The following is a 230686-nucleotide window of genomic DNA, read 5'->3' on the forward strand; positions in this document are numbered from 1 at the left end:
CTCATAAAGTTGGGCAATTTCATTGATGATATTTTCTATCTCCGGGATAGGTGTATTGGATGGGGCCTTTAGACGAAATGCCACTTCCTTAGGACTTTCCGCATATCGGGGGTTGCGTCCAAAGTTACGATAATGGAGTAGGGCGATTTTTCGAAGCGACTCTTCAGTTAAAGGAGTGCCTTTATAAAGCCAGGTCTGTTGTTTATAGTCCAGTTGTATTTCAATTCGTAGGATGCAGCCATTAACGTTACAAGGGTCCCGATAGATACGAACCTTGGTCGCATTCCTTGTTTTTTCTATGGATTCATGTTCGCACAGCCAATCCGTCAGTTCGCCATAAGTTTTAATTTCTTCCGGCAATAGCGAGAAGGACTCCTGACAAGCCCACAGGAATAAAAAGAGGCTAATGTATTTTATCTTATAGAACATAGCCTCAATTTATTAAAACAAAGCGTCAAATGACGCGACTTTTAAGAACAGTTTTTTGCTTTTACTAAAGCTCCTAATTCAAAAAAGGAGTCCTTGGATAAGTCTTGCTCCTTTAAAAGTTCTAAAAATACAGGATGATCCTCTAACTTTTTGCTGGTCTCCAGAAGCTGTTGAATCTGTTCGCAATCCGTAGTATTTAATCGGAATTGTTCAACGGCAGTCTGAAACTCCGCTATCAATGCATCTTGCTGGTCAATAGCCAAATTTCCCTCACCTGTACAGGCTGTAAAAATTAAGCTTAAAAATAATAAAGAGATATAGCGCTTAATCATGAGTGTTGGTTTAAAAATAAAATGAATATGCAAGCAAATCTCTTGTTTTATTCGCTTAAAAAAACTGATGAAAAAGATTATTTTTTGTGATTCTTCAGTAAGTCCATACTATGCAATATCAAATCCATTCCCCCGCTTCGACCATGTCCGGGAATGACTATTTTTGACATGGGAAAGGTCTTTTCTACCTTATTGAGTGTTTTAGGCCAAGCCTTCAGGTCGGCGTCCTCGGTGTTTCCCAGATTTTTAGAAGACAGGCTTTTGACCAGACAGCCCCCGAAAAGGATTTTTTCCTCCGGAAGGTAAACCACAATATTGTCTTCGGTATGGCCACCACCCAAATAGCGGCAGTCCACCTTGCTGCCTTCAAAATCGAAATTCAAGGCCTTTTTGAATTTTCGCTGACTTTGGGCTTTTCCAGTGTTTTTACAAATAGAACTGGTTTTGCTTCCGCTAATGGTCTCGACTCCTTTCTCTTGCAGAAAGGGCATGCCCGCCATACAATCTGCATGGTAATGCCCGATGATCAATGTCGTGACCTGAGCATTTAATTCAGAGGTAATATAGTCGTATAACTCAATAGTGGTCGGTTCATCAGCAGGAGTATCCACCAACAGGGCCTTGCCGTTTTTTATCACCAAAAGTCCATTCGAGGCCACCTTTCCAAAACCTTCAAATTCATGAAAGCTGACATGTAAATAAGTATGTTCATTGATAGGACTCAAAAACACATGATCGCTGATTTTAATATTTTGCGTAAAAGCGGGAAGGCCGAAAAAAAGCAAAAGTAGGAAAGTTGCAAAAGTAGGCATAGGAGTGGTAGGTATTGATTTTTATAATAAGTGGAATGCAATTAACCACCAAAGGCGGGGAGAAAGAACTAATTTCTCCAGATTTTAAGAAGAAAATACAGATGAGTTTGTTATAGATAAAAATTAGTATAGCAAAAAGGAATTAGGTTGGCAGGTAACCCTCTGGCTAAGAGTAGTTACAACGTCAGGAAGAGGTTGCTTCTCAAAGAGGTTAATTGCAGGGATTGGTCTTTAGGGTTTTGCGGTGTACACTCTTAGGTGTTTCATCATTTTTTCGGATGCGAGACAATGATCCTTTGTAGTGATGTTTCGCGGTTGTCGTGATGAAATTTATGGTTGGTTTTTGAAGTTGGGCTTGTTCGATTTAGCCCCACTGGTCGTAGTCTTCGCCTGCTGAACTTCAAAGTCTTGTAAGGATGTAGCGCGGCGACTACGACCCAGTCCACGGAATTTGGTGGTTGGTTTTCGGTGCTCGAAAGTTTTACGGTAACATTAAGATCAGAGAAGGATTATTTGGACAGCAAATTTCACTTACCCCTCTGTTCGAAGCATCGCGCTTCGCCCAAATCCAACAAAAACAAAATCAAAACTTTCAAAATGGCAATCAATAACAGCTTGTCATCATTTTTTATCCGTTGGGGAAAATGCTTAACTTGCCTTATAAAGCAAGTAACATGAAAAGACTTCCCATCGGCCAATCCGATTTCAGACAAATCCGCAATGAAGATGCTTATTATATCGATAAGTCCCTCTTCATTGAGGAACTGATGCGAAATAATGCGCAGACTTTATTGTTTCCGCGTCCGCGCCGTTTTGGGAAGACCCTCAATATGAGTATGCTGAGCTATTTTTTCGATATTGATCATGCAGAGGAGTATCGGGCTTTGTTTTCCGACTTGGCGATTGAGCAGTCAGAGGAATGGAAGCATCAGGGAAAATATCCCGTGATTTTTCTGACGTTTAAGGATTTGAAGGAGCAAACTTTTGAGGATGCCTTAGAAAGTTTTAAGCTGTTGCTTTCCAAGTATGTGAATGATAATTTCAAATATTTGTTTTCGTCTTCAAAAATTGATGAGCTCGATAAGTCATACCTCCATAAAGTATTGATGGAAGAGGCCAATAAAAGCAAATGCCAGCTTTTTTTAAGGCAATTATCAGAGATGCTTAAAAAACACCACGGCGTTGCCCCTATCCTGTTAATTGATGAATACGATGCGCCCATACATGCGGCTTTCGAATATGGCTACTTGCCGGAGATGGTCGGTTTCATGCGGAATTTTCTATCTGCCGGTTTTAAAGACAAAGACCTCATCACCAAAGGAGTGATCACTGGTATTCTGCGTGTTGCGAAAGAGGATATCTTTTCCGGTTTAAATAATCTGGCGACTTATTCTATTTTGGATTACGAGTTTGCGGATAAGTTCGGGCTTACTCAAGCTGAGGTCAATCAATTGTTGGATGATGCGGGTTATGGGACAGATCGCCAAAATGTAGCCGATTGGTACAATGGATATACTTTTGGTCAGGTTGAGAAAATCTACAATCCATGGTCTATCCTGAATTTTGTCTCCCGCCATGAGGAAGGGCTCAAACCCTATTGGGTGAATACTTCCTCCAACAAATTGATTCAGGAGACTTTGCCCAAAATTGATGCGCCTACACAGGAGTTGCTTTTTGATTTGTTGCAGGGTACATCCGTGCGTGCCCGACTGTCGGACTTTACCATTTTTGAAGATTTATACAGCGGCGACTCCAAAGTAGTTTTAGGATTATTGATATTTAGTGGTTATCTCACGACGGACGGCACTGCCCTGGATCCGGGCCGACTGGAATACAAACTTCGGGTACCCAATGAGGAGATTCGCATCATGTATGAAACGATGTTGGCAAGATATCTGAAAGCGAGTGAGAAGGTAACGGACAATGAATTGTTGATGGCCTTGCTGCAGCAAAAGCCCAAAACTTTTGCCGATGCCTTGAAAAGATATTTATTGCACTCCTTTAGTTTTTTCGATATCGGTACCAAAGGCTTTTTGCCTGAAAAAATCTACCATGCTTTTATGCTGGGACTGATGGCGCATTTGAGTCAGGAGTTTCATGTTAAATCTAATCGGGAAAGTGGTTTAGGTAGGGCAGACCTGATCATTTACCCTAAAGATCCGAATAACTCAAAAGGTTGGGTGTTGGAATTCAAAAAGAAGACGCTTGATGATCCCGAAAGCCTGGAAGAATTGGCACAATCCGCTCTGGAGCAGATTCATGAGCAGCAGTATGTGGCTGAATTAAACGGTCATGGAAAAACCGATATTATGTGCATGGGCATTGCTTTTGACGGGAAGCAGGCGGCTTGTGCGTTTTGATTGAAGCGGTAGTTTTTCCAGGGATTAACTTGAATTATTCACCGCAAAAATCAGTCATTTGACTTAAGTTGTTTACTTTCAATAAAATAAGATTGTATTTACTAATAGCCCAAATTTGGGCGAGCTTGCTTTCCTCTGCTTCCTTGGAAAAAAATGAAATAGAGCAATATTCCTTTATTTTTTCTGCCTTGCAGCTAAAGGAAAATTTAAGCATGAATAATCCGGCTTAAGCTTCTCATTTATTTAATTTATATCTCAGTATAAGTTTATCTGCGAAATTGGAATTTTGAAGTCTAGCACCGCCTTTTTGTTTAGTTTACAATCAGGCCCTTGAAGTATTAGTTTTTTCCCTCTTGCCGGTTTTCCGGGGAGGATTGTTTTATACAATGTGGGCTTTTGGGTGAATTTAGAAGCGCGGAACCCTTGGGCCAGGGATGGAGGCGGAGGCGTTAGCCGGTTGTGGAGCTCTTTTTTGGAGCGGGGACTTTTGTAATTATCAGGGTAGCGGTCCCCAAAAAAAGCGACCGCCGTGAGCCCGGTGCGCAGTTGCGCAGGCCCTAAATACCGATATCAGTCATTCAACACCTATTATTGAACAATTAATCGTTTCTTTTTCATTTTTTCTTAATAAAAAACGAAACAAAAAATCAAGGCTGTGATCCCTGTCGGCGGGACAAAGAACCTGCTGACGGAATCCATCAAGGCGACATTTGCAGAGTACGCGAGACTGGTAAAGTATTGCGGAAATGTCGCTGTGATGCCTTCTTGTCGCCAGCAGAACCATTGTCTATCCGCCCATTGATCAAGGCCGGAGGGTTGATGTGGAAGATTTTATATCATAATGTCAATACTGTAAAAGGTAGTGAGCTAACTCATAAACAAGCGCTCAAATCAAATAGACCCCCATTGGGAACTAGATCATTCCTATAATTTGCCCATTTGTAGTTTTATGAAAAAGCCGTGTATAGTAAATCGCTTTAACTTATTTATGATAAGTCCATTGCATTCGTGTCAATTGATTTTTTGATAGCCCGAATTTAGGTGAGCTAGCTTCCTTCTCATTCTTCTGCTTCCTTAAAAAAACTCGAAATTGGGAATTTCTTCCTTTCTCCCGCCCTACAGCTAAATGGGGATTGAAGCCTGATGAATCCGGTTAAACGGCCCTTTTTATGGGTAAGGGCCTCAGCAGAGGATTGATCAATTGGAAGATTCTGCTGAGACATTAATAAGCGTTATCCGTCTTTACCTCACCGGTTTTACATCCCCTAATCCTTTTTGAATGAGGTTTTGTAGATGTTGTTCTACGGTGGGGATACAATCTGCCAGGTCCGACAATTGGTCGATTACATAATATTCATTTTGAATATCATCTTTTCGGAAGGGGTTGTTAAATATGACATCAATATCAAAGGGGATTTTTTTGGAGGCATCACTTACCGAAAATCGGGATTCCTGCGGGGAGGAGATGATGCCGGCACCGTAAATTTTTGCTTTTCCCGCTTCGTAAATCAGACCAAACTCCACGGTGAACCAATACAATCTCTGAAGCAGGGCGGTGGCTTTCTCGTTATGGGTATATTTCAGGGCCATTTTCGCATAGGCCTGAATGAAATCAGAATATTCCGGCAGAATGAGTAGGGGAATATGTCCAAAAATATCATGAAACATATCAGGCTCCTCAATGTATTTTAGCTGATCCATCCTCCGGAGCCAGGTAGAGGCGGGGAATTTTTTTTCACTAAGAAGCTGAAAGAATTCTTCTACGGGAATTAAGCCTGCCACCACATGAATTTCCCAACCAGTCGAATCCCCCAGTCTTTGATTTAAGTCGGTGAAGCGGGGGATGCGTTCGGCTTCAAAGCCAATTAAATCGAGGGCCTCAATGTATTCCTTACAAGCCAGTTGGGGGATCTGTTCGAGCTGCTCCTCAAAAAGGATCTGCCACACGCGGTGGTCTTCCGCGGTATATTGGTCATACTGTTGCTGCATTTTGGGTCTTGTTGTTTGTTGTTATTTACGAATCCGGGCTTTGAGCCGTCTTTCTACGTATGCAATAATAGGCCAGTTTCCTAAATTCGGAGACAGGTAAGATTATTGAAATCTTAAAAGAGGACTCAAAAAAGGACTTCAATTTTCTAAAAACATAAAATCGAACCGATTTATTATAATTTATTTAAATTTCATTAAATTAACAAAAGCGATCAAACGCATAAACCCAAATATAGCCCATGAACAAAGTTTTTGATGATGCCACCACCGCACTGCAGGATGTGCAGGATGGCATGACCCTTATGCTGGGAGGCTTTGGTCTCTGTGGTATTCCGGAAAATGGAATTGCCGCATTGGTAGCCAAAGGTGTCCGGAATTTAACCTGTATCTCTAATAATGCCGGAGTGGATGACTTCGGTATCGGCCTGATGCTTCAGCAAAGACAGGTCAGGAAGATGATTTCCTCTTATGTAGGAGAAAATGCGGAATTCGAAAGACAATTATTAAGCGGCGAATTGGAAGTAGAGCTTATTCCACAAGGCTCTTTGGCGGAAAGATGCCGGGCCGGAGGCGCAGGTATTCCGGCTTTTTTCACGCCGGCTGGTTATGGAACCGAAGTGCAGGATCGAAAGGAAGTCCGATGGTTTAATGGGAAAGCGCATATTTTAGAATATGCATTGACGGCTGATTTTGCTTTGGTGAAGGCCTGGAAAGGGGATACTGATGGGAATTTGATTTTTAAAGGAACGGCAAGAAACTTTAATCCGCCTATGGCGATGGCGGGGAAAATTACCGTAGCGGAAGTGGAGGAACTGGTGCCGGCAGGAGCGTTGGATCCGAACCAGATTCATACAGCGGGAATCTTTGTGCAACGCATTTTTCAGGGGGAGGCTTATGAAAAGCGCATCGAAAAACGCACCACTCGTTAGTAAAAATTGTTCCATCAAATTAGAAAATCATGCTTGATAAATATGGTATAGCACAACGGATTGCGCAGGAATTACAGGACGGCTATTATGTCAACCTGGGGATTGGGATTCCGACGTTGGTGGCCAATTATATTCCGGAGGGCATCAAGGTGACCCTGCAATCAGAAAATGGCTTATTAGGAATGGGACCCTTTCCCGAGGAGCAGGCAGTGGATGCCGATGTGATCAATGCGGGCAAACAAACGATTACTACTTTACCTGGATCCGCCTTTTTTGATTCTGCCACCAGTTTTGCCATGATTCGTGGAGGACATGTGGACTTGACAGTTCTGGGGGCCATGGAGGTTTCTGAAAACGGCGACATTGCCAACTGGAAGATTCCTGGTAAAATGGTAAAAGGAATGGGAGGCGCCATGGATTTGGTGGCTTCGGCGGAGAATATTATTGTGGCCATGATGCACACTAATAAAGCCGGCGAATCCAAATTATTGAAAAAATGCAGTTTGCCGATTACCGGAGTGAATTGTGTGAAGAAAATTGTTACCAATCTGGCCTTTTTGGAGGTAAGCCATCAGGGCTTTAAGCTTTTAGAACGAGCCCCTGGTGTGAGTGTAGAAGAAATACAGGCTGCTACCGAAGGACAGTTAATTGTGGAGGGAGAAATTCCCGAAATGCAGTTATAATATTAAACGCACGTTTAAATCTAACTGTCGGCGGATGTTTTTGTCGACAGATTTTAAAACAGATAAAACAATCAACCAACATTTCCGGAACCCCTAATTCTGGAGATGTGAACAAACAACAGAGGAAATGCCACTATATCACAAACTTGGGAAAATCCCTCAAAAGCGGCACACCACTTTTGAAAAGGCCAGCGGGGGATATTATTATGAACAGCTTTTTGGGACCGAAGGCTTTTCGGGCATGTCGTCCTTGCTGTACCATATGCACAGGCCCACGCAGATTTCAGCTATTGGAGAAAGTATGGATATTCGGCCGAAAGTAGCGGTGCAGCATAATATTGAACCCCGAAAGTTAGTAGGTTTTCGATTACCTCCCGAACATGATTTTCTGGACAGTAGAAAAGTGATGCTGCTTAATAATGATCTGTCCATTGCTTTAGCGGCTCCGCTATCCTCTATGGAGGAATATTTCTATAAGAATGCGGATGCCGATGAAATGATCTTTGTCCATAAAGGCAGTGGAGTACTGAAAACGCTGATGGGGGAAATCTCTTTTGAATATGGAGATTATTTGATTATTCCGCGGGGAATGATCTATCAGATTCAATTTGATAGCTCGGAAAACCGCCTGTTGATTCTCGAATCGCATTCTCCGATTTATGCGCCCAAACGTTATCGTAATGAATTCGGTCAGTTTTTAGAGTCCTCTCCTTATTGTGAGAGAGATTTGAAATTGCCCACTTTTATGCCGCCAAAAGAGGAGAAAGGGGCTTTTACCATTAAAATCAAAAAGGAAGGGCTATTGCATGAAGTGGTGTATGCCACTCATCCTTTTGATGTGGTCGGTTGGGATGGTTATCTTTTCCCTTATGCTTTCAATATTCACAATTTTGAGCCCATAACCGGCCGTATTCATCAGCCACCTCCGGTGCATCAGACGTTCGAAGGGAGAAATTTTGTGGTCTGCTCTTTCTGTCCGAGGCTTTATGATTATCATCCTCAGGCAGTACCTGCCCCTTATAATCATAGTAATATTGATTCGGATGAGGTCCTCTATTATGTTGAAGGTGACTTTATGAGCCGGAATGATATCGATCAGGGTTATATCACGCTGCACCCGGGGGGAATTCCTCATGGGCCGCATCCGGGGGCGATGGAAAGGAGCCTTGGAAAAAAAGGTACGGAAGAGTTTGCGGTGATGATTGACCCTTTCCGTCCGCTACAGCTGACCGATACCGCCCTGGAGCTGGAGGATGAAGATTATTATAAATCCTGGCTGGAATAAGATCCGATTAAACAAACAATAGAACAAAACGCAATTTTTTTAAAATCATGAATACCGAACCAAAAAATGTTCCCACCGCTGTGGAGGATTTTCTTCCCATTCAGGGAACAGATTATATTGAAATTTATGTGGGAAATGCCACCCAGGCGGCTCATTATTACCAAACCGCCTTTGGCTTTCAGCCTATTGCCCGCAGAGGGCTGGAAACAGGGAGTAAGGAATCTGTTTCTTACGTCCTGCAACAAGACAAAATTAGATTAGTCCTGAGCAGCCCACTAAAAGGGGGAACCGAAATTGGAAAACATATTGATCAGCATGGTGATGGAGTAAAGGTGGTGGCCTTATGGGTGGATGATGCCCGGAAATCCTGGGAAGAAACGACCAAAAGAGGAGCGAAATCTTATATGGAGCCGGTGGTGGAGCAGGATGATCACGGCCGGGTGGTGCGCTCAGGAATACATACTTATGGGGAGACGGTGCATATTTTTGTGGAACGAAAAGATTATAAGGGTATTTTTCTTCCGGGATTTGAGGCCTGGAATCCGCATTATCAACCTACAGATATTGGTTTGAAATATGTGGATCATATGGTGGGGAATGTGGGTTGGAATCAGATGAATACCTGGGTGGATTTTTATGCTGAGGTGATGGGGTTCAGTCAGCTGGTTTCTTTTGATGATAAGGATATTTCCACAGATTATACCGCTCTCATGAGTAAGGTGATGTCTAATGGAAATGGCCGTATCAAATTCCCGATCAATGAGCCGGCAGAAGGAAAGAAAAAATCTCAAATTGAAGAATACCTCGATTTCTACGGAGGGAGTGGTGTGCAACATATTGCCGTAGCAACTGACAACATCATTGAAACCGTGACTGCTTTACGTGACAGAGGGGTCGAATTTTTAAGGGTACCGACTACATATTACGAGGATTTGCTCCAACGTGTGGGGAAAATTGAGGAAGATTTGGAACCTTTGAAAGAGTTGGGTATTTTGGTCGATCGTGATGAAGAGGGATATCTTTTGCAGATTTTCACCAAACCTATTGAACCTCGTCCTACCTTGTTTTTTGAGATTATTCAAAGAAAAGGGGCGAAGTCTTTCGGGAAAGGGAATTTTAAGGCCTTATTTGAAGCTATTGAGCGAGAGCAGGCTAGCCGAGGAACACTTTGATTTACAACCATAGAACCAACGATTTTTACTTTTTTAAAGAACTATGACAGAACATTACCGGAAGATGAAATCCTGGGTCCCCGTGGATCCCGATTCAGGATATACCATCCATAACCTCCCTTTTGGTATTTTTTCGACCCCTGAGCTAAGTCGCCGAGTAGGTGTGGCCATCGGTGAATACATCATTGACATGAGAATGCTGGCCCGCCTGGAGTTTTTGGAAGCGCTGGAAATTGATACCACCGTTTTCAACCGCCCTTATTTAAATGATTTCATTGAATGCGGAAGAGATGTCTGGACTAAAACCCGCCAGATATTAATTTCACTTTTAAAAGATACGGATGATGATTCTCCATTAAAACCTCATTTTGAACGGGTATTCTTGCCCCGAAGAAGGGCACTTATGCATACGCCGATTAAATGTGGTGATTATACTGACTTTTATTCTTCCCTGGAGCACGCTACCAATGTGGGCAAAATGTTCCGTCCGGATAATCCGCTGATGCCGAATTGGCGACATATGCCGGTGGGTTATCACGGCAGAGCCTCTTCCATTGTCACTTCAGGCAGTGAAATCATGCGTCCGAAAGGACAGGTTTTACCCAAAGGAGAGGAGCAACCTATTTTCTCCCCTAGCCGGGCATTGGATTTTGAGCTGGAAATGGCTTTTGTGGTAGGGAAGAAAACAGAAATGGGAGAAAGTATTTCCGTAGAACAGGCCCGAGAACATATCTTTGGAATGGTTTTGTTCAATGACTGGTCTGCCCGAGATATTCAGAAGTGGGAATATCAGCCGCTAGGTCCCTTTTTAGGGAAGTCTTTCGCTTCCTCCATGTCACCCTGGGTGATCACCATGGATGCATTGGAACCTTTCCGTTGTGCCGGGCCAAAGCAGGAGCCGGAGGTATTGGATTATCTAAAAGAGAGAGGGCATCATCACTATGATGTGAACCTGTCAGTGGAGATTCGCCCTGGAAGATATGCCGAACTGGAAACCGTTTCCAGATCGAATGCGAAGCATTTGTACTGGAGCATCTCCCAACAATTAGCCCATCAAACAGTCAATGGCTGTAATGTGAATGTGGGGGATATCATGGCTTCGGGCACTATTTCCGGCCCTACGCCGGATTCCTGTGGTTCTCTTTTGGAACTCACCAAAGGAGGGCAGGAGCCCATCACTTTTAAGGATGGACAAGAACGGACCTATCTGCAGGATGATGATGTGGTGATCCTGAGGGGATTTTGCGAAAAAGATGGTATTAAAGTGAGTTTTGGGCATGTTCGAGGGATCGTCACACCAACAAAGCAATAATACTGAATTCAAAATAAGTTGAGAGGCAATTCTTTCTGAGGATTGCCTCCTTTTTTAGAGCATGGTTAAAAGCCAAAATTCGCAGCGAAAATTTGATTATTACAGAGGCGATACTGGATTATTTTGAGAGAATAGCATCGCTATTGTTGAGCAATTATCCAAAATCGCTTCCAATAATTCGAATTTGCAGCCGGATGGTGTGTTTTTAAACACGCTCTTTTCTTTTATTGCGCATTTGTCTATTGGCAAAAGCAGGAAAATTCGGGAATATTTTCTATTTTAAAAGAATGTTCTGATCCTGTTCGAGCAGCCAAGCCATTAATAAGGATTATGCTTTATTTTATCGTACAGGGAATTCCCACTACTAAACCCAAATGATCCCCTTGAAAACTTTTTCTCCAATAACCGGACAGACCGCCGCCTTTCATAAACTCATGCTTTCTGCTGTTGCCCCTCGTCCCATTGCGTTTGTAAGTACCGTGGATGAAGAAGGCAAGGTTAATTTAAGCCCCTTTTCTTTTTTCAATGCCTTTAGTTCCAATCCCCCTATTTTGGTGTTTTCTCCGGCGCGACGAGTACGGGATAATACCACAAAGCATACTTTAGAGAATGTGTTAAAGGTACCCGAGTGCGTAATTCATATTGTGGATTTTGCTATTGTAGAACAGATGTCTTTAAGCTCTACGGAGTATGAGGAAGGGGTGAATGAATTTATCAAAAGCGGATTAACCGAACAGCCCTCGGAAGTGGTGAAGCCTCCGCGGGTAATGGAGGCGCCGGTGGCCTTTGAATGTAAAGTGAGGGAAGTGATTTCTCTGGGCGATAATGGGGGCGCCGGAAATATGGTGGTTTGTGAAGTCTTGAAAATGCACGTGAGGGAGAATATCATGCGAAATGGGACGATAGATCCGGTTTTATTAGATCCGGTGGCGCGAATGGGCGGAAACTGGTACGCCCGCCTGACGGAAGAATCATTGTTTGAAATTCCCAAACCTTTAAGTCGAAAAGGTATAGGAGTAGATCAGTTACCGGAGGCCATACGGGAGTCCAATGTCCTGACAGGGAATAATTTGGCTCGGTTGGCCAATGTGGAAGAAATGCCCGTATCACAATTGGCCTTTTTGGAAAAATATGCCAAAACCATTGAAAAGATTAAAGGGAAACATCATGGGGAAGAGCGACAAGACGTTATTCACTCTTTGGCGAAAAAGCTTTTGGAAAGGGGAGATGTGGAGGAAGCCTGGCAAGTGTTACTGGCTGATTAATGCTAATACTCATCAAATCTTTCCTGCTCCCTTTGAGAAAAGCTTAATGATCTAATCAGTGCTTCGGTGCTGATTTTTTTATGGGTTAAATTTTACCCGAATGATTTAGCCCGAATTATTCACCGCAAAATTCATTAGCCAAGCGCAAGTGGCTTAATTTCTACCCTTAGTCACTTATTTTCTTTGAATTATAATAGTCCAAATTTGGGCAAGATTGCTTTCTCCTCCATCATCTGTTTTCTTAGGAAAAATTCAAATTAAGGAAACTTCTTGCATTTTTTCCGCCTTGCTGTTAAATGAGGATTTCAGCATGCATCATTCTGATTTTCATAAAAGGAATAAATTTGGTCGAAGGTGGACAATAGAAAGAAAGTTTTTTTAAATGTCCAAATACTGACATTTCAGTGCCCTGAAAAGAAAAGAAAATGGTTCTAACTATAATTGTTTCACCAAATTGTTTGAACCATGGAAAGCCTGATTAAGAATGAGGAATTTATCCAATCCATCAGAGGAACCTGTTTATTTTCCGGTGATTTGGAATATGAACAGGAACGTGCACTGTACAATGCGATGATTGATAAGCATCCGGCCATGATAGTGAAATGCGAGGATGTGGCCGATGTGATCACAACAGTGAATTATGCGCGCGAGGAGGGACTGCTGCTTGCCGTGAGATGCGGTGGGCATAATGGGGCTGGTTTTGGATCCTGTGATGGTGGGGTGCTTTTGGATTTGAAACATTTGGATGGCCGCTGGATTGACCCGGAAACCGGTATAGTGAAAGTGGAGGGTGGATGTACATGGGGAGATGTAGATCATCTCTGTCATGCTTTTGGTCGGGCAGTACCCTCCGGTATTATCTCCACCACCGGTGTAGGTGGCCTTACATTAGGAGGAGGGCATGGATATCTGACCCGAAAGTTCGGATTAACGATAGATAATTTGGTAGAGGCAGAAGTGGTTTTGGCCAACGGGGAGTTGGTTGTTGCCAATGAAAATAAAAATGCAGACTTGTTCTGGGCCATTCGCGGTGGGGGTGGAAATTTTGGGGTGGTGACTTCTTTTACTTTTCAGTCCCGCGAGGTGAAGGAAATTTACGGAGGCGTAAGTTTCTTTGAGTTGGAACGTTCGGCGGAAATTCTGGACTGGTATTTACCCATGATTGAAAATGCGGAGGAGGATTTGTATGGTTTTTATGCCTTCCTGAGAGTGCCCCCGGCACCACCATTCCCGGAACATTTGCATACAAAAAACCTTTGCGGCATCGTATGGTGCTATACCGGTAATCTTCAAAGAGGGGAGCAGCGGTTACATGAATTGATGCAGGAATCCAATCCGGTTTTTACCCATTTGGGTGCAATGCCTTTCCCGGCAATTCAAACCATGTTTGATGCTCTTTATCCCAAAGGACATCAATGGTATTGGCGCGGAGATTTTTTCACCGAAATTACCCCTCAGGCCAGAGAAGAATTTGTGAAATGGGGATCTCAGGTGCCTACCATTCACTCCACCATGCATATTTATCCCATTAACGGTGCGGTACAGCATAAGAAACCTCAGGATACGGCTTTTAGCCATCGGGAAGCGAAATATTCAGTGGTTTATGTGGGTGTGGATCCTGATCCAGCCAATAAAGATCTGATTACGGATTGGTGTAAAAACTACCATGAAGCCTGTCATCCATATTCATCGGGCGGGGCTTATCTGAATTTTATGATGGAGGAAGGAGAGGACCGAATCAGGTCAACCTATCGGGCCAATTATGATAAGCTGGTGGAGGTAAAGCGGAAATATGATCCGCAGAACTTATTCCGGGTGAACCAGAATATTAAACCTTAGCTATTCAGTTATGCCTCATCCAGATTCCGAAGCAGATCATCTGCAGGAGAATTTCAATAATTCGAATTTGCTTTGGAAGGTGGGGAATTAATTAGAAAATAAAAAGGGACGCTTGGTTCAGGCGCCCCTTTTTTTCTGCTTTATATTATGTTCTTTTTTTGAGGGAAAGTGTCAGGATAAATGTTGCCACTGCTTCCTCTCCGAATTTGTCCGGGCAGTAGGCGGTAATGGCGATGGGTTCCGTGACCCGCTCTCCATCAGACATAGTGGATTGTACCATCTTTTGGATTTTTGCCCCTTCCGTACATCTAAAGGTTACATCCGCTTCTGGGCGTTTTAGGAAATCAGCTTTGAAATCTTTAAACACTAAATCGATGGGCAAGTCCATTTGCTTAATCATGGAGAAGGCCAGTAAGCCTCCTGCAATATCAGCCCCAACGGTTAGGGTGCCGATATACATGGATTGAAGGTGGTTTTTAGTACGATCGTTCAGGGGAATTCTGACCGCTATTTCTTCCGCAGAAATTTTTAAAATCTCTGGCTCACAAAAGCCGATCATCGGTACTTCCGTTTTGCCAAACTCTTTCAGCATGGCATTGGCGAGGTTTTGCATCTGTTTTGGGTTTTGAAGTCGAATAAAAATTCAACTGTTGGAAAATTATTTTGGGTTATCAGAAGATAATCATTTTTAGCAGATTAGAAAAGGGGCAGTAGGCTGGCTTCATAAAAAATCGGGATTAGAGGGGACTTATAATTTGAATGAATGCAACAATATTTCATAATTACTTTTGTGGGATTTGGGCAAGCTCATTGGGATGTAGTATATTCGCGCTATTGTTAAAAAAAATGACGGCTTGGGGGTCTGAGATTTGTGGTGTTCTGATTTTTTTCGGAATCCGGGGTTCATGGGGGTAGTTTTTCAACCTTGGTGACCGCCCGCCTGATTAATTTTCTTTTTATGAGTAGATTTTTGAAAAACGCATTGGCGACAGTGGCATTAGGTGCTTCTGTAAGTTTTGCTGCGCAGGCGCAGGAAGTTAAGACTAACAAAGAGAATGGTGGTTATGAATTCACTACCATCAAAGATTTGGAAGGTGGAGAAGTGAAGAACCAGTGGAGAACTGGTACGTGTTGGTCATTTTCGGCTTTGTCTTATTTTAACGCTGAAGTAAAACGCGTTTCAGGTCAGGAAGTAAATCTTTCCGAAATGTGGATCGTGCGTAATGCCTACTTCATGAAAGCGGAAAAATATATCCGCATGCATGGAAAAACCAACTTTGGTGAGGGTGGAGCTTTCCACGATATTCCTTATGTAATGTCAAGCTATGGTATCGTGCCGGAGTCGGTTTACGAAGGAAATATCGAAGGTCAGGGAGAGCGTCGTCATCATGCAGAATTGGAAAGTTTGTTGAAAAGCATGTGTGATACTTTCATTGAGAATAAATCGGGTAAATTATCCCCAGCATGGAGAGATGCTATTAATGGCGTATTGGATGCTTATTTCGGTGTTCGTCCTGAAACTTTTGAAGTGGATGGCAAAGAGTTTACACCTGAATCTTATTTGGCATCTTTGAAATTGCCATTGAATGAGTATGTTTCCATTACTTCTTACACGCACCACCCATTCTATGAGCAATTCATCATTGCTATTCCTGATAACTGGGCGTGGAAATCCTCTTACAATGTAACGATGGATGAGATGTTGGCCATTGCAGAAGGTGCAATTGATAAGGGTTATTCTTTTGCTTGGGGAGCGGACGTTTCAGAGGCAGGTTTCAGCTACCGTGACGGATTGGCGATTGTACCGGGTGATGGAATCAAGGTAGAGAAGCGTGGTCGTGATAACCGTAACTTCTCTGATGCAGGTGCTGAAAAGTCTTCCAACGCATTTGACCGCCCAATGGAAGAGAAAGAAATTACACAAGAATTGCGTCAGGCAGCTTACGATAACTATGAAACTACTGATGACCACGGTATGCACATCACTGGTTTGGTAAAAGATCAGAACGGATCAAAATACTTCATCGTAAAGAACTCTTGGGGTAAAACCAACGACTGTGACGGTTACTTCTACTGTTCTGAAGCGTACTTCAAGTACAAGACAATGAACTACGTATTGCACAAAGATGCCTTGTCAAAAGACATGAAAAAGAAATTGGGAATTAAATAATCCCCAAGAACTTTAAATAAATCATCCCGCTGGTCTTCGGATCAGCGGGATTTTTTTTTGTCAATTTTAACCCGGATTATTCATGCTAAAATCCTTGTTTAGCTGCCAGGCGGAAAAAATGAAGGAATTTTTCCTATTTCGAGTTTTTTCCAACGATGCAGATGAATGAGGAGAAAGCAAGCCAAGCCCAATTTGGGCTATTAGAAATTTGGTAGGCTAAATGACAACAAATTGATAAGTAGTCTCTTACGGTGGATTCTGAAACTAGTGGTGAATAATTAGGGTTAAGCGGTCATATAGGTTAAGGGATAATTCCTTTTCAGGAAATTTCAAAAGCTTGAAATGGTAATATTGTAAGTTGTGATTGAAGCGGCTTCATGATGGGTGCCTCTTTCTAGGCGGAGGAATAACCAAAAGGAGTGTTGGATCTAGAGAGGTTGTTTGGTGAAATTCCCCAATGTTTTTTTTCTTTCCTTTTAAGTTCAAAAGGCTAATTATGCGTGCTGAAGCCGGATTACCTTTGATTTTTTTATGTTTTTTTAATACCTCATTTTCGGTTTTAATCTATCGGTATGGTGGGTAATTTTATCTAATTTTTTGCGGACAAGCTATTTTTTGTAGAATATCGCATATGCCTTGATGAAAAGAGGTTGATTTTTGCGAAAGTCGAATTTTTCAAACTCATATAGGCCTGTGTGAGTCTGGATCGGTAATTATTTTTTTATCACCTACTTATTAAATATGAAGAAGCGGTTTACCCCCCTATGGCGGCGATCTTTGTTTTGGGCGTTAGCTTTTTGTACTTTTTCTAGATGTGCTTCCGATGTCCAGATACACCCTTATGAGGGTGTCCCCGAAGATTTGCGCTATATTCCCTTATTGCCAGACTATGAAATCATTAGTGGCCATGCGTATTTTTCTGATCCTCCAAGCTGGAGAGGAGGCAGTCAAATGCAGTTTGCACTTTTGGAAAATCAAGATGAAATCCTTCATGAGAATATTTCCGTGGATTCCAATTCTGGAGTGATCAGCCTCAATGATTTTAACCGATTGCTACCGGGAGAATATCAAATTGGTGTTCAGATGAAGCATCAGCAACAAGGGGATTGGCAAGTTTTTCCTGAGGCCTATGCGGTTCGGATCGGGCAAGGCCCGGTAAGTGGCCTAAAGTATTCTCCCTCTACTTATTCTATTTACGCCGATGATGTGACTGATGCCACGGCCATGCCCGGTGTGCGTGGTGGTGGGCCTTATCAGTTTCGTTTCCCGGATCACTATAATGGCGCCTACCAAATTAACGAGACAACGGGTGTAATTTCCCTAAAAGTTGCGGAAGAGGTATCACCGGATTTTGTGGAGGAAGAACTGCTTACTGTGATTGTTTCCAATGCCCTGGATACCATCACCATTAGCCCGGCCATCACCATGGAACGCATCGGGGCGGATATAGGCCGGATGATCTTTCAGGCCAACCATAAGATTGCCGATCGCGCTCAGAATGGTCTGATTAATACGCATTCTTACACCTATACTGGTGATTATACTACGGTGTTGAAATGGGAGGAAGAAGGGCAGCTAAAGGAAATGGATTATAGTACGACCCTTTTAGGGGCAGAAGAAGCGGGTAATCCATTATGGCATTACTGCTGGTTTGGCCGAATGAAGCGGGACTCGAATGGAGAGGAAATTCAACTGGCCATGTCCAAGGCCAAGTCCAAAAATGAAGGATTAAATTATTTGTTTACCGATGCGATAAACCTTTCTGCCTATCCCGGTGCGTTGACCACCTATATCAAGGGTACTATTTTTGCCAATGCGGCCTCCTGGACTACGGCTGAAAAGTACCATTCGCTCCGCCTATTGGTGTGCCGGGCTTCGGAATTCAATGCGGAACAGCCGGATCTCTCTGCCTGGTCCATTGTCGAGGAAAATATCATCCCCGATTTGCTCTTGGTGAATGGTTATAATGATGTCGCATTTCCGATTGATGCAGAACTTTATGAAGAGTATGGGACAACTTATGCGCTACCCGAAGCTTTTCAGGGGCAGGAAATTGTATTGGCCTTGCAGTCCGTTCTGATGAACCCCTATGATGAAGCCCATGACGCTCGTCCCGCGATTGAGAAATGGGAAATTCGCGCAAAGAAGTAAGCACTATAAAATAATTCAAGATGAAAAACTACTATATCTACCGAGTAATCTGTGGACTCCTTTTGTGGTGCCTTACTTTAGGATCGGCGGAGGCCCAGAAGAAGTTTTATATGTTAGCCGGAGCAGTTACGGATGAAAGTGCTACTCCTCTAATCGGCGTTTCCATTAGGGTAGAGGGAACTTCCAATGGAACCATTACAGATATTGATGGAAAATTTAAACTTAGAGTTAAAGGAGAAGAGAAACTTATTTTCAGTTATGTGGGCTATGAGGAGAAGGTAATTCCTATTTTGAGACGCTCCATTATGGAAGTGCAGCTGAGCCCGGATGTAGAGGAGCTGGAGGAAATTGTGGTGATTGGTTATGGGGAAGTGCAGGCCCGGGATGTGACCGGTTCGGTGCAACGCGTTGGTATGAAAGACCTGAAGGATTTCTCAGCGGGTTCTTTTGAGCAGGCTTTACAGGGCCGAATGGCCGGGGTGCAGATCACCGCGGCAGATGGTACGCCCGGAAATGTTTTTTCCATCCAGGTAAGGGGTGCCGGAACCATTACCGGTGATGGTAATCCGCTATATGTCATTGACGGTTTTCCGATTGAGGATCCGGAATTTATGGAGGGCATTAATCCGGATGATATTGAAGATATTACCATTTTGAAAGATGCCTCGGCGGCAGCGATATATGGTGCGCAGGGTTCTAATGGGGTGGTATTGATTACCACCAAGTCCGGTACTAAGGGTTCTCCGAAAGTGAATTTCTCAGCCCGTTTTGGGGTTTCTGAAATCCCTCAGGAAAGACGTTACGAGACGCTTTCAGCTTATGAATTCGTGAGGTTGCAGAATGAAATCAATGGAGGAACGTCTTCCTACGGATCAGAGGAATTATACCGTGACGTGCAGGCGGTGGATTGGCAGGATAAGATTTTCCGTCAGGGACTATTGCAGGATTATAATATGTCCATTGCGGGTGGCTCTGATTTAACCAAATTCCGTTTTTCCGCTGGCTACCGCGAGCAGGAGGGCACCTTAATTGAATCCGATTATCAACGATTTACCACTGCTCTGAAATTGGATCAGCAGGTGAAGCCCTGGATGGATATGGGCTTGAATTTCCGTTATACCCATAGCCTTCAGAAAGGAATGAATATTACCGGGAATTCTGTCAATGTGGTGACACAGGCTTTAACCTATCGTCCGGTTTGGCCTATTGGTCAAAACCCGGGTTCAGATGATGAATATGAGCTGGAGGATGTTTCCAACGCCTTTTTTCCACCTAATAAAACTTTGGAAAATACGGATCGTGAGCGCGCTAATGATCAGTTCCTGGCCTCTGCCTTTATTAAGTTGAAGTTGTTGAAAGGCCTGGAATTCCGTACCGACTTCAATTACACCTTTGCTTTGCAGGAAAATAAATTGTTCTATAATCGCGGAACCAATCAGGCTGATAGAGGAACCTCCGGCATCAGTGGAAATATTGAAAATAGAAAAGGCCTGGATTGGCGTAATTCTAATCAGTTAACTTATAAATTTAAAAAGGGAGATCATAACTTGAATTTGACAGCCGTTCAGGAATTTAGATATAATTCCTCCTTTGTGAACCGCATGGCTTCTAACCATTTTGCCACGGATGATTTCGGTTGGAATAATATGAATTTGGGCGTGAGTCCACAGATGAATACCTCCAATTTTAATCGCAGTACCATGCTGGCCTCCTTGGGGCGTGTGATTTACGGATTTAAAGGCAAGTATAATCTGACGGCTTCCATTCGGGCGGACGGCTCTTCCAAATTTCGGGCAAAAAATCGCTTTGGTTATTTCCCTTCCGCCGCTTTTTCCTGGCAGGCAGGGGATGAGCCCTTTATTGCGAATTTGAATGTATTTGACGATTTGAAATTCCGTGTTTCCTATGGAGAAACCGGTAATTCAAGAATTGGTGCTTTTGATGCTTTGTCGACCGTGGTGGTGACGAATGGTGCGTATTTTAATGGGCGATACCAATTGGGAGCAGGCCAAAACAGTTTGGCGAATTCGGATTTGAAATGGGAAACTTCCAGAACCCTGAATGTCGGGACCGACTTTGGCTTTTTCGACAATCGCATTTATGCCAATGTGGATGCTTATTACAGAACGACAGATGACCTTTTGCTCAGAGCTAAGGTGAGCCCTTCTACCGGTTATACCCAATTGACGCAAAATATTGGTTCTATTGCCAACAAAGGGATTGAGTTGAATATCAGAACGATCAATATTGAAAAAGACCAATTTCGTTGGGAGACTAATTTCAATATTACCTTCAACCAGAATGAGGTGTTGAGTCTCAGCGATGGCGAGCAATACCGCTATTATGCCCCAAGTTTTGGAGGTGCTTTTTTCGCAGAGGAAAACTACTATGCAATGATCGTAGGCCAGCCAGTGGGACAGATGTATGGTTATGTGTATGATGGCTTGTATCAAATGGATGACTTCTACCGTGATCCGAATTCCGGGCAATTGGTGCCTAAGCCCGGCGTCCCATATGTCAAAGACGGGGGGAGTGTTGTTGGGCCGGGAATGCCAAAATATAAGAATGTTCATAGTGAGGTAGATGCCGATGGTAATGTGGTGGACTATGTCATTGATGAAAATGACCGGACGGTGATTGGAAATCCTCATCCGATTCATTATGGTGGGTTGACCAATACTTTTAGATACAAAAATTTCGACCTGAGTATTTTCATGAACTGGTCTTTTGGAAATGATGTTTTGAACGCTAACCGTTCCAAAGCAGGGATTGCCAATAAGCAACAGAACAGAAATTATATGGCGGAAGTAGGCAATAGATGGACACCGGATAATGCCATTGAGTCCGGAGTTTGGGGCTCTGGTATGACGGAATGGATGTCGACTTATAATGGGCGACTGGCCAGCACCTATTTTGTGGAGGATGGTTCCTTCCTACGCATTCAGAATATCACCCTGGGCTATAATTTGCCGAAGCAAACTTTGAGAAAGTTGAAGATGAACAGCTTCCGAATTGCGCTGTCTGTTGAAAATGCTTATGTCTTTACCAACTATTCGGGTTATGATCCGGAAGTCTCGGTAAAGAATCACCCGATGTATTCGGGTATTGACTGGTCAGCTTATCCCCGCGCCAGATCTTATAATTTGAGTTTGAATATGGGTTTTTAAATGTTGAATAATGATGACTTTTAAAACTATAAATATTAAATCACTGGCCATCCTTTTTTTGATAGGATGCTTGCCTTCCTGTAGCTTTTTGGATTTGGATCCGGTACGGGAATATGAGCGGAAAGATTTTTATGCCACTGCAGATCAGGCGATGATGGGCCTGGTCGGGGTTTATGGAAACCTTCGTCCGCTTTATCGTCGGAATTTATCCGTCAATCTTTCTTTGGGAACAGATGAAATCGTCTTGAATAAGGCTTCAGATAATACGCTGGGCGCTTTGATTGCCCGCCATACCTTTAACCGCTACACGCCAGAGGTGAATGACATCTGGACGGATTCTTACCGCGGAATTTCCTTTGCCAATGACTTCATCTACAATATGGAAGGCCGGGGAGAGATTGACGGCCTGAGTGAATTGCAACGTAAAACATATTTGGGAGAAGGCCTGGCTTTGCGTGCATTGTTCTATTTTAATTTGGTACGTCTTTATGAGCATGTACCCTTACGGCTGGAGCCCTTTACGGATTATGCCCTTACGCCCGATCAACTGCACATGCCCAATAGTCCTGCCACTTCGGTTTACGATCAGATTATAGATGATTTGGATGCGGCCATCGCCTTACTGCCAGAAAGTCCGCGGAACCATGGTGCGGTAGGAAAGTTGGCGGCGCATGGGTTACTCGCCCGGGTTTATTTGACGCTTGCAGGAGCTAGATTACAAGGGGGTAATGTGGGGGAAATGAAGTGTTATGAAATGGCGGTTTTTCACTGTAATCAGGTGATATCTTCCGGCAAACACGAATTGTTGCCCAGTTATCGGACGGTATTCCTGAACCAGATTCAACAACGGAATATTGACAAGGAAATCCTTTGGGATGTGGTGTTCAAGGTGGAAGATATTCGGAATATGGGGGGAATGCTCGGGCAGTGGATTGGCCCGAAAATCCCCAATGTGAGTCCTTCACTTCCTGCTGCCGATTCCCGGGGAAGTGTAACGCCTTGGATGACGGATCTTTTTGATGCAACCCGGGACAGTAGGTTTGAGTGGAATATTGCCGCCTATAATATTAGCTATGATGATGAGTTTAAAACTTATCAATACAATAATATAGGGGATCAAACCAACTTTGCCATAGGCAAGTGGAGACGCGCCGGTCTGGATTTGGAAATTCCGGATGAGGATTATGTGGTGTTTTATGAGGAGGGTTTTCTGGATCGTAATTCCACTTCTTTCGATTATCCCCTGTTACGATATTCGGATATATTACTCATGAAGGCCGAGGCGCTGAATGCCTGGAAAGGCCTGAACCCGGAAGCCCTTCAAACCATAGATGAAGTACGGATGCGGGCAGGCCTCCCAGGGGTGGTAGAGGGAATGACCGAAAGAGGAATAGGCCTTTCTCCGGAAACTTTCCTGGAGGAAATTAAGGATGAGCGTGCCAGAGAGTTGTGCTTTGAGGGGCACCGTAGATTCGACCTTGTCCGTTGGGGAGAATTTAGTGAGCGTATTCAAAAGGTGTATCAATACGCGCAGGAAGTACATGGAGAAAGCCGTTTACATTTTTTAGCACCAGGGGAAAATGTGCAGGCGAAGCATGAGGTTTTTCCGATTCCGGAAGATGAAATTAACCTAAACCGTAACATTGAACAGCACCCTGATTGGCAATAATTTTTTAAAGACAAGAAGATGAAATACTATAAATTTTTATGGCTCTTTTTGCCACTTTTGGCTTGTGAGGAATTCACCAATGAAATTGCATTGGAAGAGCGGGTGAACTATGTGGGTTATCAGCATTATAAAATGAATATTTCTCCCAAGGAGGTGTGGACCTCGGGAGATCCGAAGGTGAGAGCGAGTGGGAATTTGTCCTATTTTTTGGATTCCGCAAGCATAAGTCCAACGGATACTATTGCCCTTTCGGACTATTTTGAGATTGATCAAAATACCGGGGTGGTACGGTTAAGTGGTCAGGATTCCCTGCCACAGGGGGATTACCAGTTATCGGTGCATGTACAGAATGATTTGAACAGTTTTACCAATCCGGAGGCCATTCGATTACGGGTGTTGCCACCTGCTTTTATTGAAATGTTGCCTGCACAGGAGGCTTATACCTTCTGGGTGGATACGCAATTGAAGCCGGAAGAGGATACGCTGTCAATTTTGACGATTGATCGAGGCGATCCATTGAATGTGACCACCATTTTGCATCCGACAGATTCCTTTGCGCTGTCGGAAAATGGGCAAATCATCTTTACTCAAAAAGCATATACCGAAACCAAATATCAACTGCATTTGCAGGTGGTGAATGATGCGCTTGATTCTGCGGAGACCCGATTTGAATTGGAGAGAGCAATCAAAATCATTCCGATTGCGGATGACATTCCTTTCAGTATCAGTCATTGGGCCGGGGCAAATGTGTTTTTCTTTAATGGGTATAATTTCCCAGGGGATGAGGTTTTTGATCCATTCCTGGTGAATGATTTTAATGAGATTCATTTGGCGCACATGCGTACTATGCAGATTTATCCGGCAACACCACTGGAAATAAAAGCAGGCAATAGTCTATGGGGATTTGCTTTGGAAAGTAAGCTCAACCATGTTTTTGACAGCAAAAGGGTGCTCAAATATATTAATAATAAGGTAGGTACCACTTTTGGTGATTTCTATGAACATTTGATGTTTACGGATCTTATTCCCTCGGAAAGATTGACGAGCATTGGTCTGCAGGCCCAGTTTTATTCCAATGGCGCGATAGTACCCGATCAGCAATATATGGAAGGCTACTGGGTGACCGAAGCACAATTTCAGCAATTGTTGTCCGTAGACTTAGCCGAAAGAAGAGCCATTGTGGACGGCTGGGACGCATTCTTTTCTTCCATTGAAAGCAGTGAAGAGGATACCGTAAATCCGGAATTTAAACTGCATAATATTGACGTAGCTTCTTCGGAGGAATGGCTTTCTCTGATTCAGGGCGATGCCGCAGGTGGCCGATTGGTTTTCCGTTTTGTAGAGGCCAAGCCGGATGCTAACTCCGGATTGATGGGCGTGCACTATATTAATATTAAAAGAATGGTGGAGCCGGTGCTGGAGCTATAAGAGGTATTTGGAAAATAAAATTTGTATCGAATCCGAAGCATTGCAGAAGCGATATCCAATTATTTAGAAAGAAAAGCATCACAATTGTTGAACGCTTTTAGCAGATTTATCGAAATGAGCTTACTTCAGTAATTGTTGGGAAAATACAAATAGTGGGTCGGGCGAGGTGGTAATAGAAATAGGTCACTTCGCCACAGGCTGCTTCTTCAAAGGGAGCAGTCTTTTTTTATTCGGAATTATTCACTGCAGCATTTATTAAAGCAATATATTAGTCCTAATAGCAATTGATTGCAGTTGTTTTTCTTTGATTTTTAATAGCCCCCATTGGGCTAAGCTTGCTTTTTCCTCCTTCATCTGCCCGTTAGAAAAAACTCGGAACAGGAAAAATTCCTTCATTTTTCACCAATGCAGCTAAACGAGAATTTAAGCAGGCATAATTCAGGTTATATACGATCGTATATAGCAAATTCCATGGCGTGGGAGTGCTGTTCATCTGCGGGGAAAAATTCGCTCTTGGCTTTATGCCATTGATGGAGGTCCAATGGCGGGAAGAAGGCATCCGCTTTCGAAAAATTTCCATGCACATGGGTAAGGTAGAGCCTTTGCGTAATGGGCAGTGCAGCAGCATAGATTTGAGCCCCACCACCAATTAATATTTCCGAATAATGAGGTTGGAGGCTTTGGATCGCAGTTTCCATTTTAGTGTGGGACTGAAATCCATTCAGCTTAAATTGGGGATCCCGGCTAATGATCAGGTTCTGAATCCCTGAAAGCTCCATATCCGGAGACAATGCCGTCTTCCGCCCCATAATCATTGGGCGGGAAGCGATCATGGATTTGAAAAAGGCGGTGTCTCTGGGAAGACTCCACGGTAATTTGTTATGCACACCAAGCTCGTGGTTTTGTCCTATAGCCGCGATAATGGAAATAGTGGGGAGTTTAGTCATGCAAATAAGATGAGTATTTTTTTCGAAAAGGTCAAGATGGTCTCTACGGCCAGTCCAGGGAATTTTGCAGTTGGTCTTTTGATGTCCACAAGGCTCGCTGTAGCACTAAGGTCTTCGAGGTATTTGATCAACAAAATTCATTCACCCCAAAGGAGTGTTACAAAATAGCGATGGGTGAAAAACCATCGATACAGGTTCCCCTCTGTAACCCAAGCCTGAAGGGCTTGTACTATAAAGGAATAAAAGGGATGAATTTTAAGATGCGCATTTGGAGGGATTTCGATATTATTTTGCTGAGCGGTTGGGTCTCATTATGCCTCGATAAACTCAGCAAGCGTTGTTGTATACTTTAATCCCTTCTGAATTCTTTTTAGAGGGAAGCGGCTTATTCGGTTGGAAAAGTTTATATTAAGGTCAAACTAAAAGCATAAATAATGTGAACAGATCTAGAGGTAAAGCTTTATTGGGTATGTTGATAGGTCTGATATTATTTTCTATATACCAAAATAGCCCAAGGGAAGTCGGTTTGACTTTGTAGAAGACCCTTTTGCAACCTCTGTGAATGGTGAAAATTGTGACTCATTTCTCGGCGTATTTCACCCTCCTATAAAAAAGAAAAAAGTAACCAATTAGATGTTTCTGCTGGGGTTGTTTTTCAGAGATTTGTTGAGCCAGTGCGATAGTTCTTGTGCGGAACCAGTATTGATGCAAGCAAGAGCAAAGGCACTTATTTTGAATAAAAATTCAGCAGATACTATTTGCTATGGCCCATTTCATGGGTACTATAAAAATGTGGATTACTTTAATAATGATCATTTCAAAGCATTATTGGTGAAGGAGGTTTGGAATGATGATTGGTCAATTATCGAAAAAATGGACTTATCAAGTCCTCCTGCGGGCTTTTGTTTAGGGGGCTATAATCGTTAGATTGAAGCTGAATTTTGCGGAATGAGATGGAAAAGGGATGGAGCGGGTTTGTTTGAACCACAGCGGGCCGATAGCCCGATGGGGTGAGCCGCGAGAGCCCGACGGCGCGTCTAAGCGCGGCGATTTCCCCAAAACAAAAAAAGCGCCCTCTGCTGAAGACGCTTTTTGAAATATTATAATTTGGGATGCTTACCAGATGACGATACGATCTTTACGTACCATAGGGGCATCATCTTTCAAATCGAATGCTTCCTGGAATGGAGGGAAGTTGCCTAATGGGCCAATTGCACGGAAGAAACCAGGAGAGTGAGGATCCGTCATCACTTGCTGACGCAAAGCTTCATCTCGAGATTTAGTTCTCCAAACAGTTGCCCAAGACAAGAAGAAACGCTGCTCTGGCGAATAACCGTCAATCGCATCCGGACGACCATTTTTCTCCAAATCTTTCACCATGGCATTATAAGCCAAAGTTACGCCACCTAAATCGGCAATGTTTTCACCCAAAGTCAAACGACCGTTCACGTGTACGGAATCCAATACGGTGTAAGCGTCATACTGCTCCACCACTTTATTGGCCAAAGCGTCAAAACGCTCACCATCTTCTTCCGTCCACCAGTCATTTTGGTTCCCGTTGGCATCGTATTTACGACCCTGATCATCAAAACCGTGAGTGATTTCGTGACCGATTACCGCACCGATACCACCATAGTTCACGGCTTTATCCGCTTTGTAGTCGTAGAAAGGAGGCTGCAAAATAGCGGCCGGGAATACGATTTCGTTATTGGTTGGGCTGTAATAAGCGTTCACCGTTTGTGGTGTCATGCCCCATTTGCTCTTATCTACCGGCTTACCCAGGTCATTCAACATGTCATAGTAGTCGAATTTGTTCGAGTTGATGATGGTTTGCAAAAAGGAAGTCTGATCGATTTCCAAATCAGCATAAGACTTCCATTTGTCAGGATATCCAATTTTTACATTGATATTTGCCAATTTTTCCTGTGCTTTTGCTTTGGTGTCGTCACCCATCCACTCCAATTTGGTGATGCGCTCGCCCAATACTTCACGTACGTTCTCGATCATGGCCGCCAACATGCTCTTAGCTTCCTCAGGGAAAACTTCTTTCACATAGATCTGACCAAAGCCTTCACCAGCTACACCATTCACCGTGGTTAACATGCGCTTCCAACGTGGACGCATTTCCTGAGCTCCACTTAATTTCTTACCGTAGAAGTCGAAGTTCAGGGCTACAAATTCTGAATCAAGATATGCAGCGAAAGTATTGATCGCTTTGAATTCGAAATAAGCCTTGATAGTTTCCAAGTCAGCACCAGCCAATACTTTGGAAAGGTTTACAAAATAATCTGGCTGTGTTACCACTACCTCCGGTACAAGATTTACCGGCACATCTCCGGCTTTCAAATATTTGATCACATCAAAGCTTGCGAAAGATTGATCAAAATCCTTCGTGCTCATTTTATTATAAGTCAATTCAGGATTACGCATTTTAGCTCGATCCCAGGAGATTTTTGCCATCTCTGTTTCGAAAGCCAAAATAGTTTGCGCCTCTGTTTTTGCTTTTGCCTCCTCTTCGCCCAATTTCATGAATACATCGGTGATGTACTGCACATAGGCATCACGAATACCGGCGAAAGGCTCACCATCTTTTAAATAGTAGTCTTTGTCAGGCAAAGACAAGCCCCCTTGTGAGAAATAATAAGTAGTGGCCTGAGAATTTTTACGGTCGGTATATACATAATCACCGAAAAGTCCGCCAACACCCACAATGTTCAATTCCCCCATTAGCTGCGGCAAATCTGCTTTGCTCTTCAAGCCACGGATTTTATCAAAAATAGGCTGTAATTTTTCTGTTCCGGCATTTTCAATAGCCGCAGAGTCCATACCCAATTGGTACACCTGTAGGGCTTTCAATTGATCTCCTGAAAATTGATCAATGTTCTCCAACGCTTTTTTCATGATGCGCTGCTGAGCGGCGATATTACGGTCACGTAATTCGTTGAATGCCCCCCAACGGGTTTGATCATCAGGGATTTCCGTAATTTTGTCCCATCCGCCATTGGCGAAGTGATAGAAATCTTCCCCCGGGTGAACGTGGGCGTCCATATTTTTAGGGTCAATACCATGGACTTCAGCATCAGCCGTAGCAGCTTGCTGTTTTTCTTTAGAATCACAGGAAATAAGTGCTGCAGAAAGTGCAACGGCCATACCTGCTGACAAGAATTTTTTATTCATAATGAAAAGATAAGTTTCAAATCGAGCTGGAAAAATAGCATTTATAACAAAAACATACCCTCAATATTTGATAAGCGGAAATATATCGAGGGTATCGGCAACTTGAAATATTGACAAACGGTTAAATTCATACAAACGTACTTTGTAATCGGTTTTCTTTCGTATTCCGGTTGATTCGATTTAAAAAACCAGAGCAGAAATATCTTATGGCTAGAGCAAATTTAAAGCTGGTGGACTGCATCAGAAAGGCAGCTACCAAAATTGAAAATGAAGGGAATTACCAATGGGGGCATATGGGCGGTTGTAATTGTGGACATTTGGCGCAAGAGATTACTCACTTAAGTGCCAAAGATATTCATCAATACGCTTTGGCGAATCGCACTGAGGGCGATTGGTCGGAACAAACTGCTGCATTTTGTCCTACTTCCGGCTATCCTATGGACATGGTGATCTCCATGATGCTTGAGGCGGGTTTAGATATTTCGGACCTGAAGCATTTGGAAAAATTATCCAATCCGGACATATTAAATGCCATTCCTGCCAACAGGAGGTACCTGAAACACAATCTTAAAGAGGATGTGGTTTTGTATATGCGAACATGGGCGAATCAGCTGGAAGAAAAATTGTTAGGTAATATTTCAGTGAAAATTGAAGAAATCCAGATGGAATCGGTTTAAAATGGGGATTTTTATGATAGGTTGAATTAAAAATTGATGATTAGGAAGGATGGGTTTCAGTCCAATTCGTTATTAAAGTGTAACTAATCAAATCCTAACCTATGGAAGCTGAAAATTTACCGTTTGAAACACGCCCACTAGAAAATATCGACCCTCAACCTGCTCCAAGACCGCGAGTGCTGCGAGATGTTCAAGATGAAAACCTAGACAGTTTGATGGACGATCTTTTTAAAGATATGGGATATGAATTTGAAGAGTAAAGATGATGAAAAACCGGCCTAGTGTCGGTTTTTTTTGTGAATACTATTTTCCTATGTGTATCTTTGGAAAAATAAGCAACAGAAATCATGGCGAAGAAATCTTCAAATATTGTCAATCGTTATTTTATCAATGAATTTGGGGCCTACAAAGTATTGGTGCAGGTGAATCCTGTGACTTTAGAGGGCCTTGAGCTGATTGTTCATCCCGATAACCGAATCGAAAAAACGGAAATGGAATTTGATGAGGAGATTTATGATGATTTGGCTGAGGATAAATTTGAAGAAACCAATGGCTTAGCCTTCAATTTATATTTGAGCCAAAGTGAGGGAGAATTACCGGCAGGTGAGGGAGAATAATGCAATATTGAATAATGATACTATGAAAGCAGTTAAATTCGTTTTGACTGCTTTTTTTATGGATTTTTCCGATAAGGTGATCGAATTTTTCCGTTTCTAAAACCTTCTGATTCTCTTTATCATTGTGAAGTTGATTGATGAAACAAAACAATAGCCATGACATTTCAGGAAAAATTGGCTTCACTCGTGGAGCGCATTGAAGGAAAAATGCCCGATTCTTATTTAAAGATTATGCACGGGGCAACACAGGATCTGATGGATTCCGGTATTCAGGACAAGGTACTGAAAGTAGGCGATAGGGCTCCGGAATTTGTGTTGGCGGATCAGAACGGGAATAAAGTTTCGAGCCGGGAGGTGTTGGCTAAAGGCCCGTTGGTTTTGACTTTTTACCGCGGTGTTTGGTGCCCGTATTGCAACACAGATTTGGCCAATATTAAGAAATACGTGCCTGAAATGCAGGAATTAGGCGCTGCCTTCTTTTCTGTTTCTCCTGAATTACCACAAATGCTGGATAATATTATTAAAACGCATCGACTGAATTTTGATATTTTACATGATGACCGCAATGCTTTGGCGGATCAGTTCGGTTTAAAATTTTATTATCCGGAAGATTTAAAGGCATTGTACCGGGATCAGTTCAATATTGATTTGGAAGTGCAGCAGGGGAATGATGAATGGGCATTACCCATGCCGGCAAGATTTGTGATTGATCAGTCGGGCATTATCCGCTATGCGGAGAGTGAACCGGATTACAGGAGAAGGCCTGATCCGGATGATTTAATGGAAGTTTTAAGGAAATTGTAATATTCTAAAAAGACTATTTTTTTGGAAAGTAGTTAATTGAAACTTTTGGGCTTTGAATTCTCTTATTTTTGAACGTATTTATAATGTTTAAAGGAGGAGGGTTCAAAGCCCTTCCTTTTCCATCTTTGTCTTATATTTTAGAAAATGAAGACTTACACCCTGGCTTTTGATATTTATGGAACTTTAATTGATACCAGTGGTGTATCAGTAGCTGTCCGCCAATATGTGAAGGATAATACGGATGATTTTGTACAGCTGTGGAGGTCTAAGCAATTAGAGTATTCTTTTCGAAAAGGATTGATGGGGAAGTATGAGGATTTTGGGGTGTGCACCGCTCAGGCACTGGATTATTGTTGTCTGGCTTTTAATATTCTGCTTTCTGCCCAGGAAAAAGAGCGTTTGATGCTGGAATATAAGGTGCTTCCGAAGTTTGAAGAAGTGGAGGGCGCTTTATCCGCCCTTAAAGATGCCGGCCACCGGCTTTTTGCTTTTTCTAATGGTAGTAATGAGGCCCTGTATCATTTGCTGGATCATGCCGGGATTTACGATACCTTTGAAAAGGTGATTAGCATGAAAGATATTGCGATGTTTAAGCCTCATCCTTCCGGGTATCAGCATTTTTTAGATAAAGCAGGCGCAGAAGTGCAGCAGGCATTTCTAATTTCTTCCAATCCTTTCGATATCATCGGGGCGGCTTCTTACGGAATGCATACTGCCTGGGTCCGAAGAAGTAAAAACAGCATTTTTGATCCCTGGGGAATTCAGCCCAATTATGTGTTGAGCAGTTTACTGGAATTGCAGGCTGTTTTAGCCGGTCATGGATGATATTCCGCTTGTCAAAATGTGGGTGTTTTTCAAGGGGAAAAGTCCGTTTTGCGGATAGTTTTATGCAAACTCCAAATAGGTGCTAACCCTTGGTTTTTATAAATGTTGATGCCCTCCTCAGTGGCTTGAAGGATCAGATATTTAAATCCTTTTTCCTTTGCAAGCTGAATGGTGGCTGCCATGATCTGTGTGCCGATGCCCTTTCCTCTGGCGGAAGCCAAAGTGGACACATTGTAAATACCGGCGGTCTCCTGGTTGGAGGGAAATAATTCGGCAACCGCTGCTAATTTACCTTCCCAATAAGCGGTGAGTAAATAAGTAGGAGGGGGGCTTTGAAGTAAAAAGGCCGCATTTTCCCGATAATAAGTCATCACATTTTCGTCCGCAGGAAACCAATTGGCAGCCAGTACCTGGGCAAAATGATTGATGCTCTCTGTATTTTTAGCGAGCTGAATATCGAGTTTTTCATTAACCCGAATTATTCACCGCTAGATTCAGTGAATTACTCTAACTGAAACATTGTCAGTGCGTTGTATTTGTTTATACTGATTTTTGTATAGCCCAAATTTGGGTGAGCTTGCTTTCTCCTCATTCATCTGCTTCGTTGGAAAAAACTCGAAATAGGAAACTATTCCTTCATTTTTCCCGCCTTGCAGCTAAAAGAGGATTGAAGCATGAATAATCCGGGTTAAGTTGCATGGCTGTTGATGCAAATTCTGAAAGCTGCAGCACCATCCCGGTTTCCGAATTTTGTACTTTGATGCCCAATTGTTTAAAAAGAGATTCGATGGCCGTTGTTAAATGTTCTTTGGTAATCCAGATACAAAAAGCCTGCTGTAGGGAATGATAATGCTCAATGGCCTGTCGGAGCTGAGGGATCTTCACCTGATCTCCTTGGGAAATATGGAGCACATTAAAGGTGTCGCAGTCCAGCCCACTATAGACGGCGGTAAAACCATTTTGTTCCAATACCTCCATTTGGTTATTTTTCGTCGCAATAAAGCGGGAATGGTGCCCAAAATTTTCAATGATCTTATTTTTCATTTTTGCTATTGAGTTTTTCATATTTCCAGGAAGCCCACCAGCCAATAATGGAGGCCAAAGATAAAAACAAAAACACAAATTGATGATTGAGTGGACTGTCAAATTTTTCGAGAAAAAAACCCATCAATGGCCCCATGAAGATGTCTGGGGTGTAGCCGATTACCGAAATTAAACCAACCACCGTGCCGGTATATAGTATGGGGATTTGGCCTTCTTCGATCAAGGTGAAATATAAGCTCCGAAGGGTATAGACTCCAATGCTGCAAATGACCAGGTTCAATAAGGGAAGGAAAAGGGCACCCTCCGGCAACAAGCCACTACCAATGATGAGGCTACTGCCGAGCATGAGGAGGAAACCATAATGGATGATCTTTTGAGGATTAAAGGTATCGGCCAAAATACCAGCCATCACAGCAATGATGAACCTGGTCCAAAGCGAAATGGTGCCTACTTTTGCAGCGTCTATTTCATCAAAACCATGGATTTCATGGGCATACAAAGAAAAATCATCCGTGGTTTTATAACCAATATAGGCGCAGATAATAATCAGCGCCAGGTAGCGGACTTTTTTCATGCGGGCGATTTTCCCTATGAGTTCTGGTTTTATGCTTTCCGGTTTTTCAGCTCCTGCTTCGGTTTTGGGTAGTTTTATCCAACAAAGTAGCCCTGTACCCATAGTGATGGCAGAGACTACATACAACAAATTGGAAAATGCCATGGAGGAAATGGCAGTACTATCTACTGAGCCGGACGCAACAAAATTCAGTAAAGAAATGGCCACTGTACCCATACTGGCGGCCACAAAAGCTCTGCCGCCATCCAGTATTCCGAAAGCATGTCCCTGCTGATCGTGCCCTCCCCATTCTCTGGTGGCCCGAATCAGGGGTGCCCAAAAAAGAAAAATAGTGGTAATTCCCCAATAGGCATAGAGTAAATTCATGACCCATAGCGGTGGAATCTGTGCCATAAGCAAGCCCCCGATACCTGTGGCGACCAAGGCGATGCTGATCAGATTTTTTGCCGGATATTTGTCGGCTAAAGGTCCGCCGAAAAAGTAGGAAAATACGGCCAGTATGCCATAGATGGAAAAAAAGCTTCCCAGTTGGATGTTGTCAATCTGAAAAACTTCCAGTAGGGTGGGGCGGAAGAGCCGGGCGATGACAAAAGGTAAAAAGAAAATAACTTCTCCGGCTAATATCAGCAGGAAAAGGGTGTTGTATCGGCGATTTTGAAGGAGGCTTACTGTTGGCATATCTGCCAAATATAAGGCTTTCATTTTAGAGCCAAGAAAAATATAGATAGCATTTAGGCCGGTTTATTCATGCTTGACCCGGATCAAACAGAGTTAAATACGCTTTTTGCTGCCAGAAGGAGAAATGAAGAAAATTTTCCTATTTCGAGTTTTTCCAGCGCACCCGATGATTGAGGAGAAAGAACGCCTACCCTAATTGGGGCCATTAGAAAATCAGTCAAAATGCTTGTAAAGGATTAATGGTAAGCCTATTGAGGTGGCTGGGTGATTCTGGAGGTGAATAATTCGGCTTAGCGCTTCTTTAAAAGCACACCATCCGCTTGCAAATTCGAATTATTGGAAGCGATTTATGATATTTCCCCAACAATAGCGCTGCTATGCTTTCAAAATAATTGGGTGTCGCTTTTGCATTAATCAAATTTTCGCTTCGGCTGTTGGCTTTTCATCAAGCGCTTAGAAACTGATAAAACTTTTCAGTGCGCGAGATTTATTACTTTTTTTCCATACGAATATAAGTTCCCGTACGAATAGTGCATCCGACAATGGAATAAACTTGATGCCGGAAATCATATTGTTGGTTTGGGCGGCCAGTGAAACCCCAACACCCGCAGAAACCAGAGAGGTGACGGTGTCATTATTTTGGGCCTGAAATACGGGATTTACTTTGATTTTTTTCGCTTTCATTTGGGCGGTCACCTCCTCAAATAAAGGGCAGTTGGTTCTTTCTATAAAAGGCATTCCTTCCAATGCTTCAAGGGGAAGGCTGGAGGCGGCGGCTAATGGGTTTTGGTGGGAAACCGCTATGTCGAGCCTTTCGGAAAAGGCCGGGCGAGCAGCATAAAATTCTTCATCAATATCCTGCTTTTCAATGAAAATACCGTCCAGTTCTTCCTGGTCCAGCTTTTGGAACAGCTCTACCAGCGTACTTTCAACCATCTTTACCTGGTATTGGCCGTATATTTCCTGATAGTTGCGAAACATCGGCACCACGGCTTCAATCACAATATTGTCTAAAAGGCCTAATCTTAAGAGCCTGTTTTCGCCATCAGCAAATTCGTTTTCAATTTCGTGCCATTGCGCCAGCATTTTTTTTGCCAAAGGCAACATGCGTTGTCCCTCAGGACTGAGGCGTACATTGCGTTTGTCGCGGTGAAATAAATTCACATCCAAACTTTCTTCCAGCTTTTTGATGCCCGCCGAAAAAGTCGACTGAACCACCGGGATCTTTTCTGCCGCTCTGGTGAAGTTCTTGTGTTCGGCCAGTAGTACGAAATATTTCAGAAACTGTAAATTCATTATCGTAAATGTCGATTTGTTTGATCTAAAAAATCTGTTTTGTAAATATAATGACTTGCCCCATATTTGCACAAGACAATGGGACAGGAAATAAAGATTTTAGACATAAACAAACATTAAAATGAAAACGGTTTTAGTAATCAACGGACATGAACCCTATGCTTTTGCGGCAGGCCAATTCAACGACGGACTTTTCGATGTAGCGGTAGAAACTTTGAGTAAAGAATTTAAGGTGTTGACCACCGTAATGAAGGAGGGTTATCAGGTGGAAGAGGAACATGAAAAGTTCAGACTAGCCGATGTGGTGATCTTCCAGTTTCCAATTTATTGGTTCAGTACGCCAGGCTTAATGAAGAAGTATTTCGATGAAGTATATGCTTATGGTGTATTCTTTGGAATGGGAGGAGAAAATCCGGAGGTAGAAAGTAAATACGGCTTTGATAACGGTCTGATGAACGGTAAACCCTATATGCTGTCGGCTACGATGAATGCCCCTATGGATGCTTTCAATACGGCAGATGGCTTTTTTGATGGGAAATCCATGGATGAAAGCTTACTATATCATATTCATAAAACTCATCAATTCTGTGGCATGAAAGCATTGCCCTCTTTTGGTGCGCATAATGTGATAAAAGGTCCGCAATTTGAAGCGGATGCCCAAAAGTGGAGATTGCATTTAGAAAATGAGGTAGTAAGGTTGTTTACAATCGCATAAGCAGCTGTTCTGTGTTATCAAAGGGTTTATACTTCTGGGTGTAAGCCCTTTTTTTGTGAAGGGAAAATGTTTCAAGAATCGCGGATAAGAATAACAAAAATGATTTTTTTAACGTAATCACATTGTTGGTTTAGCCCATAATAGTAATACTATTATCTCGGACTATTCACGCTGAAATCCTCCTTTAACGACAAGGCGGGAAAAAAGAAGGAATAGTTTTTATTTCGAGTTTTTTCCAATGAAGCAGAGGAAGGAGGAGGAAGCAATTTAAAATTTGGCCATTTAAAAAATCGGGAAAACAACCTAAATAATCTATTAGGGAGTTGATGGATTCGATGTAGTCATCTTTTCGGTGAATAATTCGGCTAAAAGCCACCTAAAACCTTTCTTATGAAATCCATCTGGCCCTATCCTGTTCTAAAGGTGAGCGAAAGTACCTATTTGAAAGATCCAGCATCTACGGATTTGGGGCGCCGTATAGTTTCCGGTAGTATTGATCAGATTTCCGATCTGGGTTTTGAAGCCTTTACTTTCCGAAAACTGGCTAAAAAAATTAATTCGACAGAAGCCTCTGCATATCGCTATTTTGAGTCGAAACACCAATTGTTATTGTATTTGGTAAATTGGTACTGGGCCTGGACGCATTACCGCCTGATGGCCGCTACCGCTCCAATTGCTCAACCTCAGGAGCGGCTGCGCAAAGCGCTTCATCTTTTGAGTGTGGCTATAGAAGAGGATGGGAATTTTTCTCACATTAACGAAATCCAATTACAACAAATAGTCATTGATAATGCCGCCAAGACCTATCTGACCACCGCGGTCGATAGGGAACAGCAGCATGGTGCATTCTCCAACTATATTTTATTGGTAGCTCAATTGGCGGAATGGGTTTTGGCCGTTAATCCGGATTACCCTTATCCGCATATGTTGATTTCCAATACGATAGAGGGTATGCATCACCAGCGTTTTTTTGCCGAGCATTTGCCTGCTCTAACGGATTTGAATTCTTCTCATGATCAAATCAATGCATTTTATCAGGATTTGGTATTTAAAACGCTTGCCTCATGAAATACGCATTGGTTCATTTCGTGCCCCGACAATTTGCTCATTGGATGAGTCTCTTTTTATTACTCTTCCTGGTTTTGAGCACCATGGATCAAAATGATGAACCATTAGCGGATGAGGTGAAAGTGGAGCTTAAAATGGAGATGAGCGGTGAGTCGGGGGAAGATTCAAAATATTGCCATGATTGGGAATGGCCTTTAGAACCTTTCATCAATCAGAAGCGGGGAGGTGATTTTCCCGATCTTATTTTTTCAATGGAAATGTTGAGTCAAAGGGTGGTTAGTCCGCCTCCGGAAGTTTTTTGAAAAGGCCTTTCCTCCATTCTGACAGGGATTCAGGAAAAAAATACCGCTTTTCTTTTCACTAATCTGTCAATCAATTGCAACCCATTTTTTCAATATCCATTTGGGCTTCCTAAAAAAAGGACACCATCAAAATCATAGAAGGTTTATCCTTCAGCCGAAAAACCAATTATTATGAAACCAAATCCACGCCAGGGGATGTTCGCTCACTTGAAGTCCGATTTTCCCGCCAGTATTATTGTTTTCCTTGTCGCACTTCCACTTTGTTTGGGAATCGCCCTGGCATCCGGAGCACCTCTGTTTTCAGGCATCATTGCCGGCATTGTAGGGGGTATTGTGGTGGCCAGCCTTAGTGGCTCCCCCCTGGGCGTTAGCGGGCCAGCGGCCGGTCTGGCGATTATTGTCTTGAATTCCATACAGGAATTGGGCGCTTTTGATGCTTTTTTGTTGGCAGTGGTAATCGCCGGGCTTATTCAGATCATTTTGGGGTATTTAAAAGCCGGGATTATTGGTTATTATTTCCCTTCTTCGGTGATCAAGGGGATGCTCTCCGGTATCGGCATCATTATTATCCTCAAGCAAATTCCCCACGCCATGGGCTATGATAAAGATGCTATGGGGGATTTTTCCTACAATCAGATTGACGGGCATACCACTTTCTCGGAGCTTTTTTATATGCTGGAGGGCATAAACCCCGCAGCCATGATCGTGACGGTGGTTTCCCTGATCATTTTGATCCTTTGGGAACAGCCCTTCATGAAAAAAATTCCCCTCACTAAAATTGTGCAGGGGCCATTGGTGGTGGTCAGTATGGCCATTGGTTTAAATTTGTTTTTCCAAAATAGCGGATTGCTCAAATTTGATGCGGATGAATTAGTCACCATTCCTGTAGCCGCCTCCATTGAGAGTTTTATCGGGCAGTTTACCCTGCCGGATTTCAGCCAGATTACTAATCCGGATATTTATGTGATTGCCCTGACTGTTGCGGTGGTGGCGAGTTTGGAGACCCTGCTTTGTGTGGAAGCCACGGATAAACTGGATCCTCAAAAAAGGGTGACCCCTACGAATAAGGAGTTGATTGCCCAGGGGGTAGGGAATACACTCTCCGGATTAATTGGTGGTTTGCCGGTGACGCAGGTAATTGTCCGAAGTTCGGCCAATATTCAGTCGGGCGGAAAAACCAAGCTGTCGGCTATTCTGCATGGTTTTTTTATATTGATTTCTATCATCCTGATTCCGAAGGTTTTGAATTTGATTCCTTTGTCCGCATTAGCGGCCATACTTTTTGTGGTGGGTTATAAGCTGGCGAAGCCGACCGTGTTCAAAGCCATGTACAAAAAGGGAATGCCGGAATTTGTTCCGTTTATGGTGACTATTTTAGGAATCATCCGTATCGATATGCTGGTGGGGATCGGCCTCGGCCTGGTGGTCGCCATCATCTGGATTTTATATAATAATTATAAAATTCCTTATCATTTTGATGATGCGGATTATCGGGCAGGAGAGCCCATCCGCATTCATTTGGCGGAGGAGGTTTCTTTCCTGAATAAGGCGCCTATACTGAGATCCCTGAAGCATCTTCCTGACGATTCCACAGTCATTATTGATGCCTCCAAGACCAAATCCATTCATCCGGATGTCCTTGAAATCATTGATGATTTTGAAGACAACGCCAAGACTCGTGGCATTACCGTGGCATTGGTTGGTCTAACCCACAGTAGAGGGGAAGATCCGGTGAAACTATTCAGCAAGACGGTGTCATCGCAAAAGGTAAAGGTGGGCTAGCTCATAGTTCCTGGCTTAATAATAGTGATATAAGGGGTATCCATATTTAGGGATTCCCTTTTTTTTGGGGGCTACCTCCTGACGTCGGCCCGGGCTGGCGGCAGTCGCTTTTTACGGTGCCTATTTTAGGATCATGTATGCCACCGTAAAAGAGCTTCAACAAACGGCTACGCCTCTGCCTTCATCCCTAGCCCACACTGGTTAGTGCAGCAAGAACGGCAAATGCCAATCCTCTTTCTCAATCTCAAAGAGGTGACGTACTTCTTGTTGTAGTATTGTGGCAATTTTTAGGGCCAAAACAGTAGACAGTTGGTGTTTGCTGTTTTTAAAAGCAATCCATCTTCATTCCACCATTTTGTCTGTTATAATCTTATTCCGATTCCAATATTCCTTGGAGGATTCTGCTAACAGCCTCAACGGCTCGTCGGGATGGATTAAAGTATTAACCCGAATTATTCACTGATAAATTCGTTACAAAAACACAAGCGACTTATTTTCAATTCTTTATAATTTGTTTTCTTTGATTTATAGTAGCCCAAATTTGGGCAAGCTTGCTTTCTCCTTATTCATCTGTTTCATTGGAAAAAACTCAAAATAGGGAAATTTCCTTCATTTATCAGCTTGCAACGGCATGAGAAATCACGGCTTTCTCATAAAACTACAAATGGACAAATTATAGGAATGATCTAGTTCCAAATGGTGGCTATTTGATTTGAGCGCTTGTTTATGAGTTAGCTTACTACCTTTTACAGTATTGATATTGTGGTATAAAATCTTCCACATCAACAATCCGGCCTTGATCAATGGGCGGATGGACAAAGGTGCTGCTGGCGACCAGAAGGCATCACAGCGACATTTCTGCAATACTTTACCAGTCTCGCATCATCTGCAAATGTCGCCTTGATGGATTCCGTCAGCAGGTTCTTTGTCCCGCCGACATTGATCACAGCCTTGATTTTTTTGTTTCGTTTTTTATCAAGAAAAAATGAAAAGAAACGATTAATTATTCCATAAAAGGTATTGAATGGCTGATCTAGCTTTTTATGAAAAAGCCCTGCATGAGGAATAAGTACAAAAATATTGGGCATTTTTAAACAATGGATATCCGGCTTTTTCAAAAGACTATGAATGGATAAAAAATAGGTAGATCCGGTTTCTCATAAAACTACAAATGGACAAATAATAGGAATGATCTAGTTCCCAATGGGGGCTATTTGATTTGAGCGCTTGTTTATGAGTGAGCGTGCTACCTTTTACCGTATTGATAATATGGTATAAAAACTTCCACCTCAACCCTCCGGCCTTGATCAATGGGCGGATAGACAAAGGTGCTGCTGGCGACCAGAAGGCATCACAGCGACATTTCTGCCATACTTTACCAGTCTCGCATCATCTGCAAATGTCGCCTTGATGGATTCCGTCAGCAGATGCTTTGTCCCGCCGACATTGATCACAGCCTTGATTTTTTTGTTTCGTTTTTTATCAAGAAAAAATGAAAAGAAACGATTAATTATTCCATAAAAGGTATTGAATGGCTGATCTAGCTTTTTATGAAAAAGCCTTGCTATCCGATATTAAACCCCAGTTTTATCCCCGCAATCACCATATCCGTCCCCATAATGGCCAGTATCAACCCCATGATTTTCCCGATGACCGTGATGAGGTTTTGACCCAATTTTTCTAAAATAAGGTTGCTTATGGAGAACGCGCAATAAGTCAACAGGCACATAAAGGCAAAGATGGCGATCACAATTGCACTGTCTATCATACTTACTCCGGTGACTTTATTCATAGCGGTGACAATGGTGCCGGGCCCGGCCAGGATTGGGATCGCCAGAGGGCTGATGGCCACGCCTTCGTCGACTTCAGCAGTAACATTTTTATTATGGGTAACGGCTGATTTTTTGGATTGCAGCATTTCAAAGCCCACATGGAATAACAGGATACCGCCAGTAATTTTAAAGGCGGGAATGGTAATTCCAAAGAGATGAAAAATGATATTGCCCAAAAGGATAAAGGTCAATACAATGATGAAGGCCGTCAGACAGGCTGTTTTGGCGATTTTTCTTTGTTCTGATTTGCCGGAGCCTGCTACCAGCCCCAAAAATGCCGGGGTATTGGCGATTGGGTTCATAATGGCAAAAAAGCCGGTAAAAACCCCCAGGGCGAAAGTGAGGTGATCGTTGGTCATAGTGGAGGAAATCTTTATCTTTAATAATTTAAATAATTATCATTAGTTTTCCCCAATGCGAGCGCTTTTCCTCAATTACAAAAGATTTTTTTCCAGTGAATTCCATTTGGAACCTCACTTAAAGGCCCTTTTAGGGGCTGCGGTCTTGTTAACTTTTAATTATTCCTGGAGTGCCTCCGGTTTTGAAAGAGATTTTATCAGAAAGCTGCCCTGGCTAACGGAAGTGCTGGCTCACAGCCTGATGGGTGGCCTTTCTTTTGGCTTGGTGCTTTTTTTATTCCGCAGGGATAAGCAGTGGGTATCCGGGCTGTCGCAACCGGCCTTTTGGTGGAAATTTGCAGCAGCCTTTTTGATTTATGGTCTTTATCGGACATTCAATCTATCCGCCTGGTTTTCGGAAGTTTATCCGGCTCCTGATCAATATTTTATTTACAGATGTTTGTATCGTTATGCCCGTTTCGTAATGATGCTCTTTTTGTTATTGCTCCTATATTATGCATTTGACAAGAAGCATTTGTCCAACTTTTATGGACTGGATTTCCGGCTTAAATCCATGAAGCCCTATTGGTGGATATTGGCAGGAATGGCCGTAATCATTTTTTTTGCCAGTTTTCTGGAGAGTATTCAGGCGTATTATCCCCTTTATAAAAAAAGTGGGGCACATGCTTTTGTTGCGTATAGGGGAGTAACGGAAGTCTGGGCAGTGGTCTTATTTGAGTCCGCCTATAGCCTGTCTTTTGTAATGGTAGAGCTGTTTTTTCGAGGATTTTTGGTCCTGGCATTTTATCGATACCTGGGCTCTCGCGTGGTTTTGGCCATGGCCATGAGTTATATGGTATTTCATTTTGGAAAGCCTTTGCCGGAGGCCATCAGCTCACTTTTTGGAGGATATTTACTGGGCATCCTGTCGATGCAAAGCAAAAATATTTGGGGTGGGGTAGTGGTGCATGTGGGAATAGCGCTGCTAATGGAGCTTTTTGCTTTTCTCCAGGGTTAAAGAAAAGGGGCCGAAGCCCCTTAATCCGAATTATTCACCGATAAATTCACTAACCAATCTTAAGTAATTAAAATTCAATCCATTATAATTTATTTTCATTGATTTATAATAGCCGAAATTTGGGCAAACTTGCTTTTTCCTCATTCATCTGTTTCGTTGGAAAAAATCGAAATAGGAAACTATTCCTTCATTTTTTCCGCCTTACAGCTAAACGAGGATTTAGGTATGAATAATCCGGGTTAAAATGTTATTCAATGATGATTTTCCTGACGGATTTACCTCCAGCTCCCTGTATGACCATTTGGTATACGCCTGTTCTCAGTTGGGTCTGAAGGTGTAATTTGTTGCGTCCAAGGGGTAGGAATTGGTTTTGCTCCCAAACCGTTTTGCCCGATAGATCCACCATGCGGATATTGATCTGCTGATCCATGGCAGAAGGAATTTCCAGGGTCATCGCTCCGCGATTCGGGTTAGGGAAAACCAAAATCTGTGGGCCGGTATTCTCCACCAGCTGGCGATTATTATTAGCCGTGGTAGGAATAAAGTTCCATTTTTGATTGCCGTTGGAGGCATAGAAATTCCATGTTTGCAGGTATTGGTCGGAGGGGCGCACATCCAGGGCCTGTCCCCAGCAATGATTCGGTTTGAGGAAAAAAGCTCCGCCTTCTTTTTCAATTTTCCATTGTTGATGAGCACCGCTGGCTTGCGAGTAGGTTCCCAGGAGGGTTCCATTCTCACATTTTGCATAAGGGACTTCCAGGTATTTAACTCCGGCAGACTGATCCAGTAGCTGAAGGGTATAAACATCATCTCCCAGATGCCTCAGTTGCCATTTTTGCTGATTAACATTGGCCGGACTGCTATTGATCGGCACCCAATTGGTCTCGGCTGTTGCGGCAATATTTTCGCCATTGGCAAGCGATCGGATTTCGTAAAGGCCATCCGTTAACAGGGCATCACTTATGGTGAAATTATTGATTTGATCTGTCTTGATATTTTGAGTCCAGTCGGTGCCTACTGGCCGGATACTTCCTTTTAGCGTATAGGTATTCCCTTCCGTAGGAGTTGAAGGCAGGTTAATACGGATAAAAGTGGTGCCAGCCCCAGTACTCACTGTTTTTGTGCCGCTGGCTTGCCATTGGTTATCCTTCCAGAATTCCACCACCAAATCCCGGGAACCGGCTGCACTGTAATCAAAATAGAAATCATAGCTATTCTGAACGGGCAGGGAACCGAAACTATGGAAAGTAAACAGGTCGGTGAATGCCGGTTTGCTGTCATATCGCTGAACATCCAGAATCAAAGAGCTGATAAAGCCCCCGTTGTCCGGGTATTGGATGGTGACGGTATTGTTGGTGTTGAGCAAATCGAATGATACCGGGATATCAATTACCCCAAAGAAATCCTCTCGATTGGCCTGATCATAACCCGCCCAGTTTTGAGGGACCGGAATGCTGGTGCCATTTACTTTGATCACCGGCAGTTTAGATTTGTCGTGCTTACGGCTGATGCCCATCCGGAGAAATGCTTTTCCTGCTCCGGCAGTGCCCAAATTCACATTATTAAACTCAAAGCTTGCCGTTCCTGCAATCGGAATCAGATGTTGATTGTTGTAATACCTTACTGAGCGAAGCGCATTCTGGAAGCTAACATTTTGGGAAAATTGGTATTTCAGTACTGTAGTTTCTCCTGCAATCAGGCTAATGTCTGATGGAGCATCCTTCAAGGTGGTGCTGGTGAAAATCGGATCCTGATTGGCATAAATTTTCAGCGCTTTTTGATGGACCGACTGAATGTCCTGCGCCTGAGAAAGCAGGGAGAGGCTCACAGTCTGGGTGGCATCATCCAAATTACTCAATACCACATAGAGTTCACTCCCATTCAAAAAGGCCAGACTTTGAATATCCGGATTAGCACTGTTGATTTCTACCCGGTGCCCTTTCACTTCAGACCATAATTCATAAAACTTTACCCGTTCCGTATACACCCATTCCGTGTTGCCGTCAATCGGTTGTCCGGAATTTTTCGGACGCCAGAGGGCAGCACCATAAGGCTGGTAATTAGGGTCTGCTGAAATAGCTCGAATTATCTAAAAACGACTGAAGATCAACTTATTAAATCACATTAAATCTCTTTTAGTGCAAGGGGAAATTTTGTAAATTGTCCTTTAAATAGCCCCAGGGCTCCTTTCCTACTTTTTTAGCTTGCACTATGATTAAGCATTCCCCTGATCAACTTGAGATTTCTGATTTTATGGACCCGTATTTGGGTGGCCTTAATCCCAATAACAGATGGATTATTATGGCCAAAGAAATTCCTTGGAGTCAATTAAAAAGGATCTATGAACGGAACATGTCCTTCGACAAAGGAGCTAGACCTAAACCAGCGCGTTTAGTGATTGGAGCCTTGATTATCAAACACAAATATAAGTTGTCTGATAGAGAAACAATTGAACAAATCAAAGAAAGTCCATATCTACAATACTTTGTTGGATTGCATAAATTTCAACATGATCAGGTATTCGATTCTTCATTATTTCCGACAATTAGAAAGCGTTTGACCATAAAAGACTTTAATGATTTAAGTCACTTACTCCAGAGTCATGACGTTAGTATTGATGAGCAAAGCGAACTTCGTGATGAAAAAAATGTAGAAAGTGATACAAAATATAAGAAGCCTGAAATTGAAAACTCGATTTCAGTTGATGCTACTGTAGCGGTGCAAGAAATTCCTTATCCGACCGACCTGGCTTTGATCAATAAGGCTCGCATTGAATCAGAAAAAATCATCGATATATTATGGGAATTTGTTAAAACAGATGCTAAGAAACCTAGAAGCTATCGACAAAAAGCCCAAAAAGAATTTCTAGCGTTGACAAGAAAAAAGAAGAAAGGCGCCGATTTTTGGAGGGCTGCAAATCGAAAACAACTACAGTATCTTCATCGAAATATAGGGCATATTCATCGTCTATTAGACCAAATTAAGGTAGGTATTCCTTTGAATAAGCGTTTTTTGAAGCTATTGTATGTTATTCAAGAAGTGTATCGCCAACAAATGGAAATGATTGAAGAGAAGAAAAATACGGTTGGTTTCCGTATTGTAAACTTATATCAACCACATATTCGCCCCATCATAAGAGGGAAGTCTGGAGCGAATGTTGAATTTGGAGCTAAAATATCAATATCTATTGACCAAGGCTATTCTTATATTGACCATCATGATTTTGAAGCATACTATGAAGGGGAAGAGGAGATTATCAAAAAGCATATTGAAGCACATAAACTACGGCACCCTCACACTAAGCTAAATGGAATTGTTGGAGACAAAATTTATGGAAATCGAAATGCTAGAGAAGTTTATGATCAAAATGATATAACTTTCGTCGGCTCACCTCTTGGAGCTCCTCCTAAAGATCCTGAAAAAATTAAAGAGCGGGAAGAGAATAAGGTTATCCATCAAAAATTGAGGAGTCATGTAGAAGGAAAATTTGGACAAACTAAAAGAGGGTATGGATTGAATAATATTAAGGCACGAAGATCAGACACCACAAATTCTTGGATTGGTGCCATCTTCTTTATTGCTAACCTTGAAAGATTCATGAAAGGAATCTTTTTTGACCTTTTTTTCATTATTTATGAATATGATTTATGGGCATTAGTAACATCAATAATCGAAGCTGGAATTGGTCAACCAAATTTCAAGAAAAATAAAGAGACCTTTTTAAGCAGACCCTAATTATTGCCGGCATTAATGTGCCAGGTGGATTTTCCACAGTTAAAGGGAATGGCTAGATCTATCTTATGTTCCCTTTTGATAAGGTCTATGATGATATGGTTCATCGATTTTACCGACTGTATGCTCTTGACTGCTGAATATTCCGCTCCGTAACCGGCCTCTATGCCTCCGAATTCTGTAATGGCAAATGGCTTCACCGTTCCCCATTTTATGCGACTGTAAGTTTCTACCAAATCAAGGATGGCATTGGCGTTGGAGCCGGATCGGCGGGTATCCTGTCCGGTAACATTGATCCCGTCGTAAAGGTGAATGGCAAAGGCATCCATATTTGCTCCGGCCCGGTCCATAAACATTTTCATACGGGTGTTCCAATGACCAAAATCCCATAACTCCATAGAGGGCCAGGCAGAGGAATAACCTACCACCTTGGTATTGATGCCCCGCGCATTAAATTCTGCGCCTATAGCTCCAAACCAGTCCGCCATCCGTTCCCTCATCAGTTGATTATCCGGTTGTTCAGCCGAAAATTCAGCATCTCCGGCATGGACAAAAGGTTCGTTCATGGGCTCAAAATATTCGGGTAGAAACGAAGGCTCATAAAAGGCTTCAAAATAATCGGCACTCCATTTTGCCGCAGTATTCATATCAATATTCCACCGCACTACATTTTTAGGGTGCTCCGTGACCACATGCCGGCTACTGTGCCGGTACCAGGTGCTGCTGTTTTTGGTGCTGTTAATATTGTTATTTCCCCAGCCAGAAATTTCACTGGGATTAGTGGAGTATACTCCAACTTCCCCATTGGCTTTACTTTTAGCAAATGAGAAAGGTCCCCAGAAACCCCTGCCGAAATTGACCCCCAGCCGGTTGGTAAGGTCCTCATATTCTGTGTTGGTGACCTCTCCATTTCCCCAGGTATCGTGAATGTTGAAGAATTTGGTGCGGTCCAGTTGACTCACCCCTCCAGTATAGAATTGGACGCTGGGATCAATGGTGACCGTATTTTGCCCCCGGACATGGAGGTGAAGGCTGAGCAGTAAGCATAGAAGTGCCGCTCTATGAAAAAAAAGGATTTTCATGAGTTTAAATTTTGGGTGATGAAAAAATTGACTGGTGAATTCCTTAACCAGCTGATTATTCAATAATTAATTTTTCCTGGAATATCGCCTTTCCTGACTTTACCATGAGCAGGTAAATGCCCTGACTCAGCCCCGGACTAACTGCATCAGGCGTGGCAGATTTAGTCAATGAGGCTTCGTAAATCTTTTTTCCGGAAAGACTGTAAATCATCAGCTGACATTCCTGCTCAGGCTTTATACTTGCAGGAAGTTGAAGATGAAATTTCCCATCAGATGGGTTGGGGTAAAGGATCAGCTTTTCAGTGGAGGCGTCCGGAAGCTGACGCTGATTGCTAGCAGGTATCACTTGCCATTGCTGATTTCCATTGTTGGCATCATAGGCCCAGGTATGGATATTATCATCTTGCGGGCGAACATCCAGGGCTTGTCCCCAGCAGTGATGAGGCCGAAGGGTATAAGCATTTCCATTTTGCTCTATTTTCCATTTTTGGTGGGAACCGCTGGCACTGCTATGAGTTTTCACCAGACTTCCGTTTTCACAAGCCGCATAGGGCACTTCTAAATATTTATTTCCGTCCCAGGTGGCCTTTAATTTTATGGTATAAATGTCATTTCCCTGATGGCTAAGGATCCATTTTTGATCGTCATAGTTCCCAATGGTTACTTCGGTAGCATTCCAGCTATTCCAGTTGGGGGCTCCCAAATTTTTGCCGCTGGCCACGCTTCTAATCTCATAGGTACCATCCGCGATAATGGCTCCGGCACTGATGGAGATGTTGTTGATTTGGGCATTGGCAATATTCTGAGTCCAATCGGTGCCCACCGGGCGGATGCTGGCCTTGAGGATATAATCAGTGCCGGCAGTCGGGCTACTGGGTAGGCTAATGCTGATGCTTGCACTGCTGGTCCCGGCAGCCACCGTTTTTTTGCTGGCGGCCAGCCAGCTGGCCCCCTTCCATATTTCTACCACTACCTCTCTTTGTTGTTGGGCGACATATTGCACGCTAATGTTCTGTGAGCTGCTCATCGGTAAACTGGTGTAGGCTTGACCAAAGGAGATGGTTTCGCCCGCCTGCGGATCATCTTCCAATGTCCAGGCGCGAACCCAGTCGTAATAAGTGGTGTTTTTGCTATCATCTGCTAATTCTGCCGCCGTCGGGGGAGTTTGCCAGTCATAGGTTTCGGTTACCAAAAACATTTGCATGGGGCGATCAAAGGGGGTGCTGCTATAATCGGTTCTTGGATTTACCGTATACTGGTACACGCCATCAATATAAAATAAAATGGTGTTGGCATCTTTCCAGTAAGCGCCATAAACATGGTAGTCATCTGCTACATTGCCCCCTACCGAGGCGCTGTTACCACGAGATTTCCAATCTTCGGCACCGCTACAGGGATTGTAAATATAGTGGGTGTTGGAATGCATATGGGTGGCAAAAGTGGGGCTTTCCTTAGCCCCTCCAATACATTCAATAATGTCTAATTCTGTTTGGGTCTTCGGACAATTGCTACTGTCCCATCGGTTTTTCATCCAAAAGGTGGAAGACATGGAAATCTTACTCGCTTTCATTCGACATTCGTAATAGCCGTAATGCCCATTTGTTGCAACGGAGGACACTGCCCCGCCGGCAATGGTGTATTCATTTCCATTCACCCATTCACTTTGGCTGAGCTTGTAGTTCTTTATTTGCATTTTTCCATTGGTCACCGTTACCGCATTGGGTTTGAAAATAGCCGGCGACCGTCCGACCCAGTAGGGATGATAGTCCAGCCATTTGTTTTTGTCCAATGAACTTCCATTAAATTCGTCGGAAAAGGCATTGTTTTTCACCCATTTTTTACCAGCAGGAGCCGGATCATTTCCGTTTTGAAAGGTGGGTTGCGCTGTGGCCTGAAGCATGTAAATGCTCATCAGTAAGCATAATAATTTTCTCATAGTAATTTGGTGTTGAGTAATCTCAATCCCGTGCTGACTGTCAGGGGATTAAGGTGATCAAAAAAAATCTAGTGGAAGGTAGTGGATTAGGAGAATACCCTTAGAAAAATTTCAAATGGTTGTTAAGGGGGGCATTATGTTCAGGCAAGCGGCTATTAGGACAAGAAAAAGAAATGGGGGGAGGCAGAGAAGCTACAATATTGAGCGTTGCGCGAAAAGTTTTATTTCCATCAATATTATAAATAGAAGAGCATTTCACCGTATTTAAGGGTAACCATTCTTGAGTAGAAATAATTTCTCCCCTCAAAATTCCCCGGTTTCAGGGGGGCGGTTCATTAGTGGAAATAAGGGGGATCTGCATGGGGACCAGCCTGGGGAAAGGAAGGTGTTTTCCTGTTTCGAATTTTTTCCATCGAAGCAGGTGAATGACCAGAAAGCAAGCTTGTCCAAATGGGGGCTGTTTAAAAAAGCAAAACGACTCCCTATGCGCTGTCAGTAAAGGCCAAGCCTTTATTTTTTGAAATCTAATGGTGAATTATTTCGGCTTAATTCTGCTTCGGTTGGCGCTTTTTTTAGTCACATGAAAGCCTGAGGTTTATCATGTAATTATCATGGTTTTATCGGTATATTAAAATACAGTTGGGGGTAGGGTTAGGAAAATTATTTTTTCACCATAAAACCATGAGGCAAATGAAAGTATTTGATCAGAAACACATCAAAAACATTGTCTTGCTCGGCTCTACGAAATCAGGCAAGACCACGCTGGCCGAGACGATGATGTTCGAAGCTGGCTTAATTAATCGAAGAGGGAAGGTAGAGGAAGAAAATTCCGTTTCCGATTATCATGAAATAGAGCATCAGCGCCACAGTTCTGTTTATTCCACTTTGCTTCATACGGAGTGGCGCGATTATAAAATTAACATTCTGGATACCCCCGGCATAGATGATTTTGTGGGGGAAGTGGTTTCCTCCGTTCGGGCAGCGGATACCTGCTTATTGATGGTGAATGCGCAAACGGGCGTAGAAGTTGGAGATGAACTGGTGTGGCAACAAATCGAAAGATTTAAAAAGCCCACCATTTTTATTGTCAATCAATTGGATCACCCTAAAGCTGATTTTGAATTCTCCGTAGAGAGTATCTTCGATACCTTTGGCAGAAATGCGGTGTTGATGCAATACCCCTTACAGCCTGGCCAGGGCTTTCATCAGATTATTGATTTGCTCAAAATGGTGATGTATGTTTTCCCGGAAGAAGGAGGACGGCCAGAGAAACGCCCCATTCCCGAGGCAGAGCAAGAAAGAGCCAATGATCTGCACAATGCCTTGGTGGAAAAAGCGGCCGAAAACGATGAACGCCTCATGGATCTCTATTTTGAGAAAGGAAATCTGGAGGAAGATGAACTAAGAGAGGGATTACGGATTGGTATGACAAACCATGATGTTTTCCCTATTTTTTGTCTTTCTGCTAAGCAAAATATGGGTTCCGGCCGTTTGATGGGCTTTATAGATAATGTAGCACCCGCCTCTGCCGACCTGAAACCTGAGCCCCTGACGGATGGTGGGGAATTGAATTATGATTTGAATGGCGATCCCACACTTTTCTTTTTCAAAACCATTAATGAACCCTTCCTGGGGAAAGTATCCTATTTTAAAGTGATTGCCGGTAAGATAACGACTGATCAGGAACTTTATAATCCATCAACAGAGACGACCGAAAGATTGGGGCAACTCTACATCGTAGATGGGAAAAAACGGCATAATGTGGATGAGTTGGTAGCCGGAGATATTGGCGTTGCGGTGAAATTAAAGCATACCTATACCAACCATACCCTTTGCCTGAAAGGCAAAAACACCATTCTGGAGCCTATTACCTTCCCGGAAGAAAGGTTGCGTGTGCATATCTGGTCCGAGTCCAAGGATGAAAATGAAAAGCTGGGAGAAGCTTTGCGGGAAATTGCCCTGGAAGATCCTACCGTTCGGGTAGAATTTTCGAATGAATTAAAGCAATTGATTTTATCCGCCCAGGGGGATCTGCATCTGGAGACCATCAAATGGAAGCTTAAAGAAAACTATAATTTAAATGTGATTTGGGAAATGCCGCGTATCCCTTATCGGGAAACCATCCAAAGGCCTGCCGAAGCCACCTATCGCCATAAAAAGCAATCCGGCGGAGCAGGGCAGTTTGGGGAAGTCCTTCTGAAAATTGATCCCTATTTTGAAGGCATGCCGGAACCCTCCAAGGATTTGCATGTCCGTCATAAGGAAGAAATCGATTTGCCCTGGGGAGGAAAGTTGTTGTTTTATAACTGCATTGTGGGGGGTGCTATTGATGCCCGCTTTGTTCCTTCCATTAAGAAAGGGGTAATGGAAAAAATGGAAGAGGGTCCTATTACCGGTTCCTATGTTCGGGATGTGCGCGTATTGGTGATGGACGGAAAAATGCACTCGGTTGATTCCAATGATATCTCCTTCAAAATTGCCGGCGCCAAGGCTTTCTCTTCTGCTTTTGCCCAGGCGAGCCCCAAGATTCTGGAGCCGATTTATTTGGTCGAAATTACGGTGCCGGATCATCAAATGGGTGATGTGATGACGGAAGTTCAGAGTAGAAGGGGAATGATTTTGGGGATGAATCCGGAGGATGATCATCAGATTATCACCACTCAAATTCCACAGTCTGAATTGGGAGATTTCTCTACCTCTTTGAAGTCAATCACCCAGGGAAGAGCACAGTTCCATTGGGAATTTCAGGATTATCAGCCCTTACCAGCTAATTTACAGGAAGAGATGGTACGGGAAGCCACAAAACTGATGGAAGCCTAATTGATAGTTGACTTTTTATAGAGAATGGCGATCCGGAAAAGGGTCGCCATTTTTTTTATCTGCATGGTATGTTATGGTAGAAGGCAAACGTTTTTATTAATAGGGATGAATGCGGAAATGTGCTTTTAAGCCGCCATAGAGCTATTTTTTTTGTGCTGAAAGAGTCGGTGGAAGCGAGATGTCGAAGGGAGGAACCAGCCTTAAGATTCGGTTTTCGATAAAGGTTTTTTTGCCAAAAACTTAAGGGGCTTATCTTAAATTGTTACTGACGATTAACCCCAATTTTAAGCGTTTTTTAGCCAAAATACAGGACGAAAATTTGAAGAATTGTGGAAGGGAGGCCCCTTCTCTCGAGAGAATAGTAGCCATATTGCTGAATATTATCTGAAATCAATTTCAATAATTCAAATTTGAAGTCTGGTGGTTTTCTACACGCTTGCCAACTATTTAAATAAGATGATGAAACGAAAGTTTACCCTATTTTTTAGCTCATTGCTTTTAAGCGTATTTTTCCATCAGACGCAGGCGCAACCACAAAGAGCACATGATCCCAGAATGGATTGGTTTGAAGAGGCCAAATTTGGGCTGTTTATCCACTGGGGTGTAAATGCCATTTGGGAAGGAGTATATCATGGAGAAGAGACCCCCCGGTATGCAGAGTGGATTATGCATAATTCCCGCATACCCATTCCTGAGTACAGAGAAGTCGCCAAGGATTTTTACCCCGATCAGTATGATCCGGAATATTGGGTGAAATTAGCCAAAGAGGCGGGCATGAAATACCTGGTCATTACCACCAAGCACCATGATGGTTTTGCCTTGTTTGACTCCCAATACTCGGACTGGAATGCCGTTCAGGCCACCAAATGGGGGAAAGATTTGATCAAGCCCCTGGCAGATGCCTGTCAACGGGAAGGGATTAAATTAGGCTTTTATTATTCTCATTCTCTGGACTGGGTAAATGGAGGATACGTAAAGCAACACTGGGATCCGGAACATGCAGCTCCCATTTCTTTTGATGAGTATTTGCAGCAGGTGGCCTATCCGCAAGTGACGGAATTGTTGGAAAACTATGGCGCAGTGGATATCATGTGGTGGGATATGCCCAAAGCCATGAGTGTGGAGCGGACCCAACCTTTTAAAACACTACTGGAAGAACAATACCCTCAAATCATTCAGAATACCCGACTGGGTAATCGAAAAATGGGCGCTTTTTGCGGGGACTTTGAAACGCCGGAGCAAAATATTCCGGAATTTGTGCAGTTGGATAAATATTGGGAATCTTGCATGACCATGAATCACAACTGGTCCTATAGAAAAAGTGATCAGGACTGGAAATCACTGAAAGATTTACTGATCAATTTGACCCAGTCAGTGTCAAAGGGTGGAAATTATTTATTAAATATAGGGCCGAAACCGGATGGCAGCATCCCTCAGGCTAGTATTGAACGCCTGGAAGGTTTTGCAGACTGGATGTCTGTAAATGCTGAAGCTATTCATGGAAGCAGCCATACCCCATTTAAGCATTTGCCTTTTTACGGAACGTGTACGCAAAAGGACAATATTTTATACTTCCACATCTATGATTGGCCGGGAGATCAGAAATTGCTAATTCCGGGATTGAAAAATGAAATCAGTCGGGCATATTTGCTGGCAGATGACCAACAGGCGCTCCATTGGGAAAAGACAGCCCTTGGGCCCGAACTTCAATTGCCTTTTCATGCAACCGATCCCAATGTGAGTGTATTGGCTGTAGAGGTAGCAGGGGAATTGCAAATAGCAGAAGTAGACGTGGAAGAGCTTCAGGCAGGGAATTTATATTCTGCTCAAAAGGCCAAGATAGCGGGTCAGCAGTATTTTGACGCGAAGACCAAATTGGTGCAAAACTGGAAGAATAAAGGCGAATCTCTTTCCTGGGAAGTGGATATCAGGCAGCCGGGCCTTTATCGCTTAAGTAGTTTGGTAGATTTCCCCAAAAAGTCAGGGGATTATCACTTTTCTTTGGAATTTGATGGTAAGCTGCTTCAGCTTCAGTACCCCTCAAGAGAAAGAGGGCAAGTGCACAGTACTGTTTTTAAAATGGGCAGCGTGGCCTTTGAAAGTGCGGGGCGATATACCATGAAAATGACTTTGTTGGAAGATCAGGAAATGCCATTTGCGTTCAAAAAAATTCAATTAGATCCGCTTACATTAAGTCAAAATTCGGATGCGCAGGTGGTGCTACTGGCAAAGGAAGCCATTTTAGAAAAAGGCTTATGGGTGCAGCATAATTCTTACTTGGGAGGCTGGTCAGCAGAGGGCAGTGCCTCCTGGCCATTCCTGATTACGGAGCAAAGTGGGGAGTTTGATTTATGGATTTCTTTGCGAAACAGCATTCCGCAAGCTATTACGGTTTGGGTGAATCAGGAAGCTTACTCCTTTCAGGTTCCGGCGACCACTAATGGTTTACAGCAATTAAAGGTGGGTCGAATTAATGTACCGGAGAGTGGCCAAAATCAATTGAAAGTGCAGGTGTCCGAGGTGGATAAAGCTTCCGCACTGAATATAGAAAAAATCATTTTGAAATAAAGTATGGGTTTTTAGCCGAATTAAATTCTGGATTAGCTGCAAGGTGGGAAAAATGAAGGGATTTTTCCTATTTCGAGTTTTTTCCAAGTAAGCAGATGAGAGAGGAGATAAAAAGCTTAGCCCAATTTGGGCTATTGGAAATCAACGAAAAATATTATGATTGACCAATAGGGAAGGGCCTGGTTTGCCTTAAAGTATTCCGCGGGGAATAATTCGGGCTAATAATACGCTTGTATCATGATTTCAAATGAGCCTGAGTTAGGGAAAAGGCTGCTTTCTTTTTAGGGAGTGGCCTTTTTTGCTGTCCGGCATTTAGATTATTTTTATCTTGCGACATGATTGATCAGAAAAAAATCATTTTAGCTTCCCAGTCACCCCGAAGAAGGGAGCTATTAGCCGCAATGCGTTTTCCTTATGAGGCCATTAGCCTGGATGTGGATGAAAGCTTTCCTGCTGATATGCCTGCTGAAGAGGTGGCGGCTTACTTAGCGGAGAAAAAAGCCAAAGCCTATACACTTAAAACAGATGAATTAGTAATAGCCTCCGACACGGTGGTCGTGGTGGATGGAAAGGTATTAGGGAAGCCCGCTGATGCCGATGAAGCTTTTCAAATGCTGCAGAGCATGTCTGGCAAACAGCATCAGGTCATTTCCGGTTTTTGTATTCGCGACGAACACCAACAGGTAGTGGGGGATGAAACCACCGAAGTCTTTTTTCGGGAATTGGAAGCCGAAGAAATCAATTATTACATTGAACATTATAAGCCTTATGATAAAGCGGGGGCTTATGGTATTCAGGAATGGATTGGCATGATCGGCATCAGCCGCATTGAAGGCTCTTATTATAATGTGATGGGGTTGCCGGTGCAGCAGGTTTATGAGGAACTCAAAAATTGGTCAAAATAAAAGCTCCTCTGGCTTTGCCATTACGAGGAGCTTTTGTCATAACCCAACATTAACCTGTCTAAATAAGGGCAATTAATTTGCCGACTGTATCTAAGTGGGTTAAAATCAGCTTATTGTGGATAAAAATATAGAGAGAGTACAGAAATTTTCTCATTTTTGGACAATAGACAGCTTTTCTTTGAAAAATATTTTCTCAAATTGAAAGAGAAATTCCCATTGTGGGAAAAATGATGAAAGGATATTGAAATGAATATAGGAGACAGAGTAAGATTAATGCACGATAATCAGGAGGGGATTATCGTCAATGTTACCAAGAATAATATTGTAGAAATTGAAATTGAGGATGGTTTCGTGATTCCCGTTTCAGCCAGAGAAGTGGTGGTGGTCGCCAAAGAGGAAACAGACTATTTTGGGGAAGGAGGAGCTTCGACCACTCAAAATGTAAAAGAAGTGGAGGCGGTGCAGCCCAAAGTGGTGAATTCTGAGCGAGGAGTTTTTATGGCCTATACCAAACTGGGACATGAAATTCTGGAAGCCATTTTGATCAATAATACAGATTATTCGATTGTTTATTCCGTGAGTGAGGAAACCACCACTGGCAATCAGCAAGGAGTCTCGGCTGGCGTGATCTTACCTAAAAACTATCAACGCCTGCATAAAAAGACGATTCGTTCTTTTGATGAATGGCCGGCTTTAGTGGTGCGCTATATGCTACATTCGGAGGATTATTTTGAAAATACCGGATTGTTCCAACGTCGATTGAAATTCCGGGCTTCCAATTTCTTTAAGGTCGAAAAAGAGGCACCGGTATTGAATGAGAAGGCCTATGTCGTGCAAATTGATCAGGATCTGAAAGCAGTAGATGCCCAGGAAATCCATTCTAAAATGTCGCAAAAGCAAGCTGCCGCAACTTTGACAGGAGGTGCGGAAAAAGTAGTGCGCCCTGCCGACAAGGTAGATTTGCATATTGAAAAAATAAGTGCTGATCATGAATTCCTGAAAAAGGAGGAGATGCTGGAGCTGCAGATGGAAGTGTTCGCCAAAAAACTGGATGATGCCATTGCCACCGGCATGGATGAAATCGTGTTTGTTCACGGAATCGGAAACGGGACTTTAAGAAATAAAATTCATAAGTATCTCTCCAAGGCCGCTCATATCAAATTTTATGAGGAAACAGAACGAACCCGCTTTGGCTTTGCCGCTACCCGGGTGAAAATTCATTAAGTCCTTCGATAAAAGTGGGAACCTTTCCATCCAATTTTATCGTCTAAATATTAAGATTCTAATCGCACTATGCCTTCTTTTTATGCATTTGATTAGAATTTGACCAAAAATGCGAAAATTTTGAGGTTCGTAGTGTTATTTTACCTGTGGACCTCTTTATATTTGTAGCCTTGTGCAAGCTGGCTTATCGCTCCTGTTATGCAGGTGAGGAAAGTCCGGGCAACATAGAGTACCATACTTCCTAACGGGAAGGGCGCTGCCTTGGCAGTGTACAGAAAGTGCCACAGAAAATATACCGCTCCTCGGAGTAAGGGTGAAATGGTGGGGTAAGAGCCCACCGCGCTACTGGTGACAGTAGTGGCAGGGTAAACCTTATGGGTTGAAAGACCAAATATACCGGCAGCTCGTGCTTCGGCGCGATAAGGGCGACTCGTCCGATGTCGGAGGGTAGGTTGATTGAGCCTGTTGGTGACGACAGGCCCAGATAAATGATAAGCATATTCTTCGGAGTATACAGAACCCGGCTTATAGGCTTGCACATACTTTATTGTTTTTACCCCGCTAACCACGGGCCAAACTATATTCTGCTTTTGAACTACTAACGACATGCCTAAGATTCTAATAATTGATGATGAGCGCAGCATCCGGATGACCCTGAAGGAAATTCTGGAATATGAAAAATTTTCTGTAGATGAAGCCGGAGACGGTGAGGAGGGTTTGAAAAAGCTGCAAATGGGTTCCTATGACGTAGTCCTGTGTGATATCAAAATGCCAAAAATGGATGGTATGGAGGTGTTGGAGAAAGCACAGGAGTTGGGCATTGAAACCCAGTTTGTCATGATTTCTGCACATGGTTCTATTGAAACGGCTGTTGAGGCTACCAAAATGGGCGCTTTTGATTTCGTTCCCAAGCCGCCGGATTTGAACCGATTGCTATTGACTTTACGCAATGCCATGGACAAAAAGAGCCTGGTGAAAGAAACCACAGTCTTGAAGAAAAAGGTGGCGCGTAAATATGAAATGGTTGGTAGTTCCTCTTCTCTTTCTGATGTACAGTCGATGATTGACAAGGTAGCGCCTACCGACGCCCGGGTATTGATTACCGGACCGAATGGGACGGGTAAGGAATTGGTGGCTCGTGCCTTGCATGCCAAAAGTGAAAGATCTGGTTCTCCATTGGTAGAAGTCAACTGTGCTGCGATACCTTCTGAATTGATCGAAAGTGAATTGTTCGGGCACGAGAAAGGTTCTTTTACCTCTGCCGTGAAGCAGCGTATTGGTAAGTTTGAGCAGGCTAATGGTGGCACCTTATTTTTGGATGAGATTGGAGATATGTCGCTTTCTGCTCAGGCCAAGGTGTTAAGAGCCTTGCAAGAGCATAAAATTACCCGTGTGGGTGGTGATAAGGATATCAAGGTGAATGTTCGTGTTTTTGCGGCGACCAATAAGGACCTGAAGCAGGAGATTGCTGACGGTAATTTCCGGGAAGACCTTTACCACCGCCTGTCAGTGATCGTGGTTCAGGTACCGGCGCTGAAAGATCGCCTGGAGGAGATACCGGAATTGGTTGGGAAGTTTTTGGGAGATATTGCCATGGAGTATGGAACTGCCCCCAAGACGATCGAGGATGATGCCATAAAAGAACTGCAAAAGGGAGAATGGACGGGTAACATCCGGGAGCTTCGAAATGTAGTAGAACGTTTGGTAATCATGTCGGATAAGTCGATTACCGCCGAGGATGTTAAGAAATATGTAGAGTTTTAAATAGAAAAAACCACCGAAAATGCTTCGGTGGTTTTTTTTATTACAAAAAAAGCCCGAAGACGGACTTTTTATTTATTTCTCTAAGTATTAAGCGTTTTCCTGCTCTTGCTGAGTTTCATCTGCTGTTTGTTGAACCGGCTCTTCAACATTTACTTTTGAATAGGTAGGGCAAGTATACTGTGTACAAGCTCCCATACTAAACAATACCACCACCAACGCGAGTAATTTCAATTTCATCTCTTTCAGGCTTTAAGGGTTATATTTTATTTATATTTTTTTCAATTAAAATAATATCCATTTGAGCATCTAAGATATTATAAATATATTTTTTTCCAAAATTTTTTAGCTGATCATTAGGTTGCATCCCCGAATGTCCGAATTATCCAGACGACCCAATACCTCAAAACTTCCATCCGGATGAATTTTGCCTAAATCCTCTGTGGCAATAAAGGAGCAGGAATGCACATTGCCTAAATCAATGATATTGATGGCTCCGCTTTTGGCCCTGGTCTCTAAAGACAAAGGATCATTGGTTTCTCTGATCAATACTTTCATGCTGTCTGCTGTTTTGAACAAAGAGTTCCCCTTCGAGTATCCTTGGGATAATAATTCGGTCATGCCATACTCAGAGTGAACTTCCTTAATGTTTAATCGGTTCGCTAGAAAATGATGAACTTCCTCTCTTAATAATTCTTTTCTTCTTCCTTTCATACCTCCTGTTTCCATCACGATCAAATCCGAAAAATCGGCTTCATAACGATCGGCAAGGTCTAACAGGCCAAAAGTCACCCCAATAAGTACTGCTTTCTTACCTGATTTTTTGATTTTCTCCACCTGGCGGATTAAGTCTTCATGGTCATTTAGGTAAAAACCTGATTCCGGATGTTTCCCAATCTTAATGAATTGGTCCACCATGCGTACTAAAGAAGAAGTGGTTCTTTCCAAATAGGAGGGCAATAAACCCAAAAAGACATAGTTTTCCACCGGTCCGTAGAAATCAGTGAAAATGAGACGTGCCAGGGTGTCATAAAATTTCAAATCCTCTATATAATGCCGGCTTGGGGTCATCCCGGTAGTGCCACTACTCTCAAAGGTGTCCTGAGGCGTCCAATCTCCACTTTTAATACTATGGTTTTTAAAAAAACTTATGGGTAGAAAAGGGATTTTATCAACTTGTTGAATTTCGGAGGGATTTTTTCCCAACAGCTGAATCCATTGTTTATAAATAGGATTATTCTCTGCCTGGAAATGAAAAATGTCCAGTGCCAATTGATCAAAATGGCGCGGCGTAAGATTAAGTACCCTGTTTTTTAAGGCCTGCAAAGAGGAATTTGACATGCTTTCTATATTAGGCTGCAAGTTAAATAAAGCACTTTTATCTGCCAAAGGTTCCGACAGGCTTCGTGGCAAAACATGATATTCGATCGTTTTTTACCGGATTGGGATATTTGATAAAGTTGTTTTCTGCTATTCGTGAATTTTATTTTTCTTCCTTTGAATATAACATATTAAAGGTATTGAGGGAGCGAAATGCCGGAATCTTAAAATTGATGAGATGCCATAATGGCTTTTCCCCATATTCTTAGGATATTTGATTTTCAATTTGAAATTGTTTCTGACAGGAAAAAATATTCCTGAAAATAAAGGATCGAAAATGGACCATAAGGCACTCATAAAAAAATATAATGTTCCGGCACCAAGATATACCTCTTATCCAACTGTCCCGTTTTGGGAAGAGGATGCGCCATCTGTGGAGCAATGGTTGGAGGCGGTACGGAAAACTTTTGTAGCGACCAACTCAGACAAGGGGATTAGTGTTTATGTGCATCTGCCATTTTGTGAGAATTTGTGTACCTATTGTGGGTGTAACAAGCGCATTACCAAAAATCACCGGGTAGAGGAGCCTTATTTGGAAGCCGTTTTGAAAGAGTGGAAATTCTATTTAGAGAATTTGCCCGAAAAGCCTGTGCTGAGAGAAATTCACGTTGGTGGTGGGACGCCTACCTTCTTTTCTCCTGAAAATTTAAAGCACTTATTTGGGCAGATTTTTGAAACGGTTGTGGTGCCCGAGGAGAAGGATTATTCTTTTGAAGGTCACCCGAACAATACCACGGAGGAGCACCTGAAGGTATTAGCGGAAATAGGTTTTAATCGGGTAAGCTATGGGGTGCAGGATTTTGACTTAAAGGTGCAGACGACCATTAATCGCATTCAGCCCTATAAGCATGTGGTATCCGCAACACAATATGCCCGGAAGCACGGATATAATTCCGTGAATTTTGACCTGGTCTACGGTCTGCCTTTTCAGACAGTAGAAATTATTCAGGATACACTGGCTAAAATAAAAGATCTAAAGCCGGATCGCATCGCTTTTTATTCCTATGCGCACGTTCCATGGACGGCAAAAGGGCAGCGTGCCTACGATGAAAATGACCTTCCCACGGATGCGGAGAAACGCGCTTTATATGAAGCCGGTAAACAGGGGCTGTTGGCCATGGGCTATCATGATATCGGGATGGATCATTTTGCGCTTGAGGGAGATAGTTTATACCAAGCCTTTAAAGAAAACCGATTACACCGGAATTTCATGGGGTATACCACCAATCAGACCGATTTAATGATTGGCCTGGGTTGTTCTTCTATTTCTGATGCCTGGACTGCTTTCGCACAAACTGAAAAGAAAGTGGAGGACTATCAAAAAGCTGTGGAAGAAAATGGTGTAGGGTTAATTAAAGGTCATTTTCTAACGGAGGAAGATTTGGTCATTCGGGAGGCTATTTTGGAATTAATCTGTCATAATGCCCTTGACCTTAGTCCTGCGATAAAAGCTACACTTGATGAAGGCTGCATGGAGCAGTTGGACACCTTTGAAGCAGAGGGTATTTTGACTTTGAAGGATGACCGATTGGAGATGACCGTGCCCGGAATTGCTTTTATCCGGAATGTCTGTATGGTTTTTGATACCCGTTTGCGCGCCAGAAAGATTGCGGCTGATCAGCCTATTTTCAGTAAATCCATTTAGCGCGTGTTAAGCCGAAATATTCATGCTTATATCCCCGTTTAGCTGTAAGGCGGAAAAAATGAAAGAATAGTTTCCTGTTTTGAGTTTTTTCCAACGAAACAGATGAATGAGGAGAAAGCAAACTCGCCCAAATTTGGGCTATTATAAATCAATGAATATAAGTTGTAATAATCTGAAAATAAGCTATTTGAGTTTAGTTGGTGAATTTAGCGGTGAATAATTCGGGTTAAGCACAGCCTAAAGCTAAGTATAAAAATCAAAGAAGGCTTTCGTGAGAACGAAGGCCTTTTGTTTTTAGGAGAGATTTGTGGAGGATAAAAAGTAAATGTTTCCGGTTCAATCAATTCTATAATTGAGATGGTTCCTGAAATGTATGAGGGATGAATTAATACAATTGTTGGATCGCAAGGACCGACAGTTACGCTGGGTGATATTGCTGGTGGGACTATTCGGTATACTGCTGTTGGTGGGCGTATTCTTTTCTTTGAATATGGCAGAAATTAAAGCGCCGGCATTAAGGCTGGCATTTTGGTTGGGCATGTTGTTCCTGGCTGGGAATTTTGTCTGGGCCTGGTGGGAATTAGGGGACCAAAAGTTATATAAATCGCTAACAGATCATGAAAATATTAAACAGGTGGCCTATCATCTTGCCCGCAAAGGGGAGCGATCCTGGCATTCCGTTTTTTATATCAATATTGTTCTGCCCGATGGCTCTCAACATGAGTTTTTTACCAATATGAAAAATGGGCAGCGTATTCTTAAATTGATCCAGGGACGCTATCCTGATACCTCTCTTTTAGAACTAGATCAGGTGGTGTAGTTTTATCTGAATTATTCACCGCTAGGTTTAGGTTTGATATTAATAGACTATTTTTCAATTAGTTATAACCTTGTCTATTGAGTTTCTGTTAGCCCAATTAGAGCGGTTAGAAAATCAGCAAAATCCATCTCAACGTACCGAAATATAGCTGTTCAGCCTGACTTAATAAGAGCAAGTTTCAAAACGCACCATCCGGTTGCAAATTCGAATGCCTGGAAGCGATTTTGGGTAATTGCTCAACAATAGCGCTGCTATTTTCTAAAAATAATCTGGAATCCCTTCTGCAATAATCAAATTTTCGCTGCGAATTTTGGCTTTTAAGCACGCTCTAAAAGTAACGGTGAATAATTCGGCTTAAAGGGTGTTTTATTCGAATTATTCATTCCTAGTTCAGCTTAGGCTCCTATTACTTTCTATCAATCTTCCCTGCCTCATTATAAAAGAGACTGCCCTCTCTAAGGAGCTTTTGGACAGCAGTTTTGAAGTTGTCTTCGTTACCCTCCGCAGTAAGGGCAAATAATTCCTCTAAAGGTAAGGGGCCATTGGCAAGTGCCTTTAAAAGGGAGGAGCGCATGGTTTCTTCATTCACCTCTTCTGTTTTGGTGGTTTGCTTACGTTCCAGGCATCGATCACATTGTCCGCAATCCTTTACATTTTCCTCTCCGAAATATTCCTGCAAAACTTTTTGACGACACCTGACGGCCTCATCAGCATAAAGGAGCACTGCATCCAGCTTTTTTCTTTCTTGCTGCGCTTTTCTTTTACTCTCCTCCATGGAAAGGGGAAGGTTAAGTGCATCATGCCGCGCTTCTAAAAAAGTGAGGGTCGCTGCCTCGGATTGCGCTTGATAATCTACCATCCCCATTTGGTGAAGCCTTTTGAGTATATTGATGACTAAGTCCGCTTTGAGTTGAAGGCTTTTTGCCAGGCGTTTTTCATTAATATTCACATATTCCCCATAGAGCATTCCTCCATGTTTGCGTAGTAATGCCTTGGTAATTTGATCAATTTCAGCATTTTTCACCTGTAGCTCATACATTTGTTTGGGATTACACAGGAAACTCAATCGGCTGGGTTTCCATACACTTTCCGAGAGTTGAATGTATCCCAAATCACTCAGGCGTTTCATGGCATGGTGTACCTGAATGGGGGGGAGCTTGAATTTTTCACAAAAGGCTGGCAGGTCGAAAGGAAAGCTGGCCAGTTTGGCAGCGCCTATGGCAATTTTATAATGATTAGCAATGGCTTGGTAAACGGTCCGGATGGTTTTGGCCGAAGGCTGACTATCTCTCCATCTTTGTTCCAGCCGGTTTATGTCCTGCTGGTTGTATAGGGTCAGGGCAAAGGCTTTTTGCTCATCTCTTCCGCCCCTTCCTGCTTCCTGATAATAAGATTCTAAATTATCTGTAAGATCCAAATGGATTACAAGCCTTACATCCGGCTTGTCAATACCCATTCCAAAGGCGTTGGTGGCCACCATTACTCGTATTTGGTCATTGATCCAAGCTTCCTGTTTTTTACTTCTTATTTCACCACTCAGGCCTGCATGATAATAGTCCGCAGAGATTTTTTTGCTTTGAAGCCAGGCGGCGATTTGTTCACATTTTTGACGGGAACGCATGTAGACAATGGCGGTTCCGGGGATATTTCGTAAGGCCGTCAGCATTTTATTGCCCTTGTCTTCTATCATGCGTACGTGGTAGGCCAGATTGTCCCGGGCAAATGATTTTTTAAAAACCCGCGCCTGTACTAGCTGTAATTTTTGTAATAAATCCTGTTGTACCTGTGGGGTGGCCGTTGCAGTAAGGGCGATGACGGGTACCGTAGGGAAAATGTTCCTTAAGTCCGGAATTTGCAGGTAGGGAGGTCGGAAATCATAACCCCATTGACTAACACAGTGCGCCTCGTCTACGGCAACGAGTCGCACGGGCATGTGCAGTACGCGCTCCTTAAAAACAGGACTTTGGATTCTTTCCGGAGAAATGTATAAAAAAGAAATATCACCAAAACGACAGTTATCCAATGTAATGTCAATTTCTTTACTACTCATCCCCGAAAAAATGGCGGCGGCTTTAATTCCCCTCTTTTTTAATTGACTCACCTGATCCTGCATTAGTGCAATTAGCGGAGAGATCACCAGCGTTAATCCCCCTAAAACAAGGCCTGGAACCTGAAAACAAATTGATTTCCCCCCCCCTGTAGGTAACAGCGCCAGGGTATCGTGCCCTTCCAAAACGGATTGGATGATGTCCTCCTGCAAAGGTCGGAATTGACTATAGCCCCAATATTGTTTTAAGATTTTTTTCGCTTGAGATGGCATGAAGGTGAAGTAACTTTTGTTAAAATTTTAAAAAAAAATTAAATTCGTTGTGAGGAAAACAAAATGATGCGGCAGTAAAATTACGTAATCTTTATTTGTGGTTGAAAAATTCCTCCAATTACCGAAAAATGATTTTGCGTGTAAACAGGGAAGCGCTTTCTATTAAAATAAGAAGCGTGACCTGAATTTACATGGGCCAACTATGAGAAGCAGCTTAACCTTTATTTGTTTTTTGATGGTATCGTTTTTTCAATCGGTTCCGATTTTAGCACAAGATACTATTATTGTGCGCGGGCAGGTTGTGGAAGCAGATTCCAATAATCCTATTCCTTTTGCCACCGTGGAAGTGTGTGGTACCTCCGTTGGGACAGTAGCCAATGAGGAAGGTCTTTTCCGTTTTTCTGTAGAGTCAAATAGGGGAGATTCCCTGTGTGTTCATTCTGTAGGGTATGAATATGGCTATTATCCGGTGCCCGAAAAATCCTCCAATACCCCATTAACTTTGACTTTGGTATCTTCCACCAAAATGCTGACCGAGGTGGTGGTGGGGGATATGAAAATTACCCCGGAAAGAATTTTGAAAAAAGCCGCTCAAAATGTGCGCAAAAATTATCCTCAAAAGCCATTTGCTTTAAAGGGCTATTACCGTGACTATCTCAGAAAGAAAAAAGGAGGGTACATCTGTTTTTTGGAGGGAGCGATGGATATGCTGGATCCCGGATTTAGAAAGCCGGATGATAAGATTGAGGTGAGAATGGAGCAAATTCGCTTAAGTGATTCCTACGAGAAGAATTATAAGAAATATGTGAAGGAATATGAGCATGATACTTCCAAAATTTTGCTACATGGCGTTTTACCAAGTCTAAGGGGCAATGAATTTGCGAGTATGATTTTTCATGATCCGCTGCGAAACCACGGACGTTCTGTGCCTTTTATGGGTACTTTTGATACGATGTGGAATTCTTCTTACTATTTTGAGTTGGATTATTATACTTATATCGGAGAGGATGAAGTCTACGTGATTTCCATTCAGCCGAACCCTTCACTTAACTATTGGCATGTTGATGTGAAGGGCCAAATTTTCGTAAGGGTGAAAGATCATGCAGTCATGAAGATCAATTACAAATATTTTGTGACGAAAAAGCTGGATAAGCAAAAGTGGTATGAGTTGAATCTGGAATATCAGGACATTGACGGTTTAATGTACCTGAAATATTTGTCCTATATGAATTATTTCAAGATTTTTAATGGAGAGGAGATCGCAGAGATCTCACAATACCGTGAATTTTTTGTCAATGATGTAATTCTTCAGGAGGATAAAGAGCTGGAAAGTGTTGGTGTTCGGGTAGATATGGATAAGCCGTTGTATACACAATCCGTGAAAGAAATTCCAAATTTTTGGGATCATTATAATTACTTACTTTTAGGGCAACCTCTTATGGATTAAACTAGCATTCATAATGAACGTGGAGGAATTAAAAGGTAAAACGGTTTTGATCACCGGCGCTAATTCAGGATTGGGTTACGCCTTGGCGGAGCATTTGCTGAAGGCTCAGGCTAATATTATTATGCTATGCAGGGAGTTGAGAAGGGCAGAGGAAGCGAGATTAAAGCTGTTAACTTTATTTCCTAAAGGGAAAGTGGGGCTCATTCGGATGGATTTGAGTAGTCTCACTTCAGTGCACAATGCTGCAGAAGAGGTTTTGGCGGGTGCGAATAAGCCTGATTATATCGTGAATAATGCCGGTAAAATGTTTGGGCCTTATATGGTAACCGAGGAGGGGGTGGAATCCCAATTTGGAGTGAATTATTTAGGGCATCTTGCTTTGATGAAATTCCTTTTTCCACTTTTTCAGGAGGGCGGCGTAGGGCGAGTCGTGAACGTGAGTAGTATTGCCCATCGTTGGTTTCCCTTTGAATTTCGCAATATATTGCAATCCGCTCATTATCATCCTGTCAGGAATTATAGCCATAGTAAATTGGCCAATCTCCTCCTGAGCAGGAGTCTGAATAAGGCTTTTCAAGGCATGGGAATCTCTACTGTGGCAGTAAACGCGCATCCGGGGATTAGCAGGACGAACATTGGAAGGAATTTACCTCAATGGATGGTGCCGGTTGCCCTGCGTTTTGGCCAATCTCCGGAAGCAGGGGCTTTGCCTATTATGTTAGCATTAACAGATGCGGAGGCCACTGGCGGTGATTGTTATGGTCCTGCGGGTTTTCAGCAGTGGTTTGGTGGAGCTCAAAAAGTGGAAGTGGGCGCCAGTGCTCATGATGACCGATTAGCAGCGGCCTTGTGGGAATGGGGGATTGAGCTGATAGAGGGGAAATCTATATAAATACCCCTTATCCAGCCCTATTTTCAGACAACAATCATCTTTTGGTAAGGATTTGTGGAAGAATGCCAGACAGTTGAATAAGCCAAACTCGGGGAGGCTAATTGCTTTCCATTATACTTCTTCTATGGCAATGCTAAAATTAGGAGCCTATTCCTTCAATTTATCCTTACACCCTATCAGGTGATTTGAGTAGAAGTAAAATGCTTGAAGTTTAAAAGAACCATTTTTATTTTTTTGGGTTGTATTTCTGTGAATAATGCAAAAAATACCATCCTGAATCATTTGATCCTAAGAAAGGGATCAGGCAGAATATCCGCCAATCTTTTAATTCATTATGAGGCCAGTCCGGAGGAAGTGGAGGCTCGTTTGGACGTGTTAATGATAATTTCCCTTCATTTAGCTCCATCTTTTGTGGGGCCGGAATTGATTAGAGTCAAAGCAGAAATCTGTCAATTGAGAGATTATCTGAATATGATGCAATTATTAATAGAGGCTAAGAGACTGCTGGAATAAGCTTTTTTTATTCAGTCATCAAATGTTGTTGCCCGTTAGCGGTTTTCCTATATTCTTTTTAAATATTCACGGTTTTCCTGCAACCCTCCTCCGTACAAGCCGATTTTTGGGTATAAAAGCGTGTTTAAAAGCACAGCATCCGGCTGCGAATTCGAATTATTCCCAGCGATCTTGGATAATTTCTCAACAATAGCGATGCTAATCGCTCAAAATAATCCTTTATCGCTTTTCCAATATTTCAAATTTTCGCTGCGAATTATGGCTTATAAACACGCTATAAGCAAAAATTTTAGCAATGGAAGATATGGATTTCGAGAAAGGATTGCATCAATACGAATCACAGCTTTATGCCACGGCTTATAAATTTACGAAGGATTATGATGCTGCTCAGGATTTGGTACAAGAAACCCTTATCAAAGCATTTAAGGGTCGGGACAAATTTAAAAGCGGGACTAATCTGAAGGCCTGGCTTTTGGTGATATTGAAAAACACTTTTTTCTCTCAATATCAAAGCGATAAAAGAAGAGGAGAGCAGTTTGATCATACGGATTCTTTGGATGCTTTCCTGGCCTGGAAAGGCGGGGCCAATAAAAACCTGGCGGATAGTAGAATTGCTGTTGAAGAGATTAAGAAAGAAATTGATAAACTAGATGATCAATACCGCATGCCCTTTATGCTCTATTTTCAGGGATTTAGTTATTTGGAAATTGGGGAGAAATTGAGCTTGCCCATTGGAACTGTGAAGAACAGGATTCATTTGGCTAGAAAGGTGTTGAAGGAGCGTGTGAAGATTTAACCCAATTCATTTCCGATAAACTAATTGAATTACCATTAATAGCTATTTTCAATCAATAAGGTAGTGAAAACTGAATGGTTAATAACCCCAAATTGGACAATATTGCTTACTCCTCATTTATTCGCTGCTTTGGATCTAAACGAGAAATAAGCATGCATAATCCGGGTGAAAAGAGGAATCTTCCTTTTCATTATCTTTCCTGATTTTTTATTCCCACCTTATCGAATGTCCTTAAGGTGGGTATTTCTCTTTTGGTTGTTAGTCAATGGTTTATAGTTTTTCATTCCTAGAGTGTAATATTTTGCCCTTTTTTTGGAAAGCGATTATCAGGGGAGCAATGAATGCTTTCTTTCTTGGATGCTCTTTCTGTACACGATTCAACACTTAAATTTTTTTAATATTTTTTTTAGGTAAATTCCTGAAATGACCTGATGGATATTTGTCCTGTTTTCCTTCTTACTTGATAAGTTGGTTTTAGTAGAATTTTAAGTTTTTATTTTTCTATTATCAGTTGTCTTAATGGTGAGCTTGTGTTAAAATTATATTAAAGTTTTATCAAATTTTAACATGATCTGAATTTCAGATCCAAGTGAACAACTATGAAAAATCTATCAATTTTCAATTTATTCCTATGGGGCATAGGGATAGCCTTACTGTTTGGATGTAAGGATCAATTCAAAGAGTTAAGGCCCGCTGAGGAGGATAAAGCCAACCTTCGGATGCCTTTTAATCAAAGAGCCTTTTTGCTAAACTCTACTACTGACTCAAGAATTTATGAAATCGACTATGATTTTCAGGGATTGGGGACCGAAGCTTCTTTGAAATTTTTAGATCACGATTTTATCCCAAAGGGAGGTCATATGTGTGTTTCTCCGGATAATAAGACGATCACGGTGATAGCTAACCGAGAAGATGGAGAAACAGGTAAATCAATTTATTTGGTCTATTTAGAACCTGTAGGAGATTATAAGGTAGGAGATGTCCGTAAAATTGAATTATTGAACTTCAACGAGGATGGGATCGACCTTGACGACCCAGTTGCTCAGGCGGCTTATTATAATAATAATTACTTTAAGGGAAAAATTACCCAGGTAGATGTTGATCGAGAGGGTTATCTGTTTATTGCTGGAAAGTCTGGATTTTACCGTGTAGTTGCTGATAATGGTAATGGAACTAAGGATCCTTTCAAAGTTAATGGGGGTAAGGATATTTGGTCCGATGAGGACAGGTCCTTGCAAGGGGAATTTGCAGGATCTGTTTGGGCTCATGTTGTCCCATTTACATTTAATGGGGATAATTATGTTGAAACCCTAGAGGATGGAGAGGATTACTTCGAAGATACCACACCATTTAATCCAAAACGAGTGAAATTTCTGGGTGGAGATATCCTTTTTACGCAAAACTCTGATGAAACCAATGGCTTTGAAAGTCAACGTTTAATTTCGTTTTCACAGTGGAAGGGAAATGTTGCTATTGCCCTAGATTTACAATGGGATTGGGGGAAAAAAGAAATCGCATTTAATGCGGGTAAACTTTTTGGTGGAAGCAAGCAACACGGATTTCATAAAAATACATCAGGTAAAGTGACAGGCGCTTGCCTAATTGGTGATAATCACGTGATGACTTCACATCATAATACGAAGCAATTACAGTTATGGAATTTACATGGCGAATTGCTTGCTTCTGTTGAAATGAGTGGTGGCTTTGATGGAAATCATAATTGGGGAGATATGGCTTCAACTCAATCCTTTGATCATTTGGTAGGGGAGGATTCAGGTGAGTCAAATAGAGAAATTTTTGGGGACAGAACTGAAGATTGGTATCGAGGTCCCAAGGAAGAAAATGGGCATCAATATGCGGAAATTAAGCTATATCGTCCTAAAGGTATTCCTGCCAATTATGATGTTGAAGATTTGGATGATAACGGAGGAGTTCCAAAGGAATCAAGAATGAATGCTGCTAATGCGGATATTGCACATTATGATAGCAAGGGGAATCGGTTCGTTGCTCTAGGTAACAATGGCGGTATGGCGATGTTACGTTTTGAATCCCCAGTAAGTGTTGCGGATGGTGTGATTCAGGTAGTGGAAACTTCTTATGGGAAAAAAGCAGTGTATGAAACAAAGGAGGAGGCCAATCGGGCTTATAATGAAAATGCAACTATTTATGTAGCCAAAACGAACCCAAGGTACTATGAGTCGGGCTTTGAGGATCCAAGTAATTGGGTGAAAATAGGGATTGCTCATATTAGTAATAATGAATTTCATTTGAATCAGGTCGAGGGCTTAGATGTGATTACCTCTGAAATTTCCTGGGTGAAAATTGTTGATGGAGTTGGGGAAGTTGATGGTGATGGTTCGACCACTTTTGATGGTTTTGACTTGAATTTTGTGGCGGCTTATGCGGGAGGTTGTGGAAATTCAATAAGTCAAGAGAATTTTACATTTGAATATGATAGTGATGATGACGAAATCGTCCTTACTTGGGACTTTACTGCTGACGATTTAAATATTTCACCCACAGGAGGAATCCAGCTTTGGTTTAAAAATGGAAGGCAATATGATGAAAACAGGGATCAGATTGGTGTGAATTTATTTTCTGTCGAAGAGATTAATGCAGGAAGATATAGTTTAAAACCATCTGATTTTAATTTCTCCGGAGATGATTGTATTCAAGAGGTCAGTTTTTCTTTTCATACCATCTGTTCAAGAAGTAGTGATGGTTGGGTAAGGGGGAATGTGTTCGCCTCCAACCAAACTATTCCTGCAGACGATATCGATTATTGTACCATTTCTTGTGGGCCTTATAATTCTTTAGAAACCATAACGGTTGATTATGCAGGTAATCTTGATGTTTTGAGAGTAAATTACGTAAACTTATTTGAAATTAATGGTCAGAAATATTTTCGGATGAGAATAAGGAATGCTACAAATGCAATTTATGATTTTAAAATTCAGGGTCCAGGATATACGGACTTACCTATGGGTACAATAACGCCGTTCAAGGAGATTTTTGTTACAGTGCCTTCTAATGGGTCGAAGTTAGTTGCAACTATCAAAGGAGATGCAGATGATGATGGTATTTATGAGTATAGTAAAGGTACTGAGACTTTTGATGAAAATGGAAGAGAGGTAATTGATTATTGTGGTGACCTCTCTGATCTTAATATTTAGAATATTTGCTTTTTGATAATACTATTTTACTCTGTTTTATGTGATAAAAGCTCAGATAATATAAATTTTTTAGTATTAGCAAAAGGATTAGGTGAATGAAAAAAGGGTCCAGATTTAAACTGGATCCTTTTTTTATGCCAAAAAAACTTAAACTTGCACTTAAAATTAGAATTCAGGATTCTTCAAAACAGATGTGACTGCTACTGCTTCATTTACCTAGGGAGATTGGATTGAAATAGATAATGGAACAGTTCTATTGAGAGATCAATAGGTTTATTAGGATGAACAATATGATTGCTCAGTCATCGTGGCCATCGCCAAAATACCAAAGCCATTGGTAGCTGATTTAATAAATAGCAACATAGTTATCACAAAGATGAAACTTTATTAAGGATGAAAAAAGGCTGCCCAATTTGAGCAGCCTTTTCCTTTGTATTCGCTTTTGGCTTAAAGCACAATATTCACAATCTTATTCGGTACTACAATCACCTTCTTCGGTTGCTTGCCTTCCATCCAGCGAATCACCGCTTCCTGCTGCATAGCGATCTCCTGAATTTCGTTTGGCTTGGCGGAAGCCGAAACCGTGATTTCCGCACGCTTTTTACCGTTGATCATGATCGGGTAAAGCTTCTCATCTTCCACCAAATAGCTTTCATTGAATTCCGGGAAAGCCGCAATGGTTACCGATTCCGTATGACCCAATTTTGCCCACAATTCTTCTGCAATGTGTGGGGCATAAGGGGCAATCAATACCACTAATTGCTCCAGAATCGCGCGCTTTTTACATTTCATGCCCCCCAATTCGTTAGTAGCAATCATGAATTGCGAAACGGAAGTGTTGAAGATATAGTGATCCAGATCGTAAGTCACCTTTTTGATAGTCGCATGCAAAGCTTTCAATTCCGCTTTGGTAGGCTCTTCATCGGTTACTACGAAATCATCGCCTTCATGGAACAAGTTCCAGAACTTACGCAAGAATTTGTAAACGCCGTCAATACCGTTGGTGTTCCATGGCTTGAATTGCTCCAACGGCCCTAAGAACATCTCGTACATACGGAAAGTATCTGCGCCATAGCGCTCAATGATATCATCCGGATTCACGACATTGTATTTGGACTTGGACATTTTTTCTACTTCCGCACCACATACATATTTGCCATCTTCCAAAATGAATTCTGCATTGGCATAATCCGGACGCCATTTTTTGAAGGCCTCCAAATCCAATACATCATTGGACACGATGTTCACATCCACGTACAAAGGATCCACCTCGTAATCTTTCTTTAAACCGTAAGAAACGAATTGGTTCGTTCCTTTTACACGATAAACGAAGTTGGAACGTCCCTGAATCATGCCCTGGTTGATCAGCTTTTTGAAGGGCTCTTCGAAGTTCAGGAAGCCCATATCAAACAAGAATTTCGTCCAGAAGCGGCTGTATAGCAAGTGACCTACGGCGTGCTCTGCACCACCCACATAAAGGTCTACCTGATTCCAGTATTTCAAGGCTTCGGCATCCGCGAATTTCTCCTCATTATGCGGATCCATATAACGCAGGAAGTACCAGGAAGAACCTGCCCAACCCGGCATGGTAGACAACTCATAAGGCAGACCATTATAAGTCCAGTCTGTCGCGCGACCTAGTGGAGGCTCACCGGTTGCGGTTGGTTTATATTCATCAATTGCCGGAAGTTCTAGTGGCAATTCAGATTCCTTCATCAATTTAGGAATGCCATTTTCGAAGTAAACCGGTACCGGCTCTCCCCAATAACGCTGGCGACTGAATACGGCATTACGGATACGGTAATTCACCTTACCTTTACCCAAACCTTTTTCCTCTACCCAGTTGATCGCTGCTTCGATGGCCTCAGGCACTTCCATCCCATTAAGGAAGCCGGAGTTGATCATCTTACCAGCCTTAGGATCGAAATCATCCTGTGCGATATCGGTATGCTTTCCTTCCTGTACCGGAATTACTGGTAAGCCGAAATGGTTCGCGAAAGCGAAATCACGGGTGTCTGAACAAGGAACCGCCATAACGATACCCGTTCCGTAACCCGCTAATACGTAATCAGCAATCCAGATCGGAATTTTTTCACCATTGAACGGATTGATCGCATAAGAACCAGTGAATACACCGGAAATGGTTTTTACATCCGACATACGCTCACGCTCGGAACGGTTTTTCGCCATTTCCACATAAGCGTCCACGGCTGCTTTTTGAGCATCGCTGGTCAGTGTACCGATCAATTCATGCTCCGGGGCAATGGTCATGAAAGTTACTCCGAAAGCGGTATCTACGCGTGTGGTGAATACTTCCAAATCCAATTCCGGCTTTTCATCCACTTTAAAGTGAAGCGAACAACCTTTGGATTTTCCAATCCAGTTACGCTGCATTTCTCTCAAAGACTCGGAGAAATCAATCTCTTCCAAACCCGTCAATAAACGCTCTGCATAAGCGGTGATACGCATCATCCACTGTTTCATCAGCTTGCGCTCTACCGGATAACCGCCACGCTCGGAAACGCCATTCACTACTTCGTCATTGGCCAATACCGTTCCCAATTCAGGGCACCAGTTCACTACTGCATCTGCCAAATACGTCAATCGGTATTTCAACAAAATATCCGACTGCTCCTTTTCGCTGAAGGCATTCCATTCCGCTGCAGTAAATGCAGGCGTGTCCTCATCGCAGGAAGCATCCACCGTCGCATTACCTTCTTTTTCGAAGATGGCGATCAGCTCATTGATGTGCTTGGCCTTGTCGGCAGCATGATCATAAAAGGCATCAAAAAGCTGCATGAAGATCCACTGCGTCCACTTGTAATAGGAAGCATCAGAAGTTCTTACTTCTTTATCCCAATCAAAAGAGAATCCAATGTTGGCCAACTGCTCTTTGTAACGGGCGATATTGTCCTCCGTGGTTTTGGCAGGGTGCTGACCGGTCTGAATAGCATATTGCTCAGCAGGCAAACCGAAAGAGTCAAATCCCATTGGGTGCAATACATTGAAACCTTTCAATTTTTTGTAACGCGCCACGATATCGGAACCAATGTACCCTAGTGGGTGTCCAACGTGCAAACCAGCACCGGAAGGATAGGGGAACATGTCCAGGGTATAAAACTTTGGCTTGGAAGCATCAACATCCGCCTTATAGGTCTGTTGTTCTTTCCAAATCTGCTGCCATTTCTTTTCAGTTGCTCTGAAATTGTATTCAGCCATTAGATCTATTGATTTATGGTATAATAATTTCCAATTGATAGGGTCCTATAAACCCAATTTGGCCGTAAAAATAGAACTTTTTGGCGGAGAATAAAATTAGCAGGAAGGTATTCTGACTGCGGGAGAAGGCTTTGCCGACGCAAGCCTGTAGCGGGTTGAGGAGCTATATTGTCGCTTTATATCAAGGAGGGGTGACGATAGGTGTTTTGGTAGGGTGACTGGAACCAAAGGTGAGCGTTTTTTCTGTTGATCTCCAATTGGATGTGAGCGTTTGGGAACTTTTTGTCTAAGATATCGGCCATCTTTTGTCCATATATCATTATTGAGGCCTTGGTGCCGGTGATTAAAATGACTTCCATAGCCGGGATTTTTCGGACCCGTTCAAAGCGCTGTTGACCAATCCATGTCAGGGAATGATCCGGGGGGCTGGGTAACCCTCTTAAATCGGAGATCCATCGACTCAGCTTTTTTACGCGCATCAGTCGCAGGGCCTCATCCACGGTTTTTTGGTATTCCTCTGTAGTAAATACATCTTTCCATATTAGCTCTACCGCCTGGAATTCCGTGTTATAAATAAGGTCTACATATTCAGTTTGAAAAACAATCATCCGATCCAAATTCCTAAATTACATTAAGTTATCTTATGTGATTAATTGATTTTTGTTTCATTTTTAAAAGTTGTAGTGATGTGATTTATTCGTCTTTATTTATGAAAAATTATATCGGTTTCTTTACTATTTGTAAAAAATCATCGGTAAGGAATGTAAGTTCGTTTATTTTCAATGTGCTATTTATTGTCATTTCATTGATTTTCACCTCTTGCATGAAAATGAGAACTTCTGAAACTAAAATATTGAAAGATTTTAAAGGGCAACTCGCTCAGCCTGTCTTTGGTATTTCTTCTAATAGGGAGCATCCCTTACATTATATGAAAATTGGTAATTCTCCACAAAACCTATTAGTCTTCATTCATGGTGCGCCAGGGTCTCTGGACGCTTTTTTAAGCTATATGAAGGAAGAGGCTTTAAGTAATAGGGCCACTTTGATTACCTTGGATCGAGAAGGCTATGGCTTCTCCGGTTATGGTAAGGCAGAGCCCTCCATTGGTAAGCAGGCGAAAGGAGTGAAGGAGTTGATAATGGATCATGGAAATTATGATCGTATTTTTTTAGTTGGGCATTCTTATGGAGGACCCATTGCCTGTAAGTTGGCGATGGATTTCCCGGATTTGCCCATAGAGCGGTTAATTTTATTGGCGCCAGCTTTAGATCCTGCGCATGAAAAAGTATTCTGGTTCAATAAGCCGATGGACTGGACGCCTTTTAAGTGGATGCTGCCAGGTTCATTTAAAGTGGCGAATTTGGAGAAAATTCATCACCGATCGGAATTGGAATTAATGACTAATCAATGGGGGAGTTTGCGGGTTCCCATCACGGTCATTCATGGGAAAAAGGACAGTCTGGTGCCTTTTGAGAATGTTGCTTTTCTGGAGGAGGTTTATCAGGGGGATTGGCTGGAGGTTATTAGTCTGGAGAATGAGAATCATTTTATTCCCTGGACCCAGTATGATTTGGTGAAAGAAATTTTAATGAAGTACTTGCCAAATCCGTGATTTTCTTTTAAAAAATATAATTCCTGCCTCTTTTTCTAAACCATTGGTCAGTGTTTTTTCGGTTTACAGCAATTGTTACATCAATATTCCTGATTTTCGATCCCAACATATTTGCCGTGTTTTCTCCAAAGGTTTGAAATTGTGGTTTGTCGCCTGTGATAAAGACTAATTCAAATTTCTCATATTTTTTAATTATAGATTTCTGATAAATTAGAAAGTGATTGGAGTAGGTTTGAGGGGCCTGATCAATTGGAGTGAAATCGGTAATCCAACGACTGAGGTTGTGTTTCCCCAAGAATTCATAACCTTTTCTTATCATTTCTATATAATCTTTTTCATTAAAGTTATTTAACCATATGAGTTCGACTGCTTTGAGTTAGTGGTTATAAGAAATATGTGCTTTATTAGATTTAAAGATAGTCATATTGTAGTGTTTGATGCTGAATATAACTAATTCTATGAATAATTAACGACTACAGTATTAGAAGTCTATTGAATGGAAGTGGCTAAAGAGATGCGTGAACCATCGGTTTTCGTTTCTTCTGTGATTTACGATTTTTATAGTGAGGTTTGGGAATGTTCTTTCGAGCTGGTCTGCGATCATGACGCAATATTCTATATGAGTAGGCTTAGTTCCTGCTATAAAAACCATTTCTATGGTGGGTATCTTGATTAATTTGTTTTTATTCAAAGGAATGTGGACGTTTTTTATTTGAGGTTGACGTTCCAGTAGCCTAAAATCGGAAATCCAACGAGAAACTTTATACTTGGCTAAAGCCTGGAAAGCAAATTCTACCGTTTTATGGTATTCAGATGTATGAAAATCTCTTTTCCAAATTAGTTCAATGGCTTTGTGCCGGGGGTTGATTTCAATACGGGCAAAGGGTTCGTCAAATAGGAGCATGTCAAAATAGGTGTATGTTTTAACATAGTAACGGGATAATTTTTTTCAGGAATATGGATTAAAATAACATTAAAGTAAGGTGTTTTGATTTTTTTCCTGAAAAAAATGTAGCGAATAGGGATAAGGAACGGAGGGGGTGGTTTTTGTAAAGGGCTAGGATTGGGAATATTTGAGATTTAAATAAAATCGCGCGATAGATTAAAAACAAATTATAAAAGGTCTTTAAATAAGACCTTTTAATGAATTATTTTCCGCAACACTGCTTATACTTTTTTCCACTACCACAGGGGCATGGATCATTTCGGTGTACTTTGGGAATGGTGTTTTTATCTTCTCCACCGTTTTGTTTTCGATAGAAATAAAGGAGTACGGCTACTAAAATTAACCCAAAAATCAGAATGCTGATTAGTCTTAAATACGATTCGTCCATAATCAAAAAGCTTTTAATGATAACTAAAAAATGAGCGAATATTCCCGGGTAAAAAAAAGCACCATCATAAGGATGGTGCTTGTAAGTTATTTTTTAACGAGCTGCTGTCGGAATGTCCTGATGGGCAATAACAGTGCAGAAAAGCAAACCACCATCCATAACCAGCTTGGTATTCCAAAAATGTCAATTGGAATAAGGCCCATGCCGGTTAAAGTATCATGAATACTGTAAATTAATACCCCAAAGATCGCTATCGGATAAATCCAATTAAATATAATGAATCTATCGAAAATATAAAGCAAAATCAGACTAATGGTTACCGGGTATAATATGCTTAGAATAGGGCCCGCAAAAACAATTATTTTATCCAGGCCAATAGAGGTCAGGAAGATGGAAATAATGACGGTAATGATTACGACCGGTTTGTAGGGTATTTTCCCATTAGAATGTTTCTCAAAGAAATTGCCTGTGATGGCGGTCAGGGCGATGGAAGTAGAGAGACAGGCAACTGCAATGACAATATCCATCATGAACTTTCCTTCTGCTCCTAGGATTTGCTGAATGAGGTTGGCTAATAAATCCGGTCTGCTGGCTTCCGCAGGCATTTGGCCACTCATATTCGAGGCAAGGAAAAGGACTCCACCATAAACAAAACCAAGTAGTCCACCGGCAATCAATCCAGCATTTACCCCAATTTTGATGATTTTTTTCTTGTCGGTATACCCTTTTTCGTGAAGCGCCGCAATCAGGACAGCACCCATGAACACTGTTCCCAGGGCATCCATAGTCTGGTAGCCCTCCAGGAACCCCTTTCGAAAAATGTCCCCTTCCAGAGAAGGCTCTGCGATTTCATTAATCGGAAAAAATACACCCTTGAAAATGATAATGGCGACTAAGCCAATTAAAGTAGGGGCTAAATACTTCCCAATCTTTTCCATAATCCCGGTAGGTTTAATCACAAAAAACAAAGTGATGGAAAAGTAGATGGCCGCAAACATCAGTGGGCTGAGGCCGGGGATCGTATTTTGAAATACCAATTCATAAGTTAATGCTCCATTTCTGGGGATAGCAATCAAAGGGCCTAAACAAATTATAATAATGCCCTCAATGAAGAGGCCAAATTTAGGATGAACTTTTTCCCCCATTTTCAGGGAAGAGCCTCCTGCTTTGAAAATGGCGATTACACCCAGGATAGTTAATCCGACATCTGAGGATAAATAACCTAAAGCCGCAGTCGTCCAGTCGGAACCCGAAGCATGTCCCAATCCTAATGGAAAGATGAGGTTCCCTGCGCCAAACATAGTCGCAAAGAAAGCAAAGCCGAGGATGATCGTGTCTCTTGTTGTCGTATTTTTATTATAAAGTTTTGCCATTTTGAAGTATTAAGGGCATGTATGTAAAGGAATAATCCTTACTGGATTTTTGTGGACTCTGTCTCTAACGCAGTTTTGTTTTTTTGCCTTTTAGAAAGTGAAAGGGCAATGACCATTACGGCAAGTCCGGGATACAGTACCATTGGAAGGGTGTCGGAAATAATCGAACCCACAAATTGGAACTCTTCACCAAATGAAATTTGAGAAAGCGTACTTTGAAGCAGGGTGCTGAAAGTAACTACTTTAAATGCCCAGTCTGGCAGGAAGTCACCTAGTAAATTAAGGAAGATTAACGCAATGGTTACCGGATACAGGATAGATAGTACTGGCACTGCTACCTTTATTAAGCTGTCTACCCCCTGAATGGAGAAGTACCAACTGAATAAACAGGTCGCTACGATTAACGCACTGTATGGAATTTTCCCACCGGAAAGTTTATGGAAAAATTCGCCCACCGTAGCGGAAAGTCCTACCGAAGTGGTGAGACAGGCAAAGGTAATCGCTATCCCTAAAAGGATAAGACCTGCCTGGCCAAGGATACTTTCGATAATAGATAAAAGCAATTGGGAGGTCGCTATATCTGCCGGAAGGTCCGCCCCCGAGAAAGTGGCGCCAATGTAAAGCAGCCCCCCGTAAATAAAGGTCAGGCCGCTTGCCGCGATCAAACCAGCTTTAATGGTGATAGACAATTGGTCGCTGAATTTGGAGTATCCTTTTGATTTAAGGCCAGCGAAGGTTAATCCACCGAAAAGAATGGCTGCCAATACATCCATGGTTTGGTAGCCATCAGTAAAACCCTGTGCAAATGCACTCTCCAGTCCTTTTTCTGCCGGACTCCCAACAGGGTCAAAAATACCGATGACCACAATTACAGTCATCACAAATACGAGGACCGGCGCCAATATCTGACCAATGCGATCAATAATTCCCTGAGGTTTGATGGAGAAAATTAAGGTAATTAAAAAGAATCCAGCGGTGACAAGCCATGCCGGAACATCAAAATGGGGCTGAAAAGCTAATTCATAAGTTACCGCACCCGTTCTTGGAATTGCTAGCATCGGTCCAATAGCCAGAATAATTAGCGTACCTAGAAATTTCCCGAACCAGGGCGCTACTCTTTCGGAAAATGTATCTACGGTTCCTCCTGATTTTGCTACACTAATAATACCGAGCAGAATCAATCCAACGCCTGTAATTAAAAAACCTAACAAACTAGGAAGCCAGGCAGTGCCTGAAGTAAAACCGATAGATGGAGGAAATATTAAATTTCCCGCACCAAAAAACATGGCGAAAAGCGCCAATCCAGCAATTAATGTGTCTTTCCGTAATGAATTCATCCTCAAATGTGCTTCCTTTGATTAAAGCAAAGGAAGATTTTGTTTTTTTGTATTTATGATCAAATCGTAATGCAATATTACAAAATCACCAAACAACCTTTTAAGTTTGTGGGTAAAAAACCCATATTTTATGCTTTTAATCAAAAACCAAACCGTTTTCCCATGGAATTTTTTTTATTTTTTTTCAGTCTGTTAAAGTTGGTGGCTTTCACTTCTTTAAATGAAGCTTAGCGCTTGTTCCGGCCTCTCGGGTAAAAAAAATGATTTCGGGGATTTTGTCGTTACAAAAGAAGTCCCTATGTTTGCATCGCATTACGGGAAACGCCCGTAGGAAAGCACGAGAGGGGTTTTCTCCTTTTAAAATGATGAACGGGTGTAGCTCAATTGGTAGAGTAGTGGTCTCCAAAACCATTGGCTGTGGGTTCGAGTCCTACCTCCCGTGCACATAATTATTTTTGATGATATTTTACAGAGAGGTGGCCGAGCGGTTTAAGGCGCACGCCTGGAAAGCGTGTTGGGTTCACGCCCTCGAGGGTTCGAATCCCTTCCTCTCTGCTGGATATACACGGGTGTAGCTCAATTGGTAGAGTAGTGGTCTCCAAAACCATTGGCTGTGGGTTCGAGTCCTACCTCCCGTGCCATTCCGGGCTCTTAGCTCAGTTGGTTCAGAGCACCTGCCTTACAAGCAGGGGGTCACTGGTTCGAATCCAGTAGGGCCCACCATCATCAAAGCAAAAATCAAAAGGATTTTTGTATATTTACACGGGTGTAGCTCAATTGGTAGAGTAGTGGTCTCCAAAACCATTGGCTGTGGGTTCGAGTCCTACCTCCCGTGCACATAATTTGACATTTATTATTATTCTTAGAGAGGTGGCCGAGCGGTTTAAGGCGCACGCCTGGAAAGCGTGTTGGGTTCACGCCCTCGAGGGTTCGAATCCCTTCCTCTCTGCACAAGGCTGTTTAGTTCTAAACAGCCTTTTTTTTTGCTCATTTTTGGACTAAGCCTTAAGAAAGTTGACCAACGAAAATGCTTAGGGATTTTTTGGGGATTTATGGCCTTATTTTTAGGGAGTCAGAAATTTTGTTTTTGAAAAATAATGTAAAAAAAAGAGAAAACTTACATTGTTAGATATTGAATGATTGCAATTCCAATTATATACAAATAATCGTTCAAAATTGAATTTTATATAGGATTACAGACATCCCTAGTATTCAGAAAATTTTTTATTGCACCTAAATGATGTAATAAGCATGTAAGGTTATTATTATGAATGCCCTTTTTTTCCAATTTTGTGAATTGTCCTAAGGGGTTAATCCACAAAAATTAGAGGGGGGATAAGTTTGGCTTCCGGAGGTGGTTATTGAGAGTATTAAACCTTATGAGCAAACTAAATGCCTAAAAAATTACTCTTAATTTTCATTTGCATGCTAGCTGTTTCTACCGCCTGGGCTCAGGACCGGACGGTAAGGGGAACAGTGACAGCGCGCGACTCGGGAGACCCAATCCCGGGGGTGAATGTCTTGTTGAAGGGAGCGTCAACAGGTACAGTCACAGATATTAATGGGGAATACTCTATCAGCGTCCCGGATGCCGGAGGAGTATTAATTTTCCGCTTTATTGGTTTGGCTACCGAAGAGGTTCGTATCGGATCTCAAAGTCAGATTAATATGACTATGACAGCGGATATCAAACAACTCACCGAGGTAGTGGTAACGGCCGTGGGTATTGAGCGGGATAAAAAACGCCTGGGCTATGCGGTGGAAGAAGTTAAAGCCAGTGATTTGGTTTCTTCGCGTGAGTCGAATTTAGTACAGGGCTTAAATGCCAAAGTCGCCGGGGTGAATGTGACCCAAAACGCTGGTACTCCGGGTGCGGGTTCCACCATTCGTATTCGGGGAAACACCTCTATTACTGGTGATAACTCTCCACTTTTTGTTATTGATGGTATTCCGGTCGATAACTCAGTTACCGGTGGAGCCGGTTCAGGCGATGGCGGAACCGGTGGAGATGCTACCGGAGGGGTTGCCAACTCTAACCGTATGGTTGATATTAATCCGGATGATGTAGAATCCCTGACCGTATTGAAAGGTACAGCTGCTACCGCCCTGTATGGTATGCGTGCTGCTAACGGAGCGATTATTATTACCACCAAAAAAGGGGATGTTAATCAGAAGATGCGTTTGACAGTTCGACAAACGAATACCTGGAGTCAAATCAATAAGATGCATGATTTGAATGATGAATTTGCCCAAGGTTCTGCAGGGGTGTATCAGGGGCCTGAAACTGGACAGTCCGGCTCCTGGGGTCCGAGGATATCTGATTTGGTTTGGGTACCTTCCATTGAAAATCAATATGATAAAAATGGAGCGGTTTTCACCCGTGCCGATGCAGAGGCCCAGGGATTGGATTTTACCCCCATGCGTGCTTATGATAATGTTGATGATGTTTTCGGAACAGGATTTACCAATGACACCTATTTGAGCTTGAGTGGAGGTACGGATCGTTCTACTTACTTCGCTTCTGTTGGTTTTACCCGAGACGAAGGCGTGATTCCATTGTCAAATTATCAGCGTTTAACGGGTAAAATTTCTGCCGATCATCGTTTCTCTGATCAATTTAAATTAGCGACCACTGTCACCTATACTAATTCCAATTCTCGAAGAGTGCAGCAAGGATCAAACCTTTCCGGTATTATGCTGGGATTGATCAGAACGACACCTTCCTTTGATAATTCAAATGGTTTTGGAAGTGATGCGGTTAATGAAATTTCCGCTTATGAATTTCCTGATGGCAGTCAGCGAAATTACCGTGGAGGTGGGGGATATGATAATCCTTTCTGGGTAATCAACAATATTCCTTTCCATGATGAAGTGAATCGGGTAATTGCGATGTTGCAGGCTGATTATGCACCAGCTGATTGGGTAACCATTGTTGGTCGTGTGGGTAACGACTTCTATTCTGATGAAAGGTCTCAGCATGCCGAAATTAATTCAAGAGGTTTTACTGCAGGCCAGATTTACGAAAGAAGAATCACCAACCAGGATTTAACCGCGGATCTTTTGGCTACCTTAAGTCAGGATTTAACCTCTACGCTGAGTGGTCAATTAATCGTAGGGTATAATTACTTTAACACCCGGAACCGATCCTTATTCGTGCAGGGAGATGATTTGTCATTGCCGAACTTTGACAACATTTCCAATGCGGCTACGGTGTTCTCCACCGATAATACGAATCGTCTTCGTCGACACGGGGTATATTATGATGCCCAACTTGCATTTAAGGATCTTTTGTTCCTGAACACCACCGGGCGTAATGACTGGTCGAGTTCTTTGCCAAAGAAAAATAATAGCTTTTTTCAGCCTACCTTTAGTCTGAGCTTTGTTTTCTCCGAGCTGTTGGATGTAGACGCCATCAGTTTTGGGCAGTTCCGTTCAAGCTGGGGTCAGGTGAAGCGTGATGCGCCAATTTATGCCACCCAAAATTATTTTCAGGGGGCCGCATTGGATGGTACCACTAACCAGATCTCGGATGGCTGGACCAATGGTGTAGGTTTCCCATTTGGTGGGGTGAATGGTTTTACCCAACAAAATGGTTTGGGAAATGATGATATCAAACCGGAGACCCAATCTACCTGGGAGCTTGGTTTAGGAATGAAGTTTCTGGAAAATCGCTTTGGATTTGATGTCACCTGGTACAATACCATTACCTCAGACCAAATTGTGAATGCGCAGCTTTCCTCTGCCACAGGTTTTGGTTCTACTATTATTAATGGGGGAGAAATCGAGTCTACGGGTTGGGAGATCACTTTCGATGCTGATATTATTCGCTCAACAGACTGGTATTGGAATACCAATGTGAATTTTACCACCTACGAAAATACCGTGAATTCCCTTGCGCCAGGATTGACCAACGTGCAGCTGGGTGGGTTCACCGGAACAGGTTCCTATGTGGAAGCAGGTCAGCCTTACGGGGTACTCCGTGGTGGGGTTTTCCAGAGAAATGAAGCCGGTCAGATGATTATTGGTGATGATGGATTCCCATTGGCAGCACCTGATCAAGGTATTATTGGTGACCCGATTCCTGATTTTACTGCCGGCTGGAGAAATACGATTAGTTGGAAGGGCGTATCCTTAAATTTCTTATTCGATTTCCGCCAGGGTGGAGATATGTGGAATGGTACCAAAGGAGCATTGACCTTTTTCGGAATGTCTGAATTGACCGAAGGTCGTGGAGAAACCGTGGTGTTTAATGGGGTGACTGAAACCGGCCAGCCAAACACCAAACAAGTTGTCCTGGATCAAAATTGGTACCAGGGTAATGGAGGTGGATTTGGTTCAGTTGATGAACATTTTGTGGAGGAAACAACATGGGTTCGTCTAAGAGAACTTTCCCTTGGTTATGACTTTCCAAAACCCATGATCTCTAAAATTGGTCTTTCCGGCTTGAACTTAACCTTCACGGGCCGAAACCTATGGTTAACCACCACCTATGATGGTATTGATCCGGAAGCGAACCTTACCGGTACAGGTGGTAACGGACTTTCGCAAAATGCAGTGGGTTTGGAATATTTCGTCAACCCAAATACCAAGTCTTATACAGCTTCATTGACTTTGACCTTCTAATGTGGTCAACATTTTTAAGCTAAACCTTATGAAAATGAAATTTAAAAATATAATTCAGTCCCTGGTGCTGCTGGTATCTTTGGGTTGGGTGTCCTCCTGTGATTTCGGAGACCTCAACGTGGACCCGGCGAACCCGGATGCAGTACCGGTACAGGCACTTTTGCCGACCATTGAGGTAAGGCAAGCCTACCTTTATGGCGGGGATATGGCCCGCTATAATGCGATGTTTACCCAGCATTTGAATGGTGTCTCCAGGCAGCATTTAGTTATTGGGAGGTATAATTTTACCAGTACTGACGTGAATTCTGCATGGAATCAGATGTACCGCGGTGCCTTTCGTGACCTTAAAGTAATGATAGACTTGGCCGCTGAGACCAATGCACCCCATTATGGAGCAGTGGGAAGTATTCTGAAGGCTAATATGATAGGGGTTGCTTCTGATTTGTGGGGAAACGTACCTAGTTCAGAGGCCGCTTTGGGAATAGATAATTTAGCCCCGGCGTATGATTCCCGTAATGACATCTACAATGAAATCCATCAGCTTTTAGCCTCTGCCAGAGATTCCTTGGGCGTTGAAACTGAAATTCCCATTGGTGGAGAGGATTACTTCTATGGCGGAGTGACTGATTCCTGGATAAAAGCTGCTTTTGCTTTGGATGCCCGCTATTATCTGCACCGTGGTGATTTAACCAATGCCTTGTCAGCTGCTCAAAATGCTTTCTCCTCAGAGGAGGAGGAGTTGACTTTTGCTTCTTTTTCTGATTCTCCAACGGAATCACATCCCCTCTTCCAGTTTATCGATCAAAGGGGAGATACCCGGATGGGGAAATTCTTTGTGGACTTGATGAAGGCCAATAATGATCCTCGTTTACCTTTCTTCGTGGCAGAATTTGGGGATACAGGAGAGTTTGTGGGAGTGCCTGCCGGTGATGACGCCGATGGCTCTGAGGCCGGGCCTTTTTATAATAGTCGAAGTGCAACAGTGCCTTTCATATCCTATGCTGAGGTAAAATTCATTGAGGCAGAGGTATTGTTGAGGCAAGGTGGAGATTATCAAACCCCATTGAGGGAAGCCATTCGTTCTTCAGTGGAAGTCGTTACCGGTGTTGCAAATGATGCTTTTGTTGATGCTCAGGTAGCATCCGTATCGGATTTGGAGGGCTTAATCCTTCAAAAATATGTGGCTTTGTTTTACCAAACGGAGACCTTTAATGATTTGAGAAGGACCGGATTTCCTGCTCTTTCTCCTGCGCAGGGAGCCAGTCAGGAGCAGTCCGGTGGTGAAATTCCAAACCGATGGCCATATCCTATCAATGAGCAATTGTTCAATAAAGAAAACTTTGATGCCAATAATCCATCAGGCCCTCCTTTGGTCCCTGAATTGGATTGGGAGTAAACTTTAAATGAAAAAGACCATGAAGAAATTCAGTATAATGATACTCTCGCTGGCAGTACTTTTTCTGATGTCCTGTGATGCTGAGGAATATTTTGAAGGAACGGGGACCTTATCCAGGCCCGGTGTTATCATTGCTTTTCCGGATGGGGGAGGGTTTGAGCCATTTGGGTTATCGGTATTGACCACGGATGATACCTTCACGGTAAATGTAGAGGTTTCCGGTCCAAATGCGGCTTCGGTGTCTTCCATGGAAGTGGTTCCATTGCCTTCTGCTCAGGGGACCTTTGAAAATACGGCCATTACCATATCGGATGGAAAAGGAAGCTTTAGTGGTAATTTGGCGGATTTTGGTTTAAAAGAGGATGGCGCCAGTGTTACACTGGTTTTTATAGAAAGCTCCACGCCATCTGAAAAGAATTTCACAATATTCGCCGCTGATCCCGAGGAGGAGGAAGAGGAGGAAGCGGAATAGGCTTTTTTGAATTGAAAAAGAAAAGGGTGGCCAATATAGGTCACCTTTTTTCTTTCCCATTTTTTTATAATTTTTGAGAAATTTCCTCCAGTGGAATTCTATTTTTTGGAGAGTAAATACCTTCAGGAATTCCCTTTCCGCATGGGATCACCATGTTAATTTCTGCTTTTGACGGAAGATTAAGGAATTTTTTCACCCGCTTACTATCAAATCCCTCCAGAGGGCAACTGTCAAGGCCTTCTCCTTTTAAGGCATACATGAAAGTCATTGCGGCTAAAGCGACGCTTTTGTGAATGGAAATGCGAATATCCGTTCTTCCCGCCTCTCGCATCATAGGTTTTTTAATGCCCATAAAATTCACAAGGATTTTTTTGAAAAAACCTAAAATTCCCATGCTGTCCTGATTATAAAAAAAAGGGACATACTTTTCATAGTATTCTAATGCACGTTTCAGTTTTTTAGGATTACTCTCTTGCGCTTTAATTTTGGAGATATTGAACTGGGCATGTTTTTTCCACCAATCTGGTCGTGCCACAAAGACAATAATTTCTTTGGCATTTGCGGCAGAACCCTGTCCCATACAAAGACGAGACATTTCCTGAATGGCTTCGGCTTTTGTTATCCTGATAAATTGCCACAACTGCATATTGGAACTGTTCGGAGCCTGAATGGCTAAATCCAGGCATTTGTCAATGACTTTAGGGTCCCAGTTGGCCTCCTGGTCAAATCGCCGCATGGCACGCCGACTTCTGACGATCTCTTCAAAAGAAAGGCTTTGAGCTGTTTGTGTTGCATTCATTGTTCAAAGATAGGGAATCTTCTTAAGAATAAGGGGTTAGGACTTATTTGTTGGGCAGCCTCATGGTGCTAAAGAAAAAATAGACCTATTGTCTGTCTATCTCACCATCTATAAAGTTTAACCTAATCATATTCTAATCTTTCCGGTTTTGTGCAACAGTTTGCTTAGATTATTCGCTTATTAGACTTTAACCTATTATAAAAATATGAATTCCCTGAAAACATTTATTACGCTCTTGTTTTCCCTTGGGACGCTAAGTTTGTCGGCGCAAAATTTCTCCCTAAGCGGGTATTTGAGAGACTCTGCTACAGGGGAAGAATTGCCTTTTGCGAATGTAGTCGTTAAAGGAACGACCATCGGTGTTAATACCAATGCTTATGGTTTTTACACTATTTCCCTACCTGCGGGTGACCATGTGCTCTTATTTCAGTTTCTGGGCTATCAGACGCTGGAAAAGAAGATCTCTTTACAAAAGAACGAGCGGCTAAGTGTGGAGCTACCCCTGGAAACTAAAACGCTTGAGGAAGTGGTAATTTCCGGAGAAGCGGCGAATGCCAATGTGGTTAAAAACGAAATGAGCGTGGTCTCCCTTTCCCCCAAAAGTATTGAGACCATTCCGGTGCTTTTTGGAGAAAAGGATATATTAAAGACTTTACAATTAATGCCGGGGGTTTCCTCTACCGGGGAGGGCAATACCGGATTTTATGTGAGAGGAGGAAGTTCAGATCAAAATTTGATCATTTTGGATGAAGCTCCGGTCTACAATGCCTCTCATTTATTAGGTTTTTTTTCCGTCTTTAATTCTGATGCGGTAAAAAGTTTGAAATTATATAAATCCGGTATCCCCGCGGAATATGGGGGAAGACTTTCCTCTGTTTTGGATGTGAAAATGAATAATGGGAATGATCGAAAATTTGGGGCAGAAGGTGGTATTGGATTAATTTCTTCCAGATTAACGTTGGAGGGACCGCTTAAAAAAAATCGGGGATCATTTATTGTATCCGGACGAAGAACGTATGCGGACCTGTTTTTAAAGTTGAGTTCAGATCCGGCATTGAAAGATTCCAAGCTTTATTTTTATGATTTGAACGCTAAACTAAATTATCGGATCGGGGAGAGAGATCGGCTTTATCTGAGTGGGTATTTTGGCAGAGATGTCTTTGAAAGTAGCGGTATTTTTGGTTTGGATTGGGGAAATGGGACAGGCACCCTTCGTTGGAACCACCTGTTTTCAGATCGATTTTTCTCCAATACCTCTATCATTTTTTCAGACTACACTTATAACATTGGTTTGACTTCGGGTTCTACTCCCTTTGATATTACGGCCGGTATTCAGGATTGGAACTTTAAGCAAGATTTCAATTTGGCACTATCCAATAATAATCAGCTCAAGTTTGGCTTTAATATTATTCGACATGATTTTACTCCAGGAACTTTAACCCCGACGGGTGGTAATATCAATTTTAATGCAATCATTGTCCCGGGAAGAGTGGCGGTGGAAACCGGTACTTATGTTTCCTATGAACAAAAATTAGGGGAACGGCTGCAGCTCACTTATGGCCTGAGAATGTCTACTTTTTCTAATGTAGGAGAAATGACGGAGTACCAATTTGAATCGGGTCAGGAAGTTCCCTTTGATTCGGTGACTTATGGATCAGGAACTTTCTATAATACACAGGTCGGTTGGGAACCTCGGTTTAATGCCAATTTCGTGATCAATAAAAAAAGCTCATTGAAGGTATCTTATAATCGTACCTATCAATACCTTCATTTGTTGAGTAATTCCTCAGCGGGTTCTCCCACGGATGTATGGATTCCAACGACCCCAATTGTAAAACCGGAGATTGCCGATCAGGTAGCCTTGGGGTATTTCCGTAATTTCAATGATAATAAATATGAATCTTCCATAGAAGTCTATTATAAGAATTTGGATAACCAAATAGATTATAAGAATGGAGCAGAAATTTTATTAAATCCTTATTTGGAGTCTCAACTGGTATTTGGAAAAGGTTATGCCTATGGGATGGAATTTTTTTTAAAGAAAAGATATGGTCGATTTAATGGTTGGGTAGGCTACACCTTGTCAACCACGCGGAGGGTTTTTGAGGAGATTAATAATGGGGAACCTTTTTCCGCCCGGCAGGACAGACGACACGATATTTCTTTGGTGGGGATGTATAAAGTAAATGACCGCTGGGAGTTATCGGCCACCTGGGTATACAATACAGGCGATGCCGTAACTTTTCCCACAGGGCAATATAAAGTTGAGGATAGAAGAATTTCCGTTTATTCCGAGCGTAATGGTTACCGTATGCCTTCTTATCATCGAATGGATTTTGGTGCGACCCTGCAAGGCAAAAAAACTAAAAAATTTGAGTCTTCCTGGAATTTTTCAGTCTATAATATGTATGGTCGGTACAATGCTTTTTTTATTCGATTTGAAGAAAATGAGGACAATCCGGAACAGGTGGATGCCATTCAAACTTCCCTTTTTTCTTTTGTTCCTGCCATCACTTATAATTTTAAATTCTGATGAAAAGGTATTATTTGATCATGTTTTTTTGCGGCCTGTTGGCCTCCTGTGAACAGGTTATTGATCTTCCGTTACGAACCTCGGACCAATTGTATGTACTTGATGGCCATTTCCATGAAGGAGATACCGCTTATATGCAAGTAACGCTATCAGGTGCATTTAATGCCTCTTCCTTCAATTTTGTTGAAGGTGCACAAATAATGATAGCAGGACAAAATGGGGAAAGTGAGATTTTGCAGGAGCTAGACTCCGGCCGCTATGCAGGTCGGTTCTTAAAAGGAGAAGCCGGTAAGCAATATACCATACAGGTCATGCATCAGGGAAAGACTTTCAATACAGCGGCTGAGATGCCCTCCAAAGTGACGATTGACAGTCTGATAATTCGGGATGAGGAAATTGTATTTCCCGGGCAGGAACCTAAAAAGGAAGCGGTTATTTTCTTTACGGATCCCGGGGGTGTGGAGAATTATTATCGGGTAAAATTTTACCACAACGAGGAGGAACTTATTGGCTTCAGGGTAACGGATGATCAGGTATTCGATGGCCGTCAGATTCCATTTAATCTGGCTATTGAGGATTTATTACCAAATGATACAGTTCGGGTGGAATTAATTGCTATAGAGCAGGTTGCCTATGATTACTATGTTGGCTTGGTGGAGATTTTAAATTTAAATCCGGGTTCGGGAGTGCCCTATAATCCAATCAATAATTGGAGTCCGGAAGCTTTAGGCAATTTTACGCTGGGTAATATTGATAGTACCGGGGTGATTTTCAGAGGGGATTGATGAAACCCGATTATTCTTACTTAAATTTTCGTATAGCTGCAAGCCGGAATAAATGCGGGAATTTCACCTATTTCGTTTTTTCCAGGAAGGCGGAAGAATGAGGAGAAAGCAAGCCTACCCAAATTGGGACTAAATGAAAATCGGTAAAATCAATTTTAACAAGTTGAAATAAAGTTATATAGGCTACTTGTCTGAATCTATCGGTATATTATTTGGGTTAAGAGCGTGCTTATAAGTACACCAACTGGCGGCAAATTCGAATTATTAGAAGCGATTTTGGATAATTTCTAAACAATAGCCACGTGATTCCCTCTAAATAATCGGGTATTGCTTCAACAACCCCTCAGATTTTCTTTGCGAATTTTGTCAGATAAAGATGCTCTTTAGGGTTATTTACGGTAATTCTGAGCGTTTCATGAGCAAAAAGAATGGTTAATAAATAAAAAAGCGGATTTAGATTATCCGCTTTATATTCCATTAATTGGAGAAACAATGATAATCAACACCATCTATCGTTGTTAAGTAATCACTTTCTCTATACAGAAGGATCATCATGGTTGTCATTTCTTTCACCTTACCATTGAATACCAATTGGTCACGATGATCGATGATAATGACCTTTTTTTGAAAAACAAAAATCTGTTTATCTGAAGGAAGGTAATCGGGGTAAACCTCATTGGCGACGAGCTTATTTTCAGGAGGAAAGCAGAAAAAAAATCCAATGAAAAATAAGAAGGAGAGATAGATTTTTTTCATGGGCTTGATAATGGGTATATGTTTATTAACCCTTATTATTTTGCCCGGGTTTCGCTCAAGGCTTAACTTATTGCTTTTCGTACGTAAAGTCTATCCGCGGAAATTGCCGCTTAAATTTTTCTAAAAAATCTTCATCATAAGGCTCGTGGCAAATTTCACTGTGGTACTTTTCAAAGCCGGCTTTTTGGTAATTTTCAGCCGCATTAGGGTGGTCAAATTCGCAAGTATGTAACCAAATGCGTGATGCACCAGCTTTATAAGCCATTTGACAGGCGGTTGATAAGAACCCTTTTCCTAAGCCTTTGCCGATAAAGCTAGGGTGCAACCCAAAATAAACTAATTCGAAATCGGTGGCTACTTGTTGAAATTCAGCAAAGCCGGCAAAATTACCCCCCAAGCTTAATTGAAAAAGAAAATTGTTTTCGTCTTGTAAAATGGCTTTTAATTCTTCTTGTGGCATTAAAATTCTTCCCGTCCAACCCCAGGGCTCACCTATGCTACGGTATACGTTCAAATATGCTTCAATATCGGGCTGCCATAAATGCAGTTTGGCATTTTGAGGTAAGCTGAAAACTGGAGCCCCTTTCTGATGCTCATAATAGCTGGTGGCTACTGGTATTGTTTTATACATAGATAATGGGATAAAAAATAAAACCGCTTCCTAAAATTAAGGAAGCGGCTACCCAACAAAAAAATATTTGTTGAAAAATCTTTTAGCGCGTAAACAATGACCATTTTTGATCAAAAATTCATTGGGTAAAAAAACAATTTCGTTTTACTGCCAACGTTATGCTATAGAACAATAATTAGGCCATAAGCTAATTTTAGGGAATTAAATTACTGTAATTCAGTGATATAGTGTTGCTGAAATTGCTGAATGATTTTTTTCATGGAAATAGCGCCTACCTCCTTTAAATCTATTTCTAAGGGTTGAATAAATAAGGCTTCAGAAATATCATCCATGACATGCATATTGGTGAAGGAGTCGACTTTGCAAATAAAGGTAATGTCGGTGGTGTAATAACTTAAACCTTTGAAAATGTATTCGTTGGGAACAGAGCAGAAAAAGTCCAGTTTTACAATTTCTAAATTGAGTTCTTCCTTAATTTCTCGACGGATGGCCTCTTCAGCAGATTCCATCGGATCTACGAATCCTCCGGGTAAATCTAAAGTGCCTTCAAGGGGGGCAAATTTTCTCCTACTCAAAAGTAATTCGCCTTTTTCATTGAGAATCAATGCTGCGACAGCGCAGGAGGAGTTAATGTAAAGCGTGAAATCACAGGAATCGCATTGAAATTTTTTCCCTTCGAAAGGAAAGCTTCTACCACCACATTTGGGGCAGAAATGCATTTGATCTTTAGGTTGGGTGCTTGCCATAAAATTTTGTCTTTCCCCAAAGGTAATGATTTGGTTTTGCTTCAATAAAGCCTTGCAATGGCAATTTGAATTTTTTCTGGATGCTTGAAGGCCGATAAAGGCAGCATTCTTCCCAAAACTTCTTTGCAACAGGGAAGATAAAGTACTGCTGTGGAGCAATAGGTTAAAAAAACAGGGAAAATTCAAGGATCTAAGCCGGATTAATCATGCTCCAATCCTCCTGTAGCTACATGGCGGGAAAAATGACGGAATTTTTCCTATTTCGAGTTTTTTTCAATGAAACAGGTGAATGGTAAGAAAGCAAGCATACCCTAATTTGGGCTATTTATAATCAAAGAAAAACTTCTGCAACAGATTGGCTTTAGTAAATTTGGAAGTGAATAATTCGGGCTAAATTTTCTTTGGAGGTATTGAAACCGGCATTACTTTTTGTCAGGAAGGCGCTAAGATTTGGATTAGTTCTTCTCTTAGTTCCTGAGGGACAAATGGTTTGGTGACCGATCCATTCATACCAGCTTTTTTAACCTTTTGCTTTACTTCAATTAATGCAGAGGCGGTTAAGGCCAAAATGGGGGTTTTTGAGTCAAAAGTTCTGATTTTTTCAGTGGCAGTGTAGCCATCCATCACCGGCATCTGAAGATCCATCAAAATAAGGTCATAGGAATTTTCCTTTACCTTATGGACTGCCTCTTCTCCATTTTCAGCCAAATCATAATCTAATTCCCATTTCTTGAGGAATTGTTCCGCTACTTTAATATTGAAGGGGTTATCTTCTACTAAAAGCACTTTTTTATTTTTGAGTTGGTTGTGATCTGCTCTGTTTTCTTTGACTTCAAAAGGTTCATCTATTTCGGCCACAGGTTCCATATTTAAAGTGAAATAGAAATTGGAGCCCTGTCCAAATTCACTTTTTACCCGAATGTCGGAATCCATTAATTGCAGAAGTTTTTTGGTAATGGAGAGCCCTAGTCCCGTCCCTCCAAACTTACGGCTGGTAGAAGACTCTTCCTGTTCAAAATCTTTGAATATTTTTGTTTGGTTTTCTTTTTTGATACCGATGCCGTTGTCTTCAACTTCAAAACAGATGCGGTTATTATCCGAGCCACCTTCTTTATAAATTCTGATTTCGATTTTTCCTTTATCTGTAAATTTTATGCCATTACTAATGAGGTTGTTCAAGATTTGAGCAAGACGTGTTGGATCGCCTTTTACCAGTTTTGGAATAGAAGGATCAATCAATAATTTGATGGTATTTTCTTTTTCTTTGGCTTTAAATGAATTGGCCTCTTTGAGATTTTTGACATGTTCAATTAAATCAAATGGGATCGATTCTATTTCTAGTTTACCTGCAGATATTTTATTGTAATCCAAAATGTCATTGATCAGCGACAACAGGTTATCCGCTGAGAATTTCATAATATTGAGGTTCTCAATTTGCTCTTCTTTTGGGTCAGAAGTAATAAGCAGATTGGTAATTCCAATGACAGCATTTAAAGGTGTTCTCAATTCATGACTCATCGATGATAAGAAATTCTCCTTGGATTTAGATACGGATTCAGCCGCCTCTTTAGCCTTAAGCAAAATTTCGGCATTGGCCTCTTTTTCTTTCAGTAGTTTTTCCAGTTCCTCATTTTTGGCGTTTCGATATTCATCCTGCTTTTGTTTTTGTTTGAGGAAAAGGTAATTATAAACGCAAATGAAAATAAAAACGGTCACGATATTGGAAATGGCCAGCCAGGACATCGTTTGATCTTGCAGGATTTTTTGGTCATGCATCTTATAGCCCACATCCGCAATGAGCAGGGTGAAAATGATAAAATAGGAAAGGAAAATATAAGACCGTTGTTCGTAAGTAAACAGCAGGAGGGGCAGAATCATGAGGGAAAAAAAGTAAAGGAAAATATGGGAATCAAAACCCAGGTAAACACTGAAAAGCCAGATGGAAATACTGGAAAGCAATATAAGATTGAGTCTTGCGGGTATATATCGCTTTTTATAGTTTAGTATTGGGGTTAAAGCCAATAGGCTGGCAAAAATAATACAGATTCTGCCAAATGGGATGGGGGCTGAATATTCCAGTTTCCAAAAGATAAATGAATACAGGAGGATGATGGCCGCCAAAAATACAGCGACAAAATTTGAAATTTGAATTTTATCCTTTTGATCAAAGGCGGTACTATCTTGAATGCCAAAAAAAAGTAAATTATCGAGTCTCATAGGCAATGTTGGGTAACAAACTAATTATCCTTTTATTACAAACTGTTTAATCAGAAATGTGTGTCAAAAAATATTTGTTTTTTTTGCTTTTTGGATGGATTTTTTTTGAGAAGAGCGCGAATGATGGGGTTAATAACGGATTATAATGATGAATCAATATAATTATGGGTGAAACATGAAAGGGTGGCATTGGTAACTTTTGAAGGTTTTTTATTAAATTCTAGTATAAACCCAAAATCAAAACATATGCAATTAATCGCAGTAATTGGGGCAGGAACAATGGGCAATGGTATCGCTCATGTTTTTGCTCAAAGTGGCTTTGAAGTCAATTTGGTTGATTTAGACCCTTCGGTGCTGGAACGTGGAACCTTGACCATCTCAAAAAATTTGGATCGACTGATCGCTAAGGATAAAATTACCGAAGAGGATAAGGATCAAACCCTTGCCCGAATACATAAATTTACGGCTTTGGAAGCGGCAGTAGTCAAAGCGTCAATAGTAGTGGAGGCGGTTTCGGAGAGTGAGCATCTTAAAACCAGAATTTTTGAGTCTTTATCACAATATTGTGATCCGGAGACGATTTTAGCGACCAATACCTCTTCTATTTCTATCACCAAATTGGCCGCCAGTGTTCGAAATCCCGAGCGGGTTATTGGAATGCATTTTATGAATCCGGTTCCCTTAATGAAGTTAGTGGAAGTTATTCGGGGATATTCTACCTCTGATGAAGTTTGCGCACAAATTATGCAAGTTGCCCAACAGCTGGGAAAAGTAGCGGTGGAGGTGAATGACTACCCGGGATTTGTAGCAAATCGAATTCTTATGCCTATGATTAATGAGGCCATTGAGTCTTTATTTGAAGGAGTCGCAGGGGTGGAAGAGATTGATACGGTAATGAAATTGGGGATGGCACATCCGATGGGGCCTTTGCAACTAGCGGATTTTATTGGGCTGGATGTTTGTCTGGCCATTCTTCGGGTGATGCATGAGGGGCTTGGAAAACCCAAATTTGCGCCTTGTCCATTATTGGTCAATATGGTAACTGCCGGGAAATTAGGGGTAAAATCCGGGGAAGGTTTTTATGACTATCGGGAAAGCAAAAAGGCCGAAAAAGTTTCGGCTAGGTTTTTAAAGGTTTAGGATGTGTTGGTCGAATCATAAACTATCATGAAGGTTCCAGAGAGGTTTTGCTATTAAATCACCTGCTTTGTCATTTATTCGAAGATTAGTGTTTAGTGCGCTATCCGAAAGCAAGTAGAATTGATTTTGGATTCAACCGGATTATTCATTCGGAATTCCTCGTTTTACTGCCAGGCAGGAAAAATGATGGAATTGGTCCTATTTCGAGTTTTTTTCAACGAAGCAGATGAATGAGGACAAAGCAAGCTTGCTCAAATTGGGGCTATTAAAAATCAAAGAAAACAAGTTGTGGTAAACTAAAAATAAACCATTTGCACTTAGTTAATGAATTAGGCGGTCAATAATTCGGCTAACCAAATTTGAGCCATTTAAGGTTAATGAAGTCGCCTATTATTAACAGGTAATAAACTGTTAGGGTGGCTTCCAAAACCGTTCGTTGAGTGATTAGACCTGATTTTTGGCCATAGGGAGGCGGTGCTTACCGAACTATTTAGTAATGCTTACTCCCAGCTTACTATTGCCGTCATTACTTCTGAGTTGTGAATGGTTTCTTAGTATTTTCAAAAGGCAGAGATTGAGATTCTGCCTTTTTTTTTAACCCAATACAATCATATTAGACCCGGAGTATTTATGCTTTACCAGTATAATTCATGCTTAGATCCTCGTTTAACCGCAAGGCGTGAAAAATGAAGGAATTTTTCCTATTTCATTTTTTCCAAGGAAGCTGATGAATGAGGAGAAAGCAAGCATAACCAAATATGGGCTGTTTAAAAACATCATAAATACGCCAAATATTGATTATAATACTTTTATTAGGTATTTCTAAAAATGCTAGCGAATAATTCCAACTAAGATGGTACCCAGGGAGAGTGCCATTGGCTAACTCTGCGATTGTAGTCCACCGCCTGCAGGATTTTATTCCGAAGTTTTGGAGGGTAATCCGGATTTTGATTGAGAAAGCCATCCACCAGACTTATATTTTCTTGCTGCATATGTCCCCAAAAGCCTGCAGCCACCCATCCTTTTGGGAAGAAAATATCGCCCGTCTCTTTTACCTCAATGATTTCCTCCAATAAGGCGGGCAGGTGTTGGGCAGAACTATTCGCCCGCAAGGGGTGGTTAATAAGCTTCAGGCCTTCTAGTACCCAGGGTTCTTTCGTTCGATACTCAGGAAGAAGCAGTTGATTAAAAAAGGCAGATCGCACCTCAGGCTCCGCAGCACAGGCGGGTTTTAAGAAGGACCATTTACGTATTTTGTCCTCATTTTTTAAAGATTGATCAATCAGGATTTCAATGTTAGCGGCCTTTTCTGGCATTCGGACCATGAGATTCATGCCCATTTCCATTAAGTCATTTTCAGAGAAGCCCCAACTATCCAGCGCTTGCTTATTTTCCATCAACCGCAGTTCCTGTTGTAGCCATTCAGGCTGTTCTCCCAGGGTGAAAATACCTTTTAGGAGCGTCCTGTTCGCCGGGGATTTTTCCGATTTTAAAACCTCCTGGAAAATTTGGTATAAGGTTGCCTGCCATTTTGCTCTTTCCCTCTCAGGCAGAAAGCCCCAGTAATCTTGTTTCAAATATCGAAGCATTAATTGCTGAACCAAAGGGGAGCTTTCCTTTGGTAAATGGTGGGTGAGTAGTTTTAAATATTGCTCAGGCTCTAAGTCATTATTTAAAACCATTTCCCGAAGATTGGTAATGGTAATAGCCCTGTGGATGGGTTCAGGAAGGGTGGAAAAATTAGCGATGATTTTATCCCTGAGTTGAGGATGAAAGCGAAAATAGCCATATCCGTAGCCTGAAATATCAGGTAATATCCAGACGTTTTCCCGCTCTGGTATGGGGAAGGAGAAGCTATCGGATAGCCGATAAGGCATGGCAATCATTTTTTCTCCATCCCAAAGGCCGGCGACCAATTCCTGATCCCACAGGCCTTCAGTGGGGCCTTTTTGAGAAATGATAACCCTGTGGTCCTTCAATTGGATGTCTATGGTAGGCATGCCCTTGGATTTTATCCATGCATTGTTCCAGTTATTCAAGTCAAGTCCCATGCCGGCTTGTTCGTCCAGAATTTTTATTAAGCCATCCCAGGAGGCGTTGCCATAGGCATAAGATTTTAAGTATTTTTGCAAACCCTGTTGAAAAGATTCCGCCCCCATTTGGAGTTCCAGTTGCTTCATCGTAACCGGTGCTTTTTTATAGATAATATTGCCATAAACGCTACCGGCCTCAGATAAATTGTCTAATTCCTGAGCAATCGGGTGGCTCCCTAATGAGCGGTCCTCCTCATAAGCGGAGGGGATATGATTTAAAAAGAAAAGCAGGCCATGGTCCACTTCCGGGAATTGGGGATTGGACATTTTTGCCGCCATAAAATTGGCAAATACTTCTTTGAGCCAGACATCATCAAACCATTCCATGGTGACCAAATTCCCAAACCACATGTGTGCGACTTCATGCCCAATGAGGGAGGACCGCCTGAGTAGTTCCGACTGGCTTGCCGGTGCACTGAGCATCAGTTGTGACTCCCGATATTGGATGGCGCCCACATGCTCCATGCCTCCATACTGAAATGGAGGAATTAGGGCGAAGTCCAGTTTCTTAAAGGGAAACGGGATATTGGTATAATCTTCCAGCCATTTAATATTTGAGGTATGCAAGTCAAAAATAGCCTGAATATTCTGTGCTCTTTTGGCCGGGTCTTTAATGCGATGCAACATGGTCATTTTATCTTCCCGAAACTGGGTACTGTCCGTAAAAAAAACTCCCGCTGCAAATGAGTACAGATAAGTACTCATCGGGCCTGCACTTTCGAAGGTGAGTTGTTTCACTCCCCGATGAATCGTTTCTGAAATAAGCTTTCCTCCGCTGATGGCGGTGAAATTTTCGGGCATTCTTAAAGTATTGGTGAAGTAGGCTTTAAGATCAGGTTGATCAAAGCAGGGGAAAACCGTAGAAGCTTTGGCCGGGACAAAGAGGGTATAAATTAAATCTTCGGAACAATTAAGGCCTCCGCGACCAGCTTTTCCGCTTATTTCTATTTTTTGATGTCCTGAAGCAAGGCTTTGAGCTGGAAGGATGAGGTGATCTCCCGCAAATTTAATGGTTTCTGGGCGATCATTGATATTCACCAAGTCAATAAGGCTGGTGTCCGCCTGAAAGTCTAGCCAGACATCATCAGTCCCAAAGTAGTCAAAGCTAATGAGTGCTGTGAAAAAAATGTCCTCCATGGGGCCCTGATGAAAGTCAAAAGTAATATGATAGGTCAGCTTACTGATTTCATTTTTTCGCTTTTCTGCCAATTCCTTACTTACTCCTGAAGTAGGTAGATTGATATTATTCTCAGGTAAGGCTAACTGGCAATTTGTTAGGAAAATGATAAAAAATAGACATAATAAGTGAGAATATTTCATGGGTAATTGGGCTGGTTTATGGCAGTGAATAAACCTTTTCTTTTTTACAAATCAAAGCCAAATCGTTCAGTGACCGTCAGAGGGGGAAGTTTTAAAAAAAAGCAAATGACCGCTGGTCAGTGGGTTACTATTTAACGTTATGAAATATATACATATGAATAAATTGGTATAATTTCTCACTTTAAACTCCACCGTTATGCAACGTCACGTGATTTTTCTTACAAACGGCATGTTTTCTACCACCACGCGGTTTGGATTGATCTTTATTGTTGGATTATTTCTGGTTCTGACCGGTGCGTTTAACCTCAGTTTTTTTGGTGGTTTAGACGGCTTATATATTGTTCTGAATATTATTGCCCTAGTCGCAGGGGCTATTTTATTAATTGACGCCTGGTTACTCCGACCCGGATCCGATTCTATGCCTCGGGTAGAGGTGGATGATCACCACATTTTGGTGGTCAATGATGAATTGGTAGGAAAAGAGGAATTATGGCCGGATGAAATTGCCTCCATTCAATTAGCGGCCTATGAGATTATTGTGGATTATAAAGAAAAAGAGCGATTAATCATTTCGATCAACACGGAGGATGTTGATACTTCCAAAGACGTCAAAATGGCCGTGAAAGAATTCTGTGAAGTTCACAATATTCCACTTAGTGGCGGCTGATAAACAATAGCGTATTAAATAAAAAACAAAGCCATCGATTGATATCGATGGCTTTTCCTTTAACACCTTTTTCGAACGGAAAATCAGCAAACTAGAGTTGTTCAGTCTCTAGCTTTCAACAAGAGTAAATTTAGAAGCTTTTTCTTTATTATGAAAAAAGCGGGTCATTTTTTTTAATAAATTTTAAAAACTCAAGCCTAAATCACGCTTTCTTTTGCGAATTTATTTGGTCTCATGCCATTTAATCGTACAGCCAATTGCTTTGGAGCTGGTTTTAGTGATCGCTTTCCCTGCTATTAAGGCTTCCAGCGCATCAGCTAAGTATAATTTGTCGGCCTGAGTGGCATTTTTGGCGTTATTATCAATTGCTCCGATATATTTTACTACATAATCTGTTCCCTCTTTTTGTAGTAAATAGACATGCGGTGTTCGGGTGGCGCCATATGTTTTGGCCATTTTTGAATCCTTATCAACTAAATAGGGAAAAGTGAAGCCCTTTTCTTTGGACCGCTGAATCATTTCCTGATATCCATCGGCCGGTTCAATTTTCGGGTCATTAGGATTTAGCGCCACCACGGGATAGCCAATGCCTTTATATTTTTTATCTAAGGCGATGATGCGGTCCTCATATAATTTTGCGTAAGGGCAATGGTTACAGGTGAAAATAACGATAGCGCCTTTATTGTCCGAAAGGTCAGCTAATGACATCATTTTACCATCAATATTTTTAAGGCTAAAGTCGGAAGCCTTATCGCCAATTTCATAACCTTCCGCCATTCCGATAAAGGGTAAAAGCGCAAGCAGTAATACTAAAATGGAATTTTTCATGATTAAAATTTTATGGTTGGTCAATGATTGAAAGAATTTCCTGTTCCGTCATTTTGCCTTCGTGAAAAGTGATTTTACCCTTTGGGCTGATAAACAAGGTGGCCGGAATGGCACCGGACCACTGTTCATTAACCTTTGTAATGATCGGGTCAAGGTCAGTTTCATCCAATAGGTATAAACTGGATTTCAGGGCTTTCTTTTGGGCAAAGTTTTTGACTTTTTTGTCCAGTTCTTCAATGAAGTCCATACTGACCAGATGCACTTCCACCTGCTCCATTTTGTTCACGGATTCAAAGGCAGGTAATTCTTCTATGCAGGGTCTGCACCAGGTCGCCCAAAAGTTGATGATTTTGGTCTTTCCCTCAGGGGATGATTCCGCTAACTGATAAAGTTGTTCTTTTTTAATCACCTGAATGTCCTGAGCCTGAAGCTGGACAATGGATGTCGTAAAAGAAAGCAGGAGTAGAAATAATAATCTTTTCATGTGTTTTGGGGGATAATTTCAAAAATTGCTGTCAATGGAAAGGTCAGTTGCCTTACCATTGTAAAAATATAAAATATAATGAAATGGGAATTACCGCGCTAAGAAGGTTGACCAGATCATTATCCATCCATGAAAAACCTGCGCTTAAAATGGTGGCTTGTCCATGACAAAAAGTTTTTTCCGTAATATGCCCTTTCGGGCAGTGGTACTTAGCTTGAAAGGTGTCTCCTAAAACGCTATCAATGAGACTGCCTAAAAAGCTAATCAATATGACAGTGAATAGGAGGTGGGTGCTCCCTATGCAGATGAAATACAGTAATCCCATTAAACAAGCCCCTAGCAGCGCGCCCCAGATTCCAGCCAGGCTGACGCCACCGGATAAGCCCTGGGGAATCGGCTTGCCACTCAACAGGTGGAACGTTCTCCTTTTTTTCAGGGTACCTATTTCCGTGGCCATGGTATCGGACAAATGGATGCCAATAGCGGAGAAATAGGCCGGCCATATTTTTTCAATAGGAAGGAAGTAAACCAACGCAAGACAAAGCGTGGGAATCAATGCATTGGCGATTACCTGTATGCCTTTTCGTGGTCCGGATCTCGCATTGAACCGTTCAGAATCCGGATTGAGTTTCATTTTAATTTTACTCAAAATACTTCCAAGGAAAAAAAAGAGAAGCATGGGGACGTCTGCCTGCCAGCCTCCCCAAAAATGGATCAGACCACCAAAAAGGATCATCACAGCTAAAGCGGAGAGGTCAATGCTTTTTTTGGAAAGGGCATAGGTGCCTATTCCCAAGGAAAAGGGAAGGCCGAGCCAGGGGTATAATGAAGAAAACAGTTCCAACTCAGGTCATTTTTTAATTTTTCCCTACTTCTAAAATAACAGTTTTGCAGGGATAAATAAGTTTTTGGGGCAATATATAATGTTTAAGGATTTGGTCAATATAGAAGCACGCTTGAATTTGTTTGCTGCCTGAGCGGTAAAAATAGGATGCGTGAGGCTTATTTAATGCAATCTTGGCCCAGAAATCAAATGCCTGTCGGGATTTATAGTCCGGGTAATTTGTCCTGTTTCATTTCAAGGGGCGAAAATGACCAATTTCTCAAGGAAAATTGTGTGCTGAAATTACACCCTTAACCGACAGGGAGTAAGGAACAAGCGGTGGGGAAATTGCTTTTGCTAGTAAAATTAATTGAAAAAACATATGGCAACTCAATTAGAAAAATTGAAAGTAGGGAAGAGCATTTATTTTTTCGATGTATCAGAAACTAAAACAGGGTCGATGGTGCTCAATATTGTAGAGTCCAGAAGAAATGGAGAAAAATTTGACAGGACGAAACTGACTTTGTTTGATGAGGACATCATCAAATTTGCGCAGTCCATGGTAGCGGTGGTGGGCAAATTGGACCCCATAGGCAGGAATCTTCGGGAAGAGGAGGACAGGGTACATGCTATTCGTGATAAATATCCGAATGCATTTAAGGTTTGGTCACAAAAAGATGATTTAGATCTTACGGCCATGTTTATGGATCAACTAAGTATTGAGCAAATTTCTGAACGCTTGGGCAGAGCTCCTAAAGCAATATCCATTCGGATGGAAAAGCTGGAGTTGCATCAAAATTTATTAGAATAGGGTGGTTAGTTCTTTCTTTACGGAGAGGGTTAATGGGTAAAGGGGAGCAGCAATGCTCCCCTTTTTTTTAGGCGATTTTAAAAACAATAGGCAGTACCATCCTCACCCGTACCGGGACACCTCTTTGTTTTCCAGGATCCCACTTAGGGGATGCGGAGATGACTCTTTTGGCTTCCTCATCACAGCCTCCTCCTATACCTTTCACCACTTCTACTTGCGTAATGGAGCCATCTTTTTCTACCACAAACTGAACAAATACGCGTCCCGAAATGCCCATTCTACGAGCTTGCGCAGGGTACTTTATCGCCTTCGAAACATATTGATAGAATTCCCCTACTCCTCCGGGGAAATCGGGTTTTTCTTCCACGATAGTGAATATCTCTTCTATTACTTCTTCTTCAGGAGCTTCTTCAAAAACCACTTCCGAAATTTTCTGATCGGGTATTTGAGTGGTTTCGGAGAAATCAATATCCAAATCAACATCCACAACTTCTTGCAGAACAACATCATCAGGGATCTCAATGATGTTGACATTAGCACTAAGTTTAGGCTTTGGAGGCGGAGCCTGCTGGCTTAAAGGAATTTCTTCTACCTCAAAATAGGCAGTCTCCGTGATGACTTCTTCCTGCATAATATTTTGAACGGGGGTTTGGTATTCAAAAACCAAAACGACCAATAGCAGGCTGATGACCAGGCCGATACTAAAATATAGGGGGAGCGCATTGGCTTCTTTGCCTTCCTTGTCTTTTTTGAACTGCATCCACTCTGCAACTCCTTCTTTTATTTTTCGTTTCCGAACAATTTTATCTAATTGATTGGATGCCTTTTCGGGCTCCTCATGATAGTGTTTTGGAGGTTGGTAGAAATGAGGAAAGGGGTTGTGGGCAATAGTTTTCATAGTTGTGGGCATTAAATGAAAAATATATATATAAGCACTCTTGCGAGTGTTAGAGCCTCAACTATGAATAAAATTTTCAGCTAATATTCTACTTTTATATACGTAAAATGTAAGCCGGTAGGATAAGGTAATTTAAAAAATCGGGAATTTTCTTTATAGGCTTTTTCTAAGTTGATCAGGGTCATGAAAATTCCTGTTTTTTTGTCGGTTATTATGATTTGTTCTTAGGTTTGTGAAGGTATTTTAGGTAAAATGCCCAGTTTCAGGAGATTGAAGAATATATTGGGTTCCAGGTAAAGAGACGGGATAGAGGAGGAGTTGAATTCATCTGGGGCTTTTATTTTTCCGTCATAATTTTAATTTTTCCGGGAATCACAGGCTTTGCATTCTGATATTGTCTAAATTGCAGCGAAATTATTTTTACATATGAAAGGGAGGATATTTTTATTAGGAGGCGGGCTTTTGCTTTGGTTAGGAATTATTGCTTGGAGTTGTAGCGATAAGGATCGGGCAGAGGAGTCGAAATCAGCAGCTGATTTGGTTGTGGAGCGCATTAAAAGTGTGGAGGCAGAATATGTCGGGACGGAAAAGTGTCAATCCTGCCATGAGGAGGAGTATGGGGAGTGGAAAAACTCAGATCATGATTGGGCCATGCAAATAGCGATGGACACTACTGTGCTGGGTGATTTTAATGATACAAAAGTAACGCTGAATGGCATTACTTCCCACTTTTTTAAGCGGGATGGAAAGTATTTCATCAATACCGAAGGCAAGGATGGAAACTACCATGATTTTGAAGTGAAGTATACTTTTGGTTATTATCCACTTCAAAACTATATGACTGAAAATGAGGATGGCCGTATTCAGGTGCACCGGGTGACCTGGGATTCTGAAAAAAATCGTTGGTTCAATCAGCATGATGAGCTGGATATGCATCATGGGGAATGGCTGAACTGGACCGGGGCTGCCGGAACATGGAATACCATGTGCGCTGACTGTCACTCTACGGATTTAAAGAAAAATTACGACCCGGAGTCGGATACTTTCAATACCACTTTCAGAGAGATTAACGTAGGCTGTGAGGCTTGTCATGGAGAAGGGAGTCATCACGTAGAGTGGGTGGAGTCGGAAGATTACGACGAGGATAAAAATATGGAGGTCAAAAGCTTTATGAGGATGACCGCTTATCTGGACAATAAGCAGCTGGTGAGAGAGTGTGCGCCCTGTCATAGCCGCCGAATGAATATCGAGATTGATGATCAGTTTGAGGGTGAATTCATGGACCACTTTGTGCCGGAAATTTTACGAGATGGCATGTATCATGGTGATGGTTCCATTCAGGATGAGGTTTATGTATACGGCTCTTTTGTGCAATCTAAAATGTATGAGCATGGTGTGAAATGTACGGATTGCCATAATCCACATACTTCCCGCATAAAAGGAGCAAAGTCTCATGATAAGGGGCAGTGGGTTTATGATAATACCGTTTGTACCAACTGTCACCTGAAAGGGCATGAGGCGGAAATTTATGATACGCCAAAGCACCATTTCCACGAGCAGGATACCGAAGCGAGTCAGTGTATCTCCTGTCACTTTGTAGGAGAATATTATATGGGGAATGATTATCGACCAGATCATGCTTTTCGGGTACCGCGTCCTGACCAATCAGTGGAATATGGCATTAAGAATGCTTGTAACCGTTGCCATGAAGATCAGTCGGCGCAGTGGGCGGCAGATGCAGTGGTAGAGTGGTATGGCCCTGACCGTGATATCAATTATACGGATGCTTTGTTGAAAGGACGTGAGCGCGATCCGGCGAATGTGAAGGAGATTGCCAAATTCGTGAGAGATGTTAGTCAGCCGGAGATTGCACGTGCCACAGCAGTGCATTATCTATCTCAAACCAATGATCCTTCGGTAGTCAATCCGATTGTTTTGGCCCTGAATGACCCGGAACCTTTGGTAAGGTATCGGGCGGTGGAGGCCATTTCCACCTGGTCGGATGAGGAGCGTGTCACCTATTTGGTGCCAAGATTGAAAGATGAGATTAAATCTGTGCGCGTAGCGGCAGTAAGAACATTGGTAGGTCCAATTGCTCAGCAGGTTCCGGCTGAATATAAAGGAGCCTATGAGCAGGCCATGACCGAGTATATGAAATCTTTGGCCATTAATGCTGACTTCCGAAACGGAAATTTCTCTTACGGCCAGTATTATGAGCGAATGGGAGATGATTTGGCGGCAGAAAAATATTATATACGAACAATTGGCATGGACTCCCTTTTCAATGCGGCACGTGTTCAATTGGCCAATTTGTATAATCGTAAAGGAGAAAATGATAAAGCCCTGGAACGCCTAGAAGAAGTGATTGAAATTGAGCCTGCTTATGGAGGCGCTTACTATTCTATCGGATTGATAAAGGCGGAAGAACAGGATTTTGCTGCTGCGGAAAAATACCTTGGGTTAGGAGTGGAAAAAGGCAATGATCACCCCCGAGCTTATTATAACTGGGCTTTGGCGGCACAGCAAAATAAGGATTTAAAAAAGGCGGAGAAGGTGTATAAGATGGGAATAGACCGCTATGGCAATGCCTTGGACCTTCGCAATGCATATGCGATTATGTTGATTCAAAATCAACGATTTAAAGAGGCCTTGGTGCAAATTGATGCCATGGATAAAATCTCTCCAAATAATCCTCAGATCCAGCAAATGAAGCAACAGGTGATGCAAATGATGTAAGTCTGTAAAATCTAAAATGATTTTGAAAGCCTTTTGGTGTTTTGCCGAAAGGCTTTTTTATGGGCTAATTTTCGGGTTAAGCCGGTGTATTCATGTTTCAAAGCTCATTTTACACCAAAGCGGGAAAATGAAGGAATAGTTTCCTATTTCGAGTTTTTCCCAACGAAGCAGATAAATGAGGAGAAAGCAAGCCTACCCCTATTTGAGCTATTGATAATTCGACAAAGCTAACCAAAAGAACCTGAATGCTAGACATTTACATTAACTCACTAAGTCTAGTGGTGAATAATTCGTGTTAAATCTGACGGCACATGATTCAGGTTAAAGTACCCAAATTGAAATGGCCAGGATTTGTTTTTTAGGAATAATGCAAATGCGGATAGTTGGATGCATACTTGTTTTTCTATAACTTATTTGTAATCAAACAAGGCCTTTGTATGCATCTCAACATCAACGACACCAACTACTTCTTGGATAGTACTGCCGAAAGGAAAGAAACCATTGTTTTTTCTCATGGATTTTTATTGGATCATAGCCTCTTTGATGGTCTTCGAGAGGCACTGCGAGGGGAGTTTTGTTGTGTGGCTTTTGATCATAAAGGGCATGGGAGAACGGCCCCGAATGAAACGGATTATGCGTTGGATCAATTGGTGCGGGATACGATAAGCTTAATTGAAAGTTTGGAGGAAGCAGCCGTCCATTTTGTTGGAATGTCCACTGGCGGTTTTATCGGGATGCGGATCGCCCTACAGAGGCCGGATTTGTTAAAGTCCCTGGTGTTACTGGATACCTCAGCGGAAGAGGAGCCTGCATGGGCCAAAATTAAATATCATGGTCTCATTAAAATGCACCGACTGCTGGGTTGGCAACCACTTATTGGGACTATTATGAATTTGATGTTTTCAAAAGCTTATCTAAAAAGTGCAACCAATCAGGAAAGTGTATACTATTGGAAAAAAGTGATTATGGGGAATCCCCATCATACCATTCGTTATTTCGGTGAGGCCATTCTTGCACGGGATAATGTCCTGTCTGAATTGTCTGGCCTGACATTGCCTCTTTGTATTGTTGTGGGGAAGGAGGATGTGGCTACTCCGGTGGAATATTCCCGAAGAATGGCAGATCGTTTGCCTCATGCCTCTTATCATGAGTTAGCAGGATGCGGGCATATGGCCGTCGTGGAGGCGGTAACAGAAGTGTCCGATTTGCTGAGGGTCTTTTATCGGAATCATGGTTTTCCGGCTGCGCCATGAAGGTTGACTCCGATTATTTATGCTTAAATCCTCGTTTAGCAGCACGGTAATGAAGGTAATATGCCCTATATCGATTTTGCCCCACAAAGCAGCTGATAGCGGTGAAAGCATGCCCACTTAAATGTGGGTTGTAAAGAATGTATCAAAGTCGCTTCGCTTCCAATAATTCGGAATGCAGTCGGATAATGAGGTTCTAAATTTGTTCGCCGCGATGCGCAATTCGAGATCAGCCTGAAGGCTAAAAGCAGGGGTAAGGAATTTTTTTTCCTTTCCCCCGAATTTCGGGAAAGGCTTTCCTGAAATCTGAAATTAATTGGAATAGGTTTGATGGTCTCAGAATTTTTTATTGCATTCTACCCATTCCATCTCTTCCTCCTGGTATTCACTAACGATCTCGTAGCCCAGATGCTGAAAAAAGTTGATGCTGTAATCCAAAGCTTTGGGAAGGCGAATATAGAACTGATCAATGTTTTCCAGTCTTTGATTTTCTAAATGTTCCAAAAAGAAAGCGCCATAGGCTTGTTGTTGCTTTTCCGGTTCCATCATGATCATCTTGATTTCTTCTTCCTCAACAATGGCAAAAGCAGAGATGCTTTCATCAATCAGCATGAGGTAAGTGTTTGCCAGTTGTTCCAGGAGGAAGTCAAGTAGCTCCTCTTCATTTTCCTGCGATTTAGCAAAATCTTCCCCTAACACCGGTTTGAAATTATGGTGGATGCAACGCTGGTAGATGTCGATGATGGCGTCCAGGTCATTGTTGCTGGCTTTTTTAAAGTCTATTAAGGGTACAAACATATGTTTTTATTGTGGTGGTATTTGATTAATACGGGCAGTGGGAACATTATGATCATTTAACAAGGTCAGTCCGGCTTTTGCTTTTTGATCAAGACTTTTCTTGTAAGGGTGATCGGTGTATTCCAGGCATTTTTTGAAATAAAAATGAGCTTTTTCATGATTTCCCTGACGAGCATAAATCTGAGCCATTTTCAGGCAGGCCGATGGGGCGTAGTATTCTTCCTGATTGGTTTGGTGAGCAATGGTTCGTTCATAAAAAGACAAAGCCGGCAACCAGCGTTCTTCCGCTTCCATTAACATGCCCTTCCGGTAAAAATAGAGAAGTTGATTTTTTGTTGAAAGCTCCTCAAAGGTAATAACCTCGAAAGTTTTGGCGGCCAATGCCGTATATCCCCCATCCAAATGAAAGCGGATTTGTTGTAATCTGGGGTCATCATGGAGTCCTATTGTCGCCATTTTATGGGCATACCGATCGGCATAGGTTTGATTGTTGCAAATCGGTATATTGTTCAAGGCCTGTTGAGCAGCGATTTGTTTTCCCAATATTTGCCAACAAACAGCCGTTTTGAAATAGGCATCTGCCTTAAAATCCTGACCCTTTCCCTGATTGAAAAGTGAAAAATAATGAATCGCTTCCCTGAGTTGCCCTGCCCGTAAATGGAGATCTCCTAGGTGATAATCTAAAATCCTGAAATCCGGTAATTGGTCTTTAAGGCGAATGAATTTCGCCATTGCCTTCGGGCTTTGCCGGTCCTTCTTCAGCATCAGCGCCTGAAAATATTGGTGCAAAAGATCATTACCGGCCAGTGAATTTAGCGCCTTTGGGGTGTCATTGGCCAAAAAGTGCCACAATAAGCTTTCTAATAATGCTGCCTCATAGCCGAAATCCGTATTTTGGGCGAGCCTCAACTGCTTCATCCCGTTTTCAAAGCTTCCCTTTTGAATGCCGAACCATTTGGCGGTGCGGATATACTTTTTGGGAATCATACTACAGGAAGCTTCGGTGATGCCGGTTATTTTCCTCAGGGGCGTATATTCCGGATATTGCGCTTGAAGCTGTTGTTGTTTTTTTAAAACTTTATACAATTGCCATCCTCCGGCCCATTCCTGATTGAATTTCAATTTCAATAGGCCGAAATGTAACTTTATTTCCTGTTGATAGTGAGAGCGCTGAGGTTCCGGTAGTCCGGCTAATTGTTGAAGCCACTTTTTTTCCAAATGTGCGTCATCGCTGAAAGCCCTGGCTTGATCTTCCATTAAGAGTTTGAAAACCAATGCCAGCGATTGATAGTACTCTCTTGGACCATGCGCTTGTTTTTGAGCCCAGTTGTCCAGGCTGTCCAGTTGAAAATTCCCCAAATAGTCATATGGCTGCTGCGCAATAAGGGTATTGCTGAGCATCATCAGACAAAAGAACAGGGGGAAGGCTTTCATGTTGGTTGCAATGTTTCCGTGAAGATAAGCATTTAGCTTCGCTTATCACAAATTTTGGAAGCCCCTGTGATGAACAGCTTTTCCAGCTGGAATGGAAAGGGGAGGTATGCTTCTTTTGCCTATGGAAGGTATATTTCGGTTTTCGGATAATAAAAAAACCCTTGCCGTAAAAGACAAGGGTTTGTGTATTTTTCGAATTTCGGCAATTATGCTTCTTTCTTAGTTCGTCTTGTAGTTGCTCTGCGTGTAGTACGTTTTGGCTTTTCTTCCTCTACTACCGGAATGTCAGTTACGGACGCCAAAATACGACCACAGTGCTCACATACGATAATTTTCTTACGATCACGGATATCCGCCTGACGCTGTGGAGGTACCACTGCGAAACAACCACCACAAGCATCACGCTCAACAGATACTACTGCCAAGCCGTTGCGAGCATTGGTACGGATACGGTCATAAGACTTTGCCAAGCGATCCTCTACTTCTGCGAAAGCCGCATCACGCTCTTTACCCAGGCGCTCTTGCTCCTCCTTGGATTCTGCTAAAATTTCTTCCAGCTCTTTCTTTTTTGAATCCAAATCCTTCTGACGCTCCACCTTTTGTCCGTCCGTCTCACCGATACGCTCTTTCATCGCATCAATTTGCTGGTTAGCTTCACGGGTTCTTTTTTCGGAAATCTGGATTTCCAGCTCCTGTAGTTCGATTTCTTTGGTAATAGCGTCGTACTCACGGTTGTTGCGAACATTCATCTGCTGATCTTTGTACTTCAAGATCAATGCTTCCGAATCCTTAATCGCCTGACGATATCCACTGATTTGTGCTTCCGCTTCTTCAATGTCCGCCTGCAATTTATTTGCTCGAGTTTCGTATCCAACTATTTCGTCCTCAAGATCAGCTACTTCCTCAGGCAATGCACCCAAGATTTTCTTGATTTCGTCAATTTTAGAATCAATATTCTGAAGGTGGATAAGCCCCTCTAATTTTTGTGCTACCGTTTTTTCCATGAAATTTTATATATAGCTAACAGGATTTGTGTTTACCTGAGATACATGAACTGCAATATTAAGAAAATTTTTACTTAAAATCTCAACAAAGATTTCTTTTGTGTGCACCTCACTTTCATAATGTCCAATATCAGCGATTGTAATTCGGTTTTCCGCATCAAAAAATTCATGATATTTAAAATCAGCGGTAATGTATAAGTCTGCGCCTGCACCGATGGCCGATCTTAATAAAAAGCTTCCGGAACCACCACAAACGGCTACCTTCTTTACAGGACGATCTAAAAGGGCAGTATGTTTTATTACACCCAGACGGAAGTCAGTTTTCATTTTTTTAAGAAAATCTATCATCGGCATTGGCTTTGGCAGAGTGCCCACCATGCCTGAGCCTGTTTCCTGATTGGTATTTTCCAGTGCATGAAGATAATAGGCCACTTCCTCATAAGGGTGCGCATTTTTTAGAGCAGCGATGACCACTCCTTTTCTATGCGCATCAAAAATGACCTCTACCCGCACTTCTTTCACCTTTTCGATTTCCCCTCCGGCTTCGCCAATGGTGGGGTTCGCATTTTCGGAAGGCTGGAAATAACCATCCCCCAGTATCCGGAAACTACAATTTTTGTATTCGCCAATCTGGCCAGCGCCTGCCTGATGCATCGCCTCGGTCACCTCTTCTTCCTGCTCTTCCGGAATAAAGGTGGTAAGCTTTAAGAGATTGCGAGATTTTGGTGATAGAATTTTTAGGTTTTCCAATCCAAGCTTTTCGGCAAAAACTTTATTTACGCCTGCTTTTACATTATCCAGATTGGTATGGGCTGCATAAATGGCAATGTCATTTTTAATGGCCTTTATCACCGTTCTTTGGATGTAATTACTCCCTGTTAGGCGCTTCAGCCCTCCGAAAATGATCGGGTGATGGGCTACAATTAAGTTGCAATTTTTTTCAATGGCTTCCGCCACCACATCTTCCGTACTGTCCAGGCATATTAATACGCCGGTTACCTCTTGTTTTTGGTCACCCACTAATAAACCCGCATTGTCATATGACTCCTGCAGGGCAGGTGGGGCAAATTGTTCAATGGCGCGAATGATGTCTGAGATCTTTGGCATTTTTCTAGGGGATAGCATAACAAGCAATAAATATAAATGCGCCCTTTTGGGCCTGTCTGGCAAGTTATCAATACAGAGGAGGAAAAGAAAATAAATCAAAAAAATATGCCGGAATAAAAAAGGAAATGCGATCAGGCATTTCCTTGAAAAATAAATATTGTTCGTTGGGCAAATCAATGCCGCATTATTGCTTCCAGCTTTTTAAAATCTGACAGGCCTTTAAGTTGCCCATCTTTTCTGCTTTTTTTAAAGACTTTTCAGCTGATTTCTTTTTCCCTAAATACCAGTAACTAAGTCCTTCAAGCAGTTGCGCTTCATCATTATCTCCTTCAGAAAGTGCCTGCTGGCTTAATTGTAGACAATCTTCATATTGTTGCTGAACAAAAGCCTGCTGGGCTTTGGAAATGGTTGCCTGTTGATCTTTCAAAGCATAAACATTCCACTGAAGCGCCATAAAAAATGCGAAAAACAAAATTACTTTTTTCATTTGGATAAGAATCGTTACGGATAGGAACAGGCAAATACTAGTCCATAAATTTGATAAAGCGGTGAAATTAGCGCTTTTAGGCAGGCAAAAAAAGATCCTCATGAAAAAATTATAAGCGATCTTTTAAATATGCCCGCTGCTTTATTTATCAACAATGCTGGATGCGCAGGCAAAAATCAGTAATTTTGATTTTTAATTGAGAAATAAATGAGCATTAGAAATATAGTGGGCTGGCCATTCTCTGTTTTATATGGCAGCATTACCCGACTCCGGAATCACCTTTTTGATATCGGCTATACGAAATCCTTCAATTTCGAGGTGATGACCATCAACGTGGGAAATTTATCAGTAGGAGGAACCGGCAAAAGCCCGATGATTGAATATTTGGCCCGCCTGCTGAAAAAGGATTTTCGGACTGCCACGCTAAGTAGGGGATATGGAAGAAAAACCCGTGGATTTCAATTGGCTGGCCCAAAAGATAATGCTCTTACACTGGGCGATGAGCCTTATCAGTTCTATCGGAAATTCGGCACGGAGATGATGGTGGCGGTGGGGGAAGAGCGGGCGTTGGCCATTCCTGAAATGCTTCAACATCAGGAGGATCTTGAGCTGATCCTGCTGGATGATGCTTTTCAGCATCGCTATGTGCAGGCAGATTTGAATATCATGCTCACCGAATATGATCGACCCTTCTTTCATGATTTTATTTTACCAGCCGGCAGATTAAGGGAGGCCAGAAAAGGCGCCGACCGCGCTGATATCATTGTGGTTACGAAATGCCCGGATCAGATTCAGGAAGCCAACTATCGGGCGGAAATCCAAAGATATGCTCCTGAGGCATCGGTGTTTTTTTCCAAAATTGCCTATGGTCGCCCGCAGGCACTGGAAAATGGGCAAACAGGTGCCAAGGTTTATTTATTTTCCGGAATTGCTCAGCCAGGGCCCTTTGAAGAATTTGTTGGTCAGCAATATGAAGTAATGGCACATGAGCGATTTTCGGATCATCATGCTTACACTGAGGAAGAACTCAGAAAAATAGCGGAGAATTTTAAAGCTTCTGGAGCTGATTTTATCCTGATCACTGAAAAGGATGCCGTTAAATTAGTGGTTTCAACGTTTGATTCATGGCGGAAAGATTTACCTTTGTTTTATCTTCCAATAGAAGTTGAATTTTTAAAAGATCAAATGGCTTTTGATGCTTTGATAAAAGCGGCCATTGAAAAAAAGTATGCCCAATAAAGTGAAAGTTAAATTTCTTTTAACCGCCTTATTTTTACTTACGCTGGCTCAGTTCTCTGAAGCACAGATTTTGAATGACTCCCTGGAAGTCTTGTATGGTCCCAATACCATTCGTTATCAGACCCTGGAGGAATTTCGTGAGCGTTCTTATGAATATTATCAGATAGATTCCGTTCTAGCGGGTCTCACCAAGTTTTATCCGGTAGAAAAAGAAGGCTACCAATATCAGGATCTTGGAAATCCGGGATCTGCTATGTTTTCCATTTTTCCGAAGCTCCCTGCACAGTCCGGGGTGACCACCGGTTTTTCGGCTTATGATTATTATTATAAACCTGCTTCGGAAACGCCACTTTTTCAAACTTTATCGCCCTATACCAGTGTGACCGGTATTTTCGGTGGTGGCGGTCGTGGTTTTGTTGACTTCACCTTTACCCGGAATATTTCATCCAATATTAATCTGGGTTTTGAATACAACCGACTGGTGGTAGAAAGAGCCTTTGAGCGTGTGGGGCGTGGAGATAATGGGCAGGATATTAATGATGTCCGCCTGTGGACGAATCACATTTCGGAAGATGGCAAATACCGGGGGATGACCCAATTGGTGATTTTCAGTGCCAAGGGAGCGGAGCCTGGAGGGGTAGTGCTTTCCGGGAATAATACTACCTATTTCGATTATGAACTGGCGAAAGTTCTGAGTAAAAATGCGTCTTCAAAGGATCAGCGATTCAATATTCATTCCTACCATAATTATGCTTTGGATGATAAATTTCAATTATTTTATGAATTGGATTATTTGAATCAGAATAATCGTTTTGATCATACCGATGTCAAAAATGATACGGCCTATTCCAAATCCGTGCAGGTGAATCCGGATGCTACAACTGACCATTCTGCTTTTACCTTTATTGAAAATTCCGCTGGTATTCAGGGGGAGTTAAAGGGCTTTTATTACTCTGCTTATTATAAGAACAGGATCAGCCGGTACAGTTCCTTGTATTTAGGACAAGTAGATCAAAATGTGGAGAATTTCATTGGAGGCTCTTTGAGGATGAAGTTTGACTCCTTGCATTATATTAAGATTAAGGGAGAAGTGAACGAGGCCTTTAACCATAAGCTTGAAGGTGATTATACCAATAAATTCCTGAATGTGAAATATACCAGGATGCAGTATGCTCCGGCTTATATTGAGCAGCGTTATTTCTCAAATCACGCCAACTGGACCAATAATTTCAACTCTACACAAGCCGATAATATTGAGGCAAAATTAACGCTGAGCCTGTTCAATGATCGAATATATTTTGCCCCCAAAGCCAAATTAACGAACTATGTCAACCTGATTTATTACGATTATGATAATCGGGGGAATGAGGTGGTGCCGATTAATGACGCCAGGCCTTTTGTAGGGGTGGCCAGTCCACAACAAGCTTCCGGCGCGGTACAGGTGACCTCTTTTGGTTGGGACATGAAGATTAACTTCTGGAAGCATTTCTATTTAGAAAATAGTGTGTTATTGTCGGCAAGTAGCGGAGGTGCTGCAGATGTGGTGCGGGTGCCCGCTATTTGGACGAATTCATCCTTATATTTTAACAAGGTACTGATTAAAAAGCTGGAGGTGCTTTTTGGGGTGGATATGAATTATACCACGGCCTATCAGGGAATGTTGTATGACCCCACGGTGCAGCAATTCTATTTGCAAGACGGTTATGATATTTTCGGGGCTCCCATTGTGGATGTGAACATTGAAATGAAAATTACCCGCTTCCGGTTGTTTGCCAAAATGCGAAACATTACCCAGCAGACGGGAGAAGGCTATTTTATAACACCATTTTATGCCGGCTACAACAGTACCTTTGACTTTGGGGTGGTTTGGCAGTTTTTTGATAATAAATAAAAAAAGGTCTCCGGTAATCGGGGACCTTTTTTGTTTTAGTTGAAGGTTAACCCGCTTTATTTATGCCTAAATCCTCGTTGAGCTGTAAGGCGGAAAAATTGAAGGAATTTTTCCTATTTCGAATTTATTCCAACGAAACAGATGATTGAGGAGAAAGCAAGCTTGCCCAATTTGGCCTATTATAAATCAGAGAAAACAAATTATAATAAGCTAGAAATAAACCACTTGCGATTGGTTATAAATATGGCGGTGAATAATTCGGCTTAATTCACGATATTTTGTGGCTTTCCTTCACAAAAGCCTTTGATATTGGCAAAGAGAATATGCATCAGATTTTGTCTGGCCTCTACTGCCGCCCAGGCCATATGCGGCGTGATAATACAGTTTTCCAGTTGATAAAGGGGATGATTTTCCTCAGGGGGTTCCTGACAAAGTACATCCAGCCCGGCTCCGGCAATTTCCCGATTTTTGAGCGCGATATACAGGTCATTTTCATTGATTAAAGGGCCTCTGGCGGTATTGATCAGGTAGGCACTTTTCTTCATTTTTCGAAAAGCTTCCTGATTGAACAGGCCCTCATTCTGACTGTTTAGCGGAGCATGTAAACTGATGATATCAGATTGCCGGATTAACACTTCCAGTTCCACTAAGCGCCCAATTTCAGGTGCTTGATTACTGGAACGTACCACCAATACTTCCATTCCAAAGGCATGGGCGATTTTACTGACTCTTTTGGCAATCTCCCCATATCCATACAGGCCGATTGTTTTGCCTTCCAAACCCGTAATCGCCTGATCCCAATAAGCAAAATGGCTATGCTTTGCCCATCCATTACTTTTTGTAAAATCCCCCAGAGGCCCAACCCGATTAGTGAGCGCTAATAATAAGGCAACACTATGTTGTGCTACAGCGGCCGGACCATAAGCCGGTACATTGGAAACCGTAATCCCCTTGCTTTTGGCAAATGCCAGGTCTACCATATTGACGCCCGTTGCGGTTACGGCAATATGTTCCAGCTTTGGACATTGGGCAATAGTAGATTCAAAAAAGGGTACCTTATTCGTAATGACAATATGGGCTTCCTGACATCGATCTATAATTTTATGTTCGGGGGTATTCGAAAAGTAGGCCACACTCCCCAATGCCTGAAGAGGCTCCCAGGATAATCCATCCTGATCCAAAGGGTTGCCATCTAGTATTACAATTTTTCTCATTTTGATGGTGGTTTGAATCTCTAAGATGGGAATTTATTAAAGCAGATAGCAAATAATTTGGCTTAAAAATGGGGGACAGGTTGATCCCAAGTTAAAATTTGCCGGTAATGATCCCCGCATTTTTTAACTTTTGGAATAGTAACCGTTTCGCTCTTTTGAATTGGAATAAATAATCGCTTTTTGGTAAGAAAATATCAACGTTAATCTAGTGGTTTATCAAACTTTCTGTTTTGGTACAGGTTCTATCGGTAAAATTCAGGAGGATAGTTTTTTCATGCTCCTCTTTTTGAATGATAGCGATTTAAATTATTATATTTTTCATTTTTGATTTCCTGTAATAAAATGCCAGATACTGCCACCATTAACCTATATCGATTAAGTGCCTTATTAAAAAGACTGACTTCTGCTGATTTTTTTCAGCATATCAGTTATATGCAGGCGGCAATGGAAGAGGAATATCGATATTTTATGCTTTGGAATTTAAAAACCAATTTTGTCAGTTTGGGAGCGCTGCCTCAGGAATTTCCCTCCTCTTCGGCCATGTCCACGGCCGATGGTTTATTGGATCAATTCTGTGAATCCGATAGAAAATGGTTTACCTCTGAACTATCTCAGTGGAATGGATTTGATTATCAATTCTTTCAAAGAACCCTCCGGTTGGAGCCTTCTCAGGATCGCGTGCATCCTCGTTATTTTGTTACCCGGATTCATTTTATACCGGAAGGGGAGGAATCCTGGCTGGTATTAGATTTAAAAAATCGGGAAGGGGAGTGGCAGGTGAAAAAGCAAAGGGCGAATTTTTTCACACATTGGGAAGAAGGGGTGGCCCATTTTCAGGATTTGTACCGGGAAATGAATTTAGGTTCATTTTTATTTTTTGAAAATCGGGAGGAAATCAAATATGGTTCGGGATTATTAGATTTGATTGGCTTGCAGGAAGAAATTGTGGGGAAATCAATGCTGTTCAGCTTTATTCACCCCGGGGATTTGGAGTTATTGCAGTACCAGCTGAATGCCATGAAAACGGAAGTTTTTTCCTTAATTTTAAGGTTAAGACATGCCTTGTTAGGCTATTGCTGGGTCAATATGTGGATTAGAAAAGAAGAACTGGCGGGGGAGTGGCTTTTCTTTGGTTTTATTCAAAAGGCCGATATTCTGGAAGATATTAATGATGGAAGGAGACCTGAGGCGGGCTTGGAATGGAGTTTGAAAATTGCGCGCCAGGAGTTGGTCCAAATGAAAGAAAAGTATACCACCAAGGAATTTGAATTGGATCAACTGATTTATAGAATTGCGCATAACCTCAGAGCTCCGGTCGCCTCACAGAAGGGGTTGATTAACCTATTAAAAAGAGAGACGCAGCTGACCCAAATTTCTGAATATATTTTGATGTTGGAAGAGAACTCCGAACTATTAGATCACTTTATATATCAGGTGATGCAGTATTTGAATACCACTAAAGATAGTCGGCGTTTCTTACAGCAAGTGAATTTGTATCAATTGGTATCAGATAGTCTGGACAAAATGAAAGCTTCTTTTGGGGAGGAGGTTGTTCATTTTTGTACTCACCAGGGAAATTTCCCCCTACCCACATTTTTCACCAATGAAGCTAAACTGGGGGTGGTATTAGAGCATTTAATGATGAATGCTTTTAAATTCAGCCAATTCAAGGGAAGGCTAAAACCCATTGTCGTTTATACCAGAATGAATCAGAAAGGTCTGTGGGTAATGGTGGAAGATCAGGGCGTTGGAATACATAAATCAGAATTGCCTCATATTTTTAATATGTTTCACCGCGGCATACAGGGGAAGGTTTCCAATGGATTGGGTTTATTTATTGTGAAGAACGCCATTGAAGATTTGGGTGGAAGGATTTCTGTGGAGAGTAAATTGAATGAGGGATCAAAATTTCGATTTTTCATCCCTCATTATGCTTTATAGTTATTTCTTTTTTGCCACTACTATTATAGAATCTTTTTCCTCTATTTCATCATAGCGGTAAATTTCCAGGATCTCGAATTGTTCTTCAAAAAGTATTTTCAGATCCTCGATTTCGTAATACTTAAATTTTAGCTCCATGATTTCTTCTTCATGCGCTCCCCACCAAAAAGTGTGTAAGAGTTTTCCACCCGGTTTTAGGGCTTTCCATTGCTGTTGCAGAGATTCCGCTAGTTGGTCATGTTCTAAATGATGCAACACCTTATTGGAGAATATAGCGTCATAGGATTTATCCGTTTCCAATGCAGTAGCATCCATTTGATGAACAGGCATTGCAGGAAATTTTTCTTTTAAAAGGTTCACAAAAAATGGGGAATAGTCAGAGCCTTCCACTTCATAATTGGTGGTGATCCATTCCAAATCGCGACCCGGGCCACTACCTAATTCTAAGATAGTATCTGTGGTTTTGATCCATTTGGAAAATAGCGCTTGCATCAAAGAAGGATCATATCCTTCGGTCATTTGGATGTATTGTTGCGCGGTTTTTTCGTTTTTATAAAATTCAGACATATTAATTGCTTGTTTTAGACAAAAATAGGCAAGTACCGTAGGATTTTCATTTGTTGTGCTTACAAATTATTGGTGAATTTCCGGCAAACGTATTGTTGGGCAGAGGCTGTCAGTTTGATTAATAGTTTTTGGTTGATCGCCTCTCGGGCGATTAGCCCGAAAGGGGCAGGGATGAAGCGGGCTTGTTTGAACCACAGCGGCCCAAAAGGCCGATGGGGTGAGCCGCGCGAGCCCGGTGCTGCCGTCTAAGCGGCAGCAGTCCCCCAAAAAAGAAATCGTAACTATTTTAAGGGGGAGGGAAAAGGGGTTTGTGGGGATATTATTCAGGTGGGAGCAGAGGCATGTTTTTCCCAATTAGGGAGGAGAAAGCCTCCATAATTGGGTGATGGCGTATAGGTGTGGTATTGTGGGGCCTGTTGGTGTGTCCTTCGGATTAAACCAGATGATTCTCCGCCAAATTCACAAACTAATTGCAAGAAATTTAAAACTAGTCTGTTGCTGGTGTTTCTCTTGGTTTATTATTGCCCATATTTGGGTTAGCTTGCTTTCTCCTCATTCATCTGTTTTGTTGGAAAAATCTCGAAATAAGTAACTATTCCTTCATTTTCTCCGCTTTACAGCTAAACGAGGATTTAAGCCAGATTAATCCGGCTATTGCATGTATAATCTGGCTTAGAGGTTATTGATTTGCTCAGGAACAGTGGTTGGGGAGTTCAGCGCAAAGGCTTTCTGGAGGAGTTCAAATACATCAGTGGATTCTAAATGGTCATTGATTTCCAGGCTGTCGTCATTGGAGAATAGGACGGGCCAGTCATTTTTTGATTCAGGAATGCGTCCATGGGAACCTTTGACCAGGGTTTCATTTATGGGGATCACATTCAGCAGCGTCCTAAAGCCTAATTTTTTTGCGAGCAATTTTCCTGCAACTTTTATGGGCGTTAAGGGAGAGCTGTCCATAAAAAGCTCTACAGGATCATATCCCGGTTTTCGATGAATATCCACGGTTTTGGCAAATAATGGTGCTTTTTTGTCATCGAACCAATAATAATAATTGAACCAGGCATTGGTATTGGCCACTAGCAATAAATCTCCGGACCGTTCATGGCAAAGGCCGGCTTTCTCCTGCTCTTTTTTGTCCATCACTTTTTCCACCCCATCCAAAAGCATCAATTCATTTTTTAGGTCGGCCAAATATTCCGTTTTCTTAATATACAGGTGTGCCACCTGATGGTCCGCCACGGCAAAGGCTTTGGAGGCTCCAGGATCTAATAGTTCCTGTCCTTTTTCCAGACGGGTTTCCAGCCAACCATTGAGCCTTAAATGGCGATTAATGGCAATAGACTTATTGACAGGCGTGATGCCATATTCAGAAAGGGCAATAATGCGTAGTCCCCGGTTTTCAAAAAAAGTAAAGAGGTCCTGACACAACTGATCAATCGCCAAAAGTTCAGCTTTCATTTTGGGGTGATCAGGTCCGTATTTTTGAAGGCCGTAGTCGAGGTGTGGAAGATAAACTAAACTTAAATCGGGTTGATGGTTCAGCTCCACTTTTTTGGCACAGTCTGCAATCCATTGGGAAGATTTGATGGATGTTTTTGGCCCCCAGAAATGAAAAAGGGGAAAAGTGCCCAATTCATCCTGCAATTGGTTCCTGAGATTTTTGGGCATGGTATAAATGTCCGGGAATTTACGTCCATCTGCCAGGTAATTGGGCCTTGGGGTTACGGCAATATCAACATTGCTGTACATATTATACCACCAGAATAAATTCGCCACCTTGATGTTTGGATTTTTTCTTTTGAGGTCTTCCCAGATTTTGGGTGCCTGCACCAGGTGGTTGGATTGTTTCCAAAATTTAATTTCGGCATCCGTACGATCGTACCATCCATTGCCTACAATTCCATGCGCTCCGGGTTTTTTGCCTGTGAGGTAATTGTACTGGGCCGTTGTGGTTACGGCAGGGAAGGCCGGGAGTATACTTTTTCCCTGCTGGTTTTTAAAATATCGGGTGAGGAAAGGCAGGCGATTATCCAATAGTCGTTGACTCAATCCAACGATGTTAATAAGTACGGTTCGTTTCATACTGATTTAGCTTAGAAAAATATTTTTAGCCCAATTGATTTCGTTGGCAATGCCTTCCTGTATGCATACAGGCTCCTTTTCTGGTAAGACATTCCAGGTGTAAGTCTCCACTTCCCAATGTTGGCAGTGATTTTTTTGGGTAAGCAGCTGAATAGTTTTAATGATATAGTGTTGGGTGGAATCTAGTATGCCCAATTGGGCCAGGTGTATAGGGACATGAAAATGAATGCGCCACTGTGTTCCCGGGCTTATGGGCTGTTCTGTGACTGCGCCCTTAAGATCGCGATATTGGGTGATCTGCTGGTCAGGCGTTTTCTGGATGACTTGATGCAGATAAGTGGGCTCGATAAATTTACTGACCGCTGAGATCGTTTCTTCAATATGCTCCTGGAAATTGGCAATTAGTGCCGCACTGATCTGTACTTTTCCGATTTTGATTTTGTGGTGCTGCAGCATGCCCAGACTTTCAATTGGGTCTTCAAACATGAGGGCTAGATGACAAATATCCCAGCAAAATGTAATGTGGTTTTTCAGCCTGAGAATGATTTCCCGAGGGGTTAATTGCGGAAACTTTGCAATAGCTGCTGGTATAAGAAAGTGCTCGTAAAAATGGATGAAGTCCTCTGTTGTTTGTAGGAGACCATCCGGCTCCGGCTCCAGGCAAATGTTAATATTTTTCTGGCTGGTAATTTGTAATAAATATAGATGCTGTAATAAATCCACCAGATGTTCTGCTCCTTTTTTTAATGAGGAATGTTTATCGATATCTTTTTTATGCCAGGGGCTGTAAGAAATGGGAGAGGTGGAAATACTGCCAACCTTTAGCTCATCGGGGAGTAATTCCGCTAAAATAATGGCTAATTGCTTGGTGTACTGTAGCCTTTCCGCTGTGGTCCAGTCCGGGGCGTGTACCTGATCTTTTACAGCGGAATTGAAATTACCAAAAGGGAAACCATTTATGGTATAAACGTAACAATCATGCGCAGAAAGCCAGGATTTGAAGTGGTTGATTTGCTGTTCATTAAATGCTTTAACGGCCCGGGCAGAAAGCCGCAATCCGATGCCAAAGGGCTGTTCTGGTGCTACCTTTTCCTTGATCTGGGGGATATTGTCTTTTAATGCCTGTAAGGTTTCTTCCAGACTTTCAGCCGCATGGATATTGGTACAATAACTCAAATGATGATCTCCGTGAATATTCATGATGCATGATTATTGATAAGCATTTTCGTTTCCGGTTTTTCACCTTCCCATGCTTGTAAATACTTAATAGCGGCTAACAGTACTTCTTTTTGTATATCATGAACCTCTTCGGGTTTTCCCGGTCCTTTGATCAAAAGAATGGTGAGTTCTCCACCTAAATGCTCACGAAACTCCTCCAAGCCTTCCCAAAGCTTCCATTCCTCTTTGTGGGGTAGTAATTCGGGATGGAAAAGCTGAAAACCGTAATTTTTCAGCAGGTTTAAAACAGCTTGCAAAAATTCACCGGATAGTTTACCTATTTTATGTGCATATATACAATCAATCGCGATGCCGGTAGCGACGGCCTCCCCGTGCCGGATTTGGTAATTGGAAAGATGTTCTATTTTATGAGCAGCCCAATGTCCAAAATCCAAAGGGCGGGAACTTCCTTTTTCAAACGGATCTCCTCCCAATCCAATATGTGCCACATGAAGATCTGCACAGCGGTGAATGATTTCCTCCATGGCATCCAAATTTCTGTTGTTAATGGCTTCGGCATTATGCACCAGGGCTTCATAAAATGCGGCATCTTTGATAAGGGCGACCTTTACTGCTTCAGATATACCAGATCGCCAATCTCGTTCGTCTAGGGTTTCCAGGAAAGTGCTGTCATTGATGACGGCCAGGGGTGGCGCGAAGGTGCCAAGGAAATTTTTTTTACCGAAATCATTAAAGCTGTTTTTTACCCCGACCCCTGAGTCATTTTGGGAAAGTACGGTCGTAGGAAAACGCACTATGGGAATTCCCCGATGGGCGATGGCGGCGGCAAATCCCACCGCATCCAACACTGCTCCCCCCCCAATGGCAAATATTAGGGAGTGCCGATCCAAATGTTGTTGATCTATTTTTGAAAGTAAATGGAATAAGTGTTTTCTTTCATTTTTTATTGGTTCTCCACCCGTTATGGTTTGGGTAATTAATTGAATATGGGGACAGTGGATCTCGAAGTAGGCCTGCATTTTATTTCTCAGATGAGGATGTGCCCGGTCCACATTATGATCCAGGAATACCAACACTTTAGCCGCTGAGGGAGCCAGCTGCATTAATGTATTCTTCAGAATTTGATTTGGAAGTTCAAAAATATATCGGCTAAAAACTACCGGATATTGATAGTTAATTTTAAACTTTTGATTTAAAGTAGGTTGCATATTTTTTCTGGTTTTCCCGAGTAATTCAAGGTTTAAATCTTACTTTTCTTTGAGGAGCAGCGATAAGGCTCAGATGGCGATTTAATAACTTGATCTTCTTCTTTATTGAAAAGGCGGCTAATGGTTTTAGGTAACTCTGAATACTTTCGCAACACCCAGTGTAATAGGTAATAGCGGGAGGAGTAGCAGGGCAAACCAACTATTTCCAAAAGCGGCCACAAGCCCGGCATTCAGGAGAATGAGTGAAAGGACGGCGTATTTTACCGCTTTCTGTACAAATAAAGGACGTTGCGTTTTCCAGGCTTTATAGGTGGGAGGTAATAGCATGGCCAGCCATAGCCCCAGAAATATTAGGGCCGCCCACCAGTTTCCCTCAAATTGTATCAGGCTGTACATAAAATAGACCAAGGCCGATAGGTAAAGGATGCTTCCAACGATGATAGAAGCGCGATTCCTGCCCAAATGCTCTTTTTGACCAATTACTGTGACCCCTATAATAAATAGGAAGGGGATCATGGCCAGTTCGGCGTACTGCAGGCTGGCAGGAAAAGCACTCATGCCCAGTAATAAATTTAAGCCCCTGCAGGCTCCCATTAAAAAGGGACTGAAGTAATCGAATTGCTTGCCTACAGCATCATAGAGAAAGGCCGTACAGCAAATGCCTACTGCCAGTATGCTGGAGAATTGATTGACAAAAAAGGAAAGATAGATCCCCAATGAAAAGCAAAAGGCCCCTAATGCAAAAGCCTGATTTTTGGAAACCAGTCCTTTTGGAATTGGGCGGTTGGCTTTATTCAAGGCATCCCTTTCAGCATCGAAATAATCATTAAATACTATCCCCCCGCCATATAAAAACATGGAGGACAGGGCTAATATGATTAATATTTTATAATCATTTATGATAAGGCTATCTTTCCCAATAATTGCGCTTGCAATGAAAAAACCCGCAATAATATCCGCTGAAGAGGTTATTAAATTGGCAGGCCGGAGCAATTGCAGCATGCCATTCATGGTTCTGTTTTTCATTACTCAATAATGTTTTTGTTGAGCTCTTCCTGCGGATTTTGCCCCCGAAGGACGCCATTCCCTCCATACAATTCTGCCTTGTCGATGGGCTGGCTTTGAAGCCAGTCAGCTTCTTCAAACTGACCACTTTGCCCGTAGGCCAAGAGGGCGTTTTTATAGGTTACCGCCTCGATTTGCGCCATTGGGATGCCTTTTTCCAACATCATATAGGCTGTTTTGGGCACTGCTAATGGATCACTGACCCCCCAGTCAGCGGAACTGTCCACAATGATACGATCGGCACCATAAGTTTCGACCAGTTTTACCATTCTTTCATTGCCCATTTTGGTTCTGGGGTAAATGGTAAAAGCGACCCAAAAGCCCAAATCCAGTACTTTTTCAATGGTTTCTTCATTGTTATGATCAATAATGACCATGCCGGGATCCAGTCCATGCTCCAGGCAGATCTCCATGCTTCTGAGGGTGCCCCTTTTTTTATCGCGATGTGGGGTATGGATTTGTACCGGCAGTTGATATTTTTTAGCCAGCTCTAGTTGAAGGCGGAAGTATTTTTCTTCCTGAGCGGTCTGGTCATCAAAACCAATTTCTCCCACGCCAACTACTCCTTCTTTTTGAAGGTAGCGGGGGAGGATCTCCATCACCTGTTCTGCCAAGGCCTCATCATTGGCTTCTTTGGCATTTAAGCCAATGGTGCAATAGTGTTTGATTCCAAATTGACTGGCCCTGAAACGCTCCCAGCCCACCAGGGAATTGAAGTAATCGCGGAAAGAACCTACAGAAGTACGGGGCTGGCCTAACCAAAAGGCAGGTTCGATAATGGCTTTCACTCCCAAAAGCGCCATCCGCTCATAATCGTCTGTGGTGCGGGAGGTCATATGAATGTGCGGATCAATAAAGCGCATTCCCTGGAGTTTGTGGTATAGTTCTTTCATGGTTATTCGGGTTTATAATTGATTTGATGATATCCGGAACCGGCCTGTTGATAGCCCTGCGGACGGGGTTGTGCTTTCCAGTAGGCCATGCCCAGTTGGTCCCAGTCCTGATAAATATTTTGGTGTTCGAGTTGGTAGTCCTGTAAAAGTAATTGGCTTGCGGCTTGCTCAAAGCTACTTCCCTGAGATAGGCGATCGGTAATGGATTTTCGGATGGGAACTTCTTGCTGCATCATTCTCCATAATTCCGGCGGTACGTTTCTTTTGGCGGCCCATCTTTCCATGGCATAGTCAAACACCATCTGAGCTAGTGCTTGATTTTTCCGCTTATCGAGTTGCGCTATTTTGAAAAGGGGGCGTTCGGAAAATAATGCTTTGAGCACCATTTGATTCCAGCTATTTTCAGAGAAATAATGCCCCGGAAAGGGGTTTTGAAGGCAGATGGCATCAAAAACCGTCGTGAGATTTGACCGAACGGCCATTTCCGCTATGGGAATCATGGCTGGCGAAAAAGGAATAATCGCCATTGATCTTAAAAGGGCAATTTGCTCTTTTTCATCGGCTGTTTCATAAATTTCTTTCCAAAAGGTTACATGAGGCAAGCTTTCGTTTTTCGTTAATTTTTCCAAAAGGAATATACGGGCAAATAGGCATTCCCTCTCGGACTTAAAAAGCCGGGCCATCCTACTGAAGTCGGCAAAAAAGTCTTCTTTAAGCCCAAAGGCCTCATAAAAGATGCTTCTTTGTTTTAATACGCGGTAGGGTATTGAGGTTAATGATTGTTGATTAATCTCAAGTTTAAATTTTTGGTATTCCTTGATCCATTCCATTTTATTCAATTATATGTGAAATATTACTTTCTGGAAATGAGATGGTTATCAGGAATTCTTCTATTAGTTTAAAAAGCGAAATTTTCTGATGTAAAGGGCAGTTGGCCTCTTTTTCCGAGAATGGATTGGGGGTTTGAAGGTTTTTTCCTAAAATGCTGGTGAAAAATTAAACCGAATTATTCATGCAAAATCCTCCTCTGGTTGCAAGGCGGAATAAATGATGGAATATTTCCTACTTCGATTTTTTTCAATGAAACGGATGCATGAGGAGCAAGCATGCTTTCCCAAATTGTGGTTATTATTAATTCAGTAAACGCGCTCTTATTGGATTGAGGCTTGGTGCTTTAAGGAGGGTTTTTAATTTTATCGGTGAATCATTCGGTTTAAGGCTAGTCATTAATAATTCAGGAAAAATCATACTTTAATGCAATATCAGGTAAGCACTCCGGAGGAGTATTTGGAAGTTTTGGAGGAAGATTGGAGAAAGGTAAAGTTGTTGGAGGTCAGGGCTTTGATATTGTCTTTTTCCCCGAAACTAGAAGAATTTATTCATTATAAAATGTTAGCTTATGGCGGTCAGGAGGAGTATGTTTTCCACCTGAATGCCCAAAAACATTATGTAGGATTATATGTGGGGGATATTCAAAAGATTGATTCTAGCGGAAGCTTGCTTGCCGAATTTGATTGTGGAAAAGGTTGTATCCGCATTAAGCGGAAAGATAAAGTAAACGCGCAGAATTTAGGTACATTTATTGAGCAAGCGCTTTCCCTGTGGCGTGAGGGAAAAGATTTATCCTGTTAGGTGTTGGTTTTGCGTGGACAGGAGATTTTTTTTCAAATAGTGCCATTTTATTCCTAATATTTGGAGCGGGGGAGGTGTCGTTAAGCCTTTCTTTAGGCCAAATTATTTGCTACCAAGTTCAGGGATTAGGGCAAAGGCATTAATCGGTAGCTTATTTTGAGTGGTTTTGCTTATTTTAGGATAGCCTAAATTGAGGGGTTAGAGCTTGTTTAAAACGCAGATGCGATACCCGGTTATTTTGAGAGAATAGCATTGAGTTTGTTGAGAAATTATCTAAAATCGCTTCCAATAATGCGAGTTTGTAGTCGGATGGTGTTCTTTTAAATACGCTTTTAGCTTTTTCCTCATTTACCTGTCTGGAAGTATCTGGAAATGAGGGATCGTTCTATATTTTGCCTTTTGGTAGCTATAGGAGGAATAATGCATGCTTCATTTGGGTTAGATATTATTCTTAGGTGCACCCATTTGATCAATCCAGGCTTTTATTAAAGCGACACCTTCCTGATCAATCATATTTCGGCCTAATTCTGGCATCATAATGCCCGGGTCATCACTATTCATTCGGTACCATAATATGGATGCCTCTGCATGTCCCGGAACAATGTCATATTGAAGATTTCCCGCTCCTCTACCGGCCGCAATCGGAGCTTTATTGATCCCCCGCTCCAGATTAGACTGGGCAAATACAGTCAGGTCCAGTGCCGAAGTTTTGGCGGGCCCTTCAGGATTATGACAATGGCCGCAATTGATGTCTAAATAGGCTAAAGCGCGGTCATCAATCGAATACTGAGCATCATTCCATACGGCATTTGCCGGCCATTCTGAAGATTTTGGTAATTTTGTTAGGATGCTTTGTTTTTCCCAATAGGCCAGTTGATTGTGCTCGCCCTGGTCTGATTTTACTTTACGATTGAGATGTCTGGCTTTTGGTCCAATAGGGCTAATGGATTGGCCTTTGATATGGCAGCTTTTGCATTGATTGAGGTTTGGAATCAGGTATTGGTTTTGTTGTTGTTCTCCTTTTTGATTGATCCAACTGACCTGGGATTGCCCTCCGGTTACCTCCAAATAGGCCTCTTTTTGATCCTCGGACCAAATGTAAGGAAGGCTCCTCCATTGTTGCTTTTCTTTGATTAAAAGGCGGGTTTCAATGATGCGTTTAGGACCTTCTGCTTTTCTGAAATCCAGAGGATAATAAAAATTTTTTATGAGGACCGACCCTTCCGGAAAAGCAAAGGTTTCCTTGGGATGGTATTGCATTTTGCTGTTTTCCGGTATATAAATGAATCGTTTCTTATAGGCATAATCGGTAAACAATGGGGTATTGAGTTCATAGGGAAATACGCGCTCAGCCGGAAGTAAATCAGAAAGTTCTCCTTTGAAAAAACCATAATCAGACAACCTCAGCTTGCCAAGCGCAGCGAGATGGCTGTTGTCGAAGCGCTCCTTTTGAGCTGGCGAAGCGGTTTCTTCCCGGGCTTTTTTTGGTTGGCAAAAGGCAAACGAGCATAACAATATAAATAGCAGCGAATTTTTCATAAAAGATAGGGCGGTGCTGGGCCGCCCGGTTAAGATGGGGTGATTATAAACTGGGGGAACAAATATTTTCAGGGATTTCGGTGGTGAATCCTTCTAAATCATTTCCTGCATCCAAATTAACAAAAAGTATTTCACCATTATTTTCAAGGCAAATACTGTAATCCGGATTAAGCTGCCCGTTGGGTAAGAAGTATTGGGGCGCCTGTATTCCATCTATTGCAATGTCCGGAATGTTCAGGCCAAGCTTTGAAATCCATAACAAACCAAAATCAGATTGTAAATTGGGAAGGCTGTATTCATTGCTAAATTTATTATCACTGATGCGGACCTTCCCGGGAAACGGGTCATAATTTTGGTCCTCTTTATAATTCTGATCCATTCCTCTTACGCCGGCTACCGCCACTGCCTCTTGCTCTTTTAAATCCCCTTCTTCCTCTTTGGCCAATGCGGCTAATATTTCATAGGAGATGATACCGACGTTAATGGTTTTATGATTCGCGAAATGATTATTATATATTTCAACATCACGGGTGGCTAAAACAACCAGACCTGAACCTGCCGGAATGGTACTGACAATTGATCCTTTGATGCCAAAATTGGGCTGATTGTTATTATGGATATAGTTATTATACATTTTCACTTTTTTCCCATAACGGCTCAGTCCCGGCAGGTCAAAAATTAATATACCTCCCGTATTATCATAGGCTTCATTATTATAGATTTCCACCTGTTCGCTATTTTCACTTTCAATGCCGGCTACATTGGCATAGGCTTTATTGTTTCGGATAATTACATTGGTGGATTGCCCTACATATATACCGGCATCAGAAGCACCAATAGCCTCACATTCCTCAATCAGGACGTTATTACAAATTACCGGGTAAAAACCATAGGCGCCATTTTGTTCTGATAATGGGCCGGTCCAGGCTACTTTAATGTCCCGGAAAGTAATGCCGTCGGTATCGGATGCTTTGATGTTGTCGCCATCGGCATCTTCTACTGAAAAGCCTTCCAATGTGATGTTTTCGCAATTTGCTATTTTTATGCCTTCCGCGCCCTGTTGCTGGTCTTTAAAGGAAAGCACGGTTTTTTCCATACCGGCTCCTTTAATGGTGATATTCTTTTTTCCATCCAGAATAAGGGATTGAGAAAATAGAAAGTGCCCTTCTGGTAATTCAATGATAGAGGAATCTTTACATAAAATGAATTTGGTCAGAATGTCTTTTTCGATATTGGAGAAATGGCGCTCCGGATTGTAAGAGAAGTTGGAGTTTCCGCAGGATATTAATATGCGGATGCCGGAAAGCAGTAATATCAGGGTGAATAGTTTTCGCATAGTTTGGATTGGGTCATGGTAGGTGATAATTAATTTATTAAAATATAATTAATTACCAAAGTTCCTGTTGACTGCTTCGATTGTTTTAGCCAAAATAATGCGTAAAACCGATGTGTGTAAATTAAAAGGGCTTAGTTTTATTCCGTGTGGAGTTTCCTTTTTTAATTAAGATATTATGACAATTTACTTTCTGCGGGAAGGCAAATCGCGATGCATTCTTGCTCTTCTTCCCAAAGTAGGACCTGGTACTGAGGGAAGTTTTTAAATAAAAACCGGTATTTCCCTTCCATCACTTCTATTTGACTGATCTCAAAAATTCTGAAAGGGGTAGTGATGCCGGTGGTCAGGCATTTGGATAGGGCTTCTTTGGCGCACCAAAGCTTTCCTTCGATGTTGGAGAGCCGCTGGGTAATGGCCAGTTGCTTTTCAGAATAGGTAATGGCGCCTTGGGTTTTTTCTTCCATCTGCTCCTGAATGGTTTCACAATCAATGCCCATCGGGTGGGAGGCAGGAAATATCATCGCTACTAGCCGATTATCCGTATGTGAAATGGAACATGCCCAGCGGTTTAAGTGGGGATGGAGCAGGACGGGTTGTTGGAACACGCCCTTTTGAATCAAAATTTTTGAATTTTCAAGAGGACTGAATTTTTGCAGTAATTCTTTAACCGCCCACCTTCCAGCCAAAAAACTCAGCTGACGTTTTGGATGTACGAGATGATTAAAATACTCAAATTCTTCCGGGTGTAAGATATCCTCCTTAAAGTTAAGCAAGCTTTTACATTCCATTAACTTAAGGAAGAGCAAATAGGCCTGTCCGAAGGGCTTTTCGGATCTGTAGATATTAAAAGGTTGAATTTTATGAGGGATATTCATTTGGGAGCTTAGGGATTTCAGGGAAAGCAAACGCATAAAGCCAGATGATCCGACAATAAATTTGAATGGTAGAAAGTGATTTTAGGTGAATTTTCAACGAAAAAGTGTTATTACGCTCTAAGTGATTGATCGTGCATCGCTACTATTTCAACTCAAATTATCGATAAGATCCCAGGCCTTCAAAACTATACCATATGACTTAAATTTTTCACAATTTACAATGGTTTAGCTACATTTCATCATCAATAGGACGTCAAATAGTGGAATTTGTGAAAATTTGAGTGTGCTCATTACCAATGATCTTGTTGAACTAGATTTTGTATAAAAAAAGGATTCCCTTTCGGAGAGAACCCTTTTTCTTTGAATTAGATATTTGGCTATTGATGGGAGACGAAATAATCGTAAACGACTACTTCTCCATAGTTATTCGGGTCACCGGTATAGCTGCCTTCTTTATCAGCATTGCTTTGGGTATAGTTGCCAATTTTGAAATAGGATTGATCATAATTCAAGTCCATCACATAATCATTTCCTCCGTCTTTGATCAGATAAGCCGCTGCGGAACCATTGGCATAAGCCTCTGCCAGTTTTCCATCTTCACTATAATATAAATAGTGCTTACCATTGATAACTTCAAATATTACTTCGTGCACCGTGCCTAAGTTGTAGTTGGTTTTGATGGTCAGATCACTTCTTAATTTTCCACCATTGAAACTGGCAAAGAGGTGATTGCCTTCTAGTCGCATGACCATGGCATCATCAATGCCTGCGGATTTATCTCCATGGATTTGTGTGGCCACCAGATGGTCTTTTACGATGGGCAAATGCGTAATCGCCTGTTTTACATAGACCACATGGGTTCCGGTAGTGGTCCAGTAGATGTCCGAGCTTCCATCTTCTTTTCTTTCCCTGAGTTCGGATCGAACATAGGAGGAATTAGGGGTGGTGCCATTATTACTTCTGATAGGGGCTCTAAAAACCATGGCATTTTTGTCCTCATTCACAAACCAGTACTCATTATTGGCTTCCCCGCAAAGCGTTTTGTCTTCAGATCCGTCCGGATAAGTAATTTTCCACTGGTTACAATTACTCATTAAATCCGAGGGAATCTGAGCGGTTCCAGGCGCTTCTTCATTGCCATCGCCAGGTTCCCCACCATTGTCTTCCCCTGTTCCCGATAGGTAGATTTCAACTTCAGAAATACTGTTCCAGCTGTTGGAGGAATTGCCGTAACCGGTAATCCGGATATAGCGGGCAAAAGCTTCAGGAAAGGAATAGGACTCCAGTGCATTGGTTTGTCCACTGCTGGTACCGCTATAGACTTCCGTAAGGGTGGCGGGATCACTACCCAGGCTAATGGAGAAGCCGGAGGTTCTGGAATCGCCATTGTACCAGGCTGCTTTTACCTCATTAACGGATTTTTCACTCCCCAAATCAAAGGTTATGTATTGTCCGGAACCGTTGGCAGACCATCGGGTGGAGAGGTTACCGTCAATGGTATTTTCAGGTAAATTGCCATCATGAGCACTAGCGGTGACCGCTACAATATCATATTGGACGGTGGTGGTGTCCGAGGGGTCCTGAGGGGAGGAATCAGCTCCCTCAAAAAGGCTGAAATCATCGAAGCGTCCCTCTCCACCGCCATAGGCAGCATAAATGGTAATGCTCGTGCTGTTCCCGGAATTGAAATCTACCTTGTATTGGGTCCAGTCATCACTAGCGGCAGTGGTCTCGAAGGCATCATTGCCATTGGTCACCCCGATTTTTCCCTGCCCTAAAATCCAGGCTGAAAGCTGGTAGTCAGTGTTTTGGCTCAGGGATACCGTTTGTGTTACTTTGCCTGCGCTTCCGGTGATTTTGGCGGATTTAGACCCGCTGCGGGCATCTCCGGAAATGGCGGAAGGGTCAATGTCCGTCCAGGAATCAAAATCAGCTTCAAAGCCCGGGTTGTTCAGGCTGATCTCATTCCCCAAAGCAGTGATGTTGCTGGGGGAAAGTGCACTCAATTCATTAAGCGTTTCATTTTTACTACAGGCCATTAATGTGCCAATAAGACATAAAGTGAATAGTTGGTAACCGGAAAATCGGATTTTCCGGAATCTTAATTTGTGGGTCATAATGTTTAAAAAATGTAGTTTATAATTGGGGTTGATTACAGTATTGATTGATTAAAAACCAAAATTGGTTCACCAATATATTTTTAATCTACATTTAATGATCCGGAATTCAAAATGTTGGTTTAGAGGGGATTTGCGCTTTATGAATGTAAATAAAAAGAGGCTTGATGAAACCGCTCAGAATCGGGAAGGAGGGATATTTTTCTTTGGGAAAAATTTTTCTAAAATATTTGGATCAGGTAGAAAAGGGAGGGTCCTGATTTCGCTTTTGGTGATAAAAGAGCAGGGGAATTGCTTCTCTCCAGAAAGGTCAGAAGAATAGGGTTAGGCTTTGTTGAAAAGTGTGAGGAGGTAAATAAAAAAAAGAGGCCGGTAAGCCGCCCCCTTTTTTAAGTTATTATTTTTCAACCGTAGTGGAAAGCAATGCTTTCTCAACGGTACTCATAATGAAATCTTTATTTCTGGATAAGAACCAGTGGTCACCATGCAATACGTGCAATTCGAATTTGCCATCGGTATGCTGTGCCCAAGGTGCCATTTCTTCCGGCAATACGACCTCATCTTCCTCAGCGGCAAATGCGGTAATCGGCCATTCGAAATTCTGCTTATCCTGATAATCATAACCCATGATCAATTCCATATCCTTACGCATGATCGGCAGGATCTGGCGAACAAAGGCCTCATCATCAATATAGGACATCAAGCCCATCAATTTCGCTTCTGAGTTCGTCTCATCAGCAGTTTCATGGATGGTGTCACGCTGGTTTCTCCAGGTTGGCGTCAGGTGAGCGGAGATCGTTCCGGAAACAAATGAATGCTCAGGGCGTAATCCGTGCTTCTCACGTAGACGGTGCTGTAGTTCATAAGCCAAAATACCACCGAAACTGTGTCCGTAGAAAGCAAATGGCTTATCCAATAATGGAAGAATTACGCGCTCCAATTCATCGATTACATCGAAGAAAACAGTGAAGTTGGCTTCATCCTTACGGTTCTCACGGCCCGGAAGCTGAACGGCATAAACGTCCACCTCCTCATTCATTTCATAAATGAACTGGTTGAACATAGAAGCACCTGCTCCTACCGGGTGGAAGCAGAATAAACGCATTTTTGCATTATCCTCACGCTTTTTATGCACAAACCACTTGTCGCCCAGAATTTCCAAATCATCCGCCTGCTCAATACCGGAGATATCCGTGGTGATTTCCGGTGTTTTAGCTTCTGCGGTATCTTCCGCTGCAAAACCAGCTAAAAGATCGGCCGCCAAATCTACCAATGAAGGCCCTTTGGCGATCTTCATCAATGGATAATTTACTTCCAGTTTCTGAGAGATCCAGTTACGTACCTGGTTCTGCATCAGCGAATCCAGACCCATTTTAGAAATTGGGGTAGGGATATCAATCTTATCCGGAGAAGTTCCCAGAATTTTCGCCAAAGCGTGCTGCAATTGTTCCTGTAAGAAAGGGCCTTGCTCATCCGCGGATTTGGCCATGACCTGATCTTTCAAAGAACCACCCGCTCCGGCGCCATCACCGTTAGAAGCGTTCATCAATTCGGCAAAACGACGGTCGGTTGCCAATTGTGGGAAGAAATCCTTGAATCGTTTGAAGTCCAGATTCGCCACCATACGCTGAGTGCTTCCCTGTAGAATAATCTTAGAGAAAGTCTCGCGAATTTGCTTCAGCGTCAGCATTGTCCAGCCTTGTGCTTCCAGGACGTCGATCACCTGACCGCCATCTTTGGACATACCTGCATAATCACCCAATACCCCAAGGTTGACAGAGTTACCTGCTAATCCCAGAGATTGACGGTAGGTCGCTAGTCTGTCCAGGAAGTTATTCGCGGAAGAGTAGTTGGCCTGACCCGGCAATCCGAATACCGCCGAAATGGAAGAGAAGGACAGGAAGAAATCCATATCGTGTCCCAAAGAGGCTTTATGTAATGCCCAGGCGCCCATCGCTTTTGGATTGTAAACGCGCATGAAGCGGTTGGCATCCAGATTCGGCATGGTACAGTCATCCAATACCGCAGCAGAGTGAATCAAACCTTTGATAGGAGCAGCTACTTCAGCAAAAATGTCTTTCAATGCCGCTTCATCGGTAATGTCTACTTTCGGAAGGCTAACTTTACATCCCAAAGATTCCATATAAGCGACTACTTCACGGTCATAGTCAGACTTTGTACCGGAACGGGAAAGCAACACCAATTCGCCTGCGCCATTTTCCGCCATCCATTTCGCGACTTCCAAACCGAAACCGGAAGCACCACCGGATACTACGTAAGCGGCTTCTGCGCTGAATTGTAATTCGTGCGCTGGCAATACCGGCACACTTTCTTCCTCCATGTTCACCACTACTTTACCGATGTGGCCCACCTGAGAAAGGTATTTCAAGGCTTCTCCTGCTTTAGAAACCGGGAAGATTTCCAATGGGTGACCCGCTACTTTTTCTTCTGCGAAAAGTGCGGTAACCTCATCGTATAAACGCGTGGCCAAACGAGGCTTTTGCGCCATCAAACGATCCAAATCCACTACGTGGAAAGAGATATTCTCACCGAAACGCTTCAATGGCAATTTGCTGTTGCCATAAATGTCCGCTTTACCTACTTCAACGAAAGTACCGAAAGGTGCCAGACATTTGAAGGATTGCGTAATCGCTTTTCCGGTCAGGGAGTTCAATACGATATCTACTCCTTCACCATTGGTGTCGGCCATAATCTGATCCGCAAATTCCAATGTACGGGAATTGTAGATATGCTTGATGCCCATTTCACGGAGGAAAGCGCGCTTTTCTTCAGAACCTGCAGTAGCATAGATTTCAGCTCCTACTAATTTCGCCAATTGAATCGCGGCAATACCTAAACCTCCTGTTGCGGCATGGATCAGGACTTTATCGCCTTCTTCCATACGTGCCAAATGATTCAAGCCATAGTGCGCCGTTAAGAATACTACAGACAAGCTGGAAGCCAATTCATGGGAAATGTTTTGTGGCTTTCTTACCACACAGTGTGCCGGAGCGGTCGTTAAACCAGCCAAACAGTTGGCAGCCCAGGCGATCACTTCATCTCCAATTTTTACATTGGAAACACCTTCACCAATTGCAGTTACGATACCGGAACACTCCAAACCAAGAGCTGCACCGGCTACACCACCAGCAACGGCTTCTTCAGAAAGGATGCCCATTCCGTTGACTACATCCTTGAAGTTCAAGCCTGCAGCTTTCACCGCAATCTGTACTTCTCCAGCTTGAGGAGCTGTAGGATTGAATGCACGAAGTGCTAAGCTGTTCAGGATACCATTTTCCTGAACCTCTGCCTGATAAGCACTACCGGAAGCCGGCATGTCGATGGTCGCGCGGCTGTCCACGGTATCCCCATCTACAGGCACCAAACGACGAAGCATTACTTCCTCACCACGGATGGCAAATTCTGTATCTTCTTCCTTACCTTCCTGAGTCGTCAGGATGATGTCGGCTAAGGTGTTGATTTCTTCTGCTGTCGGCGTCACGCTTAGGTCCGCGATACGAACCGGAAGCATTGGGAATTCATTTTTAGAAACACGGCCCAAACCGTAAACCGGCGCCTGAGCCAATTCTACCTTGTCATCAGATGCCAATACTTTTTCCGCTCCGCGGGTGATCAACCAGCTGTCCATGGTCAAATCCTTTCCACCAACGGTACGCAACATGTTCAGCGTACTCATGCAGAAGTGCTCCTGCAATTGGTTGAAAGCCTCGAAAGAAGCATCGTCATTGGTCTGAAGATCCGTTGCCCAAAGGTAAACGATTTTCTCTACCGACCCTACCGCATCCAATAATTGTGCGTAATCAGCGGTTTCGATCGGGTTAATGGAATAGGCATTTGCACCTGTTTTTTCAAATGCGTTGCCCTGGCTTACGGTGATAATTTGACCACCTGCTTGCTCCAGTTTTTCTACCAATGGTGCATGAATTCCTTTAGTATCCGCGAATACCAAAATGTTACCGGAGATTTCAGTAGCATTGGCAAAAGCTTCTTCCGGTTGCATCCACTGGTATTCGAAACAAGGCTTATAAATCTCATGCTTGCCTTCACCACGGGATCCTTCAATATACTTACCGGTGAATCCCTGGATTTCAGCGACTAAAGTTCCGTCCGCATTGAATACCTGGAAGTCTCCGCAAATGAATTTATCATCTACACGGCTGATGGTCACGTGGGTGAATACCTTTTTCTCCGGCTTCGCAAATACTTTGAAACGATCAATGCCTACCGGCAGGTAGATACCGCGCTTATTGTCTTGCTCGTGTTTTTTTCCTGCGAAAATGGTGTGCAAACAAGCATCCAATACTGCAGGGTGTACATTGTAACGCTCCGCCCCGTATTCGATGTCATCATGCAAGGTGACTTCAGAAAGTACCTCTCCTTTGGAAGTCCAAAGTCCGGTGATGGCACGGAAAGTATCCCCATACAACAAGCCGGCATTTTTCAGCTCGTTGTACATCGGTACGATCGGCATACGGCGATTTACGCGCGTTTTCACTTCTTCCAGATTCGCTGGTTCAGAAGTGAAGTGATCGCCCAGGGCGTTGATTTTACCGCGGGAGTGCTGGGTCCATTCTGCTTCTTCCTGATTGCGCGGCTTGGTAGAAATCACATAGTCTCCTTCCAATGATGAAATCTCCAAACGTACGTGTGGCATTTCTCCATCATCCGGCAAGAATAAGGCATTTTCAAATCGGATATCTTCCAGGAAGCCGAATTGCTCACCGAAAGAAGCCTGACCTGCTGCCGTAGCAATTTCCAGGTGACCTGTTCCAGGGAAAATGATTACATCATCCACCTGATGATCCAGGATGTATGGTTCTTCGTTTTTGTCCAGCTGGATGTCCCAGATGAAGTTCCCTTCGTCGACATTCGAAGCGACTGCACTGTTCAACATAGGGTGAACTTTTGTGCCGGTACGCTTGGCTTTATGTTCTTCGGTCTCGAACCAGAAAGATTCTTTCTGCCATGCATAAGTAGGAACTTCTACTTTTTGAGTAGCGCCCGGACATGCTTTCTCCCACTGAACAGGGTAGTTCAACTGGTGCATCAATCCAAGGTTCTGCATGAAGATTTGTTTCTCTGCTTCTTTTCTGCGGATAGAAGCCACCAAAGCACCTTCCACACCTGCTTCTTTCAGCAAATCAATAGCACCGGAAGCCAATACCGGGTGCGGAGCAATTTCCACAAAGGTATTGAAGCCGTCCTGAATCATGGAACGTACCGCGTCCGTGAAATATACGGACTCTCTTACGTTGGCATACCAGTATTCAGAAACCAAATGTGTTCCGTCTTCCTGCTTTCCACTTACCGTAGAGTAAAGGGAAATTTCCGCTTTCTTAGGGGCAATGTGGCGAAGATCGGCGATCAGTTCATCTTTCAACGGCTCCATATGGTGAGAGTGGAAAGGAACGTTTACGCGCAAGAATCGGTGGAAGATATCACGGCTGTCCAGACGAGCAGCAATTTCTTCCAATGGCGCTACATCACCGGCGAAAGTCAACATTTTTGGTCCGTTGATGGCCGCAATAGATACGACATCTTCCACACCAATGATTTCTTTTTTCGCTTCTTCTACCGTCATGGCTGCCGCCAACATTTTTCCTTTGCCAGTCGCTTTATCCTGACCACGAGAACGGTTGAAAATCACATCTACCGCCTGCTCCAAAGTTAAAGCACCGGAAGTATAAGCCGCAGCTACTTCACCGATGGAGTGTCCTACTACGCCTTCTGGCTGTACGCCGGCAGCTTTCCACATTTCCATCAAACCAATTTGAACAGCCATAATCGCAGGCTGTGCAATACGGGTTTCAGAAATACGGGACTCTTCCTCTGATTTGGATAATTCTTCTACTAATGACCAGTCCGCCAATTTGGAAAGAATGGCATCGATACGGTCAATAACACTTTTAAAAATAGGCTCTGTCTGCATCAACTGACGACCCATTCCAAACCACTGAGGCCCCTGACCGGAGAAGATAAAGCCCACTTTTGGTTTCAATCCGGTGTCTTCAGAAGTCACCATGCCGACACGGCTTTCATCGTTCAGGTAAGCTTCCAGTGCCTCCAATAATTCGTCCTTGTCACCTACAGCAACTGATAAGCGGAACTGAAGATTGGAGCGATATTTACCCAAACTGTAGCAAATGTCCTGCAAACTTGCAGTAGTGTTATTCAGGAAGCTGATGTGGTGTGCCACCATCGCTTTCAAAGCGGCTTCAGACTGGGCAGAAATGGTGTACAGGGAAATATCGTTCACCAATTTTTCACCTTCTTCCTCCGCTGGAGCAATTTTTTCCGGCTCGTAGGCTTCCAAAACGGCGTGGGCGTTTGTACCACCAGCACCGAAGGAGTTAATACCTCCAATCACTTTTTCCGAAGGCCATGCCATCAATTCGGTAGGAACTTTCAGTTTCCACTCCTCGAATTTGATGCCCGGATTTGGCGTCTCAAAGTGAAGGTTTTGAGGGATCTGACGATTTTTGATCGATAACGTCAACTTGATGATACCCGCAATACCGGCAGCTGCTTCCAGGTGTCCCATATTGGATTTTACCGAACCAATCACCAAAGGCTTATCGGCTTCACGACCCTCGGCGAATACCTGGCCGAAAGCGCTGGTCTCGATTGGATCACCCACTTTGGTTCCGGTACCGTGCGCTTCTACGAATCCTACTTCATGAGGAGCAATGCCCGCGTTTTTATAAGCCTGACGCAACATGGCCGCTTGTGCATCCGGGTTAGGAACTGTAAATCCATCCTCTGTATAACCGTCTGAATTTACGGAAGTACCCTTGATGGTCGCATAAATATCGTCCCCATCCGCAATGGCTTTGGAAAGTGGTTTCATCAACATGACCCCAACTCCTTCAGAGCGAACGTAGCCGTTTCCTCTGGCATCGAATGATTTACAATAACCATCCGGGCACAAGAAGTTACCCTTGGACATCATTAAAGATGATTCCGGGCGGATGATCAAATTTACCCCTCCGGCCAACGCCATATCGGACTCATTGTTCCAAATAGCATTACAAGCCAGGTGAACGCCTACCAATGAGGAAGAACAAGCGGTATCTAAAGTTACTGATGGTCCTTTTAAGTCATATTGCCAGGATAGGCGGTTGGCAATAGAGGTTAGGGAAACCCCCATCGGAACATGAGGACTTACATGGTTTCTTTGCGCCTGCGAAGCCTGGATATCCCAATAATCATTCATGAAAACCCCCATATAAACGGCGGTATTGGAGCCTTTGAAGTTTTCCAACTTCATGCCTGAGTCCTCCATGGCGTTGTAAGTCGCCTCCAGCAATAAGCGTTGCTGAGGGTCTATTCTTTCCGCAGTTTTAGGGAAAATCTTGAAAAATTCGGCATCGAATTTATCGATGTCCTTAATGAATCCCCCTTTTTTCTGCTTGATTTTTCCGGCTTTGTCCGGATTTGGATCATAATACTCTGTGATACTCCAGCGGTCTTCAGGAACTTCAGTGATTCCGTTAAAACCTGATTTTAAAGCTTCCCAAAATTCTTTTGGAGAGTTTACCTCTCCGGGAAAGCGACAGCCAATACCTACAATAGCAATAGGTTCTTTGCCATGATGCTGATTACTCATCTGTCAAATAGCGATGTTTGGTGAAATGGATTAAATTATAATTCTAAACTAGCATGAAAAATTATATGTAATGTTAGTTGCTAGTATTGCAATTATAGATAAAAATGGATGTCCGAAAAAGGTAGTTTTCAAAGCGAGGTATTTAAAAAGGGTATGTAATATTGGAATAATTACAAATACTGATATTGATATAGAGCCCTTCAATATGTGTCAGTTTTTATTAACATTAATGGGGTGAAATGGCCTTAGGATAGTTCGTGATAAGGGTTATTTATTCAGATTTTACCGGCGAAAGCAATGAGAAATGAATTATTTTTCAGTGAATAGTTTCTTTTTAGGATTGAATTTTGAGTTTGAATAATACAAGAGTAATTTTTTTGGTTTTTTTTAAACTTTTTCGGCTAATAACAATCCCGTGAATTCATTTTACAAATTGTTGGGGGGTTAATAGCTTAATTAGGTAGTACTTGAAATTGTAATTGTGGGTGTGGAGATGTTAGAGAAGGGTGAGAAGCGAAGAAGGCTTTGAATAATATTAAACTAAAATTAGAGTTAGTGGGTGATATTGTAAAGGATTAATCAATATGGGTGTCTATCACAAAGGATGAAAAATTAAATTTTACTGTTTTAAGGCAGGCTTAGAAAGGGAGAAATAACAAGGAGCATTTATCGGTGGATTTCCTGTTTCATACCCTAATTTCCCGTTTTGGTCGGCTCTTATTATAAGGCGTGTAATTTTCTTTTCAATTTTGGGTCAGTATTGGAAAAGAAACAGACCTAAATTTATAATGAAGAAGAGAATCATATCCTTATCCCTGGCTGCTGGCGTTTTAGTTTTGGCATTTGGAATATTTACCCTGATGCCCTCCCGCAGGATGGAGGCAAAAATTTTGGACGAGGGGCAATCCGCCCTGTTGGTAGAAGTCATGAATGCCCAGGTGGGTACTATTTCCCAAACGGTAAGTGCTACCGGTCGGCTAAAGGCGGTAGATCGTTATGAGATTTTTGCCCAGGTGGATGGGCAGCTGAAGGCTTCTGCGCGAAATTTTCGGGAAGGAAAGCTTTATCGCAAGGGGCAATTGATGCTGGAGATTGACCGCAGAGAATTTGAAATGAGTCTGTTGGCTCAGAAGTCAGATTTTATCACTCAGGTGACAGCGGTTTTACCGGATTTGAAGGTAGATTATCCTGCTGCTTATCCATTATGGAAAGCTTATTTACAAAAAGTGGACGTGCACCGCAGCCTTCCGGCTTTACCAGAAAGTCAGTCTGAGCAGGAGCAATTTTTCCTTACAGGCAAGGGGATTTATACTTCTTTTTATAATGTGAAGTCGGGAGAGGAGAAATTATCGAAATATAGCATTTATGCGCCCTTTAATGGAGTGGTGACTTCTGCTGATGCGGAAGCCGGGACTGCCGTCCGCACCGGAACGGTGATGGGAACTTTCATTTCTTCGGACCAATTTGAATTAGAGGTCACTGTACCGATGCATTATTTGCATCAGATCAAGCTAGGGAAGGAAGCCCAATTATCCTCTACTGAGCTTAAGGGAGCATGGAAAGGTAAGGTGGTCCGCATTGGAGGAGCCATTGACCAGCAATCTCAATCCGTGAAAGTATTCATTCAGACTTCCGGAAAGGACTTAAAAGAGGGGATGTTCTTGAAGGCAGAAATGCAATCCAAGCCTTTTGAGAATGCAGTTTCGGTTCCCCGAAAAATGCTGAACGCTGAAGGGAAGGTGTTTGTGGTGAAAAATGGACGCTTGCAGCTGCAGGCGGTGGAAGTTTTGGCCAAAGAAGGCGATATGGTGGTGGTGTCAGGCTTATCGGCAGGTACGCCTTTATTAAAGACCGTCATTAAAAGCGCTTATGAAGGAATGAAGGTGTCGGTTAAGCAATAGCAGCTATATGAAAAGTATTATATCTTATTTTATAAAGTTTCCATTGGCCGTAAACCTGGTCATGGTATTGATATTTGTGTTTGGTCTGGTGTCTTTATCGGGAATTCAACGCAATTTCTTCCCCAATTTCCCGAACTACAATATTTATGTGGATGTCTTGTATCCCGGGGCTTCTCCTGAGGAAATTGAGGAAGGCGCTACGCTCAAAATCGAAGAAGAGGTCAAGGGGATTTCCAACATGGAGCGGGTGACATCGGTATCTTCCGAGAATAGCGGCAAGGTGACGATTGAGATGGAGCGTGGAACCGACATGGATAAAGCCCTTACCGATGTGAAGAATGCCGTGGAGAAAATCGCCTCTTTCCCTACGGGGGTGGAATCGGTGGTGGCTTATAAGCATGACAATGTGAATTTTGCCGTTAACTTCACTGTTACCCCCAAGGGAGATCAGTCCGTTTCATTGAAATACCTGAAACAGGAAGCTCAGAAAATGGAGCACGATTTATTGAAGATTCAGGGAATTTCAAAAGTGGATTTGGCCGGATATCCGGAGGAGGAAATCGGGGTATTGCTGGATGAAGAGGCTATGGAGGCTTATAATCTGACGTTTCAGGAAGTAAGCATGGCGGTAAGCGCAGCCAACCTGATAATGACCGGCGGTACCATTAAAGATGGAGAGGAAGAGTTTTTTATTCGAATGCGGAATAAGTCCTATGAGAGTATGGGGCTGGAGGATATTGTGGTGCGTCATACTGCTGCTGGAGGGGTGATCCGCCTTTCCGATGTGGCGACGATCAAAGACCAATGGGAAGACACGCCCTCCAAAGTGATGTATAATGGTAAGCCCGCCTTTTTGGTGATTATCAATACTACTTTTGAAGAAGATGTTGTGCAGGCCTCGGATATTGTGAAGGAATACATAGCAGATTACAATGCACGCCAGGACGTGCTGGAAGCTGCATTGAATAAGGATATGAGTATCATCCTGCAACAGCGAATAGACCTGCTGGTGGATAATGGATTGATGGGGATTATTCTGGTTTTGATTTTTCTATCACTTTTCCTAAATCCTCGAATTGCTTTTTGGGTGGCAGTAGGTATCCCTTTTTCTATGATGGGGATGTTTATTTTGATTCCGGCTACTTCGGTTACCATTAATATGATGTCTTTATTTGCCATGATCCTAGTCTTAGGAATATTGGTGGATGATGCCATCGTGGTGGCAGAAAACATATATCGTCATTGGCAAATGGGTAAACCGCCGGTGAAAGCGGCCATCGATGGAACCTTGGAAGTTTCTCCGGCCGTGGTGTCAGGCGTCATCACGACCATGCTGGCTTTCTCGGCTTTTATGTTTGTCGATGCTACCATGGGCGATATGTTTAGTGAGGTCGCCATTATTGTCATCAGTATTCTTTTTGTATCGCTAATTGAGGGACTGATTATTCTTCCGGCACACGTGGCCCATTCAAAGGCATTGAAGCAGGGGGAAAAGACAGCATGGCAAAAATACATGGGTTGGGCAGAAAGAGGACTGTTAAAGTTCCGCGATAAAGTTTATGTGCCCATATTCAGAAAGTCGATTGAATATAAGTCGGTGACCTTCGCCATTTTTACGGCGATGTTCATTATTTCTATTGGCATGGTAGCCAATAGAATTGTAGGCTCGACCTTCTTTCCAGAGGTAGAAGGGGATGATTTTACGATTGAGCTGACCATGCCCCGTGGGATGGAGGAAGCCGTCACCCAGCAATATCTGGATAAAATTATGCATGCGATTTGGGAAGTAAATGACGAACTACGTGATGCTCAGCCCGGACAGCAGGATATGGTTCAGGATGTATTTCAGCGTTTTCTTTCTTCAGGAAGTCAGGCTTCCATGCAAATCACACTTTTGGATGCTGAACAGCGAAATGGGGCCGCTTCCGATGTCATTCAACGCATTCGAGACAAAGTGGGGGACATTCCCGGAGCAGAGGGTTTGACCTATGAGTCCTTTAGTCCATTTGGAAAGGCGGTCGCGATTTCATTAGTAGGAGATGATAATGAGGTATTGCAGCAAGCCAAAGAAGATTTAAAAATCGGCTTACGTGCCATGCCGGAGCTAACGGATATTTCGGATATTACGCCGATTGGTAATCGTGAATTTGAGATTGAGCTGAAGGAGAAGGCACATTATCTGGGGGTAACGGTGCAAGAAGTAATTTCACAAATTCGAGATGGATTCTTTGGCCGTGAAGCACAACGCTTGCAAAGAGGGAAAGATGAGGTGAAAGTCTGGGTCAAATATCCGGAAGAAAACCGCCGAGATCTGGGCCAGCTGGAAGACATGAAAATTCGCCTGGCGGATGGGTCGGCTTATCCCTTATCAGAATTAGCGACCATCAAAATGGTCAATGGCGTGGCCAATATCCGCCATTTGGAATATGACCGGGAGGTGCAGCTGCAGGCCAATCAGGTAGACCCCAAAGCCTCACTGCCCGACATTATGAAAAAGATGCAAAAGGAAGTGCTCCAACCTATTCTGGCGAAATATCCTGGAGTGACGGCTGACTTTGACGGGCAGCAAAGAGAGATGGTCAAAACGGTCAACTCCATTAAGTTCGTTTTGCCGATAGTTTTGGTTTTGATGTTTGCGATGGTGGTCCTGACTTTAAGGTCAGTAAGCCAGTCTGTTTTGGTCTACGCCATGATCCCACTCGCCTTTATCGGGGTGGTGTTCGGTCACTGGTTTCATGGCTTCTCCGTTTCGATGATGTCCGGAATGGGCATGATTGCACTGGTGGGCGTGATGATTAACGACGGCCTGGTATTGATCAATGCCATGAACATTAATCTGAAAGAAGGAATGCCCTATAAGGAAGCACTGATTGAGGCCGGTATTTCTCGCTTTCGCCCGATTATACTGACCACCCTGACTACGGTGGTAGGGATGGCTCCCATGGTTTTCGAAACGAGCTTGCAGGCGCAATTCCTGATTCCGGTAGCCTTGTCTTTGGCTTACGGGATGATTCTGGCCACAACGACTACCTTATTGTTATTGCCGGCGATGTTGTTGGTGGTGAATCAGCTTAAAGTAAAAATCGCTTCTCTTCGTGAAGGTCGAACCGTGTCGAATGAAGAAGTCGAAAGTGCAATTAAGGAAATGGAGTACGAATATGAAGATTAATAAATATTTGTTAATAGGTGGATTGCTTTTCTTAAGCAATTCCCTTTGGGCGCAGGATAAGGATACTACGGCTTTGCCCGGATTGCTGAACCTTCAGAAAGCCATTGAAGTAGCCCTGGTGAATAATTATGATTTGAAGATTGCTCAGAATCAATTGAAGCAGTCTGAAAATAGTGCCACAGCCGGAAATGCAGGATTGCTACCTTCTCTTACGGCAAACGGCGGAACGGAGTACTCAGTGAATAACACAGAGATGCAGTTTGTCAATATGGGTGAAACCCCTTCGGCAGGAGAAGTGATCAATATTGACGGGGCGGAAACACTGACCTACAATGGGAATGTCCGGATGGATTATACCTTATTTGATGGATTCGGAAATGTGTATACTTATAAAAAGCTGAAGGATGCCAATGACCTGCAACAGACCTTATTTCGACAGCAAATGGAAATGACGATTTTTCAGGTGGCTCAGCAGTATTATGAGGTGGCCCGTAGTCAGCAAAATTGGCATCTGGCCAAGAGCTCTTTAGCGATATCCAAAGACCGGTATGTGCGGGCAGTAGATCAGAAAGCTTTTGGGCAGGCGAATCAATTGGATTTGTTAAATGCAGAGGTCGATATGAATTCGGATTCTACGACTTTATTGCAGGCTGAACAACAGTTTGTGATGGCAGTGAAGGATTTGAATGTGATTCTAGGGGTTGCGGTCCAGGAGACTTTTGAAGTGGATGATCAGATTGCCTTCCGGGAAGATATCAATATGGAGGATGTGCTGGCCAATACGATGACGAATAATGCTGCTTTGGTCACGCAACAAAAGCAGGAGGGCATTAGCGAATGGGATATGAAGATTACCAAAGCCAGAAAAATGCCTTCGATATCCGCTTACGGTAGTTATGGGTATAGCCATATGGATACCGATGCCGGTCAAATATTGTACAATGAAAGCAAAGGTTTTACGGGTGGATTAACGGCCAGCTTCAATATTTTTAATGGGCGACAACAAAGAACCGCAGAGCAAAATGCCAAGCTGGATTTGATGTCGGAGCAGGAACGCAGCCGTCAGATTATGGCAGAGGTGGAGCGGGATGCAGCCAATGCCATTACGGACTATCAATACAAGCGCAGGATAGTGGAGTTGCAGAAAAGTAGCTTACAACAGGCCGAATTAAATTTTGAAACCACCAAGGAAATGTATGCCCTGGGGCGTGCGACTTCCATAGAATTCCGTACCGCTCAGGAGAATTTATTGAGTGTGGCGAATCGCTACAGTGATGCTCAATATCAGGCGAAAATAGCGGAATTTTATCTGCTTCAGCTGAGTGGATCCTTAATCGGCGATTATCAACAATAAGAAATAACGCAAGGGGCATTTTTTGCACCGCTGTGTTTTTTATATTACAGTGAGGGCGGAGGAGCATTTCAATCCGCCCTTTTTATATTTATGTTTTTGGAAATGACTAATGAGAGGAATGGGCAGATTTAAGCTTTTTAAACCCGATATTCGAATATTTTTACTGCCGCTGGTGGGCGTTTTAATGATGGCCACCTCTATGGCATTGATGTTCATTTTTGAATATCGTACTTTCTCTGAGATCAGAGAAATCAGTTTATCCCGCACCATTTTTATATTATTAGAGACTTTTGTTTCTATCGGGATCATGTCACAGGTGATCTATTACCTCAATGAGGTGCTGCCCTGGAGTAAATCTTGGTGGCGCAGGTTTTTGGCTAATTTTGCTATGCTGTTGTGCTTTGTTTTTGCGATGTCCATCATGATAAGCTGGAATGAAGGGGTGATCTTTAAATACCTGACGAAAATGGGTACGGGTGAAATTCCTAAAGAAATGAGGTTCGTGATGCCAGTGTTGACTAATACTTTGTTTATGACATTAATTGAATTGCTTTTGCAGTTTGAGACGCAATCAGAACTTAAGGTAAAATTAGCCCGATTGGAGAAAGAAAAAATCAATAGCCAGTATTCGGCCCTGAAAGGGCAGTTAGATCATCATTTTCTTTTTAATAATTTAAGCGTGCTTTCCTCTATAATTTATGAGGATGTAGAAAAAGCCGACAGCTTCATTCAGGAGTTTTCAAATGTATATCGCTATGTATTACAAATCAATGAAAAGGATCTAGTGACCGTTGAAGAGGAACTTAAATTCATCGATGCCTATCTTTATTTGTTTAAAAGCAGGTTTGAAGAGGGCTTTCAGTATGAAATTGAGGTGGCGGAAGAGGATCTTCATAAAATGCTGCCGCCTTTGTCCCTACAGGTTTTGGTAGAAAATGCCATCAAGCACAATGCCATCGCCAAGTCCAAACCCATGTTATTAAAGATTTCTACAAACGGTAGGGGGGAGTTGCAGGTAATTAACACTTTTCAGCCCAGAGGAGAAAAAGTATCCTCGACTGACACCGGTCAGAAAAATCTCCGGGAAAAATTTCTTTTATTAAATATACCAGCTCCATCCTACGAGCAGGAAAATGGAAATTATATTGCCACGCTTTCATTAATTGATCAGCAAAATGACTAAGATTCTAATAGTGGAGGATGAAATGCCTTCCGCAAGAAAATTACAAACTTTCCTTTCACAAATCAGACCGGATTACCAGGTGGTTAAGGTTTTGGAATCAGTCAAAGAAACGGTTGACTTTTTGTCGGATACTGAGGTAGATCTGATTTTTCTGGATATTCATCTTGCTGATGGCAATGGCTTTTCTATTTTTGATCAGTTGCAGGTGAATTGTCCCATCATTTTTACTACTGCCTATGATGAATATGCTCTGCAGGCTTTTTCACAATTTGCGGTGGATTATTTGCTTAAGCCGCTTTCCAAGGGGAAGTTATTAGAGGCCATTGAGAAATATGAGAAAATGTTTGGCGGCACGGCCAGTGCTGGAGACTCTGGTCTAAATTATCAACAATTAAGCGAGTTAATTCAGCAGGGAAAGCCGGTGGAATATAAACAGCGTTTCATGGTATACTATCGGGAGACAATCAAAGCCATAGGTGTAAAAGAAATCGCCTATTTCTTTGCAGAAAGCAAATCGGTTTTTCTAATGACGCATGAAGGCCGGTATTACGATATCAATTATTCACTTGATCAATTAGAGCAGGAGCTTGATCCCAAGAATTTTTTCAGGGCGAACAGGAAATTTCTTATTATGATAGATGCCGTGAAAGAAGCGATTGCCTATTCTAAGGGGAAATTAAAGCTGTTTTTGACTCCTGAGGCCCCCTCTGAGGTTTTTATCTCTGCCGAGAAAGCCACTAGATTTAAACAGTGGTTGAATATCTAAAACCATAATTTTTGTATTATTCCAACTCAGATATTTGTGATGTTTTTAATAATTTTAGAACAATTTTTGTTAAAAATCATCCAGTTTATTGATTATTCCTTTACTTTTGTTGCTATAACCATTTGACCGGCAGGATTTAATCTATGAAGACCTGCTTAATGATTTATGAGACTTTGCCTTTTAAGCTTTTTATTTCTTATTCTCAGTTTCTTCAATGTATCCTGTGGCTCTCAGGAACAAAAGCAACAAGTGGATCAACCACAATTTACCATTGCTTATGCCAATTGGGCAGAGAGCGTGGCCATGACCTATCTGGTTAAGCACCTTTTTGAAGAGAAAGGCTATGAGGTCAGATTGGTGAATGCCTCCATAGACACCGCCTTTGCCCTTTTGGCAGACGGGAGTGCGGATTTGTTTCTGGATGCCTGGCTTCCCAACACGCATGCGAGTTTTGTGGAGCAATATCAGGATCAACTGGAGGATTTGGGTGTAACGGTAGCTCAGACCAAATTGGGCCTGATGGTTCCGGAATATATGGCCAATTTGGATGATATTGCTCAGCTTAATGATTATAAAAAAGAGTTGGGCGGAAGAATCGTGGGTATTGATCCAAAATCCGGTTTGCATATCCTCACCCAGAAAGCCATGGAAGTTTACCAATTGGATTATGAATTGCAGGCGACCACAGGCCCTCAATTGGTGGATAGTTTGCGAAAAGCGATGGAGGAGAAAATGCCCATTTTGGTGACCGGTTGGTTCCCGCACTATATGATTACGGAGATGGGAATGAAGTTTCTGGATGATCCGCTGCTGGTGTATGGCTCAGAAGAAAAAATTCATGCCTTATCCCGAACAGGTTTTGCGGCCGAAGACCCTAAAATCAAAAATTTCTTTCAGAATTTTAAACTGACCAATTATGAGATCGCGAGTCTTATGCAGGCCTTTGAAAATAAGGCAGCGGATCCTGAGGAGGTGGCACAGGCCTGGGTAGAAGAGAATCGTGGTCTGGTAAACTCCTGGTTTAACCGCGCTCATTAGTTTATTTCACCTGTAAATGGATATGATCATCATGTCGGACGGCTTTACAGCCGTGGTAACGAATACGATTATCCTGAAGTCCTAACCGTTGTGCTAAATGGGGTTCAATAAAAATCTTTTCCCAACAATTTTTTTTTAATAATGCCTGAAACAGGGCTTTATTGCCTTTTGAAGAAAAGGAGAGGTGCTGATTGATTTTTCCGAAAGTAAGGTATTGGGGAAAAGAATACTGTTTAAACCCGCTGCGTATACATTGATTAATTTGGTCTTTTTCATGGGGTAGTGGGGGTTCAAATACCCCATAGCCAGAGTGTGATTTTAGGCGGTTGATAATGGAACCGTCCTCCGGATCCTGATAAATAAGGGCAATGTCAATTTTTTTGCCATCATCATGGCTCAAATGGGGCAATAGGGGGAAGCCATTGATGAAAGGGAAGTTTGCATCCAAGCAGTTAATTTTGATATCCGTGCCCTCAAGTTGGTCGGCAGCACTATGCAAGGCCTGATTGAGTTTTGGGGTTACGTAATTTCTGTTGAGCAAAACGGTCCAGGCTTGTGTTATAAGTTGGGGATGGTCCTTTATGGGAATTCTGCCGAAAAAAGGGCTAATGTTGGGGATCAGGATAAAAGTAGCCAGTAGGTATAAGGCCGAGAATATTCCGATTCTTTTTAAAAGTGAAAAAGGAGAAAAGAGCCTTTTAAACCAAAGGGTGATTAATAAAATAATGCCCCCAATTTGGGAGATGATGGTTAGTAACAGGAAAATCCAGGCATAAAAAAGTAGGCGTAAAAAAGGGCGAACCTTGTTCATAAGGCGGGGTATATTTTGGTTGGTATTTCCGTTTAAAAAAAATCACCGATTCTGGCAGGGCAGAAGCTAAGCCAATAAAGATAACAATACAGGGCTTTCTTCCAAATGAAATGGAGACTGCACCTAATCGAAATGGCAATATTTCACCCGGATTTAAACACGGTCTTAGCTCAAATTGAGGAAGGCTTGCTTTCTCCTCATTCGCCTGCTTCGTTGGAAATAACTCAAAATAGGAAAAATTCCTTTCTTTTTCCCGTCCAACACTTAAACGAAGATTTAAGCAGGAAGAATCTGGCTTAACTTTTCTCAGCACGAGGAGATTAGGGATAGAATTTTCTTAGTTTTACAGAAATTGGTTCCGGAAAGTCTTGGGGGAGCAGTGGTTTTTTCTTTTAAATTGTCGGTTGAAATAAGATATATTATTGAAACCGCAGGCCAGATAAACCTCCTTGATGGGAATTTCCGGATTTTGTAATAGGTTCCGGGCTTTGGAGATTCTTTTTTCTATCAGGTATTCAATAGGGGAGATACCTACTTCATTTTTAAAGACCCGATGAAAGTGTGATTCACTCATATATACCTTTTGACTTAAGGTTTTAATGTCGAGTGGTTCATCCAAATGCTGCTGTATGTATTGCATAATAAAGGCGACCCGATTATTGCTATAAATTGCCTGCTCCCCCTTTTCGTATTGGGCTTTTTTCTCATGCTGAAGAATACGAATCAAAAGTTCTTTCAGCGCAAAGTCCAGAAATAGATCTTTCGTCGGATGATCCTCAGTAAAGATCAGTAGGATATGCTGAAGCACCTGCTGCAGGGCATAGTCATGCTTGAAATGGAAGTTAATTCGGCTCATTAACCATTCGTTTTCTTCTCTCGATTTAAATCGTTCATTGATGAGTTGTAGAATCTCTTTGATTTTTTCTTCGGAGATGGTCATCGCCAGGCAGCGGGTGGGATTTTGGAAACTGGCCTCCGGGAAGTCGATCAGCATTGGGGTTTCGGGCAATAGCAGGAGCGATTCTGATGGAAGAAAATTGAACGACTTTCCTTCGTTAAGTTGCATGATTTTTTTGCCCTGCATCATGGTCGCTAAAACCGGTGCATCAAATTTTAAACTAATTTTTTCTGCTACCTCATGTGTTTCAAATATATGAAGCTCAGCATGTTCGAGCTGGTAGGAGGTTTTGTTTTCCACCAGTTGCTCCAGTTTTCGGTATTGATGAAATTCTTTCGATAATTGCATAAATGGGCCTCGGGTCATGATGAAGATTTAATAAAAAATAATCAAATTTGGGCGATTGTGGAAAAATAATAAATAAAAAATAGTGCTCATTTTTGGAAACTCGCAAGGATAGTGCAAAGAGGATGATAGGATAGTTCAATTGTTCCAGCTTTTATTTCGGTAAATTCTAAGTAAGTATCCCTCAATAGATTAGGGGATGAGTCCTCACCCGAAAACCAAATTATAATATGAGCAATGTATCAACCGCTGTAGATCAGCAATTAGCAAAACCTACTTTTAAGAATCAGTATGAAAACTTTATTGGAGGCCAGTGGCTTGCCCCGGTAAAAGGCGAATACTTTGAAAATACTTCCCCTGTAGATGGTGCCGCCTTTACTCAGATAGCCCGATCTACTGCTGAAGATGTCGAACTGGCCATAGATGCCGCCTGGAAAGCTGCTGAAAGCTGGAATAATTCCTCTGCTACCACCAGAAGCAATATGCTTTTAAAAATAGCGGATGTTATGGAAGCGAATCTGGAAATGCTGGCGAGGGCAGAAACCTGGGATAATGGGAAAGCCATTCGGGAAACGATGGCGGCGGATTTGCCATTGGCCATTGACCATTTCCGGTATTTTGCGGGGGTTATTCGGGCTGAGGAAGGCAGCATTAGTGAGCTGGATTCCGATACGGTTTCCACCAATGTGTGGGAGCCATTAGGGGTAGTGGGGCAGATCATCCCATGGAATTTTCCAATTTTGATGGCGACATGGAAGCTGGCTCCTGCATTGGCGGCCGGGAATTGTGTGGTATTAAAGCCGGCAGAACAAACGCCCGTGGGAATTTTGGTGTTAATGGAGCTTATTGAGCATCTGATTCCCGCAGGAGTAGTGAATATTGTCAATGGCTTTGGACCGGAAGCAGGTAAGCCCCTGGCCTCAAGCCCTCGCATTCGAAAAGTCGCTTTTACCGGTGAAACCACTACCGGGCAGCTTATTATGCAATATGCCTCTAAAAATATTACGCCGGTAACCCTGGAGCTGGGAGGAAAGTCCCCTAACATTTTCTTTTCTAATGTGATGGATGCAGATGATGATTTCTTCGATAAATGCCTGGAAGGGGCAGCGATGTTCGCATTGAATCAGGGCGAAGTTTGTACCTGTCCCTCCAGAATGTTGGTGCAGGAAAGTATTTATGATGAATTCATGGCACGTGTAGTAGAACGGGTAAAGGCGATTAAATTGGGCCACCCGCTGGATCCGGAAACGATGATGGGCGCGCAAGCCAGTAATGATCAATATCAAAAGATTTTGAATTATTTGGAGATTGGTAAAGAAGAGGGCTGCAAGGTGTTGGCCGGTGGTGAGGCGGCTTTTAACGAAGGTTTAGAAGGAGGATATTATATTCAGCCCACGATTTTGGAAGGGAATAATAAAATGAGGGTTTTCCAGGAAGAGATTTTTGGTCCTGTGGTTTGTGTGACCAAATTTAAAGATGAGGCCGAGGCTTTGGAAATTGCCAACGACACCCTCTATGGTCTTGGAGCAGGCGTTTGGACCAGAGATATGCATCAGGCATATCAGATTTCCAGACAGGTGCAAGCAGGCCGCGTTTGGGTGAATTGCTATCATTTATATCCGGCGCATGCGCCCTTCGGAGGGTATAAAAAATCCGGTATAGGTCGGGAAACGCATAAAATGATGTTGAATCACTATCGCCAAACCAAGAATATGCTGATCTCTTATGATAAAAAAGCGATGGGATTCTTCTAGTAAGCGTCCAGAAGTTCGGCTATTCGTAAGGAAAATTACCTGTTGTGGTATGGAGCTCGCTTTGTTTGAAGTGTATTCCACCTCTTTTGCAGTGATTCCTATGGGTAACAAAGTTATTCCTGTCCTTTATTTCGGATGGCCGGGCTTTTATACCGCTTTATTCCTGATGTTGATTTTAGCGGATTGATTTTAAAAAGGGAGTCTGCTATTGACTCCTTTTCTGTTGGTTTAATTTAAAACAATAAAATATGATGCCCAGAGTAACGGTCTCAAAAGATGCCGCAGCGCTTATTGCCAGCTTAAAGCAGAAGTTTGGCGCATTAATTTTTCATCAGAGTGGGGGCTGTTGCGATGGTTCATCCCCGATGTGTTTGGAAAAAGGGGATCTGATGATCAATGAAACTGACGTTTGGTTAGGGGAAATTGAGGGTTGTGATTTTTATATGTCCAAGGATCAGTTTGCTTATTGGCAGCATACCCAAATAGAAGTGAGGGTGGTCGCCGGTAGAGGTTCGAGTTTTTCCCTGGAAATCCCTTCTGGTAAGCGATTTATTATTTCCTCCAGAATGTTTTCAGAGGAAGAGCTTTCAGACCTTTCCCCCATACATTTTGGGGAATACCAGTCTTAACCCGAATTATTCACCGCTAGCTTTAGTGTTTACTGCAAAAGACTTACTGTTAGGTTATTGAAATTGGATTTGCTGAATTTTTGATAGCCTAAATTTGGGCAAGCTTGCTTTTTCCTCATTCATCTGCCTCCTTGGAAAAAACTCGAAATAGGAAAAATTCCATCATTTTTTCTGCCAAACATCAAAACGAGGATTTAAGCCTGAATAATCCGGGTTAAATTTTCGTTCTGGTTGAATTCATCTCAGGGCCTTTTCAAAATCTGGAATGCGGATTAAAAATTTAATACCATTGGGCAATGGTATCAGGTTTTTTAGGTGAAAAGCCTGCTGGTAGTCGTAGTTGGTGTATTAGCCTAAATTATTCATCGCTAGATTCAGGTTGTCGCCTTAAGTGTGTTTTTGCAGTTTGTAAATTGATTTTGCTGATTTGATATTAGCCACTATTTGGGAAGTTTGACGAGCTATGCCCAAAAGTGGTGTTCAGGAGGTCGAAGTTAAGCGGCCTGTTTGATCTCTTCGCCGTCTTTAAATTTAACTTCTCTGATTACTTTTTCAATGGTTTTATAGCCCCGTATTCGATTCCAGTTTTTCTCCGCACACATGCCGAGTTTGAATATCATATGGAGCATTCCGTCCCGATCCAAGCAACCCTTTGATCGCTTCGTACGATGTCTGATCGTCCCAAAAGCGGACTCTATCGGATTGGTGGTTCGGATGCTTTGCCAATGTTCGGCGGGAAAGTCGTAAAAATTCAGCAATTCATCACGGTCTTTTTGTAAACAAATTGCAGCTTTCGGATACTTTGCCTCATAAGTATCTATGAATAAGTCAAATGCTTTATCGGCTTCGTCTTTGGTTTCGGCCATCCATATTTGATGGATTTTGTCCTTAGCCTTTTGTTGAGCCGATTTGGGTAAGCAATTCAAAACATTGCCGGTTTTATGCATCCAGCAGCGTTGCGCCTTTGTTTTAGGGAATTCTTCTTCCAGTGCTGCCCAAAAGCCCAGAGCCCCGTCACCAACCGCAAGTTTAGGCGCATTCATACCGCGGTGTTTCAGTTCGAGTAATACCTCTTTCCAGCTTTGTTTTGACTCTCTGACCCCATCTTCAATCGCTAAAAAATGCTTCCTGCCTTGACCGTCAACTCCAATAACGACCAGTGCACAAAGTTTATCATCTTCCTTCCTCAGACCACTGTAGATGCCATCAACCCAAATATAAGCCCACTCTCTATCTTCTAAAGAGGCTTTTCGCCAGACATCGTATTCCTTTCCCCATTCTGTTTTTAAACGGGAAATAGTGCTAGAAGACAAACCGCTGGCTCCGGGGCCTAAGAGCGCTTCTAAAGCATCATTCATTTCCCCCGTTGAAATACCCTTGAGATAAAGCCAGGGTATCGCAGCCTCCAGGGATTTCGATTTTCGAACATATGGCGGAACCAGAACCGATTGGAATGAAACCGGGGCTCCTGTTTTGGAACGAATCTTTGGAACTCTGACCGTTACGGGGCCAATACCTGTCTGAACTTCTCGTTCCGGCAAATGACCGTTTCGGACTACTGCGGCTTTTCCATCATCAGTTTTAAGGTCGCGGAATTGCTTTAAATATTCCTCTAACTCCGCCTCAACCGCAAGGCGTATGATTTCTTTAGCTCCCGCCCGAATCGTCTCTGTTAATAGATCGTGAGTTGTTTCCGCAATCGGTGGGATTTGATTAATTTCGCTCATGGTGGCAAATTTTTGGCTTGTTTTTTATTGGCGTTTAAATCAACCAATTTTGCCGCTATTTTTCAACCCCCAAACACCACTTTCGGGCATATCTCGGAAGTTTGCCTTCTCCTCAATTATCTGCTTCCTTGGAAAAACTCGAAACAGACCACTATTCCTTTATTTTTCCCGCCTTTTGGCTAAACGAGTATTTAAGCATGAATAATGCGGCTTAAGTATTTAGTGATGGATTTTACGGTTTCCCTCCTTTCAATATTGTATCTTTGGGATCTTAAAAGAGCTAGAGAAATGGAGAATAATGATATTTTAAGAAGGCTACGGTACGCTTTCGATTTTAACGATAAACAAATGATAGGCCTTTTTGAAGAAGGAGGGGTGTCTACAGACCGAGCCCAAGTGAGTAACTGGCTGAAGCGGGACGATGATCCTGATTTTGTGGAACTCAAGGATGTGGAACTAGCGGCTTATTTGAATGGCCTGATCGTATTAAAGAGAGGGAAAAAAGAGGGAGTCACTTATCAGCCCGAACAAAAACTGAATAATAACATCATCCTCAGGAAATTGCGGATCGCATTGAATTTCAAAGATGAGGATATGTTAGGGATTTTGCGTAAAGTGGATTTTAAATTAGGCAAACATGAGCTGAGTGCCTTTTTTAGGAAGCCGGAACAGGCGCAGTACCGCCTATGTAAAGATCAGGTATTGCGTAACTTTCTATATGGTTTAGAAAAGCAATTGCGTAAGAAAGCTTAGGCCGTATTCAAGGAGCCAAACTCCTTTAGAAAAATGAAAATAGCGCCAAAGTAAAACGGATTTATTGGGGGTAATATGCTTCGGTTTTATAGTGGAGAGTTATCCTCAAGTGAATCTTTATCATGTGAAAGCTCCGGCTAGAGATACATTCGCCTTAAGCCAAATTATTCACCGATCAATGTATTATCTCATTTGAATAGCCTTATTTAAGAGGGATGTGATTGGTTTAGCTGATTTTTATATTACCAAATGGGATGAGCTTGTTTGCTATACCATCCTCTGCTTCATTGGGAAAAATCGAACCAGGAAAAATTCCATCAGCTTTCAGTCATACAGCTAAACATGAATATTTCGGTTTAATTAAACGGTGGAAATTTCTTGATTTTAAATCGGTGTGTTTCTCTTTGGAATGTGCCAGGATATTTTTCTATATACCCTTTTGAGCAATATTTTGATGCCCCAGACTGCTCAATCCTCCTCTATTTTCCGTGAAATTTCATCATAAGCGTTGGTGTTTTTCTGGCAAAAAGGACCAATATCTTACCTTTGTTTATTTTCCCATTATTCTTCCTGTTAAACATTTAAGTCTTTTCGCTATTGAGGGAACTTACGAATTTTGGAAATAACAGGGGAGCTTATTGTGAAAGCCTCATTTTTAAGTAATTAACTCCAACCTATTAGCCGATATACTAAGCTCTTTAGGCCCTTTTTTTAGCAAAAGCGTTTTTATCTGATCATGGCCTTTTTGGTTGCACTTCGATTTCCTGGTTTAAAATGAGATTCAGGAATAAAAAGTACAGTTTACGCAAAAGAAGGTGGAAACCGTAAGTCTCTGATTTTCGATTGATTAAGGAGTGAATGATCAAATTTAGGGCTATGAAAATAAATCATTTTCAAAAAAATCATGGGGATTGGGAAAACTTTGATAAGGATTATCGACTAGGGCTTGACTACCGGTTGATGTATGAAAATGCCCCGGATATGTATTTATCAGTAAACCCTGAAAATGGAAAGATCATCGGATGTAACAACACCCTTTTCAAGAAAACAGGTTTTACCAAAGCAGAAGTGTTAAATAAAACCGTTTTTTATATTTATGATCCAAGTTGTCATGAAGAAGTCCGGGAGGCTTTGGAAACTTTTAGAGAATGCGGCCGATTGGAGAATCAGCAATTAATGTTCAGAACTAAGGCGGGAGGCGTCATTCCAATCCTCTTGAGTGTGGAAGCTGTACGGGATGGGAATGGTAATATTATGTATTCCAATGGTTGTTGCCGGGATATTTCTGATAGATATCGTTTACAGCAAGAGATTAATCAGTTTGCCTATGTGGCTTCTCATGATTTGCAAGCCCCATTGAAGTCAGTGAAAGGGGCTTTGGAGGTTTTTCAAATGATGAATCAAAATATAGTCAATGAAGAGAGTGTTGAGTTATTGAAGGTAGTCGACCAATCTTTGGATAGAATGACTCTTTTGATTGAGGGGCTATTGGAGCACAGTCAAATCGGGAAAAGTTTCTTAAAAGAAAAATTGGATATGAATGGGGTGGTGGGAGATGTTTTGGTTGATTTGGCCTCCTCCATTGAGAGTAGCGGTGCGAAGGTGGTTTATGGTTATTTGCCGGAAGTAGAGGTTTATCCGGTGGAAATTCGGTTGTTATTCCAAAATTTGATTGGTAATGCGATAAAATTTCAAAAAAAAGGGAAAGTGCCCATGGTGGCTATTGAATTTAGTGAGTCGCCCAAATATTTTCAGTTTGTGGTGTCCGACAATGGTATTGGAATTCCAGAGCATCAGCAATCCGCTATATTTAGGATGTTTAGTCGATTAAATAGTCCGACTGATTTTGAAGGTACGGGTATTGGGCTGGCGCATTGTAAGAAAATTGTGGAACTACATGGAGGGGAAATCTGGCTGAATTCTGACTTTGGTATGGGTTCGCAGTTTTATTTTACCCTTCCCAAATCATAAAATTTAGCCGCTGTGTTTAGCAGCAAAAAAGTAAAGCGCATAAAAAAGCCCGAAATTTCGGGCTTTTCCATTTAATGGGTAATGAATAATATTTTATACGCGTTTTACGTTAATAGCATTCAATCCTTTTCTTCCTTCGGTAAGTTCGTATTCTACGTCATCACCTTCTCTGATTTCCTCAGTACAACCTGTTACGTGTACAAAGTACTCTTGTTTTGTTTCCTCATCGATGATAAAGCCGAAACCTTTGTCATCATTGAAGAACTTTACTGTTCCTTTTTTCATTATTAAAATATTGTGCTTGAAGGTAGCCGTTATTTATATGTTTTCAAAATTCTGAAGGTGATTTTTTAAATGTTTTGTTTTTTTTGGAGGATTCCAATTGTATTCTGCAAATAGTGGCTAATTATAATCCAATTGATGGTTTTAACAACAACCGTCACTTCCACAACAAGCCCCATCGTCTTTGGAGTGATTTTCGATTTGTTGGAAGGCATTTGACCAGTTTTCAGGGGTTTGAGCGCCCTGAATCATGAATTGATCGTTGATGATAAAGGTGGGTACAGCAGCAATTCCCTCGGCCCGAAATGCAGCCTCCTCCCGATTGACTTCCTGCATGCCGTGGTCAGTTTGTAAAAATTCTTCCAATTTCAGTTTACTCATACCAGCCTGTTCGCCATATTGGGCAAGTGTTTTCAGGTTTTCTACATCCGCACCCATTTCGAAATAAGCTTGAAATAATATTCTGGACAGCGCGTCATCTTTTCCCTCCATACGTGCAAAATGCATTAATCGATGTGCCTGAAGCGTGTTAGGGACATTTTTTACTTTTGAAAAGTTCATATTCACCCCTTCCTGCTGTGCCACTGCTTCCATTTGAGCGATCATCGGTTTGGGGTCCTGTTGATACTTGTTTCCCAAAAAGGTTTCGTAATGTTCTTGATTTCCAGCCTGAATTTCCGGATGTAATTGGAAAGGTCTCCAGCTGATTTCTGCTTTCACATTTCCCGAAGATTTTAAGGCTTTCTCAAGTCTGCTCACTCCAATGTAACACCATGGGCAGACCACATCAGAAACTATTTCAATTTTAAGTTTTTTCATTTTTTCCATATTAACCGTGAAATTAATAAGGCTTTCCCCCTCGAAAAGTCAGATAGGAAACATGTCTGTTTTATCTTTTCCGAAAATGGGAATGCCCCGTATTCGTTTTTTGGGAATAATCTGGGGGTATAAACCTTTTATCCAGAGGAGCACAAGCCATCCATCGGTAGTAGTAAATGCTATTTTCCATCTTTAGGCTAAGTTTTTGTTCAATATGATGAATACGAATCGTCTTTTCTTCCAAATTCCCCGCAATCATTATATGGCCTCTTTTTTACCACTTCAGGGAAGTGGTGCAGCTCATTTTTTATGAGCGTGTTTAATAGCTAAAATTCGTAACTTAATTTTGATTATTGCAGCAACGATACGGGATTATTTTGAGAGAATAGCAGTGCTATTGTTGAGAAATTAGCCTAAATCGCTTCCACTAATTTGAGTTTGCAGTCGGATGGTGCGTGCGGTTTTATACACGCTTTAAGTCCTGCGTATTAATATCGGCCAAAACGGTATCATATGCCTTTTTTAGTTTTACTTTATATTGGTGACCCAGCTGGAAAGGAATGTACTTAGTTTGGTTAGTGTCGAAGTTTTTCTCCGTTACTTCGATGTGGGAGGGATTATTATCCCGAATTATACACCGCCAGATTTAGTGGGTGGTCTTAACTGGTTAAATTCCAAGATCATAAGGTTGTTTTGCTGATTTATTAATAGTCCAAATGTGGGCATGCGTTCTTCTTCCGTCTTCATTTGCTTATTTGGAAAAGAGGTGAAATAGAAAACTATTCCTTTGTTTTTCCAGCCATGCCGGTAAATATTTAAGCATGATTATTAGGGTCATGGCTGCTTTTGAGCAATTTTTTCATGTACTTTATTGACTCGAAGTAGAGCGGCACTTCCATACCAGGGTTTTAATTCCATTTTTAGGCTTCGGGCTTGTATTGCCGGATCTGTGGCGGTCAGCGCTTCGGCCTCCTCAATAGTGGGGACGTCAAAAATATAAATCCCTCTTAGCGCTTTATCGTCCATAAAGGGGCCAGCCAATACCAATTTACCCTCTGTGGCAAGTTTTTGAATGTTTTTTAAATGTTCCTTTTGAAGTCTGACTTTTTCCTCCTGACTCAAGTTCTGATTTTCTCCAGCGTAGAGCAAAGCCATAACGTACTTTTTCATTCCATATTGATCTGCCCCAAGCTCGTTTGCCAAGCCTTTATCGAATGATGAATTTTGTCCATGGACAGCACCATTTAAAAAGAAAATAAATGGGACTATAAAGTATAAAAAATACGGATTATGGTTTTTTGTTAAATATGTAATCATTTTGAGAAGTAGGTTTAGTGATCGTTTTGATTGTGGTTAAATGAATTGAAAGTCAGTATTTTATGGCATATTAAAGTGTTTTTCGGATAAAACAAAGTTGTATGATGGCCGTAATTCCTAATACCATTAATGTAGGTTTTGCATCATGCTAGATTATAATCATTTGAGTTTTCGATCCACATTTGGCGGGCTTTTGGGGATGTTGTTAGGTTTAAATGTGATCGTGTTTTTTTCGGCCTGGTATTTTTCAACGAATCATAATTTGGAGATTGATGTAGCCGGCCGCAATAGGATGTTGTCTCAAAAAATTGCTTTATACCTTAATTTATATTATTCAGGAGATTACTCCGTGCGTCCAATTATTGAAGAGGCTTATCAATGGCATGAAGCGGCCTTGGAGGCTTTGCAGCATGGGGGCGAACTTTCCACTTCAAAATACGAAGGGGAATTAAAGTCCAGTAACAGTGAAACAGTCAAACAAGCCCTCCGAAATGCCAAAGCCGAGTATGTAGCTTTTTATTACGTTGGGAATATTATTCTGGATACCAAGGCCTCGGTCGCTCAGAAAGAACAAGCGATACAATATATTAATCTACATGCTCCTATTTTACTCGAACTAAATGAAGCTGTGGTCAGGGCGATCACCTCACATGACCAGCTGGAAAGGGGGAAAATGCAATTATTTGTTTATGGGAACCTGGCTTTAATGCTGATGGTTTGTTTGTTATTACTGATATACTTATTTCGGCATGTTTTTCAATTCATGGACAAAATGAAACATGGATTGCGCAGAATCACGCTTGGAGATTATGATTACCGACTGGAAGAGGGTGGCGGTAAAGAGCTGGAAGAGCTGTCTCGACATATTAATGTTTTGGTTCGACTTCTCGTTCCAGATCAGGGGAGTGATATGGAGGAGGAGCAAAAACAGTTTAAGAAAGCGTTGGCAAAAAAAAGTATTAAGGAAGAATTAATTCAGGCCTTAAATGCCACTAGATTAGACTTACTAAAAAGGCGGGATCGCGAGAATGCCATGAAATGGGAGGTGGAAGGTTATCGTCAATTTTCAGGAGTTTTAGCCAATTATTGTTTCAATAGAATGGGATTCTTAAAGGAAACGGCGGTGTTTCTTTCGAAGTATCTGGGTCTTGTGCAGTTTTCGGTTTTCGAAAGTGAGTGTGAGAAAAATTTAAATTTATTGATTAACCTGAAATTTGGGAAGGAATCAGCGTTTGACTTTTCTGCTTTTTCTGACATCTACCTGGAAGTGATTCAAGAGAATAAGTTTCTGAGTTTTAGTCAATTTCCGGAAGAAATGCGCCCTGCCTTCCCCTGGCTTAAGCAGGAAGAGCGTATCTCTTTACTGCTACTGCCATTGGAGTTCAATGGGCGGGTAATTGGTATGTTGCAAATCCTGTCTTTGGCCCAATTGCCCCCATTTAAAATGGCTTTTATCAATAAATTATCTGCCACGCTGGCTCATGCACTTTACGTTTCAGAGGAAAAAGGGTGGGTCTGAGTACCATTTCCAGAGGAAATAAATTCTGAGACAGGGGAGCCTACTAAAGCGGACATTCTTAAAGTGAATTTGAAGTATTGCGGTCTGATTGTGGGTTGTTTTGAGTGCATAGCAGGGCTATCACGGGAAAAATTCTCAAAGTCGCGTCTAAAAATCAATTTACGACCGCCTGGTGTAATTTTCAACAAATGCTAAACTAACCTGAAATATTCGCCGATAGACTCAAGCAGCTGCTTCAACTGACTTTAATTCAGGTCGGTAAAGTTAGTTTCGCTAATTTTCCATGAGCTCAAATTGAGGTAGGATTGCTTTCTCCTGATTCAATAGCTTCCTTGGCAAAATCTCGAACCAGAAAAAATCCCGTCCTTTTTACCGCCTTTACCGCCAGCGGCTAAACCAGGATTTGAGTATGAATTATCCGAGCTAATGCCATTGTTTTTGGGACTAAAACGGGCGCTCCGCTAGCTTATGGAAGCAGAACAGTGGAATCCACTGATCATATCATTAAGCTTGAAAACAATTTGGTTGGTTTTGATTTATTATTTTGAATTATAATTATTTAAATATGAAAAGAATAACCCAGCTGCCTATACAAAAGTCGTTTGTGGTGATCATAATGTCCGTTTTTTTCGTGAATCTGGCGGTCATTTTATTTGCCCTTAATTTAAGCCAAACCAATAGTGTGGAAATAGACCTTTCCGGTAGAAACCGGATGTTGTCCCAACGAATGGTACTTTTTAGTAAATTATATAAGGATGGGGATGAAACAGCCAGGGAAATTGCGCTAAAGGCCTGCAATCTACATGATGAAAGTTTATATGCGCTCAAATACGGAGGGATAGCTCCGGAAATGGGGTCCGGGCAGGTCAGTCCTCCTTCCTCGAAATCCATAGAAAAGGCACTTTTTATGGTGGAGAAAGCTTGGAAGCCTTATCGGGCATCCGTTTTAAAGATTTTGAATAAGGACCAGTATTCCGCAGAGGAGCAGGAAGAGGCTATGCACTTTTTGACTTCTCATACTACCTCCATGTTGAAAATTAATAATGCCTTGGTGCAGGAATACGTAATGCAAAGTAAAGGTCAAAGGAGCACCCTGTTGTATTCGATGATAGGTTATTTGGTTTTCCTTTTTGGGGTGTGTATCATCATGTTGCATTTTTTTAATCGCTTCGTTTTCAGAGAAATTGGGATGCTGGCTCAGGGGATGCGTGGTATAGTGGAGGGTGATTATGAATATCGGTTCAGACCCGGAGGCGGGAAAGAATTATTGCAGTTGAGTAAAAGTCTAAACGAATTTCTGGAAAAGGTTAAGAAGGCCAAAATATATGTTTCTCATTTGGGGGAGGGGAATTTGGATTGGGAAAATTCGGAGAATGACGAATTATTTAGTGCTTTGGAAAGAACTCGAGGGCTACTGTTGGAGGAAAGATTAGCTACCGAACGAAGAGTCTGGGTGAATGAAGGACACGCTTTATTTGCTGACACTTTACGACAGCAATCAGGGGATGTGGGGAAGTTTAGTAGAATGCTTCTGAAGCAATTAGTGGATTACGTGAAGGCGGCGCAGGGTGCGTTGTTTTTGTTAGAAAAGTCAGGTGATCAGCAGGTGTTGGAGATGAAGTCTTGTTATGCTTATAGTCGTGAAAAATTTAAACAAAAGGTCATCCCCTTAGGGGAGGGTTTAATTTCTGAAGTGGTCATGGAGAATCAGTATCATTATATGGTGGATTTGCCAGAGAACTACTGTGAATTGACCACTGGTTTGGGCGGGACGACCCCACGGGCGCTATTAATAGTGCCCTTATCGTCGGATCAGGAAGTTGTGGGGGTTTTAGAATTAGCGGCTATGCGCGAGTTAAAGGACTTTGAAATAGATTTTGTATTGAAACTGGCGGAGAGTATTGGTGCTAGTTTGTTGACTATGAAAATGAATATTCAAAACTTAAAATTGCTGCAGGAGGCGGAAGAAATGGCGGAGCAAATGCGGGCACAGGAGGAGGAGTTAAGGCAAAATATGGAAGAGCTTCAGGCGACTCAGGAGAATATGATTCGAGCAAAAAATGACCGTATCGGGGCAAGTTAGGTTATTTGAAATAGTCATAAAAAAAGCCAAGGCAATAGAAATTGTCTTGGCTTTTTATTTGGGCTTAATCTTGCGCTTGATGTTTTAACTTCCATGGTGGGAGCACATCAAAAGGAGGTTCATGTCTTAAAATTCCTTTTTCTCTTAATGTGCCCAATAAGTATAACTGGATTTGAATGTCATCCGAGTATTGATAAACCCTTTCGTGAAAGTCAAAGCCATAGGTGTCGAAAAATCGCTGATTCAATTCCTGAAAATTATCTTTATTACAGTCCTCCCGGAAGAATCTCCTGATCAAAGCAGGCTCATCTAAAGCCTGATCTACCGCTTCTTTGAAGCGAACCATCTGAATAAGCCTTATTTCTTCTTCACTAAAGCCTCCGTAAGGCTTGGCGATTTTTTCAATTTTTTTCCATCGTCCGTATGCCAACCAGCTGAATAGGGCAGCAAGCACATTGAAGATGATTAAGGCAGTATGTAGTCTTAAATCAGGATCTAAATAGAAATGGATGTTTAAGATGGTAAGTAGGGCGGTAAGCCCCAGGAAAGCCTGAAAAATTCGCAGACTAATATGCTTCAAGCCGTGTTTTAAAAACCCCGGATTGAGTATTTTAGATATAATCCACTTTTCATTAATATTCTTTCTGCTTTCCACTTCCTTTCTTAGAATCCGAGAGAAAATGGTACCATACCTAAATTGGTGGAGATAGAATACATAGGCGAGCTCCTCGTCAGTCCATTTTTTATATATTTTCTCTAGGTCGTTGATATTCATGGGAAGTACCTGCTATAAAGAGGGTGTTATAAATCCGATCATGGGTGAATATTGATGTTTACCATTTTCCTAAAAGCACCCAATTCTTATTGCAAATATCAGTCGCTTTTGGTAAAAAATGAATCATTATATGAAATTAATGTATTGTGTTGTTAATGAGTGCTTTAGGTTTGTGGTTCTAAATTGTTCTTATTTGTGGATAAATTATTGAAATCCAATAGTTTTATCAAGTTCTTTTGGCTCGAATTTGCCTGTTTTGGGAAAATTGAGGGTTTTCCCCTAGTCCAAGAGATTGGAGTATTTTGCTCTTTTGGGGTAGGCCGGAGCAGCGAAAAAAGAGGCGGTTGAAGTCAGTGATACAGGAGCATTGGGAGCAGTCAGGATTGATATGGAAAGTGGGGATGTTAATTTTTCTAATTGGGATAATACAGCGTCTAGGCCGGGAGCAATATTAGTGTGAATATCTTTTAAGATTACATAAAGATAAGCGTGAATTTTTTTAATAAAAAAAATATGAATTTTGAGTAAAGCGATCAACAACAATGCTTTTGGTTTGGTAAATTATATTTTTGTGTAAAAACTTCATAAGATACTGTTTAGTAGGGGTTTTAGTTGTTGATTTGGTAAAATTGCTGTAAATATAAATTTTAAGTTAATTCTTTCCTTTTTTCGAGACAAAAACTAATGATTTTACTTTTTATGAGGATGATTCTCTTTTACTCTACCGAAAAATTTTATTCTAAAAACACCTGAATTGCATCATGAAAAACGTTATTAATTTCGCTAAATACCTTATTTTACATCATTTATTTTGTTGTGGGGTAGTTTTGAAAGTCGGGTGGTATTACGAATAGATTAATAATTCTACATTATTATAATCTTTTTTTATAATTTAATATCTAATTTTTAACTTTGCGATTATTAAATTCAAACCAAAAATTAATCCTAGTAGGGTTAATTTATTCTTAATCTATTTTATTGAAAATGCGATTTTTTGTTCGTTTAAGCATTTTGATGCTCCTCTTTTTGGGGGCCGTGTCATTTGGTTATGCTCAGCAAGGTGAGTTTAACGTTTATAATGTAGCTTTTTATAATGTTGAGAACCTTTTCGATGTGATCAATGATCCCAACAAAAATGATGAGGACTTCCTTCCCGATGGAGATTATAAATGGACGCAGAAGCGCTATGAGTTGAAATTAAGTCAAATGGCGAATGTGATATCAAAATTGGGAGCTGCTAAGGCAGGTGGCCCTCCGGTGATTTGTGGCATCGCAGAAGTGGAAAACGAACAGTGTTTAAGGGACTTAATTGCTCGACCGCCATTAAGTGATTATCCTTATGAGGTAGTGTTGGTCGAAGGCCCGGACAAGCGTGGTGTTGATGTGGGCTTGATTTATCGCACGGATGTATTTAAGGTAGAGAATTTTTATGCACGTGAACTGTGGATTAAGAATGCCTATAAAGGATTCGCGACCAGAAATCAATTGGTGGTAGAGGGCGAAATGGCAGGGGAGCCATTGGCAGTAATGGTGAACCACTGGCCTTCTAGACGCGCAAAATCCTGGTACCGTGAAGAGGCAGGGAAATTACAAAGACAAATTATTGATGAGCTCAGAGCCGAGAAGCCGGGCATAAATGTCGTGGTGATGGGTGATTTTAATGATGATCCGGTCAATAAGAGTATGACAAAAGCCTTGGGAGCCAAGGGGAAGAAATCGGAGGTGACGGACAAAGACTACCTGTATAACCCCATGTATAAGTTGTATAAAAATGGGCAAGGCACCTTGGCTTATCGCGATAACTGGAACCTGTTTGATCAGATCATTGTAAGCAAAGAAATGCTCAATAAAGAGGGCCTGATTTACTATAAGGCTGAAATCTGCAATTTTGATGAGCTAAAAAATCCCAATGGAAGATATAAGGGGTATCCATTCCGCACCTATGCCGGCGGTAATTATGCCGGAGGTTATTCGGATCACTTTCCAGTGGTCATTTACCTGTTGAAAGAAAAAACCGGACTATAAATTTTCCCAAAACCTACTATAAATGGCAGTTGAATAGCGACTGCCGATATTCAAAACTTAAACTATGAGACACTTTTTTACTGTGTTACTATTGATAACCGCCCTTTTTCCTGCCTGGGCGCAGGTAGAGGGAGAGGTGATCAAAGGGCAGGTCATTCTTGCTGATACCCAATTGCCAGCGGTAAAGGTAAAGTTGCAAATCAATGGGGTGACCTTTACGACGGATAGAGCGGGTTACTTTTTCGTTCCTCAGGGCCAGGTGAATGATGATACCATGGTGCAAATTTCCGATGAGCACTATCATTCTGTAGTAATGCCTCTGAAGCAGGGGATGGTCATTGCGCTGAAGCCGATGCATGATGATGTCGGGACGATTGTCCTTTCCTTAAGTGAACTGGATGCAGATGATGGCGAGACGCAATCCACACCAGGACTGCTATTTTCTTCCGGTGATGCTTTCAGCTCTTTGGCCGGTTATTCCTGGGGGCCATATTGGTTTCGTCAGCGGGGTTACCAGTCCAGCTATACGCAGGTGTTTATGGATGGGGTCAATATGGCGCATCCGGAAAAAGGTTATGCTTCCTGGTCGATTTGGGGTGGACTAAATGATGTGACGCGCAATAAGGAAACGACCTATAACATCGCTCCGGTGGATTTTTCCTTCAGTAATATTGGTGGAGCGACCAATATCATTACCAAGCCTTCACAACAACGTCCGGGGTTCAAGGCAAGTTACTCGCTGAGTAATTCCAGTTATTCTAATCGTGTCATGATGACCTATTCCACCGGTTTGATGGACAATGGATGGGCATTTACGGTATCCGGTTCTCGTCGTTGGGCGCAGGAGGGTTATGTGGAAGGAACTTCTTATGACGCATGGGCAGGTTTCTTTGGTGCGGAAAAGCGATTCAACGAAAATCATTCCGTTCAGTTAACCGCATTGATCGCTCCTTATAAAAGAGGGCAACAAGGCGCTACCGTGCAGGAAATCTATGACTTGAAGGATAATAATTTATACAACCCGTATTGGGGATATCAGAAGGGAGAGAAGCGCAATAGCCGTATCAAAAGCTCTATGATTCCCCAGTTTGTATTGAATGATGTTTATAAATTCAATGAGCGTTTAAAGCTAAAAACTGCGGTCGGATACTCTTTCGGAAAAGAAGCCAGAACTGCTTTGAACTGGTATGACGCACAAGATCCACGTCCGGATTATTATCGTTATTTACCTTCATTCCAATATCAGCAAGGCAATGATATTGCTGGAAATTTGATGACGGAGCTTTGGACGAATGGGAGTTTTGGCCAATTGGATTTTGATCATTTTTATCAGATCAATTACAATAGCATTGAAACGAATCCTGATGGAGACGGAGAGATTACCGGTGCAAGATCGCATTATATCATTGAGAGACGTCAAAATGATATTCAAAACTTAGACATTAACCCTACTTTGGTATGGGATGTTAATGATCAGTGGAAATTGACCACCGGATTGCAGTACGAATATTACCTGGGGAATAATTACAATACAGTAGAAGATTTATTAGGCGGAGACTATTATGTCGATATTGATAACTTCGCTGATCGTGATTTCACCGATCCGGATATGGCCAGCAATGATTTATTGTCAGACTCCAATATCAAGCAAGAGGGTGAGCGTATCGGGCATGACTATGATGCGGTCATCAATAAGGCAAGCTGGTGGGGGCAGGCAAGCAAAAGCTTCCAAAAAGGATCGGCTTATGTAGGAGCCAATTTGACTAACACCTCCATGTATAGATATGGAAATAGAATGAAAGGACTCTTCCCCGAGAATTCTTATGGAAAGTCAGAAGTGTTGAGTTTCATGGATTATGGTGTAAAAGCTGGAGGGGAGTATTTCCTGACGGGTAGAAATGTCTTGACGGCCAATGGAACCTATTATACCCAGGCTCCTTATTTTCAGGATGCATTTGTTTCCGTCAGAACCAGAAATGAAGCCATGGAAAACTTGGTGTCTTCCAATGTCATGTCCGGAGATATTAATTATTACTACAGAGGGGAGCGCTTTAAAGGTCGGGTGTCGGCATTCTACACCAGAATCAGTGACCTGACGGATGTGATCAGCTACTATGATGATTCCTATAACAACTTCGTGAACTACGCCCTGAAGGGGATTGGTCAGGAATTTTCCGGTATTGAGCTGGGAGCTGAATACCAAATTACCGACGAGTTGCGCGTAAAAGCGGCCGGAACTTATGCCCAATACCTGTACAATGCTAATCCTTTGGCCACCACCACAGTGGACAACAGTGCAGAGAAATTAAGTGAGGGAGAGATCGTTTATTTCGATGGCTACCATGTTGGGGGTTCTCCAGAAATTGCAGGGGCTGTTTCGGTGGAATACTGGAGTAAAAATTATTGGTTCGTAGGGCTGACGGCCAATTATTTAGGGAAGCGTTATGTGACGCTAAATCCTGCCCGATATACCACGCGGGCCATCAATGGTAACGACTACACCTTCCAGCCTGGTTCTGCGGAATACTTAGCGATTGTAGATCAGGAAGAATTGGATGGGGCCTTTACAGTAGATATTTCTGCCGGGAAGAGCTGGAAGATCAAGGATTATATCTTCCGACTGAACCTGAACCTGAACAATGTCCTGAACAATGAGAACATTGTGACCACCGGATTTCAGCAGTACCGATTTGACTTTCTGGAAGGAAATCCCGAAAAATTTGATAACAAATATTATTACGCACAGGGCTTCAGAGCCTTTCTTAACCTAAGTGTAAGTTTTTAAGCATACTCAAATACTTATTTTTCTAAACTCATGAAAAACCTATCGAACCTTTACCGTGCGTTATTACCCATGGTAGTAATGGCTTTGCTTTTCTCAGCCTGTAAAAAAGACGACCCTCTTGGTCCAACCATTCCCGAAGGCCCGGAAGTCGAGGTGACGCATACCCTTAAGCAATTGAAAGAGATCTATACAAAAGCGGGAAGTCCTGCGATGTATGATATCGAAGAGGAAATTGTAGTTGGAGGACAAGTGATCTCTTCCGATGAAAACGGAAACATCTACAAAGAAATCTATATTCAGGATGAATCTACGGGTATCATTGTTCGCCTGGATAAGTCGGAATTGTATAAGTCTTATGCCATTGGCCAAATGGTCTATGTAAAGGCAGAGGGAATGCAGATGGGAAGCTATGGCGGCATGATCCAATTGGGGGGTGTTTATAATGGCGAGTTTGGTCGTTTGGATGCTGATTTGATTGCAGACCATATTATTGCGGGTAAGCAAGAAGAGGCGGTAATGCCAATGGCAATCGATTTGGATGCTTTGCCATCAGACTTGGACGACCACTTAGCCACTTGGGTGAAGGTGGAAAATGTGATGTTCAGTGAGGAAGACTACGAAAAAACATGGGTAGATGCGGATGCTTCTTCCTCTCAAAACAGAACTTTGACCAATGCGAATGGCGAAACCATTATCGTAAGAACTTCCAATTTCGCTACTTTTGGCGCAGATGCGCTGCCTCAGGGGTCTGGAAGCGTAAGCGGTATTCTTTCGTCCTTTAATGGTACCTTGCAATTGTATGTGAACGAAGCGGCAGACGCTGCCCTTGAAGGTGATCGTTTTGATGATCCTAATGCCGTAGCTCCTCCGGCAGGTACTGGTACGCTGGCGGATCCATTTAACATTGGGGCAGCTCGTGTGAATCAGGATGCCGATGAAATGAAGTGGGTGATGGGTTACATTGTAGGATCTTTTACCGGATCTTCACCTGATACTTTCCAGCCCGGTGTTGCCGGCGATAATGCATCAGCTAGTAATATGGCCATTGCGGATAATCCGAATGAAACGAATCCGGATAAAATCTTTCCGGTTCAATTGCCAAGTGGTTCTGCGGCTCGTCAGGATTTAAACTTAAAAGACAATGCAGACATGTTGAATCAGCAAGTTTGGTTGTACGGTTCTTTAGAAAAATACTTCGGATTAGCCGGAATTAAAGAAGTAGAGAAATATTCTGTTGATGGTGAAAATGAAGTCTCTGCTCCTAAGTATCAAGGTCAGTTGGATGATATCATGGGCACTGATTTAACGGCCACTTCCATTGATTTTAAAGTGTTTAATGTGGTAGAGGCGGAGTCTTACTGGTCAGCTTCTAGTGGTTCGGCTTATGTGAATGGTTATGGAAAAGGTGCGCACGAATCCTGGATGATTTCTGCGACTACTATTGATATTGCGGCTTTGACTGATCCTGTTTTGGCGGTAACGGAAGAGTTGAACTACTTCAAAGGTTTGGATAAAGTGATGGTATTGGGTTCAACAGACTATACCGGTACTGGTGATCCAAGCGTTGCCACCTGGACGGAATTGACCGTTAAAGGTGACCGTGCGGAAGGTGGTCAGTCTATGACTCAATTTGAGTTGGAAGCCAATACGTATGTGGCCTTTAAATACACCAACACTGACAATGATGATGCTTCTTCTTGGTCCGTGATTACGGTGGAGGCGAAAGAGTATGAGGAAGATAATGGTGGTGGTACAGAACCTACTCCAGACCCTGATGGGAATTTGGTACTGAATGGTGGTTTTGAGAATTGGGATTCTGATACATATCCATCTTCTTGGTCAAAAGTTCAAAATATTGAAAAGGAATCCTCTATTGTTAAATTCGGGTCGTTTTCTGCAAAACACACAGGAGGTAGAAAAGATTTGGGGCAAACAGTTGATGTTGAAGCTGGAGAAACCTATGAAATTTCTTTCTGGTATTTTGTTGATCCTGATAACAATGATGGCACTGATGTTAGGATTTGGGGTGCTTTCCAAGGGACTGATGGAACGTTGGATAACGGCCATGTAAAAGGTGATGGTACTGAGGATATGACTGCTAGTGCTCCAGGGAGCTATCTAAATTCTAATCCTGGTAATTGGATGGAGTTTAAGCAAACTTATGTAGCGCCTGCAGAAGCGAATAAATTTTATTTGGAAGTAAGAACCTACAGTAATGCAATCGCATACTGGGACGGCTTCTCCATTAAAAAAGTAGAAAACTAGTAAATGAGAGTCCCGATTATTATCGGGACTTTCTTTCTCCTTGTTAACAACATTGGTTTTATGAAAATCAACTTTTACAGCACTATTTTATGGGTGCTCTGTGCCATCTGTTTTTCCACCTCCTGCGTAGACAGCACCTTTGAGAATCCCTCAAAAGAAGTGGGCAACCCGATCCCACCGAATACGGCCACTATTTCCATTGCGGGATTGATCGCGGAATATGCGCCTTCGAGCAATAATATGATCAATGAAATCGACTCGGGTACGGTGATCGTTGGGCAGGTGATCTCCAGTGATCAGGCTGGTAATATTTATAAGGAAGTTTATCTGCAGGATGAAACCGCTGGTATTTTAATGCGATTGGATGCCAGTGCTTTGTATAATGAGTACCCAATAGGAATGGAGATTGCGGTGGATTGTAGCCAATTGGTGATGGGCGCTTATGAGACCAATCCTCAATTGGGCATTCCTTCCATCTATAATAATCAACCATCTGCGGGTCGTATTCCTGCTCCGCTGGCCAATGAATATATCACCAAAGGCGCCACTAAAGAGTTGGAGGTCACTACGGTGAGCCTTGCTCAAATTTTCGGCAATATCGATGCCTATGCAGGGAAGTGGGTGAAGATTGAAAATATGTCTGTAGCAGAAGCGGATAGGGGAAAAACTTTCGCGAATGCGGAGGAACAAATTTCTCAAAACCGAAAGTTCAATGACGGTACCGGAGTGGCGGATATCGAAATGAGAACTTCCGGATATGCGGATTTCGCCGGGCAAAAATTACCTGCTGGTACAGGTACGGTCTACGGCATCTTGTCTAAATTCCGCGGAGGACCACAGCTTTACATTAACTCACCAAGTGATTTAGTGGGATTTGATGGAGACAACGGTAGCGGTGGAGAAGGAGAGATCTACTTCCAGGAAAACTTTGATAACTGGCAGGACGGACAAGTGGCAGCAGAAGGTTGGAGCAATATCACAGCCGCCGGAACGGTGAGCTGGGTGAAGGAAAGCAGTGCGGGTCATTATGTGGCTTTCAGTCCATTCCGCTCGGGAGATGCAAGTTCTGAAGGATGGTTAGTGCTGCCCGAAGTTGAGGGGGCTAATATGTTTTTGGAATTCCGCATGGCAGTAGGTTTCATGGTGGATGGACATACGGAAGTCATGAAAGTCATGGTGTCCGAGGATTTTGCTGGAGACGTAAATACGGCCCAATGGGTAGATTTTACAGACCAGGTGACCTTCCCGGAAGATATCGGAAAGTCGGATGGGAAATTCTGGCAATGGGAAGGTTCTTCCATAGATCTTTCTCAATTTTCCGGCGGCGTGCATATTGCTTTTGTGTATTACGGCAGCGATGCCAATAGTACCAAGCTGGAGCTGGACAATATCGTTGTACGTGCCGGTGCGAGTGAGGGAGACGGTGGTAACACCCCAACTCCGGGTCCGGATAATTATTACCGAGATGCAGCGGATAAAAGTGGATATGAATTAAAAACCACCCTGTATCATATCATTAATTATCAGACGGAGCAACTTACATACGGTGAACTTTGGACCGCCTACGAATCTACTGACCTTCGCGACGGGAACATCGTCTGGGATATGTATTCTCACAATCCTTCTGGTGCGCAGCCTTATGAATATACCTTCCAAACCGACCAGTGTGGGAACACCCCCGGTCATGAAGGAGGTTGTTATAACAGAGAACACAGCTTCCCGAAGAGTTGGTTTGGCGGCACTGTTTATCCGATGTATACTGATTTGGTGTCGGTTGTTCCGGTGGATAGTCATGTGAACACCATTCGTAGTAACTATCCTTATGGTGAGGTCGCTAATCCAAATTATACTTCAGATAATGGAGGGAAAAGAGGTGCAAATACCACAAGTGGTTACAGCGGAACCGTATTCGAACCAATTGATGAATACAAAGGGGACTTCGCCCGAATTTATTTCTATATGGCGACACGCTATGAAGATGAAATCGCGAGCTGGGAAAACAACTCCACACAGTCGGATGCCGTTTTGGATGGGAGCTCAGACAAAGTGTTTGAAGACTGGCAATTGGAGTTGTTGTTGAAGTGGCACGAAAATGATCCAGTAAGTCAGAAGGAAATCGATCGAAATGAAGCGGTATACACCATTCAGAAAAACCGAAATCCTTATGTAGATCATCCGGAATATGTACAGAGTATTTGGGGTGTTAGCACTGCTCAGTAAATCATTGTTTCTGTTAATTTTTAAACCATCCTTCTTTTGAGGGGTGGTTTTTTTTAGTCCGAATTAATCATGCTACAAGCTTAAGAACATGCTTGAAAGCACTACATCCGGCTGTAAATTCGAATTATTGCAAGCGATTTTGGATAATTTCTCAATAATAGCGCTGCTATTCTCTCAAAATATTTCTGTATCGCTTCTGCAATACTTCAAATTTTCACCACGAATTTTGGCTTTTAAACACGCTCCAAGTTGACTTGCTTTTGAGAAATAATGAAAAATTAAAAAATTTGGCATGTAGATTTGCATTGGTTACAGGGGTGTATACGGTAGAAAAAATTGGGCTCTAATGCTTTTCATCATATATTTTTAATGGAGGTCAGGGAAAAGAGGATTAAAAAATTCAATTTATTACATCGCTCAGCTGCTGATTTAATGAGGCCGTAAGAAAGGTCAGAAACTTACTAAAGCCCATGAACAATCATTATGTAGTAGTGATGAGACGCGCCTCTGACGAATTCCTGAATAATATGGAGGATGCCCAAACTGAACTTTTGGAATTTGCCCATGAAAGGGAAAAACAGCGGCTGTTTCTGAAACTCCTTCGAATAGAAAGGCATGGGAGCGTTTTATTGAAACAAGTGAAGCCAGGAATTAGGGCTTTATGTCTGCTGCAGTATCATCGTTTGATGCGTCGTCTGAAAGGATACCATTTGTCAGGTTTTTGCCAAAATGAAATGCAGGATCGGGCCGATTTTTTTGATTGGAGATTGAGCCTTTTAGATTTAGATTCGGATTCGAAATTGGTGGGCGAGGAAGGTATTTCTCCTGTTCAAAAAATTAAAATTCAAATGGAGGCGCTTACCTATGGTATTGAAATTTTAATTTCCAGGGCCGTGATTGGTGATTTTGGGGAAGGTGAATTATGCTTGGATGCTAAAATTTTAGCTGCTTATCCAGCCGTATAAGCAATATTTTTAACCCGGATTATTCAGGCTTCAATCCTCTTTCAGGTGTTTCCTTGGAAAAAACTCAAAATTGGAGACTGTTCCTTCATTATTCCCACCTTGCCGCTATGCGAGGATTTAAGCATGAATTTCCTATGTGAATTAGTTCAAGTGTGAGCGAATGCAGGCTTGCCTTTCTAATACTTCATTGGGGAATACCAGCAATAGGGCAATATTTCTTTCTTATTAGACCTTGAAGCTTTTGATCGATTTAATCAGGAATTAAGCGTATTTCTCTAGATATCCCACATTTTTTAGGGAATTGGGAAATATAAAGCATAATTTTGTGTCTGCTTCATAATTCGGTGGAGCGTAAGTATAAAATATGTCTTTTAAAAATTTAGGTTTGTCCTCCGAGCTGCTTAAGGCGATAGAGGAAAAAGGTTATCAAAAACCATCCCCCATTCAGGAAAAAGCAATTCCCCCCATTTTATCCGGAAGAGATCTTTTGGCTTCCGCCCAAACCGGGACCGGTAAAACAGCGGGCTTCGCATTGCCCATTCTGAATATTTTGCAAAACAAACCTAAAAGGAAAGGCATAAAGGCATTGGTCTTGTCTCCAACCCGAGAGCTTTCTGCCCAGATTTACGATAACTTCAAAGCTTATTCCACCGGGCTTTCCTTAAAGTCAGCCGTTATTTTTGGTGGGGTAAAGCAGGGGCCCCAGGTGGATAAAATTAAATCTGGCCTGGATATTTTGATCGCTACTCCTGGCAGATTGCTGGATCTTTATTATCAGGGAGAATTAACACTCGACAAAGTGGAGGTGCTGGTGTTGGATGAGGCGGACCGGATGCTGGATATGGGCTTTTATCAGGATATTCAAAAGATTCTTCGAATATTGCCGAAAGAGCGTCAGAATCTGCTATTCTCCGCCACCTTTAATACTGAAATCCGCCGACTGGCCAATAAAATATTGAAAGATCCACTGACAGTGGAGGTTGCCCCGCAAAATACCGCCGCCGAAACAGTGCGCCAGGTGTATTACCGCGTAGATAAGCCCGATAAAGCTTCCGCATTGCTTCATTTAATTGGCTCAATGGGAGGGGAACAGGTCCTGGTATTTTGCAGAACCAAGCATGGGGCTTCTCGACTCAGTAAGAAGTTGGAAAAGAAATCCTTTACCTCAGCCGCTATTCACGGGGATAAAAGCCAACAACAGAGACTGAAAGCACTTGCTGGCTTTAAATCAGGTGCCATCCAGGTGTTGGTGGCGACAGATATTGCCGCCAGAGGACTGGATATTCCCCTTTTGCCTTATGTGGTGAATTTTGAAATGCCTAATGTGCCGGCAGATTATGTGCATCGCATTGGTAGAACCGGAAGAGCGGGTTCAGAAGGGGAGGCATTTTCATTAGTAGCAGAGGATGAGCAGGCCTATGTGCAGGCCATCGGTAAATTATTGAAAAAGGCCGTAAAACTGAAAACCCTCCAAGGATTTGAGCCCAAACAACAGGAGGCTGGGGTAGAACAACGCGAGGTCAAAACCAATAAGCCGTCACCCAAACCTAAACCGAAATCAAAACCCAAAGGTCGTGGAGGAGCTCCAAAAGCGAAAGCACATAGTCGCCCGGGAAGCAACAGTCCTTCAGGAGGAAGAAAGAAAGGGCCATCCAAAGGCGGACAAAAGAATAAGAATACGGCGGTTGGCAATAGAAGAAGCCGATAGGCCGATTTGAAATAATAAATGGATGCATGCGACTACTCATTATCGCAATGCATTATTAAGAAGGACTTTTCAATGGATGGAAAGTCTTTTTTTTCAGCTTTCATGCCATTCCCACTGGACAACACTAGTCTTAGTGTTAGAGCGGGCAGTACGAGCATCACTAAGACTTCCTACACCATTTCGGTGGACTTTGTCGTGGTCGCCGCTGGGCATCTCACACCTTGGTCGTAGGTTCCCGTCTACGACCCAAAATCCTTGGAGAATTCGCTCCATTAGCCCTGTTTTCGGGTATTGGACGGATGCATCTGTAGAAAGAGGTTGTAGCAAATGTTACAATCAGTCTAGTGGGCTGGGTTTGTTTTCCTCTCCCTGATTATAATGTTACAGCGAGCAGTACGAGCATCAATAAGACCTTCTTTCGCCAAATTCGGTGGACTTGGTAGTGGTCGCCGCTGGACATCCCACACCCTGGTGGTAGGCTCCCGTCTACGACCCAAAATCCTCGGAGCATTCGCTCCATTAGCCCTGTTTTGGGGTATTGGACGGATGCATCTGTAGAAAGAGGTCGTAGCAAATGTTACAATCAGTCTAGTGGGCTGGGTTTGTCTTCCTCTCCCTGGTTATAGTGTTACAGCGAGCAGAACGAGCATCAATAAGACCTTCTACCACCAAATTCGGTGGACTCGGTCGTAGTCGCCGCCGGAAGTCACTACTAAACCGCTAAATTCATAGTGCGAAGACTACGACCAGTGTTGGTGTTACAGCGAGCAGAACGAGCATCACTAAGACTTCCCACCCTGGTCGTAGGCTCCCGTCTACGACCCAAAATCCTTGGAGCATTCGCTCCATTAGCCCTGTTTTCGGGTATTGGACGGATGCATCTGTAGAAAGAGGTCGTAGCAAATATTACAATCAGTCTAGTGGGCTGGGTTTGTTTTCCTCTCCCTGATTATAATGTTAAAGCGAGTAGAACGAGCATCACTATGGCTTTTTACCTCCATTTCGGTGAACTTGGTAGTGGTCGCCGCTGGGAATCTCTACTTAACCACACCCTGGTCGTAGGCTCCCGTCTACGACCCAAAATCCTCGGAGCATTCGCTCCATTAGCCCTGTTTTCGGGTATTGGACGGTTACATCTGTAGAAAGAGGTCGTAGCAAATGTTACAATCAGTCTATTGGGCTGGGTTTGTTTTCCTCTCCCTGATTATAATGTTAAAGCGAGCAGAACGAGCATCACTAAGACCTTCTACCGCCAAATTTGGTGGACTTGGTCGTAGTCGCCGCCGGAAGTCACTACTAAACCTCTAAATTCAAGGTGCGAAGACTACGACCAGTGGTGGTGCGAAAACGACGGCCAGTGATGGTGGGTGATCGCGATGGTCAGGTAATTGCATTAAAATTAGCTAAAAAATGGAGGGTTCGATGGCGAAAACGGGGTAGCCATACATTAAATGTGAAAAGACTTTTCAATTGAGGGAGGACTCTATCTTTTATGTCTTAAAATGTGGTAGTTACGATTCCAGCGAATGATGGTCTTCAAAGAATGACTTCCTTCTTCATTCGGGTTGCGTAAGGATGGGCATTTTTTTCATTTTTTTTTAATGAGGTAAAAAATTGGAAAATTGAAGGGCGATTGGGTTTTGAAAATAGGGGTATAAATGAAAGGGTGTTGACAAAATATTTGTTCAGTTTCCAAATTGTGGTTCTTTTTTGATCCTAATCCAAGTGGATTTGTTGGAATTTTATTTGGAATACATCCTTTAGCGGTAAATTTAATGGCAGAAGAATTTTTAAAGACAGTTGAAAAGGGGGAGCTTGGTTTCGTTTAGAAAGAGGGGGAGCCAAGATTTAGTTTTTATGGAATGTCACTGAATTAGACTTCAGTAATAATTGTATTATTCTCATATCATTGATTGGAATTGAGGTGCTTTGTTGCACTTTGGTAGGTAATTGGATTTTTATTAAAATGTTTGATTCCCTACTTTTGCGGCGTTCAAAAGAATACTAACCACTTTGATTACCGAATATGCATAAGAACCTTTACGCATTGGTAGCGTTGATGCTGACGTTTGTCCTAAGCACAAATCAGCTTTACGCTCAAAACACTACAGCTTCCCTGAGTGGAATTATTACGGACAATACCGGAGATGCCCTGCCAGGGGCTACGGTCATCGCCGTCCACACCCCATCGGGTACCAATTACGGTAGTACCACCATGTTAGATGGTAAATTCACCATTCGCGGTATGCGTGTAGGTGGACCTTATCAGGTAACGGTGTCCTTCGTAGGTTATCACGATCAGGCGGTAGAGAACATTTACCTGCAATTAGGTGAAACGCAAAAAATTTCCGTTAAGCTTCAGGAGTCGACCATTAATTTGGAAGGGGTAGAGATTACCGCTAACCTGAACAGCGATATCAACGGAGAGCGTACAGGTGCTGCCACTTCAATCTCTTCAGAGCAATTGAAAGGTTTGCCAACCATCAGCCGCTCTGCTTCTGACTTTACGCGTTTGACGCCTCAGTCAAATGGTAACTCCTTCGGCGGTAGAAACAACCTGTATAACAACTTCTCATTGGATGGATCTGTATTCAACAACTCCTTTGGTCTGGATGTAGCCACTCCTGGTGGACAGGCGGGTGCGCAACCGGTATCTTTGGATGCGATTGAGCAAGTACAAGTTTCTTTGGCTCCGTTTGACGTACGCGAAGGTGGATTTACCGGAGCAGGGGTAAATGCGGTAACCAAGTCCGGTACGAATGAATTTCACGGTACCGTTTATGGCTTTGGAAGAAATCAAAACATGATCGGATCAAAAGTATCAGGTGCGGAGATTCCAAATCTGGATTATCAGAACTATCAGACGGGATTCTCCCTTGGAGGTCCGATTGTAAAGAATAAATTGTTCTTCTTTGTGAATGCAGAGATGGAGCGTGCAACAGAGTTGGCGCATGGTTACCGTGCGGCAAGAGCCGGTGAAACAGCCGGTGGAAATATCGCAAGCGTTGATTTCGATGATGCCATGGCGGTAAAAGATCACTTTATGAGTGAGTGGGGTTATGATGCAGGTGAATTCGAAGGGTACAACCATGAGAAATCCAACAACAAAATCTTGGTGAAATTGGACTGGAACATCAATGATCAGAACAACTTCTCCATTCGTTACAACCGTCTGCGTGCATGGAAAGATATTTTGCCTCACCCGGAAGCGATTGGTGGTCGTGGTCCTCAACCCTATCGTTTGCCATTCTCGAACTCTTCCTACGTCATCAACAACAATATTGATTCCTGGGTAGCGGAATTGAACTCCCGTTTTGGCAGCCACGCTTCCAATAAAATGCAGATTGGTTACTCACGTTTCCGCGATTACAGAGAGCCGTGGTCAGCACCTTTCCCGGTGATTGATATTTTGAACGATGCAGGACAGGTGGCTTTAACTGCTGGTTCTGAGATGTTCTCCACGAATAATATGTTGGATCAGGATATCTTTCAGTTCCGTAATGATTTTACCTACTACCTGGATAAGCATACCCTAACGGTAGGGACAAACACAGAAGTTTTCTACTTCAATAACTCCTTCAACTTGTTCTACTATCCTTGGTACACTTTCGGTTCTGTAGAGGAATTTTTGAATACGACAAAGGCAGATATGGACTTCAATCAGGATGTGGCGAATTCGCAACAGAATGATTATGCCATGGCAGAAGTAGATGTCGCACAGACCGCCTTCTATATTCAGGACGAATGGCAAGCCGCTGATAACTTCAAGTTGACTGCCGGTTTGCGCGTGGATATTCCAATCTATTTGTCTTCAATTGACTATGATCCTGCAACTGCAGAGTTTGATGGTTTCGTAGATACAGATGGTAACCCGGTAACAGTAGATCCTTCCAAGTTCCCAAAATCTTCTCCAATGTGGTCACCAAGAGTAGGTTTTAACTGGGATGTTAAGAATGATCAAAAGCATCAGTTGCGAGGTGGTACAGGTGTATTTACTGGTCGTATCCCATTCGTATGGTTGGGTAACCAGGCGTCTAACCCCTCTATTCAGCCAGGTTATACTTTCCAGGTGAATGCTACGGCTGAGGATTTCAAATTCCCACAAGTATGGAAAACGAACATCGCTTATGACATGAACTTTGGTCAGGGATGGTTTGCTTCCGTAGAGGGTATTTACTCTAAAGACATCAATGCAGTGGTGCACCGTAACTACAACATGCGTAAGCCTACCGGTACTTTGAACGGAACAGGTGCTCCAATTTTCCAGGGCGACGAAGCGAATATTTATTCTCCGGCAGTTGGATATGAGACTTTCCTAGATGCAGGTGCGATTGTTTTGGAAAATGTAGATAAAGGTCACCAGTACTCTTTAACCGGTACCGTGAAAAAAGCATTCCTTTCTGGTTTGAACGTGATGGCGGCTTACACTTATATGGAGTCTAAGGATTACACTTCGATTCCTGCAGAGATCGCAGCAGATGCTTTCCAGCGAAACCCAATCGTGGGAGATCCTAACCAGTCACAGTTTGCGCACTCTCGTTATGGTTTGCAGCACCGCATCATCACTTCTGTAAACTACAGAAAAGAGTACGGTGGTGGTAAGTGGGCGACAAACATCGCCTTGTTCGGTGAGATTGCGAAAGGTAACCGTTACTCTTACACTTATGCAGGTGATGCCAACCTGGACAACATCAACTTCAACGACTTGATTTATGTGCCTGCTTCTGCAGATGAAATCAACCTGGTAGAGAAAAATGGCATTTCTGCTGCGGAGCAGTGGGAGGCTTTGGATGCTTTCATCGCACAGGATGATTACCTGAGCAGCCGTCGTGGGCAGTATGCGGAGCGTCATGGCGCGATCTTACCATGGTATGCACAGTTTGACTTGAAAATCTTGCAGGATTTCAACTTCGAGATCTCCGGTAGAAAAAACACTTTGCAGTTGTCTTTGGATATCCTGAATGTTGGAAACATGTTGAACTCCAACTGGGGTGTGCGTCAGTTGCCTACCAACATCAACCCAATATCGGTAGAAGGTGTTGAAGCCAATGGTGACGGTACTTTTGATGCGAGCTACTCTTTCAATCCTGGCTTGGAGCAGTCCTTCAACGACGATGTATCGCTATTGTCAAAATGGCAAGCGCAGGTAGGTCTTCGCTGGATCTTCTAAGCTGGAGAACAACAAAAAACTATATAATCAATCACATGAACCACACTCCACCGGGGTGTGGTTTTTTTTGCTAATGCCTGACTAGCGAAATGCACATTTTACCCGAATTATACATGCTCATCGGGATCATTTAAGTTTAAATGCTCATTTGGCCGCCAGTCGGGAAAATGAAGGAATTTGTCCTGATTCAATTTTAATTTTTCGTTTTATCAGGAAAGCGGAAACGATTTAATGTTAAATGAAGACATGAAATAGCCGATTTAGGATGCTTAAAGCTTCTTCGGCGATTCACGGCTTTTTCATAAACTACAAAGGGGCAAATTATAGGAATCATCAGGTTTCCAATGAGCGTCTATTTGATTTGTACGCTTGTTTATGAGTTAACTTACTATCTTTTACAGTATTGACTTTATAGTATAGCATCTTCCACATCAACAGTCCGGCCTTGATTAATGGGCGGATAGACAAAGGTTCTGCTGACGAAAAGAAGGCATCACAGTGATATTTTAGCAATATTTCACTAGTCTCCTGCCCGCTCCAAATGTCGTCTTGATGGATTCCGTCAGCAGGTTCGTTGTCCAGCCGACATTGATCACAGGCTTGATTTTTTTGTTTCGTTTTTTATCAAGAAAAAATGAAAAAGAAACGATTGATATTTAAATATTAGGTGTTGAATGGCTGATCTGGCTTTTAATGAAAAAGCCCTGTTCGCAGATTTTTACAGGGAATTCTTTAGTTTTGACGGATGGAATTTATCGACAAGAAAGCACTTAACAGCTCGGAAAAGAAAGCCCTTTTCAGGCTATGGAATAGGGAATATCCCTCCAATCTGGCCTATGAAAAGGAGTCAGGGCTGGAACAATATCTGGACAGCTTGGGGCAGGCGCATCACTGTTTGGTTTATGACCAAAAGGAAATAAAAGGGTGGTGGGTAGATTTTGACCGCGAAGGGGAGCGTTGGTTTGCCATGATTCTGGATGAATCCATTCAGGGAAAAGGGCTGGGGTCGGTACTTATTCAGAAAGCTAAGGACACTAATGATTACCTATTGGGCTGGGTAATTGATCACGCCAATTACCGAAAAAGGGATGGGTCGAGATATCGCTCTCCTAAGGATTTTTATCTGAAAAACGGATTTTCCGTGTTGGAAGAGGAACGCTTGGAGCTGGATTTTCTGTCCGCGGTAAAAATCAAATGGCATAAATAAGGGATAGCATGCTATCCCTTTTATTTTACATTTCGATTTGACTCGCTTTAATTTTAGTTTGATCCCATTTAGGATGCTGGCAAATCATATCTTCCAAAATACCCTGAGGCCATTGGTCCAAAGCATCCTTCCCGAATTCTACCAATAAGATTGGATCGTCAGAATTGGGGTTGGAAATTTTTAAAACCGTCACAACTTGCCCGCTAAGGTCTAAATCGCGGTCTAAAGGATTTTTCACCCCTTTTTTGATGGTTACACGCTGACCTTTTTCAAATTTATGGCTTGCCATTTTTTAAGTGTTTAATTTGCCGCAATTTGAATCTTTGCTTTGAATATCGCAAGTATTAACGAGCCCTTCCTGTCGTCATTTTGATTAAATTCGATTTATTTTTCAATAGAGGTGGTGCTAAAGCTTTGGGTTGCCTACCTTTGCAAAAAAAACAAAAGCATGAAGTGGGAAGAAGATACCTATATATTCCAAATGTTTCAGGGGGAAATGAACCTGATGGTGAATGGCATGGAATTGAAAACGGAATCTCCATTGGTTTATGAGGTAAATGCGAGCAAGGGGAAGGAAGCGGCGGTATACGAGGCCCGTTTTACCGAAAAAGATATAGCGGTGTATCAAGCAGATGCTTTGGTACAATCCCTAGCCTTATCCGTTATCGATGAATGGGTGGATGAAGAGGCAGAAGCGCTGGGCTTTATGTTTGATGATGATGAAGAATAGACAGGGGAGGCTGTTGCGATAGCTCTAACCCACATCTTTGCGCAATATGCGCAGGGTAATGATACGGAAATGAAGTATGCCGTTAGTGGTGAACACTTATAGCATGCTTCATTTCCGTATTTTTTTGGTATGTGATTCGTAGAAGGCGGTCGTAGCAAATGCTACAACCAGAGCGGTACTGGGGCTCGTCGTTGGCTCGCGTCACCACTCCTATCCCTGGTTGTAGTCTTCGCACGCGGCATTCAGCAGTTTAGAATGGAAGCCCCGCGGCGACTACGACCAAGTCTGTGGGATTGTGAAATGAAATGATTGGTCTTAGTGATGTTCGCACTGCTCACTGTAACACTAAGACCAGGGAAGTTCGTAGAAGGCGGTCGTAGCAAATGCTACAACCAGAGCGGTACTGGGGTTCGTCGTTGGCTCGCGTCACCATTCCTATCCATGGTTGTAGTCTTCGCACACGGCATTCAGCAGTTTAGAATGGAAGCCCCGCGGCGACTACGACCAAGTCTGTGGGATTGTGAAATGAAATGGTTGGTCTTAGTGATGTTCGCACTGCTCACTGTAATACTAAGACCAGGGAAGTTCGTAGAAGGCGGTCGTAGCAAATGCTACAACCAGAGCGGTACTGGGGCTCGTCGTTGGCTCGCGTCACCACTCCTATCCCTGGTTGTAGTCTTCGCACACGACATTCAGCAGTTTAGAATAAAAGTCCCGCGGCGACTACGACCAAATCCGTGGGATTGTGAATTGTAGTGGTTGGTCTTAGTGATGTTCGCACTGCTCACTGTTACACTAAGGCTAGGGAAGTGCCTGCTTTATTCGGAGCGGGGACGTGGTTAACGGCACAGGAATGTTGTGTGTACTGGGTATTCCTCAAGCATTTTTTGAAAATCAGATCTATAAAGTTTACCTTATTAAGCGGAAACAGGCTAAAAATATAAAGGTATGGCAAACAGAACCTTAATGCGATTTGATTGGGCGATGAAACGCCTTTTAAGAAATAAAGCAGAATACACCGTTTTAGAGGGGTTTTTATCTGAATTAATGAAAGAAGATATTCAGATTGAAAGTATTTTAGAAAGTGAAAGTCATCAGCAGATTGAAATAGATAAATATAATCGAGTAGATATTTTAGTCAAGAATTCCAAAGGAGAACTGGTGATCATTGAAGTTCAAAATCAGTTGGAATATGATTATTTCCAGCGTATGATTTATGGGACGTCCAAAGCTGTAACCGAGTACATTTCGTTAGGGGATTCTTATAAAGAGGTCAAAAAGGTGTATTCAGTGAATATTGTTTACTTTGATTTAGGGCAAGGTGAGGATTATGTCTATCATGGTAAGACCCATTTTGAGGGTATTCATAAGAAGGATAGTTTAGAGTTGTCTGCCAAACAAAAAATATTGCTGGGCGGAAATATGACACCTTCAGATTTATTTCCTGAATATTATGTAATCAAAGTAAATCAGTTTGATGATGTAGCTCATAATAGCTTGGATGAATGGATTTATTATTTTAAAAATAATGAAATCAAAGAAGAGTTTCGGGCAAAAGGCTTACTCAAAGCCAAAGAACTGTTGCGAGTAGATTTGATGTCAGAGGATGAGCAAATGAGATACAAGCTTCATTTAAAGAATTTGCGGGATGAAGCAAGTCGTCACTTTACTCCCAAAGCAGAAGCAGAATTTAAGGCAAAAGAAGAAAGAAGCATAGAGATTGCTAAAGCGTTCAAAAAAGACGGAATCCCTGTAGAAATTATCGCTAAAAATACCGGCCTTTCAATATTGGAGATTGAGAAATTATAAAAACACTCATTAAGATTGTAGTTCACATGAATGACGAGATGCAACCTTGTTTTCTGGCCAAAACTCTCGCGTTGACCAAAATTACCCTTCTCCGGACAAATCATTCACATTTGGTAGGTTAGGATTATTGGTCGCTTGTTTTGTATGTTGCCTATTGTATTGATTTGTCTAATTGATGACCACCGATCACTTAAGGTCATTGTATGATTATAAACTCAAATTCGATGGAAATAGAACCTAGTCTTAAAGATTTTTTAAGTTCTGGCAAACAGTTGGAATATGATATCTCCAAAGCAGAGCCTGGATACGTGAGACTACATAAGCTTGATGAACTTAAGGTGGATAAAATCTGGATTGAAGGAGAAGGAGATCAGAGGTGTTATTATGAGGTTCCTACCATCGGTATAACTGGAGAAAATGAATATTACGACCCTGAATTTATACTTTTATGGCTTCCTAATGAGCGAAAATATGCGGCATGGGATAGTGATCGTTGGGATTTATTTATATTTGAAGAGGCAACATGGAATGATATAAGTAAAAACCCTCTGCCATACATAAATTATCAATGGGCATTGACTGATGTGAAAGCATCTAAATTTGATCCTAGTAATAAGTACGATTTGATAATTGGTTGGCCATTTTAAAAATAAATTCCCTTTGTAGTAGCTTTCCCACACTGCATTCAGCGGTTTAGAGTGGAAGTCACACGGCGACTACGATCAAGTCCGAGGGATTATTCAATTTAGTGGTCGGTCTTAGTGGTGTTCGCACTGCTCTCTGTAACACTATGACCAGGGGAAGAGTCCTAAAATAGGGGTTGACATTTCGAGGAATAAGGTGAAAATGAAAGATTATTACGAAAAGGAAATTTTATCAGGTAGTTGGCTTTATGATAATTTAGTAAAACAGACTGTACAGATTTTTGCTCTAAATTATGATTACTATTATGAAATTGCAAAAGCTGACAATCAGATAGAACCAAATGAAAAACCTGAACTTAATGAAAATGGAGAGTCTTTTATGATTAAGTGGGGTAACGGTGAATTTTCGGTAAAAGATTTATGTGCTAAGGAATATGGTGGTTTGGACTTGGATTCTGCAATTGAGAAAGCGGAAAGAAAAGTTCAGGGAAAAATTGATTGGAATATAAACAAAAACGGATGCTAGTCGAGTAAGCCCAGGGAATTCCCCGTCTCTGCTCGTAGTCTTCGCGCTCGGTATTTAGTGGTTGAGTTGGGTAATTCCGCGGTGATTACGACCGAGTCCGAGGGGTTGTGAAACTTAGTGGTTGGTCTTATGGTGCTCGTAAGCTCGCTATAACACTAAGGCCGGGGGCGAGTTCGGCACTGAGGTTATTGAGCGTATTTTTTTGTATTTTAGGGCTTGGTTTTAGTTTCCGCATAAGGGGGCTAGTGGTAATTACGAATTGTTTATTTAATCCTTGGAGGCTATCGGTGGCTAAGTGATTGATACAGACGTTATGGTGTATTTGAAAAGAATGAAAATCAGTCAGGTAATTCTGTTAGTCTTGAGTCTGGCAGGTATTTTTTCTTGCGGATTGAAATCCCAAAACCAGATTACGACTCACGCCTACTTTGACAAAACCGAATCAAACCCTGTAACAAATAGACTTTTGATTGCGGTTACCGATGAGGAATTTCTACAATATGGCGCACGAGTGGCCTACATAAGTATAAAAGGCGATACCATTATTCCATTTGACAAGTATGCCTATTTGGGGACAGATACATTGCGGCACTATGCCAATGTTATAAAACTTCGAAAGGACAACTCCTATGGAAGGTGGGTTGCGATTGACGGCCATCAAAATACACTTTACGACATTGTGCCCTTCGACAACGGTCCAGATTATTTTCATGAAGGATTAGTTCGGGCGAAAAGAAATGGGAAAGTGGGATATGCCAACGAATTCGGTCAAATTGTTATCCCCTGTGAATATGACTTTGCCTGGTGGTTTGACCAGGGAAAAGCGGAAGTAACTTTTAATGCCAAAGTAATCAGAGACAAATATGATGAGCATACCATCATTGAATCTGACGAATGGTTTTATATTGATAAAAGTGGAAATAAAGTAAAGAACGCCATTCATTAAATTAAAAGGATGGAGAGGGGACTGTAAGTCTTCCCGAATATTCTCGGTTAAATTATATTTTTAGCTCTATAGGTCATGGGCGATTGCCAACGACTCAAATTCAATGGAGCCTTTGCCCCATAAATCATGCCTTCTTTTTAAGGGTGGATTTCTTCTAGAATGGGGTCGTAGCAAATGCTACAACCAGTGGAATACTAAGTATAAAGGATATCCAGGGCCAATGATTCCCATTTTGTAAGGGATAGGCTTATTGTTAGAATTGCTACATTAGGATTATTGCGTGTTTGTTTTGAAATTTAGGGGTTATGTTTAGGCGCCGTATTGCGATGGTTATGCATAATGATGAATTATTTTTAGTTACTTGTAAGCAATAATTGCAGGTCATCTCCCTTAATATAGAGTAGATTATGATGAAAAAAATATTACTAATATTTTCCATCTCATTAGCCATAATTGGTTGTGATGCTTTAACTGGAAAAGAAGTTGCTCGACTACCAATCAACGAAACGAGTAATATCAACCTCAATATGAAAGAGGCTACGCTTTTCTTAAAAAAAGATGAGAAAGTTTCATTTTGGACAGAAACAGATATTGAGTATGAAAACGATGTAGCTCTCGTTTATACCATCGAATTATGGAAAGACTCTATCAAATTAGGTGGTGTTCAGTTAGATGCTTTAGAGACAAACCCTACCATTTTGGAAATTAAATCGTCAAAGGGTAATAAAACTTCATGGAGCTATACCGGGAAAATGGATCAGTATGTGGTTGAAGAAGATGGAGAGTACACCTATAAAGCCGTGTTAAGCTCTTCGGACAATCCCACTTTAAAGATTAATAAGGCTGAACTAGTTTTGAAAAAGTAAATTTTGCCAACAAACGAAAATGAACCTAGGGATGGTCAGCAAATTTTAAAGCCCATCAGCTTTCGGTAAGTCCGCTAAGTTGTCTAATAATTTAAAAAGCAGGTTTGGCTCGTAGCTCAAGAAAAGTAAGGCATTATGTTATCCTTAGTTTTTTATCAAAGCGTTGTGCGTAATATAAAATGAAAAGTAATAAAATAAGCATATTACTCTCAGGCCTGTTTTTAATCCTAACAGGATTATGGGCTTACCCGAGAATTGTACAACTTTTCAAAGCTGGCGGTTACTTGGACAAAAATGCGAGATGGAATTATGAAATTAAGGAGAGTGATTTTGAATGCCTGAAAGGGCAAGCAGTATCACAGAAGTCTGACAGCTCCAACTGCTATAATCAACCTGCTGACGAGCAAAAAAGAAAACCATATTCAATTTCAGTATATAGCGCAGACTTAGAAAGTATAAGTATTTACAAACCTGAAAAGTCATTCATTATCAATCCTACAATTGATACAACAGATCTTTTCAAGATTTGGACTTTAGACCCAGTGATTCCGCCCCATAAATAGTCGGACTTAATTTTTTTTTTACAATATTTGAAATCCGATGAAAAGAGTAACACGAACCAAGGAAGAGAAGCTAGCTATTCTAAAAGAATGCGAGGAAAGAGGAGTAGAAGAAACTCTAAGTAAGTATGGAGTTTATCCAGCCACCTATAAAAATTGGGTGAAAAAATATGAAACCATGGGAGAGGCAGGTTTCACTCGCGGGATGACTATACCTCAATTAAAGGAGATAAAGCGTCTTGAGAAAGAGAATGCCCTATTAAAGGAAATCATCGCTGAAAAGGAGCTTGAATCCAAAATGAAGGATGAGCTGCTAAAAAAGAAATATCCTCAGACGAAAGGGCGGAAATAGCACGAAAATACACTGGTCTGGGGCTAAAACGAGATAAAGCTATTTTGATTGCCCAAATAACAAAACACAAATACTATTACCAGCCTATTAAAGATCGTAAACATATAGGCAGAAAAGCCACTACTACAACTCAAAAGGGGCATTCGGTAGTACCCAATGAGGATGTAATAGGGCAAATTAAGCGCTTAAAAGAAGATCCAATCACTAATTATGGCTATCGTATGATGACCAGTCAATTGAAGCTTGAAGGATATAATATTAATCATAAAAAGGTTTTCCGTTTGATGAAGGACGCAGATTTACTTCAGGAAAAAAGGAAGGTTAGTGATAAAAATTACGTCAAATATCGCTGTGTATGCCCAGAACGCCCATTGCAGGTTTTAGAAATGGATATTAAAATGGTTTGGGTAACAGAGCATAGGCGTCATGCTTATATATTAAGCATTATTGATACATTTACAAGAGTAATATTAGATTGGTCGGTTGGCTATCAAATGGATCAAAAAATGGTCATTAAAGCCTGGGAAAGGGTAATAGATAATTATTTGCAACCAAATGACTTATTGAAACAGGATCTTCATGTTGAATTAAGGAATGATAATGGATCTCAATTTAGCGCTAAAAGCGTTCAAGAATTTTTAAGGGAAAATAGTATTCATCAAACCTTTACACATCCTTATACGCCCCAGGAGAATGGCCATATTGAAAGCTTTCATAGCATTCTTAAGAAGGGCTTGGGACAAGCGCCATTTTGGAACTTAGAGGAATTAAGAGAAAGGTTAGAAGTGTTTTATGAAAAATATAACAATGTTAGATTACATGGGTCAATAGCTCATCTTAGTCCCAATTTGTTTTGGAAGGCGTGGGAATATGATTTGATTGAACGCACAGTAATAAACGAGCGAAAGGTGAAATTTAGACTTACAGTACCCCATAGTCAACTTTCGGGGATTATGAGTCAGAGAGAAGTTCTTTGCTCAAATATACCGACCCTAAATGGGGAGGGATATTTGAATGAGGATGTGAATGGGCCCAACACTCCAAATTCATTACAACCTTCGGTAAATTAATCGCCGTCGATCGTTCTTTGCTAACACAAACTTATAATGGAAAAATAGACCTCACAAGAGGCAAAATCAAAAAAGTCCGAAAATATGGGGGCTAAACCACCAGCCGGACCTCATGCAGACTTTTGGTTTAAACCTAATGAATTCTATGTGGTGGATTATGATGGAGATGGAGCAATGCCGTACATATTGAAAGAAGATAGCCTGACAATATTTTACAATGATTTCATCCAAAAAGGAGTCATTCTTTCGGTCAGTAAAGATACTTTGAAAATTTATTGGGACGATACAATGCACCCAACCATACAACTAGACATTTATTGATTTGGGGCAAATTTTCCGATCATGGCTTAAGAAGTGAATCAGGATATACTCGCCCCAATTTTCTATTCTGTAATCAGCTTCTGCGATGCATTCGACTCCTTTTCGAAAAACGGAAATGGATCTGTACCTTTTACCATTGGCATAAGTTTTCAGACTAACACTTTTGTACTTTTTCAACCCATGAGCTATGGATACCGAATATGCAAAAACGACAATAGCCATCATTAACCGGCATCTATCTGCTCCCTGAACATTCATTTTTTCAAGGTCAAAACCATTGGTCTTCAAATGTCTGAAACATGTCTCAATTTGCCATCGCTTCCGATAGTCCTCAGCTACTTTATATGCGTTTTTAGATAGATTTGTCAGAAGGAAAATCACAGGTTCCTTTTCCGCATCTTCACTTTTCTTGATGACCATCCAGCAATTGTCTCCGGCTTCAAACTTCAACTTAGCGGACATCGTTTTGCCCTTCACCTTACTATTTATGACTTTTGAAATCATTTGCGCTTTCGTCATAGATTTTTCATTCCACTGATTCTTAAAGTTGCATTCTTTTACCCGAAGCACATATTTAAAGCCGTTATCCTCAAGGTATTTGATGAATTTCTGTCCTGCGTATTCACGATCAGCCAAGAGAATTTTGCCTTCAAGATTGAATAACTTTGACGCCTCTTCAAGCAACTGAATTCTTTCTTCCTGATTACTGATGCCCTTCTTTTCCAGATTCATGAAATAGATCGGCACAGCTACTCCATTATACAAAATTGCCAAGGTCATGAAATGAAAAGTGCGATCCCCTTGCTTCCAACTGGTGCCATCCACCATCAAAAAATCCCCACCTTTATGCATATGCATGGCGGATAATTGCAATAGATCACTCCATAAATGGGTGTCAGAATATTCCGTAAATATGCGGGTTAAGCGTTTGTAATGACCAGAGGCGGAAGTACTCTGATTTTCTAAAATGCTACCTATGCAATCTTTCACTTTATTAAGACATACGGTTCCTTTTCGGATGATACCTAAACTTAAAGCGAGTACATTTTTCCAGCAAGCTTTACCCCATTTTGGAAATTCTTGCGTAAGTTTGCTGTGAAGCGAATTGAACATAGATCTTTGTTGGCGTTGGAACCCAAAGTTACTATTGTTGATTCGCTTTTTACGTTTTTAGGCAAAAATGTCTAGCTGTATGGCACCCAACCCAATATTTTGAATGGAAGAATTAAGCCGAATTATTCACCGCCATACTCATTAACTGATCGCAAGTAATTTAATTTCAGTTCATTACAGTTTTTTTCTTTGAGTTATAATAGCCCAATTTTGGGCAGGCTTGCTTTCTCCTCATTCATCTGTTTCGTTGGAAAAAACTCGAAATAGGAAACTATTCCATCATTTTTTCCACCTTACAGCTAAACGAGGATTTAAGCATGAATAATCCGGGTTAACAAAAATACTATTCATTAAAAGCAATGAGAGCGGTGCGGCTAGGCCCAGCGATCATTCCTGCTTGAGCTAAAATACCTCCGGGGTTTCCGTCATTCATCCAAAATCCATCCAGCATTTGCTCCAAAAACCTCTTTTCTTGTTTTTCAGTGACCATTTAGCGAATGTTACAAGCAGTGAAAGTCGCTTCCTTATTAAACGCTTCATCTCTGCAACAACCCCAAAGGGGTGACACAAAATAGCGATGGGTGAAACCCATCGTTAGGCATTTCGCACCCAACCTTAACCCTGAAGGGGTTGAACAGAGGCTCATTAATATTACGCTGAATTGTTTTTTGACAGAAATAATACCCTTTCAGGCCTTGGATTGGTTTTGATGATTTTTCGATGGGTTTTCACCCATCGCTATTTAGTTTAATCCCTTCAGGATATCAATATTCCTAGCGAATGCTACCTCAAGTTGAGGACATCGCTTGCAGGCTATTAAGAGTAAATTCCCCCTTTTGAGCGCAAGATGAATAATTGTCAAAATTACAACATTAGGATAAATGGGGCTTTGTTTTGTATTTTTGAGATTGCGTTTAGACGTCTTGATAAGCCATATTTTATGCACGCGAAGCTGACTAGAATAAGATAAATTTAGGTGCTGTGAAGAGGAAAAAAAATCGGAGAAAAAAGATTGCAGAAAAGTTAAAGGCAAAAAGAATTAAAAGGTTTAAAATTCTCTTTCCGATAGGTTTTGCCCTATCGCTATTATTGATTCAAGTAATTTCTTATTTTAGGTATAGAGATGATTTTCAATATGATAAAATTGGGATTACCGTTGGAGAGGTTTATTCGGTTGATCAAGTAAAAAGTAGCATGTCCTCTGATTATGTTTACATGATTAACTTTAATATGTATAAATCGGGAGAAGGAGGTTATACACTCAGCGATTTCAAACAATTAGAAGCCTCTCTTAGCAAGAATGGCATTTTAAAATTTCCGGTGGTCTACAGCATAGAAAAGCCAGAGCTAAATTTTTTGTTGAAAGAAAAAATGCTTCCAGATTCTTTACAATTAGGTGAAGAACTTAGCAAGGCTTTACTGACAAAAGATGATTTAGAAAAAAGATTAATTTATAGTTCAATTCAAAAGGCATGGACGAAATCCAAATATCTAAAAGCATACTATGATTATAAAAATAGATTAGCCTCCTCTGGTCAAAGCGTCGCGCTTTGACCGGGTTTGCTCGGTCTCTGGTCGTCGGCACCACTTATGCCCCCAAAATTCTCGGGGCATTAGCTCTATTAAACCCGATTCCTTTTTCGAAGTGGTAATGAGGTCGTAGCGAATGTTACAACCAGTAGGGAGTATAGGTGATAAAAAAAGCCACCGGAAAGCAGTATTCCAGTGGCTTTTTAGTAATGTATCTTAATCCAAAGAATTAACGCATCGCTTTATAAGCGTTGATCAATCCGTTGGTAGAGCTGTCGTGAGAAGCAATCGCTTCTTCGTTCGTCAATTCAGGAAGAATCTGGTTCGCCAACTGCTTACCTAATTCCACACCCCACTGATCGAAAGAGAAGATGTTCCAGATTACACCCTGTACGAAAATTTTGTGCTCGTACATTGCGATTAGGGCACCCAAAGTTCTTGGCGTCACCTGCTTCACCAAAATAGAGTTGGTAGGCTTGTTACCTTCGAAAACTTTGAAAGGAACCAAAGACGCTACTTCCGCCTCAGATTTACCCGCTTTCGCAAATTCTGCTTTCACCTGCTCTTCGGTTTTACCCATCATCAAAGCTTCTGTCTGTGCGAAGAAGTTCGCCAAAAGTTTTGGATGGTGATCACCGATTGGGTTGTGCGAAATCGCAGGAGCGATGAAGTCACATGGGATCATTTTCGTTCCCTGGTGGATCAACTGATAGAAAGCGTGCTGTCCGTTAGTACCCGGCTCACCCCAGATGATTGGACCCGTTTCATAGTTTACACGCTCGCCATTACGGTCGATGTATTTACCATTAGACTCCATATTTCCTTGCTGGAAATAAGCCGCAAATCGGTGCAAGTACTGATCATATGGTAAGATCGCCTCAGACTCCGCTTTGAAGAAGTTGTTGTACCAGATTCCGATCAATGCCAACAATACCGGAATGTTGTTTTCCAATTCAGTCTCTGCAACGTGCTTGTCCATCGCATGAGCACCTGCCAACAATTCTTTATAGTTATCGAATCCGATCGCACAAGCGATAGACAGACCGATGGCCGACCACAAAGAGTAACGACCGCCAACCCAATCCCAGAATTCGAACATGTTTTCTGTATCAATACCGAAAGCGGAAACGCCATCTGCATTGGTAGAAAGTGCGGCGAAGTGCTTCGCTACATGACCTTCTTCCTGAGCGGCTTTCAGGAACCAGTCTTTAGCGGAATTCGCATTGGTCATGGTTTCCTGTGTAGTAAAAGTCTTGGAAGCGATCAGGAATAAAGTGGTTTCCGGATTCAATGGCTTCAATACTTCCGCAACATGCGTACCATCTACATTGGAGATGAAGTGTACGTTCAGGTTCTCTTTTTTATAGGCTTTTAAAGCCTCGGTCACCATCAATGGACCCAGGTCAGAACCACCAATACCGATGTTTACAATATCAGTAATGGCTTTTCCGGTATATCCTTTCCAATCGCCATTCGATACGCGATTAGAGAAATTTTCAACTTTTGCTAAAACAGCATTTACCGCTGGCATTACATCCTCGCCATCCACCATAATTGGGGTATTGGACTGATTACGAAGCGCTACGTGCAATACTGAACGACCTTCCGTTTGGTTGATCTTCTCTCCTGCAAACATCGCTTTAATGCCTTCTGCTACACCGGTTTCTTTGGCCAAGGCAACCAATTTTTCCAATGTTTCTTCAGTAATGATATTCTTGGAGTAGTCCAAAAGGATATCCTCAAACTGAGTAGAGAATTTATTAAAACGATCCGCATCTTGAGCAAAAAGATCTTTCATCTGCGCATTTTGCATATTTTGAAAGTGCGCTTCCAAAGCAGCCCACGCTTGCGTTTGCGTTGGATTTTGATTTTTCAACATCGTAATATATATGAAATTGGTGTTTCAGATTTATCAATGCGAATTTATTGTTTTTATTGGTAGGAACAACGACATAAATCATCCTTTTACAATTCGATGATTTCAAGCGTTTGCATTTTAGATTTTATTGCTAAATTTTAAGAGAAAATTCCACCGTTTTCGTAAACAAAGGATCTTCCTGGGGAGAATTAGCACGATAAAGTCTCCATGAGGTCGTATTGGTTGGATGCAATTTTTAAAAAACTCCTATGAATTATTTGAATAGTTTTTTAGCCTTTTTAGAACAACGCCTGGAATCTCCTTTGCCTGGAGAGGAGGCGCAGAAAATAATGGCGCCTTTACCGGATAAGCAGTTACGGTTTAAACAGCAGCGTACTGGGGCCAGAGAGAGTGCGGTATTAATCAATTTTTTGGAACGAAATGGGCGGATTTTGTTTCCTTTGATTCAACGGCCGAAATATGATGGTGCACATAGCGGGCAGGTTGCTTTGCCTGGGGGTAAAAAAGATGTTGGAGATCCCAATTTAGATTTTACCGCACTGCGGGAAGCAGAGGAGGAAATTGGGCTTCCGCGGAAAGTGGTGAGTGTACATGGTCAGTTGACCAATTTATATATTCCGGTAAGTAATTTTATGGTGACCCCTGTTTTAGGTTCTATTCAGGAAGAGGTGACTTTTGTTCCGGACGACTGGGAAGTGGACGATATACTGATGTGTGATTTAATGAAATTGATCGAAAGCCCGGTGGAGCCCATGAAAACCACACTTAAACTTCCCCATGGGCCTATGAAGGTGCCTTATTTTGATATCCATGGGAAAATAGTATGGGGCGCAACGGCCATTATTTTAAGTGAATTAAAAGCCCTTTGCTCCCCCTACTTTCATTAGGTTTACTGTTCTACAATAGCAGGCCTAAATTGCTTTTGAAAAGATCATAAGCCTGCTGGCTTGATTCGCCGGATGGTTTGGTGGAGCAGCCCACTTTTTCCGCCTCTTCCGGTATATAATCTGCCCGGTCAGCAGGTTGCGGGTGGGTAGAGAAAAATGCGTTTATCTGACTGAAAATATCTTCATTGGCTGGATTCTCTTCTTCTAATTTTTGGAAGAAGGTCGCAGCACCATCGCATCGGTATTTGGTACCGGCCAAGTATTCTACTGATTTTAAATCAGATTCTTTTTCAAATTTCTGGCTGAATTGCATCAGCGCTCCATTGGTGGCCAGGCCTAATGCAATCTGGCTTAATTCACTATCAGCCTGTCCACTGATAATAGACAGCAATATCTGTATGCCGTAATTGTTTTGTAAGTTTCGGGAAGTGTGACGCAAATCCGCATGGGCGATTTCATGTCCCATCACGCCGGCCAAATCATCCGGATCTTCAAGGTATTTGATTAATCCCGTATAAACGTAGATATACCCGCCGGGGGTCGCGAAAGCATTCAGTACATTTTGGTCATCAATGATTTTCAACTCCCAGGCGAAATCATCCTTATATTCCACCGCTCCCGAATTGAGGATTTCATCTCTCATACCTTCCAAATAGGCATAAGCTTCCCGATTTTGGGATTCACTTAGAATATTATAGCTGGGGTCATTATTGATTTCATTGCTGACTTGCTGTCCCAATTGCTTATCCTGCTCAATTCCAAAAAGTAGCAGATTGTTGTTTTTGTCGCAAGAACTTGCACCAAGAAGTCCGCAAAAGGCTAAAAGGGTTATGATGGATTTTTTCATTGTAGGAGTTTTATAGGTTCAGATTAAGCAATCCGGTTTTTATTTTAATATTATTCTGGCTTTATGTTCGTCAGTTTTCAGCGCCAATTTTAGTTCTTCCAAATTATTAAATTTTTGTTCATTCCGAATTTTATCAACAAAAATTACTTTGACATTTTTCTGGTAAAGGTCACCTGAAAAATCAAAAAGATGGACTTCTATTTTAACGTTTTCAGAATGGTCTACTGTCGGATTTTTTCCAATATTGAGCATTGCCCGATGCCTTTTACCCTCAAACTCGCAATAAACGGCATAAACACCAATGCCCGGAATGAGCTTATGCTTAAATAGTGGTTTTAGGTTAGCGGTTGGGAAGCCGATTTGCCGGCCAATTTTCTTTCCATGGACTACTTCGGCGTTGATTTCAAAGGGGCGACTTAAATACTGGTTGGCAGAAGAGATATCTCCATCTTCTAAATAGTTCCTTATTTTGGAGCTGGAAACGCCCACAGAGTCAATATCCAATCGGCTGATTTCTTCTAACTCAAAACCGAAGCGGTCAATATTGGCTTGCAGAAAATCGAAATTGCCTCCTCTGTTTTTGCCAAAATGATGATCATAACCCACTACCAGTTTTTTAGTGCCGATGCCCTGAATCAGGATTTTCTGCACAAATTCTTCCGGTTCCATTTGAGAGAACTCCGGGGTGAAGGGTAGGCGAATTAAATGATCAATGCCATTGGCTTCGAGCAATTCCGCTTTTTCTTCAATGGAGGTCAATAATTTTAAGCTGTGATCATCAGGAAATAATACATGCCTTGGGTGAGGCCAATAAGTGATTAAAATGGTCTCGCCTCCATGTTGATCCGCGATTTCCCTGATTCTTCTTAAAATTTTTTGATGACCTTCATGCACACCATCAAAGGTGCCACTGGTAACTACCGCATAGGCGGGTGGGGTAAAAGATTGAAGGTCGTTGTATATTTTCATAATATCAAAAGAGGAGGGACAAGCCCTCCTTCAATTTATTCTTCTTTTTTGAATGCATCAATAAAATCTTGGATTTGTCGAGCATCTTCCACTTTGAATTCCCCGATTCGGGTTCTTCTCAAAGCGGATAAATGGCCGCCTACTTCCAGTTTTTCACCGAAATCCCGGGCAATACTCCGAATGTAAGTACCTTTAGAACATACAATTCTAAAATCTACCTTTGGAAAGTCGATATTGGTGATTTCAAATTCATGAATAACCACATTGCGAGGTTTTACCTCTACCGTTTTTCCTTTTCGGGCGGCCTTATAAAGGCGCTGTCCATTCACCTTGATCGCGGAGTGCATAGGTGGAATTTGTTCAATTTCACCAAGGAAGCCGTTCACCGCTGCTTTCACCATTTCTTCGGTCAAATGGGTAATGTCCTTTTCATTCTCCACTTCTGTCTCTAAATCATGAGAAGGGGTGGTTTGTCCTAGGGTGATGGTGCCGGTATATTCTTTTTCTTGTCCCTGAAAATGCTCAATCTGTTTGGTCATTTTCCCGGTACATAAGATTAATAATCCGGTAGCCAGCGGGTCAAGCGTCCCAGCATGACCGATTTTTTTAATTCTGATAAGGTTTCTTAGCTTTCCTACCACATCAAAGGAAGTCCATTCCAATGGTTTATCAACTAATAGTACCTGTCCCGCCTGGAAATCTAAGTCTTTTAATTCCATATTATCTTTTCGCGTTTATATCAGGCTCAATACAATTGCCGCTGTACCGACCAATAAACAATAAATCGCAAAGTAAATTAATTTTCCTTTTTTCACGAGTTTAATCATCCATTTACAGGCAATAACTCCTGAAACAAATGCAGTGATAAAGCCCACAATAATCACTGGCCAACTAAGGCTGGAGGATTGACTGGGGTCAAATTTCAATAATTCCAAAAGATTGGCTCCCATGATAGGTGCCAAAACCATCAAAAAGGAAAAGCGAGTGGCTTCTTCTTTTTTTACCCCCATTAATAAACCGGTGGCAATGGTGGAACCTGATCTGGAGATTCCCGGAATTACCGCAATGGCCTGCGCAATTCCCATTACAATGGCAGATGACCAGGTAATTTTGGCGCCGAAATCTCTGGAAAGGTAAGTGAAGGATAATAATGCTCCCGTAAATAATAGGGCAATACCCACAGCAAGAATATTTCCGAAGAAAATGTTTTCAAGGGTATCTTTGAAAAACATCCCAACGAAAAATACCGGAATCATGGAAACAACTAAAAATAAGATGTATTGCTTGCTGTCATTCCACTTCGGCTGAACGCCTTCGATGATCAATTTTTTAATTTCCTGGAAATAAATGACCAATGTGGAAAGCACCGTAGCACCGTGTAGGATGACCGTAAATAATACATCTTCCTCCACCTCAGTACCCAAAATGGCCTTTGCCAATTCAATATGTCCGCTACTACTTACAGGTAAAAATTCAGTCAATCCCTGAACAATTCCAAGGATAAAAGCTTCGATTAAGCTCATTATTATGATTTGGGTTTAGAAAATAAAGCGTAAAATTCAATAGCAAAGCCCAGCAAAACTACAATAGGACCAAGGGTTAAACCTAGAAAGCCAAATCCATATTCAGCTTTGTCAAGGGTCATAATGAAAAAACCTAATGCGAGCACGACGATGCCCGCGAGCATAATGATGTAGTTGTTTTTGCCAAAAGGCATTTTTTTGTTCTCCTCCATGTGGATTTTTTATTGGGTAAGATTTTTAATAAAGATCATTTAGGGACATGCCTAAATATTTTTTCACCGATTTTTTTGTGCTGAAAAAGCTAACGGTAATACCGGTGATTATCATGGTGCCGAACAAAATGCCGACTTCCTTTGGAGCATATAGCAGGGAAAGGGCGTCAATATGGTGGACGGCATAATACAATACACCTGAAATTCCCAAACAGGCAATAATTCCACCTAAAAACCCATGCCAAATGGATCGCAATATAAAAGGCTTTTGGATAAATCCCGAAGTCGCACCGACCAATTGCATGGATCTAATCAAAAACCTTTGGCTAAATAATGCCAATTTAATAGTGTTATTGATTAATATGGTGACTACAAAAAAGAGTAGAATCGCAATGGTAACCAGAATGACCGAAAGTTTAGCGAAATTTTCCTGAATCTGATCGGCCAGATTTTTCACATAAGTGACCTCTGATACCTCTGCAAATTTTTCCAGCTCCTGCTTGATCATTTCCAGCGAATCGGAATTTTGAAAACCACTCTTTAATTTAATGGTGAAAGCATCATGTAATGGGTTTTCTCCCAGAAATTCCGAAAAGTCTTCACCCGTATCATTCAGGAAAGTTTTGGCCGCCTCTTCCTTGGAGATGAACCGAATATTGTCATTCGCCGGGGCGAGAATATAAGACTGCTGGCTGAGTTTTCGTTGAAACTGGGCGATTTTAGATTTGTTGACTTCCCTTTTCAGGAAGACCTGCATTTCCAAATCACTTTTGATGCGCTGGGTAAGCTTTTGGGTTTGAATATAAGTAAGTCCCAAAATCCCTACGATAAACAAGGCTAATGCTGTACTGAAGACCACACTAAAAAAGGGGTAAGCGCCGACCTTCTTTTTATTATTTTTTGACATATAATTCGAAAAAATCAAATAAGGTGTAAATATAAAAGTCCTGAGGACAGTACACAATATTTTGCGTTAGATTGACGGACGCAATCATCTTTGCATCGCTTTTCTATCTAATCTGAATAATGCAAGTCTGTCCAAATTATTCTGGCCTAAATCATCCTTTAGCGGTGAGGCGAAAAAATGAAGGAATAGTTTCCTGTTTCGAGTTTTTTCCAACGAAACAGGTGAAAGAGGAGAAAGCCAGTTTGTCCAAATTGGGGCTATAATAAATCAAAGAGAATAAACTGAAAATGAACTTCTTGCGGTTGGTGGATGAATTTAGCGGTGAATAATTCGGCTTAAACAGATGAAAGAGGAGCAAGCAAGCGTGCTTAAATTTGGGCTATTACTAAATTTGCAAACACAATCTTATTAGATTGGTCGTAAGTCACTTGAAGTGAGCTGATTAGTCGATTGATGAATATTTTGGTTTGAGGCTAGCGCTGTAGAATTTGAGCTAAATCTATTTTCACGAGATGGATAGCCCCGGAGGCTGCTGGGATCTCAGCTGAAAGTTTGGGGATAGGATGGTTGGGCAATTGAGGCATTAAAAAAGCCCCAAAAGTGGGGCTTCATTTATTATTTTAATTCTGTGATATTCGGACTTTCTTTCAGTTGATAAGTGTTTCCGTCAATCCGCAATTTAATGAGCTGATCTGTTTTCGAAATGAATTCAACTTTTTCAAATTGTCCGTACAGATCAAGTTGGTTGTTTTGAAAAGAATATTTCCGGTGTTTCTTCTTCTGACTATGAATTTTCAAAGTAACGGTGGTGAAGCCGGTAACTTCTGTACTTTCTGCGCTTTGCACTGAAACGCTAGAAGGGCTTTCGACCATTTCCAAATTTTCTGTGACCGTTGGTTGAATAGGTTTGCGAATTGTTCTCTTTGGAGCCTCAGTTGGAAGTGTTTTGGTATTGTTCAGGTTAAGCCTGATTTCTTCCTTATGCGTCTCTGTGGCTTTAGGTTGAACTTTTGGTTCTGCCATGTCAGATTCCAGGGCTTCTGAGAAATCTAAATCAACATTTTTTTCTACTGAGGTAAGTGGGATGAATTCTTCAGAGACCGTCTCACTGGAGTGTGGTGCTTGTAATTGGTCTGAGAAAAAGAAGCCTGCACCAATGACTAAACCGATAGATACTATAGCTGCCGCTCTTGGGAATGACCAAAATCCGGAGGTGTAGGTACTTTCTTTAATGGGTAAATTGTTTAACCGACCTTTGAGTTCCGATTTACGAAAATCATGGAGCGCGTTACGCACGTCTTTTTGAAAATTCACCTCTTCGGTTAAGTCGGGGGAGTTCTTCATAGCCTGCTCGAACCTCAGCACTTCCTCCGGATTCAACTGATGACTCAGATAATCATCGACCATGTGAAAATATTTTTCGTCAGCGTTCATAGGTTAATCTAAGAAATCGTTAGAGGTGAAATGAGATTTTACAAACAGATCCAGCTTCTTTTTGCATTTATATTTTCGGGTTTTAGCGGTATCCGCATTTGCCAGGCCAAATTTTTCTGCAATTTCAGTCATGCCCAATCCGTCAAAATAATGGGCGGTTAATATGTCTCTACAGGATTTTCCCATTTTATCGATACAGTCCCTGATGATTTTTATTCTTTCTTTATTTTCAAAGTCTTCAGAAAAGGGGATGTCAGCGGGTTCTCCGGCATAACGTTTTTTTCTAAGCAATTCTTTATGCCAAAGGTTTTGGCTTACACTATACACATAGGTGCTGATTTTAGCGGTAAGCGTCAATTCCCTTTTGCTAACTTTTTGCCAAAAAACAATCAAAGCATCCTGAAAAATATCTTTGGCTTCTTCCTCGTTCCCACCGTTTTTAAGAATGCTTCGGGTGATCATGCTATAAAGCTTGATATACAAATAATCAAGAGCACTTTCGTCTCCCTTTTCAATCCTATCGATGACTTCTTTATCTTTCATCAACTGCTGGTTAATACATGGATCCATTAAAAAGTAACCCTACTTATCGTCCAATTATACGTTTTTTTTAATCTAAAAAAGGAATTAAATTCAAATTGTTTTGGGTTGATTTCTTAATAAAAGGAGGTTGAAACCCATTGGTATATAATAAACACTTCGTTTTGAGGGAGTTCAAATAGGGATAAAAACATAAATGAAATCATATAAGCGGCCATCATTTCTTTTCAATGCGCATTTGGAAACCATTTTTCCAACTTTAAGCAGGCGGGTGAGGGTTTCCCAATCTCCGGAAAGGCTGGAATTAGAGGATGGTGATTTTTTAGATTTATACTGGTCTAAACAAGGTAGTGAGCGGCTGGTGGTGGTATTGCACGGCCTGGAAGGGGATGCCCACCGGGTTTATATTCAGGGAATGATCAGGGCTTGTATGCAGGCCGGCTTTGACTGCTTAACTTTTAATTACCGTGGTTGTGGGGAAGAGGTAAATCGTTTGAAGCGATTTTATCATTCCGGCGCCACGGATGATGTCCGAAGAGTGATGGATCACGTGGGGAAACGTGATTATAAAAGTATTTCCATGGTAGGCTTTAGCCTGGGAGGGAACCTGATCCTGAAATACTTGGGGGAGGGAGCGGTCCTTCCGAATTTGTCTGCTGCAGTGGCGGTATCGGTGCCGCTGGATTTATTAGGGTGCACATTGGAAATTCACAAGCGCAGGAATTTTATTTACCACGATCGTTTTTTGAGGTCTTTAAAAGAAAAAGTCAGGCGAAAATCGGCCCATGGCTTTGATTTTGACCTGGATTTACTGGAGAAAATTGACCGGCTTTGGGATTTTGATGATCACTTCACTGCCCCGCTGGGAGGCTTTGCCGGGGCGGAGGATTACTACATTTCCTGTAGTTCTAAAAATTTTATTAGCGAAATTAAAATTCCTACCTTAATTTTAAACGCTGCAAATGATCCGTTTTTATCTGAGACCTGCTATGCCCCACATGTTTCAACCGAAAATGAAATGATTAAATTCATGCAGCCCGAACATGGCGGTCATGTTGGTTTTTTTCAAAAGGGAGGACTTTATTTTTCAGAATGGGCAGCCGTTTCTTTTTTGAATTCCAACATTTGATTGGCACTGTTTTTGGACTTTTTGGAACCAAGGAATTATTTTGATTTTTGTTATGAAGTTAGTTCACATAAACGACAAGGGCGTTAGATTTTACGCAATGGTAGGGAATTTATTCGCAGTGGCGAATGTAAGCGGAAAGAAAACCGTTTCCACCTGCTTAAGCTTTACGCATTTAAATGAGCATATGATCGATCAGATGGATGCCAGCGAAGTACACAGGTTGCAAAAGGAGTTTGGCAAAAACTAATTTGATTTTTTATTTATGATTCCTGAAAAAACCGATGCTTACAGGAGAGGCATCGGTTTTTTTGTTAATTTTAAAGGAGTTTTTTGATGGCCAGTTCCAGCCCTTTGTTGGACATATTGGTGCCTGATTGTACCTGAGAGTGAAGTTCCTCCAGTGCATTTTTGACGGTGTTTGAAGTATCAAGAAAGATATTGTGGTCCGTTAATTCAACTTCTCCCTCCATTAAAAAGGCAAAAACCCGCGCCATCCCGCAGTTGGCAATAAAATCCGGGATAACCGATACCCTTTGGTCGGCATATCTTGCGGTGGCGCCCATAAAGATTTCCTCATCCTGAAAAGGAACGTTGGCCCCACAGCTGATGACTTCCAGTCCGCCTTTAATTAATTCGTCAATATTCGACTTATTCACCAGGCGAGAAGCCGCTGCAGGGATGAAAATCTCAGCACCCATCTTCCAGATTTCCTGATTGATTTTCTCGAAAGGAATGATGCCGGAATGGGCCAGTTGATTGCCTTTCCGGTCCAGATACAAATCCTGAATTTCCGTCAGCGTAAATCCGTCCTTTTGGAGCAGGCCTCCATGTTTATCAATGATGCCGACAATTTTTACGCCCATTTTGGCCAGATAAAATCCTGCCGCTGCGCCCACATTTCCCCATCCCTGAATGATCGCCCGTTTGCCTCGGAAATCCCCGTTCCAAATGTGGTAATAGTGCCGGACAGCCTCTGCAACGCCAAAACCGGTGATCATATCCGATACCGTATATTTCCGACTCACCTCCGGTGAAAAGGCCGGATCCTCAATGACTTTCTTTACGCCCTGCCGCAATTGCCCGAGCTTTTTGATCTTCTGTGGTTCATTCGCTTGATGATGCCCATTGACAATGCCTTCCTGCGGATGCCAGAGGCCATAATCTTCCGTAATCGGGATTACCTCATTGATCTCATCTACATTCAGGTCTCCGCCAGTGCCGTAATAGCTTTTCAGGAGTGGAGTCACCGCCTTGTACCAGCGCCGGAGCACTTCATCCTTTCGGGGATCTTTGGGGTCAAAGTCAATTCCGGACTTTGCACCGCCAATGGCCGGCCCGGAGACGGTGAATTTGATTTCCATGGTTTTTGCCAGCGATTCCACCTCTCTTTTGTCCAATCCCTTGCGCATACGGGTTCCCCCGCCGGCCGCCCCTCCCCGCAGAGAGTTGATCACCACCCAGCCTTTGGCTTCGGTTTCGGTGTCGTGCCATTCAAAAACAATTTCAGGTTTTCTTTCCTCAAATTGTGTTAAAAGTGATTTCATTTGGGTTCTGTTGATTGTTGATTTCGGCACCATTGTGCCCGTGTTTTAATCTGTGTTTAATATAATTTACGGAAAAAATGGTGAAATCAGGTTAATCAACGAATTAATCCCAGTTCGAAAGCTTGGGGGAATAGTGCAAATGCCGGTCATAAGCCCGCATGCTTTCCAATTGTTGCGCCGGCTGACACTGCGAAATTTCCAATAAATTAAATAGTTTATCCACGCCACTTCTAAGGTCAATAGGGGGATATTGGTAATCTCTTAAAAAGTGAACATATTTTAGCGTGCGGAAGCCATCGAACCATTGAAAGAATCGCTGCTTAAAAATTTTTTTATTCGGACTGTTTTTAAGGATTTTCTGAAGCTCTTCTTCAAATTTACTTTCCACCAAAAAGGCCTGAGTAGCAGCCGGCATTTCTTCCTTCACAGCCCCGAAAGGTTGTTTGAAAAAGCCGTAAGCCTTTTCGATAAACACTTTCAATTCCTCAAATATTTCCGGGTGATAAGAATCCATCCGCTGCGTTTCCCCTGAAGCCAAAAATTCACCCACCGCTTTTCCGGTACCAAAAGGCACGCGATCTGAAGGCCTGGGAGAGGGAATCACCTGACAGGACGTGATGTCGGCGAAGTTCCCCAATGGAATAATTTTGTGCAGAAAATAAAAGTCCTCTCCGGCTTTACGGCGGTTCATGCCCCCTTGCTTTTGGTAAATATCCGCCCGTACCACCATGCTCGAACCGATGGTCTCATAGGCAAAGGGATGCTGGGCATATCGAAGTCCATTGACATAGTAGCGCAAATGCAATTCATAAATCTCAATCGCTTCATACCATTGCTTTGGAAAATCACCTTCCAGCGGATGCTCAAAATGAATGGAGGCCGCATTGGTTTTCGGGTAATCCTGAAAATATTGCTCAATCTCCAAAAGGTAGTTTTCTGAGCATTGACTGTCCGCATCAAAGCAGATGATCGGTGCTTTGGATTTTCCAAGGATCTCCAATCGGTAAGCCGCCTCGTCCATTCCGATTTTTCGAGCCAGTCCTACGCCTGCATGTTTTTTGGGGAGATTGCTGACCTTAATGAATTCGAAAGAAAGGTGGGGAAGCGATTGTGCCGATGCCCAGGCCTGTGCTTCTTCCAGCGTCTGCTGATTTCGTTGAATGACTTCCTCTGAGGCATTTTCCCCATGGTTAATTACCGTTATCACTTCCGTATGTCCCTTTGTGGGCTTGCAATTGGCCAAAGATTGCAGGGAAGTCAGCAAATCCGGTTCGTTATAACAGGGAATCACCACAATCTGGGTGGTATGGGCTTGCGCTTCATTGCTTAAAAAGCGTTCCGGATAGGCGTATCTTTCTAAATAAGTATTCATGAAAATCAGAGAAGAGAATTATTTTTTAGGGGCTGCCCTCACAGGCTCGGTCGGGCTGGCGGGCCTCGCTCTTTTTGCCGACTCCTGAGAAGTTTATTTAAGGGTAGTCGCCGGCAAAAAGGAGCTCAGGCAAAGCCCGCTATCCCTCAGCCGGTTGGAATGGAAAGTGTAGCGCACAGTTGCGCCAACGGATGGTCAGGGTGCCAGGCGCTTTTTATTCCAATGCCCGTTTTCTAAAACATACAACACGCGGTCATGCAATCGGCTCGGGCGTCCTTGCCAGAATTCAATACGATCCGGAATGATACCAAAGCCTCCCCAATGCGGCGGGCGCGGAACATGGGTGATGAATTTGGCTGCATACTTGGCAAAGCGGCCCATCACCACGGCTTTGGAATCGATCTCCTGACTTTGCTCGGAGGCCCAAGCTCCCACACGACTTTTGTAGGGACGGCTAGCAAAGTATTGATCCGAGACCTCCTCCGGCATTTTAACAACACTTCCTTCAATATTGACTTGTCGCTCCAGCTCAGGCCAAAAGAAAGTCAAAGCTGCAAATTGATTATTGCTCAACTGTTGTCCCTTGCGGCTATTGTAATTAGTATAAAATACGAAGGCGTCATTTTCAATGCCTTTCAGTAAAACCGTTCGTGCGGAAGGTCTTCCCTCAGCCGTAGCAGAAGAAACCGTCATGGCATTGGGCTCCATCACCTCCGCTTTTATCGCCTCATCAAACCATTGGTTAAATTGTCGGATCGGATGCGCATGGCATTCCTCAACGGAAAGTTCTTTTTTTGAGTAATCTTGACGTATATCAGCAATATTTATCTCCATGGGTGTCATCTTGCGTCGAAAATAATGGCGAAAATAAGGGATTAGTTTGACATTTAAACTCCTTGTGCCTTTATTCGTGAGGAATCCAACCCTAATCTTTATTGTGATGAACTATTTTGACTACGGAAATATTTCCCAACCACAAAAGGGCGATCTGTTAATCTCGGAACCCTTTTTGGCGGACCCCAACTTTGAGCGGTCCGTGGTTTTCTTAGTGGAACATAATGAGGAGGGCAGTGTAGGGTTTGTTTTGAATAAGCCTTCCTTCCTGAAATTGAATGAGGTGATGCAGGGAGAAAACATCCCGCAGGAGCAAAGCCTTTTTGTGGGTGGGCCTGTGCAGCAGGATACGCTTCATATGGTGCACCGAGCAGATTTTCTGGGGGAAGAAAGTCATCAGATCGTGGAGCATGTTTATTGGGGGGGGGGGTTCGAAGAGGTGATGAGTCTGGTGCGGGAGGAGCAACAGCCTGATCCGCAGGTGCGGTTTTTTCTGGGCTATTCCGGATGGTCACCCGGTCAATTGGAAGCCGAGATTCAGGAGAAGTCCTGGATTATCTTTCGGCAGGCCAATGAAAATTTGATCTTTGATACGCCACATGACGATTTGTGGAAGAAAGTTTTGTCCCTGATGGGGGGAAGATTCAAGATGTATTCAAATTACCCCATAGATCCTCGCATGAATTAAAAAAATGTCTATTTTTGGGCATCCAATCCTTCAGCAATATTTTTGAAGGAGGGTATAGATTGTGTTCGGTCCGCCGCTAACGGCGGGAATTTTTAAATTAATTAAAGAGTCATGGAAAACGACAAATTGTTTGATCAGTCTTCTGAAGCAGAAAAGGAAAATGTACAGCCTGAGCAGGAAGTGAATACTGCTGAGGAGGTGAAAGAAGAAAGCCTTACTGTAAACGAGGAAGATTTTGTCGGAAAAAGTAAGGAAGAATTGGTAAAAGCCTTATCGGACTTGAAAGAGTCTCAGAACTTCCGTTACAATGATGAAGTTTTGAAGATAGTGGGGCCAATTTTTAATGGTTTACGTCATGAAGAACGTCAGTCTGCTTTGGAGAAATACAAGGCGGATGGCGGAGAGCCTGACGGTTTTGAATACCATGGCAGTGAGGTGGATCGAAAATTTGATGAGCTTTACAGCTTATTGAAGGAAAGAAAACATAAATATTACGCTAACCTGGAGTCCAGCCGTAAAGAAAATACGGCTAAGAAAAAACTGTTGCTTCGCCAGTTGAGAGAAATTGTAAAAGGCGAAGAAACGGAGCAGAGCATTGAAGCTGTTCGTAAGATTCAGGAAGAGTGGAAAGGTATCGGTCAGGTGAATATGGCCGAAAACCAAGAGCTTTGGGCTAATTATAAAGCCCTTTTGGATCAGTATTATGATCGTCGTGGTATTTTCTTCGAGTTGAAGGATTTGGATCGTCGTAAAAATCTGACCAAAAAAGTTCAGCTTTGTGAAAAAGCAGAAGAGCTGAAAGATGCGGAGATTTTGGATGCGGTTCGTATTTTGAATGAATTGCATGAAGAATATAAAAACATCGGGCCTGTGCCTCGTGAAGAGCAGGATAAAATCTGGGATCGTTTCAAGGCGGCTTCTGATGCGGTTTATGATCGCCGTAAAGAATACAGCGACCAGATTCGGGTAGAGCAGGAAGCGAATTTGGAAACCAAAAAAGCTTTGATCGCCAAAATTCGTCCGTTTGTTGATTTTAATTCCGGAAGAATTACGGAGTGGAATCAAGAAACCAAAAAATTGCAGGACCTTCAGAAGGAGTGGGATGCTATTGGGCATGTACCTCGTGAGAATGCCAAAGATATCAATAAAGAGTTCTGGGGACTTTTCAAGACTTTCTTTAATAACAAAGGACAATTCTTCAAGAACCTGGAAGAGGAGCGTACGGTAAACTTGAAGCTGAAGCAGGCTTTAGTGGAGAAGGCAGAAGCGTTGAAAGACAGCGAGGATATCGAAGGAACAGCGAATACTTTAAAGTCTCTTCAGCAGGAGTGGAGAAAAATTGGACCTGTACCAGAGAAATTCAAGGATTCTGTTTTTGAAGAGTTCAAAGCGGCATGTGATCATTTCTTCAATCGCAAGCGCCAGAAGAATGAAGCCGTGGAGCAGGAATTTGTAGCTAATTTTGAGAAGAAGGCAGCGCTTTGTAAGCAATTGGTCGCTTTGGCCGCTGAAAAACCCAACAGCCTGGAGCCGCTTCAGGAAATTCAGGCACAGTTTGAAGAGATTGGTTTTGTACCTCGCAAGGAAATTAAAACCATTCAGCAGAAATGGGCCGAAGCAAATGCAACTTATTTAGAGGCGGTTGAAGGGATTGCAGAAGGGGAGAAGCAACGCTTGGTACTGCAGGCAAAATATCAGCGATTGAAATCGTCACCAAATAAATCTTCTTTGAATAAAGCCGAGCAGGACTTACGTCGCCAGATTCAGGAATTGGAAGATGAGATCAATACCTGGAAGAGTAACCTGGGCTTCTTTGCCAGATCTAAAAATGCAGAGGCTTTAAAGGCGGAATACGATCAGAAAATTGAAGAAGCAGAAGCTAAAGTAAAAGTACTTCGTGATGAGCTGAGAATTTTGAATCAGGCTTAAGAAAATTATCAGATTAAATATTAAAACCACAAGTTTCCGACTTGTGGTTTTTTTTGTGCATGATGGCATGAATGGCACATGTTTTTATGGTTAATTTCATAAATAACATGAAAAAAAGGGGGTAAATTGTTTGAATTATAATTTTTGGATAAAATATTTCCGCTATATTTAAAAAAAGGCTATATTTAAATAAAGTAAGACAGAAATGAGAAAAAACTTAACCCGACCAGTAAATCGTAAAATTATTGCCGGCGTTTGTGCAGGAGTTGCAGATTATTTCAATTTGGATCCTGTTATTATTCGTTTGATCTATGTGTTTTTACTTTTATTTGCAGGAACAGGACTCGCGTTGTATATTATCTTATGGATAATAATGCCCGCTGAACAATATTAAAGATTCCAGATTGTGGATTAGGTTTGATTTTTTTATCGAATGGATTTTTTTAACTAGGTAGATTATTTTTTTATATCTTTTTGTTTTAAACCACAATCACTTCTTCAATTTATCCAAAAGCATGCCAATTTTCATCAAGCATGCTTTTCTTTTTATTACCAATTTTGTCCGGTTTAAAGGTTGTTTGAGAATTTAATTTTTTGGAAATTATGATTTCTCCAAAAAATTATACTAATCTCTTATTTATGACTCAATCCCATACTTATGATTTCGGTATTGTCGGTAATTGTGCTTTTATGGCCTCTATCGACAAGCGAACCAATGTGGTTTGGATGTGTTGGCCTTCCTTCGATAGTAGTTTTGTTTTCGGTTCTTTATTGGATTCTAAAAAGGGGGGCGAATTTACAATTCTACCTGTAGAAACGGATTTCTCCTCTCACCAATACTATATGGATAATACCAATATATTGGTGACGGAAATCGAAGACGAAAATGGTAAGTATCGCGTAACTGATTTTGCACCCCGCTTTCCTCAATATGATCGGTATTTTCGTCCGTTGATGTTAATCAGAAAGGTAGAGCCGCTTTCGGGTAATCCCAGAGTGAATGTGAGATGTGCACCCAAGGGAGATTATGGTGCGAAAAATCCGGAGCGGGTTTTAGGTTCCAATCATATCAAATATCTGGGAATAGGGGATGAAATGCGCCTGACCACTAACATTCCATTAAGTTATGTGATCGATGATGAAGAGCCCTTCTTCCTGAATGAAACCAAATATTTGGTTTTAACCTACGGTGCTCCATTGGAAGCGGCATTGGAAAAAACAGCGGATGAATTTTTACGCGCCACCCAGAAATACTGGCAGGATTGGGTGAAATCCACTTCGATTGGTTCTTTTCACCAAAAGGCGGTGATTCGTTCTGCCCTCGCTTTGAAAATTCACCAGTTTGAAGATACCGGTGCTATCATTGCGGCCAGCACCACCTCCCTTCCGGAATCTCCCGGCAGTGGCCGTAACTGGGATTATCGTTTTTGCTGGATGCGGGATACCTTCTATACCCTGCAGGCTTTTAACCATATTGGTCACTTTGAAGAATCGGAAAGGTATTTTAACTATATCGCCAATATTTCTTCAAAGGAAAAGGATCGTTTTCAACCCCTGTACAGTATTAAGGGGAAATCCAAGCTGGAGGAAAAGATTATTGATCTGGAAGGATACCTCGGAAATGGTCCTGTGAGAATCGGAAATCAGGCGCACGAACATATTCAGAATGATGTTTATGGGCAGGTGATGATTTCACTCTTGCCCTTGTTTGCTGATGAACGTTTTCAGCATGAGAATCGCTTTAACTCTCATGATATGATGCGTAATATTCTGAAAATGATTGACCGGACTATTGATGAAAAGGATGCCAGTTTGTGGGAGTTTCGTGATCGCTCCAAGTATTATTGCTATACCTTTTTGTTCCAGTGGGCCGGAAGTTCCGCGGCATTGAAAATTGCCTCCAGATTTGGAGATAATGAAATGATGACTACCGCTCGGGAATTAAAGAAGAAAGCATTTGAGCGTATTGAAGCCTGCTATGATGATAAAATGGGGGTTTATACGCAGGCGGCTGGATCGCCGGAATTGGATGCGGCCAATTTGCAGTTGATTATGATGGGCTATCTGGATTCTTCCAGTTCTATCGCAAAAACGCATTTAAAAGCGATGGAAAAAGAATTGCGGACCAAGGAAGGTTTATTCTATCGTTATAAACATATTGATGATTTTGGTGCGCCGGAAACAACTTTCCTGATTTGTGCTTTCTGGTACGTGGAGGCATTAGCCGTAGTGGGAAGAGTGGAAGAGGCAATCATTGAGTTTGAAAAATTACTAAAATATACCAATCATCTTGGTCTATTGAGTGAGGATGTAGATGCCAAAACCGGCAGTCAGTGGGGGAATTTCCCTCAGGCCTATAGTCACGTCGGTTTAATTAATGCAGCCTATCGAATAGCGACTAAGCTCGATAAGCCAATGTTCTTTTAACATTTGCTAATTAGATTAAAAAAAGCGGAGGTTGAAATCTTCCGCTTTTTTTATGCTCAGAACTACTGGTTTTTATAAATATCCTTTTAGACGATAAGTCACAAAGCCCACCCATTCTTTGATTAAAAAATTCCAGCATGTTAAGGTTTGCGCATCCGGCAGGAGGTAGTCTGTCCAAACCAGAGGGCGGTGGGAAGTAGCATAATGAGCTGAAAAGGGCAGGCAATATAAACCTGCTTTTTCAAATATTGCCAGTGATCTTCTCATGTGACTGGCGGAGGTGATTAACAACCACTCCGTATCTGATGCTACATTTTGCGCTTCTATCAGTGCTTTGGTGAAGCAGGCGTTTTCATAAGTATTTCTGGATGCATCCTCAATGAAAATGGCCGATTCGGGTACTCCCGCATCCATAAGAAACTGGGCAGTCGTCATGGCTTCTGAAGGCTCTCCTTCCATTCGGTTGACATAGCCATTTCCTCCGGTAAGAATAATTTGATGGACATAGCCACGCTGAAAGAGTTGCAGCGTATGAGTGATTCTGTCCGCGGCCCAATTAAAGTGGGTTAGTGTAAAGGGTGGGCGTCCGGTATCCACTGCTCCTCCAAGCAAAATGGCCGTCCTGGGCTTATTTAAAGAAAGGTCTTCCATTTCCAGGCTATCTATTTGCCAACAACGATCAAAAAAATCATATAGTGGGCGGTTGGAGAATAGAATAAATAGGGAAAAGGTGGTCAGCAGGAAGGTTTTCCTTTTTCGCTTCCATACTAAAGCCAATAAAAGAAAAAGGAGTATCCAGTTGATCGGTTGGATGCAGAACACCAATGCTTTGGAGAGTAAAAAGAACATAAAAAAACCACTAATAATTTTGGCAATATTAGTGGTTTCCTTTTGGAATTGGAAAATATTAATCCTCGTGATTTTTGAATTTGTATACCAATCCAATGGCCATCACGTGTTTGTATTGCATTCGGGGTCCGGTTTTTCCTTCTTTGTCCGTAATTAGGATGTCATCATCATAAATGGTGGAGATCGCAATATTGGCAGAAAGCCAGTCATTTACCTTAAGGTCCAGTAAAGCATCCAGGTTCACGTCAATGTTTTGTGGGTTTTCCTGATAATTACTGAAGAAATTTCCATTCAGTTGAAAAGTCACATTCTGCGCAATGTCTTTTCGAAATTGAAAACGGGCATTTCCCCCCAATTCAAAACGGAAGTTATCACCTGGATCTACTCCAAAAGCACCCTGGGCCGCCAAAACGTCGTCGCGGACAAAGGTCATTTTACTGGCGATGGGTCCCAGATAAACATAAAATAATTCTCCAAATCGATAAGTAAAGCCTAAGGAAAGTTCTAAATATCCGGGAGCCATAAAGGTCGATATTCTGGTTTCAGGATCATTTTCCAAATCGAAACCATCTGCAAATTGGGTCCTGAAATTGAGTAGGCCAGTGTAATACCATTTGGATTCACTGATCTGACGGTTAAAGCTGGAAAGTAATTCGATGCGGTCATCGGTTTTCTCGGTATCATCTTTTCCTTTTCGAATCAATCCATAACCGACATCGAGCTTATTTGCCCAAACAATTTTTCCTTTAGAATAATTCGCGTACCAGTTCCCAAAAACATTTCCCGCGATGGAATTATCACCACCGGCCGCCCAATTGGATAAGGTTACCTGAGAAAAGTTAATACCGGCAGATCCACCGGTTTTCCATAAGGGATTGGTGCTTTCTTTGGCCGCTGGAGCAGCAAGGGTGTCAACCTGGACATCCGGAGCCTGCGCAAAGCTTTGTCTGGACAAAACTAAAGCGATAAAAAGTATAAAGTATTTCATAAGTAGAGGGATGGTTATTCTTAATATCGTAATAATACTCAGTAGGTTTGTGATTTTATTTAGAAATTTAATTTCTAGATGTTATTATTTCACTGATAAAAACTTGTTTGTTGATATTTGGCTAACTTGTTCGTAAAACAAGCTTTTGTTGGAGTGCAATCTTTGCGTTTTGACAGTATTCAGTGTAATTTTGGTGTTACGGTTTCTGTTTCCGTTCCAAAAAATCCATGAGAAAACAACAATCAAATACATATTGGACCAATATTAAAGAGACTTTTTCCACGCTAAAGGAAGGGATTGGCTTGACCATCAGTCACTTTTCAAAGGCCACGAAGTCTCATGATAACCGGGGGATTGATCAGGAAGGTTATTTCGATCAAAAGGAAGGTTTGGTAACTTTGCAATACCCGCACGAGAAGCTTGAAGTACCTGTAAACGGGCGATACAAACTTGATTTGGAAGAAGAGGACTGTATTGTATGCGACAAATGTGCGAAAGTTTGCCCGGTGGATTGTATAGATATCGTGTCCATTCGATCGGCGGAAGAATTAGGTAAAACTTCGGACGGCTCTTCCATCCGCTTGCATTTGGCCAAGTTTGATATTGATATGGCCAAATGTATGTTCTGTGGTCTCTGTACTTCCGTTTGTCCGACGGAGTGTTTGACGATGCTGCCGGAATATGACTATTCGGCTTTTGATTTTGAAGAGCATAACATTCCTTTTGCAACCATGACACCATTAGAAATCATGGAGGCAAAAGAGAATTGGGAAAAGGTACAAGCAGAAAAGGCGGCAGCTAAAAGTGCAAAGCCTTCTCCAACTTCTCTGAAGAAACCTGCTGTGAAAATTCCTACAGCGGCACCTAAGGTTAGTGTGCCAAAGCCTGCAGCTAAAAAAGCAGTGGTCAAGCCTGTCGCTTTACCACCAAAATCCACCAATGGAGAAGCTTCTGCTATGAAGCCGGCGGCACTTAAACCGGCGGTGCCTAAGAAACCGATCGTGCAACCTAAGGTAGCAAAAGATGGGGAGCAGGTGTCTGAGGAGCAAAAACCAGCGGCAATGAAACCGAAAATTCCGGGCGCCTCGAATGCGGCGAAGAAGCCGGTGATAAAACCGAAGATTGGCGGAGCTGCTGCGGATAAACCGGTAACGGATAGCAAATCGGCTGCCTTGAAACCGAAAATTCCGGGCGCCTCGAATGCGGCGAAGAAGCCGGTGATAAAACCGAAGATTGGCGGAGCTGCTGCGGATAATCCGGTAGCGGACAGCAAAGCGTCGGCATTGAAGCCGAAGATTCCAAGCGCCTCGAATGTGGCGAAGAAGCCGGTGATAAAACCGAAGATTGGTGGAGCTGCTGCGGAAAAATCGGTAGCGGACAGCAAAGCGTCGGCCTTGAAACCAAAGATTCCGGGTGCCTCGAATGTGGCAAAGAAGCCGGTGATAAAACCGAAGGTCGGAGGAGCTGCTGCGGGAAAACCGGTAGCGGACAGCAAATCGGCTGCCTTGAAGCCAAAGATTCCGGGCGCCTCGAATGTGGCGAAGAAGCCGGTGATAAAACCGAAGATCGGAGGCGCTGCTGCGGATAAACCGGTAGCGGATAGCAAATCGGCTGCCTTGAAACCAAAGATTCCGGGTGCCTCGAATGTGGCAAAGAAGCCGGTGATAAAACCGAAGATCGGGGGAGCTGCTGCGGATAAACCGGTAGCGGACAGCAAATCGGCTGCCTTGAAACCAAAGATTCCGGGTGCCTCGAATGTGGCAAAGAAGCCGGTGATAAAACCGAAGATCGGGGGAGCTGCTGCGGATAAACCGGTAGCGGACAGCAAAGCGTCGGCATTGAAGCCGAAGATTCCGGGCGCCTCGAATGTGGCGAAGAAGCCGGTGATAAAACCGAAGATTCCGACGTCAAAGGCGACGGAACCAAATAAAATTTTAACTGAAAAAGAAGGGGAGCAAGAGGGACCACAAAATGTGGCTAAAAAGCCGGTGGCCAAACCTAAAATCCCTAGCTTTAAGAAATAGGGCGGCAAGTCCGCGAAATAGAATCGAATGCAAGCGATCAATTTTTATAGCCTGATTTTTTATGGCTTTTCCGCATTGGTGCTGGTATCAGCACTCAATATTTTACTGACAAAAAATGTGCTTTATGCCGCCTTCTCGCTCTTGGTGAGTCTTTTCGGTGTGGCTGCACTTTATGTATTAATGGGGGCGGATTTTATCGGCATCGCTCAGATCATGATTTATATCGGTGGAATACTGGTGTTGATGATTTTCGGAGTAATGTTGACCACAAAGTTGAAGGGAGAGCCTATTCTGACCCAAAACCGAAATGTGTTATCGTCTCTTTTGGTCGGTACCGGATTGAGCACTTTCCTCGGTTTGATATTTTCTCAATTTGAATGGGCAAATCGTCCGTGGATCGACCAAACGGCTTTGGCCGAAGGAAGTATTCGTAAATTGGGAATTGCTACTATGACCGATTTTCTGTTGCCCTTTGAATTAATCGCCATCATGTTGTTGGTCGCTTTGGTGGCCGGTACTTACCTGGCTAAAAAATAAGTATGGAAATCACTACCTTTTTATTTTATCTGCCTTTTCTACTCACCTTTGCGGTAGTGGGGATTTATGCCGAGCGAAAAATTGCCGGATTTATTCAGGATCGGATGGGCCCGATGGACACCGGAAAGTTTGGTTTATTACAAACCATTGCCGATGTCCTGAAGCTGTTAATGAAGGAAGACATTACGCCTGCACGTGCGGATAAAAAATTATTTCCCTTAGCACCCATTATTGTCTTTTCTGCGATCGTCAGTGGATTTGCCGTTCTGCCGCTAACCTCCGGTTGGACAGGGGCAGGCGCTCAGGTAGGCGTTTTTTATTTGTTGACTATCATCACTTTTGATGTGGTGGGCATCTTGATCGCCGGTTGGGCAGCCAATAACAAATATGCACTTTTTGGAGCGGAAAGATCTGTTGCTCAATTGATCAGCTATGAAGTGCCCATGGGACTGTGCGTTTTGGCGGTAGTGTGTGTATGTCAGACACTGGATCTGCAGGCCATCTCTTTTCAGCAGGGAATTTTCGCTGCCTCGGCAGGGCAGGAGGAAAGCTATCTTTTTGGGATCAAAGCCTTGGGAATAGAAGTGAGCCAGTATGGCGGATTCCTGACCTGGAATATTTTCCGGGCGCCGGTATTAATTCCTGTAGCGCTGATATTTTTCATTGCCTCTTTGGCTGAAGCCAATCGGGCACCATTTGATTTGGCGGAGGCGGAGAGTGAATTGATCGCTGGATATAATGTAGAGTATTCCGGATTCAAATTCGCCATGTTGATGTTAGGAGAATATGGTATGATGCTGTTGATGTCTATTCTGATGGCCGTACTTTTCTTTGGAAGCTGGAATACCCCATTGCCCAATATCGGAGGCTTGCCACTTGCCGAGTGGACTTCAGGGGAGCCGGGAACACTTTCTGGACATCTTTGGGGAGGTTTTTGGATATTATCCAAGGCATTGGTAGTGATCTTTTTCCAGATGGTGGTACGCTGGACTTATCCTCGCCTTCGCGTGGATCAGCTCATGATTTTCGCCTGGAAATATTTAACGCCAGCCTCGCTGGTTTTGGTTTTATTGTCCGTGATCTGGCGCATGTTAATGATATAAGAAATGATTCCAATAAGTCATATATTAATTTTGTCTGCGATATTGTTCGCCATCGGGTTGATGATCATTCTGATGAAAAAAAATGCCATTGTGGTGTTGATGGGGGTGGAGTTAATCCTTAATGCTGCTAACCTGAATATGGTGGCTTTTTCTCAGTATGATCCAAGCCTCAAGGGGCAAATGTTCAGCATGTTTGTCATGGTGATTGCCGTCTCAGAAATTGCCATCGCCCTGGCCATTGTTTTTAAATTGTACCACCACCTGCGCACCGTCGATATTGATTTTAATTAATGGAAGCCATTCAAACTATAGCACCCATTCATCCTGCGATTTATGCCGCTTTGCTGGCAACGGTTCTGCCCTTGCTTTCTTTTTTGGCTATTGCTTTTTTTTCCAAAAGACTGGAAGAGACGATCAGCGATAAAATTGCGATCTCGGCCATCAGTGGCTCTTTGCTATTATCCATTTATATTTTCCTTCAGGTGTTTCCCAATAATACCTTAGAGGGAAACTGGCATTGGTTCCGAGTAGGGGATTACTCCCTGAATTTTGGAGTGCTGCTGGATCAGCTGTCGGTGGTGATGCTGTTGGTCGTGAGTTTAATTTCCCTTTTGGTCCATGTGTTTTCTATGAACTATATGAAGGGGGAAAAATATTATGCGCGTTATTATGGCTATCTGGGATTATTCACATTCAGTATGCTTGTGATTCTGATAGCGGATAATTTGCTGCTGCTTTTTATGGGCTGGGAATTGGTAGGGCTTTCCTCTTACCTGTTGATTGGCTTTTGGTTTGAGCGGCCATTGGCGGCGAATGCCAATAGAAAAGCATTCCTGACCAACCGGGTAGGGGATATGGGATTTTTGCTGGGACTGATGATTCTTTGGGCTTATTTCCATACTTTAAGTTTTGCTGAATTGTCCCAGGTTTTTTCCAATCCTGGAGTCATTAATCAAATTCCGGAGGTATGGTTGATCGTAGCCGGGCTGGGAATTTTTATGGGTACGGTGGGGAAGTCTGCTCAATTTCCTTTACAAGTCTGGTTGCCGGATGCCATGCAGGGGCCAACGCCGGTTTCCGCATTAATCCATGCGGCAACCATGGTGGCGGCGGGAATTTTTCTTTTAGCAAGAGTATTTCCATTATTAGTTCCTGAAGTATTGATGGTAGTCGCGGTAATTGGAGCCATTACCGCCATTCAGGGAGCTTATTCTGCCCTGAATCAATTTGATATCAAAAGAGTGTTGGCTTATTCCACCAGCTCCCAATTGGGCTATATGGTTTTAGGAATGGGCGTGGGCGCTTATGAAGCCTCGCTATTTCATTTGGTAACACATGCTTTTTTCAAGGCCGGCTTGTTTTTGGCGGTTGGTGCGGTGATTCACGCCATGCACCATTTCCAGTATCAGTGTAAAAAATTGTCTATTCCGGTTCATTTTGATCCGCAGGACATGCGACAGATGGGTGATTTAATGCGCCGTATGCCTTTGATCCATGCGGGATATGTCATTTGCGCCGCAGCCCTGATCGGGCTTCCGTTTTTTTCCGGATTTATGTCAAAGGATGCGATTCTGATGGCTTCCTGGGAATGGGCTTCAAATATGTCAGCACATGGGCATGTATGGGCCTGGGCCATTCCATTCCTTGGTTTTGCTGCCGCAGTATTGACCGCTTTTTATATGGCGCGCCAATGGTATTTGGTTTTTTGGTCAAAGTCCAGGGTGTTGAGCAAATGTCAGGCCGCTTGTCCTTGTTATGATAATCTGAAAGATCCTTCCTGGAAAAAAACGGTGCCGGTAGGCATTTTAGCTGTTATGTCGATCAGTTTTGTCTATGGACTCAATCCATTCGACGGACATGCCACTTGGCTTTACCATGCTTTTGAAAGACCCGCGACGGTTTTACTGAGTGGATGGCAGTTGTCTGGTCGGGAGCATTTGACGTTCATTCCATTTTTGGCGGTGCTCTCTGCGCTTGGGGGCATTTTGTATGCTTATAATAAGTATGGACGCGATGAAAAAATCTGGGAAGATTATGTGCATCGCAGACCTCAAAGTAAATTGGGCTACTACTCGCTGAACAACTTTTATATGGATCGCTTTTACCGAAAGCATTTTATGATCCGAAGTTTGCGATGGGCTTACCGATTGCATTGGTTCGATCAAAAAATTATGAGTGGTATGGTGGATGGGGTTGCCGGTTTAACGGTGAGATCTTCTAAGGCATTTGCCTGGCTGGAATCTTTGAACAATAGCATTATCAATGGTTTAGGAGTATTGGGGGTGATCCTCGCACAGGGGACTAAAATGTTTGATCGCTTTTTTGTAGATGGATTGGTAAAGGGGCTCGGTGAATTGAGTAAAGGCCTGGGCCGGGGCTTGGCGAATCTGCAAGGAAAGCAGGTGCAGTCCTATATCACCTATGCGGTGGTGTTTTTATTATTCATTGTTTTTTGGTTTTTTATATAAAGGATATGAACTACGAAATTCGCCCTATCGAACCTAATGATTTTCCTGCTTTGATTGAGTTGTTTCAAGGCTTGGCCGATTTTGAAAATGCTTCCGATAAAATGTTGAATACAGTGGCTACAATGGAAGCGGAGCAGGATTATGTTCGTGGATTTGTTGTAGAAACAGAAGATGGTACGCTTGCCGGATATGCTACCTATTTTATTACTTATCATACCTGGGTGGGGAAATGCATGTACATGGATGATCTCTTTGTAAAAGATAGCCTTCGTGGCGCAGGCCTTGGGAGAAGTTTAATGGAGGTGGTCATAAATGTTTCCAAAGTAGAGGGCTGTAAAAGTTTACGCTGGCAAGTGACCAAGGGTAATGCTCCGGCGGAAGCTTTCTATGAGAAATTAGGAGCTACCATTACCGATGCTCAGGCTAATTGCGATTTGAAATTAGAGCATTAAACCACGATTTTTTTACATTTTCTAACTGAAACAGGGCGTTATGCTCTATGGTCATTTTGAGCATGTTTAAAAGCACGCCATCCGGCTGCAAATTCGAATTATTGGAACCGATTTAGGATAATGTCTTAACAATAGCGATGCTATTCTCTCAATATAATCCTTTATTGCTTCTGCAATAATCAAATTTTCACTAAGAATTTTGATTTTTAAATACGTTCTTAATCAAGGGGTGGGATAACGAAAGGGGTTTCCGCAGTGATTGAGTTCTATTAGCCATGATTATTCATGCATTAATCCTCCTTTAGCAGCAAGGCAGGAAAGTAAAGGGTTTATTTTATTTCCAGTTTTTCCCAATGAGGTAAATAAGTGAGGAGAAAGCAAGCTTCCCTCAATTTAGATGGTTAATCAATCAGGAAGACCATCTCTAATGTATTGAAAAGGTGTTTTTTCATTTGGGTGAAATATCTTTGAAAATGGCTGTTCAGGGATGAAATTGAAGCTAACCTTGATTTATCAGACAATAAAAAAGGCACAGTTGCCTGTACCTTTAGGTTTGATAAAATACCTCTCCTTAATGATTAATGCCGCTTGCCGTAGTCCTCTTTTTTTAATTCAAAAGGTTTAATGGTAGACTTCAATGAGGGCTTGGCCAAGGTGTTCATGCGCATGCCCATACTGTTCAGGAAATTTACGGAGGCAATATCGCTTCCCTCTGCACCTGCTTTAATAACTCTTGCATTCATTTCTTCAAAGGCATAGCGGAACACCACTTGTCCGGCTTCTTTGGCATAGCCCTTTAGCCAGTAGGCAGGCTGTAGCGCACAGAAAAAATGATAAGTATCCGGGTCATCATTTGGGCGAAGACCGGTAATCCCCACAAATTCGCCGTCTTCTTTTTTCCTGATCAGTAGCGTCAGGCCTTCTTTACCTTCCGGGGTTTTGAATAAAGTATAATCCTTTAGGTGCTTCGTACTTTTTAAATGCTCCAAAGTTGGCATGGAAAGAAATCGAACCACCTTGCGGTCCTCTACCAAATCGGTAAAAGGTTCGTGATCTTTTTCTACGAATGGTCTCAGTTTCAATCTATCAGTCTCAAAATGCTTTTTCCATTCCATATTATTGGTGTTTATTGTGCTCAAAAGTTAAAAAATAAAAAACAAAAATGCGATTGCTTCAATTCTTATCAGGCCATCATAAGCCGAATTATTCCTCCCTGGATTTATTGACGCTCCTCATGGTATTTGTTATCAATTCATTACAGATGTTTGGCTTTGGATATTAATAGTCCAAATTTGAGTAAAACTGCTTTCCACGCGTTCCTCTGCTTTGCGGAAAAAAATAGCAATAGGCCTTTATTCCTTTATTTTTTCGACCCTGCAGCCAATCCAGGGTTTTAGGAGTGTGATTAAAAGCCAATATTTGCAGCCGGATGGTCTACTTTTAAACACGCTCCATTGATGTGAAATTTGGATTTTGCCTAAAATGCCTCGAAATCAGGGGATTCATTGCTTATAGATATTATCAAAGAGATGATCTTACAACTGATTTTTTAGCGACTTACTTTTTCAAAAATTTCCTTGAATGTCTAGCACTTATTTTTTTGCCGTAAAGGCGATAACTATCTGTCCGATAAGTTGAAATAAATCAAAATAAAGGGCATGCTTGAATAATTCGGCTGAATTGTCGTAGGTAAAATACAATTTGCTGCCTGTGATCATTTATCCCCTTCAAAAAAAGCTTATCTTTGGGGCGAATTTTAAATACGCTATGACAAAGCAATCCAAATATACCATTACGGCGGCTTTACCGTACGCCAACGGACCAGTGCACATCGGGCACTTAGCAGGGGTTTATGTTCCTGCGGATATTTTTGTACGTTACCTGCGCTCAAAAGGTGACGATGTAGTTTTCGTTTGTGGAAGTGATGAGCACGGAGTGCCGATCACGATTCGCGCCAAAAAAGAAGGCGTAACGCCACAGCAGGTAGTAGATAAGTATCATGGAATCATTAAGAATGCTTTCAAAGATTTCGGAATTTCCTTCGATATCTACTCTCGTACTTCCAGCAAAACGCATTCAGAAACGGCTTCGGAATTTTTTAAAAAAATGTACGAGGAAGGGAAATTTGTAGAGCAAACTTCCGAACAGTACTACGACGAGAAAAACAATCAGTTTCTGGCCGACCGCTACATCATGGGTACTTGCCCGAACTGTGGTAATCCGGATGCCTATGGTGATCAGTGTGAAAAGTGTGGATCCACTTTGTCACCAAGAGAATTGGGCGACCCTCGCTCAACTATTTCCGGTGAGAAACCGGTTTTGAAAGAAACCAAACACTGGTATTTGCCATTGGATCAATATGAGCCATGGTTGAAGGAGTGGATTTTGGAGCAAAATAAAGACTGGAAATCCAATGTTTACGGGCAATGTAAGTCCTGGTTGGATGCTGGTCTGATGCCTCGCGCGGTAACCCGTGATTTGGATTGGGGTGTACCTGTGCCGGTAGAAGGTGCTGAAGGAAAAGTGTTGTACGTTTGGTTCGACGCTCCGATCGGTTATATTTCGGCGACTAAAGACTGGGCCACTGAAAATAACCAAAATTGGGAAGAGTATTGGAAAGGCGATAACTCCAAATTAGTACACTTCATTGGTAAGGATAATATCGTATTTCACTGTATTATCTTCCCTTCCATGCTGAAGGCGGACGGAACTTATAATATTCCGGAAAATGTACCGGCGAATGAGTTCCTGAATCTGGAAGGCGATAAAATTTCTACCTCCAGAAACTGGGCAGTTTGGTTGCACGAATATTTGCAAGATCTTCCGAATAAGCAGGATGTATTGCGTTACACCTTGTGTGCGAATATGCCCGAGACCAAGGACAATGATTTCACCTGGAAAGATTTCCAGACGAGAAATAACTCCGAATTGGTGGCTATCCTGGGGAACTTTGTGAACCGTGCGGTAGTGTTGACCAATAAATATTATGAGGGGAAAATTCCGGCACGTGGAACTTTAGAGGCGATCGATAAAGAAACCATAGCGACGATGGAAGCTATTCCTGGGCGTGTGGGTGCTTCTTTAGAGAAATATAAATTCCGCGAAGCATTGCAGGCGATGATGGAGTTGGCGCGTTTGGGGAATAAATATCTGGCAGATACCGAGCCATGGAAATTGCAGAAAGAAAATCCGGCTCGCGTTGAAACCATTATGAATATTGCCTTGCAGATTTGCGCGAATCTGTCCATCGTGGCGGAGCCATTCTTACCATTTACTGCGCAGAAATTGGTGGAGATGTTGAACATTGATACCTTAAAGTGGGCAGATGCGGGTAGATTAGACATCTTAGCCGATGGCCACCAAATTAATAAGCAACAGTTATTATTCGAGAAATTGGAAGATCAGGTAATCGACGCACAAGTGCAGAAGCTGGAAGATACGAAGAAAGCGAATGAGGCGGCAAATGCGCCTGTGGAGCCTTCTAAGGATTTGTGTACCTTCGATGATTTCATGAAGATGGACATCCGCGTAGGGCATATCCTGGAAGCGGAGAAATTGAAGAAATCTAAAAAACTATTGAAGCTGAAAGTGGATGTGGGTTTTGAAGAACGCACGATCTTGAGCGGTATTGCTCAACATTTTACTCCTGAAGAGGTGGTGGGTAAAAAAGTAGCCGTATTGGTGAACCTAGCCCCACGTAAGATGATGGGGATTGAGTCGGAAGGAATGGTCTTAATGGCCGAGACCAAAGACGGGTCTTTGAGATTTATGGAGCCTTCCGAGGCGGCAGAAGCCGGAAACATGATCAGTTAAGTCAGTTTTCAATAATATATAAAAACACGGTTCTTTCAGGGCCGTGTTTTTTTTGAATGTTGATTTTTAATTAAAACCTTTAATGAAGCTTGCATAAGATGGTAATTTAAGTCTAACAATTTGGTGTAATTTTTTCTTTCCTTTATCTTTCCGTCTTTAAGTTGCGCAGCCGTTTTCTTTAATTTTTGCTGGATGAATTTTCGAATGAAGATCCCTGTTTTTTTCTTTTTGAGTTTTTGGTTGATCCATTTTACTCATGGACAATCAATTCCTTCTGAGATTGATACTTCGGCCATAAGGGATTTGGTGGATAAGGAAGGCTTCAGGCTTTTTTTTGATGCGCAGTCAGTCACAACGGATACCGTTGATTTTTCTCAGATTATTTCCGTTGATTTCAGAAAAAACAAAGAAATTCATTTATTCTCTCAAGAGTTTGTATGGCGAAGAGATATTGTTGGAGGCTGGACACGCACAAGCCCTCATACTTATCTGCAGGGTTACTTTGATGAGGAGCGTTTCGGAGGTATTTACTATGATTCCGAAAGCAGAAAGCGCCTTTTTGAACAATTTTATTATTATAAAATTTTAGGGGATTCCCTTTACCTATATTCTGCGGAAGATAAAAGTCGCCTGAAATGGGTGCTGAAGATTCTGGAGCTGAATGACTCCTTCATGAAATTTCGCAGTAAACAGTTTGGTGATTTAAAATATGATCGCTCGGATTTTATTATGACCTCTATGCTGGGCGAGAACGTGAACCGTTTTGCGCAAAAAAATGGAAAATTACAATGCGGTGATTATCCGGAAACGCCGGAGAGTTGCGATGCCTGTTTACAATTGAGTGCAGATTTGGTGATGGGAATGTCGGCTCGTTTTTTAAAGCAAAATGTTGATACGGCCTATTTGCATGAAAAGTCACCGGATAAATGGATCCTTAATGATGAGCAAAGCAGAATTGTTTTGGAATTTGAAGATGGCCGCCTGAATCGCTTGCGCTGGGTGGGGGTGGCCGGAAGCGGCAAATACCATTTTTCAGAAGTTTATTTGGGAGATGTTCAGACTTATGTGGAAAAAAAGTTTGGAAAACCATCTAAAGTGGTTTCAATAGATCGATTGCCTAATGCGGAATGGTGGCATTATGATCCATTCCCTTTTAGAATCCAGATCCGTGATGAGCGGGTGCATATCATTGAATTATTTTGGGCTGAAAACTATAAATATCAATCGGACTGATAATTTGCTAGTTCGGCTGTAGTGAGAAAGGGATTAATTTTTTTCGCTTTTTTTCATCGCGATTAGATTTATTTTAGGGTGCGGTTAGATTGTATTGAGAGTCCACATTTTACCGCTGAAGCAGTGGTCTGTTGTATTTGAATGTCCTATATTTTGAATCAAAAACAGATTAATTACATTGAGGCACTCTCCATCATATCTCATTTTTTTTCTTTTATGGCTCAGTTTTAAGCCGCAGGCATTTTCTCAATCGTGGAGGGCAGATTTAGATAGTGCGGAAATGATTGCGGTCTTATTAGGGAAGGATCAGGTATTTTTGGACGGTATTCTTTACCAGGAATGTCCCACCAATATGAGGGTTTCCGAAATAGCGTCTGTCTCTTTTCAAAAAAATGCGGCTCATTTATGGAGTGAGGAGGGATATTTTCACAGGCTGCTGCAGGGCGGTTGGAGCGGTGGCGATAAAACCACTTACCTGGAATGTGTCTTTGCCGAGGGGAATTTTTTCGGGGTTTATTTTGACCGTTCCACCATGAACCATCTCTATGAGCAGCAATATTATTATGCCATTGTAAAGGATTCTCTCTTTTTTTATTCAGATGCTCAAAGGGAAAATTTTAAATTCAGTTTTTATATTGATCGTCTGAACGATGAATTCCTGAAAGTCTCCAGTAAGTTAGTGAACGACAGAATGTATACCCGAATGCCGGTCTATGATATGAATTGGAGTGCTAATATTGGCCATCAGTTTTTGTATCAGGAAGGACGATTACAATGTGGGGATTCACCGGATTATTCTGATGATTGTGCCGAATGCCTGCGTTTGGGGGATGATTTGGTGATCGGCCTGTCCAAAGCTTCCTTGCGTTCCTATCTGGCAGAAGTGGCTTATAAAGAAACCAGCCCGGATAAATGGGTGATTTCAGATGGCCGTAATCGGGTGGTGTTATTTTTAGAAAACGATCGCTTAAAGAGAATAAAATGGATTGGTTTTGCCTCCAGAAGTAGCCTTAATTTTTCAGGAATCAGCCTGGGAGATATGGATCTTTATGTAGAGGAAAAATTCGGAAAGCCGATTCGTGTGGAGGTGGATCCTCAAAACCCGGAGAAGGAATGGTGGTATTATGGACCCTATCCTTTTCGCCTGCAGTTGCTTTCGGATAGGGTCCATGTTATAGAAATTAATGGCTTAGATACGCCACTCCATTATTAAATCCACCAAATACTCAATTTGCTCCTTAGAATGAGTAGGGAAGTTGGCAATCCGGATCTGGGAGGCTTTGGCCTTACCATAACCCGCACCAATGACCATTTGCTTACTTTTGAGGTATTCAATCAATGGGGCGGAACCACCCTCTACATTGGCCACCGCGACCGTGTCGGATTGTAGGTCTGCTTCAGTAACCAAAGGGCTGAGCTGGGGGTGATCCGTGAAAAGCTTTTGCAAAAGGGTCTTTTTATAAAGCGCTTCTCTTCTGATTTGTGTTACGCCCTTGCGCAACATATCCTCCGCAATTTTCCCCAAAAGGTAAATGTTTAATGTATTGGGCGTTTCTATGGTTTGATAGACCTTGCTTTTTTCGACTAATTCTAACAGCGGGTGGTAACTTGGGTAAACCTTTCCATCGGCAGTTAACTGCTCGGCCTTTTGAATGGCTTTAGGACTTACTATCCATACACCCAAACCGGAAGGCAAACCGAAGCATTTTTGTACCGAAAAATAAACGGAGTCAAATTGCTGAAAATCTATAGGAGTGGTTGGGGTGGCCGACACCACATCCAGTGCCATTAGCGCCTCCGGAAATTGCTCACGGGCTTTTTGCATATCCGCATAAGGGTGTTTTACCCCTGTTGCCGTTTCATTAAGGGTGAAGTGGATCAGTTCCGGAGTTTGCCGGATATTGGCCCCCTCGAATTTGGCGCATTTTCCTGCTTCCGCAGTTATGATTTCCGCTTTTTTTCCTAATCGTTGGAAGGCTTTAGCGCATTTGTCCGAAAAAGAACCATGCACAAAGTGAAGGCTGGTTTCGTCTACTAAATTTTCGGCCATACGATCCCATACTTCGGTAGCAGAAGTGGTGAAAACGATTTCATATTCTGCCGGAATTTCAAGTAGCGAACGTAAATTTTTCTGGGTGTTTTGGTATAAATCCTTAAAAGCCTGGGAGCGGTGACTGATCGCCATGACCTGTTCTTTTAAGGCACTTTTGAGGTGATCCTCCAGTGTAAAATAGGTGGCCGAGGGGCCTGGGACAAAAAATAATTGAGGCATATTGGATAAGATGTTAAAGTCAAAGGTTTTGTTGTTCTTTGCTGAAAAATGATATTTTTTCGGCCTTTCAAATTAATGAGAAATCTTCATTATTTTTAGTTT

177 protein-coding genes, 6 tRNA genes and 1 other RNA gene (1 of these 184 running past the window's edge) are annotated in these 230686 nt (G+C 42.2%); 106 read left to right on the forward strand and 78 right to left on the reverse strand.

Annotated elements, in window-relative coordinates; genetic code table 11:
- The 3 genes in view from AAA970_RS05810 to bla are tightly spaced (at most 44 nt apart) and all read right to left on the reverse strand, a layout consistent with a single transcriptional unit that may run on beyond the window.
- A protein-coding gene (locus AAA970_RS05810; RefSeq protein WP_338236313.1) for a hypothetical protein crosses the window boundary here: on the reverse strand, positions 1-429 show its 5' portion. It extends 117 nt beyond the left edge of the window; only the first 429 of its 546 coding nucleotides appear in the window; its start codon is at positions 427-429; its stop codon lies off the left edge, out of view.
- A 41-nt stretch (positions 430-470) separates the two neighbouring features.
- A complete protein-coding gene (locus tag AAA970_RS05815; protein WP_338236314.1) occupies positions 471-794 on the reverse strand; it encodes a hypothetical protein in 324 nt (107 codons plus the stop codon).
- Positions 795-838: 44 nt separating this feature from the next.
- Complete coding sequence (gene bla / locus AAA970_RS05820) at positions 839-1573, reverse strand: subclass B1 metallo-beta-lactamase (protein WP_338236315.1); 735 nt, start codon at positions 1571-1573, stop codon at positions 839-841.
- A 674-nt stretch (positions 1574-2247) separates the two neighbouring features.
- On the opposite strand from bla, the gene AAA970_RS05825 reads away from it, so the two are divergent.
- Positions 2248-3933, forward strand: a complete 1686-nt coding sequence (locus AAA970_RS05825; RefSeq protein WP_338236316.1) for an AAA family ATPase — start codon at positions 2248-2250, stop codon at positions 3931-3933.
- A 1242-nt stretch (positions 3934-5175) separates the two neighbouring features.
- On the opposite strand, the gene AAA970_RS05830 is transcribed toward AAA970_RS05825, so the two are convergent.
- On the reverse strand, positions 5176-5922 hold the full coding sequence (locus tag AAA970_RS05830) for a phenylalanine 4-monooxygenase (protein WP_338236317.1): 747 nt from the start codon (positions 5920-5922) through the stop codon (positions 5176-5178).
- A gap of 239 nt (positions 5923-6161) precedes the next feature.
- Here AAA970_RS05830 and AAA970_RS05835 point away from each other — a divergent pair, with 239 nt between their 5' ends.
- The 7 genes from AAA970_RS05835 to AAA970_RS05865 all read left to right on the forward strand — a co-directional run bounded on the left by AAA970_RS05835 (position 6162) and on the right by AAA970_RS05865 (position 14407).
- Entirely contained in the window at positions 6162-6851 is a 690-nt protein-coding gene (locus tag AAA970_RS05835; protein WP_338236318.1) for a CoA transferase subunit A, read from the forward strand.
- Positions 6852-6880: 29 nt separating this feature from the next.
- Positions 6881-7534, forward strand: coding sequence for a CoA transferase subunit B (locus AAA970_RS05840; RefSeq protein WP_053404515.1), 654 nt, complete (start codon positions 6881-6883; stop codon positions 7532-7534).
- 127 nt (positions 7535-7661) lie between these two features.
- Entirely contained in the window at positions 7662-8819 is a 1158-nt protein-coding gene (locus AAA970_RS05845) for a homogentisate 1,2-dioxygenase (protein ID WP_338236319.1), read from the forward strand.
- Positions 8820-8866: 47 nt separating this feature from the next.
- Positions 8867-9991, forward strand: a complete 1125-nt coding sequence (gene hppD / locus AAA970_RS05850) for a 4-hydroxyphenylpyruvate dioxygenase (protein WP_338236320.1) — start codon at positions 8867-8869, stop codon at positions 9989-9991.
- Between the two features lie 43 nt (positions 9992-10034).
- Entirely contained in the window at positions 10035-11303 is a 1269-nt protein-coding gene (fahA, locus tag AAA970_RS05855) for a fumarylacetoacetase (protein WP_338236321.1), read from the forward strand.
- A 374-nt stretch (positions 11304-11677) separates the two neighbouring features.
- Positions 11678-12568, forward strand: coding sequence for a flavin reductase family protein (locus AAA970_RS05860; RefSeq protein WP_338236322.1), 891 nt, complete (start codon positions 11678-11680; stop codon positions 12566-12568).
- A gap of 465 nt (positions 12569-13033) precedes the next feature.
- Positions 13034-14407 carry an FAD-binding oxidoreductase gene (locus tag AAA970_RS05865; protein WP_338236323.1) on the forward strand — a complete coding sequence of 458 codons (1374 nt, stop codon included), beginning with the start codon at positions 13034-13036 and terminating at the stop codon, positions 14405-14407.
- A 145-nt stretch (positions 14408-14552) separates the two neighbouring features.
- Here AAA970_RS05865 and AAA970_RS05870 read toward each other — a convergent pair whose 3' ends face one another.
- Positions 14553-15020: a PaaI family thioesterase gene (locus AAA970_RS05870; protein WP_338236324.1), complete on the reverse strand. Its 468-nt coding sequence runs from the start codon at positions 15018-15020 to the stop codon at positions 14553-14555.
- A 345-nt stretch (positions 15021-15365) separates the two neighbouring features.
- Between AAA970_RS05870 and AAA970_RS05875 the strand changes: the two genes are divergently transcribed.
- The 5 genes from AAA970_RS05875 (at position 15366) to AAA970_RS05895 (ending at position 24992) form a co-directional block, all read left to right on the forward strand.
- On the forward strand, positions 15366-16577 hold the full coding sequence (locus AAA970_RS05875) for a C1 family peptidase (RefSeq protein ID WP_053406875.1): 1212 nt from the start codon (positions 15366-15368) through the stop codon (positions 16575-16577).
- Between the two features lie 741 nt (positions 16578-17318).
- Positions 17319-18728, forward strand: a complete 1410-nt coding sequence (locus AAA970_RS05880; RefSeq protein WP_338236325.1) for a hypothetical protein — start codon at positions 17319-17321, stop codon at positions 18726-18728.
- A 20-nt stretch (positions 18729-18748) separates the two neighbouring features.
- The gene (locus AAA970_RS05885; protein ID WP_338236326.1) at positions 18749-21895 is read left to right on the forward strand and encodes a SusC/RagA family TonB-linked outer membrane protein; all 3147 of its coding nucleotides are present in this window, start codon (positions 18749-18751) and stop codon (positions 21893-21895) included.
- A gap of 10 nt (positions 21896-21905) precedes the next feature.
- A complete protein-coding gene (locus AAA970_RS05890) occupies positions 21906-23564 on the forward strand; it encodes a RagB/SusD family nutrient uptake outer membrane protein (RefSeq protein ID WP_338236327.1) in 1659 nt (552 codons plus the stop codon).
- Between the two features lie 18 nt (positions 23565-23582).
- On the forward strand, positions 23583-24992 hold the full coding sequence (locus tag AAA970_RS05895) for a hypothetical protein (protein WP_338236328.1): 1410 nt from the start codon (positions 23583-23585) through the stop codon (positions 24990-24992).
- Positions 24993-25435: 443 nt separating this feature from the next.
- Here AAA970_RS05895 and AAA970_RS05900 read toward each other — a convergent pair whose 3' ends face one another.
- Entirely contained in the window at positions 25436-25939 is a 504-nt protein-coding gene (locus AAA970_RS05900; RefSeq protein WP_338236329.1) for a dihydrofolate reductase, read from the reverse strand.
- Positions 25940-26644: 705 nt separating this feature from the next.
- Here AAA970_RS05900 and AAA970_RS05905 point away from each other — a divergent pair.
- Positions 26645-26866: a hypothetical protein gene (locus AAA970_RS05905; protein WP_338236330.1), complete on the forward strand. Its 222-nt coding sequence runs from the start codon at positions 26645-26647 to the stop codon at positions 26864-26866.
- 189 nt (positions 26867-27055) lie between these two features.
- Here the strand turns inward: AAA970_RS05905 and AAA970_RS05910 are convergent, their stop codons facing one another.
- Complete coding sequence (locus AAA970_RS05910) at positions 27056-29116, reverse strand: M13 family metallopeptidase (protein ID WP_338236331.1); 2061 nt, start codon at positions 29114-29116, stop codon at positions 27056-27058.
- Between the two features lie 206 nt (positions 29117-29322).
- Between AAA970_RS05910 and AAA970_RS05915 the strand changes: the two genes are divergently transcribed.
- From AAA970_RS05915 to AAA970_RS05935, 5 genes are all read left to right on the forward strand, one after another.
- Positions 29323-29793: a hypothetical protein gene (locus tag AAA970_RS05915; protein WP_338236332.1), complete on the forward strand. Its 471-nt coding sequence runs from the start codon at positions 29323-29325 to the stop codon at positions 29791-29793.
- 101 nt (positions 29794-29894) lie between these two features.
- Positions 29895-30053 carry a hypothetical protein gene (locus AAA970_RS05920; RefSeq protein ID WP_338236333.1) on the forward strand — a complete coding sequence of 53 codons (159 nt, stop codon included), beginning with the start codon at positions 29895-29897 and terminating at the stop codon, positions 30051-30053.
- Positions 30054-30140: 87 nt separating this feature from the next.
- Positions 30141-30410, forward strand: a complete 270-nt coding sequence (locus tag AAA970_RS05925; protein WP_053404533.1) for a hypothetical protein — start codon at positions 30141-30143, stop codon at positions 30408-30410.
- A 156-nt stretch (positions 30411-30566) separates the two neighbouring features.
- Positions 30567-31214: a peroxiredoxin-like family protein gene (locus tag AAA970_RS05930; protein WP_338236334.1), complete on the forward strand. Its 648-nt coding sequence runs from the start codon at positions 30567-30569 to the stop codon at positions 31212-31214.
- A 144-nt stretch (positions 31215-31358) separates the two neighbouring features.
- Positions 31359-32039, forward strand: a complete 681-nt coding sequence (locus AAA970_RS05935; protein WP_338236335.1) for a haloacid dehalogenase type II — start codon at positions 31359-31361, stop codon at positions 32037-32039.
- A gap of 29 nt (positions 32040-32068) precedes the next feature.
- Here the strand turns inward: AAA970_RS05935 and AAA970_RS05940 are convergent, their stop codons facing one another.
- The 4 genes from AAA970_RS05940 to AAA970_RS05955 form a co-directional block, all read right to left on the reverse strand.
- On the reverse strand, positions 32069-32410 hold the full coding sequence (locus AAA970_RS05940; RefSeq protein ID WP_338236336.1) for a GNAT family N-acetyltransferase: 342 nt from the start codon (positions 32408-32410) through the stop codon (positions 32069-32071).
- A gap of 265 nt (positions 32411-32675) precedes the next feature.
- Entirely contained in the window at positions 32676-33083 is a 408-nt protein-coding gene (locus AAA970_RS05945; RefSeq protein ID WP_338236337.1) for a hypothetical protein, read from the reverse strand.
- Positions 33073-34359 (reverse strand): MFS transporter, encoded by a 1287-nt coding sequence (locus AAA970_RS05950; protein WP_338236338.1) that lies wholly within the window; start codon positions 34357-34359, stop codon positions 33073-33075. The genes AAA970_RS05945 and AAA970_RS05950 overlap by 11 nt, the downstream gene beginning before the upstream one ends.
- Before the next feature lie 429 nt (positions 34360-34788).
- Positions 34789-35631, reverse strand: a complete 843-nt coding sequence (locus AAA970_RS05955) for a LysR family transcriptional regulator (protein ID WP_338236339.1) — start codon at positions 35629-35631, stop codon at positions 34789-34791.
- 121 nt (positions 35632-35752) lie between these two features.
- On the opposite strand from AAA970_RS05955, the gene AAA970_RS05960 reads away from it, so the two are divergent.
- The 4 genes from AAA970_RS05960 (at position 35753) to AAA970_RS05975 (ending at position 39498) form a co-directional block, all read left to right on the forward strand.
- The gene (locus AAA970_RS05960) at positions 35753-36346 is read left to right on the forward strand and encodes an NAD(P)H-dependent oxidoreductase (RefSeq protein WP_338236340.1); all 594 of its coding nucleotides are present in this window, start codon (positions 35753-35755) and stop codon (positions 36344-36346) included.
- Between the two features lie 390 nt (positions 36347-36736).
- Positions 36737-37414, forward strand: a complete 678-nt coding sequence (locus AAA970_RS05965) for a TetR/AcrR family transcriptional regulator (RefSeq protein ID WP_338236342.1) — start codon at positions 36737-36739, stop codon at positions 37412-37414.
- Positions 37411-37716 (forward strand): hypothetical protein, encoded by a 306-nt coding sequence (locus AAA970_RS05970; protein ID WP_338236343.1) that lies wholly within the window; start codon positions 37411-37413, stop codon positions 37714-37716. Before AAA970_RS05965 ends, AAA970_RS05970 begins: the two co-directional genes overlap by 4 nt.
- Before the next feature lie 171 nt (positions 37717-37887).
- Complete coding sequence (locus tag AAA970_RS05975; protein ID WP_338236344.1) at positions 37888-39498, forward strand: SulP family inorganic anion transporter; 1611 nt, start codon at positions 37888-37890, stop codon at positions 39496-39498.
- An 800-nt stretch (positions 39499-40298) separates the two neighbouring features.
- Here the strand turns inward: AAA970_RS05975 and AAA970_RS05980 are convergent.
- Positions 40299-40616 carry a hypothetical protein gene (locus tag AAA970_RS05980; RefSeq protein WP_338236345.1) on the reverse strand — a complete coding sequence of 106 codons (318 nt, stop codon included), beginning with the start codon at positions 40614-40616 and terminating at the stop codon, positions 40299-40301.
- A 446-nt stretch (positions 40617-41062) separates the two neighbouring features.
- Positions 41063-41689: a MarC family protein gene (locus AAA970_RS05985; RefSeq protein ID WP_338236346.1), complete on the reverse strand. Its 627-nt coding sequence runs from the start codon at positions 41687-41689 to the stop codon at positions 41063-41065.
- A 106-nt stretch (positions 41690-41795) separates the two neighbouring features.
- On the opposite strand from AAA970_RS05985, the gene AAA970_RS05990 reads away from it, so the two are divergent.
- A complete protein-coding gene (locus tag AAA970_RS05990) occupies positions 41796-42686 on the forward strand; it encodes a CPBP family intramembrane glutamic endopeptidase (protein WP_338236347.1) in 891 nt (296 codons plus the stop codon).
- 247 nt (positions 42687-42933) lie between these two features.
- On the opposite strand, the gene AAA970_RS05995 is transcribed toward AAA970_RS05990, so the two are convergent.
- Positions 42934-44673: an RICIN domain-containing protein gene (locus AAA970_RS05995; RefSeq protein ID WP_338236348.1), complete on the reverse strand. Its 1740-nt coding sequence runs from the start codon at positions 44671-44673 to the stop codon at positions 42934-42936.
- A gap of 224 nt (positions 44674-44897) precedes the next feature.
- Between AAA970_RS05995 and AAA970_RS06000 the strand changes: the two genes are divergently transcribed.
- On the forward strand, positions 44898-46421 hold the full coding sequence (locus AAA970_RS06000) for an IS5 family transposase (RefSeq protein WP_338236349.1): 1524 nt from the start codon (positions 44898-44900) through the stop codon (positions 46419-46421).
- Here AAA970_RS06000 and AAA970_RS06005 read toward each other — a convergent pair.
- Together AAA970_RS06005 and AAA970_RS06010 are read right to left on the reverse strand one after the other, a co-directional pair.
- Entirely contained in the window at positions 46418-47500 is a 1083-nt protein-coding gene (locus tag AAA970_RS06005) for a hypothetical protein (protein WP_338236350.1), read from the reverse strand. The two genes, AAA970_RS06000 and AAA970_RS06005, sit on opposite strands and share 4 nt — an antisense overlap.
- Positions 47501-47555: 55 nt before the next feature.
- Entirely contained in the window at positions 47556-49436 is a 1881-nt protein-coding gene (locus AAA970_RS06010) for an RICIN domain-containing protein (RefSeq protein ID WP_338236351.1), read from the reverse strand.
- Positions 49437-50126: 690 nt separating this feature from the next.
- Between AAA970_RS06010 and AAA970_RS06015 the strand changes: the two genes are divergently transcribed.
- The 6 genes from AAA970_RS06015 to AAA970_RS06040 all read left to right on the forward strand — a co-directional run bounded on the left by AAA970_RS06015 (position 50127) and on the right by AAA970_RS06040 (position 58717).
- Entirely contained in the window at positions 50127-52256 is a 2130-nt protein-coding gene (locus tag AAA970_RS06015; RefSeq protein WP_338236352.1) for an elongation factor G, read from the forward strand.
- Positions 52257-52712: 456 nt separating this feature from the next.
- Complete coding sequence (locus AAA970_RS06020) at positions 52713-54824, forward strand: alpha-L-fucosidase (protein WP_338236353.1); 2112 nt, start codon at positions 52713-52715, stop codon at positions 54822-54824.
- A 335-nt stretch (positions 54825-55159) separates the two neighbouring features.
- The gene (locus tag AAA970_RS06025) at positions 55160-55729 is read left to right on the forward strand and encodes a Maf family nucleotide pyrophosphatase (RefSeq protein ID WP_338236354.1); all 570 of its coding nucleotides are present in this window, start codon (positions 55160-55162) and stop codon (positions 55727-55729) included.
- 246 nt (positions 55730-55975) lie between these two features.
- Positions 55976-56953, forward strand: a complete 978-nt coding sequence (locus AAA970_RS06030) for a Smr/MutS family protein (RefSeq protein WP_338236355.1) — start codon at positions 55976-55978, stop codon at positions 56951-56953.
- 171 nt (positions 56954-57124) lie between these two features.
- Positions 57125-57497, forward strand: an RNA gene (gene rnpB / locus AAA970_RS06035) — RNase P RNA component class A.
- 62 nt (positions 57498-57559) lie between these two features.
- Positions 57560-58717: a sigma-54-dependent transcriptional regulator gene (locus AAA970_RS06040; RefSeq protein ID WP_338236356.1), complete on the forward strand. Its 1158-nt coding sequence runs from the start codon at positions 57560-57562 to the stop codon at positions 58715-58717.
- A gap of 87 nt (positions 58718-58804) precedes the next feature.
- Here AAA970_RS06040 and AAA970_RS06045 read toward each other — a convergent pair whose 3' ends face one another.
- Positions 58805-58948, reverse strand: a complete 144-nt coding sequence (locus tag AAA970_RS06045; protein WP_172674290.1) for a hypothetical protein — start codon at positions 58946-58948, stop codon at positions 58805-58807.
- Between the two features lie 111 nt (positions 58949-59059).
- Positions 59060-60055 (reverse strand): long-chain-fatty-acid--protein ligase, encoded by a 996-nt coding sequence (locus AAA970_RS06050; RefSeq protein ID WP_338236357.1) that lies wholly within the window; start codon positions 60053-60055, stop codon positions 59060-59062.
- Positions 60056-60371: 316 nt separating this feature from the next.
- Between AAA970_RS06050 and hemN the strand changes: the two genes are divergently transcribed.
- Together hemN and AAA970_RS06060 are read left to right on the forward strand one after the other, a co-directional pair.
- On the forward strand, positions 60372-61739 hold the full coding sequence (hemN, locus tag AAA970_RS06055; RefSeq protein ID WP_053406878.1) for an oxygen-independent coproporphyrinogen III oxidase: 1368 nt from the start codon (positions 60372-60374) through the stop codon (positions 61737-61739).
- Between the two features lie 373 nt (positions 61740-62112).
- Positions 62113-62559 carry a hypothetical protein gene (locus tag AAA970_RS06060; RefSeq protein WP_338236358.1) on the forward strand — a complete coding sequence of 149 codons (447 nt, stop codon included), beginning with the start codon at positions 62113-62115 and terminating at the stop codon, positions 62557-62559.
- A gap of 406 nt (positions 62560-62965) precedes the next feature.
- On the opposite strand, the gene AAA970_RS06065 is transcribed toward AAA970_RS06060, so the two are convergent.
- The gene (locus AAA970_RS06065) at positions 62966-64879 is read right to left on the reverse strand and encodes a RecQ family ATP-dependent DNA helicase (protein ID WP_338236359.1); all 1914 of its coding nucleotides are present in this window, start codon (positions 64877-64879) and stop codon (positions 62966-62968) included.
- 202 nt (positions 64880-65081) lie between these two features.
- Here AAA970_RS06065 and AAA970_RS06070 point away from each other — a divergent pair, with 202 nt between their 5' ends.
- The 5 genes from AAA970_RS06070 to AAA970_RS06090 all read left to right on the forward strand — a co-directional run bounded on the left by AAA970_RS06070 (position 65082) and on the right by AAA970_RS06090 (position 71700).
- Complete coding sequence (locus tag AAA970_RS06070; RefSeq protein WP_338236360.1) at positions 65082-66326, forward strand: carboxypeptidase-like regulatory domain-containing protein; 1245 nt, start codon at positions 65082-65084, stop codon at positions 66324-66326.
- 13 nt (positions 66327-66339) lie between these two features.
- Complete coding sequence (locus AAA970_RS06075) at positions 66340-67218, forward strand: SDR family NAD(P)-dependent oxidoreductase (protein ID WP_338236361.1); 879 nt, start codon at positions 66340-66342, stop codon at positions 67216-67218.
- Positions 67219-67422: 204 nt separating this feature from the next.
- The gene (locus AAA970_RS06080; RefSeq protein ID WP_338236362.1) at positions 67423-67731 is read left to right on the forward strand and encodes a hypothetical protein; all 309 of its coding nucleotides are present in this window, start codon (positions 67423-67425) and stop codon (positions 67729-67731) included.
- Positions 67732-68026: 295 nt separating this feature from the next.
- A complete protein-coding gene (locus tag AAA970_RS06085; RefSeq protein ID WP_338236363.1) occupies positions 68027-68527 on the forward strand; it encodes an RNA polymerase sigma factor in 501 nt (166 codons plus the stop codon).
- Positions 68528-69345: 818 nt separating this feature from the next.
- Entirely contained in the window at positions 69346-71700 is a 2355-nt protein-coding gene (locus tag AAA970_RS06090) for a hypothetical protein (protein ID WP_338236364.1), read from the forward strand.
- A 447-nt stretch (positions 71701-72147) separates the two neighbouring features.
- Here AAA970_RS06090 and leuS read toward each other — a convergent pair whose 3' ends face one another.
- Entirely contained in the window at positions 72148-74919 is a 2772-nt protein-coding gene (leuS, locus tag AAA970_RS06095) for a leucine--tRNA ligase (protein WP_338236365.1), read from the reverse strand.
- A 176-nt stretch (positions 74920-75095) separates the two neighbouring features.
- The gene (locus tag AAA970_RS06100; RefSeq protein ID WP_338236366.1) at positions 75096-75527 is read right to left on the reverse strand and encodes a hypothetical protein; all 432 of its coding nucleotides are present in this window, start codon (positions 75525-75527) and stop codon (positions 75096-75098) included.
- 221 nt (positions 75528-75748) lie between these two features.
- On the opposite strand from AAA970_RS06100, the gene AAA970_RS06105 reads away from it, so the two are divergent.
- Positions 75749-76531 carry an alpha/beta fold hydrolase gene (locus AAA970_RS06105; RefSeq protein ID WP_338236367.1) on the forward strand — a complete coding sequence of 261 codons (783 nt, stop codon included), beginning with the start codon at positions 75749-75751 and terminating at the stop codon, positions 76529-76531.
- A gap of 1148 nt (positions 76532-77679) precedes the next feature.
- Here AAA970_RS06105 and AAA970_RS06110 read toward each other — a convergent pair.
- From AAA970_RS06110 to brnQ (AAA970_RS06120), 3 genes are all read right to left on the reverse strand, one after another.
- Positions 77680-77865, reverse strand: coding sequence for an SEC-C metal-binding domain-containing protein (locus AAA970_RS06110; RefSeq protein ID WP_338236368.1), 186 nt, complete (start codon positions 77863-77865; stop codon positions 77680-77682).
- A gap of 86 nt (positions 77866-77951) precedes the next feature.
- A complete protein-coding gene (gene brnQ, locus AAA970_RS06115; protein ID WP_338236369.1) occupies positions 77952-79238 on the reverse strand; it encodes a branched-chain amino acid transport system II carrier protein in 1287 nt (428 codons plus the stop codon).
- Positions 79239-79276: 38 nt separating this feature from the next.
- Positions 79277-80575 (reverse strand): branched-chain amino acid transport system II carrier protein, encoded by a 1299-nt coding sequence (gene brnQ, locus AAA970_RS06120; protein WP_338236370.1) that lies wholly within the window; start codon positions 80573-80575, stop codon positions 79277-79279.
- Positions 80576-80944: 369 nt separating this feature from the next.
- Here brnQ (AAA970_RS06120) and AAA970_RS06125 point away from each other — a divergent pair.
- The 9 genes from AAA970_RS06125 to AAA970_RS06165 all read left to right on the forward strand — a co-directional run bounded on the left by AAA970_RS06125 (position 80945) and on the right by AAA970_RS06165 (position 87066).
- Positions 80945-81017, forward strand: a tRNA-Trp gene (locus AAA970_RS06125).
- Between the two features lie 28 nt (positions 81018-81045).
- Positions 81046-81130: transfer RNA gene (locus AAA970_RS06130), tRNA-Ser, on the forward strand.
- A 10-nt stretch (positions 81131-81140) separates the two neighbouring features.
- A tRNA-Trp gene (locus AAA970_RS06135) sits at positions 81141-81216 on the forward strand.
- Between the two features lie 4 nt (positions 81217-81220).
- Positions 81221-81298: transfer RNA gene (locus AAA970_RS06140), tRNA-Val, on the forward strand.
- 39 nt (positions 81299-81337) lie between these two features.
- Positions 81338-81410, forward strand: a tRNA-Trp gene (locus AAA970_RS06145).
- Between the two features lie 29 nt (positions 81411-81439).
- Positions 81440-81524 (forward strand) — tRNA-Ser (locus tag AAA970_RS06150).
- Between the two features lie 476 nt (positions 81525-82000).
- Positions 82001-85198: a SusC/RagA family TonB-linked outer membrane protein gene (locus tag AAA970_RS06155; RefSeq protein WP_338236371.1), complete on the forward strand. Its 3198-nt coding sequence runs from the start codon at positions 82001-82003 to the stop codon at positions 85196-85198.
- A gap of 34 nt (positions 85199-85232) precedes the next feature.
- Entirely contained in the window at positions 85233-86594 is a 1362-nt protein-coding gene (locus AAA970_RS06160) for a SusD/RagB family nutrient-binding outer membrane lipoprotein (RefSeq protein ID WP_338236372.1), read from the forward strand.
- Between the two features lie 19 nt (positions 86595-86613).
- On the forward strand, positions 86614-87066 hold the full coding sequence (locus tag AAA970_RS06165; RefSeq protein WP_338236373.1) for a hypothetical protein: 453 nt from the start codon (positions 86614-86616) through the stop codon (positions 87064-87066).
- 64 nt (positions 87067-87130) lie between these two features.
- On the opposite strand, the gene AAA970_RS06170 is transcribed toward AAA970_RS06165, so the two are convergent.
- Positions 87131-87865, reverse strand: a complete 735-nt coding sequence (locus tag AAA970_RS06170; RefSeq protein ID WP_338236374.1) for a nitroreductase family protein — start codon at positions 87863-87865, stop codon at positions 87131-87133.
- Between the two features lie 205 nt (positions 87866-88070).
- Here AAA970_RS06170 and AAA970_RS06175 point away from each other — a divergent pair, with 205 nt between their 5' ends.
- Positions 88071-90398, forward strand: coding sequence for a TonB-dependent receptor (locus AAA970_RS06175; RefSeq protein ID WP_338236375.1), 2328 nt, complete (start codon positions 88071-88073; stop codon positions 90396-90398).
- Complete coding sequence (locus tag AAA970_RS06180; RefSeq protein WP_338236376.1) at positions 90398-91183, forward strand: DUF4249 family protein; 786 nt, start codon at positions 90398-90400, stop codon at positions 91181-91183. Before AAA970_RS06175 ends, AAA970_RS06180 begins: the two co-directional genes overlap by 1 nt.
- Before the next feature lie 477 nt (positions 91184-91660).
- On the opposite strand, the gene AAA970_RS06185 is transcribed toward AAA970_RS06180, so the two are convergent.
- The 4 genes from AAA970_RS06185 to AAA970_RS06200 all read right to left on the reverse strand — a co-directional run bounded on the left by AAA970_RS06185 (position 91661) and on the right by AAA970_RS06200 (position 95533).
- Complete coding sequence (locus tag AAA970_RS06185) at positions 91661-91939, reverse strand: hypothetical protein (protein WP_053404580.1); 279 nt, start codon at positions 91937-91939, stop codon at positions 91661-91663.
- 67 nt (positions 91940-92006) lie between these two features.
- Positions 92007-92570 (reverse strand): GNAT family N-acetyltransferase, encoded by a 564-nt coding sequence (locus AAA970_RS06190; protein WP_338236377.1) that lies wholly within the window; start codon positions 92568-92570, stop codon positions 92007-92009.
- 206 nt (positions 92571-92776) lie between these two features.
- Positions 92777-93316, reverse strand: a complete 540-nt coding sequence (locus tag AAA970_RS06195) for an NUDIX hydrolase (protein ID WP_338236378.1) — start codon at positions 93314-93316, stop codon at positions 92777-92779.
- A gap of 432 nt (positions 93317-93748) precedes the next feature.
- A complete protein-coding gene (locus AAA970_RS06200) occupies positions 93749-95533 on the reverse strand; it encodes an ATP-binding protein (RefSeq protein ID WP_338236379.1) in 1785 nt (594 codons plus the stop codon).
- A gap of 246 nt (positions 95534-95779) precedes the next feature.
- Here AAA970_RS06200 and AAA970_RS06205 point away from each other — a divergent pair, with 246 nt between their 5' ends.
- Positions 95780-96673: a 3-hydroxyacyl-CoA dehydrogenase family protein gene (locus AAA970_RS06205; RefSeq protein WP_338236380.1), complete on the forward strand. Its 894-nt coding sequence runs from the start codon at positions 95780-95782 to the stop codon at positions 96671-96673.
- An 848-nt stretch (positions 96674-97521) separates the two neighbouring features.
- Here AAA970_RS06205 and AAA970_RS06210 read toward each other — a convergent pair.
- A complete protein-coding gene (locus tag AAA970_RS06210) occupies positions 97522-100086 on the reverse strand; it encodes a M1 family metallopeptidase (RefSeq protein WP_338236381.1) in 2565 nt (854 codons plus the stop codon).
- A gap of 196 nt (positions 100087-100282) precedes the next feature.
- On the opposite strand from AAA970_RS06210, the gene AAA970_RS06215 reads away from it, so the two are divergent.
- Positions 100283-100753: a hypothetical protein gene (locus tag AAA970_RS06215; protein WP_338236382.1), complete on the forward strand. Its 471-nt coding sequence runs from the start codon at positions 100283-100285 to the stop codon at positions 100751-100753.
- 222 nt (positions 100754-100975) lie between these two features.
- Here AAA970_RS06215 and AAA970_RS06220 read toward each other — a convergent pair whose 3' ends face one another.
- From AAA970_RS06220 to AAA970_RS06230, 3 genes are read right to left on the reverse strand one after another with little or no spacing between them, the layout of a single operon-like run.
- The gene (locus AAA970_RS06220) at positions 100976-101581 is read right to left on the reverse strand and encodes a thioredoxin family protein (RefSeq protein WP_338236383.1); all 606 of its coding nucleotides are present in this window, start codon (positions 101579-101581) and stop codon (positions 100976-100978) included.
- Between the two features lie 10 nt (positions 101582-101591).
- A complete protein-coding gene (locus AAA970_RS06225; protein ID WP_338236384.1) occupies positions 101592-102065 on the reverse strand; it encodes a TlpA family protein disulfide reductase in 474 nt (157 codons plus the stop codon).
- A 52-nt stretch (positions 102066-102117) separates the two neighbouring features.
- Positions 102118-102909, reverse strand: coding sequence for a DUF92 domain-containing protein (locus AAA970_RS06230; protein ID WP_338236385.1), 792 nt, complete (start codon positions 102907-102909; stop codon positions 102118-102120).
- 361 nt (positions 102910-103270) lie between these two features.
- On the opposite strand from AAA970_RS06230, the gene AAA970_RS06235 reads away from it, so the two are divergent.
- On the forward strand, positions 103271-103699 hold the full coding sequence (locus AAA970_RS06235; RefSeq protein WP_338236386.1) for a DUF3276 family protein: 429 nt from the start codon (positions 103271-103273) through the stop codon (positions 103697-103699).
- Positions 103700-103766: 67 nt separating this feature from the next.
- Here AAA970_RS06235 and AAA970_RS06240 read toward each other — a convergent pair whose 3' ends face one another.
- Positions 103767-104597 carry an energy transducer TonB gene (locus AAA970_RS06240; RefSeq protein ID WP_338236387.1) on the reverse strand — a complete coding sequence of 277 codons (831 nt, stop codon included), beginning with the start codon at positions 104595-104597 and terminating at the stop codon, positions 103767-103769.
- 426 nt (positions 104598-105023) lie between these two features.
- Here AAA970_RS06240 and AAA970_RS06245 point away from each other — a divergent pair, with 426 nt between their 5' ends.
- Both AAA970_RS06245 and AAA970_RS06250 read left to right on the forward strand, forming a co-directional pair.
- Positions 105024-107333: a multiheme c-type cytochrome gene (locus tag AAA970_RS06245; RefSeq protein ID WP_338236388.1), complete on the forward strand. Its 2310-nt coding sequence runs from the start codon at positions 105024-105026 to the stop codon at positions 107331-107333.
- Positions 107334-107770: 437 nt separating this feature from the next.
- Positions 107771-108586: an alpha/beta fold hydrolase gene (locus AAA970_RS06250; RefSeq protein ID WP_338236389.1), complete on the forward strand. Its 816-nt coding sequence runs from the start codon at positions 107771-107773 to the stop codon at positions 108584-108586.
- A 333-nt stretch (positions 108587-108919) separates the two neighbouring features.
- Here the strand turns inward: AAA970_RS06250 and AAA970_RS06255 are convergent, their stop codons facing one another.
- From AAA970_RS06255 to AAA970_RS06275, 5 genes are all read right to left on the reverse strand, one after another.
- Positions 108920-109381, reverse strand: coding sequence for a hypothetical protein (locus tag AAA970_RS06255; protein ID WP_338236390.1), 462 nt, complete (start codon positions 109379-109381; stop codon positions 108920-108922).
- 6 nt (positions 109382-109387) lie between these two features.
- Positions 109388-110815 carry a tetratricopeptide repeat protein gene (locus AAA970_RS06260; protein WP_338236391.1) on the reverse strand — a complete coding sequence of 476 codons (1428 nt, stop codon included), beginning with the start codon at positions 110813-110815 and terminating at the stop codon, positions 109388-109390.
- A 206-nt stretch (positions 110816-111021) separates the two neighbouring features.
- On the reverse strand, positions 111022-111819 hold the full coding sequence (locus AAA970_RS06265) for a zinc ribbon domain-containing protein (protein ID WP_053404596.1): 798 nt from the start codon (positions 111817-111819) through the stop codon (positions 111022-111024).
- A gap of 6 nt (positions 111820-111825) precedes the next feature.
- A complete protein-coding gene (locus tag AAA970_RS06270) occupies positions 111826-112926 on the reverse strand; it encodes a Nif3-like dinuclear metal center hexameric protein (RefSeq protein WP_338236392.1) in 1101 nt (366 codons plus the stop codon).
- Between the two features lie 184 nt (positions 112927-113110).
- Positions 113111-113413, reverse strand: a complete 303-nt coding sequence (locus AAA970_RS06275; RefSeq protein WP_338236393.1) for a hypothetical protein — start codon at positions 113411-113413, stop codon at positions 113111-113113.
- A 207-nt stretch (positions 113414-113620) separates the two neighbouring features.
- On the opposite strand from AAA970_RS06275, the gene lpxK reads away from it, so the two are divergent.
- Both lpxK and AAA970_RS06285 read left to right on the forward strand, forming a co-directional pair.
- Positions 113621-114652 carry a tetraacyldisaccharide 4'-kinase gene (gene lpxK, locus AAA970_RS06280; protein ID WP_338236394.1) on the forward strand — a complete coding sequence of 344 codons (1032 nt, stop codon included), beginning with the start codon at positions 113621-113623 and terminating at the stop codon, positions 114650-114652.
- Positions 114642-116543, forward strand: coding sequence for a putative porin (locus AAA970_RS06285; RefSeq protein WP_338236395.1), 1902 nt, complete (start codon positions 114642-114644; stop codon positions 116541-116543). Before lpxK ends, AAA970_RS06285 begins: the two co-directional genes overlap by 11 nt.
- A gap of 263 nt (positions 116544-116806) precedes the next feature.
- On the opposite strand, the gene AAA970_RS06290 is transcribed toward AAA970_RS06285, so the two are convergent.
- Complete coding sequence (locus AAA970_RS06290; protein ID WP_338236396.1) at positions 116807-117757, reverse strand: D-2-hydroxyacid dehydrogenase; 951 nt, start codon at positions 117755-117757, stop codon at positions 116807-116809.
- A 342-nt stretch (positions 117758-118099) separates the two neighbouring features.
- On the opposite strand from AAA970_RS06290, the gene AAA970_RS06295 reads away from it, so the two are divergent.
- Positions 118100-119698 carry a sensor histidine kinase gene (locus AAA970_RS06295; RefSeq protein WP_338236397.1) on the forward strand — a complete coding sequence of 533 codons (1599 nt, stop codon included), beginning with the start codon at positions 118100-118102 and terminating at the stop codon, positions 119696-119698.
- On the opposite strand, the gene AAA970_RS06300 is transcribed toward AAA970_RS06295, so the two are convergent.
- The 7 genes from AAA970_RS06300 to AAA970_RS06330 form a co-directional block, all read right to left on the reverse strand.
- Complete coding sequence (locus AAA970_RS06300; RefSeq protein ID WP_338236398.1) at positions 119699-120265, reverse strand: class I SAM-dependent methyltransferase; 567 nt, start codon at positions 120263-120265, stop codon at positions 119699-119701.
- A 672-nt stretch (positions 120266-120937) separates the two neighbouring features.
- Complete coding sequence (locus tag AAA970_RS06305) at positions 120938-122347, reverse strand: alkaline phosphatase family protein (protein WP_338236399.1); 1410 nt, start codon at positions 122345-122347, stop codon at positions 120938-120940.
- A gap of 6 nt (positions 122348-122353) precedes the next feature.
- On the reverse strand, positions 122354-123547 hold the full coding sequence (gene eboE / locus AAA970_RS06310; RefSeq protein ID WP_338236400.1) for a metabolite traffic protein EboE: 1194 nt from the start codon (positions 123545-123547) through the stop codon (positions 122354-122356).
- On the reverse strand, positions 123544-124734 hold the full coding sequence (locus AAA970_RS06315) for a 3-dehydroquinate synthase (protein WP_338236401.1): 1191 nt from the start codon (positions 124732-124734) through the stop codon (positions 123544-123546). Before AAA970_RS06315 ends, eboE begins: the two co-directional genes overlap by 4 nt.
- A 126-nt stretch (positions 124735-124860) precedes the next feature.
- Positions 124861-125760, reverse strand: coding sequence for a UbiA-like protein EboC (eboC, locus tag AAA970_RS06320; RefSeq protein WP_338236402.1), 900 nt, complete (start codon positions 125758-125760; stop codon positions 124861-124863).
- On the reverse strand, positions 125760-126692 hold the full coding sequence (locus tag AAA970_RS06325) for a TatD family hydrolase (RefSeq protein WP_338236403.1): 933 nt from the start codon (positions 126690-126692) through the stop codon (positions 125760-125762). The genes eboC and AAA970_RS06325 overlap by 1 nt, the downstream gene beginning before the upstream one ends.
- Before the next feature lie 2 nt (positions 126693-126694).
- Complete coding sequence (locus AAA970_RS06330; RefSeq protein WP_338236404.1) at positions 126695-127522, reverse strand: EboA domain-containing protein; 828 nt, start codon at positions 127520-127522, stop codon at positions 126695-126697.
- A gap of 424 nt (positions 127523-127946) precedes the next feature.
- Here AAA970_RS06330 and AAA970_RS06335 point away from each other — a divergent pair, with 424 nt between their 5' ends.
- Positions 127947-128324: an iron chaperone gene (locus AAA970_RS06335; RefSeq protein ID WP_338236405.1), complete on the forward strand. Its 378-nt coding sequence runs from the start codon at positions 127947-127949 to the stop codon at positions 128322-128324.
- A gap of 438 nt (positions 128325-128762) precedes the next feature.
- On the opposite strand, the gene AAA970_RS06340 is transcribed toward AAA970_RS06335, so the two are convergent.
- The 5 genes from AAA970_RS06340 to AAA970_RS06360 form a co-directional block, all read right to left on the reverse strand.
- Positions 128763-129863 carry an SO2930 family diheme c-type cytochrome gene (locus AAA970_RS06340; protein WP_338236406.1) on the reverse strand — a complete coding sequence of 367 codons (1101 nt, stop codon included), beginning with the start codon at positions 129861-129863 and terminating at the stop codon, positions 128763-128765.
- 43 nt (positions 129864-129906) lie between these two features.
- Entirely contained in the window at positions 129907-131199 is a 1293-nt protein-coding gene (locus tag AAA970_RS06345; RefSeq protein ID WP_338236407.1) for a parallel beta-helix domain-containing protein, read from the reverse strand.
- Positions 131200-131372: 173 nt separating this feature from the next.
- Positions 131373-132074 (reverse strand): 4'-phosphopantetheinyl transferase family protein, encoded by a 702-nt coding sequence (locus tag AAA970_RS06350; protein ID WP_338236408.1) that lies wholly within the window; start codon positions 132072-132074, stop codon positions 131373-131375.
- Between the two features lie 377 nt (positions 132075-132451).
- Complete coding sequence (alyQ, locus tag AAA970_RS06355; RefSeq protein ID WP_338237705.1) at positions 132452-134047, reverse strand: alginate lyase; 1596 nt, start codon at positions 134045-134047, stop codon at positions 132452-132454.
- Between the two features lie 541 nt (positions 134048-134588).
- Positions 134589-141818: an SDR family NAD(P)-dependent oxidoreductase gene (locus AAA970_RS06360; protein WP_338236409.1), complete on the reverse strand. Its 7230-nt coding sequence runs from the start codon at positions 141816-141818 to the stop codon at positions 134589-134591.
- A 788-nt stretch (positions 141819-142606) separates the two neighbouring features.
- On the opposite strand from AAA970_RS06360, the gene AAA970_RS06365 reads away from it, so the two are divergent.
- The 6 genes from AAA970_RS06365 (at position 142607) to AAA970_RS06390 (ending at position 151229) form a co-directional block, all read left to right on the forward strand.
- Positions 142607-143719 (forward strand): efflux RND transporter periplasmic adaptor subunit, encoded by a 1113-nt coding sequence (locus tag AAA970_RS06365; protein WP_338236410.1) that lies wholly within the window; start codon positions 142607-142609, stop codon positions 143717-143719.
- 7 nt (positions 143720-143726) lie between these two features.
- Positions 143727-146888, forward strand: coding sequence for an efflux RND transporter permease subunit (locus AAA970_RS06370; protein ID WP_338236411.1), 3162 nt, complete (start codon positions 143727-143729; stop codon positions 146886-146888).
- Positions 146836-148242, forward strand: a complete 1407-nt coding sequence (locus AAA970_RS06375) for a TolC family protein (protein WP_338236412.1) — start codon at positions 146836-146838, stop codon at positions 148240-148242. Before AAA970_RS06370 ends, AAA970_RS06375 begins: the two co-directional genes overlap by 53 nt.
- A gap of 118 nt (positions 148243-148360) precedes the next feature.
- Positions 148361-149425 carry a sensor histidine kinase gene (locus tag AAA970_RS06380; protein ID WP_338236413.1) on the forward strand — a complete coding sequence of 355 codons (1065 nt, stop codon included), beginning with the start codon at positions 148361-148363 and terminating at the stop codon, positions 149423-149425.
- Positions 149418-150191, forward strand: coding sequence for a LytR/AlgR family response regulator transcription factor (locus AAA970_RS06385; protein WP_338236414.1), 774 nt, complete (start codon positions 149418-149420; stop codon positions 150189-150191). The genes AAA970_RS06380 and AAA970_RS06385 overlap by 8 nt, the downstream gene beginning before the upstream one ends.
- A 165-nt stretch (positions 150192-150356) precedes the next feature.
- A complete protein-coding gene (locus AAA970_RS06390) occupies positions 150357-151229 on the forward strand; it encodes a glycine betaine ABC transporter substrate-binding protein (RefSeq protein ID WP_338236415.1) in 873 nt (290 codons plus the stop codon).
- Between the two features lies 1 nt (position 151230).
- Here AAA970_RS06390 and AAA970_RS06395 read toward each other — a convergent pair whose 3' ends face one another.
- Both AAA970_RS06395 and AAA970_RS06400 read right to left on the reverse strand, forming a co-directional pair.
- Complete coding sequence (locus tag AAA970_RS06395; RefSeq protein WP_338236416.1) at positions 151231-152040, reverse strand: hypothetical protein; 810 nt, start codon at positions 152038-152040, stop codon at positions 151231-151233.
- 343 nt (positions 152041-152383) lie between these two features.
- Positions 152384-153304 (reverse strand): helix-turn-helix domain-containing protein, encoded by a 921-nt coding sequence (locus AAA970_RS06400; RefSeq protein WP_338236417.1) that lies wholly within the window; start codon positions 153302-153304, stop codon positions 152384-152386.
- Between the two features lie 209 nt (positions 153305-153513).
- On the opposite strand from AAA970_RS06400, the gene exaC reads away from it, so the two are divergent.
- The gene (exaC, locus tag AAA970_RS06405; RefSeq protein ID WP_338236418.1) at positions 153514-155037 is read left to right on the forward strand and encodes an acetaldehyde dehydrogenase ExaC; all 1524 of its coding nucleotides are present in this window, start codon (positions 153514-153516) and stop codon (positions 155035-155037) included.
- A 248-nt stretch (positions 155038-155285) separates the two neighbouring features.
- Positions 155286-155666, forward strand: coding sequence for a DUF779 domain-containing protein (locus AAA970_RS06410; protein WP_338236419.1), 381 nt, complete (start codon positions 155286-155288; stop codon positions 155664-155666).
- A 494-nt stretch (positions 155667-156160) separates the two neighbouring features.
- On the opposite strand, the gene AAA970_RS06415 is transcribed toward AAA970_RS06410, so the two are convergent.
- Complete coding sequence (locus tag AAA970_RS06415) at positions 156161-157393, reverse strand: IS256 family transposase (protein WP_338236420.1); 1233 nt, start codon at positions 157391-157393, stop codon at positions 156161-156163.
- Positions 157394-157597: 204 nt separating this feature from the next.
- Between AAA970_RS06415 and AAA970_RS06420 the strand changes: the two genes are divergently transcribed.
- Both AAA970_RS06420 and AAA970_RS06425 read left to right on the forward strand, forming a co-directional pair.
- Positions 157598-158146 (forward strand): YehS family protein, encoded by a 549-nt coding sequence (locus AAA970_RS06420; RefSeq protein ID WP_338236421.1) that lies wholly within the window; start codon positions 157598-157600, stop codon positions 158144-158146.
- Positions 158147-159022: 876 nt separating this feature from the next.
- Positions 159023-160117, forward strand: a complete 1095-nt coding sequence (locus AAA970_RS06425) for a PAS domain-containing sensor histidine kinase (RefSeq protein WP_338236422.1) — start codon at positions 159023-159025, stop codon at positions 160115-160117.
- A 93-nt stretch (positions 160118-160210) separates the two neighbouring features.
- Here AAA970_RS06425 and AAA970_RS06430 read toward each other — a convergent pair whose 3' ends face one another.
- From AAA970_RS06430 to AAA970_RS06440, 3 genes are all read right to left on the reverse strand, one after another.
- Positions 160211-160402: a cold-shock protein gene (locus AAA970_RS06430; RefSeq protein WP_053404629.1), complete on the reverse strand. Its 192-nt coding sequence runs from the start codon at positions 160400-160402 to the stop codon at positions 160211-160213.
- 141 nt (positions 160403-160543) lie between these two features.
- Positions 160544-161218 (reverse strand): DsbA family oxidoreductase, encoded by a 675-nt coding sequence (locus AAA970_RS06435; protein WP_338236423.1) that lies wholly within the window; start codon positions 161216-161218, stop codon positions 160544-160546.
- An 834-nt stretch (positions 161219-162052) separates the two neighbouring features.
- The gene (locus AAA970_RS06440) at positions 162053-162388 is read right to left on the reverse strand and encodes a YciI family protein (protein ID WP_338236424.1); all 336 of its coding nucleotides are present in this window, start codon (positions 162386-162388) and stop codon (positions 162053-162055) included.
- A 292-nt stretch (positions 162389-162680) separates the two neighbouring features.
- On the opposite strand from AAA970_RS06440, the gene AAA970_RS06445 reads away from it, so the two are divergent.
- Entirely contained in the window at positions 162681-164054 is a 1374-nt protein-coding gene (locus tag AAA970_RS06445) for a hypothetical protein (RefSeq protein ID WP_338236425.1), read from the forward strand.
- Between the two features lie 565 nt (positions 164055-164619).
- A complete protein-coding gene (locus AAA970_RS06450; protein ID WP_338236426.1) occupies positions 164620-166137 on the forward strand; it encodes a GAF domain-containing protein in 1518 nt (505 codons plus the stop codon).
- A gap of 64 nt (positions 166138-166201) precedes the next feature.
- On the opposite strand, the gene AAA970_RS06455 is transcribed toward AAA970_RS06450, so the two are convergent.
- A complete protein-coding gene (locus AAA970_RS06455; RefSeq protein ID WP_338236427.1) occupies positions 166202-166912 on the reverse strand; it encodes a hypothetical protein in 711 nt (236 codons plus the stop codon).
- Positions 166913-167896: 984 nt separating this feature from the next.
- On the opposite strand from AAA970_RS06455, the gene AAA970_RS06460 reads away from it, so the two are divergent.
- The 8 genes from AAA970_RS06460 (at position 167897) to AAA970_RS06495 (ending at position 185257) form a co-directional block, all read left to right on the forward strand.
- Positions 167897-168937, forward strand: coding sequence for an endonuclease/exonuclease/phosphatase family protein (locus AAA970_RS06460; RefSeq protein ID WP_338236429.1), 1041 nt, complete (start codon positions 167897-167899; stop codon positions 168935-168937).
- Between the two features lie 64 nt (positions 168938-169001).
- Positions 169002-171722, forward strand: a complete 2721-nt coding sequence (locus AAA970_RS06465; RefSeq protein WP_338236430.1) for a TonB-dependent receptor — start codon at positions 169002-169004, stop codon at positions 171720-171722.
- A gap of 30 nt (positions 171723-171752) precedes the next feature.
- Entirely contained in the window at positions 171753-173987 is a 2235-nt protein-coding gene (locus tag AAA970_RS06470) for a DUF5689 domain-containing protein (RefSeq protein ID WP_338236431.1), read from the forward strand.
- 60 nt (positions 173988-174047) lie between these two features.
- A complete protein-coding gene (locus tag AAA970_RS06475; RefSeq protein WP_338236432.1) occupies positions 174048-176207 on the forward strand; it encodes an endonuclease in 2160 nt (719 codons plus the stop codon).
- 470 nt (positions 176208-176677) lie between these two features.
- Positions 176678-177172 (forward strand): hypothetical protein, encoded by a 495-nt coding sequence (locus AAA970_RS06480; RefSeq protein ID WP_338236433.1) that lies wholly within the window; start codon positions 176678-176680, stop codon positions 177170-177172.
- Positions 177173-177536: 364 nt separating this feature from the next.
- Positions 177537-178880 (forward strand): DEAD/DEAH box helicase, encoded by a 1344-nt coding sequence (locus AAA970_RS06485; RefSeq protein WP_338236434.1) that lies wholly within the window; start codon positions 177537-177539, stop codon positions 178878-178880.
- Between the two features lie 2026 nt (positions 178881-180906).
- Positions 180907-184050 (forward strand): TonB-dependent receptor, encoded by a 3144-nt coding sequence (locus AAA970_RS06490; protein WP_338236435.1) that lies wholly within the window; start codon positions 180907-180909, stop codon positions 184048-184050.
- A 745-nt stretch (positions 184051-184795) separates the two neighbouring features.
- A complete protein-coding gene (locus AAA970_RS06495; RefSeq protein WP_338236436.1) occupies positions 184796-185257 on the forward strand; it encodes a GNAT family N-acetyltransferase in 462 nt (153 codons plus the stop codon).
- 25 nt (positions 185258-185282) lie between these two features.
- Here the strand turns inward: AAA970_RS06495 and AAA970_RS06500 are convergent, their stop codons facing one another.
- Positions 185283-185546 carry a hypothetical protein gene (locus AAA970_RS06500; RefSeq protein ID WP_053404644.1) on the reverse strand — a complete coding sequence of 88 codons (264 nt, stop codon included), beginning with the start codon at positions 185544-185546 and terminating at the stop codon, positions 185283-185285.
- A gap of 159 nt (positions 185547-185705) precedes the next feature.
- Between AAA970_RS06500 and AAA970_RS06505 the strand changes: the two genes are divergently transcribed.
- The 10 genes from AAA970_RS06505 to AAA970_RS06550 all read left to right on the forward strand — a co-directional run bounded on the left by AAA970_RS06505 (position 185706) and on the right by AAA970_RS06550 (position 193081).
- Positions 185706-185987: a hypothetical protein gene (locus tag AAA970_RS06505; RefSeq protein WP_338236437.1), complete on the forward strand. Its 282-nt coding sequence runs from the start codon at positions 185706-185708 to the stop codon at positions 185985-185987.
- A gap of 966 nt (positions 185988-186953) precedes the next feature.
- Positions 186954-187796: an Rpn family recombination-promoting nuclease/putative transposase gene (locus tag AAA970_RS06510; RefSeq protein WP_338236438.1), complete on the forward strand. Its 843-nt coding sequence runs from the start codon at positions 186954-186956 to the stop codon at positions 187794-187796.
- Positions 187797-188020: 224 nt separating this feature from the next.
- Positions 188021-188443: a hypothetical protein gene (locus AAA970_RS06515; protein ID WP_338236439.1), complete on the forward strand. Its 423-nt coding sequence runs from the start codon at positions 188021-188023 to the stop codon at positions 188441-188443.
- 199 nt (positions 188444-188642) lie between these two features.
- A complete protein-coding gene (locus AAA970_RS06520; RefSeq protein ID WP_338236440.1) occupies positions 188643-188966 on the forward strand; it encodes a hypothetical protein in 324 nt (107 codons plus the stop codon).
- A 331-nt stretch (positions 188967-189297) separates the two neighbouring features.
- The gene (locus AAA970_RS06525; protein WP_338236441.1) at positions 189298-189912 is read left to right on the forward strand and encodes a WG repeat-containing protein; all 615 of its coding nucleotides are present in this window, start codon (positions 189298-189300) and stop codon (positions 189910-189912) included.
- 407 nt (positions 189913-190319) lie between these two features.
- Positions 190320-190778: a hypothetical protein gene (locus AAA970_RS06530; protein WP_338236442.1), complete on the forward strand. Its 459-nt coding sequence runs from the start codon at positions 190320-190322 to the stop codon at positions 190776-190778.
- 179 nt (positions 190779-190957) lie between these two features.
- Complete coding sequence (locus tag AAA970_RS06535) at positions 190958-191341, forward strand: hypothetical protein (protein ID WP_338236443.1); 384 nt, start codon at positions 190958-190960, stop codon at positions 191339-191341.
- A 37-nt stretch (positions 191342-191378) separates the two neighbouring features.
- Positions 191379-191690 carry a transposase gene (locus AAA970_RS06540; protein ID WP_053404356.1) on the forward strand — a complete coding sequence of 104 codons (312 nt, stop codon included), beginning with the start codon at positions 191379-191381 and terminating at the stop codon, positions 191688-191690.
- 17 nt (positions 191691-191707) lie between these two features.
- Positions 191708-192760 carry an IS3 family transposase gene (locus AAA970_RS06545; protein ID WP_338237706.1) on the forward strand — a complete coding sequence of 351 codons (1053 nt, stop codon included), beginning with the start codon at positions 191708-191710 and terminating at the stop codon, positions 192758-192760.
- Positions 192761-192844: 84 nt separating this feature from the next.
- On the forward strand, positions 192845-193081 hold the full coding sequence (locus tag AAA970_RS06550) for a hypothetical protein (RefSeq protein WP_338236444.1): 237 nt from the start codon (positions 192845-192847) through the stop codon (positions 193079-193081).
- Here the strand turns inward: AAA970_RS06550 and AAA970_RS06555 are convergent.
- Positions 193067-194194, reverse strand: a complete 1128-nt coding sequence (locus AAA970_RS06555) for a transposase (RefSeq protein WP_338236445.1) — start codon at positions 194192-194194, stop codon at positions 193067-193069. The two genes, AAA970_RS06550 and AAA970_RS06555, sit on opposite strands and share 15 nt — an antisense overlap.
- Positions 194195-194537: 343 nt before the next feature.
- Complete coding sequence (locus tag AAA970_RS06560; RefSeq protein WP_338236446.1) at positions 194538-194684, reverse strand: hypothetical protein; 147 nt, start codon at positions 194682-194684, stop codon at positions 194538-194540.
- Between the two features lie 491 nt (positions 194685-195175).
- On the opposite strand from AAA970_RS06560, the gene AAA970_RS06565 reads away from it, so the two are divergent.
- The gene (locus AAA970_RS06565; RefSeq protein WP_338236447.1) at positions 195176-195748 is read left to right on the forward strand and encodes a hypothetical protein; all 573 of its coding nucleotides are present in this window, start codon (positions 195176-195178) and stop codon (positions 195746-195748) included.
- Between the two features lie 205 nt (positions 195749-195953).
- Here the strand turns inward: AAA970_RS06565 and pgi are convergent, their stop codons facing one another.
- Positions 195954-197603 (reverse strand): glucose-6-phosphate isomerase, encoded by a 1650-nt coding sequence (gene pgi, locus AAA970_RS06570; RefSeq protein WP_338236448.1) that lies wholly within the window; start codon positions 197601-197603, stop codon positions 195954-195956.
- Between the two features lie 248 nt (positions 197604-197851).
- Between pgi and AAA970_RS06575 the strand changes: the two genes are divergently transcribed.
- Positions 197852-198490, forward strand: a complete 639-nt coding sequence (locus AAA970_RS06575) for an NUDIX hydrolase (RefSeq protein ID WP_338236449.1) — start codon at positions 197852-197854, stop codon at positions 198488-198490.
- Between the two features lie 10 nt (positions 198491-198500).
- Here the strand turns inward: AAA970_RS06575 and AAA970_RS06580 are convergent, their stop codons facing one another.
- The 8 genes from AAA970_RS06580 to AAA970_RS06615 form a co-directional block, all read right to left on the reverse strand.
- Entirely contained in the window at positions 198501-199337 is an 837-nt protein-coding gene (locus AAA970_RS06580) for a M48 family metalloprotease (protein ID WP_338236450.1), read from the reverse strand.
- A gap of 39 nt (positions 199338-199376) precedes the next feature.
- Positions 199377-200306: a bifunctional riboflavin kinase/FAD synthetase gene (locus AAA970_RS06585; protein WP_338236451.1), complete on the reverse strand. Its 930-nt coding sequence runs from the start codon at positions 200304-200306 to the stop codon at positions 199377-199379.
- Positions 200307-200341: 35 nt separating this feature from the next.
- A complete protein-coding gene (truB, locus tag AAA970_RS06590) occupies positions 200342-201025 on the reverse strand; it encodes a tRNA pseudouridine(55) synthase TruB (RefSeq protein ID WP_060686124.1) in 684 nt (227 codons plus the stop codon).
- A gap of 15 nt (positions 201026-201040) precedes the next feature.
- Complete coding sequence (locus tag AAA970_RS06595; protein ID WP_338236452.1) at positions 201041-201829, reverse strand: undecaprenyl-diphosphate phosphatase; 789 nt, start codon at positions 201827-201829, stop codon at positions 201041-201043.
- A gap of 2 nt (positions 201830-201831) precedes the next feature.
- A complete protein-coding gene (locus tag AAA970_RS06600; protein WP_053404659.1) occupies positions 201832-202041 on the reverse strand; it encodes a DUF3098 domain-containing protein in 210 nt (69 codons plus the stop codon).
- A gap of 25 nt (positions 202042-202066) precedes the next feature.
- Complete coding sequence (locus AAA970_RS06605) at positions 202067-202948, reverse strand: cell division protein FtsX (protein WP_053404660.1); 882 nt, start codon at positions 202946-202948, stop codon at positions 202067-202069.
- A gap of 615 nt (positions 202949-203563) precedes the next feature.
- Positions 203564-204382: an anti-sigma factor gene (locus AAA970_RS06610; RefSeq protein ID WP_338236453.1), complete on the reverse strand. Its 819-nt coding sequence runs from the start codon at positions 204380-204382 to the stop codon at positions 203564-203566.
- Positions 204383-204385: 3 nt separating this feature from the next.
- Positions 204386-204925 (reverse strand): RNA polymerase sigma factor, encoded by a 540-nt coding sequence (locus AAA970_RS06615; protein ID WP_053406882.1) that lies wholly within the window; start codon positions 204923-204925, stop codon positions 204386-204388.
- Positions 204926-205118: 193 nt separating this feature from the next.
- On the opposite strand from AAA970_RS06615, the gene AAA970_RS06620 reads away from it, so the two are divergent.
- Complete coding sequence (locus AAA970_RS06620) at positions 205119-206051, forward strand: YheT family hydrolase (RefSeq protein WP_338236454.1); 933 nt, start codon at positions 205119-205121, stop codon at positions 206049-206051.
- Between the two features lie 52 nt (positions 206052-206103).
- Entirely contained in the window at positions 206104-206298 is a 195-nt protein-coding gene (locus tag AAA970_RS06625; RefSeq protein ID WP_157600868.1) for a hypothetical protein, read from the forward strand.
- Between the two features lie 70 nt (positions 206299-206368).
- Here AAA970_RS06625 and AAA970_RS06630 read toward each other — a convergent pair whose 3' ends face one another.
- The 3 genes from AAA970_RS06630 to pdxH form a co-directional block, all read right to left on the reverse strand.
- Entirely contained in the window at positions 206369-207595 is a 1227-nt protein-coding gene (locus tag AAA970_RS06630; RefSeq protein WP_338236455.1) for a Glu/Leu/Phe/Val dehydrogenase dimerization domain-containing protein, read from the reverse strand.
- A gap of 103 nt (positions 207596-207698) precedes the next feature.
- Positions 207699-208967, reverse strand: coding sequence for a glycosyltransferase family 2 protein (locus AAA970_RS06635; RefSeq protein WP_338236456.1), 1269 nt, complete (start codon positions 208965-208967; stop codon positions 207699-207701).
- A gap of 195 nt (positions 208968-209162) precedes the next feature.
- On the reverse strand, positions 209163-209801 hold the full coding sequence (gene pdxH, locus AAA970_RS06640) for a pyridoxamine 5'-phosphate oxidase (RefSeq protein WP_338236457.1): 639 nt from the start codon (positions 209799-209801) through the stop codon (positions 209163-209165).
- Between the two features lie 106 nt (positions 209802-209907).
- On the opposite strand from pdxH, the gene AAA970_RS06645 reads away from it, so the two are divergent.
- From AAA970_RS06645 to AAA970_RS06660, 4 genes are all read left to right on the forward strand, one after another.
- Complete coding sequence (locus AAA970_RS06645; protein ID WP_338236458.1) at positions 209908-210489, forward strand: YqgE/AlgH family protein; 582 nt, start codon at positions 209908-209910, stop codon at positions 210487-210489.
- A gap of 111 nt (positions 210490-210600) precedes the next feature.
- Positions 210601-212418: a DUF349 domain-containing protein gene (locus tag AAA970_RS06650; RefSeq protein ID WP_338236459.1), complete on the forward strand. Its 1818-nt coding sequence runs from the start codon at positions 210601-210603 to the stop codon at positions 212416-212418.
- 205 nt (positions 212419-212623) lie between these two features.
- Positions 212624-212812: a PspC domain-containing protein gene (locus AAA970_RS06655; protein WP_053404667.1), complete on the forward strand. Its 189-nt coding sequence runs from the start codon at positions 212624-212626 to the stop codon at positions 212810-212812.
- Between the two features lie 245 nt (positions 212813-213057).
- Entirely contained in the window at positions 213058-214845 is a 1788-nt protein-coding gene (locus tag AAA970_RS06660) for a glycoside hydrolase family 15 protein (protein WP_338236460.1), read from the forward strand.
- A 72-nt stretch (positions 214846-214917) separates the two neighbouring features.
- On the opposite strand, the gene AAA970_RS06665 is transcribed toward AAA970_RS06660, so the two are convergent.
- The gene (locus tag AAA970_RS06665; RefSeq protein WP_338236461.1) at positions 214918-215694 is read right to left on the reverse strand and encodes a YdcF family protein; all 777 of its coding nucleotides are present in this window, start codon (positions 215692-215694) and stop codon (positions 214918-214920) included.
- A gap of 58 nt (positions 215695-215752) precedes the next feature.
- Positions 215753-216682 carry a DUF3078 domain-containing protein gene (locus AAA970_RS06670; RefSeq protein ID WP_072159034.1) on the reverse strand — a complete coding sequence of 310 codons (930 nt, stop codon included), beginning with the start codon at positions 216680-216682 and terminating at the stop codon, positions 215753-215755.
- Between the two features lie 227 nt (positions 216683-216909).
- Here AAA970_RS06670 and AAA970_RS06675 point away from each other — a divergent pair, with 227 nt between their 5' ends.
- From AAA970_RS06675 to AAA970_RS06700, 6 genes are read left to right on the forward strand one after another with little or no spacing between them, the layout of a single operon-like run.
- Positions 216910-218706, forward strand: a complete 1797-nt coding sequence (locus AAA970_RS06675) for a 4Fe-4S binding protein (protein ID WP_338236462.1) — start codon at positions 216910-216912, stop codon at positions 218704-218706.
- A gap of 27 nt (positions 218707-218733) precedes the next feature.
- Positions 218734-219243 carry an NADH-quinone oxidoreductase subunit J family protein gene (locus tag AAA970_RS06680; RefSeq protein WP_053404670.1) on the forward strand — a complete coding sequence of 170 codons (510 nt, stop codon included), beginning with the start codon at positions 218734-218736 and terminating at the stop codon, positions 219241-219243.
- Positions 219244-219245: 2 nt separating this feature from the next.
- Positions 219246-220346 carry a complex I subunit 1/NuoH family protein gene (locus tag AAA970_RS06685; protein WP_053404671.1) on the forward strand — a complete coding sequence of 367 codons (1101 nt, stop codon included), beginning with the start codon at positions 219246-219248 and terminating at the stop codon, positions 220344-220346.
- 3 nt (positions 220347-220349) lie between these two features.
- A complete protein-coding gene (gene nuoK / locus AAA970_RS06690) occupies positions 220350-220637 on the forward strand; it encodes an NADH-quinone oxidoreductase subunit NuoK (RefSeq protein WP_053404672.1) in 288 nt (95 codons plus the stop codon).
- The gene (nuoL, locus tag AAA970_RS06695) at positions 220637-222814 is read left to right on the forward strand and encodes an NADH-quinone oxidoreductase subunit L (RefSeq protein WP_338236463.1); all 2178 of its coding nucleotides are present in this window, start codon (positions 220637-220639) and stop codon (positions 222812-222814) included. Before nuoK ends, nuoL begins: the two co-directional genes overlap by 1 nt.
- Positions 222815-222819: 5 nt before the next feature.
- Positions 222820-223266: a GNAT family N-acetyltransferase gene (locus tag AAA970_RS06700; protein ID WP_338236464.1), complete on the forward strand. Its 447-nt coding sequence runs from the start codon at positions 222820-222822 to the stop codon at positions 223264-223266.
- Positions 223267-223844: 578 nt separating this feature from the next.
- Here the strand turns inward: AAA970_RS06700 and AAA970_RS06705 are convergent.
- Positions 223845-224381, reverse strand: coding sequence for a GNAT family N-acetyltransferase (locus AAA970_RS06705; protein ID WP_338236465.1), 537 nt, complete (start codon positions 224379-224381; stop codon positions 223845-223847).
- A 625-nt stretch (positions 224382-225006) separates the two neighbouring features.
- Between AAA970_RS06705 and metG the strand changes: the two genes are divergently transcribed.
- The 3 genes from metG (at position 225007) to AAA970_RS06720 (ending at position 229525) form a co-directional block, all read left to right on the forward strand.
- Complete coding sequence (gene metG / locus AAA970_RS06710) at positions 225007-227079, forward strand: methionine--tRNA ligase (RefSeq protein WP_338237707.1); 2073 nt, start codon at positions 225007-225009, stop codon at positions 227077-227079.
- Between the two features lie 192 nt (positions 227080-227271).
- A complete protein-coding gene (locus AAA970_RS06715; protein ID WP_338236466.1) occupies positions 227272-228312 on the forward strand; it encodes a hypothetical protein in 1041 nt (346 codons plus the stop codon).
- 280 nt (positions 228313-228592) lie between these two features.
- Entirely contained in the window at positions 228593-229525 is a 933-nt protein-coding gene (locus AAA970_RS06720) for a hypothetical protein (RefSeq protein WP_338236467.1), read from the forward strand.
- Here AAA970_RS06720 and AAA970_RS06725 read toward each other — a convergent pair.
- The gene (locus tag AAA970_RS06725) at positions 229502-230584 is read right to left on the reverse strand and encodes an aminotransferase class V-fold PLP-dependent enzyme (RefSeq protein WP_338236468.1); all 1083 of its coding nucleotides are present in this window, start codon (positions 230582-230584) and stop codon (positions 229502-229504) included. The two genes, AAA970_RS06720 and AAA970_RS06725, sit on opposite strands and share 24 nt — an antisense overlap.
- Between the last annotated feature and the right edge of the window lie 102 nt (positions 230585-230686).

It is taken from the genome of Persicobacter diffluens, assembly GCF_036244895.1.
GTDB lineage: Bacteria > Bacteroidota > Bacteroidia > Cytophagales > Cyclobacteriaceae > Persicobacter > Persicobacter diffluens.

What these genes read in the sequence shown, in the direction of transcription:
- AAA970_RS06245 (WP_338236388.1), top strand. Translation starts at nt 105,024, where the DNA reads ATGAAAGGGAGGATATTTTTATTAGGAGGCGGGCTTTTGCTTTGGTTA.
- AAA970_RS06225 (WP_338236384.1), bottom strand. Translation starts at nt 102,065, where the DNA reads ATGAAAAGATTATTATTTCTACTCCTGCTTTCTTTTACGACATCCATT.
- AAA970_RS06410 (WP_338236419.1), top strand. Translation starts at nt 155,286, where the DNA reads ATGATGCCCAGAGTAACGGTCTCAAAAGATGCCGCAGCGCTTATTGCC.
- AAA970_RS06070 (WP_338236360.1), top strand. Translation starts at nt 65,082, where the DNA reads ATGAGAAGCAGCTTAACCTTTATTTGTTTTTTGATGGTATCGTTTTTT.
- AAA970_RS06435 (WP_338236423.1), bottom strand. Translation starts at nt 161,218, where the DNA reads ATGAAAAAACTTAAAATTGAAATAGTTTCTGATGTGGTCTGCCCATGG.
- AAA970_RS06325 (WP_338236403.1), bottom strand. Translation starts at nt 126,692, where the DNA reads ATGAAAGAACTATACCACAAACTCCAGGGAATGCGCTTTATTGATCCG.
- AAA970_RS06270 (WP_338236392.1), bottom strand. Translation starts at nt 112,926, where the DNA reads ATGCCAAAGATCTCAGACATCATTCGCGCCATTGAACAATTTGCCCCA.
- AAA970_RS06670 (WP_072159034.1), bottom strand. Translation starts at nt 216,682, where the DNA reads ATGAAATACTTTATACTTTTTATCGCTTTAGTTTTGTCCAGACAAAGC.
- AAA970_RS06190 (WP_338236377.1), bottom strand. Translation starts at nt 92,570, where the DNA reads ATGTATAAAACAATACCAGTAGCCACCAGCTATTATGAGCATCAGAAA.
- AAA970_RS06440 (WP_338236424.1), bottom strand. Translation starts at nt 162,388, where the DNA reads ATGAAAAAGTACGTTATGGCTTTGCTCTACGCTGGAGAAAATCAGAAC.
- hppD (WP_338236320.1), top strand. Translation starts at nt 8,867, where the DNA reads ATGAATACCGAACCAAAAAATGTTCCCACCGCTGTGGAGGATTTTCTT.
- AAA970_RS06480 (WP_338236433.1), top strand. Translation starts at nt 176,678, where the DNA reads ATGAACAATCATTATGTAGTAGTGATGAGACGCGCCTCTGACGAATTC.
- AAA970_RS06445 (WP_338236425.1), top strand. Translation starts at nt 162,681, where the DNA reads ATGCTAGATTATAATCATTTGAGTTTTCGATCCACATTTGGCGGGCTT.
- AAA970_RS06600 (WP_053404659.1), bottom strand. Translation starts at nt 202,041, where the DNA reads ATGGAGGAGAACAAAAAAATGCCTTTTGGCAAAAACAACTACATCATT.
- AAA970_RS06215 (WP_338236382.1), top strand. Translation starts at nt 100,283, where the DNA reads ATGCAACGTCACGTGATTTTTCTTACAAACGGCATGTTTTCTACCACC.
- AAA970_RS05840 (WP_053404515.1), top strand. Translation starts at nt 6,881, where the DNA reads ATGCTTGATAAATATGGTATAGCACAACGGATTGCGCAGGAATTACAG.
- AAA970_RS06315 (WP_338236401.1), bottom strand. Translation starts at nt 124,734, where the DNA reads ATGCAACCTACTTTAAATCAAAAGTTTAAAATTAACTATCAATATCCG.
- AAA970_RS06290 (WP_338236396.1), bottom strand. Translation starts at nt 117,757, where the DNA reads ATGAGAAAAATTGTAATACTAGATGGCAACCCTTTGGATCAGGATGGA.
- AAA970_RS05940 (WP_338236336.1), bottom strand. Translation starts at nt 32,410, where the DNA reads ATGACTTATTATCGGGAAAATGCGGCCTTTTTACTTCAAAGCCCCCCT.
- AAA970_RS06285 (WP_338236395.1), top strand. Translation starts at nt 114,642, where the DNA reads ATGCCCAATAAAGTGAAAGTTAAATTTCTTTTAACCGCCTTATTTTTA.
- AAA970_RS05985 (WP_338236346.1), bottom strand. Translation starts at nt 41,689, where the DNA reads ATGACCAACGATCACCTCACTTTCGCCCTGGGGGTTTTTACCGGCTTT.
- AAA970_RS06470 (WP_338236431.1), top strand. Translation starts at nt 171,753, where the DNA reads ATGAAAAACCTATCGAACCTTTACCGTGCGTTATTACCCATGGTAGTA.
- AAA970_RS05935 (WP_338236335.1), top strand. Translation starts at nt 31,359, where the DNA reads ATGAAGACTTACACCCTGGCTTTTGATATTTATGGAACTTTAATTGAT.
- AAA970_RS05830 (WP_338236317.1), bottom strand. Translation starts at nt 5,922, where the DNA reads ATGCAGCAACAGTATGACCAATATACCGCGGAAGACCACCGCGTGTGG.
- AAA970_RS06175 (WP_338236375.1), top strand. Translation starts at nt 88,071, where the DNA reads ATGAATTCCCTGAAAACATTTATTACGCTCTTGTTTTCCCTTGGGACG.
- nuoK (WP_053404672.1), top strand. Translation starts at nt 220,350, where the DNA reads ATGATTCCAATAAGTCATATATTAATTTTGTCTGCGATATTGTTCGCC.
- AAA970_RS05825 (WP_338236316.1), top strand. Translation starts at nt 2,248, where the DNA reads ATGAAAAGACTTCCCATCGGCCAATCCGATTTCAGACAAATCCGCAAT.
- AAA970_RS06720 (WP_338236467.1), top strand. Translation starts at nt 228,593, where the DNA reads ATGATTGCGGTCTTATTAGGGAAGGATCAGGTATTTTTGGACGGTATT.
- AAA970_RS06345 (WP_338236407.1), bottom strand. Translation starts at nt 131,199, where the DNA reads ATGCGAAAACTATTCACCCTGATATTACTGCTTTCCGGCATCCGCATA.
- AAA970_RS05890 (WP_338236327.1), top strand. Translation starts at nt 21,906, where the DNA reads ATGATGACTTTTAAAACTATAAATATTAAATCACTGGCCATCCTTTTT.
- AAA970_RS05975 (WP_338236344.1), top strand. Translation starts at nt 37,888, where the DNA reads ATGAAACCAAATCCACGCCAGGGGATGTTCGCTCACTTGAAGTCCGAT.
- AAA970_RS06015 (WP_338236352.1), top strand. Translation starts at nt 50,127, where the DNA reads ATGAAAGTATTTGATCAGAAACACATCAAAAACATTGTCTTGCTCGGC.
- AAA970_RS06200 (WP_338236379.1), bottom strand. Translation starts at nt 95,533, where the DNA reads ATGAGACTCGATAATTTACTTTTTTTTGGCATTCAAGATAGTACCGCC.
- eboC (WP_338236402.1), bottom strand. Translation starts at nt 125,760, where the DNA reads ATGAAAAACAGAACCATGAATGGCATGCTGCAATTGCTCCGGCCTGCC.
- AAA970_RS05905 (WP_338236330.1), top strand. Translation starts at nt 26,645, where the DNA reads ATGCAAGCAAGAGCAAAGGCACTTATTTTGAATAAAAATTCAGCAGAT.
- AAA970_RS06170 (WP_338236374.1), bottom strand. Translation starts at nt 87,865, where the DNA reads ATGAATGCAACACAAACAGCTCAAAGCCTTTCTTTTGAAGAGATCGTC.
- AAA970_RS06610 (WP_338236453.1), bottom strand. Translation starts at nt 204,382, where the DNA reads ATGAACGCTGACGAAAAATATTTTCACATGGTCGATGATTATCTGAGT.
- AAA970_RS06020 (WP_338236353.1), top strand. Translation starts at nt 52,713, where the DNA reads ATGATGAAACGAAAGTTTACCCTATTTTTTAGCTCATTGCTTTTAAGC.
- AAA970_RS06415 (WP_338236420.1), bottom strand. Translation starts at nt 157,393, where the DNA reads ATGAGCGAAATTAATCAAATCCCACCGATTGCGGAAACAACTCACGAT.
- AAA970_RS06075 (WP_338236361.1), top strand. Translation starts at nt 66,340, where the DNA reads ATGAACGTGGAGGAATTAAAAGGTAAAACGGTTTTGATCACCGGCGCT.
- AAA970_RS06725 (WP_338236468.1), bottom strand. Translation starts at nt 230,584, where the DNA reads ATGCCTCAATTATTTTTTGTCCCAGGCCCCTCGGCCACCTATTTTACA.
- AAA970_RS06605 (WP_053404660.1), bottom strand. Translation starts at nt 202,948, where the DNA reads ATGTCAAAAAATAATAAAAAGAAGGTCGGCGCTTACCCCTTTTTTAGT.
- AAA970_RS05970 (WP_338236343.1), top strand. Translation starts at nt 37,411, where the DNA reads ATGAAATACGCATTGGTTCATTTCGTGCCCCGACAATTTGCTCATTGG.
- AAA970_RS05965 (WP_338236342.1), top strand. Translation starts at nt 36,737, where the DNA reads ATGAAATCCATCTGGCCCTATCCTGTTCTAAAGGTGAGCGAAAGTACC.
- AAA970_RS06635 (WP_338236456.1), bottom strand. Translation starts at nt 208,967, where the DNA reads ATGAATACTTATTTAGAAAGATACGCCTATCCGGAACGCTTTTTAAGC.
- AAA970_RS06275 (WP_338236393.1), bottom strand. Translation starts at nt 113,413, where the DNA reads ATGAAAAAAGTAATTTTGTTTTTCGCATTTTTTATGGCGCTTCAGTGG.
- truB (WP_060686124.1), bottom strand. Translation starts at nt 201,025, where the DNA reads ATGGAATTAAAAGACTTAGATTTCCAGGCGGGACAGGTACTATTAGTT.
- AAA970_RS06510 (WP_338236438.1), top strand. Translation starts at nt 186,954, where the DNA reads ATGCGATTTGATTGGGCGATGAAACGCCTTTTAAGAAATAAAGCAGAA.
- AAA970_RS06100 (WP_338236366.1), bottom strand. Translation starts at nt 75,527, where the DNA reads ATGATTGTTTTTCAAACTGAATATGTAGACCTTATTTATAACACGGAA.
- AAA970_RS06490 (WP_338236435.1), top strand. Translation starts at nt 180,907, where the DNA reads ATGCATAAGAACCTTTACGCATTGGTAGCGTTGATGCTGACGTTTGTC.
- AAA970_RS06620 (WP_338236454.1), top strand. Translation starts at nt 205,119, where the DNA reads ATGAAATCATATAAGCGGCCATCATTTCTTTTCAATGCGCATTTGGAA.
- AAA970_RS06450 (WP_338236426.1), top strand. Translation starts at nt 164,620, where the DNA reads ATGAAAAGAATAACCCAGCTGCCTATACAAAAGTCGTTTGTGGTGATC.
- AAA970_RS06205 (WP_338236380.1), top strand. Translation starts at nt 95,780, where the DNA reads ATGCAATTAATCGCAGTAATTGGGGCAGGAACAATGGGCAATGGTATC.
- AAA970_RS06420 (WP_338236421.1), top strand. Translation starts at nt 157,598, where the DNA reads ATGCGGCTTAAGTATTTAGTGATGGATTTTACGGTTTCCCTCCTTTCA.
- AAA970_RS06210 (WP_338236381.1), bottom strand. Translation starts at nt 100,086, where the DNA reads ATGAAATATTCTCACTTATTATGTCTATTTTTTATCATTTTCCTAACA.
- AAA970_RS06675 (WP_338236462.1), top strand. Translation starts at nt 216,910, where the DNA reads ATGAGAAAACAACAATCAAATACATATTGGACCAATATTAAAGAGACT.
- AAA970_RS06105 (WP_338236367.1), top strand. Translation starts at nt 75,749, where the DNA reads ATGAGAACTTCTGAAACTAAAATATTGAAAGATTTTAAAGGGCAACTC.
- AAA970_RS06390 (WP_338236415.1), top strand. Translation starts at nt 150,357, where the DNA reads ATGAGACTTTGCCTTTTAAGCTTTTTATTTCTTATTCTCAGTTTCTTC.
- AAA970_RS06335 (WP_338236405.1), top strand. Translation starts at nt 127,947, where the DNA reads ATGCAATATCAGGTAAGCACTCCGGAGGAGTATTTGGAAGTTTTGGAG.
- AAA970_RS05930 (WP_338236334.1), top strand. Translation starts at nt 30,567, where the DNA reads ATGACATTTCAGGAAAAATTGGCTTCACTCGTGGAGCGCATTGAAGGA.
- pgi (WP_338236448.1), bottom strand. Translation starts at nt 197,603, where the DNA reads ATGTTGAAAAATCAAAATCCAACGCAAACGCAAGCGTGGGCTGCTTTG.
- AAA970_RS06650 (WP_338236459.1), top strand. Translation starts at nt 210,601, where the DNA reads ATGGAAAACGACAAATTGTTTGATCAGTCTTCTGAAGCAGAAAAGGAA.
- AAA970_RS06575 (WP_338236449.1), top strand. Translation starts at nt 197,852, where the DNA reads ATGAATTATTTGAATAGTTTTTTAGCCTTTTTAGAACAACGCCTGGAA.
- AAA970_RS06295 (WP_338236397.1), top strand. Translation starts at nt 118,100, where the DNA reads ATGCCAGATACTGCCACCATTAACCTATATCGATTAAGTGCCTTATTA.
- AAA970_RS06010 (WP_338236351.1), bottom strand. Translation starts at nt 49,436, where the DNA reads ATGAGAAAATTATTATGCTTACTGATGAGCATTTACATGCTTCAGGCC.
- AAA970_RS06555 (WP_338236445.1), bottom strand. Translation starts at nt 194,194, where the DNA reads ATGTTCAATTCGCTTCACAGCAAACTTACGCAAGAATTTCCAAAATGG.
- AAA970_RS06160 (WP_338236372.1), top strand. Translation starts at nt 85,233, where the DNA reads ATGAAATTTAAAAATATAATTCAGTCCCTGGTGCTGCTGGTATCTTTG.
- AAA970_RS06560 (WP_338236446.1), bottom strand. Translation starts at nt 194,684, where the DNA reads ATGGTCACTGAAAAACAAGAAAAGAGGTTTTTGGAGCAAATGCTGGAT.
- AAA970_RS06195 (WP_338236378.1), bottom strand. Translation starts at nt 93,316, where the DNA reads ATGGCAAGCACCCAACCTAAAGATCAAATGCATTTCTGCCCCAAATGT.
- AAA970_RS05870 (WP_338236324.1), bottom strand. Translation starts at nt 15,020, where the DNA reads ATGCAAAACCTCGCCAATGCCATGCTGAAAGAGTTTGGCAAAACGGAA.
- AAA970_RS06430 (WP_053404629.1), bottom strand. Translation starts at nt 160,402, where the DNA reads ATGAAAAAAGGAACAGTAAAGTTCTTCAATGATGACAAAGGTTTCGGC.
- AAA970_RS06265 (WP_053404596.1), bottom strand. Translation starts at nt 111,819, where the DNA reads ATGGAAAAAACGGTAGCACAAAAATTAGAGGGGCTTATCCACCTTCAG.
- AAA970_RS05885 (WP_338236326.1), top strand. Translation starts at nt 18,749, where the DNA reads ATGAAAAACTACTATATCTACCGAGTAATCTGTGGACTCCTTTTGTGG.
- AAA970_RS06395 (WP_338236416.1), bottom strand. Translation starts at nt 152,040, where the DNA reads ATGAACAAGGTTCGCCCTTTTTTACGCCTACTTTTTTATGCCTGGATT.
- AAA970_RS06475 (WP_338236432.1), top strand. Translation starts at nt 174,048, where the DNA reads ATGAAAATCAACTTTTACAGCACTATTTTATGGGTGCTCTGTGCCATC.
- AAA970_RS06030 (WP_338236355.1), top strand. Translation starts at nt 55,976, where the DNA reads ATGAATATAGGAGACAGAGTAAGATTAATGCACGATAATCAGGAGGGG.
- AAA970_RS06535 (WP_338236443.1), top strand. Translation starts at nt 190,958, where the DNA reads ATGAAAAGTAATAAAATAAGCATATTACTCTCAGGCCTGTTTTTAATC.
- AAA970_RS06340 (WP_338236406.1), bottom strand. Translation starts at nt 129,863, where the DNA reads ATGAAAAATTCGCTGCTATTTATATTGTTATGCTCGTTTGCCTTTTGC.
- AAA970_RS06000 (WP_338236349.1), top strand. Translation starts at nt 44,898, where the DNA reads ATGATTAAGCATTCCCCTGATCAACTTGAGATTTCTGATTTTATGGAC.
- AAA970_RS05875 (WP_053406875.1), top strand. Translation starts at nt 15,366, where the DNA reads ATGAGTAGATTTTTGAAAAACGCATTGGCGACAGTGGCATTAGGTGCT.
- AAA970_RS06645 (WP_338236458.1), top strand. Translation starts at nt 209,908, where the DNA reads ATGAACTATTTTGACTACGGAAATATTTCCCAACCACAAAAGGGCGAT.
- AAA970_RS06425 (WP_338236422.1), top strand. Translation starts at nt 159,023, where the DNA reads ATGAAAATAAATCATTTTCAAAAAAATCATGGGGATTGGGAAAACTTT.
- fahA (WP_338236321.1), top strand. Translation starts at nt 10,035, where the DNA reads ATGACAGAACATTACCGGAAGATGAAATCCTGGGTCCCCGTGGATCCC.
- AAA970_RS06165 (WP_338236373.1), top strand. Translation starts at nt 86,614, where the DNA reads ATGAAGAAATTCAGTATAATGATACTCTCGCTGGCAGTACTTTTTCTG.
- AAA970_RS06350 (WP_338236408.1), bottom strand. Translation starts at nt 132,074, where the DNA reads ATGAATATCCCTCATAAAATTCAACCTTTTAATATCTACAGATCCGAA.
- bla (WP_338236315.1), bottom strand. Translation starts at nt 1,573, where the DNA reads ATGCCTACTTTTGCAACTTTCCTACTTTTGCTTTTTTTCGGCCTTCCC.
- AAA970_RS06155 (WP_338236371.1), top strand. Translation starts at nt 82,001, where the DNA reads ATGCTAGCTGTTTCTACCGCCTGGGCTCAGGACCGGACGGTAAGGGGA.
- AAA970_RS06540 (WP_053404356.1), top strand. Translation starts at nt 191,379, where the DNA reads ATGAAAAGAGTAACACGAACCAAGGAAGAGAAGCTAGCTATTCTAAAA.
- AAA970_RS06515 (WP_338236439.1), top strand. Translation starts at nt 188,021, where the DNA reads ATGGAAATAGAACCTAGTCTTAAAGATTTTTTAAGTTCTGGCAAACAG.
- AAA970_RS06385 (WP_338236414.1), top strand. Translation starts at nt 149,418, where the DNA reads ATGACTAAGATTCTAATAGTGGAGGATGAAATGCCTTCCGCAAGAAAA.
- AAA970_RS06595 (WP_338236452.1), bottom strand. Translation starts at nt 201,829, where the DNA reads ATGAGCTTAATCGAAGCTTTTATCCTTGGAATTGTTCAGGGATTGACT.
- AAA970_RS06365 (WP_338236410.1), top strand. Translation starts at nt 142,607, where the DNA reads ATGAAGAAGAGAATCATATCCTTATCCCTGGCTGCTGGCGTTTTAGTT.
- AAA970_RS06705 (WP_338236465.1), bottom strand. Translation starts at nt 224,381, where the DNA reads ATGGAATGGAAAAAGCATTTTGAGACTGATAGATTGAAACTGAGACCA.
- brnQ (WP_338236369.1), bottom strand. Translation starts at nt 79,238, where the DNA reads ATGGCAAAACTTTATAATAAAAATACGACAACAAGAGACACGATCATC.
- AAA970_RS06330 (WP_338236404.1), bottom strand. Translation starts at nt 127,522, where the DNA reads ATGGAATGGATCAAGGAATACCAAAAATTTAAACTTGAGATTAATCAA.
- AAA970_RS06065 (WP_338236359.1), bottom strand. Translation starts at nt 64,879, where the DNA reads ATGCCATCTCAAGCGAAAAAAATCTTAAAACAATATTGGGGCTATAGT.
- AAA970_RS06550 (WP_338236444.1), top strand. Translation starts at nt 192,845, where the DNA reads ATGGGGGCTAAACCACCAGCCGGACCTCATGCAGACTTTTGGTTTAAA.
- AAA970_RS06235 (WP_338236386.1), top strand. Translation starts at nt 103,271, where the DNA reads ATGGCAACTCAATTAGAAAAATTGAAAGTAGGGAAGAGCATTTATTTT.
- AAA970_RS06625 (WP_157600868.1), top strand. Translation starts at nt 206,104, where the DNA reads ATGAAGTTAGTTCACATAAACGACAAGGGCGTTAGATTTTACGCAATG.
- AAA970_RS06525 (WP_338236441.1), top strand. Translation starts at nt 189,298, where the DNA reads ATGAAAATCAGTCAGGTAATTCTGTTAGTCTTGAGTCTGGCAGGTATT.
- AAA970_RS06250 (WP_338236389.1), top strand. Translation starts at nt 107,771, where the DNA reads ATGCATCTCAACATCAACGACACCAACTACTTCTTGGATAGTACTGCC.
- AAA970_RS06375 (WP_338236412.1), top strand. Translation starts at nt 146,836, where the DNA reads ATGAAGAAGTCGAAAGTGCAATTAAGGAAATGGAGTACGAATATGAAG.
- AAA970_RS05880 (WP_338236325.1), top strand. Translation starts at nt 17,319, where the DNA reads ATGAAGAAGCGGTTTACCCCCCTATGGCGGCGATCTTTGTTTTGGGCG.
- AAA970_RS06220 (WP_338236383.1), bottom strand. Translation starts at nt 101,581, where the DNA reads ATGAAAAATTCCATTTTAGTATTACTGCTTGCGCTTTTACCCTTTATC.
- AAA970_RS06025 (WP_338236354.1), top strand. Translation starts at nt 55,160, where the DNA reads ATGATTGATCAGAAAAAAATCATTTTAGCTTCCCAGTCACCCCGAAGA.
- AAA970_RS05900 (WP_338236329.1), bottom strand. Translation starts at nt 25,939, where the DNA reads ATGACTAAACTCCCCACTATTTCCATTATCGCGGCTATAGGACAAAAC.
- AAA970_RS06485 (WP_338236434.1), top strand. Translation starts at nt 177,537, where the DNA reads ATGTCTTTTAAAAATTTAGGTTTGTCCTCCGAGCTGCTTAAGGCGATA.
- hemN (WP_053406878.1), top strand. Translation starts at nt 60,372, where the DNA reads ATGGACCATAAGGCACTCATAAAAAAATATAATGTTCCGGCACCAAGA.
- AAA970_RS06180 (WP_338236376.1), top strand. Translation starts at nt 90,398, where the DNA reads ATGAAAAGGTATTATTTGATCATGTTTTTTTGCGGCCTGTTGGCCTCC.
- AAA970_RS06520 (WP_338236440.1), top strand. Translation starts at nt 188,643, where the DNA reads ATGAAAGATTATTACGAAAAGGAAATTTTATCAGGTAGTTGGCTTTAT.
- AAA970_RS06530 (WP_338236442.1), top strand. Translation starts at nt 190,320, where the DNA reads ATGATGAAAAAAATATTACTAATATTTTCCATCTCATTAGCCATAATT.
- AAA970_RS05895 (WP_338236328.1), top strand. Translation starts at nt 23,583, where the DNA reads ATGAAATACTATAAATTTTTATGGCTCTTTTTGCCACTTTTGGCTTGT.
- AAA970_RS06455 (WP_338236427.1), bottom strand. Translation starts at nt 166,912, where the DNA reads ATGAATATCAACGACCTAGAGAAAATATATAAAAAATGGACTGACGAG.
- AAA970_RS05960 (WP_338236340.1), top strand. Translation starts at nt 35,753, where the DNA reads ATGAAAACGGTTTTAGTAATCAACGGACATGAACCCTATGCTTTTGCG.
- AAA970_RS06305 (WP_338236399.1), bottom strand. Translation starts at nt 122,347, where the DNA reads ATGAAACGAACCGTACTTATTAACATCGTTGGATTGAGTCAACGACTA.
- AAA970_RS05845 (WP_338236319.1), top strand. Translation starts at nt 7,662, where the DNA reads ATGCCACTATATCACAAACTTGGGAAAATCCCTCAAAAGCGGCACACC.
- AAA970_RS06500 (WP_053404644.1), bottom strand. Translation starts at nt 185,546, where the DNA reads ATGGCAAGCCATAAATTTGAAAAAGGTCAGCGTGTAACCATCAAAAAA.
- AAA970_RS06630 (WP_338236455.1), bottom strand. Translation starts at nt 207,595, where the DNA reads ATGAAATCACTTTTAACACAATTTGAGGAAAGAAAACCTGAAATTGTT.
- AAA970_RS06380 (WP_338236413.1), top strand. Translation starts at nt 148,361, where the DNA reads ATGGGCAGATTTAAGCTTTTTAAACCCGATATTCGAATATTTTTACTG.
- AAA970_RS05910 (WP_338236331.1), bottom strand. Translation starts at nt 29,116, where the DNA reads ATGAATAAAAAATTCTTGTCAGCAGGTATGGCCGTTGCACTTTCTGCA.
- AAA970_RS06460 (WP_338236429.1), top strand. Translation starts at nt 167,897, where the DNA reads ATGCGATTTTTTGTTCGTTTAAGCATTTTGATGCTCCTCTTTTTGGGG.
- AAA970_RS06505 (WP_338236437.1), top strand. Translation starts at nt 185,706, where the DNA reads ATGAAGTGGGAAGAAGATACCTATATATTCCAAATGTTTCAGGGGGAA.
- leuS (WP_338236365.1), bottom strand. Translation starts at nt 74,919, where the DNA reads ATGGCTGAATACAATTTCAGAGCAACTGAAAAGAAATGGCAGCAGATT.
- AAA970_RS05835 (WP_338236318.1), top strand. Translation starts at nt 6,162, where the DNA reads ATGAACAAAGTTTTTGATGATGCCACCACCGCACTGCAGGATGTGCAG.
- AAA970_RS06585 (WP_338236451.1), bottom strand. Translation starts at nt 200,306, where the DNA reads ATGAAAATATACAACGACCTTCAATCTTTTACCCCACCCGCCTATGCG.
- AAA970_RS06615 (WP_053406882.1), bottom strand. Translation starts at nt 204,925, where the DNA reads ATGAAAGATAAAGAAGTCATCGATAGGATTGAAAAGGGAGACGAAAGT.
- AAA970_RS06300 (WP_338236398.1), bottom strand. Translation starts at nt 120,265, where the DNA reads ATGTCTGAATTTTATAAAAACGAAAAAACCGCGCAACAATACATCCAA.
- AAA970_RS05945 (WP_338236337.1), bottom strand. Translation starts at nt 33,083, where the DNA reads ATGAAAAATAAGATCATTGAAAATTTTGGGCACCATTCCCGCTTTATT.
- AAA970_RS05915 (WP_338236332.1), top strand. Translation starts at nt 29,323, where the DNA reads ATGGCTAGAGCAAATTTAAAGCTGGTGGACTGCATCAGAAAGGCAGCT.
- AAA970_RS06005 (WP_338236350.1), bottom strand. Translation starts at nt 47,500, where the DNA reads ATGAAAATCCTTTTTTTTCATAGAGCGGCACTTCTATGCTTACTGCTC.
- AAA970_RS06050 (WP_338236357.1), bottom strand. Translation starts at nt 60,055, where the DNA reads ATGTCAAATTCCTCTTTGCAGGCCTTAAAAAACAGGGTACTTAATCTT.
- eboE (WP_338236400.1), bottom strand. Translation starts at nt 123,547, where the DNA reads ATGAATATTCACGGAGATCATCATTTGAGTTATTGTACCAATATCCAT.
- AAA970_RS06060 (WP_338236358.1), top strand. Translation starts at nt 62,113, where the DNA reads ATGAGGGATGAATTAATACAATTGTTGGATCGCAAGGACCGACAGTTA.
- AAA970_RS06495 (WP_338236436.1), top strand. Translation starts at nt 184,796, where the DNA reads ATGGAATTTATCGACAAGAAAGCACTTAACAGCTCGGAAAAGAAAGCC.
- AAA970_RS05955 (WP_338236339.1), bottom strand. Translation starts at nt 35,631, where the DNA reads ATGAATTTACAGTTTCTGAAATATTTCGTACTACTGGCCGAACACAAG.
- brnQ (WP_338236370.1), bottom strand. Translation starts at nt 80,575, where the DNA reads ATGAATTCATTACGGAAAGACACATTAATTGCTGGATTGGCGCTTTTC.
- AAA970_RS05860 (WP_338236322.1), top strand. Translation starts at nt 11,678, where the DNA reads ATGATCCCCTTGAAAACTTTTTCTCCAATAACCGGACAGACCGCCGCC.
- AAA970_RS05865 (WP_338236323.1), top strand. Translation starts at nt 13,034, where the DNA reads ATGGAAAGCCTGATTAAGAATGAGGAATTTATCCAATCCATCAGAGGA.
- AAA970_RS06040 (WP_338236356.1), top strand. Translation starts at nt 57,560, where the DNA reads ATGCCTAAGATTCTAATAATTGATGATGAGCGCAGCATCCGGATGACC.
- AAA970_RS06700 (WP_338236464.1), top strand. Translation starts at nt 222,820, where the DNA reads ATGAACTACGAAATTCGCCCTATCGAACCTAATGATTTTCCTGCTTTG.
- AAA970_RS06255 (WP_338236390.1), bottom strand. Translation starts at nt 109,381, where the DNA reads ATGTTTGTACCCTTAATAGACTTTAAAAAAGCCAGCAACAATGACCTG.
- AAA970_RS06360 (WP_338236409.1), bottom strand. Translation starts at nt 141,818, where the DNA reads ATGAGTAATCAGCATCATGGCAAAGAACCTATTGCTATTGTAGGTATT.
- AAA970_RS06240 (WP_338236387.1), bottom strand. Translation starts at nt 104,597, where the DNA reads ATGAAAACTATTGCCCACAACCCCTTTCCTCATTTCTACCAACCTCCA.
- AAA970_RS06085 (WP_338236363.1), top strand. Translation starts at nt 68,027, where the DNA reads ATGGAAGATATGGATTTCGAGAAAGGATTGCATCAATACGAATCACAG.
- AAA970_RS06685 (WP_053404671.1), top strand. Translation starts at nt 219,246, where the DNA reads ATGGAAATCACTACCTTTTTATTTTATCTGCCTTTTCTACTCACCTTT.
- AAA970_RS05925 (WP_053404533.1), top strand. Translation starts at nt 30,141, where the DNA reads ATGGCGAAGAAATCTTCAAATATTGTCAATCGTTATTTTATCAATGAA.
- nuoL (WP_338236463.1), top strand. Translation starts at nt 220,637, where the DNA reads ATGGAAGCCATTCAAACTATAGCACCCATTCATCCTGCGATTTATGCC.
- AAA970_RS06680 (WP_053404670.1), top strand. Translation starts at nt 218,734, where the DNA reads ATGCAAGCGATCAATTTTTATAGCCTGATTTTTTATGGCTTTTCCGCA.
- exaC (WP_338236418.1), top strand. Translation starts at nt 153,514, where the DNA reads ATGAGCAATGTATCAACCGCTGTAGATCAGCAATTAGCAAAACCTACT.
- AAA970_RS06185 (WP_053404580.1), bottom strand. Translation starts at nt 91,939, where the DNA reads ATGAAAAAAATCTATCTCTCCTTCTTATTTTTCATTGGATTTTTTTTC.
- AAA970_RS06580 (WP_338236450.1), bottom strand. Translation starts at nt 199,337, where the DNA reads ATGAAAAAATCCATCATAACCCTTTTAGCCTTTTGCGGACTTCTTGGT.
- AAA970_RS06715 (WP_338236466.1), top strand. Translation starts at nt 227,272, where the DNA reads ATGAATTTTCGAATGAAGATCCCTGTTTTTTTCTTTTTGAGTTTTTGG.
- AAA970_RS05920 (WP_338236333.1), top strand. Translation starts at nt 29,895, where the DNA reads ATGGAAGCTGAAAATTTACCGTTTGAAACACGCCCACTAGAAAATATC.
- pdxH (WP_338236457.1), bottom strand. Translation starts at nt 209,801, where the DNA reads ATGGAGATAAATATTGCTGATATACGTCAAGATTACTCAAAAAAAGAA.
- AAA970_RS05950 (WP_338236338.1), bottom strand. Translation starts at nt 34,359, where the DNA reads ATGAAAGCCTTATATTTGGCAGATATGCCAACAGTAAGCCTCCTTCAA.
- AAA970_RS06260 (WP_338236391.1), bottom strand. Translation starts at nt 110,815, where the DNA reads ATGAAAGCCTTCCCCCTGTTCTTTTGTCTGATGATGCTCAGCAATACC.
- AAA970_RS06660 (WP_338236460.1), top strand. Translation starts at nt 213,058, where the DNA reads ATGACTCAATCCCATACTTATGATTTCGGTATTGTCGGTAATTGTGCT.
- AAA970_RS06665 (WP_338236461.1), bottom strand. Translation starts at nt 215,694, where the DNA reads ATGTTCTTTTTACTCTCCAAAGCATTGGTGTTCTGCATCCAACCGATC.
- AAA970_RS06465 (WP_338236430.1), top strand. Translation starts at nt 169,002, where the DNA reads ATGAGACACTTTTTTACTGTGTTACTATTGATAACCGCCCTTTTTCCT.
- lpxK (WP_338236394.1), top strand. Translation starts at nt 113,621, where the DNA reads ATGAGCATTAGAAATATAGTGGGCTGGCCATTCTCTGTTTTATATGGC.
- AAA970_RS06400 (WP_338236417.1), bottom strand. Translation starts at nt 153,304, where the DNA reads ATGACCCGAGGCCCATTTATGCAATTATCGAAAGAATTTCATCAATAC.
- AAA970_RS06655 (WP_053404667.1), top strand. Translation starts at nt 212,624, where the DNA reads ATGAGAAAAAACTTAACCCGACCAGTAAATCGTAAAATTATTGCCGGC.
- AAA970_RS06110 (WP_338236368.1), bottom strand. Translation starts at nt 77,865, where the DNA reads ATGGACGAATCGTATTTAAGACTAATCAGCATTCTGATTTTTGGGTTA.
- AAA970_RS06370 (WP_338236411.1), top strand. Translation starts at nt 143,727, where the DNA reads ATGAAAAGTATTATATCTTATTTTATAAAGTTTCCATTGGCCGTAAAC.